Below are 230,686 nucleotides of genomic sequence, written 5' to 3'. Positions count from 1 at the left end.
TTAGATTAATTTTGGCGGCAACCACGTCGGCTTCGGCAACTTTAACCTGGGCCTGTGCTGACCTTACGGTTGCCCGGATGTCATTATCGTTGATCCGAAAAAGTACCTGGCCTTTTTTTACAAAGGAACCTTCATCCACCAGAATGTTCTGGATATATCCGGCAATCTTCGGACGAATTTCAACCGTCTGAATTCCTTCCAGGTTGGTGGGATATTCTTGGTAGAGTGTTGTTGATTGTGGTTTCACTTTCATCACCTTGTACTCACTGATTTGTCCGGCCATTCCTCTTGGGCCTTTTTTCTGTGAGCTCGAACACGAAATGGTTGTTGCCAGTATCACAATGAAACTGAGAATCTTGATTGGGTTGTTTTTTTTCATTTTGCTTTTTTAACTGTCTGATATTTTGGAAATATCGCGATTAGCATTGGCAATTGCTGTCGTGTGGTTCGCTGTTTTCCATTAATTTCTCCAGTACATTTCTGAAGACTGATAATTCATTTTCGCTGATTCCAAGAAAAAGTTCGTCCAGTACTTCGTTTCCAAGTTGTCTTGTCTGGTTTAATGTACTGATTCCCTTTTCTGTTAAAATCAGGGTCTTTTTGCGTTTGTCTTTGTCATTTCTGGTCCTTTCTACATAGTTCTTGTCGAGTAATGAATTGATTTGACGTAATATGATGGATTTATTTTTTTGCATCTGGTTGGCCAGATCCTGTTGTATAAAGGCTTTTTCGGAATACAATAAATTCAGGATGGCAAACTGTTCAAATGTTATTTCGATTTCATTCTCCTTGAACATGGCAAACAATTTATTCTTGTAAATTCGTACTGTTTGTCCGAGCAAATGGCAGAGTGGCTGTTCTAAAGACATAAAATGATGTTCGATTATTTGAGTTTGTAAAGATAGATTCAAATGGTTGACTTAGTCAACTAAAATATGTTAATAGAATATTAAATGCGGGCATTTGTGTCTTAGGCTGATGTGTATTAGAAAGAAAGGGCGCAGGGAATGGCAAGCGTAATTAGCCTGGGTTTCTTGTTCCATTCCCTTAAACCGAAATATCAGAAAAAAGTTCTTATTTGAATTAATTGGTATAATTGACTTAGGTCAAGAATTTGATATCGCCGTTTAATTTTAGATAATTTTGTATCTGGAATATATTTCGAACTAGATCATCTGCAGCTTTAGGCGTGATTTTCTTCAAATTATTTCTCCAGTCCCTCAGCTACTTGCCGTTTTATGTCAAAAAGAATAGAAAAAGGTTTGCCGGGAGCCGAAAAAAAAATCTTGGGCACTATATGGAAAGCCGGGAAAAAAGGGTTTATCTTTGCGGCCACGTTTTTAGCGAAAAGCGGGCGTTGATAACCGGTACTGGAGCCTAAAGAAAAAAGGCAAAAAAAGATTTGGGATTAACGCAAAAGATTACCTATCTTTGCAACGCTTTTTTCGGCCCGTCCGACGGCAACTGAGGGTTGGGCAGGAGAGCGAAAGTAAAAGAAAGAAGACAAGTTCATTGAAAATATTGAAAAGGAAAGAAGATAAGCACCAGGAGTTCAATTTTCTTTTAGAGGAAAACCAATCGTGCCAGGCAAATAGACATTTAAACTTTTTAATTACAACGAAGAGTTTGATCCTGGCTCAGGATGAACGCTAGCGGGAGGCTTAACACATGCAAGTCGAACGGTAAGGCCCTTTCGGGGGCACACGAGTGGCGCACGGGTGAGTAACGCGTATGCAACCTGCCCTGTACAGGGGGATAGCCCGGAGAAATCCGGATTAATACCCCATAGTTTTTGGAAGCCGCATGGCTAATAAAATAAAGTTTCGGCGGTACAGGATGGGCATGCGTGGCATTAGCTTGTTGGTAAGGTAACGGCTTACCAAGGCGACGATGCCTAGGGGTTCTGAGAGGATGATCCCCCACACTGGGACTGAGACACGGCCCAGACTCCTACGGGAGGCAGCAGTGAGGAATATTGGTCAATGGGCGAGGGCCTGAACCAGCCATCCCGCGTGCAGGAAGACGGCCCTACGGGTTGTAAACTGCTTTTCTGCACCAAGAATAGGCGCTACGTGTAGCGTTATGACGGTAGTGCAGGAATAAGCACCGGCTAACTCCGTGCCAGCAGCCGCGGTAATACGGAGGGTGCAAGCGTTATCCGGATTCATTGGGTTTAAAGGGTGCGTAGGCGGCCCTGTAAGTCAGTGGTGAAATGCTGCAGCTCAACTGTAGGACTGCCATTGAAACTGTGGGGCTTGAGTGCGCCTGAGGTAGGCGGAATGAGTAGTGTAGCGGTGAAATGCTTAGATATTACTCAGAACACCGATTGCGAAGGCAGCTTACTAAAGCGTAACTGACGCTGATGCACGAAAGCGTGGGGAGCGAACAGGATTAGATACCCTGGTAGTCCACGCCGTAAACGATGATAACTCGCTGTTGGCGATACACAGTCAGCGGCAAAGCGAAAGCATTAAGTTATCCACCTGGGGAGTACGATCGCAAGGTTGAAACTCAAAGGAATTGACGGGGGCCCGCACAAGCGGAGGAACATGTGGTTTAATTCGATGATACGCGAGGAACCTTACCTGGGCTTAAATGTGGATTGACCGTTGCTGAAAAGTGACTTCCCTTCGGGGCAATTTACAAGGTGCTGCATGGTTGTCGTCAGCTCGTGCCGTGAGGTGTCGGGTTAAGTCCCATAACGAGCGCAACCCCTATCGTCAGTTGCTAACAGGTCAAGCTGAGGACTCTGGCGAGACTGCCACCGTAAGGTGAGAGGAAGGTGGGGATGACGTCAAATCAGCACGGCCCTTATGCCCAGGGCTACACACGTGTTACAATGGCCGGTACAAAGGGCAGCTACATAGTGATATGATGCTAATCCCAAAAGCCGGTCCCAGTTCGGATTGGAGTCTGCAACCCGACTCCATGAAGCTGGATTCGCTAGTAATCGCGCATCAGCCATGGCGCGGTGAATACGTTCCCGGGCCTTGTACACACCGCCCGTCAAACCATGGAAGCTTGGGGGACCTGAAGTCTGCAACCGCAAGGAGCGGCCTAGGGTAAAACAAGTGACTGGGGTTAAGTCGTAACAAGGTAGCCGTACCGGAAGGTGTGGCTGGAACACCTCCTTTCTGGGGCCGGCACGAGAGGTTTCTGAGAGGAAATGAATGAAAGGTGTTTGCTTCTTCCTTTTTAAAAGATACTGTAAAACACAGGAGCAATTGAGAATGGAAAATAGATAATTGAAAATTATGGAAGTTTCATTCTCCATTCTCAATTTTCCATTCTCAATTGGGATCTGGGGGATTAGCTCAGTTGGCTAGAGCGCTTGATTTGCATTCAAGAGGCCGTCGGTTCGACCCCGACATTCTCCACAGGCGAGATAAAAGGCCAGGAAAACACGAAGGCACAAGTTCATTTAAAGACATTTTGGAACACGAAGGATTAGGCTGGCGCCTGAAACAAGAAGCAGGGTTCGATTCCCTGTAATCCACAGGCCCAATAATAAGGGTAAAGTTCATTGACATGCTGGAAGAAAAACAGAGTTACAAGAGAAACGCCGAAGGATAAAACCTTCGAACAAGGCGAGAGAAAGTAATGAAGGGCGTACGGGGGATGCCTTGGCTCTCAGGGGCGACGAAGGACGTGATAAGCTGCGAAAAGTCGCGGGGAGGTGCAAATAACCGCTAATCCGCGAATATCCGAATGGGGCAACCCACCATAAGTAATTATGGTATCCTGTTATGCAGGAAGCTAACCCGGGGAACTGAAACATCTAAGTACCCGGAGGAAAAGAAAACAAAAGTGATTCCCCAAGTAGTGGCGATCGAACGGGGATAAGCCCAAACCGCAAGTGTTTCGGCACTTACGGGGTTGTAGGACTGCGCTATATGAAGTAAACGGAAATGGAAGTGTCCTGGAAAGCCACACCAAAGGAGGTGAAAGTCCTGTACATGTAAAGTTTGCGGAATTAGCAGTATCCTGAGTAGGGCGGGACACGAGAAATCCTGTCTGAAACAGCCGGGACCATCCGGTAAGGCTAAATACTACTGAGAGACCGATAGTGGACCAGTACCGTGAGGGAAAGGTGAAAAGCACCCCGGACAGGGGAGTGAAAAAGTACCTGAAACCGTACGCCTACAAGCGGTCGGAGCCCCGATGCATATCGGGGTGACGGCGTGCCTTTTGCATAATGAGCCTACGAGTTACTCCTCACTGGCAAGGTTAAGTGGTTCAGCCACGGAGCCGAAGCGAAAGCGAGCCTGAACAGGGCGGAATAGTCAGTGGGGGTAGACGCGAAACCATGTGATCTACCCATGGCCAGGTTGAAGTCCCGGTAACACGGGATGGAGGACCGAACCAGGAGACGTTGAAAAGTCTTTGGATGAGTTGTGGGTAGGGGTGAAAGGCCAATCAAACTTGGAAATAGCTCGTACTCCCCGAAATGCATTTAGGTGCAGCCTTGGTTACGAGTCTTGCAGAGGTAGAGCTACTGATTGGATGCGAGGGCTTCACCGCCTATCAACTCCAGACAAACTCCGAATGCTGCAAGATGCTTACCAGGAGTGAGGGCGCGGGTGCTAAGGTCCGTGTCCGAGAGGGAAAGAACCCGGACCATCAGCTAAGGTCCCCAAGTGTATGTTAAGTTGGTTTAACGAAGTCTGATTGCATAGACAGCTAGGATGTTGGCTTGGAAGCAGCCATTCATTAAAAGAGTGCGTAACAGCTCACTAGTCGAGCGGTCGGGCGTGGATAATAATCGGGCATAAAACATACCACCGAAGCTATGGATTGTAAATTTATTTACAGTGGTAGGGGAGCATTCCGGTCAGCGCCGAAGGTGTACTGCGAGGTATGCTGGAGCGTCCGGAAAAGCAAATGTAGGCATAAGTAACGATAAGGCAGGTGGGAAACCTGCCCGCCGATAGACTAAGGTTTCCTGATCAACGCTAATCGGATCAGGGTTAGTCGGGGCCTAAGGCAAAGCCGAACGGCGAAGCCGATGGACCATCGGTTAATATTCCGATACTTCTCTTGACTGCGATGGGGCGACGAAGTGATGAAAGGCCCGCGTACTGACGGAATAGTACGTTAAAAGGCGTAAGTTATGAGACTCACAGGCAAATCCGTGAGTTGAGCTGAAACCTGACAGTACCGAGAGCCTTCGGGCAATCGGATAGTGGCCCTAAGGGCTTCCGAGAAAAACCTCTAAGCATCAGGTCAAGAGGACCCGTACCGTAAACCGACACAGGTAGTCAAGGAGAGAATCCTGAGGCGCTCGAGTGATTCGTGGCTAAGGAACTAGGCAAAATGGCCCCGTAACTTCGGGAGAAGGGGCGCTGGCGCAAGTCAGCCGCAGTGAAAAGGCCCAGGCGACTGTTTATCAAAAACACAGGGCTATGCCAAATCGCAAGATGAAGTATATGGCCTGACACCTGCCCGGTGCCGGAAGGTTAAGAGGGGATGTTATACTTTCGGGTAGAAGCATTGAATCGAAGCCCCGGTAAACGGCGGCCGTAACTATAACGGTCCTAAGGTAGCGAAATTCCTTGTCGGGTAAGTTCCGACCTGCACGAATGGTGCAACGATCTGGGCACTGTCTCGGCCACGAGCTCGGTGAAATTGTAGTAGCGGTGAAGATGCCGCTTACCCGCAACGGGACGGAAAGACCCCGTGAACCTTTACTGCAACTTCACATTGGTTCCGGGTAAGTGATGTGTAGGATAGGACGGAGGCATTGAAGCGGGTTCGCCAGGATTCGTGGAGCCATCCTTGAAATACGTCCCTTTGCTTGCCTGGGGCCTAATCCCGGCGTACGTCGGGAGACAGTGTGTGGTGGGTAGTTTGACTGGGGTGGTCGCCTCCAAAAGAGTAACGGAGGCTTCTAAAGGTGCGCTCATGGCGATTGGTAACCGCCAGCAGAGCATAATGGTATAAGCGCGCTTGACTGTGAGACCCACAAGTCGATCAGGTAGGAAACTAGGGCATAGTGATCCGGTGGTTCCGCATGGAAGGGCCATCGCTCAAAGGATAAAAGGTACTCCGGGGATAACAGGCTGATCGCTCCCAAGAGCTCATATCGACGGAGCGGTTTGGCACCTCGATGTCGGCTCGTCACATCCTGGGGCTGGAGAAGGTCCCAAGGGTTGGGCTGTTCGCCCATTAAAGTGGCACGCGAGCTGGGTTCAGAACGTCGTGAGACAGTTCGGTCCCTATCTGTTGTGGGCGTAGGAGACTTGAGAGGGCCTGACGTTAGTACGAGAGGACCGCGTTGGACAGACCACTGGTTTACCAGTTGTTCCGCCAGGGGCACCGCTGGGTAGCTATGTCTGGAAGAGATAAGCGCTGAAAGCATCTAAGCGCGAAGCCCGCCTCAAGATGAGGTCTCCTTAGAGGGCCGTTGGAGACGACGACGTAGATAGGCCGCAGGTGTAAAGACGGTGACGTCAAAGCCGAGCGGTACTAATAGCCCGAAACTTTCCATGCCGGTTTTAGAAATTGGTGTTTTTGTTGTAATGAAGTGTTTTCTTCCAGGGTTCATGTCAGTAAAATAAGTGAGAAGTAAAAAGGCAAAAGTGAGAAGTAAAAAGGCAAAAGTGGGGAGTAAGCATAACTACTTCACACCTAAAACCTAAAACCTAACACTTACCACTGTTTTACAAAAAGATATTGTATAGCTGAAAAGCAAGCTGAAAACTTTAGGTGGCTACAGCGACGGGGCCCCACCTCTTCCCATACCGAACAGAGAAGTTAAGCCCGCCAGCGCCGATGGTACTGCAGAAATGTGGGAGAGTAGGCCGCCGCTTATTTTAAACGTAAAGCCCGGTTCCTTGATTGGAGCCGGGCTTTTTTGGTGTGATTGATTTTTACAATAGGATCATCTGGTCAAAATGGGGTGATTTACCGATTTTCCGTAATTTTGGAAAAAATTTGACCGATGGATATTGTTCTGATTGGCGCTGGTAACCTGGCAACGCGTTTGGGATTACGACTCAAAGAGTGCAATCACCGGATCGTACAGGTTTATTCACGAACGGAGAAATCGGCAAGAGAGTTGGCCGATAAGCTAAAGACAGAATGGACTACCCGCGTAGATGAGGTTTCCCCGGAAGGGCAACTGTATCTGGTTTCGGTTAGTGACAAAGCTGTGGAACCGTTGCTTTGCAAAATCGGTTTTGGGAAGCGTTTGGTAGCACATACAGCAGGAAGTATGCCTTTGGATGTGCTGCAACCGTTTACTGACAACTTCGGTGTTTTTTATCCGCTGCAGACTTTTTCCAAATCGAGGGCGGTTGATTTCTCCCAGATACCTGTTTGCATAGAAGCCAATAATCCGGAGAATCTTGCTATTCTGCGTAAGCTTGGTGCTTCCATATCCAACGATGTGCGCGAAATTGGCTCGGAGCAGCGACGTCAACTTCATCTTTCCGCAGTATTTGTGTGCAACTTCGTCAATCACCTCTATACTATCGGTGAAGAGTTGTTGAAGGAGAAGGAAATCGATTTTGATGTTCTGAAACCGTTAATTATCGAAACGGCAGCAAAAGTGCTGGAATTTTCGCCAAAGGATGCCCAAACGGGCCCGGCTGTCCGGTTTGACCGGAACGTAATTGACCGGCACCTGGAGATGTTGGAGGAGCACCCACAATGGAATGATATCTACAAATTACTTAGCGAAAGTATTCATCAATTACATACAAAATAAATTATGGCATTTTTCAAGGAAGAACTGATGAACGTCAAAGGCTTTGTTTTCGATGTCGATGGCGTATTATCCCGCATTATACAACCCCTGACAAACGAGGGCGATCCGGTACGAACTGCTAATATCCGTGACGGATTTGCCATGGTTCACGCCATTCGTAGCGGTTATCCGCTGGCCATCATCACCGGTGGAAATACGACCGAAGTTCGGAAACGTTACCAAAAACTGGGCGTAACACATTTGTACATGGGCTCGCTGGATAAGATTACCTTTTTTGATGATTTCCTGAAGAAAACTGGCCTGAAGGATTCAGAAATTATGTACATGGGTGATGACCTGCCCGATTACCTGGTGATGAAGCGTGTGGGCGTTCCGGTTTGCCCGAATGATGCCGTCACTGAAATTAAATCGGTTTCGAAATACATTTCCGACCGAAATGGTGGAGAAGGTTGTGTGCGTGACGTGGTTGAACAGGTACTGCGCGCACAGGGAAAATGGATTGATCCGGAAAAGTTACACTGGAGCAGTTTTTAATAAATTGAGAATTGAAAATACCTGAGAAGTGTTTTCCATTTCCATTTAAAGTGAATTTATGATACTGAACAACCTGGGGAATTATCGTATTGTACTTGCATCGAAATCACCGAGGAGGCAGAAATTATTAGCTGATTTAGGCATCGATTTCGTAACGGAAATCCACGAAGTAGGGGAAGTTTTTCCCGAGGGCCTGCCGATGGAAGAAATTCCGCAATACCTGGCCCGGTTAAAAGCCGAGCCATTTGTTGGTAACATGAGTGATCATGATTTGGTGATTACCTCCGATACCATCGTATATGTGGAAGGGGAAGTGTTGGGGAAACCGGCCGATTATGATGAAGCGGTTGAGATGATGTACAAACTTTCCGGGCGACGGCACGAAGTAGTAACCGGCGTTTGTCTGACATCCAAATCGAAGCAAGTCAGTTTTGCTTCCGTCACCGACGTTTTCTTCAAATCGCTTTCGCGGGATGAGATTGATTACTATATCACTCACTACAAACCTTACGACAAGGCCGGCGCCTACGGTATCCAGGAGTGGATTGGTTACATTGGCATCGAGCGCATCGAAGGTTCTTACTTCAATGTGATGGGGTTGCCGGTGCAACATTTGTACGAGGAACTTAGGAAGTGGTAACCTTTCTCATTGTCCGATAGTCACATCTTTTTATATTTTTGGGTTTTCGTGAACAAATTAACCTATTCATAAAATGAATTTTAAGAATCTACTACTTTCTTTTCTCTTCCTGTGCGTAACGATTTTTTCCGCTTCCGCGAAAGAAGGGATGTGGGTTCCAACGCTGTTGCAGAAATACAACATCGAAGAGATGCAGCAAATGGGATTCAAACTGACTGCCGACGATATTTATAGCGTGAACCATGCCAGTATGAAGGATGCCGTGGTGATATTCGGTGGTGGTTGTACCGGGGAAGTGATTTCGCCCGATGGCTTGTTGATCACCAATCATCATTGCGGATACAGCTCCATCCAGAAACACTCTTCGGTTGAGCACGATTACCTCACCGACGGTTTTTGGGCGATGAACCGCGGTGAAGAACTTCCCAATCCGGGCCTGACCGTGAAATTCCTGGTAAGAATGGATGACGTGACGGCCCGGGTGCTGGAGGGAGTGACCGATTCGTTGACAGAAAGCGAAAAGCAGGTGCGCATCAATGAAAATACGGCGAAAATCGAAAAGGAAGCCACAGAGGGAACCGATTATACCGCTGTGGTCAAGCCGCTGTTTTATGGCAATCAGTATTTTGTGTATGTCTACGAAGTGTACAAGGACATTCGGCTGGTTGGAGCGCCGCCCTCGGCGATTGGAAAATTTGGAGGCGATACCGACAACTGGATGTGGCCACGCCACACCGGTGATTTTTCTGTTTTCCGCATTTATGCCGGTAAGGATAACAAGCCGGCTGAATATTCACCCGACAATATTCCGTATAAACCGAAGAAATTTTTCCCCATTTCGATGGGTGGAGTGAAAAAAGGCGATTTCACTATGGTTTTTGGTTACCCGGGAACAACGAAGGAATACTTGCCTTCGCAGGGAGTGAAACTGATTATGGCACAAAGTGACCCGGAAAAGGTCGCTATCCGGACGAAGAAATTGAATATTTTGGCTGCCGATATGAAAGCCGATCGGGCAGTTCGTATTCAATATGCCTCGAAATACGCGCGCACGTCCAATTCCTGGAAACGCTGGCAAGGCGAGGTGAAAGGATTGAAACGACTGCACGCGGTGGAGAAAAAACAGGAGGGGGAAAAAGCCTTTACTGAATGGCTGGATGATTCTTCTTCCCGGAAGGGAAAATACGATAGTGTGCTGACCCGTTTCGGGGAGTTGTATGCGGAATTTGCTCCCTACCAACGTGCCGATGATTATTACTCGGAGGTCGTGAAACGGGGGACCGATATTTTTAGCTTGGCGCAGAAATTCGATCGTATTCGCCGGTTGGCTGAATACCACGAAACAGGTTGTTTGGAAGGAGCAATTCCGGAAGTGAAAGAGGAGTTGGTCAGCTATTTTAAAGATTATCATCAACCTACGGACGAAAAAGTATTTTCGGCATTATTGGCCATGTATGCTCACGGCCTTCCGGGAAAATGGTTGCCGGAGGAATTGACGAAGTTCACACCTGAAAAATTGACGAAACTCTATCAGAAATCGGTGCTGACGGATGAGAAAGCGCTGAATGAAATGTTGAATGATTTTGATAACCGCTCAGTGAAAAAGCTGGAGAAAGATCCGGTGATGCAACTGTACAGAGCGCTTCGAAATACATATGAAGTTAAAGTGGAGCCCCGTTACCGTGAGCTGAGCGATTCGATAAAAGCCAATCAGAAGTTGTACATGGCTGGTTTGCTCGAAATGAATGAAGGCAAACGGATGATGGCAGACGCAAACTTTACGCTGCGTGTGGCATACGGAAAGGTGGAAGGTTATAATCCTCGCGACGGCGTGCACTATAATTACTACACAACGCTGAAGGGAATCATGGAAAAAGACAATCCGGAGGTGTATGATTATGATGTGCCGGACCGGTTGAAAGAGCTGTATCAACAGAAGGATTTTGGTTCGTATACGAATGGAAAAGGGCAGGTTACGGTGGCTTTTTGTGCATCGAATCATACTACCGGAGGAAATTCAGGAAGTCCGGTAGTTGATGCGGAAGGAAACCTGGTTGGCGTGAATTTCGATCGTGCCTGGGAAGGAACGATGAGTGACATCATGTTCGACCCGGATGAGTGTCGCAACATTATGCTCGACATCCGCTATGCATTGTTTATCATCGACAAATTTGCGGGAGCGGGCTACCTGTTAGATGAAATGGAATTGGTGAACTAAACAGTGCCTCAGGATAAAAAAGAAATCCCGTAACGGCTTAGCCGAATACGGGATTTTCTGATTGAAAAAAGAGAATCAGATTTCGTCGGTTTCCACTACTTTCGACAAGATGTCGGCGTAGGGAAGCAACAGATATTTTTTCCCTTCGAATTCAACTTCATTTCCGCTGAACTCTTTGTACAGCACCATGTCACCCACGGCAATTTCCGGGTTTTCAACGTTGCTGATGGCAGCTACTTTGCCAATGTTCTTTTTTGCTTTTGCCGAATCGGGAATAATAATTCCACCAGCCGTTTTTTCTTCGTGGCTATCTTCGGTTAACTCAATCAGTACATTCTGATTCACTGGTTGAAGCTCTCTCATGGTACCTAAATAATTATGGTTTAACAAATTAAATATCACAGTCGAAAATCGGTGTCAATGAATAACTATGGCTATTAAAAATACAACCAAAATCAGGAACCCAAAAGATACTTTGGCAAAAGAATCGGCTTCAGTAACGCCTTTCCGGAAAGTCCGGTACATGGCGTGACAGGAAAATTACCTGATTCCCAACAGTGCGTCGATACGGGCTTTGTCAAACCCCACAACGACCTGTCCGTTAATGAGCGTCTGCGGGACGCCCTGCTGTCCGCTACGTTTAACCATTTCCTCGGCGGCCTTCTGGTCGCGCGAAACGTCAATGTCGCGGAAGCGAATATTGTTCTCCTTGAAATAGGATTTAATGGCATTACAGTATGTACAGGTGGGCGTCGAATAAACCACGACATTCTTTTGTGGCTTATCCTTATCGCCGGTTGCTGACGAGTGAAAAGCCCCGCCTTCGAACAGGTTCTGATAGAAGCTCTCTTCACTACACCCTTTCACCACTTTTTTCATTTTTCCTTTCTCGAATCCCAGCAAGCTGGGCACGGAAGTAATTCCATACTGCGGATGAATATCCCGAACCGTTGCAACATCAGCCGCAAGCACATTGGCTTTTTCTGCTTTGACTGCCGCCGATTCCACTGCTTTGAGTGCACAACTGTTTTGCTCCGAACCACTCGATTTGTATAGCAGCAGGTACGATTTACCTTCGGTCCCCACTGCGTCTTTTAGTTCTTCGAATGAATGAATTTGTTTCATACGATTAATCTATCTCTAACTGTTTCACTTCTTTTTCGTGTTTACCTGTTTTCCCGCTTTAAGCGGAGAAAAGGCAAGCTTGTATGCGTCTGTGCATTATCTGTTGGGCAGAACACCCGATTGTATTTTCACAATCAACCTCACGCCGCCAACAAGTGTGCCAAGTTGCTAAAAAATGACATCCTGACATATCCAGATGATTAAATATGTAATTTGTCTGAATAAGCACTGTTTGAATATTATTTGCAGGGCGCAATTTTCTTCTGTGAAACACGTGTGTGAATGGTTTTAATTAGTTGAAAATGTGATTTGTGTGTCTTTTATTGGAGTTTTGATAGCTTTATTACACAACTGACAAAATGGACTTTACTGACACTGATGATGGGGCTGGTTATTGTGTAGGTCGGAAGAAAGCGCAAAATTTGAGGAAACAGAAATAGCGATAAACTTAAAAGTAACCGCAATGAAGGATATTGAATCCATCGATGATGTCAAATTTCTGGTCGATCATTTTTATGCCAAAGTACAAGTTGACGATTTGCTCGGGCCCATATTCAACAGTCGGCTCGAAGGGCGATGGGAACAGCATCACAAGCGGCTTTACCGGTTTTGGGACACCATTTTGTTATGCAAACCGGATTACTACGGTAAGCCGGTAGAAATGCATTTCGACATGAATATTGGCGGAGAACATTTCACACGTTGGTTAGAGATATGGACCGAAACGGTGAAAAATAATTTCGAAGGAACGATAGCTGAGCGCGCGTTACTTCGTGGAAAAACAATGGCAATGGCATTTCTTGACAAAATCGAGAAGCATAGGCAAAACAGCTGGAAGTCTAAGGAAATTAACCGCAAAGCGTGTATAAATCGAGGTAAGAATTGATGCACATCACCGGGATATTTCCCGATTTTCTCAGTAGTTTCCGGATCGTCAGTCCCAGCCAGTTATCGATAAAAGTAGTTTTGTCGTTTCCAGAAACAATTAATAAAGCTTCCGAAACACCAAGCGCATGTTCCAGCGCCGACCTGGAGAGTTTCCAGGTCTGATAGCTACTTTCGATTACCTGGTAAGGAAAGGCAAATTTGTCGAACAATACTTCGATGGCAGACAAATTCTTTTCAACACGCTTTCGATCGTCTACTCCCGGTTCCCGGGCAGCCAGTAAATCAACCAAGGCCTGATTATTCCGTCCGATATAGCTGGCCCAAAGTGCCAGATCCTTGCTTCGCCGCATGTAACCAACAGGTATCACCAGTCGTTTGTAAAGGTTCCCGATTTCTTTTTTACCATTGACAAACAGGAATGGAAAACCTGACAATTTCAGTTTAGGCAGTAGTTGTTTTGAAGAGGTTTTGCCCGCCGTCATCAGGATGACATCGTAAACTTCCGACAAATCCATCAACATTTCTTGTGACAGATCGTGTTCGCGAACAAGGTACCGAACCCTGACTGAGGGGATAATATCTGATGTTCGTCCGGCCACTCCGCGCATTTTGGCTTCGGCCATCAGCTTATCTTCCTGGTGTTTGTTGTCTATCAGATGGAGCAACAATAACTCCTTCTTCAGGATACTTGCCAGGTAGGTTCCATGAAGCAAAGCGGCGTCCATGCCGGGCGAGAAGTCGCACCAAACCACTATTTTTTGTTCCGGTTCAGCCATTGTCGAAAGTTAGCAAATATTCGTTCTTCATTATCAAAATAACAAAGCCTGTAATGGACGGATATGTGCTGAACGTCATGTTTCTGCCTGTCATCTATCAGCATTTCCATCTTCATATTTTAATACATTTGGCTCGGGTTGATTAAAATTAATATGCTGTGATATGCTAAACAAACAACTATTATCGCCAAAAAGTATTGCCGTTATTGGCGCTTCGAATGATGTTTCGAAACCAGGAGGTAAAATTCTGCTAAACCTTCAGGAACATAAATATAAGGGTAAGCTCTATGCTGTAAACCCTCGCGATCCCGAGATTCAGGGAATCAAGACTTTTTCAACAGTTGATGAGTTGCCGATGATTGATTTGGCCATCCTGGCCATCCCGGCCAAACTGTGTCCGAAGACGGTTGAGATTTTGGCTTACACAAAAAAAACAAAAGCATTTATTATTATTTCCGCTGGTTTCAGCGAGGAAAGCGAGCAGGGGGCTGAATGGGAGCGTCAAATGGTGGAGACGGTAAAATCGGTTGGCGGTGTGTTGATTGGCCCTAATTGTATTGGTGTTTTAACGCCTGAATATGCAGGCGTATTTACATCGCCTATTCCCAAATTCGATCCGAGAGGATGCGACTTTGTGAGCGGATCGGGTGCAACTGCCGTGTTCATCATGGAGTCGGGTATCCCGAAAGGGTTGCATTTCGCCAACGTTTTTTCGGTAGGAAACTCGGCACAGATTGGTGTAGAGGAGGTCTTGGAATACTGGGATAAAACCTACGATCCGGAAACATCGGCACCCGTCAAAATGCTTTATGTGGAGTCAATTCATAATCCCGATAAATTCCTGTGGCACGCTTCTTCCCTTATCAGGAAAGGATGCAAAATTGCCGGTATCAAAGCCGGAAGTTCGGAAGCCGGAAGTCGTGCTGCTTCCTCACATACCGGTGCTATGACCAGTTCCGATTCTGCCGTAGAAGCGTTGTTCCGTAAATCCGGAATTGTTCGTTGTTACGGGCGGGAAGAGTTGACAACGGTTGCCAGTATTTTCATGTTTGAAGAATTGAAGGGAAAGAACATCGCGATCATTACACATGCCGGCGGTCCCGCGGTTATGCTGACCGATGCACTTGAAGACGGAGGCCTGCGTATCCCGCATTTGCCGGATACCAAAGCAAAAGCTGCGTTGAAGGATAAGTTGTTCCCAGGTTCATCGGTTGAAAATCCCATCGATTTTCTGTCCACCGGAAATGCGGAACAGCTCGGGGCAATTATCGATGCCTGCGAAAATGATTTCGAAGATATTGACGGTATGGCCGTTATTTTCGGGAGTCCGGGATTGCAACCGGTTACCGATGTATATAAGGTGCTGATCGATAAGATGAAGACTTGTAAAAAACCGATTTACCCGATTTTGCCGTCCGTCATCAATGTGCAGAAAGATGTGGCTTACTTCATTTCCAGTGGAAATGTGAACTTCCCTGACGAAGTGTTGCTGGCGCGCGCGTTGACGAAAGTATATCGTACGCCAAAACCATCAGACGAGAATATTTACCTTGAAGGAGTAGACGTTGCTGAAATCAGGCGTGTTGTCGAAAGTTGTGAGAATGGTTACATGCCGCCGGAAAAAATTCATGCGTTGCTGAAAGCAGCCTCAATTCCGTTTGCGCAGGAGCGCGTGGCAAAAAGCATCGACGAAGCCGCCGAAGCTGCCAAAAAACTTGGCTTCCCGCTGGTGATGAAAGTAGTTGGACCTTTACATAAAACGGAAGTAGGAGGTGTTTCCTTGAACATCCGGGACGAAGAAATGGTCCGGAAAGAGTTCACCCGGCTGATGAAAATCAAAGATACAACCGCTGTTTTGATGGCAGAACAAGCCGAAGGCATCGAGCTGTTCATCGGTGCTTCTTACCAGGATAAATTCGGTCACGTGATGCTTTGCGGAATGGGTGGCATTTTTGTGGAGGTATTTAAAGATATAACTTCCGGCCTGGCGCCGCTCACGTTCCCCGAAGCGCATTCGATGATTCGAAACCTGAAGGCATACAAAATCATCAATGGCTACCGTGGAATGGAAGGTGTTGACAAAGATAAATTTGCAGAGATCATTGTTCGCCTGTCTTCTATGTTGCGATTTGCAGTGGAAATTAAAGAGTTGGATTTGAACCCATTGCTGGGGAAAGGCAATCGCATTTTGGCCGTGGATGCACGTATCCGCGTCGAAAAATAATTGAACCGTTTATGCTTATAAATGAATGACGTATTGAAATCGTCCGGCTTCACGCTTCTTCCGGTACAACCGGAAAACCAATTGTTGTGGGACATACACGGAAAGGCATCAACATGTGGTCCGAAGTGTTTGCCCGATCGTTGTGTATGGCAGGCGTTTACAGGAACGATATCGTTCAGATTGCATCCGGCTACGGGCTGTTTACCGGCGGCTTGGGAATTCATTACGGAATGCATGTACTGAAGGCCATTTTATTCCGGAGATTATCGATCCGGTTACGCTGGAACCGGTGGCCGAAGGAGAGATGGGTGAGTTAGTGTTTTCGACGATTACCAAAGAAGGAATTCCGTTACTTCGTTACCGGGCCCGGGATTTAACCCGGTTGATATATGATAATGCTCTTGCGGCCGGACACTTGTCCGGATGGAGAAGTGCAAAGGCCGCAGCGATGATATGCTCATTATCCGGGGAGTAAATGTTTTTCTGTCGCAGATTGAAGCCGTTTTTACTGGAAATGAGTGAAACAAAACCGCATTACCCGCTCATTGTGGAGCGGGAGAATCCTCTCGATACCTTAAGCCTGATGGTGGAGGTGCAGGGGCAATTCTTCTCCGACGAAGTGAGGAAACTTCAGGATTTGAGAAAGCGGATCACGCACAAACCGGAAAGTACGCTGGGATTGACTGTTGATGTAAAACTGGTTGAACCCAAAACGGTTGAGCGGACAGCAGGCAAAGCCAAAAGAGTGATTGACAAGCGGAATATTTAATCCGGTTTCCCGGAAGAAAGCCCCCATTATTTTGGTAAATTGAGGGCGCCAACCATAACACATAAGTAAGATGATGATTAAACAAATTTCTGTTTTTCTGGAAAATAAATCGGGGTGACTGAATGAGGCCTCCCGGATTTTAGGAGAAGCAGGAATTCACATAAGTGCATTTTTCGTCGCAGATACTTCCTTCTACAAAATTTAAGGATATGAAGAAGTTTCGGGATTTGAATTTTTACGAAAAATTATTGGTGAGTGCCCTGGTCGTTATTCTGGCGCTGATTGCGTTTAACTGGAGTTCATTTTCGGCAAGGGTGATGCATAGTTTTAGTGTGTATACCGAACAACCAAAAACAAAGAATTAACATTTGCGGAAGAACTGGAAAGTGAGTTAATTCCGTGATGTAAAGCCTTGTTAGTCCGCTCACTGATGCACTGAAACAGGCGAAACCCGTGGGGAAACAGGATTTTTTAATTAACTTGCTCAGGATTAATAAACGGATTTAAACTTGATTTAGTGAAAAAGATATCCATACAGGGAATAAAAGGCTCCTTTCATGAAGATGCCGCCCGGAAATATTTTGGCGATGATGTGGAAATAGTGGAGTGCCGGACGTTTCGTAAAGTTTGTGAATTGTTAGATCGCGATGAGGTTAACGGCGCGGTGATGGCTATCGAAAATTCCATTGCCGGCAGTCTACTGGCCAATTATGCTTTGCTTCAGGATTTTCATCTGCATGTTGTTGGCGAAATATACCTTCATATTCAGATGAATCTGATGGTTTATCCGGGAGTTAAAATTGAAGATATTCAGGAAATTCATTCGCATCCTATTGCCCTGCGGCAATGTTCGGAATACATTGACCAACATTTTGGCGAGATCGGGTTGCGGGAAAAATCAGATACAGCCGGAGCCGCACAAGAACTGGCAAGAGAAAAATACAAGAATGTGGCGGCCATCGGGAACCAGCGCTCAGCTGAGATTTATGGCCTTGAGGTCCTCGAGAGGGGAATTGAGACAAACAAGAAGAACTACACGCGTTTCTTTGTATTGTCGAAGCATAACAATCCGATTGCAGGAACCAACAAGGCGTCTATCTCGTTTCAGTGCGGGCACTATTATGGCGCGCTGGCAAAAGTGCTGACCATATTTGGTGACAATAAGATTAATTTGACAAAGATTCAATCAATACCCATCGTTGGAAGGCCCAATGAATATTCATTCCATGTTGACCTGGAATACGATACAGAAGATAACTACGAACGTGCCATTCATTTGGTACTTAAAAATGTTTCGAGCCTCGCCATCATGGGGGAATATAAAAAGGGGGATATTGAGTTAAACAAACCACAAACGTCAAGCAATGGATAAAATCGCATTATTCTTCGGGCCGTTAAACGGTTCGGTACATCACGCGGCTAAAATTGTAGCACAGGAATTTGGTGAAGAGAACATCGATCTGATTCCGGTTAATCAGGCATCCATTAATGATTTGAATAAATATGGGAAAATTATTTTTGGAATTTCCACGGTCGGGAAAGATACCTGGGACCAGGAGTTCTCCAATACCGATTGGGCCGAATTCTTTCCGGTAGTTCGTGATTTTGATTTCAGTAGTAAGAAAGTGGCATTGTTCGGCCTGGGCGACCATATTACCTATGCCTATCATTTTGTTGATTCAATGGGGTTTCTGGCCAGGATTATACTGAAGAATAAAGGTACCCTAATCGGGAGAACATCTCCTGAAGGATACAACTTCCAGGACTCTGAAGCATTGAAAGAGGGCCTGTTTCTCGGCCTTCCACTCGATGAAGATTATGAAAAGGATCTTACCCCCGAAAGAGTGAAAGCCTGGGTTGCTCAGCTGAAAAAAGAATTTTAATATGAAAAAGGATAGTTTTTTATCAAACTGAAAGCGCCGGATCGTTAGTTCCATCCGGATCGTAAAAACATGTTGCCTAGCATTCTGCAAGGCTTTGCTAAACCTGCTATTCTTCGTTTATTTCTTAACAAATTACAATTTTAAGATGGGCAATACACCAATTAACAGAGAAGTTGTTGAACAAAATATTTTGGCATTGGACGTCCCGGATCTGGGGTGTGCTTCTATACGCGAAATCGTTCAACTGGTAAGTAATATCGAAGAAAAGACCGGTGACCGGTATGTCCGGATGGAAATGGGAGTTCCCGGGTTGCCTCCGGCCCGTATTGGTGTTGAAGCTGAAATCGAAGCGCTAAGAAATAATGTTGCCTCTATTTATCCGCGAATTGATGGAATTCAGCCATTGAAAGACGAAGTTTCACGTTTCGTCAAACTCTTTATGAACATCGATGTGGATCCGCTGGGATGTATTCCTACGGTAGGCTCGATGCAGGGAGGTTATGCTGCTTTTCTCGTAGCCGGAATTTGCCGGAAAGAAAGGGATACCCTGTTATTTATCGACCCGGGGTTCCCGGTGCAGAAACAACAAATGTTGGTGATGGGGCAGAAGTACGAATCGTTTGACGTGTACGATTTCAGGGGTGATAAACTTAGGGAGAAGTTGGAGTCATTCCTTTCGAAGGGACACATCCACTCCATTATATATTCTAACCCGAACAATCCTGCATGGATATGTCTGACGGAGGCCGAACTTCAGATTATTGGCGAATTAGCGAATCAGTACGACGTAACGGTAATGGAAGACCTGGCGTATTTTGCCATGGATTTCCGCACCGATTTATCTAAACCGGGTGTGCCCCCTTATCAACCTACCGTGGCACGGTATACCGACAATTATGTATTGCTGATTTCAAGCTCGAAAGTGTTTTCATATGCGGGTCAGCGAATTGGGGCAATGGTCATTCCCGATGCCCTGTATCACCGGGAATATCCAAATTTGGAAGCCCGATTGAATGTGCATACCTTTGGTGGGGCGATTGTTCACCGGGCACTCTATTCGTTGTCATCAGGTACTTCGCATTCAGCACAGTATGCTTTAGCGGCTATGTTAAAGGCGGCGAATGATGGTGAATTCGACTTTGTTGAAGATGTAAAGGAATATGGCGAACGGGCACACATCATGAAGGAGATATTCCTTAAATACGGATTCCGGATCGTATATGATAAAGATATGGACGAGGAGATAGGCGATGGTTTCTATTTCACGATAGCTTATCCCGGCATGACCGGAAGTGAGTTGCTTCACAATCTCTTGTTCTATGGTGTTAGCGCCATTACATTAGGCAATACAGGAAGCACAAAAGAAGGTTTGCGTGCCTGTGTTTCGCACGTTGGACGCGACCAGTTTCCCGATTTGGAAAAACGGCTCGGGCAATTTCATCACGATTTCCCGGTAGGGGAGAAACGGGAGACAAGTCGTGAGATGATATAGAAAATCAAAGAATCAACGATAACCAAAAAATCAATTTAGAATGGCTAAAGTTAAAGGAGCAGTAGTAGTTGACGTGGACACGTGCAAAGGATGTAATTTGTGCGTCGTGGCATGTCCTACTCAGACACTGGCTTTGCACCGCAACGTCAACGGAAAGGGATATCATTATTCGTACATGGAGAATCCGGAGGCTTGCACTGGTTGCTTAAACTGCGCACTGGTTTGTCCGGACAGTTGTATTACGGTGTATAGGGCCAAAATTGCTTAACTAACATTCAAGAAACGTTAACATAATGGGAGAACTAAGATTAATGAAAGGTAATGAGGTGATTGCCGAAGCGGCCATCCGTTGTGGATGTGACGGTTATTTCGGATATCCTATTACCCCGCAATCCGAAGTTATGGAAACCCTGATGAACCGTCGTCCCTGGGATGAAACCGGCATGGTGGTCCTTCAGGCCGAAAGTGAGGTGGCTTCGATTAACATGGTTTACGGAGCTGCCGGTTCAGGGAAAAAAGTAATGACTTCCTCGTCAAGTCCCGGTATCAGCCTGATGGCTGAAGGAATATCCTATATTGCCGGGGCTGAACTACCTTGTCTGATTGTTAATGTGCAGCGTGGTGGCCCTGGTTTGGGGACCATTCAGCCTTCGCAGGCCGACTATTTCCAGGCAACCAAAGGTGGTGGTCACGGTGATTACCATTTAATTGTACTGGCACCTGCATCAGTTCAGGAAATGAACGATTTTGTCGATCTGAGTTTTGAGCTGGCATTCAAATACCGGAACCCGGTGATGATTCTGTCGGATGGCGCGATTGGCCAGATGATGGAGAAAGTGGAACTGGCAGATTATAAGCCCCGTTGGACTGACGAGGAAGTGAAAGAGGTTTCCGGAAGTTGGGCCGCTATTGGCAAAAGTCCCGATCGCGAACAGAATATCATTACTTCGCTGGAGCTTGCGTCGGATAAGATGGAGCAGAATAACATTCGTTTCCAGGCGAAATACCAGAAAATTCGGGAAAACGAAGTACGCTTTGAAGCTATTGAATGCGACGATGCCGATTATATCCTGGTCGCTTTTGGTTCGGCTGCACGGGTTTGCCAAAAAACCGTACAACTGGCCAGAGCAAAAGGGCACAAGGTTGGTTTGCTTCGTCCGATTACTCTGTTCCCATTCCCAACCGAAGAGATAAATAGCATGGCCGGGCACGTAAAAGGATTCCTTTCAGTGGAAATGAATGCAGGACAGATGGTGGAAGATGTTCGTTTGTCAGTTAACGGTAAGGCGCCGGTTGAGTATTACGGTCGAATGGGAGGTATCATTCCTTCACCTGACGAAGTTGAAAAGGCTCTTGAGCAAAAATTGATAGGAGGATAAACCATGGGAGAAGTAGCAGAAAACATACAAAATATCATCAAACCGGAGAATCTCGTTTACCAGAAATCTCCAGTTTTGACGGATAAAGTGATGCACTATTGTCCGGGCTGCAGCCATGGTGTAGTGCACAAAATTATTGCAGAAGTGATTGATGAAATGGGCATTCAGGAAGATACCATCGGTGTTTCACCGGTAGGATGTTCGGTATTTGCCTACAACTATATCGATATCGACTGGCATGAAGCAGCTCACGGCCGGGCACCGGCAGTAGCTACAGGGGTAAAACGGGTTTTCCCGAATAAATTCGTCTTCACTTATCAGGGTGACGGTGACCTGGCGGCGATCGGTACAGCTGAAACCATGCACGCAGTGAATCGTGGAGAGAATATCGTGATAGTATTTATCAACAACGCTATTTACGGAATGACTGGTGGACAAATGGCTCCGACGACGATGGTCGGTCAGGTCACAGCAACCACTCCTTACGGTCGTAATGTCGATCTGAACGGATACCCGCTGAAAATTACTGAGCTGATTGCCCAGTTGCCTGGTGCAGCGTATGTAACGCGCCAGAGCGTGCAGACGCCGGCAGCCGTTCGGAAAACGAAAAAAGCCATCCGGAAAGCATTTGAAGTGCAGGCTGACAAAAAAGGGACCGCTTTCGTGGAAGTGGTTGCGACCTGTAATTCAGGATGGAAAATTTCTCCGGTTGAGTCCAACAAATGGATGGAAGAGCACATGTTCCCGTTCTATCCGCTTGGCGACCTGAAAGATGGAGAAAGGGAAGATCCGGAAGCGTTGAAAATGAATGTTTAATTGATTACCGAACCAAAAAATCAAGAGATGACTGAAGAAATCATTATAGCCGGATTCGGTGGACAAGGCGTTCTTTCCATGGGGAAAATCCTGGCGTATTCCGGTGTTATGCAGGATCAGGAAGTAACCTGGTTTCCTTCGTACGGACCTGAAATGCGCGGTGGAACGGCCAATGTGTCTGTTATCATCAGTGACGAACGCATCAGTTCTCCCATTTTGCACGAATTCGATACTGCCATCATCCTGAACCAGCAATCGTTGGATAAATTCGAACAACAGGTGAAGCCAGGTGGCGTTTTGTTATACGATCCGAATGGTATCGTTCATCCTCCTACCCGCAAAGACATCAATATTTACAAGGTGGAAGGAGCACGTTTGGCAGCTGAAATGGGTAACCCTAAAACATTCAACATGATTATTATGGGTGCCTACCTGAAAGTGAAACCCATATTTGGAATGGAGAAGGTGAAGAAAGGATTGGAGAAATCACTTCCCGAAAGGCACCACAAACTCATTCCGCTTAACCTCGAAGCCATTGAGGTGGGGCAGAAGAATATGGAAGTTGTGCACACCGTTTAAACTTGATACAATAGAATCAGCCCGGGCATTTGTCCGGGTTTTTTCGTTAAAAAGTTTTACCGGCAGTCGAGCAGATAAACATCAAATATTATCACCGGAACAAAAGTAGAGGAATCCTTATTAAACCAGGCTTGTTGAGCGGATTAATTTTTTTATGTTCTATAATAGCTATTTTTTTCTATATATAAATAGCGCGATGTCTCAATGTGAATGGGATGTTAAGTTATTGTGATTCAAACAAAAAATAGTTACATCTTTTAACTTGTTTATAGAATATTTAAACCGCGTATTCTATAAGTCTGAATGGTAGTTCGTTATGTTTTGGCGATTAATATTTTGTTTCTACTTTCACGCCACTTTTAATGTTGCCCGATGATTGAAATTGTTCGGATTATCAGGCGATTAGGTTGCTTCGTTCTGCATAAGCAGAAAGTTTAAATGACCATTTACGTTCAAAAAACAAGCAAATGAAACTACTAAAAACTATCGCAACTATTGTGGCGGTAATGGGTATTTCCCAGTCACTGTCAGCTAAGAATTTTTACCTCAAAGCACGGGGTGGTTACGGATGGGGCGTCGCCAAGGATGGTTATTACGTTGATTTAAATCAGGGAAGAGTTACCGCAGATGGCTACCAGGAGCAAATTTATACCTCCATTGGTGCGGGTATTCCTGTAGGAATTTCTGCCGGTTATTACCTGAATGATAATATTGGAGCTGAGCTTGATTTTACTTACCTCATCGGTAAAACAGTAAATGTTGCCGATTACAATGTTCCGAATTCAGCAGGCCAAGAACCCAATATTGATGTTTATACGCATCAATATCGTGTTTCACCGACCATTATTATGAGCACTGGTCATTCAAAAACCTTCTCAGTTTATACCAAAGTTGGATTTGTATTGCCTGTTGGGGGCTACTCCATGGTGAATGCTAATATAACTCAGTTGATGCCCAATCCGTCTGACCCAACCCAAATGGTTCCGGTTGCAGATTTGAAAGTTGAACAGAAAATATACGGTAAATTTTCGCTGGGTTTCAAAGGCGTCCTGGGTGTTGAATATAAACTGGACGAAAAAATGTCTGTATTCACGGAGATTGAAGGTGTCTATTTGAATATTAAACGGAAAAAAATGGAAGTAACCAGGTATGAGGTAAACGGGCAGGATGCGTTGAGCACTTATCCCGGAGCTACAACGGTTAATTACAAAGACAAAATTCAGGTTGACCAGAGTGGTAATCCGGTAAATGCGAACGAAGCGCTGTCAACAACTTCACCTTACAGCAAGCAGGGTATTAATCTTGGTTTCACTTACTATTTCTAAAAGAAGCAAAATATTTTGAATCGGATTAATTCATTCGATTAACAAACAAGTTCATTCAGATATAAAAAGAGCCACGCCGATTACGGTGTGGCTCCTTTCTGTTAGCTGAAATTTTTGGTCTCGATGTAATCAGCAACTTTCTGGGGAATCAGTGGAATCAGCGATAGTCCTTTGCTCAAACGCTCCCTGATTTCAGTTGAGGAGATATCCAGAAGTGGAGCTTTCAGTAGTGTTGCGTTTGGATGGTTTGCCAGTGCTTCGTTCTCATACCCGGGCCGGGGATACACGATAAGTCCGAATTCATCGAGAATCTTCTGATGATCACGCCAATGGTCAAATGCTTTCAGGTTGTCACCTCCAATCAACAATTTGAATGTATGTTGAGGAAAATCTTGCTTCAACCGCAAAAGCGTTTGGTAAGTGTAGGATGGCCGCGGCAAGTGAAACTCGTAGTCCGAGGCTTTAATTCCTTCTTCTCCTTCAATAGCCAGTTTTACCATAGCAAGCCTGTCCACCTCCGGCCAAAGCATTTCTTCCTCTTTTAACGGATTCTGAGGTGAAACAACCAGCCATAATTCATCGGACAATTTTTCTTTCAGCACCTTGTGCGCGATAGCCAAATGGCCGTTGTGAATTGGGTTGAAGGAGCCAAAGTAGAGTGTAATATTCATTCCTCCGGGTTATTTTTCCAGAAAAGCTCTCACAGTTTCTTCTGCTTCGTTTAATGCAGTTTGCAGATCATCATTCACCAATATGTAATCGAAATATTTGGTGTAAGTTAATTCATGTTTGGCCTTAGTTACCCGTTGGGCAATCACTTCCGGGCTGTCGGTAGAGCGCTGAATGAGCCGTTTTTCCAATACTTCGATGCTCGGTGGTTTGACAAATACTGCCAGGGCTTCGTCGCCGTAAAATTTTTTAATGTTCGTTCCGCCTACCACATCCACATCAAATAGTACATGCTGGCCTTTTTCGCGAATGCGTTCGACTTCACTTTTCAGGGTACCGTAATAGCTGCCGGTATATACCTCTTCCCATTCCAGAAATTCATCAGCAGCCAGTTTTGCCTTAAACTCATCCACCGATAAAAAGTAATAATCTTTTCCATCGATTTCTCCATCCCGTGGCTCTCGTGTTGTTGCTGATATCGAGAATCTAAAGTCGAACGGGCAGGTGAGGAGGTGCCTAACAATGGTTGTCTTACCCGAACCGGACGGCGCCGAGAATATAATCAGTTTGCCTTTCTTCATTTCTACAAATAATCGCTCTTCCGCAAGTTATAAAACATTCAGTGTTTGTTCTTTTACTCGTTCAAGCGCATCTTTCATCTGAATGACAATTTTCTGAATTTCGGCATGGTTGGCCTTGGAACCCATCGTATTGATTTCACGCCCAATTTCCTGGGCGATGAACCCTAGTTTTTTTCCTACCTGCTCATCCAATTTCATGGTTTCAAGAAAATAGATACAATGATTGGCCAGTCGGACCTTTTCTTCGTTGATGTCCAGCTTTTCCAGGTAATAAATCATTTCCTGCTCCAACCGGTTATTATCCACGGAATCCGAAGCTTCCAACTCATTCAGGTTATCTATAATGCGTTCCTTTACTTTGTCGAGGCGCTCTTTTTCGAAAGGTTCCACTTCTGGAAGTAAATTCTGAATGCGCCGGATATTCGACTCAATGTCTTTGTACAAGGCATTACCTTCCTGAACTCGGAATTCATCGAGGTGAAGAAGTGCTTCTTTTACTTTGCCGATAATTTGCTTCCACTCCTCTTCATCCAGCTCTTCACGCTCCGTTTTAACCGTATCCGGAAGGTGCATTATAATGTCGAGCAACGATTGATTTTCATCGATCCCAAGATCTTTTCGGATCGAATTAAGTTGTTGATAATAATCGCGTACTACTGCGCCATTAATGGTCGCATTGCTTTCCTCTCCGAGCGATTCAAGGAACATGTTGTATTCCACTTTCCCGCGCCCCAATATATCAGATATTAATTTCCGGATGGAAATATCTTTCTCTTTATAAAGGCCCGGCATGCGGGTGTTGATATCAAGTTGCTTGCTGTTTAGCGATTTTACCTCGATGGTAATTTTCTTGTTCGGTAGTTGGCATTCGGCTTTACCATAGCCGGTCATCGATTTCATCATGGACGAAAAATTTTGTTCACAAAATTAGGCTTTTCCAACGGCATTCTAAAAAAGTGGGTGCCGAATGCGTATGTTTAATTGAAATTATCGGTAAATTACGTTTTATTTACTGCAAATGACAGATGATTAAGCTTATTTATAATTGGAAATCAGAGTAAAAACTTTTGCTTTTCGGCGGATGCGAATCAAACTGAGCTTTTGTGGTACCAATTTTGTTTAACAGATAAAACAATCCGGGTAAACCAAAATAGTGCAACCAATGAAAATGACCTGCCGATTATTCCCCGCTTTATTGCTCATCTCACTGTTTTCAACAACCCGGGCTGCGACACAGCAATTTTCCTACCGGGAAAAATGGGCGGAAGCCGATTCGCTGGCGCACATACAAATGCCGGAATCGGTGAAAAAAGTGGTACGGCAGATAGCCACCCAGGCAACCAAAGAGAACAATGTTCCGCAAAGGGTGAAAGCGTTTACCACACTTCAGTTTCTTTCACTGAAAGATTCATTGCCTGAAAATCCGCTACCGGCATGGCAGGTTGAAGGTGAAAAATTAGACCTTTCGGGAAGAGCCATACTGAAAGCGTACGAAGGAGAATATTTTCTTCAGATCTATCGCGATAATCGTTGGAAAATTCTTGACAGAGCCCGTGGGGGGGTCGACTCCACCGATATCAATACGTGGGATGCCGGTTATTTTGTCGACCACATTCATCGGTGTTTTAACGAGGCATTACAGCATACCGATAACCTGGCAGAAATTCCGGCAAAGAATTGGCAAGCTCTCATTATTGACCCAAAAGCAGATTGGGAACGTACGCCGGATTTGCTCGATTTGGTGGTCCGGAAAGCGCTGAACTTTTACCAGGACGGCAGTTTATTTACCCAGCCGATTCGTCGGCCACCACTACCTCTTCAAAAGGCTGCTTTGGGGTTGAGAAAACCGGGGGGTGTGATTATTGACCGGAAAACGCCGTTGAACTTTTACGATCACTCAATCATTCTTTACCGTTTGCTCGAAAGATACCATCAGCGCGATGGAAATTCAGTAGCGTTGTTTTATGCCCGGCTCGACCGTATAAAATTCACCTACCGGGAATCGTCGCATGGAAATGCTGATCGTTTGTTTTTGAGTGAGATACATGGACTGGGAAAGACAGTTGCCCACTCCGGTTTGTTGGCAGATGTGTGGGAAGCGGAAGCGGATTTTTACCGGCAGCGGGGAAGCAGGTTTTTAGATAATGTTCCGCAAACAGCTGAGCAACGAATGGATTGGCTGAAAGCGGCTAAGTTGTACGAAAAGGCCTGGAGAAAATTCCCAAAAACAGAGGTGGGCAAGAGAAGCTTCAATAGTCTTCAGCTACTAAAACGGCAGCAATTATCCGTTCAATCGGAGACAGTCGTGAGGCCCGGATTTCCTTTTGCTGTTAAGTTGAACTACAGCAACCTGGAAGAAGTGAACGTCTCTGTCCATAAAATCAACCAGAAACTTTTCCAAACCTATTTTCTGAAATATGGTCAGTTGAAAGCAAGGGAAGATTCCTCGAAGCTACTTCGTTGCCCGGTTATTCAGGGAAAAAAATACACGCTCGTACCTGATAGTGATTTACGTTCGCATAGCACCGAGTTGCTCCTAAAACCATTAGAGGCAGGAGTATATGTGATGCAAATAGATGGCGACGGCTGTGAAAGCCTTTTCCCGCTAACGGTTTCCCGGACGTATATTGAGCAGGAACGAGTTGATGCCGGAAGCATTTTTTCGGTCCGCCGGCAATCGAACGGGGAAGCTGTTGCCGGGGCCGAATTGAGTATACGGAAGTTAAACGGAGAGCAACTTAATAAAACGCTTCTCAAAACGGACGATAAGGGCAGGGCACGTTGGACAGGTGAGGGCAATTTGGTGCAGGTTCGTTTGTCTGCTGATACGGTAAGCCTGCGTTGGCGTAAGCCGTATTACCGCCATCAACCGGAGACAACAGAAGAAAAGACCTGGTTCTTCACCGATCGGTCCATCTACCGGCCGGGACAGGACGTTTTATTCAAAGCCATTACTTTTCGAACGCATGGCGATGCGGCCCGCGCGGTTGCCGGCAAACCCCTGGTCGTTTTTCTGCGCGATACGCATAACCAGGTAATCGATTCGCTGAAACTCCTGACCAATCGTTTCGGTAGCGCCATCGGTCAATTTCGTTTACCCGCAGGTCGTTTGGCTGGGAATTTTACGCTGAGAGCATCCGATGGATATCAGTCGTTTCGGGTAGAGGCTTACCGGCGGCCCGGATTCCATATAGCATTCGATAAATTTGATGGTCAGTACGAGGCGGGGCATCCGGTAACCGTTAGCGGAACGGTCAGGTCATTTAATGGTGTCCCATTGGCAGGCGTATCCGGAACCTATAAAATTACCCGGCAAACGCTATGGTTTGAGCGCTCGGGAAACAACCCTGATGACGTTCTTTCCGGCGAGTTTAAAACGGATTCAAACGGTCTGTTCCGTTTTCAATTCATGCCGAAGTCCACCGAAAATGAGTTTCATTTGAACTATGATATTGAAGTAGATGTGACTGACATCAGCGGAGAGGCTCAGACTGCTAACCAATCATTGAACATCGCTAAGAAGGCACTGTTCGCCCAAGTGAATGTTTCGCATCAGGTGGATGCTTCCGATAAAAGTATCCGGAAGGGAAAAGGAATAAAGGTGGGGCTGAAATTTACGAACTCAGCCGGTCAGGTTGTTTCGGCGAAGGGAACGGTCACCTTCGCCCGGCTCGAAACTCCTGACCAATCATTAAGGGAGCGGGAGTGGGAGGCACCCGACCGGCCAGTTTACACGAAGGAAGAGTGGGATAAACTGTATCCGGGAAACGTGTATGGTGATAAAATAAAACCGGAAGATTTTCCGGTTGAAAAAGTGTTGACCACTTTAAAATTCAACACGAAGGATCGTTCATGGTGTTTCCTTCCGGGGAAAAAACTGAAGCCTGGTTATTACAAGGTCACAGCTGAAACGAAGGATGCGTTTGGTCAGAAAGTTACCGGTGAGCGGGTTATCCGGGTATTTAGGTCCAAATGCCGGACATATCCGTTTGTCGATCCATTTTATGCCAACATGGCAAAAACGTCAGTGAAGGTTGGTGATCACCTGAAGCTGGACCTGGGAACAACCGGTGAAAGTTTTTGGCAGATTTCGCTGGAAGAGCCGGATACCTTAATTCAACTTCCGGTGGTGAAAACGAATAAAAGTCGTCGTCAGGTGAGCATTCCGGTGACAACAAAAATGGTCAACGGATTAGCTGTTCACGTATCGGCTGTACAACAAGGCCGTACTTTTCGGAAGTTTTTCCGGATTAATGTGATGCAGCCGGATAAAAAATTACAGGTCAGTACTGTCGATTTTCCTGAGAAGACAGGACCCGGCAAAGAGGTCTCCTGGAAAATCCAGGTCACCGACGAAAGTGGCAAACCCGTTCAGGCAGAAGTGGCAGGTGTTGTATATGATGCATCGCTGGACGACATTCGAATGCATAGCTGGAGTTTGAGCCTTTTCAATCATTGGTTTTATGTCCGGCAAATGCCGCTGATGATTCGTTCGGTACAAAATGATTATGGCCATTGTCAGAATCTGCCGATGAAAGATGTGCAATCCGAAGTGGTTCCGGAGCTGGGGCTTCCCGGATGGGTATTTGGGCAAGAGAACAGTCCTGTTTTTTTCACGGCCGAAAAAGCGGATGAAACACAGGTAGTGGTTAATGAGGGCGTTGCCGACAAACGGGTAGTGATTCGTGGCGTTGGCTCTGCACCGAAAGTTGAACAGCCGAAAATTCGCAGTGATCTCCGCGAAACAGCTTGGTTTGGCCCGCAGTTGAAAACCGATGCGAACGGAATGGCTACCGTTCATTTCCGTATGCCCGATGCTTTGACGAAATGGAAATTCATGGCACTGGCACATACCGTTAACGGAAAAACCGGTACGACTGACACCTCGTTTGTCAGTCAAAAACCGTTGATGGTCGAGCCGTATCCTGTGCGTTTCCTGGTGGCCGGCGACCAGGTGGAGTTACCGGCGAAAATAACCAACCTTTCGGGAAAAGAACTGGAAGCTGATATTCATTTGAATCTGATTGCTGTTGACTCGAACGATACGTTGCAACCCGGATTTGAGCCACGGCACATTGTCCTGGAAGACGGCGAGTCAGGTGCTGTGAAGTGGTTGGTGCAGGCTCCCGAAAAGGCCGGGTTATACCGGATTCAGGTAATTGGATCAGCAGGAAACCTGGGTGATGGATACGAAAAAACAATTCAGGTTCTTCCGGCAAAACAATGGATGGTACAATCGGAAACGTTCCAGTTGAAACCGGGTGGAGTGAAGGTTTGGGGTCCCTTATTCCCGGAAGGAGAACAGGCGAACGACAGATGGACGCTGGAATGGATGGGAAATCCGGTTTGGCAGGCCATCGAAGCATTACCATCGGTGATGAGTTCCCGTCCACAAAGTGCAACGGGACTGGCCAACCGGCTGTATGCTTACACAACCGTTCAAAGCTTGCTGAAGCAACATCCGGAGATTGAAACAGAATTGGCCAAACGAAGAATCCGCTTGCTGAATACAACCGATTCGTTGAAAACGCAGATGGAACGCAACGATGATTTGGCTAACATCCGGTTGAACGAGACGCCGTGGATGGATGATGTTGTTCGGGAGAAAAAGCAGTTGCAGTTATTCAATCCCGACACCATTGCCACGAATATCAGCGATGACTTATCACGCCTCAAAGCCATGCAGCAGGAAGACGGTGGTTTTTCCTGGTATCCCGAAATGAAGGCAGATGCATGGATTACAGCACAGGTGGTTAACCGTCTTTCTTCTCTCGTTCATAAGAGTGCCCTGTCGGGAAAAGAAAGAGCGATGGTGGGCACGATTCTGGCAAAAGCCATGCGCTACCTCGAAAAGGAAATGGTGGCAAGCTACAAGCGGCTGAACGGGAACGGGCAGAAACAAGATGTTCCGTCATCCAACATCATCGACTATTTATATGCCGCCACAATTCTGGAACAACAACCTGTCTGGAACGAAGGACAAGCCGCAGGGCAATTCTTCTTACGGAAGCTTTCTCAAACCTGGATGAAATTGAGGCTGTACCAGCAAGCACAAAGCGCCATGGTTCTGTGGCAGAATGACTACCGGAAAACGGCCCAAACAATCATCGGGTCGTTGAAAGAGCGGGCGGTGAAGAGTAAAACGCTGGGCATGTATTGGAGAACGGAGAATTCGTCCTGGTCCTACCGCGAATCGTCACTGTCGCTGCAGTCCGTCATGATGCCGTTGTTTGAGAAAACCGGTGCCCCGAAAGCTGATTTGGCTGCCACTAAATTATGGTTGTTGCAGCAGAAAAGAACGCACGCGTGGGCTACTTCAACCGAAACGGTGAAAGCGGTTGAAGCGTTGCTGTCGACCGGAACTGATACGAGCTTACAGACATCTTTGCCTGTCATTGTGTTAAATGGTCAACCCGTTTCGATAACCCATTCCGGTTCGCCGAAAGGTTATTTCAAATACACGTTGTCTTCGGGATTGCCCGAAAACTCAAAGCTGGAGCTTCGGAATAACGGAAATACAACGGGCTTTGGCGCCTTGTATCACCAGTTCTTTGCCCCGGTCGATAGTTCGTTGTCAACCGCGAACGGAATGGCGGTGACCAAATCGTTGTACCGCGTTATCCGCAATAATGATGGAGGATCACTCTCCTCCAATTTGAAAGGGGCCAGGCCGGGTGACTTGTTAATGGTGCGGTTGCGTATTCATACAAATCGTGATTTGGGATTTATCTCCATAGCCGACGCTCGTCCGGCCGGCGCCGAACCGGTAAAGCAGCCTTCCGGCTACGAATCGAGCGGTCGCTTGTGGTACTATCGCGTTAATACCGACGAACAAACCCGCTTCTTTATTCAGGAATTAAAACAAGGCGATTATTTATTGGAATATCCCTTAAGGGTAAGCCACAATGGTGATTTTAGCACAGGTCGGGTAACCATTCAGTGCCAGTTTGCACCGGCATTCAACGCATCCGATACGGCAGGAGAGGTTATCATTACCCAATAGGTTGAGGGTCGTCGGGGTAAAAGCCGTAACGTGGGGCGATAGGCTCGGTACAGAAAGGGTTCGGTTGGCTGAATAGCCCCAAAACATGTTAAGCATGCATACTTTTTCGTGCTGCACACCTTAAAACATGTTCTGGGTTGACCTCCTGGTTGCTGCCGGTGGTGTCACGTCCCGTAGTCGTTTTATATTTTTCGTTTGTTGGTAATGATGAAGTAAATAATAAAGCCAAACGAAACAAAAACCAGTACAATTCCAAATGGAATGAGTGTATTAAAGGAATGCACCCATGGAATTCCCGGTAAATTCTGAACTACGTCGGCTACGATGAGGCCGACACCACCCATGAACGTCACCAAAGCCCATTTCAGGGTTTTGTGCCGGCTGGGTTCCGGATCTTCAGCCGCATGCGGAACAACTTCCAATATGCCGGCTTTCTCAAAATGTCCTTCTTTAATGATACGGCGTTTCAGGAAATAGTCGGTCAAAGTCCTGAGCAGGTAATATATACCGTAAAAAACGACTGCGGTTACGAATACGACTTGCATAATTTTCAGTTTTAAATGTTGTTTGGCTTATATGTCGACTCGGCGATAAGAAAGGTTGCAGCAAATGTCATTTTTTTCGGTTAGCTTTATTTGAAATCAAGTTGAATGGGTGAAAAACAGTAATAAAAGGTGATTGAATCCTTTGTCTCGAAATTTTATTGAGCAGGAGTGCAACATTTCTTCAGGCTTCGAAGACTTATGTACGTATGAACGATCACGATATCGTAAAACAGGTAGTTGATGGAAATGAAAATGCTTTCCGGTTTTTGGTGCAGAAACATCAGAAGTTGGTGTGGCATGTGGTTTGGCGTGTGGTCGGGAAGCCGGATGAAATCGAAGATATTTGCCAGGATGTTTTTATGAAAGTGTACAAAAACATCTCCCGTTTCCGGAACGAATCGAAGCTGTCGACCTGGATTGGCTCCATTGCCTGGAATACTTGTTCTGATTACCTGAAAAAGCACAAACGTGATCGATTGGATTTGTCAGGGACCATTCCGGTAAAAGCCGAATTGGCAATGACCGATGATGCGACCTGGCGTGCGGTGCACGAAACCGACATGAAGGCGGTGGTGCGGAAAGGTATCGAACAGCTGCCGATGTCCTATCATACCGTTTTGACGCTCTACCATCTGGAGGAGTTTTCGTACCACGAAATTGACGAGATTACCGGCATGCCGGAAGGAACGGTGAAAAGCTGCCTGAACCGGGCGCGAAAGCAGTTACGGGAAATATTGGAACATGCCCTTCCGGGGGAAGCCGGGGTTTTTCATCGAATGGAATCATGATTTTTTGATTAAATTAGGATGTTATGAAGGAAGAAGCATACAACGAAATGGACCAGCTGATTCATGAGGTTTTGGAAGAGGGGCCGGAGTTTTCACTTTCAACTGATTTTGCCGGTCGCGTTAGCCGCAAAGTGGGCGATCGCATGTTGAGGAAACGCTTACTGTCCGAATATGCATGGAAAGTTGGTGTTATTGTCGTACCTCTATTAATTTTAACGGGCATCTTTTTCTATTTCGATCCAAAAACAATCCATCAGATGTTTTCGAATGCAGCAAATGAATACCTTCCTTATATATTACTAATTGTACTCGTTGGTTTGATTGTTTTTGCCGATCAGGTTATCCTCCGTTTCTTTTTATTACGAAAAAAATGACCTGCTTCCGGTTATATAGTTCTTAAAGTATTTGATACCGTTGTCTTTTCGCAGGAAATATGCGAATTTTACCCACGAAAATAAAATATTATTTCATGAGCGAAGACAGGCAGATCATTTTTTCGATGTATAAGGTTAGTAAAACCTTCCCACCGCAGAAACAGGTCATCAAAGACATTTCTCTTTCCTTTTTCCTTGGAGCGAAAATTGGGATCATTGGTTTGAACGGTTCCGGTAAGTCAACTCTGCTAAAGATTATTGCCGGCCTGGAAAAAGATTACCAGGGCGAGGTGGTATTTTCGCCGGGGTACGATGTGGGTTACCTTCCCCAGGAACCGCAACTCGATGAATCCAAAACGGTAAAGGAAATTGTGCAGGAAGGTACCCAGGAAGTAGTCGACATACTGAATGAATATGAGGAAATCAACCAGAAGTTCGGTCTGCCCGAATATTATGAGGATGCCGACAAGATGCAGAAGTTGATGGATCGTCAGGCTGCATTGCAGGAACACATTGATGCTACCGATGCCTGGAATCTCGATAACAAACTGGAACGTGCCATGGATGCCTTGCGCTGTCCGGACGGTGATACGTCGGTGAGTATTTTATCGGGTGGTGAGCGTCGCCGTGTGGCCCTCTGTCGTCTACTGCTTCAAGAACCCGACGTACTGCTGCTCGATGAGCCGACCAACCACCTGGATGCTGAATCGGTGCAGTGGCTCGAAATGCACCTTCAGCAATATAAAGGTACGGTCATCTCCATTACGCACGACCGCTACTTCCTCGATAATGTGGCTGGCTGGATCCTGGAGCTCGACAGGGGCGAAGGCATTCCCTGGAAAGGAAATTATACCGGATGGCTGGAGCAGAAGCAAAAGAAGATGGACCAGGAAGCGAAAGGAAATGCAAAGCGCAGGAAAACATTGGAGCATGAGCTGGAGTGGGTACGTATGAGCCCCAAAGCCCGTCATGCCAAATCAAAAGCCCGTTTGGGAGCTTACGAAAAGTTGCTGAACGAGGATGTGAAACAGAAAGAGGAAAAACTGGAAATCTTTATTCCCAATGGTCCGCGTCTTGGTGATAAAGTGATTGAAGCACATGGCGTTTCCAAAGGATTTGGTGAACGATTGCTATTCGAAAATCTTGATTTTGTTTTGCCGCCTAACGGGATTGTTGGGGTAATTGGTCCCAATGGTGCTGGTAAAACCACCTTGTTCAAGATGATTATGGACATGGAGAAACCGGATAACGGAACTTTTTCTATTGGAGAAACGGTTACGCTAGGTTATGCCGATCAAACACACACTGATATTGATCCGGAGAAGACGGTGTTCCAGGTCATTTCAGGAGGTAACGATGAGGTTCAGGTCGGAGGGCGCTCTATCAATGCAAGAGCTTATGCTGCCCGCTTCAACTTCAGTGGTGCCGACCAGGAGAAGAAATGTGGCATACTATCGGGAGGTGAACGCAACAGGCTGCATCTGGCACTTACGCTGAAGTCGGGTGCTAACGTGCTGCTTCTCGATGAGCCAACCAACGATATTGATGTGAATACATTGCGGGCGCTGGAAGAAGGCCTTGACAGTTTTGCCGGTTGTGGCGTTGTTATTTCACACGACCGGTGGTTTTTGGACCGTGTTGCCACCCATATTTTGGCCTTTGAAGGCAACTCTTCGGTGTACTTTTTCGAAGGAAGTTACTCCGAATACGAAGAAAACAAGAAAAAACGCTTTGGAGATACCGGTCCACACCGGATAAAATACAAGAAATTGGTTAAATGAACATAGTTGTATGTGTTTATTTATGAAGCCGGGTTTTCCCGGCTTTTTTCTATTTGTAGCAGGTAGTTGCATTGTCAATTGTCAGGTATAGAGGTGTTTTGGCCCTGATTATAAGGTTGGTCCCTTCTTTTACATAAATCTTAAAAATAAAAGGGCGTACAAAGAATGATTCTAATTTTTTGTTAACTTTATTTAAAGTTGGTTTAAATAAAGTTAATGCTACGAGCGCATTGCGCATTGTATTAGTTGTTTAAGTGTGATTTGCCATCCGGGTCGCGATGTGTTTGTGTCGATTTTATTAAAAATCTAATATGGGGCCTAACTTTTGGCATTTGGGACGGATAAAAAAAATACCTACGTTTATCCCACCAAAACGATAGGAATAGTAGGACATTAAAATCGAATGAAAATGAGAGTAATATCGTTGCTTGCTGCCGTCCTTTTTTTGGGGAATTGGCAGGTGAAAGCGCAGGAGTCATTCCACTTGGTAGCTGATAAAAGTTCTGCAGAGGTAGATGGGACTTCGACACTACACGATTGGAATATGAAAACAACTGATTTGAAGTGTGCCGCAGTGATGGAAATGGATGGAACAGTTGTTAATAATATTGAAAACGTGGCATTCTCTTGTCCGGCCAAAAGTCTTAAAAGTCATGAAAGTTCCATGATGGATAAAAAAGCTTATAAGGCTATTAAGAGTGATAAGCATCCTGAAATCCTTTTTACTTCGGATAAAGTGGAAAATTTGGAGAGCAATGGAAATGAATTTAGTGGAGATTTAGTAGGAAAACTACAATTGGTCGGAGTAACCAAGACCATAAAAATTCCTTTTAAGGGTAAGGTAACGGATGCTTCCCATGCAGTCGTTAATGGTAGTTTTAAACTGAAAATGTCGGAATACGGAATTGAGCAGGTAACAGCCATGCTTGGCGCTATCAAAACCGGTGACGACCTCACCATCAAATATAATTTTGAATTAGGCAAATAGAGAAAACGCAGTGTTCGACCGTGAGTTGGATTAGTGTGAATTGCGGGGACATTGCACCGATAAATAAATAGTAACCACAGATTTTAACCAATTGTTATGAAAAGAGTATTCTTTCTTTTAGCAGGGTTATTGATTGCTTCGTTCACTTTTGGACAGCAATTCGAACAACCCAAACTTGATGGAAGCAATTTTACTAAAGTTCAAGCACATTTAGGTGCCGATTTTGCCCTGCAATATCAGGCTCTTACCCAGTCGGCTGATGGTACAACGTTGACTCCGTTAGGTAAAGGTTTGAACCTGCCTACTGCAAACATGAAAATTTATGCCGATCTGGCTCCCGGAGTTCAGGTTCACCTGACTACCTATTTGTCATCTCGTCACCATGAAGAAACGTGGGTTAAAGGTGGATATCTGCTGATGGATCAGCTTCCTTTCCTGAATTCTGATGTGATTAACAAAATAATGGAGAAGGTAACATTGAAAGTAGGTATGATGGAAATCAACTACGGCGACCAACACTTCCGTCGTTCTGATAACGGTAATGTAACCCGCAATGCATTCGTAGGAAATTACATCATGGATGGTTTCACAACTGCAGGTGCTATTGAAGCAATGTATCGCAACAACGGCTGGATTGCGATGGCTGCGGTATCCAATGGTGCACTGAAACCTTCTCTCGTTTCTTACAATGCAAGTACGCAGACTTACACTAGCTACAATACTGCTGATCAGTTGGCTTATTACGGAAAAGTTGGTTTTGACAAACAACTGAATGAAAATTTCCGTTTGCGTGCAACTGTGTCACTTTATAGCAGTGCGAAGAACAATGCAGGTTCTCTTTACTATGGTGATCGTGCCGGTTCCCGCTACTACCTGGTAATGAAGCCTGAAACCAATAGTGCGAGTGATGTCGATCAGACATCAAATCATACGACTGGTCGTTGGGGCCCGGGTTTCACCAGTAAAGATAATTCAGAAATGTTTAACCTGTTTGCCAAATGGTATGGTTTGGAAGTTTTCGGAACCATTGAGAAGGCAAAAGGAACAACTCCTGGCGGTAACGATTTCGATTATAACCAATATGCAATCGAAGGCCTTTATCACTTTGGCGGCCAGGAGCAGTTCTATGTTGGCACTCGCTACAACAAAGTGAAAAACAGTGACAGTGATGATATGTCAGTTGACCGTGTACAAATTGCCGGTGGATGGCATATGACCAAGAACATTGTTGCCAAACTGGAGTATGTCGATCAGAACTACAACAACTTTGCTCTGTACGGTAACAATGCCGAATTTAAAGGCGTAATGTTCGAAGCCGGAATTTCTTTCTAAGTTCATCCAGGTTACATCCATTATATATTGTTTAGTAAAGACCTTCCCCCACGTGGGGGAAGGTTCTGTTTTTTTAGTTAGTGAAGTAATTTCACATAAGTTCCGACAGGTTGGAACAAATGGTTTTAATTCGGGTATGTCTTACTATCACCGGAAAGCAAAATGAGAAGAAAGATTTACATAGGGAAGGTGTTGTTTCAGGTTGGTCTTTTCGTTTTTCTGCTGCATTTCGGAGGACGGGCAGAAGGAGCGGATTTCAGAGGAGTCTGCCAACTTGCCAAAGTGCGTATTGATGGTTCGACAAATGTCAATCAGTTTCATTTTTATTATGAGCAGCCTCTGACAGAGAACTTTTCATTTGCAGTGCTTCCTACCGATTCCAACCGTCTCGATTCTCTCTCTTTTTTCATACCCATCGAACATATCGATGCCAGTAATCCGGCAATGCTTGATGATTTTAAGGAATTGCTGAAGGCATCGCAATACCCGAAAATTCAAATTACCATTAGTGACGCCGAATTACTGCATATTTTTACTTCCCGGGACGTCAAGAATATTCCGATAGATATAACCATCGCGGGTATGACCAATGATTATGTTTCGCCAATGGAAGTGGTCCGCAGCGAGAAGAATCTGATTGTTGTCAAAGGAAGGACCCGCATTCAACTGACGGATTACAACATTTCTCCGCCGCGTCGTTTCCTGGGAATGATCCGGGTGAAAGACGAAGTATTTATTAATTTTGATATCAAATTAATCACCCAAAAAGCCAATTCGCCGTGAAGTTTAATACGAAAACCAGGTATGGGATCCGTGTAATGATTGAGGTTGCATTAAACGGAGGTCCAGAGGGAATTTATCAAAAGGATATTGCCGAAAATCTGGATTTGTCGGTAAAATACCTCGACCAGATTATTGCTTCACTGAAAGCAGCAGGTTTAATTGCCAATGTACGCGGACGAAAAAGTGGCTACGTTCTTGGACGCGATCCTTCCCAAATTACCATCTACGATATCCACCGGGCCTTCGAACCGGGGATTTATGTTGTCGATTGCCTTTCGAAAAACTACGAATGCGAGAAAGCAAGCCGTTGCACAGCCCGCGACTTCTGGGATATTTTAAACCAAAAAGTCGTTGACCATTTTAAAAGTATCACGGTTGAGGCGCTGGTGGCCGATGTGCGAAAACGCAACGAAGAAAAAGCGTGAACATTCCCAGCTGTTTTAAACCATTTTCAGGTTTAGCTTTTCTTTTTTTCCTGCCGGAGCTGGATTTTTAGCGGCTATTTTTCATTAGATATGATCGGCGGAAATTTATTGTGTTACAAAATTGTTTCCCCCCCCGGCTTTATCGTGTTATATTCTCTATCAAGTAAATCGCCGCTTCAACCGAAGTGGTTGTATCTCAAAATTGTTACTTCAATGTTACCTGCATGTTTTCAGGTGGTTAAAACCCCCGTTTTTACTGGGACGAAAGCGCTTTGTCCCGTAACATTATTGTAATTTTTACTTAACCAGAGTGTAACAACCTCGTACCACATTTGCCAGTGGAAAGTTACTTTAAGTTATCTAACAATGAGAAAAATTCGATTCAGCTTGTTGCTGCTGATCATGATCAGTGGCAGCTTGTTTGCGCAATCAGCGAATTCGGAAAAGAGTAGTGTTGATTTTAAACCAAAAGGGGACCCTTTCGTAAAGATTTTTAGTAATTTTCATTACACGACGATGGATGGAAATGGGCAGCCTGCCTTCGAAATTACCCGGGCTTATTTGGGGTATGAATATTTTTTCAGCCCTGTGTTTTTAGGAAAGGTAAATTTTGATGTGGGCAATCCCGGGGTCGGCAAATTGGAAATGACAGCCTATTTGAAAAACGCCTACTTGCAGTATGCCGACGGCAATGTAACGGTGGCACTGGGTTTAATCGGAACAAAGCAGTTTAAACTGCAGGAGAAAGTGTGGGGATACCGTTATCTCCTCAAGTCGTTTATGGATGAATACAAATTTGGTGCAAGTGCTGATTTAGGCCTGTCGGTTAATTACAACCTGGCAAAGGCAGTCAGTGTTGATTTGACGGTTTTGAATGGCGAGGGATATAAGAAATTGCAGAGTGATAGTGTCCTGATGTATACTGCGGGTATTACTGCTCAACCTGCCAAAAACCTTTGGGCCCGCATATATGTTGATTACATGAAAAAAGACGTAGCTCAGAGCACATATACCGGTTTTCTCGGTTATACCGGAAAAATATTTACTGCTGCTGGTGAGTACAACTATCAGAAAGGGCATGGCAATGTTGCCGACCACGATTATTCAGGTGTTTCGGTCTACACCGTACTGAAAATGAAAAATCATATGAACCTTTTTGCCCGCTTCGACCATTTGACCTCGAAAAAAGTAGATGGAGCAATCGAAAGATGGAACGTCTCTAAGGAGGGACAACTCTACATTGCCGGCATGGAATTCAGTCCGGTGAAGGGCATTAAAATTTCCCCGAACCTACGGGGATGGAACCCGGCCCAGAGCGGGGCAGGTTTCGCTACCAGTTTCTATCTCAATCTTGAAATGAAATTTTAAATCATCCTTCAATACATCAAAAGCAACTTTTAAGTAGTTGAATTATAAAAACCTTTCAAAATGAAAAAGATCTTAATTTTATTGGCTGTCGTAACGGCGTTTACAGCGTGCAAAAGCGGCAGTAAGAAAAAAGGTGCCACTGAGAAATCGGCCAATAGTGAAATCTCGCTGAGTGCGGCGGGAGCAACCTTCCCAATGCCGTTTTACAACATGGCATTCAAGAAATATACCGGTGAAACTGGTGTGTTGATGACTTACGGTGGAATTGGCTCAGGCGGTGGTATTCGCAGCCTGAAAGATAAAGTAGTTGATTTCGGTGCAAGCGATGCATTCCTAACAGATGGGCAGGCAACTGAAATGCCGGCACCTATTGTTCATATTCCAACTTGTATGGGAGCGGTAGTAGTTGCGTTCAATCTTCCAAATATCGAGTCGATAAAACTGACTAATGACGCGTTGGCTAAGATTTTCCTGGGACAGATTACCAAATGGAATGATCCGGAATTGAAAAAGCTGAATCCGGAAACGAAATTCCCGGATATGGCTATTTCCGTTGTTCACCGTTCAGACGGTAGTGGAACCACCTTCATCTTCAGTGACTATCTGACTAAAGTAAGTCCTGAATGGGCTGAAAAAGTTGGTAAAGGCAAATCCCTGAAGTGGCCTGTAGGTATGGGTGCAAAAGGTAATCCTGGTGTAGCCGGGACCGTTAGCCAAACAATTGGTGCTGTTGGTTACATTGGTTCTGAATATGCTTTCGCACAGAAAATTTCGTACGCATTGTTGCAGAATTCATCAGGTAACTACATCAAACCTTCACTGGAGTCAGTTAGTGCTGCCGCTAAAGGTGATATTCCTGACGATACCCGTGTCATGCTGAACAACTCTTCTGCACCGGATGCTTATCCTATCAGTGGATTTACCTGGATCATCCTATACAAAGATCAGAACTACGATGGCCGTTCAAAAGCACAGGCTGAAGCAACAGTAAAATTCCTCGATTGGCTGGTATCACCTGAAGCTCAGTCATTGGCCCGTCAGGTAAATTATGCACCGCTTCCAGCGCCTGCAGTAGAAAAAGCAAAAGCCATTTTGCGGTCGGTTACCTACGATGGTCAGCCACTGCTGAAATAAAAGCTACTAACCCGATTTGATGAATAGCGATAAGATTACAAAATACATTTTATTTACAGCATCATTATTGATACTGGTAGTCGCAGGCGGTATGGCCTTCTCCTTAATCAGGGGGGCCATACCTGCCTTCGATCATTTTGGTTGGCATTTTATTACATCAACAGATTGGGATCCTACGGAGGGACGTGAAAATTACGGTGCTTTGCCGTTTATCGCTGGTACCATGAGCACATCGGTTTTGGCATTGCTCATTTCCATTCCGATGGCTTTCTCAACGTCGTTATTTGTTGCCGAGTATTTCCGGAAAACCAGGGTTGCTTCGGTATTAAGTTCGATGGTTGATCTGCTGGCCGGAATACCGTCAATCGTTTACGGCTTGTGGGGATTTTATACATTAAGGCCATTCATCGTCAGTCTCGGACTCAGTGCACAGGGATACGGAATTTTTACGTCGGGCATTATTTTGGCCATTATGATCATTCCGTATGCCACTTCCCTCAGTAACGAAATCATCACCATGGTACCGAATGAACTGAAAGAAGCAGCTTATTCGCTCGGTGCCACCCGGCTCGAAGTCATTTTCAATGTGATTATTCCCAATGCCCGTTCGGGTATTGTTGCCAGTTATATTCTGGCTTTTGGACGCGCTTTGGGAGAAACCATGGCCGTCACCATGTTGATTGGTAATGCAAACAAGGTTCCAACGGGGCTTTTCAGCACGGGAAATACCATGGCCAGTGTCATTGCCAACCAATTCGGCGAAGCAGCCGGTTTAAAATTAAGCTCACTGATTGCAATTGGCTTACTGTTGTTTGTGATAACAGCGTTGGTCAATGCTGCCGGTAAGTTTATTATTCGAAAATTATCCTGATGGATAGAATCTTTCAAATCAGTAAGAAATGAAAGCTACGGTAATCCGTGACCACTCCAAAGCGAGAAATACCAAGAACAAGGTATTTTTGGGGGCTGTCATTTTCTTTTCGCTTCTGACGATTCTTCCGATTGCATTTATTATCGGGGAGTTGGTGATTAAAGGAATTGGGCAAATTAATCTCTCATTCTTTACGCAAATTGCTCCTGATACACTGGAAGCAATGACGGCAAAAACAAATGGTGAAACGATTCCGGGAGGAATTGCCAACGGTATAACGGGTTCCATTCTGATTGTTCTCTTGGCAGCGGTAATGGCTATTCCGTTCGGAATCATTATTGGAATTTACTTGTACGAAAACCAGGGGAAACGTTATTCCAATGTGATTCGTGATATCACCGATGTTCTTCAGGGAGTACCATCCATCGTTCTTGGTTTGATAGTCTACCTGTGGGTGGTAAAAAATATTACGAATGGTTATTCTGCCCTGGCAGGTAGTGTGTCACTATCCATCATGATGTTACCTTTAATTATCCGGTCGACGGAAGAAACGTTGAAAATGATTCCCGAAACATTGAAAGAAGCTGCGGTAGCCCTGGGCGTTCCTTATCACAAAATCATTCTTCGCGTATTGATTCCCTCCAGTTTCAGCGGATTGCTCACGGGTATTCTGATTTCTATCTCCCGAATTTTGGGGGAAACGGCACCGCTGATGTTGACAACGCTTGGGAACCCGCAGATAAACTGGGACATCACTCAACCAACGAGTGCGGTGCCTTTGTTGATTTGGGATTTCTACAACGATCCCAATATGGTTAGTTTGATATGGAGTTCATCCCTGTTTTTGATGGGATTCGTATTGACACTGAATATCATTTCCAAACGAATTTCAGCAAAACATAGTATTCATTAACTTAGTAACGTTGGTTGCCGGAGTGGATGCCGGTTGGGTCAAATGATTGAATTAAGAACATAAAGCATATTTAGCTTTAATCGAACGATTATCGATGAACGAAAATATTATTGAAGTAAAAGATCCGGTTTTGTCCATTAAGAACTTGTCGATTGCTTACGACAAGGGAGGTAAATACGCCATTAAAGATGTTTCGGTAGAGGTAAAACGCGATGCCATTACGGCGATAATGGGCCCATCTGGCTGCGGGAAAAGTACTTTGTTGCGAGCCATAAACCGCATGCACGAGTTATATCCCAACATTGTTACAGAAGGAAAAATCATGTTGAATGATGAAGACGTTTATGACATGTCGACCATTAAGCTCAGGCGGAAGATTGGAATGGTTTTTCAACGCCCGAATCCATTCCCGACCATGAGCATTGCTGACAATGTGATTGCCGGGTACAAGCTCAATGGAATCCGTTTGAAGAAAAGTGAGAAAGAAGAAATTGTTGAAACGTCGCTCCGTGATGTGGCTTTGTGGGACGAAGTAAGGGAGTCGCTCTTTAAGAAGGGAACTTTCCTTTCGGGTGGACAGCAGCAAAGGTTGTGTATTGCCCGGGCGCTGGCTTTCAAACCGGATGTGATTTTGCTGGATGAGCCGACTTCGGCGCTCGATCCGGTAGCTACGGCTCGCGTGGAAGATCTGCTGGTAGAGTTGAAGAAAAATTACACCATCGTTTTGGTGACGCATAACATGTCGCAGGCGGCCCGTATTTCAGATAACGCCATGTTTATGTATCTTGGAGAATTGGTGGAATATGACAAAACCAAAACCATGTTCACCAATCCGAAGGATTCTCGTACCGAAGGATACCTTACCGGAAAATTCGGTTGATGAGAAACCGGTGGCACAGTATATTTGTAAAAAGTAACCAACTTAACCAAACGAAAATTCAAACTTTCCTTAAATCGAAAAACAAATGAATGTAAAAAAGGAAAACGCGATACTCGATATTCTTTCCCGTTTTGAGGACATGGCCAACCTTATCCTTCATCAACTCGACCTGGTTGAGGGAGTTATGAGCCAGGGTGAGGCCGAGGTTCCGGACGAGGTTTCGAAAGAAATTAAGAGTAACGAGAAAAAAATCAATAAGCTGGATGTGAAAATCGGCGAAAAAATCATTAACACCATTGTACTGCAAAAGCCCGTTGCTTCCGACTTACGTCAGATGATGGCTATTTATCAGATGGTTAGTGATTTGGAACGAATTGGTGACTTAGTGACCAATATTGCTGGTTCAATACCCAGGATTAAAGATGAAGCGGTATTTGAGCGTTTGTCAGATGTTATTTCCAATATGTTGATTTCGAGCGTTAATATGGTTCGGAAGTCGATTCTTTCGTTCATTAATAACGATAGGGAATATGCCATTTGGACCATTAAAAACGATTCGGTGATTGACGAACTCAATCATAAACTCATTAAGAAAACCGTAAAAAAGAGCAAACTGCCCAAGGAAACGCAGGATATGTTGCTCAGTTTCATTAATATCAACAGTATTATTTCGAATATTGAACGAATTGCCGATCATGCAACTAACGTAGCTGAAGCATCGATTTACTCACTTGATGGGACTGATATCCGCCACCAGCATATTGATTTGGATGATGATGATTAATGGCGGGAACAGGGCTTAACAGTGGTGAAGGAGCTTAGTCGGCTTAAAACTTATGAAAAATGGCAAAAGATAAACCTCGCATTTTAATTGTTGACGATGAAGAGGATATTTGCGAAATCCTTCAGTTTAACTTAGAAAGTGAAGGTTATGAGACTGATGTAGCCTATTCTGCTGAAGATGCAGTGACCCAAAAGCTCAAGAAGTATAACCTGATTTTGCTGGATGTGATGATGGGAAAAATGTCGGGTTTTCGCCTGGCTGAAAAGATTCGGAAAGACATGGGGCTGACGGTTCCAATCATTTTTCTCACCGCAAAGGATACTGAGAATGACGTTGTAACAGGCTTCAATATCGGAGCCGACGATTATATTGCAAAACCATTTTCGATAAAAGAGGTGGTGGTACGGGTAAAAGCGGTTTTGCGCCGCACTAGTGGTGAAATACAGCACGTTGAGCCCGTTATTACTTCCGGTAAGTTTAAACTCGACACAGAAGTAAAACGCCTGCTGATTGAAGACAAGAAAATTGATTTGACTCGAAAGGAGTTCGAAGTGATGCGGTTATTAATGGAAAATGAGGGAAGGATCTTCCCCCGTGAAGATATTCTTAGCCGTGTATGGAGCGATGATGTGGTGGTTACCGACCGGACCGTTGATGTGAACATTACACGGTTGCGCAAGAAATTGGGAGAGTATGGAAAGTGCATCCGGAACAAGTCGGGTTTTGGCTATTATTTTGAGGTTTAACACTGACAAAATTTAAATAACAACGATGTTTACAAAAGACAGCTTTCAACGGAAATTATTCGTCTATTACTTCTCTCTTTTTGTGGTGTTTACGATGTCGATCCTGATATATCAGTATCAACGCGAAAAGGACTACCGGAAAGGACAATTGGATGCCTCGCTTGAAAGCTATACCAATCTGACGGATCAATACATCCGGCACGAAGGAATTTATTCCAGTAGCAATTTTGCCAAACTCGATTCACTAAAAGCGCTGATTCCAACGGATGAGGTTCGTATTACGGTCATTAATCACGATGGCAAAGTATTATACGATAGCTCGGTGAAGGATTATACACACATGGAGAACCACCTTCATCGCCCTGAATTGCAAAAATCCATCTACTCCGATTTTGGTGCCAACCTGAGAAAATCGGCCACTACGGGCAAGAACTACTACTATTTTGCCCGGTTTTACCAGGATTATTTTGTTCGGGCAGCCGCCGTTTACAACATGCAAATTCGGCATTTCCTGAAAGCAGAGAAAACATTCATTATATTCATCCTCTTCCTGTTTTTCGTGATTTGGTTTGTTCTCCGTTTGGTTTCCCGTCGTATGGGCGACAGTATCTACAAACTGAAGGATTTTGCAGTAACAATTCGTCGCGGTGGGATCTACGATCGGAATATTCAGTTTCCTGATGATGAACTGGGAGTAATTAGTCACGAAATTATTAAGCTCTATAAGCAACTCCGCAGAACAAAAGATGAACTGACCCAGGAGAAAGAAAAACTATTCAGTCACCTTTTCGTGCTAAATGAAGGAGTGGCATTCTTTTCGTCCGGGAAGAAGACATTGCTTTCCAATAATCATTTCATTCATTTCATTAACATTATTTCGGAAGAATCCACTATTTCGGCCGAGCAGGTTTTTCAAGTCAAAGCATTTGAAACGATCAACCAATTCCTCGGCGAAACACTGAAGTCGGAAACCGAGTATTTCCTGCATGATTTGCCACGCATGGAGCTGAATCTTCAGGTAGCTGGTCGCTATTTCCATGTTCAGTGTATTGTTTTCCAGGACAAGACTTTTGAAATTATTATTACCGATAATACCAAGCTGGCTCGGCAACGGCTGATGAAACAGCAGATGACTTCGAATATTGCGCACGAGCTGAAAACGCCCATTGCTTCGGCAAGAGGGTATCTCGAAACGATTCTCGAGTCGCCGGATCTGGATCCGGAAAAACAACGCCACTTTATCGAAAAAGCCAACGGCCAGGTAAACCGTTTAACCAAACTGGTAGGCGATATTGCTTTATTAAATAAGATTGAAGAGGCAGGTGAATATTATGCCATCGAAAAGGTGACGGTTGGCAAGTTGATTTCGGAAGTTGTCGACAGTTTCCAGACGATGATCAGCCGGAAGAGCGTGGTGGTGGAAGTCGATGTGGAATACGATTTGGTTATAAAGGGTAATTACTCACTGGTATTCTCCATCTTCCAGAATCTGATGGAAAATGCGCTGAACTACGCCGGTGAAAACATAACCATCACCATCAAACATTATCTCGAAGACGATAAGTTCCACTATTTCGCTTTCTCCGATAATGGTATTGGTATCGCCGAGGAACATCTTTCACGCCTCTTCGAACGGTTCTACCGTATTGATACCGGGCGTTCACGTAAATTAGGAGGAACAGGATTGGGACTGGCCATCGTGAAACACGCCGTGGTGTATCAGAAAGGCGAGATTACCGTACGTAACCGGAAAGAAGGAGGACTGGAATTCTTGTTCTCGCTGCCTCGTTTCATCGAAAAGAAATAATTCAAAATATCATCCAGGCAAAGGCTGTCTCATGAATGGGATGGCCTTTCTTTTTATCTGTCAAAATTGCATTTCTCAGCGACATAATGTCTTGAAGCGTAGTTGTTTATCTGTACTTGTGACAGATCCTTTTTTGCTCGCTGAGAATGCTTTATCAATAAATAGATTGTAAATCAATCCGTTTCCGGAAATCGGACTTTGGCAAGCAAAAAACTTACAAGCATGGCACATATGTTGTCATTATCGTGTTGAATTTGAAAAAGGAATTCAAACAAACAACTAAAGTGTTAAACTTAAAAGTTAGGAGGGTTTTTATCATGGCAATTGTTAAATCAAACAACCGGATGTTCCCGTCTGTCCCTTCTTTCATAGATAACTTTTTCTCAAGGGACTTGATGGATTGGACAAATTCTAATTTTGCTGATATGAACAGCACGTTGCCAGCTGTGAATGTCAAGGAATCGGATGACGAGTATGTCATTGAAGTAGCTGCTCCGGGTCTGTCCAAAGATGATTTTAAAGTTGATTTGGACAACGACCGTTTGACCATTTCTTCCGAAAAGCAAGAAGAAAACAAAACAGAAGAAAATGGCAAATACACGCAGCGCGAGTTCAGGTACCAGGCTTTCCAACGTACGTTCCACCTGCCGGGGAATACGGTAGAGAGCGAGAAGATTGCCGCTAAGTATAAAGATGGGATTTTGTGCGTTACACTTCCTAAACGGGAAGAAGTGAAGCCGAAACCTGCCAAACAAATCAAAATTTCATAAAACATTGGAAAGGCCGCCATTAACTGACGGCCTTTTGTTTGATATTTCCTTATGGGGGAGTTTTTACCAACGTATCAGCCGAAAGGCTTATCGGTTGAGGGCAAGTATTTCTTCCTTTAGGATATCGCTGAAATCAAGGAAATTGTTTTGCAGTTGCAGCATGTTTTCCGCAAAGAAGGCAAATATCTCGCCCCATTGTTTTAGCCGGTGCATACCGATATCATTATAATTGATTTCCAAACTGACGTCGGCGTACTCACGCCCGGCTTCGAACTTCATGTCCACATGACTGATATTGGTCCGGGGCAGCAACCATTTTTTTGCACCGGCCAGTTCCGGAAGTTGGCTGCAATAATCATCAAATCCGGTTCAAAAATGCTTAACTAATTCCTTCTTCTCCTCTTTCGTATACATGTGGTTGTGAAAAATTTCTGCAAAGAAAATGTTCTGCAGGTATTTAATGAAACTACTTGGTTTGGAGTGCTGCATCTTATGCATTACACGAATGATTTTGTACATTTAATGGAAAAAATTTTGTGTTATGAAGTCAATTAATCCGGCAACAGGAGAAGTTATACAGGAATATGCGGAGATGAGTGAAGCACAGGTGAAGGAAGTGATTGAACTCAACCTGGACGCTTGGAAAAAATACCGTGAAACAAGTTTTACGCAGCGTTCGGAGTGGATGAACAAGGCTGCCCGTTTGTTGCGTACCCGGAAAGAAGGATACGCCCGGCTGATTACCGCCGAAATGGGAAAGCGCATTGCGGAGTCGCGCTCCGAAGTGGAGAAGTGCGCGTTGGTTTGTGAGTATTATGCGGACGGGGCCGGGCAGATGCTGGCCGACGAGCTGATGGAATCGGACGCCTCGAAAAGCATGGCTGTTTTCAATCCGATAGGACCGGTGCTGGCGGTTATGCCCTGGAACTTCCCGTTCTGGCAGGTCTTCCGCTTTGCGGCGCCGGCGCTCATGGCGGGCAATGCCGGTTTGTTAAAACACGCATCCAACGTGCAAGGCTGTGCGTTGGCCATCGAGCAGGTTTTCAGCGATGCCGGTTTTCCTGAAAATATCTTTCGTTCGCTGATTATTTCTTCATCCAAAGTGGAGGCTGTAATCGCCCATCCGGCTGTGCGGGCGGTTACCCTAACGGGAAGCGGGTACGCCGGAAGCCAGGTGGCATCGCTGGCCGGTAAGTACCTGAAGAAATCGGTACTGGAATTGGGCGGCTCCGATCCGTTTATAGTTCTGGCGGATGCCGATTTGGAGGAAGCGGCAAAAATAGCTGTAGCCTCACGGATGATTACCTCGGGACAGACCTGTATTGCGGCCAAGCGGTTTATTGTGGAAGAGAAAGTGGCCGCACCTTTCCTTGAAAAAGTGAAAGCACTGATGGAGGCCTATGAGCCTGGTGATCCGGGGAACGAGGAAACTTCGCTGGCTCCGCTCGCCCGCCCCGATTTGGTGGATGACATTGAGGGCCAGGTGCAAAAATCAGTGGTGCAGGGAGCGAAAATCATTTCCGGCGGAAGCCGGATACCGGGTATTGGCAACTATTATTCGCCCACTATTTTAACGAATGTAAAAAAGGGAATGCCTGTTTATATGGAAGAGACCTTCGGGCCCGTGGCGGTTGTTCTTCCGGTGAAGAACGAGCAGGAAGCCATCAACGTGGCGAATGATAGTTTGTATGGCCTGGGCGCTTCCCTCTGGACTTCGGACTTGAAAAAGGGGGAGGAACTGGGCCGAAAAATAGAGGCAGGCGCAATATTCGTCAATGGTTTGGTGAAGTCTGATCCGCGTTTGCCGTTTGGAGGCATTAAAAATTCCGGATACGGAAGAGAGCTTTCCGGTTACGGAATAAAAGAGTTCGTGAATATTAAAACTGTTTGGATTAAGTAACGAATGAAAATAAGAAAGCGGCCTGAAGGAGACCGCTTTTCTTTTCAATATCAGTTGGTAATCGGAATGGTTCCTTTTTCTGCCGCCTTCTTCAGCTTCTCGTTGGCGAAAATGGCAATTTCCACCCGGCGGTTCAGCGCGCGGTGTGCCGGCGTGTCGTTGGCAACGATGGGCTGTTCTTCACCGTAACCTTTGGTGGTAATTCGTGTGTAGGCCACGTTGTGCCCTTCCAGGTACGATGCAACACTTTGTGCACGGCGCTCCGACAATTTCATGTTGTACTCTGCCGTACCGGTGTTGTCGGTATGACCTTCCACCAGGATATTGGTGTCGCTGTACTTATTCAGAATCTGCGAGAGTTTGTCAAGCTGGTCTTTCGACTGCTGGCTCAGCGCACTGGAGTTGAGCGCGAAAAGAATACCGGAATCGAAGGTGATTTTGATTCCTTCGCCGACCCGCTCTACTTTGGCGCCTTCCAGGTCTTTCTGCATTTCAGCAGCCTGCTTGTCCATGTAATTCCCGATAACAGCGCCGGTTGCTCCGCCAACGCCGGCACCAATAATGGCCCCAATGGCTGTATTACCGGCCAGTTTCCCAATCCCGGCGCCTAAAGCAGCGCCCGCACCGGTCCCGATAATGGCCCCTTTTCCTGCGTTGTTCATGGTTTTACAACCCGTTAACAAAATGGTTAGTAAGAGAATAAATGCCGTATACCTCTTTCCCCTGGAGATAAATAACTTTTGAATATTCATGGTCTTTCTGTTTTACTATGGTGAATAAATATCAGGATTTATAACAGTAAAATTGGTCAAATTCCTATTTCAGTCAATAAAAAACCCCACCTTTTCAGGCGAGGTTCGTGTATGATAATGTCCCTGTTGTAAATTATGCTTTTTTCACTTTTTTGTAGCCGTAGATAGCTGATTTACCCAGTTCTTCTTCGATGCGAAGGAGCTGGTTGTATTTAGCCATACGGTCGGTACGGCTCAGTGAACCGGTTTTAATCTGTCCGCTGTTGGTAGCTACCGCAATGTCAGCAATAGTGGCATCTTCGGTTTCACCTGAACGGTGGGAAGTCACACTGGTGTAACCTGCACGGTGGGCCATTTCGATAGCGTCGAGGGTTTCGGTCAGCGTACCAATCTGGTTAACTTTAATCAGGATCGAGTTGGCAGCATCCAGTTCGATACCTTTCTGCAGGTATTCTACGTTGGTCACAAACAAGTCGTCACCAACCAACTGGCATTTGTCACCCAATTTCTTGTTCAGCATTACCCAACCGTCCCAGTCGCCTTCGTCGCAACCGTCTTCGATTGAATCAATCGGGAATTTATTAACCAGGTCAGCCAGGTAATTTACCTGCTCTTCGCGGTTACGCTTGGCACCGTTAGTGCCTTCGAATTTAGCGTAATCGTAAACACCGTCATTGTAGAATTCGGAAGCAGCACAGTCAAGAGCGATAGATACATCACCGCCTTCTTCAACACGACCTGGTTTGTAACCGGCGTTTTTAATAGCTTCGATGATGCTGTTCAGTGCATCTTCGGTACCGTCGAGTTTCGGGGCGAAACCACCTTCGTCACCAACTGCGGTGCTGAGGTTACGTTTGCTAAGCACTTTTTTCAGGTGGTGGAAAACTTCAGCACCCATGCGCAGGCCTTCACGGAAAGAAGGGGCACCAACCGGGCGAATCATGAATTCCTGGAAAGCAATTGGAGCATCGGAGTGAGAACCACCGTTGATGATATTCATCATCGGTACCGGTAAGGTTTTTGCGTTGGTTCCGCCGATGTAGCGATACAGGGGCATATCGAGGTAAGCGGCAGCTGCTTTGGCTACAGCCAGCGAAACACCCAATATGGCGTTAGCACCCAGTTTTGATTTGGTTTTGGTACCATCGAGATCGAGCAATTTCTTGTCAAGGGCAACCTGATCGAGAGCGCTCATGCCAATTACATTATCGGCAATCACGTTATTTACGTTATCAACAGCTTTCAGTACGCCTTTACCGAGGTAACGGCCTTTGTCACCATCACGAAGTTCGAGTGCTTCATTTTCGCCGGTCGATGCACCTGACGGTACAGCAGCACGACCTACAACACCGCTTTCGAGGGTAACTTCTACTTCAACTGTTGGGTTCCCGCGGGAATCCAGAATTTCTCTTCCGACTACTTTGTAAATCAACATTGTTTTTGCTGTTTTATGTTCAACATTTTTGTTGCTGCCGGACAGGCAGTAACGCAATAATTTTTATGCATAATAAATCCTGACAAAGATAAACATTCCCTGTGAATTACGCCTACGTTTTATCGACCGTAAATAAAAATTGAGATTAAGTTAATAAAGAATGGAATTGCCTTAATTTGTTGGCATTTTCAAAATTCGTTATGACAGAATTAGGGTATTTCGCTATATAGAAAAATAGATATAAACCGGCCATCAGCTTACTCTTCTTTCCGGTGCTTTTTCCCTGGAAGGTAACGATGTACTTCCACCTCCTGTGAGGTAATGAGCCCGCCTTTTCCTGATTCTTCCATCAACTCTTCCACGGTTGGGATAAATTTTCTAATCCGTTCTTCGGTATCGGTAATGTCAATTAAAACGGGAAGATCGCCACCTAGTGCGAATATTTTGATGGTGTGGATAGAGTGGCTTGGTCCGAATGACATGACACCGCGAAATACAGTAGCACCGGCCATGCCTTCTTTTCGGGCAGCATAAACGATGGCTTCGTACAGCGGTTGGTTTTCGTATTTATCGGTTTCACCACATTGAATGCGGAGATTGAGAGCTTTTCCGTGCAGTTGCATATGATTAAATTTTTCGGTTCAATTAATGGCCTGTTCAATTAGAAAATAACCCTGACCACAATGATTCCCAAATAGACGGCCAATATTCCTGCAAAAAGGCTGCCGCCTACATTCAGGAAAAGATACTGCCACAGTCTTTCATTGATTAGTGTCAGATTATTATAAGCGAAAGATGAAAACGTGGTGAAGCCGCCGCAAAATCCCACCGCCAGGAACAAACGGGCTTCAGGGGTCAATAAATTGCCCCGGCTGGCCATTTCATAAACAATTCCGATGATGAGACTTCCGACAATATTTACAACAAACGTTCCCATTGGAAAAGAGCTGTCCATAAATCGCTCAACGCCCTTTTGCGAAAGAAAGCGGGCTATGCTCCCCAGGCCTCCTCCTAAACCAACAATTAGTGCTTCTTTCCACATAACCAGCCAATCAGTGAATGGATTAGGTCGAATTGAATCAAACAGATTGGTTGCGATCATCCATTCCGGTCAAAACTATTTTACATTTTGATAACAATAATCATCTGTAAAAGTAATAAAACAAGTCATGAAAAGAATTATCTTAAACCTTTCAAAAACTTTGTCAATCCCTAATTTAAAAGATACTTTATCCGGGGGAAGAAATTTCTCCGGCAGACTAAACTGAGCATGAAAAAAAGACAAATCTTACTTTTTATCCTTTTAATTTTCATCGGGCATTCGCTTTGCGCCCAAGAGGAAACACATCGCCCCAAGATTGGATTGGTGTTGAGTGGGGGCGGAGCTAAAGGCTTTGCTCATGTCGGGGTGATAAAAGTCCTGGAAGAGGCTGGCATTCCCATCGATTGTGTGGCCGGAACCAGTATTGGCAGTATTGTGGGAGGCTTTTATGCCATGGGCTACGATGCCGATACGCTGGAGAAAATTGTCAAGAGTCAGGATTGGGCCACATTATTGAGTGACCAGGTTGATCGCCGCTATATTCCGGCTTTTGACAAGCATGAGCTGGACCGCTATAATTTAAGTTTTCCCATCCGCTCGAAGCGGGTTAGTCTGCCGAGTGGTGCATTGAACGGTCAAAATGTACAGGATCTCTTTACCTATCTGGCACTCGATTACCAAAATGTAACCGACTTTTCTAAACTGCCGCGCCCTTTTCTTTGTGTGGCAGCCGATATTGAAACGGGGAAAGAGGTTGTATTAAAGCATGGATATCTTCCGTTGGCCATTCGGGCGAGTATGTCAGTCCCCACAGCTTTTTCAGCTGCGGATGTGGATGGGCGGCTTTTAGTGGATGGTGGCATCGTCAACAATTTCCCGGTTGACCGGTGTAAACAGATGGGCGCCGACATCATTATTGGTGTTGATATTCAATATGGCCTGCGTGATAGAAAAGAGTTGCAATCGATTCCGGATGTGGTGAATCAGATGATTAACCTAATGTCGTATAAGAAATTCGAAGAAAATAAGAAGCTGGTTGATTATTATATAAAACCAGATATCTCAGGGTTTTCAGCTTCGAGTTTTGATGCAACCTCAGCTGATGAGCTGATTAAAAGAGGCGAAGCGGCTGCCCGAAAAGTACTGCCACAACTAATCAGGTTAAGGGATTCATTGCATTTAAAACCTAATCCCATCAAACCGGAGGCGATACCAAGTTTAGACCGTAAACTGATTATTGAGCGAGTGACCGTTGACGGTACCAAGAGCCAGGGATTGAATTATTTCCTGGGACTGCTGGGGCTTAAGCCACCGCAGGTGATTACGGTACGTCAATTGCGTGAAGGTATTAAGCGTATTTACGGATCGGGCAATTTTGATTTCGTTCGTTATCGTTTATTGGGGGACGAAAACAAAACACTCCATTTGATGGTGAAAGAGCGGGTTCATGATCGGTTAAACCTGGGAATTCACTACGATACCGATCGGAAAGCAGCTTTGTTGATCAATACAACCTTTAAAAACAGCCGGATGATCAAAGCCAAGTTATCGATGGATGCGATTTTGGCCACCAATCCTGCATTTGCCGTTCGCTATACCATCGACAACGGTTGGAAACCCGGACTTTTGGTGGGGGCCAGTGTTCAGGATGAAAAAATTTCACAATATACCAATGGAAAGAAATCATCCCTGGTAAATATGCAATTGTATAAAGGTCAGCTGGCTACTCATTCCGTTTATTTCGATGCGTTCAGAATTTCGTTGGGAGCGGAGGTGGAGCATGTTAATGTTGGGTCGGTGATTGGATCACTGCTGAATGAGGCCTTAAAAAACCAGACATTCTTAAACTATTATGCGCAGATCGATCTGGATCAGATGAACTGGGCTTATTTTCCAACCGCTGGTTGGAAACTGTTTGGAGAAGCGAAGATTGTGACGGACAATGGCTGGTTATTTAATGAGGGCAATCCGTTTATGCCTGTAAAACTAAGTATCCAGTTGGCGAAATCTTTTGGGCCCCGATTAACGATTCTACCATCTGTTAAGGGGCGAATTATCGTTGGTTCGGGCGAGCCGGTATATTACAAATCGTTCGTGGGAGGGGTTGAGCAGACCGATTACCTGAATGCGCAGGTCCCATTTGTCGGACTTCGGCGCATGGAAATGATGACTCGCAATGTAGCGGTAGGAGAAATGGATCTGAGGTATCGTTTTTGGGATAAAATTTATCTGGCACTCAATGCAAATTTTGGTTTTTACGGCGACGAAAATGATTTTTTAACGAAGGGTAAAGCCTTGGCCGGTGGTGGAGTCACTTTATCGTATGACAGTATGGTCGGTCCGGTCGAACTTATGATAAGCAGCTCGAATGTGTCGAATGATCCATCATTATTTCTTTCCCTTGGTTATTGGTTTTAGTATGATCACTTTAGTTGATCAATCTTTGTGTCATTTATACGGTTGCCGGAATTGCTCATCCGGCAATCAGCAAAAGCATGTTTTCTCATGAACAGATTATTTATTGCCGTATTTCTTCTTTTTGTCTCATCGCAAGTCAAATCACAGTCCGATACCTTTTCTACATTGCCTGATTTGCCGGAGTTGCAAGCAGCTGAGTACAGTTTTTATGTGTATGATGCCACCGTAGGCCAGGTAGTTGCTCAGTCTCCTCAAAAAAGTCTGACCCCGGCATCTGTGTTAAAGTTGGTGACTACGGCAACCGCTATGCGCCTGCTTGGTCCCGACTTCCGGTTTAAAACCCGTTTTGGCTATACTGGAAGGGTAGACCATAAGACGGGTACCTTAAAAGGAGATTTGGTTATTAAAGGTGGGGCAGACCCGGCTTTTTATTCGGAATATTTTCCGATGGATTACCTTGGTGTATTTGAACAATGGGCCTATCAATTAAAGCAATTGGGAATCACCAGAATCGAAGGCAACATTATTGGCGATGCCTCTGCGCTTGACGATACCGCTATTCCGGGCGGCTGGATTTGGGAAGACATGGGAAACTATTACGGAGCCGGTGTGTACGGACTTTCCTTTGCCGATAATATGTACCGGATTCATTTTCGGTCGCCGGCTGAAGCTGGAAAACCGACAAAGGTAATCGATGTCCAGCCGAGAACGCCCGGTTTCACTTTGGATAACCGGGTGATATCATCGGATGAAAATAGTGACCAGTCATATGTATATGGTGCGCCTTATGCACAGCAACAGATGGTTATGGGATCGATTCCGAAAGGGAAGAATGATTTTGTGGTAAAAGGCGCGATGCCCAATCCCCCGCTTGAAGCTGCCGATTCGTTACGAAAAGTGATAAATAACTTAGGAATTGAAATCACCGGTACGGCCAAAGCCAGTTTTTCTGGTGTGGATGGCGATTTTCATCAGATGGCAGTGCAGAAGTCTCAAACGTTACAAAACATTATTGACGTAACGAATCACGAAAGTGTGAATTTGTTTGCCGAGCATCTCCTTCGGGAAATTGGCCGAAAGGTATCCGGGAAGCCAACCCTGGACGAAGGCCTGAAAGCCGTAAAATCATACTGGCTGGACAGAGGAATCGATTTGCAGGGATTCTATCCGACCGATGGAAGTGGGCTCTCCCGATCAAATGCCATCTGTACGAGAACATTGGTTGAGGTGATGTTGAATATGTATCGAACCCGGGATGATGAGGTGTTTTTCGATTCACTTCCGTTGGCTGGCGAGGATGGCACGTTACAGTACTTCTTTCAGGGAACTCCGCTCGATGGAAAGTTGTGGGCAAAAACCGGTTCGATGGAACGGGTGAGGAGTTTTGCCGGTGAATTTACAAATCGTAATGGCCACCAGTTATTTTTTGCAGTAATCGTAAATAATTTTTCAGGTTCTTCTTATAAAATGGGAAAGCAATTAGAGCCCTGGTTGCTTACTTTTTATTAGACTATTTCTAATTAAAGTACATGTAAGTTGGAGATTTATAGGTGATTGTGTTGGTTGGATTTTTCGAATAAAAATGTGGTTTGTTGAAATTAGATTCTTCTGTTTCATACTTCAATACCACTTCTACTTTTAATTATTTATTAAATCGGTATAAATACTTACATTTTCGTTTTGTCTTTTTATATTTATTTCTACATTTGCCTTTGTAGTTCATAAGCGATAATTGATTAAGGAAATTTATTGCGGACTTTGAGCGGTATTTTTGTAATCAACTCCATGGTAACCATTCTCAGAGAGAATGGTTTTCTTGCAGCTTATAAAAGAAAAAATTAGATATGATGCGTAAAATAGTCGATAACCTTCTTCTCGTGGTCATTATTATTCTCGTCTATACTGGTTGAGAAAGGTTGACTATTGCATACATCAAAACGAACAAGCCTTTCTCCAGAAAACGAGAAAGGTTTTTTTTTAAATAGTAAATCCAGGCATGAAAAAAAAACTAAGAAGCGAAACAACAACCCGCGGGCGTCGTATGGCAGGCGCCCGAAGCCTGTGGAGAGCGAACGGGATGAAAGAAGAGCACTTTGGCAAACCGCTGATTGCCGTTGTGAACTCATTTACCCAGTTTGTGCCCGGACACGCCCATTTGCATGACGTCGGGCAAATGGTGAAAAAGGAGATTGAAAAATTGGGCTGCTTCGCTGCAGAATTCAACACCATAGCAGTTGACGATGGAATTGCAATGGGACATGACGGAATGCTGTATTCACTGCCGTCGCGCGAAATAATTGCCGACAGTGTTGAATATATGGTGAATGCACATAAGGCTGACGCGATGATTTGCATCTCCAATTGCGATAAAATCACTCCGGGGATGTTAATGGCCGCAATGCGTTTGAACATTCCGGCCATTTTTGTATCCGGTGGCCCCATGGAAGCAGGAGAAGCACAAAGCCGCCAGTTCGACCTGGTTGATGCCATGGTGATGGCTGCCGACGATTCAGTCAGCGACAGCGTACTGCTCGACGTGGAGCAAAATGCTTGTCCAACCTGTGGTTCCTGTTCAGGAATGTTCACGGCCAATTCGATGAACTGTTTGACAGAGGCATTGGGACTTTCCCTTCCGGGAAACGGAACCGTGGTTGCCACACATGCCCGCCGAAAAGATTTGTTCATTAAAGGGGCAAAAGCGATTGTCGACATCACCTACGATTATTATCAAAATGGCAATGAAAAAGTATTGCCCCGAAATATTGGTACCCGTGAAGCTTTCATGAATGCGATGACTCTTGACATTGCTATGGGCGGCTCAACCAACACGGTGTTGCACCTGCTGGCAATCGCCCGTGAGGCTGAAGTTGATTTCACCATGAAAGACATGGATGAACTTTCCAGGAGAGTTCCTTGTGTTTGCAAAGTAGCACCCAATTCACATTACCACATTCAGGACGTAAACCGTGCGGGAGGTATCCTGGGAATTCTTGGAGAACTGGATCGCGGCGGTTTACTCAATCGTGCTGTTAGCAGGGTATCGGATAATACGTTGGGCGAAGCCATCGATAAGTGGGATGTTTTGCGTGATACGGCAGTTGCCGGGGCCCGGGAACTTTATTCCGCTGCACCCGGAAATATCGGTCGCAACCTGGTGATGGGGTCACAGCAAATGTACTACGGAAAACTCGATTTGGATCGGGAAGAAGGCTGTGTCCGTGATTTGGAACACGCCTATACCAAAGAAGGTGGACTCGCTGTGTTGTTTGGAAATTTGGCCAGAAAAGGATGTATTATCAAAACGGCAGGAGTTGATCCTTCTGTTTTTCAATTCGAGGGAACGGCCCGGGTCTTTGAATCGCAGGATGACGCTATTCGCGGAATCTTAGGCGATGCAGTCCAGGCTGGCGATGTGGTTATCATCCGTTACGAAGGCCCCAAAGGCGGACCTGGAATGCAGGAAATGCTCTATCCAACTTCATACCTGAAATCAGTTCGGCTTGACAAGCAATGTGCGTTGGTCACTGATGGCCGGTTCTCCGGAGGAACTTCCGGTTTATCCATCGGTCATGTATCACCTGAAGCCGCTGGCGGTGGTGAAATCGCACTCGTTCGGGACGGAGATCCCATTGAAATAGATATTCCGGCCCGCCGGATTGAATTAATGGTCTCAGAGGAAGAGCTTGCCAAACGCCGTGCTGAAGAGGAGGCGCGGGGAGCTCAGGCCTATACTCCAAAAAATCGTGACCGGCAGGTGAGCCGGGCGCTGAAGGCTTATGCAAGTCTTGTTTCGTCAGCTGACGAAGGAGCAGTAAGAATTATTGATTAACATTTAAATCCAGATAGCTATGACGGCACCATCAAAAGAATTTATGGAAATGAAACAGGAAGCCATCCAGATGACGGGAGCTGAAGCAGTTATCCGTTCGCTGCTGGAAGAAGGGGTTGAAACCATATTTGGCTACCCGGGTGGGGCAATTATGCCGGTGTACGATGCATTGTATGATTTCAAAGAGCAGGTACGGCATATTTTGACAAGGCATGAGCAGGGAGTTGTCCACGCTGCTCAGGGGTACGCCCGTGTAACGGGAAAAGTTGGTGTTTGTTTCGCCACATCCGGCCCGGGTGCGACAAATTTAATTACAGGCATTGCCGATGCCATGATCGATTCCACGCCGCTGGTGTGTATCACGGGACAGGTGGCATCGCCGCTCTTGGGGACCGATGCGTTTCAGGAATCGGATGTTGTTGGGATTTCGATGCCGGTAACTAAGTGGAACTACCAAATTACTACTCCCGAAGAAATTCCGACCGCTATAGCGCAGGCATTTTATATTGCCCATAGCGGTCGTCCGGGACCGGTGCTTCTTGATTTGACGAAGGATGCGCAATTCGGTAAGTTTGATTTTTCGTACAAGTGTTGTGAAAAAATCAGAAGTTATGTTCCGGAATTTCCTCTCGATAAAGAGAACCTGAAAAATGCGGCAGGCCTGATTGATGGTGCCAAAAAACCATTCTTGCTTTTTGGACAGGGAGTGATTCTTTCCGGCGCCGAGCGTGAACTGCAGGAGTTTATCGAAAAAGCTGGTATTCCGGCAGCCGGAACGCTGCTTGGACTTTCTGCACTGGATTCCGATCATAAATTGCACACCGGAATGTTAGGGATGCACGGGAATTACGGTCCGAACATCAAAACCAATGAATGTGATGTGTTGATCGCTGTGGGGATGCGTTTTGACGACCGGGTAACCGGCGATGTGAAGCGTTATGCGCGGCAGGCGAAAGTAATTCATCTGGAGATTGATCCTTCTGAGATCGATAAAATCATTAAAGCTGATGTTGCCGTTTTGGGAGATGCCAAGAAATCGCTGCGCATGTTAACCCGTTTGGTGAAAAAACAGGAGCATAAGGAGTGGGTAAATGAATTCCACCAGGCAGCAGGTATTGAAATGGAGAAGGTCATCCAGAGAGACCTTTTTCCTGCTAAAGCGGGATTAACCATGGGAGAAGTGGTTCGGATGGCCTCTGAACTAACAAATAACCACTCGGTTGTAGTAGCCGACGTGGGTCAAAATCAAATGGCAGCTGCCCGTTATTCAAAATTTACCCAAACGCGTAGTCACATCAGTTCGGGAGGATTGGGAACGATGGGCTTTGGGCTTCCGGCGGCCATTGGTGCTAAGATTGGCGCTCCCGACAGAGAAGTCGTTGCTTTTGTTGGTGACGGCGGACTGCAGATGACCATTCAGGAACTGGGAACCATTGCGCAGGAACATCTTCCTGTTAAAGTGGTCGTACTGAATAATCATTTCCTGGGAATGGTACGGCAGTGGCAGCAGCTCTTTTTCGAGCACCGTTATTCATTTACCGAAATGGTGAACCCTGATTTTGTGAAAATAGCCGAAGGCTTTGGAATTCCCGGCAAGCAGGTAACAACTCGCCAGGAATTGCAGGTAGCCATGAAGGAGATGATTGGGCATCCTGGCCCTTACTTGCTGGATGTTCTGGTGGAAAAAGAAGATAACATTTTCCCGATGGTTCCTTCAGGTGCTTCTGTTTCAGATATTTTATTGTCGGCTGAAGAATAATCTCTGTTGACTTTTACCGGTTTCGCAAAAGCGGAAACAGAAAGAAACAACGGAATAAAACGAGAATCAGATGAAAGAAGAATTTATCATATCGGCTTACAGCGAAAACCATATTGGTTTGCTGAACCGCATCACCATCATATTTACCCGCCGGAAAGTTAACATCGAAAGTCTGACGGTTTCTGAGTCAGCCTTACGGGGAATTTCCAAATTCACCATCGTTGTTAGCGAAGAACGTTCACGGGTGGAGAATATTGTGAAGCAGATTGAAAAGCAGGTGGATGTACTGAAAGCTTATTTCCATAGGAACGACGAAATGATCTTCCAGGAAATTGCTTTGTACAAAGTCCCTACCCAGGCACTGATGGAATCGGACCTGATTGAACGGATCGTGCGGCAACACAATGCCCGCATTTTGGAAATTACCAAAGATTACACGGTAATCGAGAAAACCGGACACAAAGAGGAAACGCAGGAGCTTTTCGAAGGACTGAACCGTTTCGGCGTGCTTCAGTTTATTCGGTCGGGCCGCGTGGCGATTACCCGTTCAGCGAACGAGCGTCTTTCCGAATTCCTTGCTGAGCGTGATGCACTTCTCGCAAGCATTGAAATGAAATCGAATTAATAAAAGGTCTTATAACAACACTTTTAACAAAATCAGATTAAAATGGCTAAAATGAATTTTGGCGGCGTCGAAGAAAATGTGGTGACCCGCGAAGAATTTCCTCTTGCAAAAGCGCAGGAAGTACTCAACGAAGAAACCATTGCCGTACTCGGTTACGGTGTACAGGGCCCCGGTCAGTCACTAAATCTTCGTGATAACGGATTGAATGTAATTGTCGGACAGCGGAAAAATTCCAAATCATGGGATAAAGCCGTAGCTGACGGTTGGGTACCCGGTGAAACACTTTTCGAACTGGAAGAAGCTTGTGAGAAAGCAACAATTATCCAATACCTGCTATCCGATGCCGGCCAGATTGCTGTTTGGCCTACCGTGAAAAAGCACCTGGCCCCGGGTAAAGCGCTTTATTTCTCTCATGGATTTGGCGTAACCTATAAAGAACGTACGGGTATTATTCCTCCGGAAGATGTGGATGTAATTCTGATTGCTCCGAAAGGTTCAGGTACCAGTTTGCGCCGTATGTTCCTCGAAGGCCGTGGCCTGAACTCCAGCTACGCTATCTTCCAGGATGCTACCGGAAAAGCGAAGGAACGTGTTGTTGCGTTGGGAATTGGCGTTGGTTCAGGTTACCTGTTCGAAACCACTTTCAAACGGGAAGTTTATTCTGACCTGACAGGAGAGCGTGGTACCCTGATGGGGGCCATTCAGGGAATTTTCGCTGCACAGTACGAAGTGCTGCGTAAAAATGGGCATACACCTTCTGAGGCTTTCAACGAAACGGTTGAAGAGCTGACCCAGAGTTTGATGCCATTGGTGGCTGAAAACGGAATGGATTGGATGTATGCCAACTGCTCTACCACAGCTCAACGTGGTGCGTTGGATTGGTGGAAGAGGTTCCGCGATGCAACACAGCCGGTCTTTGAAGAACTGTACAGCGAAGTCGCTGCCGGAAATGAAGCGCAACGTTCTATTGATTCAAACAGTAAGTCAGACTACCGGGTCAAGTTGGAAGCGGAATTAAAGGAATTGCACGAATCTGAAATGTGGAAAGCTGGTGCCACCGTGCGCCAATTGCGTCCCGAAAATAACGGCTGATGCCGAATGATATGTGAATGGAGAGGACCTGGTTCTTTCCATTCTTCATAATAGCACAAAGCCGGGGAATATTTGAAAAAGTAAATTAAGAAAATTCAATACAGAAAATCATGGATGATAACAGGGTATATGTATTTGATACCACATTGCGAGATGGAGAGCAGGTACCGGGTTGCCAGCTGAATACGATTGAAAAAATCGAAGTAGCAAAAGCCCTGGAACTGCTAGGGGTTGATGTGATTGAAGCCGGTTTTCCCATTTCCAGCCCCGGCGATTTCCAGTCGGTGGTTGAAATTTCCAAAGCGGTTACCTGGCCTACCATTTGTGCCCTGACCCGTGCAGTGGAAAAAGATATTGACGTAGCTGCCGAAGCGTTGAAATATGCCAAACACGGACGAATTCATACCGGTATTGGTACGTCGCCTTATCACATCAAGTATAAACTGAATTCCAATGAGGATGAAATCATTGAGCGTTCTGTTGCAGCAGTAAAATATGCCAAAAAGTACGTTGAGGATGTTGAGTTTTATGCTGAAGATGCCGGCCGGACTGACAATGTTTATCTGGCCAGGGTAATCGAGGCTGTTATTAAAGCAGGGGCTACAGTGGTCAATATTCCCGATACAACCGGATACTGTTTGCCCAACGAATTCGGTGAAAAAATTCTTTTCCTGAAAGAGAACGTAAAGGGAATTGATAAAGCGGCCATTTCAACGCACTGTCACAACGATTTGGGAATGGCTACCGCGAATACCGTTTCCGGAATTATGAATGGCGCCCGTCAGGTTGAGGTAACCCTAAATGGTATTGGTGAACGTGCGGGAAACACTTCCCTGGAGGAGGTCGTAATGACACTTCGTTCGCACAAAGAGTTGGATCTGTATACCAATATCAATACAAAAAATATATACAAAACCAGCCGGTTGGTTTCCAGCCTGATGAATATGCCGGTTCAGCCAAATAAAGCTATCGTTGGGAGGAATGCATTTGCTCACTCAAGTGGTATTCATCAGGATGGTGTGCTGAAAAACCGCGAAAACTACGAAATCATTGATCCGGCAGAAGTTGGTATCAATGAATCATCTATTCTGCTGACAGCCCGTAGTGGTCGTGCGGCATTGAAGCACCGTTTGGAGGGCCTAGGCTTCAAACTGGACAAAACAAAGTTGGATGAAGTGTATGAGGATTTTCTGAAACTGGCCGACAAGAAGAAACAGATTAAAGATGATGATCTGTTGGTATTGCTCGGTGAGATTGGTAAAGGAGAGCACCGGATAAAAATAGACTTCCTGCAGGTGGTAACCGGAAAAGATTTGGTTCCTATGGCAACCGTCAAACTGGATATTGCCGGAGAGAAGTTTACCGCGACTGAATCAGGTAACGGCCCGGTTGATGCGGCTATTTTAGCTGTAAAGGATATTATTCACCGAAAGGTAGTCCTGGAAGAGTTCCTGATTCAGGCCATTACACGTGGAAGTGACGATATTGGTAAAGTACATATGCAGGTTGAAGCCGATGGTATTATTTATAACGGCTTTGGTGCCAATACTGACATAATAACCGCTTCTGTTGAAGCTTTTATCGATGCAATTAATAAAATTGGAAACGGAACAGGTAATAAAATCTGATTTGCGTTTAGACAGTATTAATTTTGAATGATTTTCAAATGAGCTCAGAAGCAAAAACACTTTTTGATAAGATATGGGATGCTCATGTGGTGGAGCATGTGGATAGCGGCCCCGATGTGCTTTACATCGACCGTCATTTAATCCACGAAGTAACCAGCCCGGTTGCATTTGGTGGTTTGGAACGTCGCGGTTTGAAAGTTTTCCGTCCGGAAAATACCGTGGCAACCCCCGACCATAACGTTCCGACTGAAGGTCAGGAATTGCCTATTAAGGAGATGCTTTCGCGTAAGCAGGTCGATACGCTTACCGCGAATTGTCAAAAGCATAATATTGACCTGTATGGACTGAATCACCCGTACCATGGCATTGTTCATGTGATTGGGCCGGAACTGGGGATTACACAGCCCGGGATGACCATCGTTTGTGGTGACAGTCATACATCAACACACGGAGCTTTCGGAAGTATTGCTTTCGGAATTGGTACCAGTGAGGTCGAAATGGTGTTTGCCAGTCAGTGTATTCTTCAGCCTAAGCCGAAGAAAATGCGCATCAATGTGGATGGTGAATTACACAAAGGGGTGACGGCGAAAGACATTGCCCTTTACATTATTTCTCAAATTTCAACTTCCGGTGGTACCGGACACTTCATCGAATATACCGGTTCGGCCATTCGCAGTCTTTCGATGGAAGGAAGGATGACCCTTTGCAACATGAGCATTGAAAGTGGCGCCCGTGGTGGTATGATTGCTCCGGATGAAGTAACTTTTGAATATATCAAAGGACGTGAGTTTGCTCCCAAAGGTGAAGAGTGGGAGAAAAAACTTGCTTACTGGAAAAACCTGAGATCGGATGACAATGCTGTATACGATTCGGAATACAACTTCGATGCAGCCGATATTTCTCCAATGATTACTTATGGTACCAATCCCGGAATGGGAGTCGGCGTCGATGGTAATATCCCAACCGGTGACGATATGGGTAAAAGCGACCGCTTTACCTTCAATAAATCACTGGAATATATGGGATTCCATCCCGGAGATCAGATGATGGGCAAGCAGGTCGACTACGTATTCATCGGTAGTTGTACCAATGGCCGGATTGAAGACTTCCGTGCTTTTACACAGTTTGTAAAAGGTAAGAAAAAAGCCGATAATATTACGGCCTGGCTGGTACCGGGTTCACACCAGGTGGAAGATCAGATCCGGGAAGAAGGGCTGGTCGAAATTCTGGAAGAAGCCGGTTTTGAGCTTCGACAACCGGGATGTTCTGCTTGTCTGGCCATGAACGAAGACAAAATTCCGGCAGGGAAATACGCTGTTTCTACTTCGAACCGGAACTTCGAAGGACGTCAGGGACCGGGTGCCCGCACGATGCTGGCCAGTCCCATCATGGCTGCAGCAGCTGCAGTTACCGGCCGTGTAACTGATCCGCGTGAATTTTTTTAATGTGAACTTTCAATTGATTGATTATGCCTATCGATAAATTTGTAAAATTCCGGAGTCCGGCAGTTCCACTGCCCATCGAAAACGTGGATACCGACCAGATTATTCCGGCCCGCTTCTTGAAAGCGGTAGAGCGCAAAGGTTTTGGTGACAACCTTTTCCGTGATTGGCGCTATAAAAGCGGCGATACGCCAAATCCCGATTTTGTTCTGAACGAATCTCGCTACAGCGGAAAGATTCTGGTTGCCGGTAAGAACTTCGGCAGTGGTTCGAGCCGGGAGCATGCCGCCTGGGCCATCTACGATTACGGATTCCGCGTAGTCGTATCGAGCTTCTTTGCCGATATTTTTAAGAACAATGCCTTGAATAACGGGTTATTACCGGTAGTGGTATCACCTGAATACCTGGAGAAATTGTTCGAAACCATTGAAGCCAATCCGGCAGCTGAGTTTGAGGTGGATTTGGAAGCGCAGACTTTCACCAATATCGAAACCGGCGAAACAGCGGATTATGAAATCAATGCGTACAAAAAGAAGTGCCTGTTAAATGGCTACGACGATATCGATTTCCTGGTTACCCTGAAAGATAAAGTCGCCAGGTTCGAAGAATCGCTACGATAAACAAGTGTGACTGATGAGCAGAGCTATGGCAGATAAAGTGTATATCATGGATACAACCCTGAGGGATGGCGAGCAGACCTCGGGGGTTTCTTTCTCGGAAACCGAGAAGCTGAGTATCGCAAAAATTTTACTCGAAGAGGTCAAAGTTGATTACCTCGAGATTGCGTCGGCCCGGGTTTCTGACGGAGAGTTCAGGGCTGCTCAAAAAGTTATCGAATGGGCTGGAAAAGCTGGTTATCGCGATAAAATTGAAATTCTCGGTTTTGTTGACGGGGGCACCTCCCTAAACTGGATTAAGGATACCGGCGGCGAAGTTATGAATCTTTTGACCAAAGGCTCGTACCGTCATTTAACACAGCAGCTCAAAAAATCGACGGAGCAACACATCCAGGACATCCGTGATATTATTAACCTTGCTACCGGGATGGGCATCAGGGTGAACATTTACCTGGAAGATTGGTCGAACGGGATGCGTCATTCCCCCGATTACGTGGAAAATTTACTGGACGGATTGAAGGATGAAATGGTTCAACGCGTAATGTTACCCGATACGCTTGGTATTTTATCGCCGCTGGAAACATTCGAGTTTTGTCGTATGATGATCGAGAAATTTCCGAAAATGCAATTCGATTTTCATGCACACAACGACTATGATTTGGCGGTGGCCAATGTTGAGGCTGCATTACGCGCAGGAATAAACTGTGTACACACTACCGTGAACGGACTCGGTGAACGTGCCGGAAATGCACCGTTATCCAGTGTAATTGCCTTGATAAACGATCATCTGAAGAGGCCGAACTCCATTAATGAGCGGAAACTGGCCATGGTCAGCCGTTTGGTTGAGAGTTTCTCCGGGGTTCGTGTTCCCACGAATAAACCGGTCATCGGGGAAAATGTTTTTACGCAAACAAGTGGCATACACGCCGATGGTGACAAAAAGGACCAGTTGTATTTCAACGAATTGTTGCCTGAACGGTTTGGCCGTACCCGGAAATACGCCCTGGGGAAAACCTCCGGTAAAGCTAATATTGCTAAAAATCTGGAAGAGATGGGCATTCATCTCGACCCGGATGATTTGAAGAAGGTAACGGGAAAAATCATCGAACTGGGAGATCGAAAAGAGAGCGTGACGGCGGAAGATTTGCCGTATATATTGTCGGATGTGCTGAAGAGTGAATCGATTGTTCAGCATATTCATTTGAAAAACTATGCTATTTCGCATGCATTAGGCTTGCGCCCGATGGCGACAGTACGCATTTCGATTGATGGAACCGAACATGAAGATGCAACTTCCGGTGATGGTCAGTATGATGCGTTTATGAATGCTTTGCGCAGAATCTACCATAAACTGAATAAACCGTTTCCGGCGCTTACGGACTATGAGGTAACCATCCCGCCTGGCGGAAATACCGATGCTTTGGTAGAGACCGTTATTACCTGGCGTATGGGACGCGAATTCAAAACCCGTGGATTGGATCCCGATCAGACAGCCGCAGCGATTAAAGCGACAATGAAAATGTTAAACATAGTGGAAAACGATAATCAGATTTTCTGATTCGGATTCCGGGAAAATATGAACCGATAAGTATGAAATTGAACGTTGCAGTGTTACCCGGCGATGGAATCGGACCGGAAATTGTCGAACAAGCCCTCAAGGTAACCAATGCCATTTGCGCCCGCTTTGGACACGAATTACAAACCACAACCGGTTTAGTTGGGGCAGTAGCTATTGACGAAACCGGTAATCCGTACCCGGAAGAAACACACCAGCTTTGCATGGGATCGGATGCCGTATTGTTTGGAGCCATTGGGCATCCGCGCTTCGATAACGATCCGTCGGCAAAAGTGCGCCCGGAGCAAGGCCTTCTGGCTATGCGAAAAAAGCTGGGCTTGTATGCCAATATTCGCCCGACAATAGCTTTCCCTTCATTGCTGGATATGTCGCCGCTAAAGCGTGATCGCATTGAAGGAGCTGATTTTGTTGCCATTCGTGAATTAACGGGTGGTATCTATTTTGGTCAGCCACAAGGACGCTCGGAAGATGGAAATACGGCTTATGATACCAGCATTTATACCCGCGAAGAAATTGAGCGTATCCTGAAACTTGCCTTCGAATTCGCGATGCAACGGCGTAAAAAATTGACCATCGTCGATAAGGCAAATGTTCTGGCAACCTCACGGTTATGGCGTACTATTTCACAGGAAATGGCACCCAAATATCCCGGGGTAAAAGTGGAGTACATGTTCGTTGACAACGCTGCCATGCAAATTATTCAGTGGCCCAAACGTTTCGACGTGATGGTTACCGAGAATATGTTTGGTGATATCCTGACTGATGAGGCCAGCGTAATCGCCGGTTCACTGGGCTTGTTGCCATCAGCATCGATAGGAATTCACACTTCGGTATTCGAGCCCATTCACGGCTCTTATCCACAGGCAGCAGGCAAGAATATTGCTAACCCGTGTGCAACCATTCTTTCGGTAGCTATGATGTTTGAATATGCATTCAAGTTGCAGGATGAAGCAGCCCTTATCACGGAGGCGGTGAACGCTTCGATTGAAACTAAAGCCGTTACTGAAGACTTGGCCGGAGAAGTTGGAAAGGCACTTGGAACGGATGAAGTAGGTGACTGGATTGTTGGGTATATCCGGAAGAAATGACCCTTTCCATTTAACGATAATAATGGCGGGGTAATCATTACTATTGATTATCCCGCTTTTTTCGTATATTGAAAATAGTAATCATAAGTGATGTAATTATACGAACTTTTGGGGATAAGGCTTAGCAGGAAAATGTGCAATCAGCATATATAGCGTTATTGATTGAATTATTATTTCTTCAACCGTGCAGATAGTTCGTTCCGTAAATCGTCCCCGCGAAGATTGTGTGCGATAATTTTTCCGTTTTGGTCCAACAGAATATTGGAAGGAATGGAATTGACGCCATACAAGTCGGCTGCTGAGTTTTTCCAACCCTTCAAATCCGATACCTGGGTCCAGGCCAGCTTATCGTCGTTTATGGCTTTTAACCATGCATCCTTTTTGGAATCGAGCGATACACCCATTACACTAAATCCATCGTTACGGTATTTTTCCCACACCGAAACCACATTTGGATTTTCCTGCCGACAGGGGCCACACCAGGAAGCCCAGAAATCAACCAGAAGGTATTTGTGTTGTTTGTAGACGTCCGAAAGTTTAACCGGCTTTCCATCGGCATCATTCATTGTAAAATCGGGAGCCTGCTGACCAACAGCTACCTTTTCGAGCTTCGAAATTCGCATGCTTAGTGTTTGGGCGCTGGGTGTTTTCATTACGTCTTCCGAGAAATTCTCCACGTAGCTTTTCAGTTCACTGGCATCCATTCCGTACTGAATCTGTAGTAAGATGTAAGGTGCAACAAACGAATTGGGATTATCCAGCACAAAAGCTTTTTGGATATCGGTTTGTATTTTATACAAGTCGTTTAATTCTTTTTCTATTTGGGCAGTTGCAGTGGTATCGTTTTCCGAGCGCGCCTTGGCATATCTTTCATAATACGATTGCATTCGGTCGGAAATACTATCCACACGGGCATAAAAATCTCTGAATTCGTCTTGTGCTGCAGAGCCTTTTACGATAACATCCTTCGGATTGTCACTGCTTCCATTAATGGTAATATTGCTGTTTTCCAGGAAGAAAGGAATAGCATCTCTCCGGCCCGTGGGAGGCATAACGTAATACATTCCGGGAACATCAACGATCCCTGTAAAATTGAATTTCCCCTTTTTCATTTGTGTCGAATCAGCAGTAATCCAGTCTCCGCCGATTCTCTTCTTTAGTGTGACCGGGCCATCTTTCCATCCTTTAATGTTTCCATCAACTAAAAAGCTTGGATTAGTGGAACAGGATACGGCAACTACTGCCACGGCGAATAAGTAAATTAGCTTCTTCATAACAAAACGATTTAATTTTTTGGAAAAACTCCGGACAGCCACTGCGTTGTACGGGTGTATTTGTCTAAACTTAACTATTAAATGTTAATTAAACAACTGCAATCTTCGAAGGTTGTATCGATTATGTGCTGATTATCACTGTTTAACAATTTTTAGTAAACGGTAAGATCGTGAACTATTTATAAAATAGGCTGTTTTGATAAGGAATATTGACAAACCAATTAAGCAATGAAACGAACATGAACTTTTTTAATCAAAAGTTCGCCAAAGGCAATGATTAAAAAAAGTTTATGTGAGAGCGAAGCGGTTCCATACGTTCTCAAATTTAGAATTAAATGATGGGCCATAATTATAAATTTTAAACGTATGAAAAAAAGAAGAGAATTTATTCAGACGATGCTGGGGCTAACTGCCGGCATGATGCTTCCATATCGAAGCTTTGGCAATCTCTCAGCAAATGACAAATGGGGCAAAATCTTACCACAACGAAAACTGGGTAGTACCGGAGAAAATGTAACCATGCTTGGCGTTGGAGGCTACCATGTGGGATGGACGACCGAGCAGGATGCACAAGAGGTAATTGAAGCGGCCATTGAAGGAGGAATCCGTTTTTTTGATACAGCCGAATCATATGCTGACGGTGAAAGTGAGCGGCGTTACGGGAAATATCTGGTACCCAAATACCGCGATGATATCTTCCTGATGACAAAAACCTCTGCCCAGGATGCCAAAACCGCCCGTGAACATCTTGAAGGGTCCTTGAAACGGCTTCATACAGATCATCTCGATTTATGGCAAATTCATTCACTTCAGTCACCCGAGGATGTCGATACGCGCATTGCCAATGGTTTATTGGATGTTGTTCGGGAAGCTAAAGAGTCAGGGAAAGCCCGGCATATTGGATTTACCGGGCACCAAAATCCGTATGCCCATTTGCGTATGCTGGAAAAGACCGGAGGAATGGAACTTTTCAGCACTTGCCAGTTCCCTGTTAACCTTGTCGATCTCGCTTCTGAACATAGCTTTGTCAGGAAAGTAATACCGGAGGCCATTGATAATAAACTGGCGGTATTGGCGATGAAAACCCTTGCAGATGGCCGTTTCTTTGGCAAGAAAGTCATGAATGGAAATGAAGTATGGAAATCGGATGATCCAGTGGTACCCGGAAGATTATCGATGCGCGATGCGCTGTTCTTTTCCTGGTCAATGCCAATCAGTGTATTGATAACCGGAGCGGAAAATGCCGGCTTTATTAAAGAGAAGATAGCCCTGGCAAAGGAATTCAGGAAAATGGACGAAGCGACGCGGGAAAGATTGGCAAATAAAGTAGCCGATTTGGCTGAAGCGGGGAAAGTGGAGTATTATAAGAAAGTGTGAAGGTGAGCTCTGAAAAATCCAAAAATGCCAACCGATATTGCATAATAGTTTTATACCGGTTGGCATTTTTGTCTTAAGAACTATTTTCTATTGATAAGAATGCCGGGATGGCGCTTTCATTCTTTTTTCAGAATAGGTTCCACTAGCTTGGCGCCCAAAGCGAACCACCATTTTCCGGCCGGCGATGATTAAACCATTTGCATTGTCGACAGCCCTGTTGGCTTCATAATCGTGCTCCATCTCCACAAAACCAAATCCTTTACTTCGGTGCGACTCTCTGTCGCGTACAATTCTGACGGATGTAACATGTCCGTATTCTGAAAAAAGCTCGTACAAGTCTTCTTCAGATATTCGGTAATCAATATTTCCTACATAAAGCATCATAACAAGGTATTTAAGATTGGTATAGGCTATGTTATAAGATTAATCTAAGCTGTCGGGAGCTACCTGTTTTTAATAGAGAACGTAACTCTAAAACTAATGAATGTTGTTCTGATTTAAAATGTTTTATAGCCATTTTCTGCTGGTAATATTTATATGACAACCCGACCTCATACCGCTGAGATAAAAAATAAACGCCGGATTATCCGGCGTTTTCTACTATTCTAAATAAATCGTTAAAATCGAAGGAAGGCTGCGCCTGTGGAATATCCACCACCAAAAAACGGTGATTCCTAAAAGGGAGGTAGCCCCATCGCCCCATAAGTGGCCACTTTTTCGCAAGGTTACATCGCTGAAAAGCGGTGTCGTGCCCCGAAGCAATAACCAAAGCCTGCTTCGATTTTCCCATGGCGAAGTAGCCTTCGACAATTTCCAGGGCATTGATTAAGGAAGAACAAGCCGATGAAATAGTTGCCACCTGTGCGTCTTTGATGAATGTTGGTTCAAAACCTTTGATGGTGGTATGTGATGATTAGGTTGTAGGGCATATAAATAAATAATAATTTATTATTGATAAATTGTTATAAAATGTTAAATTCGCAGAAGTTAAAACAAAGATCAAAATATTTATGGGGCGTTTAAGCAAGAAACAAGTGTTTTTGTTAGCACTTTTAATCTTCGTACTAACCCCGTTTCAATACTTATTCGGACAGAGTGATAAAGATGGTGGGCCGGGAGAAATTCGGGGAAGAATCCTCGATATGAAGTTAAAACAACCGATTGAGTACGCTAATATCGCCTTATTCCGTTCCGTTGATTCAGTGTTAATTAACGGAACCGCGTCAGCAAGAAACGGCTCGTTTGTGCTAAAGAATATTCCTTACGGGAAATATTTCATGAAAATTCGTTTTATGGGTTATTCGCCACGGGTGATGACGAATGTAGAACTTGCCCAAAAGCGAAATCCACTTGTCCTCGGCGATTTATTTCTGGAACCGGATGTGAAGCAACTTGGCGAGGTCGATGTTGTTGAACATACTGGGGGTGTGAGCACCAAACTGGACAAAACGGTGGTGAACGTTGCTAACCGGATGGAAGGGGCTGGAGGAACCGTGGTTGACTTGCTGCAGCGTGTTCCATCGGTAAATGTAACGCCAAGCGGTAACCTGACCCTGAAGGGAAGTGAAAATTTCCTGGTGCTGATTGATGGAAAACCAACTCCATTGAAAGGCAATAATGCATTAAAGAGTATTCCCAGCGACAATGTCCAAAAGGTTGAGGTAATTACCAATCCTTCGGCCAAATATGACTCGGATGGAACAGCCGGCATCTTAAATATTATTACGAAGAAAGGCAGGGCTGAAGGATGGGATGGTAACATCACGCTCGCCCATGACCAGATAGGCGGTTATGCTTCCGATTTTATCATTAATCATAAAGCTGGAAAACTCAGCTTCTTCGTGGGAGCCGACCATAATAAGCGGAATATGGAAGGAGATGCGACGTCAGTGGTGAAGAACTACCAAAATGGTTATTTGCTTCAGAGTAACCAGGACGGGAGACGTTATTCCTACCGAAAAAATACTGGCGTTAGGGGAGGCATAGAATTTGCACCATCGAAAAAAGATGACCTGTTGCTGTCAGCAACCGCCGGAACCTATTATGTATTGAACCATGCCGACTTTGATATGACCTATTCTTCCAATGAACCTGATTCTTATGATATAAAACGTTTGAGTGTTGGGGAAAACCGAAGGCCCGGGGATTACCGGGGAGCATCGTTATCGTATACCCATGCGTTTAACGACAATGGGCATAAACTGGAAATCACCGGACAGTGGAACAATACTTCGTTTGACAACCGGATGCATAATGAGCTGAAAGACGAAGCCGGAAACCTGGCCAACTGGATGAAGACGAAGGATTCGCGCAACGACGATGATAGTCGGATTAATCTGGATTATTCTTTGCCGTTAGGCGATAAAAGTAAGTTCGAAGCCGGGTATCAGTTTCGCAAAGAGAAGGAATCTTCTGATTATACAGCAGATTTATCTCAGGCAGGTACCGAATTGTCCGCTTTTTCGGTTGGGGACTCAAAAAGCAGTTTGAGCCGTGAGATTCACGCGTTTTACAGCCAGTACCGGAAGAATTGGGAGAAAATGGAACTTCAGCTGGGATTACGAGCTGAACATACATCGAGATTGCTAAACAGTGTTACAGATAACTGGCAGAAAAAAGTTGATAAGTGGGATTTCTTTCCCTCATTTTTCCTCAATTATCATTTGCCTCACAAGCAAACGATGAATCTTGCTTTTTCGCGAAGAATTGATCGGTTGACGACCATTCAAATGGAGGCCAGTCCCAGGTGGTTTGATTTTGACTACGTTCAATCAGGAAATCCATTCCTGGATAACGAATACAACAACTCGCTGTCGTTGACTTATTCCAATTCCTTCAAGGGCAACAGCATCACGCTGAAAGGTTATTACGATTACTACACGAATCATATTTTCAAAGTGCAAAGCATTTACGCGGGAACCGTCGTCAATTACAAATTCGAAAATGTGGGAGACGAAGATGCGCTGGGATTAGATGCCACATTCAGTTTTAAGATGAATAGCTTTTGGACCATGATGCCCATCTTCAATTTCTATAAGTTCAGGGTGAAGACGGAGGGCGAGCTTGCTCCGGTTTATGGCACGCGTGGTGATGCCGGAGTGAATATCCGTTGGTCGAATTCCTTCAGAATCTCCGATAATACCTTTTTCCAGATTATGCCCACATACGGAACCGGCGTGAAGCGGCCACAGGGTAGCAACGAGCATGTTTTTTACACCTACATATCTTTTCGTCAGCAGTTCCTGAAAAAAAGATTGTCGTTGACCGTAATGGCTTACGATATTTTCAATACAACGGATATTGTGACCAAAATAAACGAGCCGGATTTTTACCAGATCACGTCTATGAAACCGAATTATCCAATCCGCTTGACAATCTCGTATCGTATCAACAATTACAAGCGCGATAAACGGAAACAGGCAACTAAAGTAAATATGGATTAATAATCGGTTCGTTCTACCTTTTTACATTGATTTTGAATACGTCGGCATAAACAAGACGAGGTTCGTTGTTGGGCGGAAGTTCATCGCCTCGCTGCCGAATCGTTGTTTTCAGCTGAACACCGGATCGCATATGGTATCGGAGAAAAGCGGATCGGCATCAGCTGACCGAAGTTCGTGCCGCACTTTTCCGTATTACTTTTGCCCAAGAAGGGTACCTCAATTTTCACATTGATACTGGCTTCACCAATCATTTTCCCGACTTTCTTTACCTGCCCGCCGTTCACCATCTAGTCGGCCATAATGGCGTTAAATGAAAGGTAAAACTCCATGCTCGGCGTGATAATGCCTGGAATTGCGAGGTTTCCGTTGATGTTAAAATAACCTGACAATTTATTGAGATTATTGCCTGAGTAATTTAGACGAAAGTTTTTCGGGCGAGGTCAGATTTGCGGGCAAAAGCTCCGGATGACTGGCTCTCGACGGGCAGATATCGATTCCTCCACGACGGGTATAAACGCAGGTAACCATCAATTTTTCAGGCTGAAACTTCTCCCATAGTTTTTTGTACAGCATTTCGCAAATTTCTTCATGAAAATGGTTTTCATTCCGGAAGGAGACAATGTATTTGAGCAACCCTGTTGGTTCCGGCAATGTTTCTCCTTCGATGATTACAAAGGCGCTTCCCCAGTCGGGCTGATGGGTCACTTTGCAATTGCTGCGAAGAAGATGTGTCGCCAGTTTTAATCGCTTTTCGTTTGATTTTGCCGGTTTCAGTAATTCCGGGTTTTCCGAGAAATCGTTAAACTGAATGTCTTTCAGATCCAACTCTTCTTCCATTACCATGAAATCCTGAAAATCATGACCAGCAACTTCCGGTTCTTTATCGAAAAATGCCAGCTTTACTTCGCATCTCAGCAATGCCCCCAAATCATTTTTGATGATACCGGTCACCTGTTCAATACCTGATTTTCGATCGTTTCCATACGATGACATGTTGAACGAGTTCAGGTACAATTTCAGCGATTTGCTTTCCACCAGAAACGGACTGTCAAACGGATAAACCAATTTGAGCAGGCCGGTAACGGGCAAGCCGTTTTCAGTCAGAAATCCCACCTCGTAGGCATGCCATGTATCCAGTCCGATAAATTCAGTTGGCGGCTCGCTGATGCCGTATTGTTCGCGGTTCACCTTACGGGGAACGGCAACCAGCACTTCGGGCGCATACTGTTTTGGGTAATCGACTTTTTTGCCCAGCAACTTATCTTCGGTTGAGATGGTATTCTTCATGATCAGGCACTAGATTTTGGAAAATAGATATCAGACTTAACTTAGACGCCCGGGTTATCGCCGAACAGATCGATGTGGATGCGCGGGCAATAACGCCAGCCATGTTGGATGGCCGTATCGAGCACCCGATGGCTGGTTTTTCCCAGCGTCTGATGGTTACCTCCCAACGGCATCGCCAGAATATCGGAAGGTTCCCATCCGGTGATATGATTCAGGACTTCGTCGTGAATGGACTTTGCATTTTCCGGTCCGGTCATCACGAATTTTAGTTGGAAATCTTTTTCTCCACCAGAATTCCGGCACACATCGATGTATTGTTGAATAACCTCGGGGTACGGAGTTTTTTGAGAAGGAGCCGAGGCTACTTTTTCAGCCAGCTGTTGAGGCAGCTGCTTCAGCTTTTCTTCAGTCACCAGCGAATCGCTTAGCTTTGGCGAAATGCTGAACAGATCAATGTAAGTGGCCAGCTCTTCATCGAACAAAGTCCCGTTAGTTTCTATAGTAATGTGAACACCAAACTCTTCTTTCAGTCGACGACAAAGCTCTTTGAGAGAACGGTGTTGCATGGTCGGTTCACCGCCGGTAATCACCACGTGGCGCATGTTTCCCAAATTGTGTTTCACCGTTTCGATGATTTCATCAACCTTCCACAACCGGTTTTTGCTTATATCGAACGAGGAATCCGGTGTATCGCAAGCGCTCACACCACCTCCAGGCACATTCCACATGCACCGGAGGTTGCATCCCGATAACCGGATGAAAAGCGAAGCTGTGCCTGCCAGTTTTCCTTCACCCTGTATGGTTCCCGGATGTTGCAGACCGGTAGCCGGCACATCAGCCAGCGACTTGCCTTCAGCATCCTTGGTAATTGGGAAAATGCCGTTATTGACCAAAAGAAGTGACGCGGCCATGCGATTTTAATTTTCGAGATGGGTATTTGGGAATACTTTCTGCTCTTTCAGCTCCTGCCACCAATCCATATCATCCCACTCGGTTTGAATACCTTCGCTCAGCTTGATATCGTCCAGCGTAAAATCAACCAATGCGAAGTCTTCAGTGAATGCTTCGGCGTAACCGGTTTGGGTTTCGTGTACTCTTACCGACTGAAGTTGTATATCGCCTTCTCCGTTTTTTAGTTCCGTGTTCCGGATGATTTTGTCGATCACATACAGGAACATCAGTGCATAACCTTCTGCTGAAGGCGAAACGGGTATTTCAGCCACCCGCTGGTTGATTTGATACACCGCCTCCTTGATTTCCGGCTTCTCTCCCTGCCAGAGTGAATAAGCATGATCGAAACTGTTGATGAATTCGCCCACTTTACCCAGGAGGATGAAATCGAGCACCATGTATCCTTTGTCGAGTTTGTTCGATTTGATGAAGACTTCTACTTCGTATGAATGGCCGTGAATGTTTTCGCGGCATAGCTTCGATGAACAATTGCGCACAATATGGGCGCCTTCGAACCGGAATTTCTTTCTGATAATCATCTCTCTTTCTTTTATTTTTCCAACAACGGATCGGTATAACCTGCCTCTTCAAATGCTTTTGCGCGAAGCAGACAACTGTCACACGTTCCACACGGTTTTTCGCCACCGCGGTAGCACGACCAGGTGAGGCCAAAATCGACTCCCAATTCCATCCCAAGACGGATTTCATCAGCCTTCGTCTTGTCTATAAACGGGGCGCGTACATGGATGGGATCGTCCATCTCGGCGCCACAAACTGTTCCTTTATTGATGGCGGCTTCCATGGCATTGATGAATTCCTGGCGGCAATCGACGTAGCCGGAATAATCTATCTGGCTAACCCCGATAAAAATGTCGCGGGCGCCAATGGCCTCGGCATACGAAGCCGCTACCGACAGGAAAACCATATTTCTAGCCGGAACGTATGTAACAGGAATGTCGGTGCGGGTAATATCGCCGTTTTCTACCTCGATGGATTGATCCGTTAAGGCCGAGCCGCCCCACAAATCCAGTCGCATATTGACAATGTGATGTTCTTTTACACCGGTACTTTTGGCTGTTTCGCGAGCTCCCTGTAGCTCACGTTCGTGGCGTTGCCCATAGTCGAACGAAAGTGCATATAACTCAAAGCCCTGAGACTTTGCGAGGTGTAACGCTACCGATGAATCGAGGCCGCCGGATAAGAGGACAATTGCTTTTTTCATATTCTGATACCAATAAGATTTTTTCAAAATCATCAGAAGTGGGAAACCTTATTCCTGAAAAAGCAATAAACTTACGAGATAACATCCGGACATACAGTTCGAAGAGGGAGGGAAAATATTCTCTCTCGATGGGCCCGTAGTTTTGTTTATAGACAGGATGGTTTCGAACTGTCTGTTGATATATTCGACGGGGCAAAGTTAGGAAAGATTTACCTTTCTGCAAGCTTCTTTCATCGGCAAAAGGACATGCAAAATGGGCTGCAAAGAAGGGGTATTTCTTCGCGGCCCATTAGGTTGCCTGTTTCAGGGGCTACTCGCTCTCCTTATTTCCCAGGGCACTGATTTGCCCGTAATAACTGATTGAATTGCGGTTGTTGCTATTGATAGTAAGCGTTCCGTAACCGCTGTTGCCTACCGAAAGTGTCATGGAATAACTATCGGTTGTATTTTTTACCGTTGCACGTATCAGATATCCCTTGTCTTTTTTTTCAGGTGTAATGGTATATGTACCTGGTTTATTATCAAACTTAATGCCCCCGCTTCCGCCGTAAGGGATATTATATGCACGGCCAAAGAACGGCATATTGGCTTCAATCCGATCGGGATGAAATTTGACAAAATTGGGATTGGTGGTCAAATCCATGGTTTGTCCGCCCATCGGCATCGCCTGACGCGCAACAAACTGAAATTTTTTTGAATTCACCAGTTTCTCTGTTTGCTCTTTCTGTTTTTGTTTTTTGTCCTGCTTCAAAGGATTTTCTGCGCCATATACCAAAACTCCCGGCAACAACGCTAAAATCATCAATAATGAAAATACTTTTCCTTTCATGATATTCTGTCGTTTGAGGTCATCGTGTTCACGCTTATTGGTATACCAAATGATATGCCATTGTATGGATTAATAACATTAATTATGAATTGATTGAGAGATTTAAAGAACGTAACCAATAAGTTACGAAAAAACATGGTTTTTTTCCTTCACTGCAGGGGAGGAATTAAGTAACACTTCTTATTAAAATTAAAGAAGTAAATATTCTTGTAATTAAAGTTTTTAAAAGTTTCCGTTTCAATAAAATCCTGATGTAAATTTGAGTGAATGTGAAAAAAGATGCAGAAAAACGTGAGAATAATTGGAATGATTAGCGTTCGAAAGGCGGTTTGGTGCGTGGCAGGCTTAGGTGTGATTTTGCTCTTTGTCAACCAGGCTTATTCAGGAAACAAATCAAAGGTTAATAGGGTAGAAAAAAACCGTATTATGTGTCCGGTTGAGGCGTTTCATCCTAAGACCTACGTTTGTTATTTCTTCAAAAGGCTGGTTGCGTCAGTCAGGGTATTTTGACCATCTTTCCACAGCGCATAGTTAAATCCGGGATGAATGCAGTAAGCGCCCGTTTCTCCTGCCTTGTTAATGGCGATGTACCCGATTTGAAATTTCTCGTAACCCGGAATTTTCTCAGCAATCCGGTGGACAGCCTCCTCACAGGCCTGTTGCGGGCTGCTCCCGTTTCGCATCAGTTCCACGACCAGGAAACTACCGACGGTTTTCATCACCAGCTCACCCATACCGGTTGAAGCGGCCCCACCTATTTCGTTATCGCAGAACAATCCGGCCCCGATGATTGGCGAATCGCCTACGCGGCCATGCATTTTAAACGCGGCCCCACTGGTGGTGCAGGCCCCGGATAGGTCGCCATTGGCATCAATAGCCAACATGGAAATCGTATCATGGTTTTCGATGTTGATCACCGGCTCGTATTTCGATTTCTTTTTCCACTCGTCCCAGGCCTCACGGGCTTTATCTGTCAGTAAATTTTGCTTTTTAAAACCTTTTTCCAGTGCAAACTGAAGCGCGCCTTCGCCTGAAAGCATTACATGCGGCGTATCCTCCATCACTTTCCGGGCTACCGAAACCGGATGAGCAATGTCTTGCAAAAACGTAACCGAGCCGGCATTTCCTTTTTCGTCCATGATGCAGGCGTCCAGCGTGACATAGCCGTCGCGATCAGGATAGCCGCCTAACCCAACCGTCATGATGTTTGGATCGGCTTCAGGAACACGTACGCCTGCTTCTACTGCATCCAGCGAACGGCCTCCTTTTACCAGGATTTTGGCTGCCACTTCATTGGCCGCCAATCCGTGTCCCCATGTTGAAATGATGATGGGTTTTCCTTTTAATGGAGTTGACGCTGTTGCTTGTCCCGCTGCAGCGGAAATTCTCTGGTTGAGAAGTAATCCGGACGTTGCGGCAACTGAGCCGGCTAAAAACTTTCTTCGTGAGATCATAAGTCGACATTCATTTTTATACTCGAAACGCAACCTATATAGAATTTTTCTAAAGTGTATTAATTTTTAAAAGGATTTATGTAATTAATATGTCAATTACTGATGATGTATTAGGCTTAGTCAAAAGAAATTGGTATTTTTTAGAAGCGAAAGATTAAAACGTAACCAAATCATTTCAAAATGCAGAATCGTATGTTTACCAGTTATCGAAGTGCACTTATCCGTGGGATTATCGCGCTGCTTATCGGGGGATTGGCTGTGTTTGTTCCCAATATTACCTTGCAGAGTATTGTTATTTATATCGGAATACTTATCCTGTTGGGAGGATTGGTGTCGCTGTTATTTGCTCTGCGAAGCAAGAGTCCTTCGGGGCGCAATATGCTCATGACGCAGGCTGTTTTCAACCTGATTATCGGAATTCTGTTTGTGGCCCTTCCGGCAACGATGGTAAAAATATTCGTCATCGTACTTGGATTGGGATTCCTCTTTATCGGTATTTTTCAATTAATGGGCGCCCTAAATGTGCGGCACGATTATGGTTGGTCGTGGATTTATTTCATCATTTCGATATTGATGATCATTGCCGGGGCCGTCATGTTGACAAATCCCTTTAGCAGCGCCGAAACCATTCTTATATTCATTGGCGTGTTAATGTTGGTTTACGGTGCGTCTGAGTTATACATGGCGTGGAAATTAAGTAGTAAACCGAAAACATACCAGGGACAGGAGGCCAAGGATACACATTTTAAGGAGTTGTAACTGTCAGGGAACCAACTTAAATTTCTTTATTTGCTTTGCCTTTCGGGAAAACTTAACGAAATTTTAAGAAAGATGGGTATGTAAACTATCAGGAAATAAAGGTGTTTCAGGCGAAATTTGCTATATTCAGTCGCTGAAAGTGCTCGACATTGATTCTCTAATCCTATTTCTGAAAAGCCATGATTCTTACTCGTGTACTGGTGTACCTGCCATTTTTTTGCTTACCGCTTGCCATCCTCCTTCGCATGATGCCGTTGAGGAAGAACATGGCAATCTGACCGCCTTTGTCAATCCATTAATCGGAACAGGAGACGCAACGACTCCATCGGCAAAAAAATTTGGTGGCGGAAATTCGAGTCACGCACAAGTGATTCCCGGTGTTGGATTTCCTTTCGGGATGACGCAGTGGACTCCACAGACACGCATTTCAGAAGCACATTGTCTGGCTCCGTATTATTATGCTGATACAAAGATACAGGGATTCCGGGGTACCCACTGGATGAGTGGCTCGTGTACACAGGATTATGGCAGCATGGCCATTATGCCCTTATCGGGGAAAATCATTCCGGATGCAGGGCAAAGAGCCTCCTCTTTTTCGCACGAACGTGAAATAGCCAAAGCAAATTACTACCAGGTATTTCTGGACGATTATAAAATCAATGCGGAAGTGACAGCCGAGAATCATTCTTCGGTGTTGCGTTTTACCTGGATGACGGACTCGGCAAAGTACATTCTTATCAATCCCAACTCCGACGAAGGACAAGGCTTTGTAGAAGTGGATACTGCCAGGAATGAAATTAGGTGTTACAATCCGGTTCACCGAATTTACCAGGGATTGGGAGAGCCGGCTGGTTTTAACGGTTGGTTTGTTATAAAGTTTCCTGAAAAGATTACTGATTTCGGTGTTTGGAAAGGTGATTCCATCTAAAAAGGTGGCGTGCTGGAAATGAAACTGGGAGATAAGGCTAACAAAAAATGGGGAATAGCCCCGGAGGACCGTCCCTTTTCATTGGAATGATAACACACGATATCTAATTGGAAGTTCCCGGCTTCACAGCTTTATAATTGTTTGGTGAAAATCAGTTTGCTGTCGTCCACATCGTAATAATCTTTGAGCCCGGCCACCAGCTCATAACCCATGCGGAGATAAAATTCTACCGTGGGTTGGTATAGTGCCCGTCCCGATGTTTCGATGTAGATAAAACGCCCTCCGGATGTCCGGATGGCATCTTCGGTTTTGTGCAGCAATTGTCTTCCCAGTCCGCCTCGACGATGGAGCGAATCGACAGCAATCCAGTATAGATCATAATTTTTTATTGTACACGGGATTTCGCCATAGCAAGTATACCCCACGGTCTCACCATCGACATCCACGAAGAAAAAATGATAACCACTTTCGTCACCACGCGTAAGATATTCCTGAATGAGTTCCAGCGCCACGTCCACCTCATCGGGACGGAAAAAGCCCGTTGACGCAAGGATACGTTTCACAGCATCGTAATCCGAAGGGCGGACCTCCTGCCGGAAGGCAATTGTCTTATTTGCGGTTAATATCATCTATAATTCGTTTAATTACTTCGGTATTTCCAAGTCCGGCCTGCTCACAGGCAGCGATAAAACCACTGTTTGGCGAGATACATGGGTTGGCATTGATTTCAATGACATAAGGAATTCCTTCATTCGAAATCCGAAAATCAACCCGCGCATAACCTTTTAGCCCGAAAGCGGACCAGCACTGCGCACTGATGCGTTTCAGTCCGGCCAGCAACGAAGCCTCTTTCGCTTCGAAAGCGAAAGATCGGACCGTGTTTTTATATTCGAATGAATCAGTTTCCCATTTGGCTTTGTAGCCTAAAATACGTGGCCGATCTTCTGTATAATTCCGGAACCGCATTTCAGCCGGCGGGAGGACCTCGGGGCCTCTTGCTCCTGCTAAAACCGAGACATTGAACTCTCTTCCCTGGATAAATTCTTCAGCAAACCAATCATCCGGGACGTGTTCAATCTGGTTTCCCATGTAGATGAGCTCATCGGTAATACCGACGGAACCGTCTTCCGAAATTGGTTTCAGGATATATTCCTTCGTCGGTTCGATTGCTCCGCTGGTTGTTGCCCAATCCGGAGTGATAATATGCTCAGCACGTAAAATTTTCTTAGCTGTTACTTTATCAGTAGTAAGAAACATGGCCGTTGAACCAGAGCCGGAAAAACGAATATCTCCGGATTCCAGGATTGCGGGTACCATGAAGCTCAACTTGCCTCTTCCATCAACGGTTTCCACCAGGTTGAAGATGAACCCCGGGTCGATTTTACGAATGCCATTGATGAACCATGGGATATTCAAATTGAATGCCATCCGTTGTGAATGGTACCCAAGTTCTTTCAGCGCTTCTTTTACCCAATGGGACTGATCCAATACATCCCGCTCATCTTCGGCAGGATTGGGCGAAAGCGGATTATGCAGAATAATGACTTGTCTGGTATCCTGATTCATCATTTGCTTCCTCCTTTATACCGGCCCGGTTAAGGGCCGATTGCATGATTTCTCTTATTAATCTCCGGTAAGGATAATTGCTTAGGCGGGCCAGGATAGGCAAATCCGAATAGGTTGGATTGAGCCCGGCCAACGGGTTTACTTCCACAAAGTTCGGAACGCCGTTCCGGTCGGTTCGAAAATCAACCCGTCCGGCATCTTTACCGTCAATTTCGCGCCAGGCGGCAAGGGCCATTTTCGCACATTCGTTTGCCAGTTTGTCATTGGCCAACCGGTAGGTCACGTACTTTTCGTAATCTTTTTTTACCGAATAGGAATAGATTTTATCCGGGCAGGCATCATTGAAAACAATCTCCATTACGCCGAGTGCACGCGCTTTCTTGCCCGAACCGACAATGCCCACCGTGAATTCTCTTCCCGGTAGGAAAGTCTCCAGCAACACCGGCTGATGGAAAGTCTTTAGCAAAAATGCACAGCTCGAATGTAATTTATCCCGCGTATCAATCAATGAGTAACCATCAATGCCTTTGCTGGTACCTTCAGCTACCGGCTTGACAAACAACGGGAAAGGCAAATTCACTTCGTCCAGTTCTTTTACATGGCGAATCACGGCGAAAGGAGCTGTTGGGATGCCAGCCTCCCGGATCACCATTTTGGTCAGCGCTTTGTCGAGTGTCAGGTTCATCACCGTGGCATTGCTGAACACATGAGGAATTTGGTACGCATCGAGAAGTGCCGGTATCTGGGCTTCTCGGGCAATGCCATGTATTCCTTCTGCAATATTGAACACGATATCACACCGTTTGCCTGAGGCCAGAAATTGTACCAAAGCGAATAGATTCCCGATGCGAAGTGTATGGTAACCCAACGCACGCAGATTCTCCTCGATTGCTTCGATCGTTTCGATTGTATCGAATTCGGCAATAGCTTCTTCTGAATATCCCAGACGCCGGTAATCATCCTTCAAATCGAAGGTTAAACCAACTGTAATCATTTTCGATCTTTAGCGGATGTTAATTAATGTCTGGATAGGTGTATGTATTTCCTTCGTAGTTTCTCAGCGCCACTTCTCCGTTTCCGATTCCCTGTACATAATTGGGGAGCAACGGAATTTTACCGCCTCCCCCGGGTGCATCGATTACAAAGTGAGGGACTGCATACCCTGAAGTGTATCCTCGCAGTCCCTGGATGATTTCCAATCCTTTGCTTACCGGGGTCCGGAAATGCAGCGAACCGGGAACCGGGTCACATTGATAAATGTAGTAAGGGCGTACCCGGACTTTGAGCAGTCCCTGATTGAGTTTTTTGAAAGTTTCTACTTCATCGTTAATGCCTTTCAGCAAGACCGTTTGGCTACCCAGCGGAATGCCGGCATCGGCCAATCGGTTGCAGGCTTCCTGTGTTTCCACTGAAAGTTCGTCGGGATGGGCAAAGTGAACGCTCATCATCAGCGGATGGTATTTTTTCAGCATCCTCGTAAGCGGCTTGGTAATACGCATGGGGAGTACAACCGGAACTTTGGTCCCGATTCGGATAATTTCCACATGCGGAATAGCCCGAAGTTTTGACAGCAGATATTCCAGGCGGAAGTCCGGTAAGGTGAGGGGGTCGCCTCCGGAAATCAGCACGTCACGTATTTGCTTGTTTTGAGAGATGTATTCGATGCCCCGATCCCATTCCCGGGTTGAGGCATGGATTTTATGCCGTTTGGCCACCATGTGGCTGCGGGTGCAGTAACGACAATATGCCGAGCAAAAACCGGTAACCAGGAACAATACCCGGTCGGGATAGCGGTGAACAATTAATCGCGTGGGCGAATCACCTGTCTCGTTGAGCGGGTCGGCAACTTCGCCCGGACTCATAATCAGCTCTTCCGTCGTAGGAATGACGGTCCGGTAAAGCGGATGCCGGCCCGGTAGCCTGCTTAGCAAACTGGCGAAATAAGGTGTAATCTGAAACGGCAGATGATTTTCGGGGAGGGAGGAGATGAGTTCTCCTTCTGTTTTTCCCAAAATATCCGTTAACTGTTTCGAGGTGCGGATGCTGTTCTTTAGTTGCCAGCTCCAGTTGTTCCACTCACGGATGGTGGCTGTGGGATAAAATTGGTTGATAAATTGAGTAACCGATTGGTCGTAGGGAAAGGCCGGGACAATGCTCATTCTTTCCATTTGGTCGGGGTGTTGTCCTGCTATCATGAGCGGGACAGGTGCGTCCGGTGAGTCAACCGGAGCATTCTCACCAGAAGCAGTACTCCTTGCAGTGGTCATTTCTGATTTCATGGATAAAAATAATTTTCTTTAGCGTTGATTTTTGTGCCTGCCGTTTATTCATTGCTCACAATTTCAATTTGTTATCGTCCGGACAGTGACCTTGATTATAAAAACAAAGCTATGCTAAAATTCAATTGAGTGTTCAATTTAGGAGTATTATTTCACAGGGGGGCCGCACTTTTTTTTATAACATTAGTTGATTGATTTTCAGCTTTCGCAGTTTACTTATCAGTAGATTATAGTGAAGATTTTCTTTTATAGGGCTTATGGACTTTTGGGTTAAAGGTTTTAGGGGGATTTTCATACGTTTAAAATTTATAATTATGGTCCATAATTTAATTCTAAATTTGAGAACGAATGGAACCGCTTCGCTCTCACATGAACTTTTTTTAATCATTGCCTTTGGCGAACTTTTGATTAAAAAAGTTCATGTTCGTTTCATTTTATGTTCATCCGAAAAGCAACGTAGAATGAGATTTGTTATTGTTTAAAACCGATACATATAGTGGAAAGTCGTATCTTCGTATAAGTGAATTTGCAATCCCATAGTGGGTTCGGCTTAAATAACCTGATTTATGACACCCCGTTTACTAATCTTGATGGCTGTTCTATGCCTGTTTGGTTTCCCTACAGCCTCGGCGCAGAAAAAAAACTTGTTTGTGCTGGATGGACGAGCCTCCACCGATCAGAATATGTCTGAAGGTATCCATATTACCATTTTTAACGAAACGGGCAATAAGGCCCTGCCCGGAATTGATCTCGATGAGCGTGGATATTTTCACATCACGCTTTCTTACCAGAAAACCTACCTGGTCGGTTTTCAATACCAAGGTTATTACACCAAAATTTTCGAAGTATCGACAGTTGTACCTGCGGATGTTTTGTCGGTTGACCCCTATTTCAAACCGTTTCGTTTCCAGGTAACCCTTCATCCCGCAATTGAGGGCTTACAGCCTGAATTCAGTAAGAAGCCCATCGCCAGGATTCATTACTCAAAAGATGTGGATGGATTTGAGGCGGCAGCTGTTTACAGTGACAAAAAAATCAATAAGCAAATTGAGAAAGCAGTCGCTGAAAATGTGGAGCGAAAAGTCAATGAGCAACTGTCGCGGGCCGAGGATTACCAGGCCCAGGGACAGTGGGAACTGGCCATGGCAGCTATTAAACAGGCGAAGGATTTGGATCCCCGGGATTCAGACTTGAAGAAAAAGATTCGTGATGCCGGGAAGGAAGTAAAATCTAAAGAAAAGGAACCGGATACATCCAGCCGGCAATATGCCATGTATATCAACGAAGGCGACATCCGGTTCAACGAAAAATCGTTTGATGATGCCAAAAGCGCTTACCAAAAAGCGTTGAACGTGGTTCCCGGTGATTCATTGGCGCAGGCCAGGCTCAAATTGGTCGATGAGCGTTTGCAGGCAATGGCTGATGAGAAGGCGCGGTTGTTTGCCGAAGCTGCTGCAAAAGATAAAGCTTTTAGCCAGGCGGTGAACAAGGCAGACAGTCTTTTCGGCCGGAAGGAGTATCCTGATGCGAAACTGGCTTATCAGCAGGCGCTGACGATTATTCCCAATAGTGAAAAACCGCAACGGCAGATTGCCGAAATCAACCGTTTGATTGCCCGGGATGCCTCGCTTGCAGCAGCTTTTACTGATGCAGTTTCCAGGGGAAATCAACAGCTGGGGGCGAAAAACTATCGCCCGGCAGTCGATATTTTTAACGAAGCGCTGAATATGAAACCCGGCGATGCGACGGTGACCGCGCTACGCGATTCAGCCACGGTATTGTTGAAAAATCAGCAGGCCAGGCAACAGGCATTGGCAGCGGCAAGAGCAAAAGAAGGGCATTTCCGCGATTTAATGGACCAGGGGGACAAAGCCTTTGCCGTTGCCAGCTATGAGCAGGCTGTCAACTTTTTTGGTCAGGCATATCGTCTGAAAGAGGATTCGGTTGCCCGGAGAAAAGGTTTGGAAGCCCAAAATATGCTGGACCAACAACAGCTGGCCTCTGTTCAACAGACGGCAGCAAAGGCGGCTGAGAATGCAGTTGCTTCAGAATTAACGAATGTTTCTTCCGACTATCAAAAACAAATTGCTGAAGCTGATCAGGCATTCAAAAGAGGAGAGTGGGCAGGAGCTCGTTTTTATTACTTCGAAGCGCTGAAAGAAAAGCCAGGCGACACGTATGCCGGTGCGCAGGTGAACGAATGCGATGAGTTGATTGCTGCCCATATTACCGCTGATATGCAGCAAAAATATTTGGTTTTTCTTTCCAATGGCGACATCGGTTTCCTTGATGAAAATTATGCCAGTGCGAGGCTGAATTACAGGAAGGCACTGAACATCAAACCGTGGGAGAAATACCCGCGCCGTAAGCTCGAAGCCATCGACCGGGCGATGAAAAACTGGAAATCGGATGAAGAACGCCGAAAGTTTACCGATGCCATCGAAAAGGCTGATGATGCCTTTGATAAGGGCGAATATGCAGTGGCGCGTTTCTATTACCGGCAGGCGGCCGGTATTAAAGCCGATACCGTGGCCGATGAACGGTTACAGGAAATTGCCTCCATTATTGCCGGGGTGCGTCAAAGCAGTATCGACAATCAATACAACGAAGAGGTTCGCAAGGCTGATGCGGCCTTTCATCAAAAAAATCGTACCGTGGCAAGGTTTTATTATCAGAAAGCAATACAACTAAAGCCAAATGAAGCCTATCCGAAAGATCAACTGAAGAAACTGCAGGCAGATAATTAGGTTACTGTCCTGTTTTTCGGTTGTTTAGAAAGCGAAGTCAGGCATGATGGGCCATCGGACTTTTCGAGAACTTCAACACGATTGGGTGCGTCAACCGGTCGAAATCACGGTAAGCCATCCGAATCAGTTCAATATGCGTTCCGGCATTGAACGCAATCATTTTATCTTCCGAAAGGCTGTGCGCCACATAAACCCGCATGTCGTAAAGGTTGCCAAACGGAGGCATAGCTCCCGGTTCGCAGTCGGGGAAACGGCTTTTGAATTCCATTTCCGAAGCCAGTTCAACCAGGCGGGCTCCTGTGGCAATTTTCAACTGGTCGAGGTCAATCTTAAACGATGCGGGCAGCACGGCCATTGACATTTCGCCATCGATTTTTACCACTATGGTTTTGGCCATCTCCTTTCCCGGAATATGGGTGGTTGCGGCCACCCGCTGGGCGTTGAATGCCATGGAATGGCTGATGGTCTCGTAATGGATGTGGTGGCTGTCGAGATACTCTTTTAACTTTTGTGCAGGCATGATGAATCCTCCTTTTATTAATTGGTAACGTATGTGTTCCGGTTTGTCGGGCCCGGCTGTATTCACAGGCGAACCTGGCTGCTACATCCGGGGGCGGACGAAAGAGGGAAGTACGTGCCGCACGTGCCGGGATTGAAGGATGGTTTTGCGTATTCGGGCTGGTTCGTTGGTTTGCGTTGCGTGCAAGGTTAAGTTACGAAAAAATCTGGTTCCGGGGCAATATGTAAATAGCGGGAGGTCACTCTTCTGCCGCCAGGCGGACCTCCTGCAGTTTGTGAGGACAATCTTCTGCCGCCAGGCAAAGCCTCTCAACCCTGCAGGCATATCCTACGGCGCCCGGTGCGTCTACTGCAAAATGGAATAGCCAACATCAGATGAAAAAGGATAGCGATGAAATCTGTTGGAGGGGAAAAGAGGAAGCCGGGTTATCAAATCAATTAACTGGTCGGCGTTCCGTCCGGGCTACACAAAGGAGAGCACTATTTTAGGCAGCATGCTAACCGAGCTGGACGAAGCGGATAATGTCCAGGTGCAAACTGCCATTGGCGCTACCGTCATGGTAGATGCCCTGAAGGCTGCCCAACAGGAATTTGCGCAGGTGATGAGTGAAAAGACTGAAACAGAGGCTCAGGATGCCGAAAGGCTGACTGCTACCCCAAAAATCAATTAAATAACAGGTTAACTTTAGCGTGATTGTGCTATGGATACCGCCCCGGGGCCATTGGGTAACCGGGGCGGTGTTGGTTGCATCAGCCGGTAGAGGGCCGGCCGAAAATGCGGTTAAAAATCCTTTTTTTCGCGCTTGGCCTTTTTGGCCTTGCGTTTTTCCTTCAGGTTCATTTCCGGTTCTTTCCTTGAAAGTCTGTTTTTGTCCGGAGCTTTTTCTTTCACCATGGTTATCCAAATTAAGATGATTGAATAATTGTTTATGGCATATATTGCCGGTTTTCAGAATAAATCTGTCTGCCTGGCCAAATCAAATTTAGGTGGAAAAATCAAATAGTGTATTAATTCCGGTTGATTTTTTTTATGCTGTTTAATGATATGAACCCATTGAAAAATTTGGTCGTTAAGGGTTGTGTTATACCGAAAAGCCTCCGTAACTTATACGAATGGGAAAGACCGTAAAACATAAGCATTTCGGTGAGAAACCGAAACTTTCGTATATCACTGGTTCGGTAAAAGGAATACAGCGCGAGCGGAATCAAGACCGTGCGTACGTGCTGGATGGGCCGGGATACCATTTGTTCATCATCTTCGATGGTGTTAGTTCCTACCCGGAGAGTTACCGGTACATCGAAACGTTCATGGAATTTCTGGACGAGCACCATCATGAGTGGCTCGACAACGAGAAAGAAGGCCTGGGGCAATTGCTTTATTTGGCTTATCTGCATTGCCGGAAGACGTCTATTGCCGGCAGCACAACTATTTCGGCGCTTTTTATCCCCGATGAAAAACAGTTACCCAAAATGGTGAGCATCGGTGATTCGCGGGTTTATGCTTTCCGCAGAAAGAATATAGTCAGTTTGGCCGAGGATGACAATGTCCCGGAGATGCCGAATATTCTCACCCGGTGGGTGGGGCACGATTATTTGTTGGCAGAAGACTTCCGGCCCGTAGAGGTCGCTTTGGACAACCAATTTCTTCTCTGTTCCGATGGTTTTTACGGGGTTATGGAAGAAAACCGTGAGGCTTTTTACCGTGCCTTGAAGTTACCGGAGCTGGAAGGCATAAAGGAAGAGTTGTATCGCTTAATGGAGGGGAAGAACAGCGATGACGCCTCGTATATCCTGGTAAGGCGGGGATAGAAAAGTTTAGACAAAAAAAGAGGTACCCAAAACAGGATACCCAATGAATTGTGGAGCTGCGGGGAATCGAACCCCGGTCCAAACGAGGAAGCAATACGCTTTCTACATGCTTAGCTTTGACTTGATTTTCGAGTGCCGGCAGGATCAAAGCCACCAACCGGTACCTTAGCTCCTTTCATTTCACAGGCCGTGCGGAGCAAACGGCCTGCTATTCCCAATTTTTCTGCACCTCCGGTTCGGGCCGCCTCAGGACTTAAGCACCCGGGAGATGTCTCGTTCCAGCATCTAATGCCGGAAGATGCTTATCTACTATACTTCGATTAAGCTGCGAGAGCGTAATTGTTTTCGCCAATTAAGAGTCTGGAAATTGAGATTATCGAGCCAACCTCCAACGCTCGGCATGCTTACGCACCTCTTCATCCCGCTGTCAAAACCAGTCAGCCCCGGGATGCGGGATACAAAACTACAAAATATTGCAGAGATGTCAAGGTGATATTACGGAAAAGAAAAGGGAAACCGAACTTATCGATATTTCAGGTTGCGAATCGTTTCAGCCGGATTTTCGGAACCAAAAACAAAGCTTCCGGCTACCAGAACATTGGCACCGGTTTCAAACAGTTTTTTCCCGGTTTCGTAATTTACACCACCGTCTACTTCAATCAGTGTATTGGTGTTTCTTTTTTCGATGAGTTGCCGCAGTTGCGATACCTTGTGGTAGGTATGTTCAATGAATTTTTGTCCTCCGAACCCGGGATTGACCGACATCAGTAAGACCATGTCCAGTTCCTGGATGATATCTTGCAGTAAAAGGACGGGAGTGTGCGGATTCAGGCAGACACTGGCACGCATACCTTCGTCCTTAATGGCCTGAATGGTGCGGTGCAGATGTGTGCACGCTTCGTAATGAACGGTGAGAATGTCGGCACCGGCTTTTCCGAATGCTTTGATGTACCGGTCAGGATCAACAATCATCAAATGCACATCCAGAGGTTTACTGGCTGTCTTATTGATTTGAGCGATTACCGGGATTCCGAAAGAGATATTGGGCACAAAAACACCATCCATCACATCGCAATGAATGTAATCGGCATCACTTTGATTTAACATTTCGATTTCTTTTCCCAAACGGGTGAAATCAGAAGCCAGAATGGATGGTGCAATCAGTTTTTCCATGGATTTACTCTATAATTTATATCGTTGCTAACGGAATTTTTGGGTGATTGTTCACCAAATCAGACGAGTTAAAATTCAATTCAGTATTTTAACAATGGCACAAATGTAATTGAAATCTACCGGGAAATAAAAAAGCCGGGAAGTACCGGCTCTCATAATATTTTCGGGTTACCCCAGATAGGATTTCAGCAACCGGTTCCGGAACTGATTTTTCAGTTTCTTGATGGCTTTTTCCTTGATTTGCCTAACGCGCTCACGAGTCAAGTCAAATTCCTGTCCAATTTCTTCGAGCGTATGCGGGCGATATCCGTTCAGTCCGAAATAATAGCGGAGAACTTCAGCTTCCCGCTCACCCAGGGTTGCCAGAGAGCGTTCAATTTCTTCCCGAAGTGATTCGCTAATGAGCTTATTGTCCGGGCTGGGAGAATCCTCACTAAACATGATGTCATAGAGGTTGTTGCCGGTGTTCTCATCTTCTTTTAGCGGAGCATCCATCGAAACGTGATGGTTGTTGGCATTCATGGAATCTTCCACTACTTTGGGGTGCATATCCAGAATTTTAGCTACTTCTTCGGGCGATGGTTCACGTTGAAACTCCTGCTCGAGTTGAGCGAAGGCCTTGTTAATTTTGTTAATCGACCCAATTTTGTTCAATGGCAATCGCACAATGCGCGATTGTTCGGCTAATGCCTGAAGGATAGATTGACGTATCCACCAAACGGCATAGGAAATAAATTTAAAGCCCCTGGTTTCATCAAAACGTTGCGCTGCTTTGATGAGCCCGAGGTTACCTTCGTTAATCAAATCCGGAAGGCTTAGTCCCTGGTTTTGGTATTGTTTGGATACTGAAACGACAAATCGGAGATTGGCATTAACGAGCCTTTCCAGTGCCTTTCGGTCACCTTTTTTGATGCGTTTAGCCAGGGTTACTTCTTCGTCGGCTGTTAATAATTCTACCTTTCCTATCTCGTGGAGGTACTTATCAAGCGATAGAGCTTCGCGGTTGGTTACTTGTTTTGTTATTTTTAGCTGCCTCATAGGTGAATGTAAGACTTTGACGAAACAATTTTAGTTTTTAGAATATACGGCAATTACGCTTTAGGGTTATAATTGTGGATCTAAAAAGTTCTTGAATGTGAATTTATATAAAAAAATGATTTTCATCAAAGAATGTGCTTCTTATTGCAATTTATTTCTTAACTTATGGCGTAATCACAGGCATACCGTTGTGCTATTTAAAAGCATATTCGCACAAGGAAACATTTTTTAATACGATGAAAATAACGCATATTTGAAAAAAAGTGCGTGAACTTTTGTGAATTTAAAGCATTTACTTATAATTGCAGAAAATTCGATTATTCGTTTTACTAAACAAGTCCCTTTTTCTTCTTCCAATAAATCAATAAGAAATTTTTTAATGTGCCACTTTCCCAAAATATTATACTCAGTGGGAAATTAGGGCTTTATGTTAAGTTAAATCAAAATAACATGTACGACATTCTTGAGCTTAGCAAGAAACTGGTTCCCGAGTTGCGGGATATTGCTAAGGAGTTGAAAATTAAAAGAGTTGAGTCCTTTAAGAAGCAAGACCTTATCTATAAAATACTGGATACACAGGCCATACTTGCTTCCGAGGGCAAGAAGGCTGACAAAAATCCCGCCCCAAAGAAGGGGCCCAAGGCAGATAAGGCTGAAATCGTGAAAAATAGTTCACCTGTAGAAAAACCGGTTGAAACTGCTCCGGTCAGAAAAGCCACGCCCGTGGCCAACGAAGGACACCGCCCAAAATCAAATGACGATAAAAATGATCGTCGTCGTTCGCGCCGGCCGAGAGTTGGGCGGGATCAGGAATATGCACCACCGGCTGAAAAACGTCCGGTAGAAAAACGTCCGGTAGAAAAACGACCGGTGGAGAGTACCCAACCGGCAGATAACCGGTTTTCAGAACCATCTGATTCCGCACCAAAACCACGCAGGGACGATTTTCGTAAGGATGATTCCCACAGGGAGCGAAACGACCGCGAACAGGCAGGCCCATCTAAGTATCAGCCTCAGCAACAGCGCCAGGCTCCTGCTCCTCACCGGAATACACAAACCCCGGGGGGGCGTCAGCGGGACAATGAAAAGGCTTTTGAATTTGATGGAATTATCCAGGCCTCCGGTGTTTTGGAAATTATGCAGGATGGTTATGGATTCCTTCGCTCTTCGGATTTCAACTATTTGAATTCACCTGACGATATTTATGTTTCTCAGTCGCAGATAAAACTTTTCGGATTAAAAACCGGCGATAACGTGACTGGTGCTATTCGACCTCCCAAAGAGGGGGAAAAATATTTTCCGTTGATCAAAGTAGTGGAGATCAACGGTCGCAGTCCTGAGTATATTCGCGACCGGGTACCGTTTGATCACCTGACACCGCTTTTCCCAAATGAAAAATTCAACATTACCGGAAAAGGTTACTCGAGCTTATCGAGCCGGGTAGTTGATATGTTTTCGCCGATCGGGAAAGGACAGCGTGGTTTGATTGTGGCCCAGCCGAAAACGGGTAAAACGGTATTACTGAAAGAGATTGCTAACGCGATTGCCGGCAATCATCCGGAAGTTTACATGATGGTTTTGCTGATTGATGAGCGTCCGGAAGAAGTAACCGATATGGCCCGCAGTGTGAATGCAGAGGTGATTTCGTCAACTTTTGATGAGCCGGCAGAGCGTCACGTGCGTGTAGCCAACATGGTACTCGAAAAAGCCAAGCGTATGGTGGAATGTGGCCATGATGTGGTTATTCTGCTTGACTCGATTACCCGCCTGGCCCGTGCTTATAACACCGTAGCCCCGGCATCTGGTAAAGTATTATCGGGCGGTGTTGATGCCAACGCACTACACAAACCGAAGCGTTTCTTCGGTGCTGCCCGTAACATTGAAGAGGGAGGTTCGTTGACAATTTTGGCAACAGCACTTACCGAAACCGGTTCGAAAATGGATGATGTGATTTTCGAAGAGTTTAAAGGAACTGGTAACATGGAGCTGCAACTTGACCGGAAATTGTCCAACCGTCGTATTTTCCCGGCAGTGGATATTACTGCTTCCAGTACACGTCGGGAGGAGCTGCTGATAGAAAAATATGCATTGGATAAAATATGGATTCTCCGAAATTACCTTACCGACATGAACTCGGTTGAAGCAATGCAGTTCCTGAAGGATCGACTTCTAAAAACAGCAACCAATGAAGAGTTTCTGGTGTCGATGAACGACAGTTAGTCAAAATCATTTCAGAGATATAAAAAGGCGGATTCAACCAGTGAACCCGCCTTTCCTTTTCGATGTAAATTTTTGCGTTTAACGATCCTGTTCAAAGCAGTAACCGTATCCCTGGCGGGTGACAATCCTTTTACTATAGCGTCCAATCTTTTTCCGTAGGCGGGTAATATTTACATCAACGGTCCGGTCGAGAATATATGATTCATGTTCCCATATTTGTGTGAGTATCTCTTCCCGGGTAAATACCTTGCCAGGATGCTCGCATAGTAGCAGTAGAATTTCAAACTCCTTTTTGGTCAGATTTATGGTGTGGCCATCAATGACCAGTTTCTTTTCCTCGGGATAGATTTTCAGGTCACCAACATTAATTACGGATGTTTTGTTTTCGGAGTGGTTTTCCAGATGCCGCAGTGCAACCTTTACCCGGGCAATAACCTCTTTTATCGAAAAGGGCTTGGAAATATAATCTTCGGCTCCAAGATTGAAGCCGGTCAGCGTGTCATTTTCCGTGCTTTTAGCAGTAATAAATATAACCGGAATATTTTTTAGTCTTTCATCTTTCTTTAGTATGTTGGCCAGTTTAAACCCGGAAATTTCGCCCATCATTACGTCGAGCAAAATCAGGTCATATTTTTCCAACGGGAGTTCAAGTGCCTCTTCAGCTGAGTAAGCGGTATCCACATTAAATCCTACACTCTCTAAATTAAATTGAAGAATTTCACACAAATCGGCTTCGTCATCAACTACTAAAATATGGTTGGCTCTTATCTGGTCAGGTTGCATGGTTACAGGTTGCTCAAATGTTGTTGTTTTCATGGGATCAAAATAAAATTGATACCCGGTAACCGGGTTGTTTCGATATTTATTGCTGCAGATAAACCACTTATTACATATTGATTATGGAATACATGCTAAAGTGAAAGGGTGTCTTCTCAATAAGTTCAGTTTTTCGAAGCAATGTCCGTTTCATAACCTTCCGCTGGTGCAGCTAGTTTCCAGTAGCAAGAATAGTGTGATGTTGTTTCATTGCGGATAAAAAGATGTATCATTTGTATTACAAATCAACCAGGCGAATCCAAGTGCCTTATTATAAGCCATTAGGCGGCGTGCCGCGGGGGTTGAAAATAATAAGAAGCAACATCATACCTTGTTGAATATTACGATATTCATATATTGATGAGATGTTACTTTTATTTTTACCAGATATAAATAGCATTCAAAAGGTAAAATTGTAATCTATAGATAGCAAAATTGTGGTGTGGATGTTTATTTTTGTTGAAAATAGTTTACTCAAGGTGGAATACTTTCTTAACACACATCGCTATTTAGTCCGCGAATCAAATAAATTGATTCACAGGGAGCTGGTCGAAGATATTGATTGGGAACATCGCCTGATTTGTATTAAAGGGTTCAGAGGAGTGGGAAAGACTACCTTTCTGCTGGAATATGTAAGGGAACAATTTGGCGAAGACAAGAGCTGTCTGTATGTCAATCTGAATCATTTCTATTTCACAAAGCGTCGTATTTTTTCATTTGCCGACGAATTTTACAAACGGGGCGGAAAAGTGCTGATCCTTGATCAGGTTCATAAGTATCCGGGATGGGCAACTGAGTTGCGGCAGTGCTACGATGAATTGCCCGGGTTGAAAATTATTTTCAGTGGTTCGCCGGTCCTTCGTGTGATTGAAGGAAATGAGGTGTTAAAAGACATTGCCCGTGTTTATCACCTGGAAGGCCTCTCGTTCCGCGAATATTTAAATTACCGTGCGGGGAAACACTTCTCAAAAGTTACGCTGAAAGATATTCTTAACCGGCACGAGGAAATTGTTCGGGATATCATTAGTGAAGTAAGGCCGTTGGCGTATTTCCCCGATTATCTGAAATTCGGTTATTATCCTTATTTCATCAATAACCAGGTCTTTTATACCGAGAATTTATTGAAGCATGCGAACCTGGCCCTCGAAATTGATGTGACATATCTCAACCAGATAGAGTTAAAATATTTGCCAAAACTGCGAAAGCTGTTGCAGATCATCAGTGCACAGATGCCATTGGCACCAAATGTGAGTAAATTGAGCTCCGAAGTAGAGATATCACGGGCAACCGTACTGAATTACCTCCGTTACCTGAAAAATGCACGGCTTATCAACATGCTTTTTCCGAATGGTAATAACGGGCAGTTAAAGAAACCCGACCTGGTATACCTGCACAATACCAATTTGCTGCATGCCATCGCTCCGGAAAACATTAACAATCGTAACCTGAGGCAGACATTTTTCTATAATCAGGTGGGATATCAGCATACATTGACCTCGACGCCGGAGGCCGATTTCCGTGTCGACGGAAAATACGATTTTTGGGTGGGGGGAAAATATACACAGCCGGAAAAACCGAAGCAATATGGCGCGGCCGATATGATTGAAATTGGTGATGGTAACATCATTCCATTGTGGCTTTTTGGTTTTCTGTATTGAAAAAGGATTTACGGTTCAACTAATTATACGACAAACGATTATTATACTTTTAAAGTCAAAATCAAATGGCAAACAAAAAAAAGTTCATAACCTGTGATGGTAATTACGCTGCTTCATACGTCAGTTATATTTTTAGCGAAGTAGCTTGTATTTATCCCATTACGCCGTCATCACCCATGGCGGAAAGTGTAGATGAGTGGGCGGCTAAAGGCCGTGAAAACCTTTTTGGACAACCGGTTCGTTTGGCAGAAATGCAGAGTGAGGGTGGAGCATCTGGCGCTGTCCATGGTGCACTTCAGTCGGGTGCGCTTACCACAACGTATACTGCATCGCAAGGGCTTTTGTTGATGATCCCCAATATGTATAAAATTGCGGGCGAACTTTTACCTACCGTATTTCACGTAAGCGCCCGAACTTTGGCAACGCATGCGCTGTCAATTTTTGGCGATCATAGTGACGTTTATGCGACCCGTCAAACCGGTTTTGCAATGTTGGCTTCCGGTTCGGTCCAGGAAGCAATGGATTTGGCCGGTATTGCTCACCTTTCAACCATTAAAAGCCGCGTGCCTTTCGTTCACTTCTTCGATGGTTTCCGTACTTCGCACGAGATTCAGAAAATCGAAGTGCTGGAGAATGATGATTTGGCGCCACTGGTTGATATGGATGCTTTACAGGAGTTCCGTGACCGCGCGTTGAACCCGGAACATCCGGTGACCCGTGGTACCGCACAGAACCCTGATATTTTCTTCCAGGCAAAAGAGGCTTCTAATGTATTCTACGATGCCGTTCCGGATATTGTTGAAGATTACATGAAGGAAGTCAGCAAAATCACTGGTCGTGAATATCATCCGTTTACTTATTACGGTGCACCCGATGCTGAAAATATCATCATGGCAATGGGCTCGGTTACCGAAACCATCCGCGAAACCATTGATTACCTGGCAAGTCAGGGTAAAAAAGTAGGCCTGGTTACAGTTCACCTGTATCGTCCGTTCTCAACCAAGTACTTGCTTAATGTCCTGCCGAAGTCAGTAAAACGCATTTCTGTTCTCGATCGGACCAAAGAACCGGGGGCAAACGGTGAGCCTTTGTATCTCGATGTTCGCGATGTATTCTATGGACAGAAAGATGCTCCGCTGGTAGTAGGCGGTCGTTACGGATTAGGATCAAAAGATACTACCCCCGCGCAAATCATTTCTATTTATAATAACCTGGAATTGCCCGAACCTAAAAATCAATTTACCGTTGGTATCGAAGACGACGTGACCTTCAAGTCGCTGCCATTGCTGCCCGAGGTAAAAGTATCTCCTGATGAATTGTACGAAGCAAAATTCTACGGTCTGGGATCGGATGGTACGGTTGGTGCGAATAAAAACTCCATCAAAATCATTGGTGGTTCAACCGACAAATACTGTCAGGCATATTTTGCTTACGATTCGAAAAAATCAGGTGGTTTCACCGCATCACACCTGCGTTTTGGTGACGCCCCAATTCGTTCGACTTACCTAATTACTACTCCCGACTTTGTCGCCTGTCACGTACCGGCTTATCTGAATCAGTACGAAGTATTGAAAGGGTTAAAAAAAGGTGGTTCCTTCCTGTTGAATACCATATGGGATGAAGAAGAAACGAAGAAACGCCTGCCGGATCACATGAAGCGTTACATGGCAGAGAACGACATTAGTTTCTATATCATCAATGGTACCAAACTCGCTACCGAAATTGGTCTGGGTAACCGTACCAATACCATCATGCAGTCGGCCTTCTTTAAAATTACCGGAGTCATTCCTTACGAAATGGCTGTAGACGAAATGAAGAAAGCGATTGTAAAATCGTATGGTAATAAAGGTGAGACCATTGTCAATATGAACTTTGCTGCCGTTGATGCCGGAGGAAAAAACGTGCAGAAAATCGACGTTCCTGCTGAATGGGCCAAACTGGGCGCAAATGGAGGTGTAACAACTATCGGCGAGCGTCCTGATTTCATCAGGAATGTGGTTGATATCATCAATGCTCAAAAAGGTGATGACCTGCCGGTTTCTACATTCAAAGGAATCGAAGATGGTACGTTCCCTGCCGGAACAACTGCTTTCGAGAAACGTGGTATTGCTGTTGATGTGCCGGAATGGGTACCGGAAAACTGTATTCAGTGTAACCAGTGCGCTTATGTTTGTCCTCACGCAGCCATTCGTCCTTTCCTGGTAAATGAGGAAGAACTGGCTGGTGTTCCTGCAGGAACCGAAACCATTAAAGCCAATGGAAAACAGTTTGCCGGATTGCAGTATCGTATTCAGGTTGCCCCGCTTGATTGTACCGGTTGTGGTAGCTGTGCCGATGTTTGTCCTTCCAAGGAAAAATCATTGGTAATGAAGCCTCTGGATACCCAGGAACCAGAAGTAGGGCGTTGGGATTACTTTGCCAACAACGTATCGTACAAAGACAAGTTGGTCGATAAGACCAAAACGGTTAAGAACACGCAGTTTGCACAGCCTCTCTTCGAATTTTCCGGTGCTTGTGCCGGTTGCGGTGAAACTCCATACGTGAAACTCGTAACTCAGCTTTTCGGTGAGCGCATGATGATTGCCAACGCTACCGGTTGTTCTTCCATTTACGGTGCTTCAGCTCCGGCAACTCCGTACTGCCCGAACAACGAAAGCGGACACGGACCGGCCTGGGCAAACTCACTCTTCGAAGATAACGCCGAATATGGTTTCGGTATGGCCGAAGGTGTAAAAGCGCAACGCGAACGTCTTTCCAATGTGATGGGAAAAGCGCTCAATAACGGCGCTTCGGACGCTGAACGCGAAGCTTTCACCGAATGGTTGGAAGGTATGGCCAATGCTGAGAAATCAGAAGAAGCTACCGCGAAAGTGCTGGATGCTATCAACGGAAAAGATGCAGCTTATGCTCGTGAAATCGAATCGCTGAAGCAGTATCTCGTGAAGAAATCGATGTGGATCTTCGGTGGTGACGGATGGGCTTATGATATCGGTTACGGAGGTTTGGACCACGTATTGGCTTCCGGTGAAGATGTGAACGTATTGGTTCTCGATACCGAGGTTTACTCGAATACAGGCGGACAGGCTTCTAAAGCAACTCCGGTTGGTGCTGTAGCTAAGTTCGCTGCTTCGGGTAAGAAAATCCGGAAAAAAGACCTGGGAGCCATGGCAATGAGTTACGGTTACGTATATGTTGCACAGGTGGCGATGGGATCAAGCCAGTCACAGTACCTGAAAGCATTGCGCGAAGCTGAAGCTTATCCCGGACCATCCCTGATTATTGCTTACGCACCTTGTATTGCTCATGGATTGCGCAGCTCGATGGGGCGCTCGCAGGAAGAAGAAAAACGTGCCGTTGAAAGCGGTTACTGGTCGCTCTTCCGCTTTAATCCGCTGCTCGAGGACGAAGGAAAGAATCCGTTCCAGCTCGATTCGAAAGAGCCGGATTGGAGCAAATTCCAGGACTTCCTGAACGGTGAGGTACGTTATACTGCACTGAAGAAGTCGTTCCCGGCTGAAGCCGATCGGCTCTTCAAAGCTGCTGAAGCGAATGCTAAATGGCGTTACCGTTCATACCAGCGTATGGCTGCTATGGACTGGGCCCTTGAGGAATAATTTAAAGCTCAAAATAATTGAAAAGCCACCTTTTTTAGGGTGGCTTTTTTTATGGATTTGAATCCATAAAAATCTTTTGCTTGTGGAGGAAATAGCAGATATACCACAATAAAAACCAAACGATAAACGCGCTTATTATTTCTGTTGGGACTTTGCCGAGCAGTAATAATGCCAAAGCTAAACGGCTTGACGATTCCCCAAAGCCATCCGGAACCGCATTGAAAGCCACCCAATGTCCGCCCGAAAGAAGTCGATGGCAAAAATGTGGACAGTCTTCAGTGTGGTAACTGTTTGTTGATTCATGGCAATTCGTTCGTCCGTTTTCGGTTTACCGGAAGGGGAAAAGTGTCCCTGCAGATAAGTAAAACTCTCATTTTCAGAAATAGGAAAAGCAGCTGAAACCGGCAGGTTTGCTATCCTTGTGCAAACGGTGTAAATTAACAAGTCTATTAACCAAACTGATAAAACGAATATGAAACGTCGCAATTTTCTTCGTTCCGCCATGGTGGGAGCTGCCGGTACGGCTGTATCTGCGAGTGTTCTTGGAGCCGGAAGAGCCTCATCTTCCCGTAAGCAGTTTTACGAATTACGGGATTATGAACTGGTTCGATCAGAAAGACAGGAGTTCCTCGATCAATATTTCAGATACGCATTGATCCCGGCTTTGAATCGGGCCGGAATAGAGCATGTCGGGGTTTTTAGCGAAATACAGGCTGAACATCCGGCACGAATATTATTACTTATCCCTTACAATTCGGGTAAGGACTTTTTCAAGGTGAAAGAGGAATGGGCAGAAGATGAAACTTTCAGAAAAGCGGCACAAAAATACAATAGCCTTCCTGCAGACAACTACGTGTATTCCCGTTATACGACATATTTGCTGGAAGCATTTTCCGGTTTTCCGGAAATAAAAATTTCTACCGGGGAACCGGGAATTTTTGAACTGCGTAATTATCAAAGTTACAGTGAAGATGCGGGGAGAAGAAAGATAGAGATGTTTAACAGGGAGGAACTGGCACTATTCAATGAGGTTGGACTTTCGCCGTTGTTTTTTGGCAAAGTATTGGCCGGCGACACCATGCCATCATTAACTTATATGCTTAGTTTTAACAATATGGAAGAACGCGATGCCCTGTGGAAAAAATTTGGTGAGAGTGAAGGATGGAAGCAGATGGAAGACAAGCCGGAATATGCGAATACGGTTTCCGAAATTGTAAACCGGTTTTATGAACCACTAAGTTATTCCCAGATATAGGGATGACAGATTCGAAAAAGAATGAAAATACAAAGAGGAGGCACAAAAACTTCCTCTTTTTTGTATCCTTTTGTGGCCTTTCCTGTAAGAATGAAAACACGGGCAACGTGAATTAAGATTCAATTGAACAGGACATTCGAATGGGGTAAGTGGCGGGAATGCCCGTCGGATGTAAAAAGATGAAACAATTGTTAAGTGCTTAACAGAATGACATACTACGCATGATATATTGCGTAACTTGAATGCATTGAAGTTTAATTATCCATCCCAAAAAACTTCCCATTATGATTACAAATCGAGACAAAAGAATGGCTACTACGCTGGCCAGAATTGAGAATTCTATTTACCGCATCCTGAGCGAACCCGATATCATGACACGGTTGGCAAATTACGGTTACGATTTCGGTGCGATGCATTCAGCACGTAATCTTCTGGAAGAAGTTATTCGGTTAAACCGTTTGCCGGATAATTATGACGGGAAAGAACGTTTATTACTTGAATCATTTAAAACAGTAAAAACCGATTTTGAAAACTTTTATAACCGGCACCGTCAGTTCGTGCACGAAATGGAAGATACAGAAGCAAAAAGGATCTGGAGACGTACTTACCCCGAACATCCCGATTACGAGAAATGGCTTTCGCAGGCCGATATTTTTTATCGCTCATTACTGGAAAATGAGTCAGTAAAAGAAGCCATGCTGAAAATTAATGTGCCGGAAAGTGAATTAATGCAGGCACGTCATTTAATTGATATCATGCGGCAGGTTTTCAGGGAATACCGAAAGCAAAAAGGTTCCGAAATAAAAGAGGTCGTGGATTTGGAGAAAAAAATTCGCGACCTGGAGAACTGGTACGACCGGTTCGTCGAAATTAACCGGATTGTTTTTGAAGGTGACCCCCAAACACTCGAAATACTGGGTATTCCTGTTGCGATGAATTAAAGGATGAATAGTAACCAAACATAAGGTCCGTCTATCCCAGGCGGACCTTTTTTTGGTGTATTGGTAAACGGGTTAAGGCATAATTTTATTCCTGATGTAGGATTCAATTTGTGTGTCGTACAGGCGCCCGATTCTCCTTATGAGCATGTTTGCGCGTTCAAATTGGTGATCATCGATATGTGAAACGGGTAAAACCTTGACGGATGTGCCCGAAATAAATACCGCATCGAAAGTATCCAGCTCCAACAGTTTTATTGGTTCTTCACTTATCAGGATGTCATTTTCGATGCATAAACGGAGGATGACTTTTCGGGTAATACCGGGCAACACTTGTTGGGTGGGAGGAGTATATAACCGATTTCCTTTGACGAAAAATACATTGGAGCGACTTCCTTCGGTGATGTAGCCTTTGTGATTGACCAGCAACACCTCATAGTATTTCCCTTCGGCGATAATTTCATCGGTTCGTTGGCTCAATACCGGGCGGTAGATTTTCGCATTGGGCAATTCACGTTGGGACATCAGTGTCCTTAACCGAACTCCTTCAGCATAGTTCCGGCCTTCCGGGTAACGGTGCGGAATAAATGCCATTGCTGGCTCCGGTACGTCCTCATTCGAATGGATGGTTAACGATAGCCGGATGTTTCCTTCCGAAACTTTACTATTACGCAAAAACGAAATCAGCTTCTCCTCCAGCGCAACCGGACCGGGCAAATGATGTACTTCTGCCACCCGGGCCGATTGATATAACCGGTCCAGGTGCTCCTCCAGGAAAAGCGGCACCTTTCGGATAACACGAATTACCTCGTAAAGCTCTACCGGAAAATTGGATGGCATTTGATGCCCTTTCGGGTGTATTTGCGTCATATTGCTTACATTTATTGAAATGAGAAGTTTAAAAGTACATAATTATTTTGATGTTCCGGCTCCCTTTATTTTCAATCCCCTGAAGCATCACCTGGGCTGCATTCGGCAATTCATTACTGAAGCAATTAACCATAAAGCAGAAGATAGGGAATTAGCGGAAACCCTTTCGGGAATTGGTGCTCCCATGACCGATATTTATTTCGGGACATTACCTGTACAGGCAATATTGGATATGGTTTCATCCAGGCTCTTGGCGAAAAAAACGTTCAACCGGCCATCCTACTGTGAATGGTTGAACAATGAGAAGGAATACCGTTTTTTGCTACTTCCTGATGGCTCGAAATGGATATTCCTGGAAGGAAGAGATACGGACCGGTACATTCATTTTCATCCGGCCAAATACAGTGAGCATACTTTCCGGGTACGTGGTTCCACGCTACGCACCGTGATTGCGGTAAAAATAAAAGGTGTTGATCAACCGGAAAGCTGGTCCAATATCGATTTTGTAAACGAGATACGTTCGTCCCTGCTCGGTTTGTCGCCGGTGAAGCGCATTGTTCGTAACAGGGGGATCGGGCGGTTGATGCAGATGGTATAAACGAAAAAAGCCCGGTTGGTTAAACCAGACTTTTGTGAGCCGATGACGAGAATTGAACTCGTGACCTCTTCCTTACCAAGGAAGCGCTCTACCCCTGAGCTACATCGGCGAATTGAGCGGGAGACGGGATTCAAACCCGCGGCCCTCAGCTTGGAAGGCTGATGCTCTATCAGCTGAGCTACTCCCGCAAATTTTACGTGGGGAGAGCAGGGTCCGAACCTACGAAGGCATAAGCCAGCAGATTTACAGTCTGCCCCAGTTGGCCACTTTGGTATCTCCCCGTTGATGCTTTAATTATCCGTTATGTCCCGTTTTTATGGGGATGCAAAGCAAATAAATAAAACGTTACCGGCAAAAAAATTAAGAACATAATGCCACAAACAGGGCGTAAAAAAAAGCCTTACTTTCACTCCGAAAATAGGCTTACATTATGCACATCATGATGAATCGTTGTCAACTTCGAAACATCATCTGTGTGGGGAGAGCAGGATTCGAACCTACGAAGGCATAAGCCAGCAGATTTACAGTCTGCCCCAGTTGGCCACTTTGGTATCTCCCCAACAAACGTTTAAAGAACTTTTCTGAGCCGGATGTCAGATTCGAACTGACGACCCCGAGATTACAAATCACGTGCTCTGGCCAACTGAGCTAATCCGGCAAGTGGGTAAGCGATCTACGTCGCACCGCTACAACCGCCTACCCTTGCTGCCTTCCGGCCCTGGGGGAATTCAGCAGGAGCTGGTCGCGTAGGACTTACCCGGCGGCAAAAGTAGGAAAAAAAGCATTCGCACCAAATAAAATGGGGGGATTGGGTATCTTTTTTTTTGGGTGCAAAGAATAAAAAATTTATTTTCAGCCCGGTATCTGTTACAAATTTTTAACGCAACTTTTTGCTGAATGCTGTCCTGTTTACCCAAAAGGGGTATATTTGTTTTATGTTTATTGAAAAATCATGATCATGGAAAATCAAAATAAATCGGTATTCGGTCCTGCCATGTCCTATGGATTGTACTTAGGACTTGCGCTGATATTATCGCAGGTGATATTCTACGTGAGTGGAAACCCATTTTCTCAAATAGGTGTATATATTTCCCATGCCTTGCTTTTAGGTGGAATTTCCTGGGGTATGCTCCTGTTTCGCCAAAAAAGCGGAGCTGAAGGGATGCCCTACGGAAGGGCGCTTGGCCTGGGGACAGCTCAAGCATTTTTTTCCTCAATTTTACTTGGGTTCTTTATTTTCATCCTGTATAAATTTATTGATACCGGATTACTTGATAAGTTTTATATCTACACCGAGCAAACTTATCTGGAGCACGGTATGTCAGAGGATCAGGTTGAAACCATTATGAATATGTCGAAGAAGGCGATGACTCCTGCCATCATGGGTGTTTCGCAGGCCTTTACTTTGACCTTATTCGGATTTATCTTTTCTTTGATTCTTGCAATTTTCTTTAAACGAAATCCCGAAGAACCTTTCGGTGAAGTAGTGGACGAGGAAGAACAGAATTAAAAAGAAAGAGCTTTTTACCAGATGGATATATCGGTTGTAGTACCCTTATTTAATGAGGAAGAGTCACTGCCTGAACTGCACGCGTGGATCACAAGGGTGATGAATGAGCATGGTTTTTCATTCGAAGTAGTGTATGTGGATGATGGCAGTAACGATGGTTCGTGGAAATGGATTGAGGAAACAGCCCAGAGCGATGAGCATATCCGGGGTGTTCGTTTTCGTCGTAACTACGGAAAATCGGCAGCGTTACATACTGCTTTCGAAGAAGTGAAAGGAGATGTGGTGATTACCATGGACGCCGATTTGCAGGACAGCCCTGATGAAATCCCGGAACTATACAAGATGATTGTGGAGCAGGGTTACGATTTGGTTTCGGGATGGAAGAAAAAACGGTACGATCCGATTTCCAAAACACTGCCGAGCAAACTCTACAATTTTACCGCCAGTAAAGTAACCGGCATCAAATTGCACGATTTTAACTGTGGTTTGAAAGCCTACCGGAAAAAGGTGGTGAAGAGTATTGAAGTGTATGGTGAAATGCACCGTTACATTCCATACATTGCCAAGCAGGCTGGATTTACACAGATTGGAGAGAAGGTGGTCCAGCACCGTGCCCGGAAATATGGTAAGACCAAATTCGGGATGAGCCGGTTCATTTACGGCTACCTCGATTTGATGTCCATCTATTTCATATCCCGTTTTGGGAAAAGGCCAATGCACCTGTTTGGAACCATAGGAACGTTTATGTTTGTCATTGGCTTTCTGGCTTCCCTGTGGTTGGGCGGTTACAAATTGTATTGCGTGGCCAATAGCATACACGCGGACAAAGTGACTGAGAGTCCGTATTTCTACCTGGCACTTTCGTTCATGCTCATGGGAACACAGTTGTTTTTAGCCGGATTTTTGGGCGAACTGGTTTCCCGTAGCGCCAGCGAACGAAACGTGTATCTCATCGAAACGAGAACCGATATGGAAGGGAAAGAATCGTAACCGGCGTAACCGGATTAATTCTTTTATAATCACGAAACAGGATTTACAGACATGGGTACCCCGGCTGTATATCCTGTTTTTTTTTGTATAACATCGGTAGTATTCATAGACCGTGTCAGGTCATGAGTTGCTTCTCGTTGGGCATGGCTTGCTACGGGTCCGTTTTGTGTTGCTTCTCGCGTGGCATGGCCTGCTACAGGGCACTTGTGCATTGCTACATGGCAACGATGCGTTGCTACAGGGCGGGCACCTGCTGCTACTGTGATTTTATCTGCTATTTGAGTTGCCTCTCTTATTGAACGTCTATACCTTCCCGGCAATTACCTGCGTCATGGAACCGGGCGATAAATATTGCCGGGCCAAATTCTGAATTTCGATTGGCGTGATATTCCGGATGGTTTCGATGAGCCGTTCGTAGTATCCGTAAGTTAATCCGAACTCAAAGATGGTTTCAAAGCTTTGCGACATGGCAAAGGGGCCATCGAATTCGCGCAAAACACGTCCCATCATATAACTGCGGACCATTTCCAGTTCATCTTCCGGGACCAGCTCGTTTTGTAACCGTTCCATCTCATGATAAATTTGTTTTACAGCATCCGCCGAAACTTCCGTTCCCACTTCCGAGAATGTCAGGAAAATACCCTGGTGTAAAAAGGGAATAGGCGAAGTATGGACCGAATATGTATATCCCTTGTCTTCCCGGAGGTTCTTCATCAGGCGCGAGCCATAAAAGCCGCCAAGCAGGGTTAGGAGTACTTTTAACGCAGGATAGTCGGGATGGTTTAGCGTAGGCGTCAGCCGGCCAATGGTAATGGCATTTTGCGAAGCTCCCTTTTTATGGATATCGACCTTTTCGGGAGCCGGAAGCTGCATGTGGCTTAGGTCGGGGGCATAATTTGTTGAACCTCCCCATGGTGTACCAAACGATTCTTCCAGAATTTCCAATGTGTCTTTGTCTACATGTCCTGAAGCAATGATACTCATTCGTTCCGAGGTGTAGTGGTCCCGGTAGAACTCGTAAGCATGACCGCGGGTGGCCTTATCGTACAAATCAAATGAATTGATTGGCGCATACGGATGTTGATTTCCCATAATCTTGCGCAGAAAAGTGCGTTGAGCGGTTATGCCAACGGTTTTCGAGTCGACCAGTGCTTTTTGTTTCCGTTTTTGCCGCAGAATTTCAAATTCATTGTCCGGGAAAACTGAATTTTTGAAAATATCGGCCACAACGGGCAACAACGTTGGTAAGTGCTTTTTCAGGCTGAGGAGCGAAACGTAGCTGTTGTCGTAATACGGACTGGCACTAAATTGTGCCCCGTAAAAATCGAACGTGCCTGCTAACTGCGCAGCGGTTCGTGACGAAGTGCCTTCGTGCAGCATCGATGCAGCCATTACGCTGTCGAGCTTTCGTTTATCGTACCAGCTTCCGGCGCGGAACAAGAAATCGAGTTTCACAATCTCCTGCTCACCGCCATGCATCAGGTAAACCGATGAACCGTTGCTTAGCTGATGTTTTTCCGGTTCCAGGAAGTTTATTTTTCCTACCGGAGAAATGTCCGGTTGTTGATTTCTGTCGGGGTTTATCATTTTCCGTCTTTCTTCGATAAGTAGTTCAGTGTATTCATGTTTCCTTCGCGGAAGATTTTTCCGGCAACGCGAAGGATATCGTCAGGCGTTACTTTACGGTAGTGCTGTACCTGTTCGTTGATTTGAGCAGCATCGCCCAGTAATTCGTAATTAGCCAGCTGGATGGCATTGTCGAGATATCCGACTTCGTGATAAAGCAGATGTGCCTCCACTTTGTTTTTCACTTTCTCCAACTCATAGTCCAGCGGTTTTTCCTGAACGGTTTTTTGTATTTCGTCGAGAACGGCCTTTTTTGCCTTTTCAAAACCAATTCCCGGATTCACCCTGCCCACTACCGTGAAAAGGCCGGGGTCATTTTCTCCCGAAAGGAAAGCATCCAGTTCGTTGAACAGTTTTTTCCCTTTCACCAGCCGTTGCTGGAACCGGGAAGATTTTCCGTTCGAAAGAATATCAGAAAGCAAATCGGCGGCAAAAAAGTCGTCGGCATCGCGGGCCCCCATATGCCACCCGATATAGAATGCATCCATCGGAACATCGCGCTCTACGGTCAATTCCCTGTTTTCTGTTTGCTCCGGCTCGGGTTTCCGCGGAGGATTCTTTAATTCCCGGAAGGGAACTTCACTAAACCATTTTTCGGCCAGTCGGAAAGCCTTATTGGGGACAATATTGCCGGAAAGGACCAATACCGCGTTGTTGGGGGCGTAGTGATTGTAAAAGAACTGCTTCACTTCGTTCAGGGTAGCTTGCGCCACATGGCCGGGCGTGCTGCCAATGGTTGGCCAGCGGTAAGGATGCACCTTGTAGGCCAGGGCACGGATCAAATGCCACACATCGCCGTATGGCTGGTTGAGGTAGTGCTGGTTAAACTCTTCGATAACCACTTTTTTCTCCCGGCTCAATATGGCATCTGTAAAGGCAGGTTCCAGTATTCGATCCGACTCAATCCACATGGCTGTTTCGATATTTTGCGCCGGAAGAGTGATGTAGTAATTGGTGAGGTCGACCGTAGTGAAGGCGTTGTTCGAACCTCCGGCCTGCTGTACCGGTGTGTCGAAGTCGGGTATATGCCGGCTTCCGCCAAACGTGAGATGTTCGAACAGGTGCGCAAAACCGGTCCTGTCCGGGTTTTCATGTTTGGAACCCACATTGTATGCCACATTAACGGCCGCAAATGGCGTTACTTTATCCTGATGAACAATGACCTTGAGGCCATTGGGAAGTGTATGTTTTTCAAATGAAATCATATACAGTTATTAAAATGATGAATGTTGCTGAAGCATTGCAAGCGTTTTCCGGTAATCCGTTATCAGCTCTTCCATAATTTCAGGCACCGGCTGAATGCGGTCGATGATGGAAGAAACCTGCCCGATTTCCAGTTCGCCCTCTTCCAGTTCGCCTTCGAAAATTCCTTTTTTGGAACGCCCTTTACCAAGGAGCGCTCTCAGGGCATCAGCATCGTCGCAACGTTCTTCAGCTTGTGAAGCCATGTCGAAAAAGTGGTTTTTCATCAAACGCACAGGTGCGAGCTTTTTCAACATCAGTTTGGTGTCTCCTTCAACAGCATCGACCACGCGTTGTTTAAATAGTTGGTGGGCTGACGATTCTTCCGCAACAGCGAAACGGGAGCCAATCTGAACGCCATCGGCACCCAATGCCAACGCGGCAACTATCGCTGCGCCTGTTCCAATTCCTCCGGCTGCAATCAGCGGAAGTTTGGTCGCTCTCCGCACGGACGGAATCAAGGTCATGGTAGTGGTTTCTTCGCGGCCGTTGTGACCGCCTGCTTCAAAACCTTCAGCAACTACTGCATCTACTCCGGCCTCTTCCGCCTTCATGGCAAATTTGGCCGACGACACGACGTGAACGACCGTCATTCCGTGTTCCTTGAGGAAAGGAGTCCATTTTTTCGGGTTTCCCGCCGAGGTAAATACAATTTCCACTTTTTCACGCACCAGTATGTCCATTATTTTGTCTATCTCGGGATAGAACAGCGGAACATTTACACCAAATGTTTTCGTGGTGGCTTTTCTTGCTTTGCGGATGTGCTCTTCCAATGTTTCGGGGTGCATGGAGCCGGCCCCGATGATACCTAATCCGCCGTGGTTACTTATTGCTGAAGCGAGTTTCCATCCGGAGCACCAAACCATACCTGCCTGGATGATGGGAAATTCAATATTGAAGAGTTTGCATATTTTATTTTGTGCCATATATAATTTGAATAAAAGGTAAAGGTAGCTTATTCAAACCACCCTCAAATGTATAGTAAATTAGTTGTGAAAAGTAATACGAGGGACGAATCCATAGCAACACTTTTTCTGCAAGAAAGTTTTTGTTTTCGTAATTTGAGCTGTCAATTCGAAGCTGCAATTAACTATTCGAAGATGGGAAAAAGGAGATGAATGAAGCAAGTCTGCAGGCAGTTTTCATCGTCGTGAATGACTGTCAGGAGGTTGTGTGAATCCGGTTAGAATATTGAACTTACTCGTTTTTTCTTACTTTTATGGCGCTTTCAGAACAGGAAAATATAGCAGATAGGAATAGCATGTCGTACCTGAATACCCCATTGGCCCGATTTCATAAATGGAGGTTGACTCATATAAAACCGGGAACCTTTATTATCATGCTCAGTATTGTGGTGGGCATTGGTGGTGGTTTTTCCGCAGTAATCATTAAGAATACGGTTTGGTTTATTGATGGGCTGCTGGACAATTACATTCCTGAAAAGATACATACCTATTTCAATTTCATATTCCCAATTATTGGTCTCTCGCTTACGGTTTTCATCATCAAATATGTGATTAAGCGGCCGGTCCGGCACGGGATTCCCAATGTACTTTATTCCCTCTCGCAGCGTAACGGGAAAATCAGGCGGCACAACATGTTTTCGTCCATTATCACCAGTTCGCTGACGGTTGGATTTGGTGGTTCGGTTGGGTTGGAGGGACCAACGGTGGCAACAGGTGCAGCCATTGGGTCGAATCTGGCTATCTTGTTTCACCTCGAGTACAAACAGATCATGTTAATGCTGGGGTGTGCTTCAGCTGCTGCCATGGCTGCCATTTTTAAGGCGCCGATTACGGGCATTGTTTTCGCTGTAGAGGTGATTATGATTGATTTGACCTCTTTTTCACTGATTCCGTTGTTGGTTTCATCCATAACAGCAGTGGTCACATCGTATTTCTTTCTGGGACAGGATGTATTGTATCCTTTTAAGTTTGAGGCAACCTTTACTCATGGTGATCTTCCCTGGTATATTTTGTTGGGTATTGTGACCGGGTTAGTTTCAGCTTACTTTTCCAAAGTGTACCGGTTTATCAGTGAATGGTTCGAAGGGATGTCAAGTGAATGGAAGCGGCTCTTGATAGGGGGTGTCCTGTTAGGAGTGATTGTTTTACTTTTCCCCCCCCTTTTTGGTGAAGGCTATAACCCTATTAACAACTGTCTCCAGGGACACATGGGGTATCTTTACGATAATTCGCTTTTCGAGTTCATGCGGGGAAACATCTATTCCGTATTCGTTTTCATCATTCTGCTGATATTGGTGAAGATTTTTGCAACCAGTATCACTTTCGGGGCTGGTGGAGTAGGAGGTATTTTCGCGCCGACGCTATTCATGGGGGTGCATACCGGAATGTTGTTCGCTATGTTTTTGAACACCACCGGAATTCATGTGGTGAATGAAAGTACGTTTGCGCTTATCGCAATGGCAGGTCTGATTGCCGGAGTGCTGCACGCACCGTTAACCGGAATATTCCTGATTGCCGAACTGACCGGCGGGTATAAAATGTTTGTTCCGCTGATGATTGTGGCATCGGTGTCGTACCTGACAGTTCGTTTGTTCGTGAAAAATTCGGTTTATACGTACCAGTTGGCCCAACGTAAAGAATTGTTCACCCACGACAAGAACAAAGCAGTGTTATCGATGATGAAGGTGACCAAACTGATTGAAACTGATTTCAAACCGGTGAATGCAGACGCCAGCCTTGGCGATTTGGTGAAAATTATAGAAGTGTCTCACCGGGATATTTTTCCCGTAGTGGACAATGAAAATCATATGCGTGGCATGCTGAAAATGGATGATATTCGCCACCTTATTTTCCGTCCGGATCAATACGATAAAATCAAGGTGAAGGATTTGATGTACATGCCCGAGTATTACGTGTCGAGCAACGACTCGATGCAGGAGGTGGCCGATAAGTTTCATTCGTGTGGCCGGTATAACCTGGCAGTGCTTGATGAAGGCAAATATGTGGGATTCATTTCACGGGCAAGAGTCTTTTCTGCTTACCAGAAGATGCTAAGACACTTTTCGCACGATTAAGCCATTGTTTTATTAATGCAAAGATTACCATAAGTTCATGTTGCATAACATGATTTAGGAGTATTTTTGCGCATCATGAAAAAATTAGCTGATCTTTCGCTTCTCATCAGAGAGTGGCGATTAAAGCATCTTAATGAGCATCAGTTAACCGTGTTGCTCAGTTTAATTGTCGGATTACTTAGCGGACTGGCTGCCATTTTGCTGCAAAACACCATTCATTTTGCCAGTCATTTTTTAACGCATGATTTCACTTCGTATGGACAGAGTTATCAATATCTGGCCTATCCGGGAATTGGGATTCTGATTACGATGCTTTTTGTTAAGTATGTGGTGAAAGACGACATTGGTCATGGTGTTGCGAAAATTCTGTTTGCCATTTCCAACAAGAAAAGTATTATTAAACTCCACAATACCATCACGTCGATGATCGGGAGTGTGATTACGATTGGTTTCGGTGGTTCCGTTGGTGCTGAAGCGCCCGTTGCATTAACCGGTTCGTCCATTGGTTCGAACATTGCCCGAATGTTTCGTCTGGACTATCGCATGATGACGCTAATGGTTGGCTGTGGTGCAGCCGGCGCTATTTCCGGAATTTTTAAGGCTCCCCTGGCAGGTCTTGTCTTTGCAATCGAAGTGCTGATGCTGGATCTGACCATGTCTTCACTCATCCCTTTACTCATTGCTTCAGCATCCGCCGCCCTTCTGACCTATTTCTTCATGGGGCAGGGATATCATTTCTCTTTTCATTTGCTCGATTCTTTTGATATGCACAACATTGTGTGGTATATTGTTTTGGGCGTGTTGTGCGGATTTATTTCGCTTCTTTTCACGCGCGGGACAATGTATATTGAAGGGAAATTTAAGCAGCTTAAGAATCCGTATGCCCGGGTATTGGTTGGGGCATTGGTTTTAGGAGGCCTGGTTTTTCTTTTTCCATCATTGTGGGGAGAAGGCTATTTTTCTATTGATGCCATTCTTAACGGACATAGCGAAGAGCTATTGAAAAATTCAATTTTTGTTGGGTTGCAGCATAATGAGATTTGGTTTCTTGTGATTATTGCTGCCATTATTTTGACCAAGATAGTGGCTTCGTCAGTGACAACTGCTTCAGGTGGTGTTGGTGGAATTTTTGCTCCGGCGCTTTTTCTTGGAGGAATGGCCGGATTTTTTATGGCTAAATTATTGGGACTTCTTGGCATGCCAGTGCCTGTTCGGAATTTTGCCCTGGTAGGGATGGCTGGTGCCATGGCTGGCGTGATGCATGCCCCAATGACCGCTATTTTCCTGATTGCTGAAATTACAGGTGGCTTTAGTTTGTATATTCCGCTCATGATAACCAGCGCTGTTTCTTACCTTACAATTATTCCTTTCGAACCTTTGTCTATTTATCATATTCGATTATCCGAACGGGGCGAGTTGATTACTCATGATAAGGATAAAGCAATTCTGACTTTGCTGAAACTTCGGAATGTGATTGAAACCGATTTGCTGACCGTTCCGGTTGATGCCAACCTGGGGGAACTGGTCAGGGTTATTTCCACGTCGAAACGAAACATTTTCCCGGTAGTGGATAAGAATAACCGGTTTGAAGGAATTGTACTGCTGGACGATATTCGTGAAATCATGTTCAACAAAGATATGTACGACAAAACATTTGTGACGGATGTGATGACCACGCCACCGGCATTCGTTTCGAAGGATGAACGCATGGAAAGTGTGATGAAAAAGTTTCATGAGACAGGGGCATGGAATTTACCTGTTCTGGAAGATGGTAAATACATCGGATTTATCTCGAAAGCGGCCATTTTTAATGCTTACCGCAGTGTGCTCGTTCACTTTTCGGAATAGCCAGGGGAAAAGCTATTATAAAACATAAGGTTGGCGAAGAAACCATGAGATTATTACTGGTTTAAATTTGCATTTCGTAACATCTTGGCGCAGCCAAAAAAGGGATGAAAAATTGTACCTTTGGCCAACACAAAACAGATTAAATTTTTACCATGAAAAAAGATACCCAGGTTTTTGAAATCATCGAAAAAGAAGATCAGCGACAGCGTAACGGAATTGAATTAATTGCTTCGGAGAACTTTGTTTCGGAGCAGGTAATGGCAGCTATGGGTTCGTGCCTGACCAATAAATATGCAGAGGGTTACCCCGGACATCGCTATTATGGCGGTTGTCAGCATGTTGATGAGGCGGAGCAACTGGCCATCGATCGGATTAAGGAGCTGTTTGATGCCGAATATGCCAACGTACAACCGCACTCAGGTGCACAGGCCAATATGGCGGTTTTGATGACGGTTCTTAAACCTGGCGATACGTTCATGGGGCTTGACCTGTCGCACGGCGGTCACCTTTCACATGGTTCGCCGGTTAACTCATCCGGTTTGCTTTATAATCCGATTGCGTACAAAGTGAAGGAAGATACCGGCATGGTTGATTATGACATGATGGAAGAGCTGGCGTTGAAAGAAAAGCCGAAAATGATTATCGGTGGTGCTTCGGCCTATTCACGTGAGTGGGATTACAAACGGATGCGCAAAATTGCCGATAAGATTGGCGCTATCTTCATGGTGGATATGGCTCACCCGGCTGGACTGATTGCTGCCGGCCTGCTGGACAATCCGGTGAAATATGCACACATTGTTACGTCAACGACGCATAAAACCCTGCGTGGACCACGTGGTGGTATTATTCTGATGGGGAAAGATTTTGAAAATCCATGGGGCATCACCACGAAGAAAGGTGAGGTACGGATGATGTCTGCCTTACTCAATTCAGCTGTATTCCCGGGTATTCAGGGCGGACCGCTTGAGCATGTAATTGCTGCCAAGGCCGTTGCATTTGGCGAAGCCTTACTGCCCGAATACAAAACCTATCAGGCGCAGGTGCAGAAAAATGCAAAAGTGATGGCCCAGGCATTTATCGATAAAGGCTATAAAGTGATTTCGGGTGGAACCGATAACCACTCGATGCTGATTGACCTGCGAACCAAATTCCCGGAAATAACCGGTAAAAAAGTAGAAAATATACTGGTTTTGGCCGACATTACCATTAACAAAAACATGGTGCCGTTCGATAGCCGTTCTCCTTTCCAGACTTCCGGTTTGCGCGTGGGAACTCCGGCTATTACTACCCGCGGATTGAAAGAGGGACACATGCCGTTAATCGTCGGCCTGATTGATGAAGTGATTAGTAACATCGACGATGAAGCTACCATTGCCCGCGTTCGCGGAAAAGTTAACGAGATGATGAAAGACTTCCCGATTTTCGCCTGGTAAACGGGGACTTAAAATATTTTTTCGAAATTAGGGGCTGATTTTAACAGCTCCTTTTTTATGGAATGGTATCTGATTGCAGGATTAATCGGTGTCGGTTTTTTGGCCGGATTTGTGAATACGCTGGCTGGCGGAGGCTCTATGCTTACCCTGCCAATGTTGATGTTCCTGGGACTCCCGGCGGGTGTAGCCAACGGGACCAACCGTGTTGCCATTTTGCTGCAGAATATTGCCGGTGTTAAAACCTTTCGTGATAACAAAGCCATTAATCTGAAAGTCGATTCAAGGCTGGCCATTCCGGCAGTAATCGGGGCCATTCCCGGCGCTTTTATTGCGGCTGATTTGAATGAAGAGATCATGCGGCGGGTAATTGCCGTGGTGCTGGGGCTCATGTTCTTTCTGGTGTTGTTAAAACCGAAAACATGGGAACGAAGCATGATAGCCGATCCCGAACGTCCCGTTTGGTGGCATTACCTGATTTTCTTTTTCATCGGGATGTATGGAGGTTTTATTCAGGTGGGGACCGGATTTTTGCTGTTGGCAGGATTAGTAATGGGAAGCGGTTACGATCTTGTTCGTGGTAACGCGGTGAAGAAATGGATCATTCTTCTCTATACCCCCTTTGCGCTGGCTGTTTTCTTTTTTAATCACCAGGTGGATCTGAAAGCTGGTTTAATACTGGCTGTCGGGAATATGTTGGGAGCAGTTGTCGGAGCTAAGTTTGCAGTTAGTTGGGGCCCCAAAGTGGTGAAGTATTTCCTTCTGTTGGCGCTGGTAGTAGTGACCCTGAAATTATTTAACGTCTTCTGATTTTCTTCCCGGAAGGGGAAAAAGAAAGCCGGGCTGTTGATGCCAGGCTTCCCACTGAATAGTTTATTCGTTGTCTTATTTTTCATTGATAACCATCCGCGAAAATGGTGCCACCTCCTGACCGACAAATTCGCCTTTCAGGTATTTGTAGTAACCCGTGATGGCAATCATGGCCGCATTATCGGTGGTGTAGGCAAATTTCGGGATGTGTAGTTTCCAATTGTGTTTCTCGGCTTCTTTTTGCAACGTTTCGCGTAAACCGCTGTTGGCAGAAACTCCACCGGCAATGGTAATCTCTTTGATGCCGGTTTCTTTAGCCGCTCTTTTCAGCTTGGCCAGCAACACATTGATTATGGTATGCTGAATAGAAGCACAAATGTCCGATTTGTTCTCTTCGATGAAGTCGGGATTGTCTTTGATGTTGTCGCGGATGAAATAAAGGAAAGATGTTTTTAGTCCACTGAAGCTGTAATCCAGTCCCTTAATTTTGGGTTCTGCAAACTTAAACGCTTTCGGATTTCCCTCTTTGGCGAGCTTGTCGATTAACGGGCCGCCGGGATAGGGGAGCCCCATCACTTTGGCGCACTTGTCGAAAGCTTCGCCGGCGGCATCGTCAATGGTTTGTCCAATGACCTCCATGTCGAGGTGGTCACGCACAATGATGATTTGTGAGTTTCCGCCGGAAACCAAGAGGCAGAGGAATGGGAATTCCGGGGCAGACTCATCATTTTCATCTTCTTTGATGAAATGTGCCAGCACATGTCCCTGCAAGTGGTTAATTTCGATTAGCGGAATGCCGGAAGCCAGGGCAAAGCCTTTGGCAAACGATGTTCCAACCAACAAAGAGCCCAACAACCCGGGCCCTCGGGTAAATGCCACTGCCGAAATTTCGTCGCGGGAAATGCCGGCCTTTTTAATGGCCTGATCAACAACAGGAATAATGTTTTGTTGATGAGCCCGCGAAGCCAATTCGGGGACAACTCCGCCGTATGCCTTGTGAACAGCCTGGCCGGCTACTTCGTTACTTTTAATGATACCATTCTGAATGATGGCAGCAGAAGTATCATCGCAGGAGGATTCTATACCTAAAATAACAATATTTTCCGTGTTATTCATTGTGCGTATTTTCCTTGAAAAATTTGGTGCAGACAGCTGTAGAATACTTGGATTGTCTGTTGGAAAAAAACTATTTTTATGTGCCCCGAATATTAACATGATTTCCGGAGAGAATGTTTCTTCATAAAAGCACAAAAGTATTAAAAAAAGCCATAAAATATTATTGATCGCCGCACTGGTAGTTGTGGCATTACCGGTGTTGGCTTATCTCACTTTCCGCTCTAATAAAGTTCAGTTGAGGGTGGTGCAGTGGGTGACGCAACAACTTTCGGCAACGCTGAACACGCAGGTGAGTGTGCAGGGAGTCGATATTGCGCTCTTTCACCAGATTGTACTTGAGGGAGTACTGATTAAGGATCAAGCCAACGACACGTTAATTTATGCGAAAAACGTTAAGGCCGATATCGACAGTATTCTTCCGCGGAAGCGTGTGGTTCATTTCAGTAATCTCTACCTGTGGGGTGCAGAGGTAAATCTGCGAAAGGATTCATCGAAGCTGAATCTTCAATTTTTGATTGATTCGCTTAACGCGATGCCAGCTGACACCGTTCATCCCTGGCAAGTTACCTTCGACAATATTCACTTACGGAATTCGGAATTCAAATACCGACAGCTTAGTGGCGCCAATCCTCATGAGCATGGTCTTAATTTTCATGATGTTGCTGTTCGTAATCTGAATTTGTCCCTTCTTAATTATCAGGACGCCGATTCGGCCATGTCCTTTCGGATCGATCATCTTTCTTTTAACGAAAAATCGGGCTTTGTGGTAAAGAACATTGCTTTTAATGCCCGGATTGATTCATCGACATTTACTGCCGCGAATTTTTTTCTGGAGACAGACAGCACAAGACTGGATGCGGCGGAGTTGCAGTTCAGTCCGCGAATCATCCCTGTGGATTCAACCGAGTTAACTCAGAACGGTGAGCTGTATCCTTTTTTGTCGAAACTGAATAATTATCAGGTCAATTCGCAGTTCAACGATTCCCGTGTGTCATTGCATGATTTAGCCTATTTCGTACCGTCGCTGTGGGGAATGGGCGCACCGTTTCACTTCTCGGGATTGGTCAGGGGAACCGTGGATAACTTCAAGATTAGGGATTTCAAATTCAGAATCGGAAAATATATCCGTTTTCAGGCTGACCTCGATATGCGGGGATTGCCCGACTGGCAAAAGACCTACATCTTCTTTAAATTTTATGACAACACCTTTGATTTTCGCGATCTGGCTGCGCTGAAGTTGCCGGAAGGAATGAAACCGATTCAGGTTCCGAAGCAACTACTCGACAGTGTGCAGCTGACTTACCGGGGTAACTTTACAGGATTCCCGTCGGATTTTGTGGCTTATGGTACGCTCAACGGAGATTTGGGGCAGATCTCCAGTGACCTTGCCTTTCAACCCGCCGAAAATGGGAAGGTCGATTTTGAGGGAAGAGTGATTACCCGTTCTTTCGATTTGGGAAAGGTTTTGAATAATAAATCGTTGGGTACTATTTCGATGCGTACCAAATTGAATGGGACCCGTTTGGGGAACGGGAAATTCAGTGCGAAAATTCAGGGGCTGATCGACAGTTTGTATTATAATAATTACCGGATCAAGTCGATTTATCTGAATGGAAATGCGCGTGAGCGAGGTTTCGACGGGGAAATTTATGCCGACGATCCGAACCTGCAGTTCTTCTTTTCTGGTAAGGCCGATTTGGAACCGAAAATTCCGGTTTTCAATTTTACGACAACGGTTGACAAGGCCAATCTTTATGTGCTCGGCCTGGACAAGAAGGTGAAAAATGCGAGTGTTTCATTTGGGCTGGAAGCCAATTTCCGCGGAAGCAATATTGATAACATGAACGGGGAGATTAACTTCGACCAGATAAGTTATACCCGCGATATTGGAACATTGGATTTGTCGGGGGTGAACCTGAAGACGGAAAATCGGCCCGGGCACAACTCCATTTCCCTTCGTTCCGACTTTGTCGATTTGGACATGGCCGGGAAATACCGTTTTAACGACATCCTTCTGTCATTCCGCGATTACGTGCAGCATTACCTGCCTTCGGCCAAATTACCCTTCGCCGGGGAACCGGCCGTCGGAGAAAATAAGTTTCAGTTCAATTTGCAGATCAAGGAGTCTGACCAGTTGAGCAAGTTTTTCTTTCCGGAACTGGAAGCGAAACCTCCGGTGCGGATTTCGGGGAATTTCGATTCTTACAAACATCTTTTTAATCTCGATGGGTTCGCCCCGGATATCACTTATCGGAATAATGAAATTGAAGGATTCTCTCTGGGGGCGCGTTCCGATGCTGATAGAACCAGCATTCGTGCCGGAATTAAGAAAGTAACGCTGAAAGGGAAGCATGATATTTACAATCTGACCCTGAATAATACAGCTTTTAACGATAGCCTGGCTACCTGGTTAACCTGGAACAATACCGATACGGTGACTTATAGTGGCGAAATCAATACGCTGACAACGTTTAGTCGTGATTCGGTAACCGGAAGAAATCACACCGAAGTAGTCATTAACCCGACGAAAATTTGGGCCGCCGATAGTTTGTGGCAAATCGAACCTTCGCATCTAACCATCGATTCAACCCGTTGGATGGTAGATGATTTTCATGTTCATCACCGGAAGGAAGAGTTTAAGGTCGATGGTGTGGTTTCCAAAAATCCGGAGGATAAACTCTCTCTCTCCTTTGGGAACCTCAAACTTGACGACTTTTCCGATTTGCTTGACAGTGATTTGATGATGAGTGGTACGCTTGACGGTAAAGCCAGTTTTAGTAACCTGTACCGAAAACTGGTTGTGTCGGGAGATTTGGGAATAATGGACCTGGTATTTCAGGATACTCCTTTGGGGGATGCTTCGATAAAAAGTAACTGGGATCCGGTAAAGCAAAAAGTTGTTTCGTCCTTGAACCTGACAGCGAACGGAAAGGACAGGCTTGATATTTCCGGAGCATACACGCCTGACAGTAATCGGGTTGATTATTCAGCTAAGATTAAAGGTGTGCCGCTTGAGATGTTGTATCCTTTCATGGCAGGTTTTGCCGATCAATTTGGCGGCGAGGGATATGGAAACCTGAGGATGTCGGGAAATCTGAATAAACCTCGCTTCGACGGAGATGTTTTTGTACAGGGTGGAAAAATTGGAATCGATTATCTGAAAACCAATTACAATTATTCCGATACGGTATTCTTCAAGAATGATTCAATTATTTTTAACAGAATCTTGCTGAAAGACGCTGATAATCAAATTGCCCGTTTGGATGGGACCATCCGTCATACATTGTTCAGTGATATGAAGTATGATTTGTCCGTCACAACGGCTAATATTAAAGTGTTGAATACCACGGCTCGCGACAATAACCTGTTCTACGGGAAGGCTCATGTTTCGGGGGGCATTCGGATTACCGGCGAGAGACAGTATGTCAGGCTCGATATTTCGCTGAGAACTGAACCCGGAACGCAGATATTTCTTCCGATGGAACGGCCGGAATCGGCGAGTGAATATGATTTTATCACGTTTGTTAATTCGACAAAAACCGATAGCACTCAACATTTGACCGTTAAAAGGCCGGAGAATAATTCCGATTTTGAAATGTACATGGATGTAGAGGCAACGCCCAGTGCGAAGGTGCAAATCATTTTCGACCCGACCATCGGTGATGTGATTAAAGGACAAGGGAATGGCAATCTGCGCCTGGTTTACGATCGGGAAGGAAATTTCAAGGTGTATGGCGATTATACGGTGGAGAAAGGAGATTACCTTTTCACGCTGCAAAACGTTATCAATAAAAAATTCAGGATAGAACGGGGCGGAACCATTTCGTGGAATGGCGATCCGAATGATGCAGTTGTCAATTTGGATGCTGTTTACAAACTACGGGCATCGCTTTATGATTTATTGCTAAATACAAGCAATAAAGGTGATTATTCACGGCGCATTCCGGTTGAAATAAAAATAAATCTTTCGAAAAAACTTTTTAATCCGGCAGTTAAATTCGATATTGAATTCCCGACGGCAGATAAACGAACGCGCGATGAAGTCCTGCAGTACATTAGCACGCAGGATGAAATTAACCGACAGATTCTCTCTTTACTCGTTATGGGGCAGTTTTACACCCCGGAATATCTTCGTGGTAACCAGAGCTTTGAAACAACCGGTGCCAGCATGGTCAATGCCACTACCTCGGAAATGTTGTCTAATCAGTTGTCGAACTGGCTTTCTCAGATCAGTAACGATTTCGATATCGGATTCAATTACCGTCCGGGCGACCAGGTCAGCAACCGGGAAATTGAGGTGGCGTTGAGTACCCAGATTCTGGATGACCGGGTGACTATCAATGGTAATATTGGCAACAATGGTAGTTTACAGTCAAGCAATACCAACCAGATTGTCGGAGAGGTGGAAGTTTATGTGAACCTGGATAAGTCGGGGAAACTGCAACTGAAAGTATACAATCGCTCCAACGATGATCTGATATACGATACGAGTCCATATACGCAGGGTATTGGTATTTCCTTTCGGGAAGAATTCGATTCTTTCGACGATTTGTTCCAGCGTTACTTTAAGAAAAGTCAGGAGAAAAAACGAGAACAGGCATTGAAAAAGAAAAGGAAAAGAGGCGGCTGAATCGTCATCCGGTCAGTAGGATTAATTAAGATTCATTATTTTTGCTTTCATCATATTTTCGCGATATTCAAGACATCAAAATCACAACGAAATTACGGTAATACATATGATTAATCTCTTATTCCTCCAAAGTACAGATGCCGCTGCCGATACGGCTAATATGGCTGCACAGGCGGCGCAGGGTGCTGTCGAACTGAAGTTTTGGGACCTGGTCCTCAAAGGTGGTTGGATCATGATCCCTATTTTTCTCCTGTCGATTATTGCTATTTACATATTTGTAGAACGTTATTACGCCATTAAGAGAGCCGCAAAAATCGATGATCGTTTCATCGATCAAATAAAAGATAATATTCATAACAGCCGTTTCGATGCAGCAATAGCACTTTGCCGCACCAGCGATACTCCGGTTGCCCGGATGATTGAAAAGGGAGTATCGCGCATTGGCCGGCCACTGAACGATGTCAATACCGCCATTGAGAATGTTGGAAACCTTGAAATTTCCAAATTGGAAAAGGGACTTCCTGCTTTGGCCAGTGTTTCCGGAGGTGCCCCGATGCTGGGATTTCTCGGAACCGTAATGGGAATGATTCAGGCGTTTTATGATATGTCGAATGCTGGAAGTAACGTGGATGTATCGTTGCTTTCCAGCGGTATTTATCAGGCCATGGTCACTACTGTTGCCGGCTTGACTGTGGGGATTATCAGCTACTTTGCTTACAACATTTTAGTGGCACGCGTCGAAAAGGTTGTTTTTAAAATGGAAGCGACAACTTCTGAGTTTATGGATTTACTGCACGAACCAGCAAAATAAACAAGCATTCGAATGGCATTACGTCGAAGAAATAAAGTGAACGCAGGTTTCAGTATGTCGTCAATGACGGATATTGTATTTCTATTGCTCATTTTTTTCATGGTCACATCGACCCTGATTAGCCCAAATGCGCTGAAAATGTTGCTTCCGCAGAGTAACAATCAAACCAATGCCAAGCCGCTTACGACGATTTCGATTACGAAAGACCTAAACTATTATGTGAATAATAACGGTCGTCTGGTGAAGGTCAATTTCAGTGAAATTGAGCCCTATTTGCAGGAAACACTGCAAGGGAAGAATGATATCTATATTTCACTACATGCTGAGAAATCGGTTCCGATTGAGCAGGTAGTGAAAGTGATGAATATTGCCAAACGAAATCATTATAAAATGATTTTGGCCACTAGTCCTGAACAAACCCGCTAAATAATTTATGTCCAATATCGGTAAACATAGAAGAGGAATTGTAGGAACCATTCTGTTTCACGGGATGATTATCCTGTTGTTACTATTCTTCGGATTTGTTACGCCGCTTCCGTTGCCGGAAGAGCGGGGGATTTTAGTTGATTTCGGGAATTCGGCCACTGGATCGGGGGCAAGAGAGCCTGCCAGGAGAGCGGCTCAGGCACCGGTAAAAAAGGAGGAGAAGAAAAAAGGACCGGTTGTTACCCCTCCTCCGGTAAATAAACCAAATGCACAACCCAAATCGACACCTAATCAGGGAAAAGAGAAGGTGTTGACGCAGGATTTCGAAGAATCGGCTGCTGTTAATTCCGGAACGAAGAAAAGTAAGGTCGACGAAAAAAAGAAAAGAGAGGAAGAGTTGGCCCGAAGGAAAAAATTGGCGGAAGAAAAAGCCCGTCAGGAGGAACAGGAAAGAGAGCGTCAGGCTGAGTTGGAACGCCAACGTAAGGCAGCGGCGGAGCGAAAGAAAAGGGAAGAAGAGCAACGCCAGATAGCCGAAATTAATTCAAGGGCACAATCCGCTTTCGGCGGTGGAAAAGCTGATAACGGCCCCGATAGTAAGAGCCAGGGAGTTACCTACGGTGGTGGCAACCAGGGAAGCCCCGATGGGTCGCCCGGCGCGAACCGCTATGGCAATGGCGGAGGTAGCGGCAATACCTATAATCTTTCCGGACGAAGCCTGGTAGGAGGACTGCCTAAACCCGATTTTCCGGGCAACGAAGAAGGAACGGTTGTCGTTGAAATAACCGTCGACAAATATGGAAAAGTAACCCAGGCAGTTCCCGGCATAAAAGGCTCTAATACGATGAATCCCTCATTGTTGGCTGCGGCCAAAAAAGCGGCATTATCCGCCCGTTTTAACACCGATAACAATGCCTCCGCATTCCAAAAAGGAACCATTACCTACCATTTCGTACTCGATTAACTTTTCCTTTTTTAACTTTCTTTATTTTTTATAAGCATTGATTTTGAGGCATTTTTTCTGTAATTTGTAAATAGTCTTTATAGGTAAAGAACCGACGAAAGAGGTTAAAGGAGAAAGGGTAAATTCATAGGACAGATTCTTATCTCAAACACTTAACCTTCCTAATCCTGCCTTTATGGCGAGTCCTGGCGCTATGCCACTATGTTTTCATACGTGAAACGACCGGTATTTGAGTGTTCCTCATTTACAAGGTCGAAGTCCCTTTCGCCGGGAGCGAAAGAGCGATTTGTTACAGTAAAAAACTTGATGATTATGGATGTAGGAAGAAATTACCAGTTCAGCGACGCGCAGTTAATTCGGATCGGATCAGAAATTAAAAATCTTCTCCCGTTGTATATGCGGCAGTTAACGGATCATACTCCGGCCATAAATGAAGATTTTTTGATTCAATTTCAACGCACATTAAAGGAGGCAAAATCAGTGCCGGCAACTGACTCCCTGGATGAAGAAATTACCCTGTTGGAGGAAGAGATTAAAGAGAAGATGGAAAATGCATGCATGGTATTTCGGTCACTAAGATTGTACATTCAGGCGGCTTTCCCACATGACGGAAGGGTATGGGAACAACTTGGTTTTCGTGATTATCAGCGGGCCAGCACCAGCCGCAATCAGATGCTGATGAAATTGCAGGAGCTACAACATTTGGTTGAAAAGCACCGTGCTGCCCTTCAGGTTGTTCATTGTCCACCTGATTACTATTGGCAAATCCGGGTCCTAAGAGCAGAGCTGCAGTCAATGGGACAAAAACTGAATGAGAAACTGGTTGAGCAAAAGCGTTTACAATCGCTAAAACTGGCACGGATGAATGCGTTGTATGCCAAGTTGCTGATCATTTCGGACGTGGCAAAAAAGGTTTTTGCCAACCAACCGCAGGTGCTTGAAATGTTTAAATTGCCGAAACACCTGGCCGCAGCAGTATAATATAACATTGAAAAAGGGAAATGGAAGAAAAAAAGTGTAGTATTATATGCTGCCGATGCTGAAAAATGGTTGTCTTGATTTAGGCAACCATTTTTTATGGTCTTTACATTCAAAACGAGTTGTACGCCTTTATTCCTGTTAGGCATCTTTCTTATCTTTGTGCCATTCCAATGTAATGTTCGGAATCTAAATCGTCCCGATGAAACGAGAAAGTGGAATATTATTGCATCCAACATCCCTTCCGGGGAAATACGGAATAGGCTCACTTGGTTCACAGTCACGTTGGTTTGTTGACTGGCTGTCCGTACACGGCCAGAAAGTGTGGCAAATTCTGCCATTAAATCCAACCGGGTTCAACCATTCTCCTTATCAGTGTTATTCGGCTTTCGCCGGAAATCCAAATCTTATTGATTTGGATGAGTTCGTTTCATCAGGTTATCTGGAAACAGATGATTTAAGTACGATTCCTCATTTTTCCAGTCATCGTGTCGATTTTACCGGAGCGATTGAATTTCGGGGGCCTCTTTTGCAAAAAGCATTTATCCGTTTCCGGGAAACCGGTGGTTTTGGTCTTCCGGAATACATGCAGTTTTGGAATGAACATGCCTGGTGGCTCGATTCATATTCCCTTTTTTATGCGTGTCACAAAAATCTGAAGGGTAAGAACTGGAACGATTGGGAAGAAGCCCTGGCAACCCGTACCGAAGGCGCACTTCATTTTTACTTTCGCCATTTTAGGGAAGATGTTGAATATCAGCGATTCGTGCAATTTGTTTTTTTTCGGCAGTGGTTTGCATTAAAACAATATGCCAACGAAAAAGGAGTCCAAATTCTCGGTGATATTCCGCTTTATGTTTTGTATGACAGCGCCGATGTTTGGGCCAATCAGGACCTGTTTATGCTGGACGAAAAGCGAACACCTGTAAAGGTTGGTGGCGTTCCTCCCGATTATTTCAGCGAAACGGGCCAGCGTTGGGGAAATCCGCTCTACAATTGGGAACGAATGAAAGAGCGTGGATTTGACTGGTGGATGGCACGTATTCATTTCAATCTGAAAATGTTCGATCGGGTGCGCATCGATCATTTCAGGGGCCTCAAGTCATTTTGGGCGATTCCGTATAGCGAAAAGACAGCAGTAAAGGGAGAGTGGCTTCCAGCCATGGGAGATGAGTTGTTCCGTATTTTACGCGATCACTTGGGAAACTTGCCCATCATTGCGGAGGATTTGGGAACAATTACAGATGAGGTTCATGCATTGCGGAAGAAATACGGTTTCCCCGGAATGAAAGTGCTTCAGTTTGCTTTTGAAAGCGGAAGCGACAATGAATACCTTCCGCACAATTACGAAACTGATTTTGTGGTTTACACCGGAACTCACGACAACAATACGACGCGAGGCTGGTGGAAATCACTAAAAACCGACGAGCGAAGAGAAGCGCTTCCTTATTTGCCAAACCCGAAAGAGGAAAAACACTGGCAGCTTATTCGCCTGGCACTTTCGTCGGTCGCCGAAACGGCCATTATTCCTTTTCAGGATGTATTAGGACTGGGTGAACGGGCGCGAATGAATACTCCGGGTACGGTTGACGGAAACTGGAATTGGCGGTTTACCCAACGGGAACTACATCGTCATCATGGCGAAAAGCTATTGAAACTAACCCGCTTGTATGCACGATAACACTGCTTGCAGAAACAGTTTAGGTTGCTCGGCATGTAGCCAGTGGCCGGCATCGGGAATATCGATGATGCGTGCATCCGGATAAATTTCTTTAATAGCTGGAATATCTTCATCAGTAATGTACTTCGATTTCAAACCCCGGATAAATGTTACGGGGTAACCGAGAATTGGTTTCCTGTCTTCAAACCAATCGGCATTGACCTCGCTGATGATTTGTGGCAGATACTTTTTCAGCGCCGGAACATTTAAGCGCCACATGAATTTGCCTTCCTTTGTGCGTTTGATATTCTTCAGCAGAAATTGTCGTAATTCGACAGCATCTAATTTTGTCGCTAAATATTGGTCGATTTCCTTTCTCGTTTGCACCCGGCTTAAATCAATTTCGTCCAATAACTCTAGTATGGTTTGATGCATATGAAAATTCGATTTGGTCCGGTCAAGTTCCGTGTAATCTTTGGGAGCTATATCGGCAACAATCAGGCAACTGACCTTGTCAGGGTAATCGGCAGCGAAATGCATGGCCACCTTTCCACCCATGCTATGGCCTAAAACAGTGGCTTTATCCATCTCCTGCTCTTCGAAAAAGCCGGCCACATCTTCGCTCATGGCTTCAAAAGTATGAACATCAGCATTGGGCGAATCGCCATGATTTCGGAGGTTCAGCAGGTAAACTGTATAGGATTCTGAAAGATGTTTTCCAATGGTGAGCCAGTTATCTGAAGAGCCGTAAAGCCCGTGCAGAATAACCAGGTTAGGGCCGGAACCCATTTTTTTAAACTTCAGTGAAACGCGCATAAATTACCTCAGGCACTCTTTATATTTTAAAATTGTCAGCTCCAAACCAAGATAAATGGCTTCGGAGATTAGGGCGTGGCCGATAGAAACTTCGAGCAGGCCGGGAATGTTTTGATTGAAGAAGCGGAGATTTTTCAGGCTCAGATCATGACCGGCGTTCAGGCCCAACTCCGATTCCATGGCTACTTCAGCAGCCAAAATGAAAGGTGCAATGGCTTTTTCCGGTGCAGCAGGATAATCCGTGGCGTAAGGTTCGGTATACAATTCAACCCTATCGGCACCAACTTTGGCAGCTCCTTCGATAAAGCGTGCTTCGGTTCCTACAAACACTGATGTCCGAATGCCGGCTTTTTTTAATTCGCCGATTATTTCCGTCAGAAATTCTTTGTTGTCGAGTGTATTCCAACCCGCATTGGATGTCAATGCATCGGGATCATCGGGGACAAGTGTTACCTGGTGAGGTTTTACTTCCAGCACCAAATCCATAAATTTTGGAGAAGGATACCCTTCGATGTTAAACTCCGTGGTAATCAGTGGCCTAATCTCCCGAATATCGCTGTAGCGGATATGCCTTTCATCCGGACGGGGGTGTACGGTAACTCCTTCAGCTCCAAATTTTTCACAGTTCATGGCAGCCTCCAAAACGTTAGGAATATTGCCTCCCCGCGAATTTCGTAGTGTTGCTATTTTATTTATATTTACACTTAAGCGTGTCATCATTTATCACGTATTGATTGAATGCGCAATTTACAATTTAGATTGCAAATGAATAAATAAATATATCATATTGTGACTGCCAGCGAACTCATATCCGATAGTATTCCAACAGTAAGTCTTGAAGAAACAGGACTTAAAGCTCTGAATTTAATGGAGGTGTTTCATGTGAATCATCTTCCGGTAGTGAATGGTGCGGAATATTTTGGCATTATATCCGATCAGGATATTTACAATGCCGACAATTTTGAGGAACAGATTGAGCAATATGGTATAAATTTTCCACAGCCACACGTGCACCGAAATCAGCATATTTTTGAAGTGGTTGGTATTGCTTCGCAATGCGGTGTAACAGTAGTTCCGGTACTCGATATGGATCACTCGTATCTGGGAGCTATTTCACAAAGGGAAGTGAACCGGAAGCTATCGGATTTGGTGGCTGTAAACGAGCCGGGAGGAATTATCGTCCTTGAACTGTGTAAAACTGATTACTCGCTTTCACAAATTGCCCAGATTGTGGAAAGTAATGACGCCAAGATACTTAGTTTCTATGTAAGCCGTCCATCCGAATCGAGCAAGGAGTTGGATGTGACCATCAAATTGAACAAAATGGATTTGTCGGGTGTCATACAAACATTCACCCGTTACGATTACAATATTAAGGCCACATACATGGATGATTCACGCATAAATAATCTGTATGATGATCGCTTCGATCAGTTTATGCGTTATCTGAATACTTGAAAATGCCTGCAATTCATGAGAATAGCCATATTCGGTAGAACAATTAACCCGGTTTTTTACGATAGTCTGAAACGTTTGTTTGACATTCTGCATCTACACCATGTAGATGTGGTAATCTATCAGCCTTTCGCCGATTATCTCTGTAAAGAGGTTAAGTGCAATCCGGCTGTGCCGGGAAATTTCTCTAAGCCGGAAGAACTGAAGGACGTAGATTTCTTTTTCAGTATCGGTGGAGATGGAACTTTTCTGGAGGGGGTTTCGTTCGTTCGTGATTCCGGAATTCCGATGGTCGGGATTAACAGTGGAAGGCTGGGATTTTTGGCCGACATTGCCCAGGCGGAACTGGAGGATGCCCTTGACGACCTGTTCGCGGGACGCTATCGCCTGCAAACGCGTTCTTTGATAAAGCTGGAAGACGATAATGGTACTTTAGCTGATTTCCCGTATGCGCTGAATGAATTTACAGTGCATAAGAGAGATACTTCGCAAATGATAACAGTTCATACGCAGGTGGGCGACGAGTTTTTAAATTCCTATTGGGCCGACGGATTAATCGTATCGACACCAACCGGTTCAACTGCTTACTCGCTAAGTGTGGGAGGGCCGGTGATACCGCCGGTCGCTTCGAATTTTATCATTAGTCCGATTGCGCCGCATAACCTGAATATCCGGCCGGTAGTCATTCCCGATTACCAACAAATTACATTGACCGTTGAGGGGCGGGGTGGCCGTTTTATGACCACACTTGATTCCCGTTCAGTAGTATGTGAATCGGGGAAGGAAATTCGATTACGTAAAGCCGATTTTGGTATTAGAATTCTCAAACTTTTCAATCACAGTTTTTACGGAACATTACGAACCAAATTAATGTGGGGGGTCGATCGTCGAAACTGAATTTCTTTATCCGGTTTATGACGCAATTTTTCACGCTTTTATCGGTTTATTATGGTAAGAGCGGAAGGAAAATTCTGCGAATCTATTACATTTGTAAACCTTGGGTCGGACAGATGAATTTTGGACTGATATATTCTATCAAACCATTTCAAAATTGTGACTCGATAATTTGAACTGGATGAAGAAACTGCTAATTATTATGGCAATTTTCCTGACCGGGATGAAGGTTCAGGCTCAAAAAACTGCGGATTTGGGGTTGATGGCGGGATTGGCATTTTATTGGGGAGATGTTCAGCAGGTTGATTACATGAAGTCGCTTTCTCCGGCTTTTGGTGTGTTTGCGCGCTGGAATATGAATAAACGAATGGCGGTAAAAGCACAACTGATGGTCGCCTCTTTGGGGGTAGAAGGGGTATACAACGATGTGTATCTGTCGCAGCCCGAAATGCGAACAATGTCTGCTAATTCACAGATTTACTATTATCCGCGTGATTTGTCGCAGTATTATTCATTTAATCGCTCCATCCAGATGCTTGAAGGGATTTTTGAGTTCAATTTTAAAGATTATGAACTGGGAAGTAAAAAAGCTTCCTTTACACCCTATATTTCTGCCGGGATAGGCGTAATGTATTCACGGGCAAGTGGTAGTGGAACTTTGATGTTGAACCAAGGGGCGCCGTTCACCCAAGGAGGGAATCGTTATTACAGTGCATATGTTGACGGGAATTATCATACTACCAATGGGTTAGATGCTTTTTCTCCGGTTATTCCGGTTGGTATGGGTGTAAAGTGGAATATTTCCGATATTTTTGCCATCAACGTAGAAGCAATGATCCGGAAAACCTTTACGGACAATATCGATAATCTGGATGATCCGGTTCGGTTCCATTACTTCGACACATCCATGGTACCGGATCCAACGGATCCTACAGGAGTCAGGCAAACATATGCCGGCTATGCAGATAAGTTTTCGTCCAGTACCTGGCACAACAACGACTGGTTGTCAACGTTTACCGTTTCCTTCATCATTTTGCTGTGGGATGGTAAAAAGAATTGTGCAGTATACGACTAGTGATTAAGTAAATGGGAATTAATAAATTGAATAAGGAGTACATGCCGAATCACGTAGCCATAATAATGGATGGTAACGGAAGATGGGCGCGACAGCATGGGAATGAGCGGATCTTTGGTCATGAGCAAGGCGTGGAAGCAGTGCGTTCAACGGTTGAAGGCGCTGGTGAAGCGGGTTTGAAATATCTGACGCTTTATGCATTCTCAACCGAAAACTGGAGCCGTCCCAAAGAGGAGGTGGAGGCGCTGATGTCGCTCCTGGTTCATGCCATTACTATAGAAGCGGAGAATTTAAATGAGAATAATGTAAAACTGATGACCATTGGAGATACGGATAGCCTGCCTGAAAACGCCCGTATCAAGTTGCAGGAAGCAATGGTTCTGACATCAGAAAACACCGGATTGAATCTAGTATTGGCCCTAAGTTATTCAGGCCGATGGGAAATTCTGAATGCCGTGCGTGGTTTGGTGGAGGATTCCTGTAGCGGAAAAATTAAGACCACTCAGATTGATGAAAGCCTTTTCGATAATTATCTCACAACCAAAGGGATACCTGATCCGGAATTGTTGATTCGAACCAGTGGAGAATACCGGGTAAGTAATTTCCTTCTGTGGCAGATTGCTTATACCGAATTTTATTTCACCACAAAATTATGGCCCGATTTTAGAAAGGATGACTTATTTGAAGCCATTGCCGATTTCCAGCAGCGAGAGAGAAGGTTTGGTAAAACTAGTGAACAAATCAGAATCTGACATGTATAAAAAACTGATACTCTTTTTTCTTTTAATTTTTAGCAGTAGTGCAGGTGTTTTTGCCCAGGTGGTCGCCGACAGTACCAACTTTTCCATTTATTACGACAGCCAGAAAATGTATACCATTGGCGGCATCGAAATTAGTGGAATTCGTTTTCTGGATAAAGAAGTACTTAAAAAGCTCTCGGGCCTTCAGGTAGGAGACGAAGTCTCAGTGCCCGGGGATAAGATTACTGGAGCGATTAAAAAATATTGGCGTCAGGGATTATTTTCCGACGTGAAAATTACCGCAACCAAAATTGTGGGTAACAAAGTTTGGCTCGATATCTATCTTCAGGAGCGTCCCCGATTGTCTCAGGTTAACTATAATGGTGTAACCAAGGGTGAAAAGGATGAAATCCAGAAGAAAGTATTGCTTATTATTGGTGGTCAGGTTACTGATAACCTGATTAACAATGCACAACGTCAGATTCTCAATTACTATCATGGTAAAGGCTTCTTCAATACTGAAGTGAACGTGGTCCAACGGGATGATCCTTCCAAGGAAAACCATGTAATTCTCGACGTTAATGTCAACAAGAAGGAGAAAGTGAAGATTCAGAAGATTTCCTTCTATGGAAATAAGGTGTTGACTGAGGGAAAGTTGGAACATACCATGAAAAAGACCAAGGATAAAGGCCTGAAACACTTCTTCCGTTCCAAGAAATTTCTGGAAGACAAGTATGAGGAAGATAAGCAAAACATCATTAAGAAATATAACGAGGAGGGTTATCGTGACGCCATGATTACTGCTGACTCGGTATACAAGAACCCTGATAATACGGTAAGCATAAAAATATGGATTAGCGAAGGTGATCGTTACTATTTCAGAAATATTAGCTGGGTGGGTAATACGGTTTATACTTCGGAATACCTGAGTCATATTCTTGGAATTAAGAAGGGCGATATCTTCGATCAAAAATTACTTAACAAGCGACTTCGGGAAGATGACGATGCGGTAAGTAATTTATACCTGAACAATGGTTATCTGTTCCTCAATATTAATCCGGTGGAAACCAAAGTGGAAAATGACTCCATCGACTATGAGATGCGTATTTATGAAGGACAACAGGCCACCATCAACCGGATCATTATCTCCGGGAACACCAAAACACACGAGCATGTGGCCCGTCGTGAATTACGTACCCGTCCGGGGCAGTTGTTCAGTAAAGAAAACATTATCCGTTCGGTGAGGGAATTGGCCCAATTGGGCCATTTCAACCCGGAGACCATTAATCCGCAGGTGATTCCACATCCTGAAGATGGTACGGTAGATATCAACTATCACCTGGAAGAGCGGGCCAACGATCAGATTGAGCTTTCCGGTGGTTGGGGGGCCGGTATGTTTGTCGGAACGGTAGGTTTGAAATTTACCAATTTCTCCGTACGGAATATTTTCAACGGAAAAGCATGGCGCCCGCTGCCAACCGGTGACGGTCAGACGTTGAGCCTGCGTGCACAGACCAACGGTTCCTATTATCAGTCATACAGTTTCTCCTTTACGGAACCCTGGCTGGGAGGTAAGAAACCAAACTCGTTCTCCCTGTCGGTTTACTACTCGAAGCAGACCAGCGGAAACTCCGATTATTATTACGGAGGTTACAATCCATACAGTTACGGAAGCTACGGTTCCAGTAGTTACTATGGTAGTAGTTATGGCGGATACTCAAACACGTACGATTACCAGATTACCCAGCAGATGTCGGTATTCGGGGCATCCATCGGTTTGGGACGCCGCCTGAGCTGGCCTGATGACTACTTCACTCTTTACAACGAAGTTTCGTATCAGCTATATAATCTGCAGAACTGGAGTTACTACCTGTTCCGCGACGGGGTCTCGCATAACCTTAGTTTTAAGACAGTCCTGGGACGAAACTCCACGGATAACCCGTTGTATACACGTCACGGATCGAACTTCTCATTGTCACTTCAGTTAACTCCGCCATATTCGGTTTTTGACGGGGTGAACTACGCTGACCCGAATTTACCCGATTCTCAGCGATACAAATGGATTGAATATCACAAGTGGAAATTTAATGGTGATGTTTACACACCGGTTTCGCGTAATGAGAAACTGATCTTGCGGACGAAGTTCGAAGCAGGATTTCTGGGGTACTACAATAAAAATCGCCGTTCGCCATTCGAGCAGTTCAGTGTTGGTGGTGATGGGATGTCGGGATATAGTATGTATGGTAGTGATGTCATCGGGTTGAGAGGTTATGAGAATAACTCGTTAACTCCACCTAATGGAGGTAACCTTTACGAGAAATTTACGGTGGAACTTCACTACCCGATTACACTGAGTCAATCAGCAACAATTTATGGTGTAGCATTCGCCGAAGGTGGTAACGCCTGGCATGACTTCTCCGACTATAACCCATATGATATTCGCCGTTCGGCTGGCCTTGGAGTCCGTATCTTCTTGCCGATGTTTGGTTTGATGGGATTTGACTGGGGTTACGGATTTGATGATGCTTATAAGGCGAACGCAAACGGAAGTCAGTTCCACTTTATTATCGGTCAGCAGTTTTAAGCTGAAAAAGTTGGTCTGGTTTTTGTTTTTGATTGAGAAACTTCATTCAAAACACAAATTATGAAAAAAATCGTTCTCCTTTTTACCCTGATAGTAAGCATGGTGAGCTACAGTTATGCTCAAAAGTATGCTTATGTCGATACGGAATATATTTTGGATAATATTCCCGCTTATCATGCCGCGCAGGATCAGTTGGATAAGATTTCGAAACAGTACCAGAAGGAACTGGAAACATTACATGCCGAATTGGATCAGATGTACAAGGACTTTCAGGCCGAATCGGTATTGTTGTCTGACGATATGAAACGCCGTCGTGAGGATGTTATCGTTTCGAAAGAGAAAGAATATAAAAAACTGCAGCGGCAGTATTTCGGTCCTGAAGGGGATTTGTATAAAAAGCGTGAAGCGCTGGTCAAACCTATTCAGGATGACATTTACAATGCGATTCAGGAAATTGCCGAGCAAGGCAGTTATGCTGTAATCTTTGATCGTTCGTCGGGGATGAGTATGCTTTACACAAACCCCAAATACGATTTAAGTGATCAGGTGCTGCAGAAACTTGGATATAAGAATTAATATCTATATCTATGCGAAATAATTTGATAAATCAGTCAAGTATGAGAAACATTTTAAAGGTAATAGTACTTTTCGTAGCCCTTTTCGCCGGTAGCCTTTCAGCACAGACATACAAATTCGGGCACATCGATTTTCAGCAATTGCTTCAGGTGATGCCTGAGCGTGATGTTGCTCAGAAAGCTATGCAGAAACATGCCACAGAGTTGGAGAATCAATTGACTACCATGCAGAACGAGTACCAAACGAAGGTACAGGCCTACATTGCCAAACGTGACAGTCTTTCAGAAGCTGTTCGTAGTGCAAGGGAGAATGATTTGCAGGATTTGCAGCAACGCATTCAAAACTTCCAGTCTGTAGCTCAACAGGATCTGCAGAAAAAACAAGAAGAGCAATTCCAGCCGATTGTGAAAAAAGCACGCGCAGCTGTTGACGCAGTGGCCAAAGAAGAAGGTTTAATTTACGTGTTTGATGTAAATAACCTCCTCTACCATTCAGCCCAGTCAGAAGATATTCTGCCGTTGGTGAAGAAAAAACTGGGAGTTCAATAGGTTAAAAATATTTGAGCTAAAAAAGGATGTTGTTTGACAGCATCCTTTTTTGTTTAAAACGAAGGTAAAAGCTGCGCTAGAACAGAATTTTTGTAGTTTCAGGAAAGAAATAACGGCGTGAAAATGTTGGATAATTACAGACCAATCGGCGTATTCGATTCCGGATATGGAGGATTGACAGTTCTCCGTTCGGTAATTGATGAATTGCCGCAGTACGACTATCTCTACTTAGGCGATAATGCGCGCACTCCCTACGGTACCCGTTCATTTGAAGTGGTGTATGAGTATACACTTCAGGCTGTGGAAAAACTGTTTGAAATGGGCTGCCATCTGGTAATACTGGCTTGTAATACGGCTTCCGCGAAAGCGTTACGCACCATACAGCAACGAGATTTACCCAACATCGATCCCACTCGCCGTGTATTGGGGGTAATTCGGCCCAGCGTGGAACGCATCCCTGAGGTAACTCGTTCCGGTCATGTAGGAATATTAGGGACAACCGGTACCGTAAAATCGGAATCGTACCCGATGGAAATTCGGAAAATCCCGGCTGACCATCCTGTACATACTTATCAGGAAGCTTGTCCCATGTGGGTGCCTATTGTTGAAAACAATGAAATAGGAACGCCTGGATCCGATTATTTCGTTGAAAAGAATGTAAAGCAATTGCTGGAAAAAGATCCCGAAATTGACACGGTCATTTTAGGTTGCACGCACTACCCGCTGCTATCGGAAACCATTCGGAAATTCCTCCCTAAACACATTCAATTACTGGAACAAGGACCAATCGTAGCCGACCGCCTGGCTGATTATTTGAAGCGACACCCGGAAATAGAGCAGAAATGCACAACGGGTGGTTCGCGTCGGTTTCTCACAACCGAATCAGTGGAGAACTTTGAAATCCGGGCGGGCGTTTTTTTTGGCGAATCATTGCAGGCTGAACATATTCATCTTTAGTTGTAAGAATAAAAAAACGAACGGGAAATCATCATTTCCCGTCCTTTAGATATCATGAATATTTCAGGAAATCTTTACCCTGCTTTCCTGATAAAATTCTCCATCTTTTCGCGGTTCTCCTCTAATACTTCGAGGTACCGGAACTGGGCTTTGGTCCTCACAAGGTTGTGTCCCGGATACGCAATTTTGTAATAAGTGTCGCCGTTCAGGTAATCGGTCATAAACCGGATGGCCTGTTCCCATGCCATGTAAAGGCACGAAAAGGCCAGATTATCTTTCTCTTTTTGCGTTAAAAACTTACCGGCCTCTGTTAGATAACCTTCTGCGAAAGCTTCGAAAATGTCCTTTGCAAAGCCAATTTTCGACAAATCCGGTTCATCTTCCACTGCGGTATTCCCGATGGTTCGGATGGCATCGCCAAAATCGAACAAAGCGCTTCCCGGCATCACCGTATCGAGATCGATAACGCACAACGGCCTGTTGTTTTCATCAAACAAAATGTTGTTGATTTTGGTATCGTTGTGTGTAATGCGCAGGGGGAGTTCTCCCGAATCAAGCCATTGCTGTATAAGCGTCATTTCGTCTCCGCGCGTTGAAAGTTGTTCCAGTAGTTCCCGGTTTTCAGCTACACGTCCGGCTGCATCCTTTTCAATGGCATTCCGGAAATCATTGAGTCGGGAGATGCCGTTGTGAAAATTGGGAATGGTTTCTACCAGTTTGTTGCCAGGTAAATCGGCCAGTTGTAGTTGAAAATGACCAAACGCCTGTGCGGCCATCATAGCCTGTTCCGGATTTTCGATATTTTCAACGCTATGGCTACCGGAAATGTAAAGAAATAACGTCCAGTAATTACCTTTTTGATCGTTAATAAACCATTTACCATCTCTGGCAGGAAAATACCTCATTACCCTTCTGTCGATATCACCTTCCTTTGTCTTCTTAAGACCTTCGCGAATGTGGTCTGTTACCATAACAATGTTGTCCATCATTCCGGCGACATTCGTAAAGATTTTGTGGTTTTTACGTTGTAGAATAAAATCGGAAGCTTCGTTTTCCTGGTTCCGCCCGAGAAAGGTATCGTTAATGTGCCCATTCCCGAATGGTTCCCAATGCTTCACGTGGCCTTTGGGGCTAAATGATTCAAAAATCTGGTTTAGTTGATGGTTAGTCATATGGCAGTTTTTAGTTTATTTCCATAGATTTTCGGGATAGACCTTGTCTGCAATTAATTTCTTCAATTTATCCTGAACATACGGTTTGTCCTCCCTGTAGGTGACGCCGAACCATGGCGAATCACAAGTTAGTACTTTTACTGAAACAGTTCCGTCGACAATTTTATCGTTAATGAGAAACGGTACGAAGAATTCTGATTTCAACTTGTTACCTTTTTTTTGCAGGAATTCACGGAAACCTTCTTTCAGATAGTGGAAAACAGAGGTTTTTACGCCCCAGAAATTCATCGATACCGGCTCTTTTCCGGTCAACGTAAAGCGTTTTTCATCTTCGTAATAAGCAATCTCGTTACCTTCTTTCTGAATCTTGGTGCGTTCGTTGATTTCAGTCAGACGACCGGCACTATCGGTTTGGCAAACGCCGCGCGATACCGAACCGAATTCCGACAAGGTATTATCGAGCTGGTAACCTACCATTCCGTACTCATTTTCATCGGTCGATGAAGTCAAAAACGAAGCGATTTCCTGGTAAGCTTGTGGTCCGTAAAAATCGTCGGCATTGATAACCGCCATGGGAGCTTCTACCTCCGGTTCCGCCATTAGCAATGCATGGCCGGTTCCCCAGGGTTTTACCCTTTCGGGATGAATGTCGTAACCGGAAGGAATTTTGTCAAGTGCCTGATAAACGTAAGCTACTTCTATTTTACCGTCGAGCTGCGGTGCAAAGCGGGCCTTGAATTCGTCGGCGAAATCCTCACGGATGACAAATACTACCTTGCCAAATCCGGCTCTGATAGCATCGTAGAGCGAATAGTCAATAATGGCTTCTCCGTTAGGGCCCACTTCGTCCAATTGTTTGAGCCCTCCGTACCGGCTTCCCATACCGGCAGCCAGAATAACTAAAGTCGGTTTCATCATTTTGTTGTGTGTTTTGTCGTATGAAACTACAAAAAGTTGGAATTATTCGGTATCTATTCGCGTATTCCAGCTTGCTAAAGTAGTTTCTTATTAAAAATTTTAGTCTTTTATGTAATGACTTGAATATAAATTCGATTTCAGCGGTGTACTTATTAAAAGTTTATCCCCCTTGTTTTTCCCCTTCAAAAGTAGGCATAACCCGCACTCAGACAAAGGGAAAATCGGAATAATCTATTAAAATAAAGTATTATATTCGTGAGCAACGTATTGTACTATATAAACTAAACTAATTTAAAAATGGCAGCAGAAACAGCTACTTACTCAAGGCGGAATAATTATGTGGTTCCAATTATCATTATTGGAGTCATGTTTTTTGTGATTGGATTTGCTCTTGGAATTAACGGTTACCTGATTCCTTACCTGAAGAAGGCACTTGATTTGTCTTCGGCCCAGTCGTACCTGGTACTGGCAGCCACGTTTTCGGCTTTTGTTGTATTTGGCTATCCATCAGGGATGATTATCAGCAAAATTGGTTACCGTCGGGGAATGATGGTTTCGTTTTTCTTTTTTGCTGTAGGGCTTGCGCTTTTTGTTCCATCGGCCCGTTATGAGAGTCTGGGACTGTTTCTGTTGGCATCTTTCATTAGCGGTATGGGAAACACTTTGCTTCAGGCATCGGTTAATCCGTATATTACGATTCTGGGACCGCAGGAAAGTGCAGCCATGCGCATCAGTATTATGGGAATCATCAATAAGGCGGCCTGGGCTGTGGCCCCGATATTTTTGAGTTTGTTCCTGAATCTCGATGCACCTTCACTTGGTAAAATGTACTTTCCATTTTACCTGATTGTCGGGATGTTCATTTTATTAGGCATCTTCTCTTATTTTGCTCCGCTGCCTGAGGTAAAAGCGGAAGGTGAGGATGAGGACGAAGAGACTCCCGTTTCAACGTATGCACGGACAAAGACCAGCATTCTTCAATTTCCACACCTGATTTTGGGCGTTATTGCGCTGTTCTTTTATGTCGGTGTCGAAACCATTGCCCTGGCAACTATAGTGGATTATGCCGACAGTATTGGACTGGGGAATCCTGCAACCTATACTACCTATACGGTAATTTTTATGGTTATTGGTTACCTGTTCGGAGTGTTTTTTATTCCGAAAGTAATTACTCAGAATACGGCATTAAAAATTAATTCCTGGCTCGGAATCATTAGTTCGTTATTGATTGTTTTGGTCGCCGGAAAATATTCGATTTGGTTTGTCGCTTTACTGGGCCTTGCGAACTCATTGATGTGGCCTGCCATCTGGCCATTGGCTATTGCCGATTTGGGCCGTTTTACCAAAACCGGAGCTTCGTTGTTGGTAATGGGTATCGTTGGCGGTGCAATTCTTCCATTGATTTTCGGTGGAGTGAAGGACTTTGTCGGAATACAGGCTGCTTACTGGGTTTGTTTCCCGGCATATCTCTTCATTCTCTTCTATGCTTATAAAGGGCATAAAATAAGATGATATCTTAATTTGAAAAACAAAAAGAAAGGGTTACCGACTGGCAACCCTTTCTTTTTGTTTTTCAATGATATCATTTCTCCGGGATGATGTAAATTCAATTACTTCAAAATTAACGTCCCGAATGGGTATTCTAAAACATATTATGTGATGCCGAATAATAATTAATCTTCACCTTCTTTGTACCAGCCCGCATACATATGGTAGTTGTTGGCAATCCGGTGAATTTCACCTTCCAGCAGTTCAGGACTGATCTCCTTGATCTTCCTGGCAGGTGAACCGGCATACACCGATCCGGAATACACCACAGTACCTTTTGTAACAACGGAACCGGCAGCGATGATGGAGTTGCTTTCAATAACAGCATCGTCAAGGATCACCGCGTTCATCCCGATAAGGACATTATCATGAATGGTACACCCGTGAACGATGGCACCATGTGCAATGGTGACGTTATTACCGATGTTGGTAGGAAATTTCTGGTAGGTGGCATGAATAACTGCATTATCCTGGACATTGACATTATTACCCAGTTTGATGTAATGCACGTCGCCGCGCAATACCGCACCGAACCAGATACTACAGTTGTCACCTGTTTCAACATCGCCAATGATGGCAGCATTTTCTGCAATAAAACAGTTGCTGCCCATGATTGGCGTTTTTCCGCGTAAAGGTTGTATAATGGCCATTATCTGAATTGATTTTAATTTACTACCAAAGTTAATATTATAGACGAAATAAGTCGAATGTCATAGTCACTGATAGTCTTTAATCATTAAATTTGTCACATATGTTTATAATCTTTTCCTTTTCAGTTAATTATTTTGAGGAATTGATATAAAATATGTCTTGAAAATTGTTTTTCGTAAGCAGATTAACCTGCCGAACATAAGTTTTCGTAATTATGTCAAAGGAAACAAAAATTATTGAACTTGAGGAGGTAGCCATCCGGTTTTCCGGTGATTCGGGAGATGGTATGCAGTTAACCGGAACATTGTTTTCGGATGCCTCTGCTCTGATTGGGAATGATCTTTCGACATTCCCCGACTATCCTTCAGAAATACGTGCCCCACAGGGAACAGTTGGTGGCGTATCGGGCTTCCAGGTACAATTTGGAACCCGTCGTATAACCACACCGGGCGATTACGCCCATGTATTGGTAGCCATGAATCCTGCGGCCGTAAAAGCAAATGCGCCGTTTATGCGCCCCGGAGGGACGATTATATACGACCAGGACAGTTTTACGGAGAAGAATTTTAAGAAGGCAAAATTTACCACGGACCAACCGTTTGAGGAGTTAAAACTGGATGATTATTTTAAGGTTCCGGTTCCTATAACAACCCTTACGAGGGAAGCATTGAAAGATTTCGGCCTTGACAACAAGAGTATTCTGCGAAGCAAGAATATGTTTGCATTAGGCTTGGTTAGCTGGATGTTTGACCGTCCGATGGATTACATGGAACGTTTCATTCAGAATAAATTCAAGAAGGCCCCTTCGGTGGTCGAAGCTAACCTCAAAGTGCTGAGAAGCGGCTGGAACTATGGGATGAACATGCAGCATATGACGCCGCGATACATGGTGCATCCTGCCCCGATTGAAGCGGGGACTTACCGGAACATCAATGGTAATCTGGCTACCGCATGGGGATTACTCGCAGCTGCGGAAAAAGCCAATTTGGAAATTTTTCTCGGGTCGTATCCCATTACCCCTGCAACAGAAGTATTGCAGGCACTTGCAGCCCGAAAAGATTTGGGGGTAAAAACGTTTCAGGCGGAGGACGAAATTGCCGGTATATCAACGTCTATCGGAGCTGCCTTTGCAGGTGATTTGGCGGTTACGTCGACCTCTGGCCCCGGTTTGGCCCTGAAATCTGAAGCATTAGGTTTGAGTGTGATGGCCGAATTGCCGCTGGTATTAGTAAATGTGCAGCGTGGCGGCCCTTCTACCGGTTTGCCAACCAAGACTGAACAATCTGACTTGTTGCAGGCACTTTATGGCCGTAATGGTGAAAGCCCTGTCGTAGTATTGGCTGCATCCACGCCTTCCGATTGCTTCAACTACGCTTTCCATGCGGCTAAAATTGCGTTGGAACGAATGGTGCCGGTTATACTGATGACCGACGGATTCCTTGGAAACGGTTCTGAACCCTGGAAGATTCCTAAAATGGCCGATCTGCCTGAAATTACACCGTGTATTGCCCAAAATGCTGAAACATATCAGCCATATGCGCGCGATGAGAAGACGTTGGCCCGTGGATGGGCATTCCCGGGAATGGATGGCTTCCAGCATCGGATTGGAGGTCTGGAGAAAGACCTGATGGGCAATGTTAGTCACGATCCGGAAAACCATCAAAAGATGGTAGAAATTCGTGCTGAAAAAGTCCGTCGTGTTGCTACCATGATTCCTGAACTCGAAGTGTGCGGAGAGCCGGAAGGCGATTTACTGGTCGTTGGCTGGGGAGGAACTTTCGGACACCTGGAAAGTGCAGTTCGCGAAATGCGCCCGCCCGATCACAAAATTGGGTTGGCACATTTTAACTACATCAATCCACTACCGGCCAATGTGCACGAAGTATTCAGCCGTTTTAAGAAGATTGTTGTATGCGAATTGAACATGGGACAGTTTGTCGCCTATCTTCGTGATAAAGAACCCGATTTCAAATACGAACAATTCAATAAGGTTAAAGGACTTCCGTTTACGGTTCATGAATTGTGCGAAAAATTTGAACAACTATTGGAGGAATAACAATGGCCGAAGAATTAGCATTAACAATAAAAGATTTCAAAAGCGAAAACGAAGTTCGCTGGTGCCCGGGATGTGGTGATCATGCCATATTAAATTCCATTCAGAAAGCAATGGTTAATCTCGGCATTCAACATAAAGATTATGCCGTAATTTCTGGAATCGGATGTTCTTCCAGGTTCCCGTATTACATGAGTACATACGGTTTTCACACAATTCACGGGCGGGCTGCGGCAGTAGCTTCCGGTGTGAAGTGTGCCAACCCGAATCTCTGTGTATGGGAAATCACTGGCGACGGTGATGCGCTGGCCATCGGTGGAAACCATTTCATTCATCTGATTCGCCGGAATATTGATATCAATGTAATCTTGTTCAACAACAAGATTTATGGTTTGACCAAGGGACAATATTCGCCAACATCCGATCGGGGGGTTGTCACCAAAACTTCGCCTTATGGTACGGTGGAAGATCCGTTTGTCCCGGGACAACTGGTATTGGGCGCCCGGGGTAAATTTTTTGCCCGTTCGGTGGATAACAACATCAAGATGAGCCAGGAAGTATTTGAAGCAGCAGCCAGGCACAAAGGTACTTCGGTTGTGGAAGTACTGCAAAACTGTATGATTTACAACAACGGAATTCATGCGGCTATCACCGATCCGAAAATGAAAAAAGATCATCAGCTGATGCTGAAACATGGTGAACCAATGATTTTCGGTGAGAACGATGATAGAGGTTTGGTCTTGGAGCGTGGTCGCCTCAAAGTGGTTAAGATTGGCGAAGACGGCATTACCCGTGATGACATTCTGGTTCATGATGTAACTGAGCCTAATGGATTCGTTCATCAATTGTTGATTAACATGGCACTTCCTGATTTTCCGGTCGCCATGGGTGTAATACGTGCGGTGGAAGCTACTTCGTACGATGAGGCTATGGTAGCCCAGATTGAAGAAGTGAAAGCGACCTCAAAAATCAAATCGGTTGACGACCTTTTGATGAGTGGAAACACATGGGTAGCTGGATAAAGGACTAACATCATGTAATTGAAAAGGAGGCTGGGGCCTCCTTTTTGTTTTTTAGGGGTGAAAATTTCACTATTTTCAACCTAATCAATTCCGGACGACTGCTATCCGTAACGAAACCTTCGAATGGTAACCGGTATTGACTATTGTCGAATCGATGTACCAATACAATTAGTAAATCTAACCTACGGCGAATGAGTAAGTTTGATAATATTTCACTCTCTTCCATTTATAAACGAAGAAAGACCGATCGCGATATTTTCCAGGAACTGATGCCAACCAAAGTAAAGGAAATCCTTTTGGTGGCTACGCTTTACGATTCCTATTCCATTGTTAGGGAGGGGCAGTTTTCCGACAAAATTTTTGGCGAATACCTTCAGTTGAATTTGTATGCCGCTCCGCGTTTTACAAGTGTCAGTAGTTCCGAAGAAGCATTGAAAGTGCTGAATACACGCCATTTCGATATGGTCATCATTATGGCGGGGGTGGACAAGGAAACTCCGCTGCGGACAGCAGAAGATATTCATTTCGTTAAAGCGCGTGTTCCGATTCTGCTCCTGGTCAACAATAACAGTGATTTGGCTTATTTCTATTCCGCCGCGCAGGGTGTGCCCGCCATCGACCGGGTTTTCGTCTGGAATGGGAACACCAATGTTTTCATGGCAATGATTAAATACATCGAGGACAAGAAGAATGTGGCACGCGATACACAATTGGGTAACGTTCGCATTATTCTGTTAGTAGAAGATTCTGTAAAATATTATTCAAGGTATCTGCCATTGCTCTACACCAGTGTGATGACGCAAACGCAGAGCCTGGTGTCGGACGAGTCGACGGACGAACTGCACATGATCCTGAAAATGCGTGCCCGTCCCAAACTGTTGTTGGTTAGTACATACGAAAATGCCGTAGAAATTATTAATAACTACCGTGAATATTTGCTTTGTGTGATTTCGGATGTGAAATTCGCGAAGAACGGTGTGGACGACGAAGATGCAGGAGTGGAACTGCTGAAATTTGTGAAACGGACCCTTCGTTTCCCGATTCCTATTTTGCTTCAGTCGCACGACGTAACCAATGCCGGGCGGGCAAAAGATATTGGCGCAGATTTCATTAACAAAAATTCAGATAGTCTGGCACTGGATATTAGTGAATTCATTAACTATAAGTTGGGATTCGGCGATTTCGTTTTCCGTAACGGGCAGGGTGAAAAAATTGCTGTAGCACGAAATCTGCACGAATTCGAGGAGTTGATCATTAAAGTTCCGGTTGAGTCGTTGGTGTATCATGCAAAGCAAAATGCTTTTTCCACCTGGTTAATGGCCCGCGGTGAAATCAATATGGCCGAGGAACTTTTACCGTACCGTGTCGAAGATTTCGATGATCCGGGCCGTATTCGGGATTTATGTTTAAATGTATTCAATAAAGTCAGGGAGCAGAAAAACCGGGGGCGCATCGTCAATTTCGATCCGCAAGTGGTGAAAGGCAACCGTTATATTGTTCGGCTGGGAAGAGGCTCGCTGGGTGGAAAGGGACGTGGTTTGGCTTTCATCAGTAACCTGATCGAGAACATCGATTTGAAAAAGTTGATTCCAGGTGTCAATATTCGTCTTCCCGCTACCGCGATAATTGGTGCGATTGAGTTCGATAAATTTCTGGAATTGAATAATCTGTATCATATAGCATACCATCATTACCAGGATTACAGTGTCGTTCGCGATAAGTTCCTGGACGCCGAATTGAGCATGACATTGAAAGAGCGATTATTCCAGTACATCAAACAGATGGATCGGCCATTGGCCATTCGTTCCAGTGGATTGTTCGAGGATTCGCTTCTGCGGCCATTTTCCGGAGTCTATTCCACATACCTGATTCCGAATAATCACCCGGACATGGATGTTCGTTTTGAACAATTAATGACAGCCGTGAAACTGGTTTATTCCTCCATCTTTACGCCCAATGCTATTTCCTATTTCGAAGCCATCAACTATAAAATCGAAGAAGAGAAAATGGCCGTAATCATTCAGGAAGTAGTTGGTCACGAGCGAAACAATAAGTTTTATCCAACCATGAGTGGAGTGGCGCAGTCGTTTAATTACTACCCATATTCCTACATGGAACCGGAGGATGGCTTTGCCGTAGCTGGTGTTGGCTTGGGAATGCTGGTCGTAGGAGGGGAGAAAGCCTTCCGCTTTTGCCCTAAATATCCAAACCTGAATAACAGTTCGGTTCATGATATGGTCCGGGATTCACAAGGCGAGTTTTACGCCATCGATATGACCCGTGAATCATTTGATCTGACCCGGGATGGTGAAGATGCTGCGATTAAGCAATATCGGATAATTGAAGCGGAAAAGGACGGTGTATTGACCCATTGTGCCTCCACGTATGATGTGGAGAATGATTATTTGGTTCCGGGAATCGATCAAAAGGGGCCGCGGGTGATCGATTTTGCCAATATTCTGAAATATGACCAATTTCCGCTGTCGGATACGTTGCAGTTATTACTGAACCTTTTCAAACAAGCGATGGGCTCGCCGGTCGAACTCGAGTATTCCCTGGAACTGGAGAATGGTGAATATGGCTTGCCTACTTTTTATTTGTTGCAGATTAAGCCACTTATCCGGCAGGAAGAGGAGATAAAAATCGACTTGGGGGCAATGGAACAGGAGAATATGCTGATGATCTCCCGTCGGGGGATGGGGCATGGACGAATTGAAGGAATTCGGGATGTCGTTTACGTGGACGCCGATACTTTTGACCGGACGGCAACAAGGGCTATTGCCAGGGATATAGTGGAAGTGAACAACCGGCTGGGAAGAGAGGGACGAAAGTTTGTGTTGATTGGCCCTGGTCGCTGGGGAACGCATGATCCGTTTACGGGTATCCCGGTTATCTGGGCGAACATCAACAATGCCCGGGTGATTATTGAAATGGGGTTGCCTGATTTTCCGCTGGATGCATCATTGGGCTCGCATTTCTTCCATAATGTAACCTCAATGAATGTTGGGTATTTCTCCATTCCTTATAAGACGAAAGAAAACTTTCTGAATCTCGATATACTGAAAAGGCAGGAAGTGATTTGGGAGAGCAAATTCGTGAAGCACGTACGGTTCAAAAATGAGTTGGAAATCCTGATGAATGGACGGGAGCGAACAGCCATTATCCGGTTTGAAGAATATAACTCCGGTGGGGCAGAGGTCAGCCCGGAATAGTAACGAGGCTGGTTATACTTTCATTTTACCCGTGATACCGGGATTTTTTAGGATCGGTACCGTAAATTACTCCCTCGGCGGGATTTAAAACCAGGCCGGTGCGGAGAAATACTCCGGTGAAGCAGTGACTGGACCTCGTTGGCGCGATAAATTACCCCGTCAACGCGGTTGTGGGCCCCGTCGGCGGGGTACCATAACCCCATTCACGCGGTAAAAGACCCCGTCAACGCGTAGAATGACCCCTTTGTCGGGGTAATTCATCGCGCCAACGCAGTAATTTACCGCGTCGACGGGGTTACCTGACGGGGTAAACGGGGTCATGTGACGGGGTAAATGGGGTTACCTGACGGGGTAACGGGGTTATTCAACCCCCTGGTTACGTTATTTGACGATGTTATGGGGCGATGGTACAATGCTTGTTTATAGTGGATAAGCCGCGTTGGAAGTGAGACGAAACAATTCAGGCAATTAAATTTTATCAGCCATATAGCATTTGATTAAAATAGCTGTTGAATTAAGAAACTTCAGAAGATGAAAAGAAGATACATCCCGTTTGTGGTTATCGCTGTTCTGGTGATTGTTTATTTGCTGGGGCCGGTAATGCCGAAACCCGAATTGAATAATTCGCTGCCAAAGATTCCGGTTTCACTGGATTCGGTTGCGTGGTATGTGAATAAAAAAGAGTCTTCGGTGAAAACGAAGCCGGACAATGAAGCACGCATTATCTGGGCAAATGATTCCGTTCATCGAAAAACGGATTATGCCTTGCTGTATCTGCCCGGCTTTTCGGCCAGTTACTACGAAGGTTATCCGGTTAATGCTGACTTTGCCAGGCGATATGGCTGCAATGCCTATTTTGCACGGTTAGCCGGACATGGACTGGTAACCGGTGAGCCTTTGCTGGATATGACGCCTGATAATTTGTACGAAACGGCGAAAGAGGCCCTGCTAATTGCCAGCCGGCTGGGGGAAAAGGTAATCATCATGAGTACCTCGACCGGTGGGACGTTGAGCTTGATGCTGGACGCCAGTTTCCCACAAATGATTGACGGTTTGATTCTCTATTCGCCAAATATCAAAATCCGTCAGACATCAGCCGGATTGATTCTGTCGAAACCCTGGGGACTGCAGGCAGCCAGATTAGTTTATGGAGGCAAATACCGGATTACCGGGGATGATCCGAACAGTAAAATCGGGCAATACTGGTACACGCGTTACCGGGCTGAAGCAACTGTTTACCTTCAGCAACTACTCGATGCCGGGATGAAAAAACCGGTATTTGAGAAAGTGAAATGTCCGGTTTTTTTGGGTTACTACTACAAAGATGAGGAGCATCAGGACCCCACGGTCGATGTAGGGGCCGAGTTGAAAATGTTTTCCGAAATCGGAACGCCGTCCAATGACAAGGTGAAAAAAGCATTTCCGGAAGCAGGTGTGCACACCATCGCATGTCAACTCACCTCGGGAGCTGTTCCGCAGGTTGAGAAAGCTACATGGCATTTTGCCGACGATGTATTACACATGACGCCGGTTCGTCCGTAGCTTTCCCTTAGAGTTTTTCCAGTTCCAGTTTTAATTCACCCACAGCTGCGTTGCATTGCTTGTCGAACTCTTTGACGTAATCGGCGTAAGTTTTTTCGCCTTTGCCGTCAAGCGTAAGAAGTTGGAGCGTTTTCAGGTCCTTTGCCAACTGTTCCATTCCGACAACCAGAACGGAAGATTTGGCTTTGTGGGCCTCTTTCCCCAGTTCGAGAAATTTCTTTTCAGCCAGGTAGTTATTCAGGTTTTCGGAAAACTCAGGGACCTGGCTGATGAACAATTCAATCATTTCACGTATAATTTCGGGTTCTCCACCCGTCACATTGCGCAGGTAATTCAGGTCAGTATATGCCATGTATTCTCTTTTAGGGGACTATTCTATCAATTATAAATTACAAAATCAAATATACAATGAAACGAACATGAACTTTTTTAATCAAAAGTTCGCCAAAGGCAATGATTAAAAAAAGTTCATGTGAGAGCGAAGCGGTTCCATACGTTCTCAAATTTAGAATTAAATTATGGATCATAATTATAAATTTTAAACGTATGAAAAGAACCTTATGTCAAGTTGATAATTTTCAGCTTTCCCGGCAGGAAAAATGCTTAGCTTTGTCTGCATCACATCAGGCATATCTTGTAAAAGAAAAATAGAAGTGCGATGCAATGTTCACATAATGAGTTATTTCAATCGTTTCTTCGGGCAAATTTAAAATAGCAGTGAAATGAAAAGAACCGCATTTTTCGACATTCATAACAGCAACGGGGCTAAAATAGTTGAGTTTGCTGGTTTTGAAATGCCAATCGAATATTCCGGAATTAAGGATGAACACATGGCCGTGCGCAATGGTGTCGGTGTTTTTGACGTGTCGCACATGGGAGAGTTTTGGGTAACCGGTCCGCAGGCTTTGGCCTTTATTCAAAAGGTAACTTCCAACGATGCTTCAAAATTAGCACCCGGGCAGGCACAGTATTCCTGCTTGCCTAACGGGAAGGGCGGCATCGTGGACGACTTATTGGTTTATTCCGTTGAGCCTGAAAAATACATGCTGGTAGTCAATGCAGCTAACATCGAAAAAGACTGGCAATGGTTGGTCAGCCAAAATTCCGTCGGTGCGAAAATGGAAAACGCTTCCGGTGAAATTAGCCAGCTGGCCATTCAGGGCCCCAAAGCAACCGGGGTTTTACAAAAACTGACTAAAGTTGATTTATCTGTTATCAAATACTACACCTTCACGGTAGGCGAATTTGCCGGAATTCCGAATGTGATTATTTCGGCTACAGGCTATACCGGGGCCGGAGGTTTCGAACTTTATTTCGAAAACAAACATGCTGACGCCATTTGGAATGCCATTTTCGAAGCCGGAAAAGAAGAAGGCATCAAGCCCATTGGTTTGGGTGCACGCGACACGCTTCGTCTGGAAATGGGATTCTGCTTGTACGGAAACGATATCGACGATACCACATCGCCGATTGAAGCCGGCCTGGGCTGGATTACGAAATTCACCGACGAGAAAGATTTCATTGATAAGGACTTACTGGCCAGCCAGAAAGAAGAAGGCGTAACCCGTCGTTTGCGTGGATTTGAAATGATTGACCGCGGTATTCCCAGGCATGGTTATGAAATAATGAACGAGGATGGTGAAGTAATTGGTGAAGTAACCTCCGGAAGCATGTCGCCGGTTCGGGGCATCGGAATTGGTCTGGGATACCTGAAAACCGGTTATACCAAATTGGGAACGGAAATTTTCATCCGCGTACGAAATAAGAAATTGAAAGCAAAAGTGGTCAAATTGCCGTTTATTTAAATTGAATGGTTTAAAATACTGTAAATTTTAAGATCATTTATCCTGATAATTGTCAGGAAATTCATATTTGTTATAATTTTACAGTCTTTAATAAAAGTGACCTGAAATATACTGCTTGTAAACTTTTTAATCAGTTGAAAAACTGAAAGATTATTCGATTTTAAGGCAGTGAAGGTTACATTAATTTGATTGACAGTTCTCAATTTTTAGTTGTCTAAATATAATTCAATATTCCCCTACTATGAAAACGCATAATTTTTACGCAGGACCTTCCATCCTGCCCGAATTCACAAAGGAACGGACCGCCGAAGCTATTATGAATTTTGCCGGAACCGGATTATCGGTAATGGAAGTTTCGCACCGGAGCAAAGAGTTTGTTGCGGTAATGGATGAAGCAAGGGACCTCGTGAAAGAACTTTTGGAGGTACCTGCAGACTACGAAGTTTTGTTTCTCCAGGGAGGGGCCAGCACACAGTTTTATATGGTTCCATTCAACCTGATGAAGACAAAAGCAGCTTACCTGAATACGGGTACCTGGGCTTCCAAAGCGATTAAAGAAGCAAAACTTTACGGAGAGGTTATTGAAGTAGCATCGTCAAAAGATAAGAATTTCAACTACATCCCACGTGGATACGAAGTTCCGGCGGATGTCGATTATTTCCATATCACCACCAACAATACCATTTTTGGTACGGAAATTCTGGAAGATCTGGATGTTCCGGCCCGTATCGTTGCCGATATGTCTTCCGATATTTTCAGCCGCCCGATTGACATCAAAAAATATGATGTTATCTACGCCGGTGCACAGAAGAACCTGGCTCCGTCGGGAGTTACCCTGGTCATTATCAAGAAAGATATTTTGGGTAAAGTTGATCGTCCGATTCCTACCATGATTGATTATCGTACGCACATCGACAAGGGATCGATGTTCAACACGCCCCCGACCGTGCCGGTATTTGCTGCATTGATGACACTTCGCTGGTTGAAAGACAATGGTGGCATCAAAGAAATGGAAAAGAAAAACATTGCAAAAGCTAAGTTGCTGTACGATGAATTGGATCGCAACAAGATGTTTGTTCCGAATATTCCGAACCCGGAAGATCGTTCGCGGATGAACGTAACATTTGTGATGTCCTCCGGATACGAGGAGTTTGAGAAGGAATTCCTTGAAATTGCAGCTGCACACAATATTGTTGGTATAAAAGGCCACCGTAGTGTTGGTGGATTCAGGGCTTCGATTTACAATGCCATGCCGATTGAAAGTGTGGAAGTATTGGTTGAGGCGATGAAGGAATTTGAAGCCAAACACTAATAAAATAACCGAAAAAGGCGAGAATCTTTCTCGCCTTTTTCGTGATCTGAATCATTGATTTCGATCATTGATTCCCTCAGACGGTAGCTGTACCTTTTTCAGGTGATTACAAAAAACTGACTCAAACATGAAAAAAGTATTGGTTGCAACCGTTAAACCTTTTGCCAGTGAGGCGATTGGCCGCATGAGAGCGGTTGTTGAGGCGGCGGGTTATGAATTGCGGTTGTTAGAAAAATATTCGGATAAAGCAGAACTTCTGGCGGCAGTAGCCGATGTACACGCTTTAATTGTCAGGAGCGACCAGTGTGATGCTGAAGTCCTGAATGCTGCCTCCGAATTGGAGATCGTGGTTCGTGCCGGAGCCGGTTATGATAACATAGATATTGAAACTGCAAGCAAAAAGGGCATTGTTGTCATGAATACGCCTGGACAAAATTCAAACGCTGTTGCCGAATTGACATTTGCCCTGCTGCTGTATCTGGTTCGAAACGGATTTAACGGAAATGCCGGAACTGAGTTACTGGGCAAAACGTTTGGCATTATGGGGTACGGGAACATTGGAATGCATCTGGCCCGCATCGCCAAAGGTTTTGGTATGGATGTGATGGGATGCAGCCCGACGCTTAGCCCGGAACAAGCTACCGAACAAGGCATCCGTTACGCTGATGGTCCGATAGATTTGTTCTCTTCGTCCCAGGTCGTCTCGCTGAATATTCCGGGGAATCGTGATACCCGGGGAATTATCAATCGGGAATTGATGATGATGATGCCGAAATGCGCTATTCTGGTCAATACTGCCCGGAAAGAGATTATCAACGAGGCTGATTTGGAGAAAGTTCTTGAGGAAAGAGAAGATTTTCGTTATGCTGCCGATGTGGCTCCTGACAATCGGGAGTTGCTTGAGAAACGCTTCCCGGGAAGGGTAGTTTTCACTGCCAGGAAAATGGGGGCCCAAACAGATGAAGCAAATATCAATGCCGGTACAGCTGCTACATCGCAGATTGTAGCATTTTTTCAAAAAGGAGACGCAACGTTTCAGGTGAACTGATGGTTGTAGTATTCGAAATAAAAGGGATAATTATTTTTTTGAATAGAAAGAGACATGGCTGTTTTAAAACCTTTTAAAGGACTGCGTCCGCCCCGGGAACTGGCTCAAAAAGTAGCTTCCCGCCCGTACGATGTGCTGAATTCGGAAGAAGCCCGCAAGGAAGCAGCGGGAAATCCTCAGTCGCTTTTGCACATCATTAAACCTGAAATTGATTTCCCGGCAGGAACCGATGAACATTCGGAGCCGGTTTACGATAAAGCTGTTGAAAATTTCCATCTTTTTAAGGAAAAGGGATGGTTGGTACAGGATGAGCAAGAGAAGCTGTATATCTATGCCCAGACCATGGACGGACGTACCCAGTACGGAATTGTTGGCGCTGCGTCGGTTGACGATTACATGAATGGTGTCATCAAAAAACATGAGCTGACGCGGAAAGATAAAGAGGAAGACCGGATGAAGCATGTGCGCAATACCAATGCCAACGTGGAGCCGGTATTTTTTACGTTTCCCGCCGTTCCGGAACTGGATGATATTGTGGCGAAAATTGTCAAAGAAACCGAACCAGTATATGATTTTGTGGCAGAAGACGGATTTGGTCACCATTTCTGGGTTATCGATGATGAAACAACTATCAACCGGATTGTGGAACTTTTTGCCGACATTCCGGCAATGTATGTTGCCGACGGCCATCACCGGACTGCAGCTGCTGCATTGGTTGGAAACGAAAAACGGCAGAATAATCCCCATCATACCGGTAACGAAGAGTACAACTACTTTTTGGCAGTCCATTTCCCCGACAATCAGCTTCAGATTATCGACTACAACCGGGTTGTAAAAGATCTGAATGGATTGACTGAATCGGAATTGCTGGCGAAACTGGAAGAAGATTTCGAGGTAACCGAAATGGGGGCCGAAATTTACAAACCGGCCGCACTGCATACCTTCGGTATGTATTTAGGTGGGAAATGGTACAAGTTGGTTGCCCGTTCGGGACGTTATGACGACAACGATCCGATTGGTGTGCTGGATGTAACCATTCTTTCAAACCTCGTACTTGACAAAAATTTGGGAATTAAAGACCTGCGAACCGATAAACGCATCGATTTTATAGGCGGAATTCGCGGATTAGGTGAGCTGAAACGCCGTGTCGATTCAGGTGAAATGAAAGTAGCATTTGCCCTTTATCCGGTCTCTATGCAGCAGTTGATTGATATTGCTGATAGCGGAAATATCATGCCTCCGAAGACAACCTGGTTTGAGCCGAAGTTGCGTTCAGGCCTGGTGGTTCATGAGCTGGATTAATCGAGACAAAAAACATATAAAAAGAAAGGTGCCCATTTTGGCCACCTTTTTTTGAGTAATCTGATTTTTAATCCTTCTTTTCCTTGTTTAACCGGAAGAGGTAAGCCATTGAAACTTCAATGGTTTGCAATTGCGATGAATCGTAGGATGATTTTTTCGTGTTGAATAAACTGGGCAGGCTATAATACAAACGGGTGTCGAGCATCAATCCATTGCCGTCCTTAAACCTCCATTCGAACCCGAGACCACCGACAAATTGGAAATCGAAAGCGGCATCAACGGGCTTTCCATAGTAATCGTTCGGCGTATAAGTTGCATCAGCAGCCGGGTTGAATATCTCTTTATCTGTATATAAATAGGAAACTGATGGGCCGAGATTAATAAAGAACCGAAAACCATTGTTGCCAATGTTCACATGTGTCATTATGGGTAATACAAAATAATCAAGCTGTCGTTCATAGTCCACACCCGCGTCGGTATGTTCTTTCCATCCGCGCTGCGAATAATTTAGCTCGACCTGAATACCAACATGAGGTTCTGATATATCCCGAAACACAATTCCACCGGAATAACCTTTCAGCATAACCTGCTTCACGGTAGGATTAAAGCGGACGCGCGAAAAGGTGGTTCCACCTTTTACACCAAGGTAAATTTCGTTTGGGTAATTATTGGGTTGAGCCTTAAGTTGAAGTGCAAAAAAGGCGCTTATAATCAGGATAATCAGCTTTTTCATAAATTGCCTGCGGCTTTTAATTATGCCCGACTTGGGTGTGGTAAAGTTAAAAAAAAATGTGCACCTCAATTATCGTTAAACCATACAGACAACATAACCGGCGGATTTCAAAAAGATATCCCCAAAGGAACGATAATTTTTCCTTACTTTGGATGAAAAATTTGTTTGCATGAGTATTGCTGAGCATCTGATTGAAATTCGGAATTCATTACCGGAGAATGTCAAATTGGTGGCTGTTTCCAAGACTAAACCTAATGAAGATATCATGGAAGCATATCAGGCGGGACAGCGGGTATTTGGAGAGAACAAAGTACAGGAACTCGTCTGGAAATATGAATCACTTCCCAAAGACATTGAGTGGCATATGATTGGGCATTTACAGCGCAATAAGGTAAAATACATTGCTCCTTTTGTTTCACTTATTCATGGTGCCGACAGTTTTCGTTTACTGAAAGCCATTGATAAAGAGGGCAGGAAGGGAAATCGGGTACTTCGGTGTTTGCTGCAGTTTCACATTGCTGAAGAAGAAACTAAATTTGGGTTGAGCATGGAAGAAGCCGAGGAGATGTTAAACTCACCGGAGTTTAAAAATCTACAATTTGTGAGGATTGATGGCGTGATGGGAATGGCTACTTTTACTGATGTTATAGATCAGGTCCGAAGAGAATTTAGAAGCCTTTCGACTATCTTTGGACAACTGAAAGAAAAGTATTTCAGTGATGCACCAAATTTCAGTGAAATTTCGATGGGAATGTCGGGCGATTATAAGTTAGCTGTTGAAGAAGGGAGTACCATGGTGCGCATAGGAACCAATATTTTCGGCGAGCGAAATTATCAGAATAACTGAATCTTAAATCAAAAAATCGTTTTATAAAAATTTTCCGAATGGCAAATCTTACCACAATGTATTTAGGGCTAAACCTGAAGAATCCTTTGGTAGCCGGAAGTTCGGGGCTCACCAATTCCATTGAGAAAATAGTTGAAATGGAAAGAAATGGTGTGGGAGCTGTAGTCCTGAAGTCTTTATTTGAGGAGCAAATTAATAACGAGGTAAACGTGATGCTTAGCAAGGATTTGCAGAATACTGCATATCCTGAAGCGGAGGATTATATCCGGGCCTATTTGCACGACAACACGCTGCATCATTATATCGAGCTGGTAAAAGCAGCTAAAGAAGCAACTACTATTCCGATTATTGCCAGCATTAACTGTGTTTCCGGAAACCAATGGATTGGCTTTGCCAGGGAGATTGAAAAAGCTGGTGCCGATGCATTGGAAATTAACGCATTTATAGTCCCGACTGATCGCAAAATAAAATCAGAAGAGATTGAAGAGCGTTATCTCGAAATTCTGACCGAAGTGAAAAAGGTGGTCAATATCCCGATAGCTATGAAAATCGGGGCGCAGTTCTCCAACCTGGTGAGCATGGTCGATCGGTTATATGCTCATGGGGCAACCGGTGTGGTGATGTTTAATCGTTTTTACGAGCCGGATATTAATCTGGATAAACTGGCTATATCTGCCGCAGAGATATTCAGTACACCAGCTGATATAAGGCAGTCACTTCGTTGGGTTGGAATTATTTCCGGTACACAGAGACGAATCGATATCGCCGCATCAACTGGTATTCACGATGGTGAAGGCCTCGTAAAACAGTTATTGGCCGGAGCTACAGTGGGACAGGTTTGTTCAGCCATGTATGTGAATGGCATCCCGGTAGTGAAAGAGATGGTGGACTACCTGGAACAATTCATGAAAAAATGGAATTTCAAGAGTCTGGACGAATTTCGTGGACGGTTGAGTTATTCCAACCTGCCGAACCCGGTACTTTACGAACGTGCTCAGTTTATGAAGTATTTCTCCAATAATGTAAATAAATAATTGTCATCGAACATAAAACAAAAGAAGCTGTCCAATTCGGGCAGCTCCTTTTTATTTTGATGTTTTCCTTTCTTCGAATTGTTGTTCTTTTTGTTCCGGTATTTCCGGAATAATTCTTTCCAGATCCTCCAACAGCGACATTTTTTCAGCAGGTGCAGTTGCCTTGGCTGCCCTTAATTTCTCCACCTGTTCGTTTTTGTACAAAGCATCAATTTCGCCTACCATATTTTCAATAACGGTAAAGGCTTCGAAAGCAACCATGAATTCAGACTCGATAACCAGGTCGACGAACAGCGACAGGTACGGACTGAAATCAAGACTGTTTTCCCAGCAAATCGAAACCAATTCTTTCAGTTCGGAAGCATATCTCTTATTATTGATGGCTTCCACAATACGTGGGATGGCATCGCTGTATTTCAATTCCGCCAGTAACCGGATAATCTTTTGTCTAATCTCCGGATTATCGGTGGAATGAAGCAATTCAACCAGCACCGGAATATAACTACTATTACCGGTTTCTCTCAACTCTTTTATCGTCTCAATAACCATTAATGGGTCTTCTGATTGAAGGTTGGTCAATATCTTTTTTTTCTGTGGCTCTTTTCCCATGATTGTTATCTCTTCTTCGTCAACAAAGATATAACTTTTACAAAAGGTGGAAACAGGTGTTGAATTGAAAGCGAAAATTCAATATCTGTATTTGCAGGATATAATCCCTAAATTTGCACTTTCAAAATAGAAGCATTATAAGGTAATCAAACTAAACCAACACAAAACTCAATGCCCGAAAAAGCAACCAGGGATCTTGAACAGCAAAAAGTTGGCCGTTTGATGTGGCAATATTTCGTACCGGCATTTATTGGTGTGATGATGAATGCTTTGTACAATATTGTCGATCGGGTTTTTATCGGGCGGGGAGTAAGTGCTTTGGCGCTTTCCGGACTATCGGTCATTTTTCCCATCATGATTTTGGTGGCTGCTTTTGGCATGCTCATTGGTGTAGGAGCAGGTGTCCGGATTTCCATTAATATGGGAAAGAAAGATTATCTTCAGGCCGAAAAAGTGCTTGGAAATGGCCTTTCACTGATGGTCATCGTGTCGATACTGGTTACGGTGGCTGGTTTCACTGTGAAGAATCCATTGCTTTATTTATTTGGGGCAACTAGCGAAACCATCGGTTATGCGAACGATTATCTTGACATCATCCTGTTGGGTACCATTTTTCAAGTGGTCGGCTTTTCGTTAAACAATATTATCCGGTCCGAAGGAAATGCCAAAATTGCTATGCATTCCATGCTTCTTAGTGCCGGAACCAACCTGGTACTGGATCCTATTTTTATTTTTGTTCTGAAGATGGGGGTGCAGGGAGCTGCAATTGCCACCGTTATATCACAGGTTTTATTGACCTTGTGGGTCCTTCGTCATTTCACCGGCTCGAAATCCATTGTTAAGCTTCACTTTTTGAACCTGAAACTGGAACCGGTAATCATTTTTCGAATCTTATCCGTCGGAATGGCGCCGTTTGCCATGCAATTGGCAGCCAGTTTGGTGCAAGCTACCTTCAATACTCAATTGATTCGTTTTGGTTCGGATGTCGCAGTGGGGGCTATGGGAATCATCAATTCGGTGGTTATCATGATTATTATGTCGATGATTGCCATCAATATGGCCTTGCAACCAATCGTTGGTTTTAACTATGGGGCACGGAACTTCCACCGGGTGAAAGAGGCGTGGTTCCTGGCAATGAAGGCAGCCACATGGATTGCAATAGTATCTTTTGTTGTCGTTCAGGTCTTCCCGGGGGAAATCGTTCGGTTGTTTAATAACGAAAACAAAGAACTTTTTAATATTGGTGTAAAGGGACTGCGCATATTCACCCTGATGCTTCCGGTAGTTGGTTACCAGGTTATTGTTTCCAGCTATTTCCAAAGCATCGGCAAAGCTGGCATTGCAATGTTTCTTACTTTATTGCGGCAGGTCATCGTCCTCACGCCATTGCTTTTCATTTTACCGAAGTTTTTCGACCTGACCGGAGTTTGGATGGCCAGCCCGATTTCCGATTTCGTATCGGCCTGTATTGTACTTTTCGTCACCTTACGGGAAGTGAAGCTTCTGAACAGACTTCAACAGGGGGAAGCGGAAGAAAAGAATAAACCGGTCAATGAAATTGCTAAGTGACCGGTTTTTTCGCTCTTTATTTCATGTGAAGTTTCGGCTTTAAATATTGACCGGTGTATGATTCTTTGCAGCCAATTAATTTTTCGGGAGTTCCTTCAAAAATAATCTTTCCGCCTTTGTCACCACCTTCCGGTCCCAAATCGATGATCCAGTCAGCCGATTTAATGACATCCAGGTTGTGCTCAATAATAATAATGCTGTGTCCTCTTGATATCAACGCGTTGAAAGCATCCAGCAGTTTGCGGATGTCGTGAAAATGGAGCCCGGTAGTGGGTTCATCGAATACAAAAAGGGTAGGTGTATCTTTTTCCTTTGCCAGGAATGAAGCCAGTTTGATTCGCTGACTTTCACCTCCGGATAAGGTACTGGAAGATTGTCCTAATTTTAGGTAGCCGAGTCCAACATCCTGAAGCGGAATCAGTTTTTTCACAATGCGCTTTTCAGTGGTTTTTGCCTTTTCACTGAAAAATCCGATCGCCTGATTAACGGTCATTTCGAGGATATCATAGATGTTTTTCTCGTGGTAGCGAACTTCCAGGATATCCTGTTTGAAACGTTTTCCCCCGCAACTTTCACAGGTTAGCGAAATGTCGGCCATGAACTGCATTTCCACCTTGATGACACCTTCGCCCTGGCACTCTTCACAACGGCCGCCATCGACATTAAACGAAAAGTGAGAGGCCTTGAATCCGTTGATTTTGGAAGCCTGCTGGTCGGCGAAGAGTTTTCGGATTTCGTCGTAGGCCTTCAGGTAGGTTACCGGATTGGACCGGGACGATTTCCCGATAGGATTCTGATCGACAAATTCAATTCCGGTCAACAAATGCATGTCGCCATCCACCTTTTGGTGTGCTCCTGTCCGTTCGCCATACCCACCGTAATATTTCACCAGGGCTGGGTATAGAATATTTTTTACTAAAGATGATTTTCCCGACCCACTAACACCGGTCACAACGGTCATGGTATTCAACGGAAATTTCACATCGATGCCTTTCAGGTTATTTTCGCGGGCACCGGTTATTTCGATGAAATTATTCCACGAACGGCGCTTCGCAGGAATGGGAATTTCTTCTTCTCCGGTTAGGTATTTGGCTGTAAGACTGGTCCCTTCTTTTGCTAGTTTTTTGTGGTTTCCCTGGAATACAATCTCTCCTCCGTGCATTCCGGCGAATGGACCAATGTCGATGATTTCGTCAGCCGAACGGATAATTTCCTCGTCGTGTTCCACAACAATCACCGAATTACCCAGATCCTGAAGTTTTCTTAGAACATTAATGAGGCGGCTGGTATCACGCGAATGTAATCCGATGGACGGTTCATCGAGGATATACATCGAACCAACCAGGCTGCTGCCCAGCGAGGCCGCCAGATTAATTCGTTGCGATTCGCCTCCGGAAAGAGTGGAGGACAACCGGTTCAACGTGAGATACCCCAGGCCTACATCGCAAAGAAAACTCAAACGATTGTTGATTTCGGTAAGTAAACGGCTGGCAATTTCCTGTTCGTGCCCGGACAGTTGAATGTTGGCAAAATATTTTCTCAACTCATTGACGGGCGTTATGACCAATTCCTGGATGGATTTCCCAGCTACTTTTACATAAGCTGCTTCCTTTTTCAGCCTGGTCCCGCGACAATCAGGGCAAGTTGTTTTTCCGCGGTAGCGCGACAACATCACGCGGTACTGGATTTTGTAGGCTTTTTCTTCCAGGTATTTGAAGAACCGGTTTAGTCCATGAAAATGGCGGTTCCCGGTCCAAAGCAGGTGTCGTTGTTCTTCGGTTAATTCGTAATATGGCTTATGAACCGGGAAGTCGAATTTATCGGCATTGAACAGCAATTGCTCTTTCCATTCACTCATTTTCTCACCTTTCCAGCAGGCAATCGCATCGTTATAGATGGATAACGATTTATTTGGGATCACCAAATCTTCGTCGATACCGATTATTTTACCGTAACCTTCGCAGGTTGGACAGGCACCAATGGGATTGTTGAAACTGAACATGTGCATGGACGGCTCTTCGAACTCGATTCCATCTGCTTCGAACCGGTTAGAAAAATGCTCCGCTATGATTTCATCGCCCATCACCTTGATGACACATTCGCCTTTCCCTTCGTAAAAAGCCGTTTGAACAGAATCTGCTGCACGGCTCTGTGTATCTTCGTCTTGCGAAACAGCAATCCTGTCAATCACGATATAAACATCGCTTTTGGCCTTTAGCGTCTTTGAATCGGCGAGCAGGTCATCTATCCGATGAATTTCGCCATCAATTTCCAGGCGGGTAAATCCCTGCTGCCTTAGCAAATCTGCTTCTGTTTCAAGCGAGCGGTCCTTTTTTACATGAAGCGGCGATAAAACAAGTACATGCGTTTTATCCGGATGTGATAAAATAAAATCGACAACATCGGTTACCTGATATCGTGAAACTTCTTTGCCGGAAACGGGAGAAATTGTTTTTCCCACACGGGCAAAAAGCAATTTCAAATAATCGTAAATCTCCGTAGAGGTCCCTACCGTCGATCTTGGGTTTCTTGTATTTACTTTCTGTTCGATGGCAATAGCCGGCGGTATTCCTTTGATGTAATCGACTTCGGGTTTGTCGATGCGACCAAGAAATTGCCGTGCATAACTGGAAAGGCTCTCCACGTACCGTCTTTGTCCTTCGGCATAAAGCGTGTCGAATGCCAGAGAAGACTTCCCGGAACCGGAAAGTCCGGTGATGACAATGAATCGGCTACGGGGAATTTTTAGATCAATGTTCTTTAAATTATGGACGCGAGCGCCTTTTATTTCGATGTATCCATTAGGTTCTGAAAGCATTGGAATGAAAAAAATGATTTTTTTGATAAATGTTAATATTTGTAAAAAAAATAATATATATTTGATGCTTGCAAAGTTAACAATTAGTTATTAACCGACTTAAAAAAGGAGACACGCCTATCGAAATATTTCTACCTTGAGAACCAACCTTATAGTATTATGGTAGAAATTAAGCATTTGGACGACTATGCACTCGTTCAAAAGTTTGTGGATGGCGAACACGAATCTCTTGAAATCCTGATTACACGTCACAAGAACCGGATTTACACGTACATTTTTATGATCGTGAAAAATCATGCGGTTGCTGAAGACATCTTTCAGGACACATTCATTAAAGTTATTCAATCGTTAAAAAAAGGGCGGTATACCGAAAACGGTAAATTCGTATCCTGGGCTATCCGCATTGCTCATAATTTGATTATTGACCACTTCAGGAGAGAGAAGCACCTGAGTACGATATCGAATGATGAGACAGAAGTGGACATTTTTAATAGCCCGAAATTCTCCGACATGAACATTGAGGACAACCTGGTCAGTGAACAAATTTTTCGTGAAGTCCGTCATTTAATTGAGGAATTGCCTGATGATCAGCGGCAGGTTGTTATCATGCGTCACTATCTCGGATTCAGTTTCAGAGAAATCGCAGAACACAGCGGAGTATCGATTAACACCGCACTTGGAAGGATGCGTTATGCTTTAATTAACCTGAGAAAACTGATTGAGGAGCGAGAATTGAATTTGACACTTTCATGATGGTTGAAAAAGGAAGAAAAAACGAAAGGGGATGACAATAAAATGTCATCCTTTTTCGTTTTAGAGACAAATGCAATCATCATATTAAACTTTTATAATTTGCCTATGAACGATATTTTTACTCTTTATTTTGATTTCGTTTTTGAAACCGATTTAAGTGAATCAAAGGAGAAAACGGAGGGCGAAGGGCATAAGGAAATGAAACAAGAAAATCTAAAAAACGAAGTAGAATCCTGTATGTACGGCCCTTCCCGGCAAGCCATCGACAATATTTTAGGCTTTGCTAAGCAATACACAGTTTTGAGTTCAGGTGATACACAGTTAGAACTGAACCTTAATTAAATCTCGCTTTAAATGATTTATGAGTCCGCTTCGGCGGACTTTTTTCGCAGCGCCAACGCACAAATTGAGTACCTCTTGCACCACGCAAAAGGCAGGCCGAGCTACTGTTCGGAAAGAAAATAAAACGTTAACCGATAATCAGAAAAGTGATGAGCAGGAATAAATATGTATGCCCGAAATGTGGAAACCGTTCGTACGATGTAGGTGAAATTCGAGTCGCCGGCGGTTTCTGGTCAAAAATATTCGATGTACAAGGCCGGAAATTTACATCGGTTACCTGTAGCAGGTGTTCTTACACCGAATTTTATGGCGTTTCCAGCAGTAAATTAGGGAATGTTTTCGATTTCTTTACCAACTGATTTTCACGGTAGAAATAACTGATTTCAAGCAAGGGGCCCGTAACTGGCCTCTTGTTTTGTTTTTGTATGAAAACTAAACTTTAAATTTCCTACAAATCCGGCTTATACTTTGGCGCCCTAGCGATAATCCGTTAATTTTACGCTGCTTTTTTGGATAGTTTTAACCTGTCACTAAATAATCAAGTAGGATGGCTATAAGTGCTTTACAATTTGAGCGATTAAAATACGCTCCCAAGTTACCCAAAGCTTTACAAGGACCTGTAAAAGTGGTCGTAGGAAAAGAAACCGAGTCGGTTGCCGATCAGGAAGAGATCCAGAAACTTTTTCCGAATACCTATGGTATGCCGCTTATCACCTTTGAAGAGGGTATTGATACCGGTTCTCTGCCGGTAATGAATGTTGGTGTAATTCTTTCCGGTGGCCAGGCACCCGGAGGCCACAACGTTATTTCCGGTATTTATGACGGTTTGAAAAAGCTGAACCCTGAAAACAAACTGTACGGTTTCCTGGGGGGGCCCGGTGGTTTGGTTGATCATGAATACATGGAATTGACCGACGAAATTATTGACGAATATCGCAATACCGGTGGTTTCGACATTATTGGTTCCGGTCGCACCAAACTCGAAGAAGAAGCTCAATTCGACAAAGGTGTTGAGATATGCAGGAAGTTAAACATCAATGCGCTGGTAGTTATCGGCGGTGACGACTCAAATACTAATGCATGTGTATTGGCTGAGTATTATCTGCAGAAAAAAACCGGCATTCAGGTTATCGGTTGTCCCAAAACCATTGATGGTGACCTGAAAAATGAGATGATCGAGACCTCCTTTGGTTTCGATACGGCTATCAAGGTATATTCCGAGCTTATTGGAAACATTATGCGTGATGCCAACTCAGCCAAAAAATACTGGCACTTCATTAAACTGATGGGACGTTCAGCGTCACACATTGCATTGGAGTGTGCACTGCAAACTCGACCGAATGTTACCCTGATTTCGGAAGAAGTAGCTGAAAAAGAGCAAACGCTGGCAGAGGTCGTAGATTATATAGCCAAAGTTATTGCCCGTCGTGCTGAAGATAACCATGATTTTGGTGTCGTTCTGGTCCCGGAAGGATTGATTGAGTTTATTCCGGAAATGAAGACTTTGATTACCGAATTGAATGATTTGCTTGCCGAAGGTCAGCAGTCAGCCAATGAATTCAAAGCCCTGGTGACTGATGCTGAAAAACGCACGTATGTTATCGGCAAACTGAGTGAAATTTCTTCCAAGGTATTTGCATCCCTTCCTGAAGAAATTGCCAAGCAGCTGACGCTTGATCGCGATCCGCACGGAAACGTACAGGTATCGAAAATCGAGACTGAGAAGTTATTGATTGAGATGGTGGGTGTCCGTTTGGCCGAGATGAAAAAAGAAGGTACTTACAAAGGCAGTTTCTCTGCCCAGAATCACTTCTTCGGTTATGAAGGTCGTTGCGCGGCTCCTTCTAATTTCGATGCTGATTACTGCTATTCACTTGGCGCAACTGCTTCGGTACTGATTGGAAATGGTAAAACTGGTTATATGTCTTCTGTCCGGAATACAACCAAACCAGCTGATAAATGGATTGCCGGAGGTGTTCCGATTACGATGATGATGAACATGGAGCGTCGCCACGGTCATATGAAACCGGTTATTCAGAAAGCGTTGGTTGAACTGGATGCTGCGCCGTTCCTTAAACTGGCTGAAAACCGCGAAAAATGGGCTGTTGAAACCTGCTACGTTTATCCCGGGCCCATCCAGTATTTTGGCCCGGCCGAAGTTTGCGATGCTACCACCAAGACATTGAAGCTTGAGCAGGAAGGTAAATAATCACAACCACTATTATATGAAAGGCTGTCCGGAATTAGGACAGCCTCTTTTTTGCTCGAAAAAAAGTGGTTGATTGATTAAACGGATGATGTTCTATTTCGCTTGCGCTTAATTCCGCCCAGGAAGTAATTCCAGACGTTGCCCTTTCTTAGCATGTACAAAATCGAACACGCCTTGTTCTTTAGCGTTTAATTTTTTGACGCTCCACAAGAAAAATCACAAGTCATATCCTAACTTCCTAAATAACGGTTAATAAATCATTTTTTATGGGTGGTCGAATACGTAGGAAATTATATTGGCGCCCATTTGTAAAGCCTTTTCCCGAAGTGGCCAGGGGTCGTGATGCACCGCAGGATTTTCCCATCCATCGCCTAAATCACACTCGTAGGTGTAGAAGAAAACAAGCCTTCCTTTATAGAAAATACCAAATCCCTGGGGCGGTTTGCCATCGTGTTCGTGAATCTTCGGCAATCCGTTTGGAAAATCGTATTTCTGATGATATATGGGATGAGTGAAAGGTAATTCGACCAATTTACTTTCGGGGAAAACTTTTTTCATTTCTCTTCTGATATATTTATCTAAGCCATAGTTATCATCGGCATGCAGAAATCCGCCTGATTCGAGATATTTGCGCAAGTTCCTCACTTCAGCATCAGTAAAAAAAATATTCCCGTGACCCGTCATATCCAGAAGCGGATAATTGAAAATTTCAGGACTTCCCACATCAACGGCAGCGGGCTCGGAATCGATGTTGGTACCAATGTTTTTGTTACAGAATTGAATGAGATCGCCCAAGGAGGTTGGATTCGCATACCAGTCACCGCCACCGCCATATTTCAACAGTGCAATCTTCACCGAAGTTTTCGATTGTGCATTGGCGGAGAAAGTCAGGATAATAAAAGCCACGGCCCATAAACTATCCCGGTATATTTTTTTCAACGTCATAACACTATTTCAACTCGTTGATGAGGTTAACGGTATGGCAGGCCACCACTCCGGCTGTTTCGGTCCGCAGTCTCGATTCTCCCAGCGAAACCGGGTGAAAACCGTTGTTCAGCGCTAACTGGATTTCTTCGGGTGAAAAATCACCTTCCGGACCAATTAGGATTAATGCATCTTTCCCTTTCGGGAGAATATGGCTGAAAAGTTTTCGTTCGGCCGGCCCGCAGTGTGCAATGTACTTCCCGCCGTCAAAATCCTGCGAAACGAAGTCTCTGAAGCTTGTCATTTCGTTCAGAACCGGACGGTAGGCTTTTAGCGATTGTTTCATTGCCGAGGTGATGATGTTCCCGGGTCGGGCTGGCTTAATACTTTTCCGTTCGGAATAGCGGCACAAAAGCGGCGTTATTTCATCAATCCCGATTTCGGTTGTTTTTTCCAGAAACCATTCGAACCGATCGATGCTTTTGGTTGGTCCGATGGCGATATGCAGCCTGAAATCTCTTTTACCAACGCCATGCTGTGCATCAGTTATCTCAACCTGGCAAGCTTTGGGGTGAGCGGCGACGATAACCGCCTCGAAAAAACTCCCTTTGCCATCAACCAACTGAATTTTGTCGCCTTCGTTCAGTCGCAAAACCCTGACGCAATGTTTCGACTCGGTTTCGTTTAAAGTGTAGTGGTTCCCGTTCAGATCGGGCGTGAAAAAAAGATGCATATTCCTGCGGAATTGTTATTCTGCGACAAATTTAACGAAACATTTTTGGATATTTATAGAAAGCCAATTCTCCGCTACGTGGTTCTATTTCTGCCCAGGATTGTACCCCAAAACGAATAGCAACGGCTCCCGATGTAGGAAGTATGCGGTCGAAATGGTTGAGCATTCGGTCGGCGAGTATCGTTTGCGCCGGGTTATGTCCGAACACCAAAATACAATCGGATTCTTCAGGCGTTTTTGCCAACATCTCCAGAAATTCGGTTGTGGTTAGTCCATCATAAAGATCTTCTTCCTCCTGAATTGCATCTTCGGGGTAGTCCAAAACGGAGGCAAAGAAAGTAGCGGTTTGTTTTGCCCTGTTGGCCGGGCTCGATATTAAATGAAGCGGTTGCGGAAGCATCGGTTTGATTTCTTCGGCTATTCTGGTGGCATCCGCTTCACCCCGGGTCGTTAAATTGCGTCGATAATCGGGTTTCGGGTCATTGGTATGTTCAGCTTTTCCGTGACGGACAAGAACAACGAGTTTCATAGCAATTTTTTTTATAATGAGAACAGATTCTTTTTAGCCTGCCGGGATATTTTCCGGCTGTTTCTTTCAATGATAAGGTAAAATGGGGAAGAATTCAAGTGTTAGCGAAGATTGTTGGCCCCGCGCATGGAGCAATTGCAAATGGCATTTTGTTCCCGACACAGCATGGCAGGCTTTTGCATTTCGCGATTTGGTCACGATATAGTGCGACAAACAACCGCCATTCGCGACGACACCTTTTTCCTTTGCGGGAAGCAGCTACAAAATGTAGTTTATTCCCGGTAGGTAATAGCAAAACAACCTAATCGTCGTTTTTTCCCGGGAAGGACGCGTCAATTTTAATTAGGAAAAGAAATTTTCCCGGCGGAACAAACGGGTGTCTGATTGTCCTAATTTAGTGCACGATAGGTGGCGAAGAGTACTAGTCGTCGCTCATTCCAAAGTTAACCGCCTGATAATTTGGTCGATGGAATTTTGCGGAAATTTCAATAATAAGTTAAATTAGTGAAAACCAAAGCTTGCAACTAATTGATGCGTCTACTAATCCTTTTTATTGGTATCTGTGTTGCCTTCGCCTCCCCTTCAGATGCAACAACGCAAGCATCGTCAGGCGAAACAGCAACTAATGTGCGGGCTTCGGAAAACCTTAATGGCAGGATTGTTTATCGGGTTCAGATTTGCGCGCTGCGAAAACCGGTAAATGTTGCGCGGATTTTAACGCGGAGGACTAAAGTGCCCGGTCCCTTTTATATTAACCACAGCGGTAAATTTAACCGCTATTCGGTTGGCCGTTTTTTTACTTTCGAAGATGCCATGCGCTACCGTGCCTATCTCATTGATAAAGGTGTTGACAAATTCATTTTTGTGGTAGCATTTTATCAGGGGGAACAACTTACTGCCGGCCCCGATATAACGCCCTCCTCATTTTCAAATCGGTAAATTGCACATTATCTTTACGGGCAAATTATTCTCATGAAGCGAATAGGCTTGTTGTCGGATACACATGGTTATATGGACGATGCCATACTCAATTATTTTTCGGAATGCGATGAAATTTGGCATGCCGGCGATATCGGCAGCCTGGAAGTTGCTGATAAATTAGCTGCAGTAAAGCCTCTGCGGGCCGTTTTCGGAAATATAGATGGCGACCAAATCAGGCAGGAGTATTCGTTGCATCAGCGATTTATGTGCGAGGAGGTCGATGTCTGGATGACGCACATTGGCGGTTACCCCGGAAGGTACGAACGGTACGTGACGCCGGAAATTTACCACAATCCTCCCAAATTATTCATCTCCGGTCATTCACATATTTTAAAAGTGGTGAATGATCAAAAGCTTGGTTTGTTGCACATCAATCCCGGGGCAGCCGGCGTACAAGGCTTTCACCAGGTCCGGACCCTGGTGCGCTTTTCCATCGAAGGTGCCCGCATTTTCGATTTGGAGGTTGTAGAGATGGGGCGCCGGGGTCAGTTCAACGAATAAACCGGGCAGCCACCCAGTTGTTCCGTTCCTCGTATCCGGCAGGTTTTAGTCCTGCTTCTTCCGCTTTTGCGGAAATGGCCGGCAAGTCTTCCCGATAGAATCCGCTCATGATAATTTCCGCATCCCTGCACATGACGGAAGCATATACGGGTAAGTCCTGCAGCAAGATATTCCGGTGGATGTTTGCGTAAATCACATCGAACTTATGTTTGCCCAAAAGACTGGCATCTCCCAGTGAAGCATCGATGTTGGTGATATAATTGATTTCCGCATTTTCGAGCGTGTTGTTGTACGCCCACTCATCAATATCGATGGCTGTGACCTTTTCGGCGCCCCGCATGGAAGCCAAAATGCCGAGAATGCCGGTTCCGCATCCCATATCGAGAACCTGTTTGCCTTGTAAATCCTGTTGCAGAATAGCCGAAATCATCAGATATGTGGTTTCATGGTTTCCCGTACCGAAGGCCATGCGCGGATCAATCACGATTTCATACTCTGCCTTCGGCGTATCGGCATGGAATGGAGCCCTGATAAGGCATCGATTTTCGACCAACAATGGTTTGAAATAGTTTTTTTCCCACACCTCATTCCAGTTCTGGCCGGGAATGACTTCCGTCTGGAACCGCACGTTGAATAATGGATTGTCTTTCAGGCTTTCACTTTGCAGCAGCTCTTCGCTAAAAGCAGAAGACGGGATAAAGGCTTCAACGGTTTCGTCTGTCTCACTGAAGCTGTCGAAACCCAGTTCGCCCATTTGAGCGGTCAATATTTCCCGGTTGATTTCGGAATCAGGTTCCGGGAAACAAATGACTTTGGTGTATTCCATTGCGATAAATTTAGCAGTCAAAGATGCGAATTTCGTTGGAATAACGGTCTTAATGAATGCGAATCACGAGATTTATCCCAATGCGGCTGTAATGCCATTCGTCGAATCCCGCAAACACCCCAATATCGCCGTTAAACAATATATCGATCAACGAATAACCGATTTCGGTATATTGTGGGTAATGGGGCATCTTGTAATAGCCGGCCCAAACCAGTTCGCGCCAGAGCGTATTGCTGATTCCCGGTAGGTATTTCAACAAGATGTAGGGCGCTTTGTACGAAACGTGTGCCTCCACAAATCGGTCATCACTCCTCAGTTCGTAATAGCCCGGAGTAAAGAAAGCGTGCCTGAATTCTTTGAATAATACGGGCGAGGGCTGACTGTTGGTTTGCGAGAAATCGGCGAAGTGGATTTGTTCATGGTTCGGAAACCAGCCTCCCCGGATTTTATATGTTAAACTGGTTGCTGAATTTATCCGAATCCATTGCTTTAGTCCCGCTTCCAGGTAATCGAAATCGGCCGTGCTGTTGAAAAGTCCTTTGATACCTTTATTGTACTGGAACCAGAAGGTTGGAAAATCGGAATGAGCCATCTCTTTCACTCCATCCTTTACCCGGTAATAGTAGCGCGGCGTGTACTCGATTTTCAGCTTCAGCACCGTATTGATTTGACTGTTTAAATTCGCGTTGGTTACCACATGATTGTGCGGGAGGTTGCTCATGTAGTCAACATCGGTTCTGAAGAAGGAATAATTGGTTGAGTTTTCCAACCGGCGCCGGTTGTTCCAGCTGAACCCGGTGTAAAACACCAAGCCATTGGCCAAATCTATCCGGTTACGAAAATCGATGTAACGGTTTTCGTAGTAGCGGGCATAATTCTCTTTTGAAAAAAGCGAGGCTACCGCGTTGATAAAAGGATCGACGGTGTAGCGGCTGTTAAAATCCATGGTATTACGGCCAAAATCGAGATTAGCGATGCCGCGATGCATTGGTGCATACGTCAGGGCCGTGTTCCCACCCCATAGAACGACCTTCCGGTTGATGGCCCACGTTCCCCAGGGAGTAAACCAAAATGCATGGCCCGGTCGTCCGGTTTTATTGAAGGTAATTTCCTGATGAATTTTCCATCCGTCGACCGCATTAAAGCCAATCGCTTTCAGATTGATGATTCCCGGATAGGAGACATGAAAGTTGGTATCGCTGTTTATCCATTTTTTACCAGTGAAAAGTGAGCCGAAATATCGGGTGAAGAAATCACTACGTTTTTTTGAAGAGGTAAAGAAGTTTTTCTTTGGCCCTACTGTTTTCAACGAATCGCGTTTCTCAAAACTCTCTTTTTCGTTTTCGGTCAGCGGAATTGGCCTGATTTCGTCCCAGTACGACGAATCTTTATCGGCGGCTCCTGAAACAATTACCTTCTGATTTTTATCTTTCAGTTCGAGCGATTGTTTCCCGTTGGCAACTTTTGCTTCCCGCGACATCAGTCGGGACAGTTTGTTCATGTCGCGGGTGGTGATATTTTCTTTATTCAGGATTTCAGCCATTTCAGCCACACGCTTCCCATCCTTCACTTCGTGTCCTAACGGTTCATTTTTCGTTTCTTCAACCGAATCTTCCTTTTCGGTTTCGGTTTTGGCTTCGGTTTCGGCTTCGGTTTTTTCCAAGAACTGCGGCATCGTATTTATCGGGTTGACGGCCATAAGCCGGGGATTCAGAACAACGTCGCGGTATTTTACTGAACCGCCGAAATGTATACTGCCTTTCACCCCCAAAATGCCGCCTTCGAAGGCGTAATTGTGGCCTACCGGCATCCACACACCCGGTTTCACTTCGTCGAAAGCCTGCCGGACATTCACTTCGCCGAAAGGCGTATCGAAATTTAAATCGGCACTGTGCAGGCACCACAAACCATCGATGATGTAAATGTACCCTGAAAAAAGTTGTTTACTGCGCCGGCGGGGAATGACCTTGATTTTGTCGATGGTATAATCGCCTTCGTAACTAAATCCTTCGTAAACGTATTTGTAGTGGTTAAAGGCGTTGTGCCCCAATGGCGAAATCAGGATATCGATATTATCGTCGTACAGGCTGGCAGCAAAGAATTTCATGACCGGAAAATCGACAATGTCCGGGAAGGTGGAATTGACCGACTTAATCACCTGCTTGTAGTGGTCAGGCGCATCGAAGGTGATGGTACTGTAAGTTTCGTCAACGAATGTCTCGCCCGATTTCACTTCCACCTTTTGTTTATGCAATTGATTACGGATAATTCGCGATACTTTTTTAAAATGAACGGTACCTCTCAGGTAAACATTTGCTTTGTATGATTCGACCTGGTTTTTATGAAGATTAGATAGTCCGATAACGTGCCGCATAATCGGATAGGCCGGATCTTCACCATTACCATACACCCTGATTTCCCGAAGTTGATGAACCTGGTCGGCCATGATAATATTTTGGGTAACCGTCTTTTTGTTGACCTTAACGGTAATGGATTGCGGGGCATATCCCAAACTTCGGTAAATAACAGTATAGGTTCCTTCGGGCACGTTAATACCGTATTCCCCGTTAACATTACTGGTGGTTCCCTGCGAAAGTTCCTTGATAAAAACGGTAGCATAAGGAATTGACTCTCCTTTTTTATCGGTGATTGTTCCGTTCAACTGCTGCGACACAGCTAGTCGCGGGAATAAAAAAGCAGCAGTAAAAAAAAGCAGAAGGGTGTATATTGGTATGGAAACAGGTTTGCTCATAAGTTCATATATCTACTTAGATGCAATTTAATAGCTATTCGTTGAATAATAACAAATCTTTATCCGAAATGCTCACAGAAAATAAAAAGGTGACCGAAAACAATGCTTCAGCCACCTTTGTCTTGAAAAAAATACCATTGCGAGGTTAATCGCAGCAGATGTTTTTTAGTAGGCGTTGATAATTCCCAGGAATTCCTCAGCTTTCAGCGAAGCGCCGCCAATCAGGCCACCGTCGATGTCAGGCTGAGAGAAGAGTTCGGGAGCGTTACTGGCTTTGCACGAACCACCGTAAAGGATGGGGATTTCCCCGGCAACATCTTTACCGTATTTATCGGCAATCAAGCTGCGGATGAAGGCCAGCATCTCCTGTGCTTGTTGAGTTGATGCAGTTTTACCTGTTCCGATAGCCCAGATGGGTTCGTAAGCAATTACCAATTTTTTGAATTCTTCAACCGGAAGCTGGAAGACCGTTTCATCGAGCTGTTTTTTGACGAAGTCGTTCTGTGTTTCCGCTTCGCGAATTTCCAATGGCTCGCCACAACAATAGATGGGAGTCAATCCGTTTTCCAGTGCCAGGGCCACTTTTTTATTGAGGGTCGCGCTGGTTTCATTGTAATATTCGCGGCGCTCGGAGTGACCAAGAATCACGTAAGTTGCGCCAGTCGACTTAACCATTTCAGCAGAAACTTCACCGGTGAAAGCACCTTTAGCTTCAGCGCCACAGTTTTGCGCAGAAACACCAATACGGCTGGTATCAACGCTTTCAACCACTTTTGTCAGGTGAGTGAAGGGCGTACCCAGTACTACCACAACATCTTTATCGCCTTTGGCGACGACCAGTTCGTTTACGGCTTTGGCCAGTTCAACACCTTCATGCAGGGTTGTATTACATTTCCAGTTTCCGGCTACAATCTTCTTTCTCATTATGGTTTGATTTTAAAATGATGGATGGTTGCTATACAAGTTATTAAACTATCGACAAAGATAGAAACATCCCGCCGAAGTTGGAAATACCTGAAAGCCTTTAATCCTGATTTAACTTTTTATTCATTTCCGGCAGTAACTCTTGCCGGAAGGAAGTAGAATCGGGGATGTCATTGTTATGCCACTTGGCCAAAATCGTTCCTTTGTAGGTTAAAATAAGCCCCGGATTGGAGCGGATCATGGTTTTAAGGGTGATCTCGTCAGTGGATAGAAAAGGGTAGGGGACATTATTGTCTTCAGTAAATGTTTGTTGCTCATTTTCGAGGGATGCTGTGAGACAAATAAAGTTGTATCCTTGTGCTTCAGCCCATTTGGCCAGTGCATTAATCCGTTCTTGATTCTTCGTGGATGACTGCCGTAAATCGTAGGCCACCAACATGAAGGTGTAGTTGTCATCCTTCAGGAAATAGTCCGTCACGTCGTCTCCCTGCGGTGTCAGTATCGAAAAATCGTGAATGGGTGGAACGTATCCTCGCTTAACCAGCACCGGCTGGTCCATGGACTGAAATTCCCACGTAAGTGAATCCCGCCAGGGAATATTTTCTTCCGCGAATTTCTTTACCTCACCCGTTTTCATGTTCTTATAGTAGAAGTTGTTTTTGTAAACGTCGGGTTGCGCACCTGGCGGAATTTCCTTGGCCCTGGTAATATTCACACCCACTTTGTACGGCCTGAAATCGATGATCGGCAGGTGATTGTATGACCAGGTAACCAATACCACATAAGTCAGGATGAGGCCGGAGAAAAGAAACCTGCCTGATTTTCCTTTCAGCGGATGGTCCGCTTTGCGCCTTCCGGCAAAAAGAATAATGGTCAGCAGGATGAGGACAATGTTTTTATAAAAAGTTTGCCAGTTGGTCATTACCAGTGCATCGCCGAAGCAACCACAATCGGTCACCGGGTTGGTCAGTGCCAGATAAAGTGTTAGCGGCGTGAAAAAACTCATGAAGATGAGCACCAGCCAGGAGAAGAAGCGGAGAAATGTTCCACTTAAAAGTCCCACACCTATTGCAAATTCGGCGAATGAAAGGATAAATGACAGTGGCAACGCAATGGGAACGAAAAAATCAAGATGAAAGGCGTAGAGGTAGTCGGTGATTTTATAAGTACCGCCCCACGGATCGATCCCTTTCACAAAGCCCGAAAAAATAAAAACCAGGCCCACCAGTATTCTGCTGATATTTCGCAGCCACTTCATCATTCTTCTCCAAACTCAAGTTTCACCATCGCAAAAACGGCATAGTTGATAATGTCAAGATAATTGGCTTCGATGCCTTCCGATACCAGTGTTTTTCCCTGGTTGTCTTCAATTTGTTTGGTGCGTTTCAGTTTCATCAGAATCAGATCGGTGAACGAACTGATGCGCATTTGCCGCCAGGCTTCGCCGTAATCGTGGTTTTTATCCAACATCAGCGTTTTGGCCTTCTCCAGGTTTTCCAAAAACATCCTTTCGGTGATGTCAGCCGGTAATTCTTCTTCCGAAGGTTTCAGCTCAAGCTGGATAAGCGCCATGGAGCAGTAATTGATAATACCGATGAACCCAGCACGCGCATCTTCGTCGATTTTGGAAATTCCTTTCTCTTCAATGCTGCGGATTCGTTGTGCTTTGATGTATATCTGATCGGTCATGGAACTGGGACGCAAGATGCGCCATGCTGTTCCGTAATCGCGCATCTTTTTGACGAATAAGTCGTGGCAGATGCTGATGATATGATCGAATTGCTGAACTGTCTTCTCCATTGTCTTCTCTTGAACTGAACCATAAAAGTATAAAAATATGAAAATTGCCGAGTCAATTAATTATTACTTTTGTAGAAAGGCACTCCGAAATCGTTTCCCTTTTCAGAGAAAGTGCATTGACGGTGCTATTTGAAAAATATTTCTATGCTGTTTACGCGTAAAAAAGAACCGTTTTATGCCCGGAAGAAGACCATGACGCTCGATGGTCGTTTAATCGAAATCGATCATCCGATGGTAATGGGTATTCTCAACGTGACACCCGATTCCTTTTTCGATGGCGGGAAATATGTCAGTCACAAGGCTATCCTGAAGCGAGCTGAGAGAATACTGGAAGAAGGGGGCGAAATCATTGACATTGGTGCCTACTCAACCCGACCGGGTGCGCGCGATGTCCCGGTAATGGAAGAGACCGGGAAGTTGAAATCGGCAGTTAGCCTGGTTCGAAATGAATTTCCGAATTCCATTATCTCGATTGATACCTTTCGCGCCTCGGTAGCCCGGGATATTGTAAACGAAAGCGGACCTTGCATTATCAACGATATTTCGGGGGGGACCATGGATGACCGGATGTTTGAAACGGTAGCCGAACTGGGTGTTCCGTACATTATGATGCATATTCAGGGTACACCGAAAACCATGCAGCAAAATCCGCATTACGACGATGTGGTACAGGAAATTTTAATGTTTTTTGCCGAAAGGGTTCAGCAACTAAAACTACTGGGAGTAAAAGACGTTATATTAGATCCCGGATTTGGATTTGGTAAATCGATCGATCATAATTTCGACCTGATGAACCGGCTCGATTCCTTCGGATTGTTTCAATTCCCGCTTCTGGCGGGTGTCTCCCGCAAATCGATGATTTGGAAATTTTTGGGGACATCGGCAGAGGAGAGCCTAAACGGAACTACGGTGTTGAATACGGTAGCCCTCATGGGAGGGGCAGATATCCTGCGGGTGCACGATGTGAAGGAAGCAGTGCAAACCATTAAAATTTACAGCAAGCTGAAAAGCGTTGTCAAATGACGGAACTATTCATTACTATACGATTTCTCGATTTTTTGGATGTGTTGCTGGTCGCTTTCCTTTTATACGAGCTATATATGCTGATAAAAGGAACGGTAGCCTTCAATATATTTATGGGAATATTTATTGTCTACCTCGTTTGGCTGGTGGTGAAGGCATTGAATATGGAGCTGGTCAGCACCATTCTGGGCCAGTTATTCGGCGTTGGGGTTTTGGCTTTGATTGTAGTTTTCCAGCAGGAGATACGAAAGTTTTTGCTCTTGCTGGGGAGTCGTTACCAGGCCAACAATAAGCTATCTTTCGAGAATCTTTTTCCGCAGCATTTCAAATCGACAACCGAATCGAGCTTGCGGGCAATAGTTGATGCCTGCCAGGATATGGCGCGCGCCAAAACCGGGGCTTTGATTGTGATTGCCCGGAGTACCGAGTTGAGGGAATTTGCCGAGACTGGTGAGATTATCGACGCCGGCATCACAGCGGAGTTACTGAAGAGTATCTTTTATAAAAATGCGCCTTTGCATGATGGGGCCGTCATCATCGTTGGAAACCGAATTCGTGCAGCGCGGTGCATTTTGCCTGTTTCAGCCAAGAAAAATCTGCGGCCTTCTTTAGGATTGCGGCATCGTGCAGCGCTTGGTATGTCGGAACAAACCGATGCTTATGTTGTTACGGTAAGTGAGGAGACCGGGCGTATTTCGGTGGCCCACAACGGACAACTTGATGAAAATCTGACGGTGGATAATCTGTTTAAAAAACTGGAAGAAAACCATGCAACCTGACCAGAAAATGAGTTTATGGGAATTGCTCAATTACGTCCTCTTTACCTATGGCGACTTGAAGATTTCCATTCTTCGGGTTGCTATTGGCGCATTAATATTGGTGGGCGCTTATTTTATCTTCCATTTCTTCCGTAAGTGGATGATGCATTTATCTATTGCAGAAAAACTTGGATTGAAACGGTGGCGCTCTTTCATCCGCATAATCCGTTTATTCTTTATTTTTGGAGCAGGTCTGGGTTCGCTAAGTATGCTGGGGTTAAAAACCAAGCAAGTATTAGCCTTTCAGCTTTTCGCAACAGATAAAATAGAGTTTACCGTTACTCATCTTTTGGTTGTACTTGCCATTTTGTTTGTTACCCGGTTTATTCTGAACCTGATAGAGTACCATTTCGATAACAAAATCAACCAGAAACAATTCGACCGTGGTCGGGGAAGATCCATCTATACCATCGTTCAATACCTGATTTGGTTTACGGCCATCGTGCTTTCTCTTCAGGCGCTTGGGCTGAAATTAACCTGGGTTGTGGCTTCTTCAGCAGCCTTTCTGGCAGGTATCGGATTCGGTTTGCAAAACCTCTTTAACGATTTTATTTCCGGCTTAATTATCCTGTTCGACCGTTCGCTCGAAGTATATGATATCGTCGAACTGAATGACGGAACGGTTGGGCGTGTGCTCGAAATCAATTTGCGGTCCTCAAAGATTCTGACCCGGAATAACCAGGTGCTGATTGTTCCAAATTCAAAGTTTACCCGCGATACCATTGTCAACTGGAGCCATAATGAAGAAAATACCCGTTTCCATGTGAGTGTGGGGGTAGCGTATGGTTCTGAGGTGCGTTTGGTCGAAAAACTCCTCCTTGAGGCTGCTAACGGACACGAAGATATCAGCACGGAACCCAAACCTTTTGTCCGGTTCAACGATTTTGGTAATTCCTCGCTTGATTTTCAGCTTTATTTCTGGACATCCAATAGTTTTTTTGTAGAGAATTTAAAGAGCGAACTGCGCTTTGCCATCGATGATCTATTCTCCAAGAATGATATTAATATCCCTTTTCCGCAGCGCGACGTGCATTTCAAAAATCCCATCATTATCCAGAAGGATCCATCTTGATCGCTTATTCGATCAACTTTTTTATCATTCCTTTCACAAACTTTTGGAGATATGGCCAGTTCTTGAATATTTTAGGAACCGTAAACCAAACATTAAAAGAATGAAAAATCGTCGTGATTTTGTAAAAACCGCCGGAGCCATTGGTGTTGGACTAACAGCCGCTCCTTCTATATCGTTCGGTAGAACAACACCTGTTGAATACCCATCCAAACGTCCGGCTCCGGACGAGCGAAATTTCACCAGCGAAGCAGTGGAAAAGGTTATAGGGAAGATGAAGCAGAAAATAAAGGACCCGAAGCTGGCCTGGATGTTCTCCAACTGCTTTCCGAACACCATCGATACCACGGTTACCTACCGGGAAAAAGACGGTAAGCCCGACACATTTGTCATTACCGGCGATATTCACGCCATGTGGCTGCGCGATTCGTCGGCGCAGGTGTGGCCTTATCTTCCGTTAATTAATGAAGACAGGAAACTGAAAAACATGATTGCCGGAGTGATTAACCGACAGGCCGAATGTATCCTGATTGATCCGTATGCCAATGCCTTTAACGACGGTAAAGGCAATAGCGAATGGTTGAGCGATAAAACCGACATGAAACCCGAATTGCACGAGCGGAAATGGGAAATTGATTCACTCTGTTATCCTATTCGGTTGAGTTACCATTACTGGAAGAATTCGGGTGATACTTCGCCGTTTGGGGAGGAATGGAAGCAGGCCATGGAGCTGGTGGTGAAAACCTTCCGCGTACAGCAGCGCAAGGAGGGGCGCGGGCCGTATTATTTCATGCGCGAAACCTTCGTGAACACCGATACCATGCCGGGGCGTGGCTGGGGAAATCCGATTCGTCCCAACGGCCTTATCTGTTCCGGTTTCCGTCCGTCCGATGATGCAACAACCTACCTTTTCTTGGTACCGTCCAACTATTTTGCTTTGGTTTCGCTTCGCCAGCTGGCCGAAATGAGCCGGGTAATTTATTACGATGCCGATTTCGCTGAAAAGTGTACCGCTTTCGCGGATGAGGTAGAGCAGGCGCTGAAAGGGCATGCTGTGATTAAGCATGAAAAGCATGGCAAAATTCTATCCTACGAAGTGGATGGCTTTGGAAACACGAATTTCATGGACGATGCCAATGTGCCGGGTTTGCTGGCGCTACCTTACCTCGGGGCTTGTTCTCCGGGAGATCCGCTTTACCATCGTACCCGGAATTTTGTACTGAGCGGGGACAATCCGTGGTTCTGGAAGGGGAAAGCAGCCGAAGGAATTGGCGGACCGCACGTGGGATTGCACTACGTCTGGCCGATGGCGATCATCATGCGGGCCATGACCAGCAACGATAAGGACGATATTGCCCATTGCATTAAAATGCTGCGGAATACCGATGCCGGTACCGGATTTATGCACGAAAGCTTTAACAAGGATAATCCCGAAGATTTCACACGAAAGTGGTTTGCCTGGGCTAATACACTATTTGGTGAACTGCTGATGAAAGTCGATAAAGAACATCCGGAGTTGCTCCAACGAAATTATGCCTGATTAAAGGCCTGAAGAAAGAGTTTTAAAAGGATGTCATCCGGTGGATGGGCGGCATCCTTTTTTCATTTTTGCTTTTTCCCTGAAAGTGTACCAAGGCGCCGGAATGTTGCATGATTTTTTGTTCCCGTAAGGCCGGGGCATAAGAAATACTCATGTATTTTCCATCACGCGGTGCTGTGGCTGCTCTAATTTTTCTTGCGGAAAGCATTTCGGATTTTTTCCCAGATGCCGGAATGTTTTTTCTCCTCGCTGTTGGGCGACTGCTTATCATCCGGTTGTTGCCGCTGCTTCTTCTTATCTTTCTCCGCTTTGTCCTTATGACGGCCAAACAACCAGCCAAAGTCGATGAATTTCTTATGTGGAAGTTCATCACGGTAGTGCGGAATATCGAGCGAAGCGATTAATCGTTGGTCGTCTCCCATGTCGAAGCGGTGATAACGCAATGAGGCAAATGTACGGTCGCTGTACAGTTTATGAAAGAAATCGCCAACAACAGGCAATGCCATGCGGGCACCCTGACCATAATAAAGCGTGCGGAAATGAACCGCGGGGTCTTCGGCACCCACCCAGCAACCTGTTACCAAATCAGGCGTGTAGCCAATAAACCAGCCATCGGCGTGGTTTTGTGTGGTCCCGGTCTTTCCGGCAAAGTTGCCGCGGATGCCAAACCGGGTACGAATAGCACGGCCGGTACCACTGTCCACTACGGCTTCCAGGTAATGAGTTATGATGTGGGCCGTTTGCGTAGAAATGACCTGTTGTTCGTCTGAATCTTCATCCTGACGGAATGTTTTTAATACACGACCTTTTGAATCTTCAACACGAAGGAGGTAATACGGTTTCACACTTTTTCCGCCATTGGCAAATGGGGCGTAAGCAGTTACCATTTCTTCGAGCGGGATATCGGCCACCCCAAGTGCGAGTGAAGGAACTTCCGGCAGGTCGGCACCGATGCCCATCCGGTGTGCCAGCCTCACGGCATTCGACATGCCGGCATCGAGCAGCACCTGCACCGAAACGGTATTGATGGATTCGCTCAGTGCTCCTTCAAGGGAATAGTAACCGCCGTATTCATCTTCGGCATTATGCGGGGTCCAGTCATCGTATTCCGGGTAGGTAACCTCTTCGTTGGCGTAATACTTATCCGGTTCGACACCATTTTCCAAAGCAGCAGCATACACAATTGGCTTGAAGGTGGAACCTACCTGCCGGCTGGCCGTCACATGGTCGTACTGATAAAACCGGAAATCGTTTCCGCCAATCCAAACCTTTACTGCGCCATTTTTCGGCGAAAGCGCCAGAAAACCACATCGCAGGGTAAGGAGTGAATGTTTTACCGAATCGAGCGGAGTCATGTCGACCGTCTGGATGTCACCCCAATTAAAGACTTTCATCGTAATTTTTTCATGAAATGCCACGCTAATTTCTTGCTCGGTTTTTCCGGCATCTTTCATCCGTATGTAGCGATCGGAACGTTGTACAGCCCTTTTTAACATCCCCTCATTATGTCCCCACGGCTGCCTGTTGCTCCAGTGTTTATCGAATACGTCCTGCAGGTTCTTCATTTGCTTCTGCATGGCTTCTTCTGCGTAATGCTGCATTTTGAAGTCGAGAGTGGTGTAAATTTTCAACCCATCGGTATATAAATTATATGGGTTGCCGTTGGGCTTCGTTACATGGCTGCACCAATCCTCCATCTCCAACCTGATGCGTTCGCGTAAATAGGCAGCCGGTCCGGTGTTGTACACCAGGTAATTGTAATGCAGCGTAAGTGGCGTTTTCTTGTATTTTTCACCTTCAGCTTCCGAAAGATAATTGTTCTTCACCATGAGGCTGATAACCAGGTTGCGGCGTTCTTTCGCGTGTCCGGGGTGCAAACGCGGATTGTATGCGTTGCTGGCTTTCAGTGTTCCAACCAGTGTTGCAGCTTCCGGAACGGTTAAATCGGCCGGTTTCTTATCGAAAAAACGCTCCGAAGCAGTTTCGATACCAAAGGTGTTTTCACTAAAAGGGACAGTATTCAGGTAAAGGGTCAGAATTTCGTTTTTGGTGTAAATCTTCTCCAGACGGTAAGCAATGATGGTTTCGCGGAGTTTATTGACAGGCATGGAAAGCGGTCCGTAGTTATCGCGGCCAAAAATATTTTTTGCAATTTGCTGCGAGAGGGTAGAGCCGCCTCCCGAACTTCGCTCCTGTAGCAATATGGACTTAATAAATACGCGCAACAAGGCCCACTCGTCAATTCCGCGATGTTCATAAAAGCGTGAATCTTCGGTGGCTACCAGGGCATGAATGACGTTGGGGGATATTTGGTCGAAATTTACATTGCTGCGGTTTTGGATGTAATAGCGTCCCAGAAGGTGCCCATCGGAGGAATAAACTTCCGAAGCCACCGGGTTTCTGACGCCCTCCAATTCCTGAGTTGTAGGCAGTGGGCCGAAGGCACCAATGTAAACCAGTACGAAGAGCGCTCCCAGTAGAAACATGCCAAACAATGAAATATTAAGTACCCAACGCCAAACTCTTTGTCTGGTGATTTGTTTGGAATTATGATGCTTACCATTCTTTTTGGCAGGTGTACGTTTTCCTTTTCCGCGTGTGGAAGATGTATTTTTTTTGTTTACCATGAATCTGTCTTTGTCCGATACAAAATAAAATTGTTTTAACGAAAACAGGTAATTTTATTGTAAAGAGTTTTCCATATGCCCGGACAGACTTAAAATGACGCTATTCTTTCCGGTTCCGGGAATAATTGACTTCCGGGCCTCTTCAGAATTCCATCGTACTATCCGCTCAGTTGGGAGAGTACTACGACAAGATAAGTATCAGAAATCTTAACAGAAAAATACGGCAAAATGAAAATTGCAATATCAGGAAGTACAGGATTTATTGGTGGCGCCCTACGCGAGGCATTTGTGAGTTCCGGCATTGAAGTAGTACCGTTGCTACGAGCTGATTTTAAGCGCGGAGAAAACTATCTTGTTCAGCTGCTAACCGGCGTGAATGGTGTCATTAATCTGGCTGGTGCGCCCATTGTGAAGCGCTGGACGCCCGCCTATAAACAGCAGATAATGGAAAGCAGGATTCAGGTTACCCGTCAATTGGTTGATGCGCTGAAGGCGATGTCATCGGATGATCGACCGGAGGTGTTTTTATCGACATCGGCTATCGGCATCTATGCCAATTCGGGTACGCATGACGAAGAAGTATTTGAGTATGGGCATGATTTTCTGGGCGAAGTAGCTACACGATGGGAAGGCGCTGCCGCGGAAGTGAAAAAATTGGGCGTACGGATGGTAATTATGCGGATGGGACTGGTGCTTGGAAAGGAGGGAGGAATGTTTGGCCGTTTGTTGCCAGTATTCAGAATGGGACTTGGCGGTACCGTGGGCAGTGGGAAACAAGGATTCTCATTTATCCATTTGGATGATGTTATGGGAGCGGTTCAATTTCTTTTAGCGAAAAAGGAATTGAATGGTGTGTTTAATTTTACCGCGCCTTATCCGGTAAATAACGAAACGTTTACCCGAAAACTGGCTCACAAACTAGGAAGGCCTTCTTTTTTGGCTGTTCCTGCGTTTGCTCTAAAATTGTTGTTCTCCGAAGGCGCAACAATGCTTGTTCATGGTCCAACAGTTCTGCCACGAAAATTAACGGAGGCAGGATATAAGTTTCAATTCCCCGATATCGATTCCGCGCTCGACGATTTAGTTAAGCCATAAAAAAAATCCCGGGATAGTCCCGGGATTCGTATGTAAAAGGCTTTTAAAAAGCCAATTAGTTAAGTTGGGGCCCGGCAGCAACCAATGCTTTACCTTCTGCGTTGTCCGTATATTTCCTGAAGTTTTTAATGAAACGTCCGGCCAGGTCTTTGGCTTTGTTTTCCCATTCTGCTGCGTCAGCGTAAGTGTTACGCGGATCGAGAATCTTGGTATCAACATTTTCGAGAGCAGTCGGAACTTCCAGATTGAAGATTGGAATCATTTTAGTTTCTGCTTTTTCAATCGAGCCGTCCAAAATGCGGTCGATAATCGCGCGGGTATCTTTTATTGAGATACGTTTTCCGGTTCCGTTCCATCCTGTGTTTACAAGATAAGCTTCAGCACCGTGTTCTTCCATTTTCCTAACCAGTTCTTTACCGTATTTTGTTGGGTGCAATGAAAGAAATGCTTCACCAAAACAAGCTGAGAATGTTGGTTGTGGAGTTGTAACACCACGCTCGGTCCCGGCTAATTTTGCTGTGAAACCTGAAAGGAAGTGATACTTGGTTTGCTCTTTTGTCAATTTGGAGACAGGAGGCAATACACCAAATGCATCAGCAGTAAGGAAAATAACTTTGTTAGCGTGACCAGCTTTTGAAACAGGTTTAACAATGTTGTCGATGTGATAAATAGGATATGATACACGAGTGTTTTCAGTTACTGAATTGTCGTCGAAATCAATTTTACCATTTTCATCAACAGTTACGTTTTCTAACAATGCATCACGTTTGATGGCATTGTAGATATCTGGTTCTGCTTCAGGGTCAAGGTGAATGGTTTTTGCATAGCAACCACCTTCGAAGTTAAATACGCCGTTATCGTCCCATCCGTGCTCGTCATCACCAATTAGGCGGCGGTTAGGATCGGTTGAAAGGGTTGTTTTGCCGGTACCTGAAAGACCGAAGAAGATTGCAACATCATCATCTTTGCCAACATTGGCAGAACAGTGCATTGAGGCCATTTCATTTAATGGGAGGTAGTAGTTCATCATTGCGAACATACCCTTCTTCATTTCACCACCATACCATGAGCCACCAAGAACGTGCATTTTTTCAGTAAGGTTGAAAACAGTATAAACCTCTGAGTTTAAACCATGTTCCTTCCATTTCTTGTTTACTGTTTTTGCTCCGTTTAAAGAAACAAAGTCAGGCTCAAAGTTTTCTAATTCCTCCTCTGTTGGACGGATAAACATATTTTTTACAAAGTGTGCCTGCCATGCTACTTCCATAATGAAACGAATCTTCATTCGTGAATTTTCATTTGCACCAGCAAAGCAATCAACAACGAATAATCTTTTCCCTGAAAGTTGTTTGATGGTATTCTCTTTCAAGTCTTTCCAAACTTCTGTAGAAACAGGTTTGTTGTCGTTTGGAGATTCCGGAGATGTCCACCAAATGGTATCTTTTGTCGTGTCGTCCTTAACAATGTATTTATCCTTAGGTGAACGTCCGGTGAAAACACCAGTCATCACATTCACAGCACCCAACTCAGTCACAACACCTTTTTCATAACCGTCTAAACCTGGTTTCGTTTCTTCCTCGAAAAGCTGCTCGTAAGAGGGGTTGTAAAGAATTTCTGATACATTTTCAATCCCGTAAACAGATAAATCTAAATTTTTCATAATGAGATAATTTGATAAAGGTTTTATTGCTCGTAGTTTCGCAATAGTCAAAGATAAATAAATAATTGAAAAATTTATGCTCTAAAACATGTTATTGCTGTAAAGCATAATCATTCTAAAAAGCTGTTTTGCAGTTGTCTTATCCTGCTGTTAGTCATGGAAGAACCGCGAGGAAACAAAGTATTATAAATGAAAAGAAGACAGTAACAAATCATAGAATTTGTCTGTCTTCTTTATAAATATTGTTATTTAATTTAAATAAATAGTTTCTTATCAGGATCTGGGATGATGCCGGTTGATGGTATCCTTCAAATAGTCTTTATCGAGGTGCGTATAAATCTCTGTTGTGAGAATTGATTCGTGTCCCAGCATTTCCTGGACGGCCCTTAAATCGGCCCCTCCATCAATCAATTGCGAAGCAAATGAATGGCGGAATGTATGAGGGCTAATGTTCTTGTTGAGATTGATTTTTTGTGCCAGGTTTTTAATAATGGTAAAAATCATCACACGACTGAGTTGTTTGCCCCGACGGTTCAGGAAAAGAATATTTTCGCTGTCCTTGTCCACTTTGAGACGTTTGCGGTAACCAATCAGATATTTGTTAATATCTTCAATTGCTTGCTTGCTGATTGGGACCAGGCGCTCTTTATCGCCTTTTCCTTCGATTTTTATGAATTCCTGATCAAAGTGCAGGTTGCTCAACTTCAGATTGACAAGTTCGGAAACACGGAGGCCACAACTGTAAAGGGTTTCAATCATTGCTTTATTCCGCTGTCCTTCCGGTTTGCTTAAATCAATGGCATTAATTAAATCATTAATTTCCTGGTTGCTGAGTATATCCGGCAACTTTCTTCCGATTTTGGGAGATTCGAGCAAAGTCGTCGGGTCATTTTCAATCACACCTTCCATGAGCAAGTACTTGTAGAACGACTTTATGCCGGAAATGGTCCTGGCCTGCGTACGCGGACTTACGCCCTTTTGGTTCATCCATTCAACAAATTCACGAAGATGTTGTAGTTTTACCTTATCTGGCGGAAGTTCTTTATATTCGCCTTCCAAAAACGAAATCAATTTATTGATATCGTTAATGTAAGCGCTAATTGAGTTTTGAGAAAGCGATTTCTCAAGTCTCAAAAACGATTCGTATCCCTTTTTGCTCTCAACCCAATTCATAATGAAGCAATTTTAGTTTTAACTTGTAACAATTTTAAATAAATTTGGTTTAAGAAAACATTTATTATTGTTAATAAACAAGGGGGTGCAAGAAAAAGGTTTTTAAAATAATATGATGTTTTCTTTTTGACATATAGTTAAATATAAGAATAATCTGAGTTAAATGAAAATTATTTTAATAAATGGCCCAAACCTTAATCTTTTGGGTGTTAGAGAAAAAACTATCTATGGTAATCGGTCCTTTGATGAATATTACGTAAAGTTGAAGGAACGGTTTCCAAAAGTTGAGTTTGAGTACTTCCAATCGAATGTGGAAGGGGAGATTGTGAACAAATTGCATGAACGAGGTTTTTTGGCCGATGGTATTATCATTAATGCAGGAGCTTATACACATACATCAATTGCCATTCGTGATGCCATTTCCGGAATTAATACGACGGTTGTGGAAGTTCATATTTCCAATATTCTGACCCGGGAGAATTTTCGGCATGAGTCGGTTATCGGGCCGGTTTGCAAGGGAAGTATTATGGGATTTGGTCTTGACTCGTATCGCTTGGCAGTGGAAAGTTTTTTAGGTTGAGGGAATGTAATTTTAATGTTATGCCGGAGCATCGCTTCTGATATATTTCAATAACTGAAAAATCAGATGGTTATATCAATCAGGAGCAGGAGTAATATTAAACAAATCTTATTTTCTGCTGTTAGACGGGTGAAAAGGGCCATCATTAGGTGAAATCCCTTAATTTCGCAGCTCAAATTACCATATTAAAATATCTTTCTATCAAGATGAATCGAAACAAACATACCAAGATTGTCGCTACACTTTCCGACAAAACCAGTAATCCGGAATTTATTTCAAAATTGTATGAGGCAGGGATGAATGTTGTCCGAATCAACACGGCACACCAGACTCCCGAGACTGCTTTGCAACTGGTGAATGATGTACGGTCGGTATCCGATTCTCTGGCTATATTACTCGATACCAAAGGACCTGAAGTAAGGACTAAAAATATTGCCGGGCCCATTCCCGTGAAGAAGGGAGATAGGCTGTTAATAAAAGGCGGTGACGGAGAATCCAATAAAGATGTGTTTTATGTCGATTATCCCGGATTTATTAATGATGTTGGCGTAGGTCGCTCTGTACTAATCGATGACGGTGAGTTGGAGCTGAAAGTTGAAGCTGTAAAGGATGATGCACTGGAAGTGATTGTTGTAAATAACGGTGAAATCAAAAACCGAAAAAGTATCAATGTTCCAGGCGTTTCATTTGCTTTACCTGCCATTTCGCCCAAAGACGAGATGTTCATTGAATGGGCTGTCGATAACGATTTGGATTTCATTGCCCATTCATTCGTCCGCAATAAAGAGGATGTATTGGCTGTTCAGGAGATTCTTGACCGTAAGGGAGGCAAAATCAAAATCATTGCAAAAATCGAGAACCTGGATGGCGTAAATAATCTCGATGAGATTTTGGATTATGCATATGGTATTATGGTTGCCCGGGGTGACCTGGGAATTGAAATTCCCGCCGAAAAAATCCCCGGGGTCCAGCGGCATATTATTCGCCGGTGTGTAAAACTGAAAAAGCCGGTTATCATCGCTACGCAGATGCTGCACACAATGATTCAGAATCCGAGGCCAACCCGTGCAGAAGTCAGCGATGTGGCCAATGCAATTTATGCCCGGACCGATGCGGTTATGCTTTCCGGTGAAACTGCTTACGGAAGTTATCCGGTTGAAGCTGTTGAAACCATGACCCGGATTGCAATGGAAGTTGAAAAGAGCAAGGATAGACGTAATGACCTGCCTGTACCGCGTCTCGACGGAGAAGTACCCGCATTCTTATCGGAAGCTGCTGTAATGGCTGCAGAGGAGTTAGATGTAAAAGCAATTGTTACCGATACCCTAACGGGAAGAACGGCCCGCTATCTGGCTGCATTCCGGAGTAACCGGCCCGTTTATGCCAAGTGTCATACGGGTAATGTAAAACGGGAATTGGCGCTTTCGTACGGTGTATATGCCAGCGAAATTGTCGTGAAAAAGAACAAGGACAAACTGGTAAAACATGCACTGCGCAGCCTCGTTGACGAAGGTTTTCTGGCCGAGGAAGATAAAGTGGTTTATGTGGGGGGAAGCTTTGGTGTAGGAGGTGGGACCTCTTTTATGGAAATTGCTGAGGTAGGACAATTGACCCGGAAGAACAAATCGGATCAGGGTGCCAACAATAAATGAGAATAAGTAATGAAAGAAAATATAAAAGGAGGCTGAATCAGCCTCCTTTTATATTTTCTTGTTATCGTTTATCGCATATCATTCACTTCTACATCGGGATGTTTAGCCGGGTCAAATGTGAAATAACTGTCAGGTAAATCCTGGTTGGTTTTCATATTTTTAAGTGCAACAGTATAGGTGTTGCCATCTTTACTGTATGTTATGCCTTTAATGATGTGGTAGCTGGCAGCATCAACGTAAAGCTTAACCCGGGTGAAATCTTTATTCAGATCTTTTGGGTAAAGATCGATGACATAAGCATTTTTGCCACCTGCTTTTTCTTCACCAATGTACCGGTATTTGAAACCCTTTTCGTAGATAGTGAAAAGGTTGGCCGGATTAAGCGAATTATCCTGCCCCGGCACGTTGTCCGTTACATTGACTTCGCCCGCATCGGGAAGATAACTCCAGTTGGTTTTACCATTCGAATAAATATCCGTTCCTAAAGCCGGCATATGCAACCGGTATTTATCTCCTTTCAAAGCCACCCAGCCACTATTTGTTTCTTTGATGTCTTCTTTCTGGTTTTCCAGGGTAAAGGAAAAATCGATTTGAATGGTTTTATAACGATTGGTTGTTGCCGAAAGCTTATCGAGAATTTCTTTCGCTTTGTTATCCTGCTGAGCAAACAGCAGGCTGGTTGTCATGACGAGCAAGACGGTTAATGTAAAATTTTTCATTCTACTCATGTTAGTACTCCTACTTAAAGGGCTTTGTTTTTAAAGGTTGTTCAATAATTGTTCCAAAGAATATTCATCCTGTAATAATACCTGTCGTGCCTTGCTGCCTTCGTTCGGTCCGACAATACCTGCTGCTTCCAATTGGTCCATAATCCGGCCTGCACGATTGTAACCAATCGAAAACTTCCGTTGAATGGCTGATGTGGAGCCGGTCTGGTTCATTACAACTAATTTTGCTGCCTCATCAAACAAGTCATCCCGGTTTTTCAAATCGACAGCACCCGGCTCATCAGAATTTCCATCGATGTATTCAGGTAATAAGAAAGCGGTAGGATAACCCGGCTGCTCACCAATAAAATGCACAATCGATTCCACTTCCGGCGTGTCGACAAAGGCACATTGTACACGGGTTAGGTTACTTCCCGTAGAAACCAGCATATCACCTTTACCGATTAACTGATTGGCTCCGGGTGAATCAAGAATTGTTCTCGAGTCGACCATCGAGGCTACCCGGAAAGCGATCCTTGCCGGGAAGTTGGCCTTTATCACTCCGGTAATAATATTGATTGACGGACGCTGAGTGGCAATGATCATGTGGATTCCAACGGCCCTGGCCAGCTGAGCAATGCGGGCAATAGGTAATTCAATTTCTTTACCGGCCGTCATTATCAGATCGGCAAATTCATCGATGATTACCACAATGTAGGGCAGGTAACGGAAACCTTTTTCAGGATTTAATCTTCGCGAAATAAATTTTTGGTTGTACTCTTTAATATTCCGGGTATGGGCTTTCTTTAGCAAATCATACCGCTCGTCCATTTCCATGTTCAGGGAACTCAGGGTATTTTTCACTTTTTGAACATCGGTGATAATCGGGTCGTCTTCTCCAGGCATTTTGGCCAGGAAATGTTTTTCTATCACCGAGTAAAGGTTAAGCTCTACTTTTTTGGGATCGACGAAGACGAACTTCAGCTGCGACGGATGTTTTTTGTACAACAGCGAAGTAATGATGGCATTTAAACCAACCGATTTACCCTGACCTGTGGCTCCGGCAACCAGAATATGTGGCATTTTGGTCAAATCGACCGCATAGGTTTCGTTCGAAATAGTTTTTCCCAAAGCAATGGGCAACTCAAACTCGGATTCCTGGAATGTCCGTGATGCGATGATGGAACGCATGGAAACAATCTCCGGTTTCCGGTTAGGCACCTCAATACCCACGGTTCCCTTTCCGGGAATAGGCGCAATAATACGGATTCCGAGAGCAGCCAGGCTTAGGGCAATGTCATCTTCCAGATTTTTGATTTTTGAAATCCGAATTCCCGGTGCCGGGACAATTTCGTATAAAGTAATGGTAGGACCGGAAGTTGCTTTTATTTTAACAATCTCAATGTTGTAGTTCTTCAGCGTCTCAACGATCCGGTTCTTATTGGCAATTAATTCCTCATTGGTAACCTGTGGATTTCCGGTCGACCACTCTTTTAACAGATCAAGTGGTGGAAATTCATACCGGGAAAGATCGAGGGTGGGATCGTAGTCTTCCAGCACATCCTGCTGGATGGACGCTACCACATCGTCTTCCACACGTTTCTCTACCTCCAGTTCCGGATCGTTGGTCCCATCGTCCTTTTTGTCCCCATGTTTCTTATCAGGAGAAATATTATTCACCTCCGGTTCCCGTTCCAGCTCTATTTCTCCTTTATTGTTATCGTCTGCATAAACCACTTCCACTTCATCATCCTCTTTAACGACTTTGGCGAAAGAATTATCTTTTTCGTTGATGACAGGAGCTTGGGGGGCATTAAAGATTTCCTCGTCCGAGAGCGTTGTATCGGTTGCCGGCTGTTTTTTCGCGCGGCTCATCCACTTGCGCATTACCGGCCAGGCATTCTCAAAGGCAATGATGATGCAGATTAACATGGTAGCCATCAGGAGGAAGAAGGTTCCTACATTGCCGATAACGGAATTAAACCACTGGCTAATGAAAAAGCCGTAAGCACCACCCGGGTAGAGATACGATTGTTCGTACAGCGGGGCCATGAAATAACCTAACGCAACCGATGACCAGATAATGAGAAATATTCCGTACCCAAAGTTTCTCGACAGCGAAACCTTATGGATTCGGCCCAGCTTGACAGCCATTATAAATAGCAGATACACCACTCCAAATGAAGCAAGGCCGATGCCCCGGTTAATGAACCAGTCGGCCATTGAGGCTCCCCACTTTCCGCCTACATTCTCGATTTTCAAATTAGGATTGGTCAAAATCTCCCGCGCCGTGAGGCTAAGCTGACTTTGGTCGGCACCCCCCGACAGGAGAAAAGAGATGAGTGAAATGAGCAAATAAAGTGCAAAGAAGAATAATCCGATGGCGAGAATTCCACCGACTCGTTCCCAGTTACTGAGTTTGCTCAGCCGTTTCCTGAAGTTGGATTTTTGATTGTTTTTCCTGGAAGTATTTGAGGTTATTTTCTTGGCCATCTACCTGATAAAGGTTTAAATCTGAATGAAAAAAATACTGATGCCCTGCAAATTTAACCAAATTTTTAACGCGTGATGTGCTTTAGTGTGGACATCAAATATGGAGTGTGACGAAAATCATCTTTTGTATATGTTCAAATTTCTTTCTTTTTGCAACCATTAACAGCACCGGATGTTGTGATTCGTAGTTTGACTGGTTCTTAATCGGTCAAACTATCAGATGTTGCTGCAAAGCATGATTTTTATGGGTGAACAGGAGTTGCAACTTGTTAATTTAGGGCAAAAATCAAAAAAATAAATAACATAAAACTATGAATAAATTGGCAGTGGTGGCCCTCGGTGGCAATGCGTTACTTCGTGGAGATGAAAAAGGCACCATCGAAGAGCAGGAAGCCAATACGATGGATACGCTGGAAAATCTTGTTTTTCTGTTAAAAGAAGGGTACGATCTGGTAATCAGTCATGGCAATGGGCCGCAGGTGGGAAATATTCTGCTGCGAAATGATGCAGGAGAGCAAATGTACGGTATTGCCCCCATGCCTTTGGATGTGTGCGTCGCTGATTCGCAGGGGGGAATTGGTTATATGATAGAACGGATGTTCCGGAATTTGCTTAACAAGCATGGAATTCAACGAAATATTATTTCCATGATTAGCATGGTGGAAGTTGATAAGGACGATCCGGCTTTCGGGAATCCCACCAAGCGTGTTGGAATGCTCTACAATGAAGAGCAGGCGAAAAAGTTGCAGGAAGAAAAAGGATGGGCATTTAAACCCAGTCAGAAAAAAGATGGTGGCTGGCGTCGTGTGGTATCATCGCCTTTTCCTAAGCAGGTGATGAATAAAGAGGTAATTGGGTCATTGGCACGGCAGGGGAATATCGTTATTGCTGCTGGCGGTGGCGGTATTCCGGTTTATTTCGATGAAAATAAGGACTTTCGTACCGTAGATGCCGTGGTGGACAAAGATTTGGCGTCGGCAACACTGGCATCAAGCATTGGTGCTGATGAGCTGTATATTTTGACGGATGTTTCTTTCATCTATAAGGATTTCGGTTTACCAACACAGGAAAAACTGGAGTTCCTGGATTATGCCGATACAGTAAAATACCTGGAAGCAGGCACTTTTGGAGAAGGAAATATGGCTCCGAAAATTCGGGCAGCTTTAAATTTCGTGGAGAACGGAGGAAAGAAATCGGTAATTACCGAAGCCAAAAAATTAGCCGATCGATCGTACGGTTCCAAAATAACCATGCATTACGACAAATAATCTTTTCGGGTAACCGAAAAAATAAACGTTAGGTTGCCCGGCAAAGAATTATCAATTTTGTGAATCATTAATATCATCATAAAAACATCCAGAATATGGCATTCAATTTACGTAACCGGAATTTCCTGAAACTCCTCGATTTCACTCCGGAAGAAATAAAATATCTGCTGAAATTGTCGGCTGATTTGAAAGCGGCAAAATATGCAGGTACCGAACAACCCCGTATGACAGGGAAAAATATCGCGCTCATTTTTGAGAAATCGTCAACCCGTACACGTTGTGCATTTGAGGTGGCAGCGCATGATCAGGGTGCAAATGTTACCTACCTGGGGCCAAGTGGATCGCAAATCGGGCACAAAGAATCGATGAAAGATACTGCCCGCGTATTGGGACGTATGTACGACGGAATTGAGTACCGTGGTTTTGGACAGGATATCGTTGAAGAGCTGGGCAAATATGCCGGTGTTCCGGTCTGGAACGGTTTAACTAACGAATTCCATCCTACCCAGATTTTAGCTGATTTTCTCACGATGATGGAGCACATCGACAAGCCACTTTCGGAAGTTAAATTCGCTTATTTGGGCGATGCCCGGAACAACATGGGTAACTCACTGATGGTGGGAGCTGCCAAAATGGGAATGGATTTCCGCGCAGCAGCACCGGCAGCAAGTCAACCGTCGGAGAAACTGCAAAAAGTTTGCCGCGAGATTGCCAAAGAAACGGGCGCGAAAATCACTGTCACCGACAATGTGGCTGAAGCAGTGAAAGATTGTGACTTTCTGTACACTGATGTTTGGGTGTCAATGGGCGAACCGGAAGGCGTTTGGGCAGAGCGGATTGAATTGCTGAAACCTTACCAGATAAATAATGAAGTACTGAAGATGACTGGTAACCCGAAAGTGAAATTCCTGCACTGTTTGCCGGCATTCCATAATCGTGAAACCAAAGTAGGCGAGGATATTTTTCAGAAATTCGGATTAGGCGCAATGGAAGTAACCGAGGAGGTTTTCGAAAGTTCTGCTTCTATTGTATTTGATGAGGCTGAAAACCGGGCGCATACTATTAAAGCTATTATGGTAGCAACGCTGGGCCAGTAATATTTTTTGGATATAAATCCTACACCATCTACATTTTTTTTTGACCACAGGATCGCCTTTGTATCGGGCCCATTCTACGCCTTCAATATCTACTTTCAGGTGATTTTTTACATTGACCGAAGCCTATCCAGCTCCATTGATTGATATTTCAGCCCGGTCGATGTTCAAATCATATGCCAAAATTTTGCCGGCGCTGCATGATGTGGTAAAAGCAACCGAAAAAATCTGCTTTACCTTCATATTGAACGAAGTCGCCTGGTTATTTGCCAAATATTGAAGGAGGTAAATAATACCAGTGCGAAAATCACAACAATAACCAGTATTTCCATGTAGCCTAACTTGTCAAGTTCCGACCAGAAATGGTAAATGCTGTAAAGTGCGGTTAAGGTTGATGCGATGACTAATTTTATCGCATCGGCTGGTTTCTCGGTCTTTGAGGTTCGGTAAGCAAAGTACAATGTAATAGCTCCAAGGATTGCACCTTTTGCTGCCATCAGGTAGTAGCCGGCGGCAATATCAACTCCGCCGTACAAAAAGGGAATTAACGAGAAAACGTAGAGAATCAGTATCAGGCTGGATAAAATTCCTTTTGCCTGTTTTCGGCTTTCTGCCCGGACAAAAAATCCGGACCGTTTAAATGGAATCGGTTTAAACTCCTCCTTCTCCAGGTCAGTTTCGCTCTTTATCGTTCCGCGCTTTATACCCTCATTGATGGCTGCTTTGGCTGCCCTGGGATGGTAATTATTCCTTTTTCGCAACGCAATGAGCAAGTCATGATCAGATAATTCGGCCATTTTTTCGGCAAAATCAATTTTTTCAGGATCAAATACTTTATCTGTTTTCAGCATAAACTTTCTTTACGGTGTAATGTTTTTTGTTGTCGTTTGACAATGCTTTTGTTTTGCAATTTACATCAAAATCGCTGCGATGCTACCGTAATAGTCGGTCTTCTTTCGTCAAACTTCAACAGTAAAGTGATAATTGCTTAAATGTAATTACTACAATTATTAATTTTGCGCTTTCGCGAATCCGTAAATAAGTATATCGAATACTAAACAAATTACTATGAACAACTTTGAATTCTATAATCCGGTGCGGATTGTTTTTGGGAAAGGTGAAATAGCAAAACTGAAAAGTTTAATTCCCAGGGACGTGAAGGTGATGCTCACCTACGGTGGCGGAAGTATTATGAAAAATGGTGTGTACGGTCAGGTAAAGGAAGCTCTTCAGGGAGTGGATGTGATTGAATTTGGCGGAATCGAACCGAATCCACACTACGAAACACTGATGAAAGCCATTGATTTGGTACAGAAGGAGAAAATAGGCTTCCTGCTTTCTGTTGGTGGAGGTTCTGTTCTCGACGGCACCAAATTTATTGCTGCCGGAGCGCTTTGGCCGGGTGAGGACCCATGGGAAATTTTAACTGGTAAAACCGAATTTCCTTTGCTGAAAGCATTGCCGCTTGGAGCTGTTCTTACGCTGCCGGCAACAGGATCGGAAATGAACGGAAACTCTGTGGTTACACGGATTGAAACTCGGGAAAAACTGGCTTTTGGTTCACCTCTGGTGATGCCGGAATTTTCTATCCTCGATCCGACTGTTGTTTTCTCATTGCCTGACAGGCAAGTGGCCAATGGAGTCGTAGATGCCTTTGTACACGTAATGGAGCAATATCTTACCTATCCGGTAGATGCGCCTATACAGGATCGCTTTGCTGAATCTATTCTGACCACACTAATCGAAGAAGGGCCGAAAGTATTGGCCAACCGGAACGATTACAATGCAGCGGCTAATTTTATGTGGGCGGCAACCATGGCGCTGAACGGATTGATTGGTGTTGGTGTTCCCCAGGATTGGTCGGCACATACCATTGGACACGAGATTACGGCTTTCCATGGTGTCGATCATGCGCGCACTTTGGCGGTCGTCCTACCGGGATTGATGCATATCAAGCGAAGCAATAAAAAGGATAAAATTCTGCAGTATGGTGCCCGCGTTTGGAATATTACCGAAGGAACCGAAGATGAACGGACCGATCAGATCATTGCTGCAACGGTTAAGTTCTTTGAATCGGTCGGTATTCAAACGCGTCTGAGCGATTACGATATCGATGAGAGCTTCATTACGAAAGTGAAGAACCGTTTCCTTCAACGTGGAATGATGGGAATTGGCGAGCATGGCGACATTTCCCCCGATCAGGTTGCTGAGATTCTGGAGCACCAATTGTAAGAGGACAATTGTCTCGTTAGATATTTTGAAGCCGGGAGCAATTATGTTTGCGGCCCTATTTTTTCTTCGACGTTTTGGAAGATGTCTTCTTGTTGTTTTCAGAATGGGGAAATTCGGTAATGGGACAGGTATTGCAGGAACCGCTACATCCCCGGCAAGGTGCTGGTTTCCGGAAATAGCGGATGGTTTCAATTGCCTTTTTAATGATGAACCAGGCAGCAATTGCAATAATGACAATAGTTATCAGTGTTTGAGCCATACGTTTTGTTTATCCCGTGATTAACGTTCCCAATTGGTAGACAAGAAATGCCATAAACCATGCCAAACCTGTGGTGTAAACAACAGTAAGCAGCGCCCACTTCCAGCTTCCCGATTCTCTTCGGATAGTCGCAATAACGGCGATACACGGGAAATAGATAAGTACAAAAATCAGGAAAGAAAGCGCCACAAGTGGTGTAAAGAGTGGTTTTCCGGTATTGGGCCCGGAAGTATACCGCTCGGTTTGCAGTTTTTCCTGCAAAAGATGCCTGTTTTCCGGGTCGTCGTTTACCTGGAATAGAATAGCCATGGTACTAACAACAATCTCTTTAGCTGGAAGTCCGGCCAGCAGGCTTACGCCCATTCGCCAGTCAAAACCTAAAGGTCGGATGGCTGGCTCAATAGCTTTTCCCATTCTTCCAATGTAGGAGTTCTCAATACGAGACGATTCTTCAGCCATTGTCAGGTGAAGCAAAACCGAATCACGTCGGGTCATTAATAAGTCAGCCTGTTTGGGGTGTGCAGCAATTTCTGACTGATATAGGGTGCTGGCTTCCTGTTTTTGCTGAATGAAGTGTTCTGTGTTCGGACTCGTACGCGGGAAATATTCGAGTGCCCAAATTGCAATAACAGCTACCAGAATGGTTCCCCCGATTTTCTTCAAATACTGGCTCCCTTTTTCCCACATGTGCAACACTGTATTCTTCAATGTAGGCATACGGTAGGGCGGAAGTTCCATAACAAACGGCGTTTCCTTGCGCTTGAAGATGGTCCGGTTGAAAAGTTTGGCTGTTCCAACTGCCAGCAGAATCCCCAGCAGATAAAGGCCCATCAATACCAAACCGGGATATTTACCGAAGAAAGCAGATATCAGCACAATATAAACCGGTAGTCGTGCCGAACAGGACATGAACGGAATGATCAGCATGGTCAACAGCCGATCATTCCGGTTACGTAAAGTGCGGGTAGCCATAATGGCTGGAACATTGCACCCGAATCCCATCACCATGGGAATAAATGAGCGTCCGTGCAGGCCTATTTTATGCATCAGCTTGTCCATGATGAAAGCGGCCCGTGCCATGTAGCCGGTATCCTCCATAAAGGAGAGAAAGAAGAACAAAATGAGGATATTGGGCAGGAATACGATCACACTTCCAACTCCGTTAATTATTCCGTTGATGAGCAGATCTTTCAGCATCCCGTTTGCCATGTTGTTTCTAATCAGATCGCCAATCCATGCAATGCCGGCGTTAATCCAATCCATTGGGTAAGCACCCAAAGTGAAAGTGGCCGAAAAGGTCGCCATCATGAACAGCAGAAAAAGAGGAAAACCATAAATTTTATGGGTGGCTAGTTTGTCAATTTGTTCGGTAATGGCATGACGGCGCCTGACTCCTTCGCTGTAACTTTCTTTGAGTGCACCCGCAATAAAACCATATTTGGCATCGGTAATCAGGTTCGAGCTCTCATTATCAAGCCTTTCTTCCAGTCGGTTGATTTCTTTTTCTGCAGTTTGCTTAATTTGTTCAGCATTAGGAAAATCATCGATAATTTTCGCTGTTTCCACGTCTTTGTCGAGCAAACGTAGCGACAAATATCTGGATGAAGCCCTGGCCGGAGCAGGACGGCCTTCCCGAATCACTTTCTGCAACGCTTTGATGGATTTTTCCATTTCAGCACCGTAATTGATGTGAATATGGCGGACGATTGGATCACGATCCTCATAAACATCAATTACCTTGTTGAGCAGTTTGTCAATCCCAATGCCTTTATTGGCCATGGTTGGAATAATGGGAATTCCCAATAGTTTTCCCAGCTTTTCAATGTCGAGCTTAGCGCCACCAGCGACCAGCTCGTCGTACATGTTCAGCGCCAGCACAACCTTGATGTCCATATCGATGAGCTGTGTCGTTAGATAGAGGTTGCGCTCCAGGTTGGAGGCATCAACTACATTAACGACGATGTCCGGCGTTTCATCGATGATGTATTTTCGTGCATAAAGTTCTTCAGGCGTATATGCTGTCAGTGAATAGGTTCCCGGAAGGTCAATAAGTGTAAGTGAATAACCTTTCCAGTGCAGGTTGGCTTTGGCTGCGTCAATGGTAACGCCGCTGTAATTACCGACATGCTCCTTCGCCCCGGAAGCGCGATTAAAAAGCGAAGTTTTGCCGCAATTCGGATTCCCGGCCAAAGCAATGTTTATTTCCTTACCTTTGACACGAGCTGACGTTTTTAGGGTTTCCAAATCAATGGTGCCATCGTAGGTTTGTTCAATATGGTGGATTGCTTCTTCGGGCGATACGACTTCGATTAGATGTGCTTCCTCCCTGCGTAGCGAAACATGATACCCCATGACCTGGTATTCAACCGGATCGCGTAAAGGAGCATTTTTTAAAACTTTTACTTCTTTTCCACGCACAAAACCCATTTCTGTTATCCTGCGACGAAAGGCTCCGTGGCCCATCACCTTGGAAATAACGACAGTATGGTTTTCACTGACTTCAGAAAGACGCATGTAAGATGCTAATGTTTACGTGGTTACTTTGTAATTAGAACAAATAAAAATAATGGCAAAGATATTTTTTATTTGTTAAAAAGCTGAATGAGAACGGGAATATTCGACGTGTGTATGCGATTATTTTGCAACTTCGCGCCGAACCTGAATCGTTGACTAATGGAATTTGAGAGTTTTTATGAGAAAATTCAGGATGCACTCCACCAGGTTCCGGATAATATCCGGATTTTAGAGAAGCAGATTGATATAGAACTTCAGAAGGAATATTTCCGTCAATCGCGCGAAATGAAGAAGGGGCTTGATGCAATTGAAGTGTTGGGACAGGCAGAAAACCTATTTGATGATACCATTCCGGTTGACCGGAAGCAAAAGCTGCTGGTACAATTGGCCTCAATTGAGCGAATTGAAGCTTTACGATTAATCGAGCGTTTTAAGAAAGAAAACAAATCAGATTTAGCTGATTGGACTGAGATGGCATTCCAGGAGAGCCGTATCAGGCTCGAAAGCTCATTGCTTGGGGAGCGCCCGTTGTTTATCTCTTCCGGTTTGGGTGGACGAGGGCATAAGTTCCGGTATTTTGGAGCCCTGTTTGCCTTGGAGGACGGGCCTTTTACCACATGGCAGAAAGATTTACTGGAAAAGGAAATTCTGTTTGCGCTCGAACGCTATGACTCTGAATTGGAATCCATCGAATTTCACAAAGGATTTGTTGCCCTGACTGCAATGATTCCTATCCGCGAACCTTTGCGGAACATCTTTCGTGATATTATTATGGAGTGTAACCAAATTGGCGGTTTTCTCAGGACCGATATGCTCATTACCAATGTCAAGCAATTCAACGCCGACGAATTGAGGGATATTCTGGTGAATAAAATCCTTAAAGAAGAAAATAACAATGAACAAGCAGATTAACCTGGCTTTGCAGGTATTGCCGCGGGCAAAAGAAAAGGATACGTACGATCTGGTGGATGAAGCCATCCGGATCATTCAAGAATCGGGTGTGAAATACCGGGTTTGTCCGTTCGAAACCGTTATGGAGGGGGAATTCGACGAGTTGATGGGCGTTGTTAAAAAAGTGCATGAGGCTTGTTATGCTGCTGGTGCGGAAAATATGCTTGCCTATGTAAAAATTCAGAGCAATGGCAAAACGCCGGTTACGATAGAAGACAAAATGGCCAAATACGGCGGCGCATAAAGTTTTACCCTGGGAAGGTACCGGAAGCCGCGTGTTTTTTTTCGAAAAAAGCCTCCCGGGAATGACGGTGTTTATTGAAAACTCTTTATATTTGCACCGCTTTCAAAAACAAATGGACCCGTAGCTTAACTGGATAGAGCACCTGACTACGGATCAGGAGGTTGGGGGTTCGAATCCCTTCGGGTTCACAAAGAAGTTTCTCGCAATGAGGAACTTCTATTTTTTTGAAAGTATTTTTATCGCAGCGTTATCTGGACCCGTAGCTTAACCGGATAGAGCACCTGATTACGGATCAGGAGGTTGGGGGTTCGAATCCCTCCGGGTTCACCGATGAGCCTCTTTTGGAAGAGGTTCTTTTTTTGTGCGTCAAAAAATCTCTTGGGCAAGACCTTTTTTTTAATCCAATTTGTTAAGCGGAAAAGGGTCTTCATTGCCTCGGAATAATCATAAGGGCCTTTTCCTTTGTTAAGGTTTTTTAGATGAATCTTTACAATTTTTAACAGAAATAATTCGTCGAACCCCCGGTGCGGTGCTTATCTTTGTGGTACATTTTTTTTCATAAGTTTAGGTTTAGTTAGGTTAGTTAGTTTGGTTAGTTTAGTAAAAGGATGGACCGCCCGGTCTGTCCTTTTCTTTTTTAATCTTCGAAAAGGTGCATAAGTTCATCTTTGGAAACAGACTGGAACGGATTGTTGGTATTGATGAATTTTCCGGCCAGCGAAGACTTCTTTTCTTTTAGTTTTTGAATTTTTTCTTCGATGGTCCCTTCAGTGATAAACCGGTAAACAAATACATTCTTATCCTGCCCAATTCGGTGTGCCCGGTTGACCGCCTGCATTTCGGCTGCCGGGTTCCACCATGGATCGATAATAAAGACATAGTCGGCTGAAGTTAGATTTAAGCCAACTCCGCCCGCTTTAAGCGAAATGAGAAAAATACTGTTGTCGGGATTCTGCTGAAAATTGTCGATAACCGTTTTGCGGTCGCGGGTTTGCCCGGTTAACAGACTGTAGTTCCAACTATTCTTTTCAAATTCTTTGGCCAACAGTTTCAATTGTCTGACGAAGGAGGAGAATATGAGGATTTTGTGCTTTTCGGCAACCAAAATGCTCAACATGCGCAAAATATCGTTGAATTTCCCCGATTCCATGTGCCGGTTTTCCTCAATCATTGCCGGGTGATTGGCCAGTTGCCGTAGTCGTATAAGCCCTTGTAAAACAACAAAAGCCGATTTCTCCAATCCTATTTCTTCGATATTCGAGAGAATGTTATTCCGGATAGAAGACTTTTCCGCTTCATATGCTTTTTTCTGAGCTGGAGCCATATCCACATACCGGACGAGTTCACTTAATGGCGGAAGATCGCGGGCTACCTGTTCTTTTGTCCGGCGCAGAATAAAAGGTTGGATGAGATGCTGCAGTTTCTTTTGCGCTTCTGCATCGTTTTTTCGCTCAATAGGAGAGATGAATTCCCGTTTAAACCAGGCCAGGCTTCCCAGCAATCCGCGGTTCAGAAAATTGATTTGCGACCACAAATCGGAAAGTGAATTCTCGATAGGCGTACCGGTCAGTACCAACCGGTGTGAGGCGTTCTGGTCGTTTATGGCCCGGTAGGTTTTCGAACCCGAATTTTTAATGTACTGTCCTTCATCGAGTATGAGGTAATAAAACTGGTGTTGTTTCAGAAATTCCCTGTCATTGCGTACTGTTCCGTAGGTCGTGAGAATCACATCATACTGATGAATAATTTCCAGCATGTTGATTTTATGCCGGCGGCGTGCCCCTATATATTTATAGTATTTCAGCGTAGGTGCAAATTTCAGGATTTCATCTTCCCAGTTATGGACCAGTGAAGCAGGGAGCACAATCAAACTGGCCGGCTGATGGTTCCTGGCAAATTGGCGGTTTTGGGCACTGTTTTGTTCGCCTACCGGGTCAAACAATGTGGGGTATCCGTTGATTTTGCGTTGAGTCTTCACCAGCAACGCCAGTGTTTGTACGGTCTTTCCCAATCCCATATCATCGGCCAGGCAGCCGCCAAAATGATGCTGATGAAGATGATACATCCACCCAAAGCCTTCTTCCTGATAAGCGCGTAACATGGCATTCAGCTTGGGGGGGACTTCCGGGGTTTCGGGCTGTTCCGTTGTCAGTTGTTTAAACTTTTGCAGGTATTTTTTATTGATTCCTTTCAGGTTGTTTTCCAGTACGGGGAAATGGTGTTTTCGGAGTTTTAGATGTTCTGCTTCTGTTTCCGAGAGTGTGAAAATGTCGCGGTAGCGGGCAAACCACTCTTCCGGAAGAATGGCAATTTCGCCGTTGGGCAGCTGAAATTCGCGCACTCCGTTAAGAATGTTCTTCTTCAGGCGAACAAACGGGAAGCGGTAGTCTCCAAAATGCACATAGGCGTAAATGTCGAACCAGTCGCTTTCGTCGCTGATTTCAATGTCAAGCATGTGGCCACCAGTGTAATATTGTCGGTCGAGATTGTGCTGTTCCAGTTCAATGCCTGCCTCTTCCAGCTCCTGCTGATGCATGTTGAGCCAGTTGATTAATGAATAAAAGTAACTGCTGTTGGAAGTTTCGGAAATGCCTTCGGGATGTAAGCCGTCCGATGTTTTGACGAGTCCCAGTGTGCGGAGAAGTTTCAGGCAATTCTTTTCCCAGCTTTTATCCCGTCCGAATTTATGGAAGATGTAATTTTCGTTTTGTTTTCGAAGGTAAACAGCCTGCATCTCTTTGTCGGTATATGGAAAGTCACGCTGATTGTACCTGAATATCAGCATTAGCCGCGCATTCCCCCGTTGATCTTCCTCAAGAGAAAGGATGGCCTTTTTGTCAGGATTGCCTTCCACAATGTCGAAACCTTTGGCTTGAACCTGGTGGTGACGGATGGTACTGAGCACAAATGTCCGGTAATATTTATCCTCCACGCTTCGCGGAATGCTCACATAGTTTTTCTCGAAAAAAGGAAGAAGCTTATTTCCCGATAGGTTATCGAAAAAATATAATTTTCCCTGGTAAAGTAACCGGCAGGGATGGTTTGTTAACAGAATTACATTGCGGTGCTTAAGGGCGATTTCCTTATTGTGGTAACGAATGGTGAGATAGTAACGCGTTTCATGTTCCAGTCGCTCGAAATTGAAAATTGCACTGGTGTCGCGGTAGCAAAGTCCTACCAAATCCTCTTCATACAGGTTGCTGTATTTTGATTCTTTCCGGTAGAGTGGAATAGGAGCTTCCTTGAGCAACTCAAGGCATTTTAGAATCTGCTTTTCGATGTAGGGTACAACCCGTTTGGTGAAAGTATCCAGCTCGATGTTCTTAAAAAAATCGCTAAGGCTGCCCCGGGAAGCAAATCGCCCGAGTAAACTTTCGTTGCTGTATTTTTCAATGAGTTTAACCAGTTTCTCTTCAATCGGGGAATAAGTATAGTCCCCGTCTTCAAGATTATGTGTATGGACCTTTTTTACGACGGAAAAGAATGTATTCTGGTTCTTTTTCTCAACCAGGTACGGGGCAAGAATATATCCTAAGTTCCGATGTTCAGTGATGGCAATAATAAACTGTAGACTCACTAATGCAATCCCCCATATTAATGCTGATTAGTTCGAAATAGTTGTATATTCAATGATTAACCGCCGGCTTTCTTCACTTTGTAGCCTTCGTTGGTTAAAAGTTGCATGGCTTTGTCGCGGAAGTCGCCCTGAAGCAATATTTCACCGTTTTTCACCGAGCCTCCAACTCCGCATTTGCTTTTCAGTTGTTTCCCCAACGCTTTCAGATTGGAATCTGTGCCGACAAATCCGGTGATGAGTGTCACCTCTTTGCCTTTGCGTTGTTTTCGGTCGAGCATGATTTTTAGATTCTGCCGTGATGGTGGCAATGTTTCTGCTTCTTCCTGCCCGTCGTATTCGTAATCGAACTGGTTGTCGGTTGAATATACGATTCCCTCCCGGTCATTCTTTCTCTTATTTTTTCCCATTATCTCAATAGATTTAACGTGAAGCACACCGGATACACAATGTCGATTCGGGTATAATGGCAATACGGCCCCATGGAATTTCTTCACCGCAACGGGAACATTTTCCAAAATCGGCAGAACCGATCTTTTCGAGTGCCTGTTCCAGTTTCGATAATTTTAACTGCTTTTTCCGTATAGCTGCTTCGTTCACACTACGGTTATTGATGGCATCCATCCGGCTTACCCGGCCAATAGCACAATCCGGGGCTTCCGGTTGTGTCAGCTCTTTTAACTCAATTAGTTCTTCTTTGAGTCCGGCCACTTTGTCCATCATGGTCTTCCGTAGTCTTTCCCGATCTTCGTTTGTCATTATTGTGCCCTGTATGAAACTGTCAAGTTATCAATCCTTAATATTAATATTTGCAAACATCACTTTGCGATAACGAAAACTTTAAAAATAAATATTTCATTCGAAAAACATTGGAATCAAACTGAAAATAAATGAAGCCTTTTTGAACGTGCTGATTCATTAATAATTTGAGGTATAGGTTGTGTAGCACATGAAGAATACTTTGCATATTGACCTTTAATTTCACGAAATTCCTATTTTTGAAAAAATTATGTGAATTAATAAGAAATTATTTCCTGTTAGATGAATAAAGTTGTAGAAAAGGAGTTTTTCTCGGAAAAGGTTGTCAGATTGGTTGTTGAGGCCCCTTTGATTGCCCGCGCCAGGAAAGCAGGAAATTTCGTTATTCTCCGTGTTGGAAAAAAAGGAGAGCGGATTCCGTTAACCATTGCTTCGGCTGATGCCGAAAAAGGAACTATCGACCTGGTCGCACAGGTGGTTGGGGTAAGTACCTCGAAATTGGCTGAGCTGGAACCGGGCGATTATATTACTGATTTAGTTGGACCGTTGGGAAAGCCCACTCACATCGAAAAAGTAGGAACAATTCTTGCGGCTGGCGGTGGCGTTGGTGTAGCTCCTTTGTTACCCATTGTCGAGGCGTTTAAGAAAGCCGGAAACCGTGTCATTACGGTGTTGGCTGCACGCAGTAGGGATTTAATCATTCTCGAGGATCAGATGCGTCAGTGGTCCGATGAACTGATCGTGATGACGGACGATGGGTCGCATGGTCGGAAAGGTTTGGTGACAGCCGGTATGGAAGAGATATTACAGCGTGAAAAAGTAGATGAGTGCATTGTTATCGGCCCTGCTATCATGATGAAGTTTGCCGCTTTACTCACCGGGAAATATAAAGTGCCTACGCAGGCCAGTCTCAATTCCATCATGGTGGATGGAACCGGAATGTGCGGCGCCTGTCGGGTATCGGTCGGAGGAAAAACACGGTTTACCTGTGTCGACGGTCCTGAGTTTGATGCACATCACATTGATTTTGACGAAATGTTGATGCGGCTCGGCGGTTACCGCGAAGAAGAGAAAGAAGCGTTGGAACGTTATCATTTACAGCACAAATTGGTCGAAAAGTAATGGGATTAAATTCATTCTATCTGAAACAGGAACGCGACGCGGCATGGCGCACCGAACTGAGAAAAAAAACGAAGAATAAGGACCGGATGCTGATTAACCGGGTATCCATGCCCGAGCTGGAACCAGAAATCAGGGTAAACTACCAGGACCGGGAGGTCAATCGTGGATTGACTCGCGATATGGCCATGCAGGAAGCAATTCGTTGTATGGACTGTGCCAATCCAACCTGCATCGAAGGTTGCCCGGTGAGTATCAACATTCCCAAATTCATTAAAAATATTGAGCGTGGTGAGATTCAACAGGCAGCGTCTGTGTTGAAAGAAACCAGTGCCTTACCGGCCGTTTGTGGGCGCGTTTGTCCGCAGGAGAAACAATGTGAAGCACAGTGCTTCTATGTGCAAAAGCTGAATAAGCCTGCTGTGGCAATAGGTCATTTGGAACGTTTTGCCGCGGATTATGAGCGTGAGAATGGAGAGATGAGTGTTCCGGAAACAGCCGAACCCAATGGAATTAAAGTGGCAACCGTTGGTTCGGGCCCTGCAGCGCTTTCATTTGCCGGCGATATGATTAAGAAGGGGTACGATGTAACTGTTTTCGAAGCGTTGCATGAAATTGGCGGCGTATTGAAATATGGTATTCCCGAATTCCGGTTACCGAATAGTATTGTCGATAAGGAGTTGGAAAACCTGCAAAAAATGGGCGTTCATTTCAAAACCAATTTCATTGTGGGGCGAACGGCCTCTTTCGATGATTTGAAAGAGCAGGGATTTCAGGCTTTTTTCATCGGTAGCGGTGCCGGTTTGCCCCGGTTTATGAATATTCCTGGTGAGAACTATAACGGAATTCTCTCGTCGAATGAGTACCTGACGCGTGTGAATTTGATGGGGGCTCAGTACGACGAAACCGATACTCCTGTTTTGCATGGTAGGCGTGTGGCGGTGATTGGTGGCGGTAATACCGCGATGGATTCTGTTAGAACCGCTTTGCGGCTTGGCGCCGAAAAAGCCATGATTGTTTACCGGCGTTCGGAAGAGGAAATGCCGGCCCGTATCGAAGAGATCAAGCATGCAAAGGAAGAGGGAGTGGAATTTCATAACCTCTGCAATCCGCTGGAATATTATGGCGACGAAAAAGGACGTGTCAGCGGAATGAAGTTGATGCGGATGGAGTTGGGAGAACCTGATGCTTCGGGCCGTCGCCGTCCGGTTCCTATGGAAGGTTCGGAATTTGAGATGGACGTTGATTTGGTGATTGTAGCTGTTGGTGTTTCGCCAAATCCTTTAGTACCTTCGAGTTTGAAAGAATTGAGTGTAACAAAATGGGGAACTATCGTCGTCGACGAGAACGATATGCAGTCTTCCATCCCGGAAATGTTTGCGGGTGGTGATATCGTTCGCGGTGGTGCAACCGTCATTTTAGCCATGGGAGATGGTCGTCGGGCTGCTGAAAAGATGGACCATTTTCTGCAGGGAAAATATGCTGTGAATTAATATCTAAAGTAAATCGAATCATGCCAGATCTTTCTGTTTCATATCTAGGACTGGAACTAAAAAGCCCTATCATCGCCGGAAGTAGCGGATTGACCAATTCCGTCGAAAGTCTTCGGAAAATTGAAAAAGCCGGGGCCGGGGCCGTTGTACTCAAGTCGGTTTTCGAGGAAGAAATTTATCTCGAATATGCCGAAGAGATGAAGAAGCTGGGGCCAATGGATAACAACCTCGAGTTTCTGGATTATTACGATTACGAAATCCGTCAGGGAAATCTGAAGCGTTATATTCAACTGGTTTCTGACGCAAAAAAGGAATTAACCATCCCGGTGATTGCCAGCATCAACTGCGTTTCGAACCAGGAGTGGTCATTCTTTGCCCAAAAGCTTGAAGAAGCGGGTGCCGATGCCATCGAACTGAACATGTTTATCCGTCCTTCCGACTTGTCGCAAAACAGTCGCGAGAACGAAAGCATCTATTTTGATGTAGCCACCCGGGTTGCTTCCAATATTAAAATTCCGATTTCGCTGAAAATCAGTTCATACTTTTCGAATCTGGGAGGTATGATACGTGATTTGTCCTATGCGGAAATTAGCGGACTGGTCCTTTTCAATAAGTTCTATAGCCCGGATATCGATGTGGAAAACGAAAAGCTGATCGGTACTGATGTATTTTCAACTGATTCGGATTATACCTTACCGCTCAGGTGGATTGGCATCATGGCAAAACGCGTGAATTGCGATTTGGCTGCATCGACCGGAGTACATGATTGGAAAACGGTGGTCCGGATGTTGCTGGCAGGTGCTTCTGCTGTTCAGGTCGTTTCAGCATTATATATCAATGGCGTTGGCGTTATCAAGGACTTTAATCAGGGACTTTCTGACTGGATGGAAAAGCACAACTATTCCTCGATTGCCGATTTCAAAGGTAAATTGAGCATTAAAAATGATGTTGACCCGGCTGTCTATATGCGCGTGCAGTTCATGCGCAATTTCGGCGAACACGATTAAACAAAATTTAATACTTCATATTAACCGGCTTTTAATGACAAATGAAAGCCGGCTTTTTTGTTTATCTGTCATAGGGCCCAAAGTGTGCATTCAGGAAAGTTTGTAAAATTTCTTACCTTTCGACCAACTATTTGACATTTCTGTAGATATTGAAAATGAAGACCAGAATAAGCCGTTTTACTATTGTTTTCACTTTTTTGTTTGCACTGACTGTTATCCAGGCAATGGCTCAGGTGAAAGTTTCATCCGAGACCGTCGTTATCGGTGGGAAAAAGTATCTGTTGCATACAGTTGAAAAGGGGCAAACCTTGTATTCCATCTCTCAGTCGTATGGCGTTTCGCAAACCGAAATTGTTGATGAGAATCCTTCTGTAAAAGATGGGCTTTCGATTGGAGAGATTCTGCGCATACCTGTCGACAGGATGCAAAAAAGTGAATCGCGAAAAGAAAAAAGACGCCGCCGGCACAAGACACGTGACAAACAACATGTTTTGCCACCTTCGGCTGATTTCTTTTTTCATCCGGTAAAACCGCAGGAAACGGCCTACTCAATTTCCCGCCAGTACGGAGTCGATGTTCAAACCATTTACCAGTATAATCCGGAAGCAAAAAAGGAGTTGCTGGTCGGTGAAGTTTTGCGCGTTCCGCGTCATAAACAAGTATCAACAGGGACAACCCAGCCGGCGCAGGCAAATGCCAATTATATTTACCACAAAGTGGAAAAAGGAGAAACGCTCTATTCCATTTCGAAGCAATACAACCGGAAGATTAGTGAGATTGTAAATGCCAACCCCGGGGCTGCCCAATCACTCGAAACAGGAAGTATCCTGAGAATTCCCAAAATGGCTTCAACAGAACCAACACAGCTGGTTCCAACGGCATTGGGGCAATATTTTACTTATCGTGTGGAAACGGGTGACACCTATTTCAGTTTGAAACAGCGGTTTGGTATTTCGCAAGATGAGTTAGTGAAATTGAATCCGCAATTGTACGACGGACTGAATGCCGGCCTCGTGGTTCGCATTCCGGAGAAACAGGTGGCATCAACGAAAATTGTTCCCATCAACAAAAATCTGTTTCAGTACCACACCGTAACAAAAGGAGAGACGCTTTACGGACTTTCACATCAGTACAATGTGAAAATCAGTCAGCTGAAAGAATTGAACCCCGTACTGAAATTGCGCGGTCCGGTTGCGGGCGAACAGTTGCTTATTCCCAAACCCGGCGTGCCGGAAGAGCTAAAAGAGAATCTTACGGATGAAATCAATACCAATATTACTGTTCAAACACCGGCATACGAAGTAAAACCGAATCCGGCAGCTCCTAAAGCTGAATGCATGGGGATGGGATGGATTGGAGATGAACCAATTAAGATTGGCTTGTTCCTTCCATTGTACCTGGAGGCTAATGACACAGTAAATTATATCCGGATGACACCGGATGAAATTCAGAAGCAGATTGCAGAACAGAAAGCAGCTGGTATTGATGATCCGGTTGTTGATTCGGTGAAGGTGCGGGAGAACAAAATCATCTATCAGCCATCGGTTAATTTCCTCGATTTTTACGAAGGAGTTCTATTGGCGCTTGATACCTTGAAACAGCAGGGAATCAAGACCGAACTGTATGTTTACGATACCAATCAGGATACCAGTGTTATTCGGCAATTGGTACAACGTCCTGAGTTCTTGTCGCTGAACCTGATAATCGGTCCGGTTTATCCGAAATGCCAAAAACTGGTTTCTCAACTTTCAGCCAAAAACCGGATACCCATGGTTTCTCCGCTTTCGGCAAATGGTGGTTGGTTGGCCAGCAACCCGTACTATTTTCAGATTAATCCGGACAAAATGTACCGACTGAAAGCTACGGCCGATTATCTGGGAGACGATTTTTTTAACAAGAACTTCATCGTGATGAAGATGGGCAACAATGCTCACCTTGATGAATCGCAGATGGTGGATTGGGTGCGGAACAAATTCTTCTCCACGGGATATTACGATCAAACTCCGTCGGTACTTTTCCATGAATTCGATTTCCGCGAAGGCGGATACTACGGGTTGATTCATCTTCTTGATCCCAATAAAGAGAATGTGGTGATTGTGCCTATGACCAGCGAAGCTGATGTGAATGTAGCGGTGACCAATTTGAATACGGCTGCCAAAAAGTATAGCATTACGTTGGTCGGTTTATCGGAATTTTCGCGCTACCGGAGTATTGAGACCGATTATCTGCACAACCTGAAACTGCATTATCTGGCGCCCTATTACATCGACTACCGCGATAAAAGCGTGGTGCGGTTTATCCAGCGGTATCGGAATGACTTTTACGATGAACCCAATCAGTTCAGTTTCCAGGGATACGATATCACCAATTATTTTGTGAATGCCATCCGGAAATTTGGGACCAAATTTGCCCAGTGCCTTCCTTATTTGAATGTGCATTTACTGCAGGGAGATTATAATTTCCAGAAGGTTTCCGATTTTGGCGGTTTTATGAACCATACCCTTTACATCATGAAATATACCCGCGGCTACCAGGTAAAAGCGGTAGGAAAAGTGGGCGATTTGCCATTGCTGCTTTCCGGTCAACCGGAGGTGATGCAGCCCGACAGTACGAATCAACAGAACAATGTTATTACGTTTCCGGGCAACCGGAATTAGTCAATAAGCCAAGGAAATAAAATTAAAAAGGCCCCTCCTCATCGGAAAGGCCTTTTTTGTGCCTGACGGTTTGTATTTATTCGAATTCAGCGAATGATTTTTTAATCAAAGAGATGGCTTCAGCCATTTGCTCCTCGGTGATGGTGAGCGGTGGCGTAAAACGGATGGTGTGCTCGTGTGTGGGTTTGGCAATCAGGCCATGTTCTTTCATCGCTAAACAAACATCCCAGGCCGTTTTGCCGTTGGTGGGTTTAATCTGAATCGCATTCAACAAACCCTTACCCCGTACTTCCTGGATCAACGGTGAGTCGATGGCTTTCATTTCTTTGCGGAAATAAGCCCCAATTTTCTCCGAATTTTCTATCAGTTTTTCTTCTTGCAACACCTCCAGCGCGGCAATAGCAACTTTGGCGGCAATCGGGTTTCCACCGTAAGTAGAACCGTGTTCTCCCGGTTTAATGGCCAACATGATTTCGTCATCGGCCAGCACGCAGGAAACCGGTATCATGCCGCCGGAAATGGCTTTTCCGAGTACCAGAATATCCGGACGAACACCTTCGTGGTCGCAAGCCAGCATCTTACCGGTACGGCCCAATCCGGTCTGTACCTCATCGGCAACGAAAAGAACATTGTGTTTTTCACACAATGCTTTGGCTTTTGTCAGGTAGCCATCTTCCGGAACGTAAACACCAGCTTCTGCCTGAATAGGTTCAACCAGGAAACCAGCGGTATTCGGGTTCTTCAGCTCGGCTTCCAGTGCTTCCAGATTGTTGTAAGGAACTTTTACGAAACCAGGAGTAAAAGGACCGTAATCACCGTAAGCATCCGGGTCGGTCGACATGGAAATGATGGTAATGGTCCGGCCGTGAAAGTTACCATCACAGCAAATGATGCGGGCTTCATTTTGCGGAATGCCTTTCTTCTTGTATGCCCATTTACGAATCAGCTTCAGCGCGGTTTCGTCTGCTTCGGCACCCGAGTTCATGGGCAGCATTTTGTCGTAACCAAACAACTTGGTGATGTACTCTTCCCACTCACCCAGTACATTGTTGTAAAAAGCACGAGAGGTCAGCGCCAGCTTGGAAGCCTGTTCAGTTAATGCCTTCACAATTTTTGGGTGGGAGTGGCCTTGGTTCACAGCTGAATAAGCAGCCAGAAAATCATAGTATTTTTTCCCTTCTACATCCCATACAAAAATTCCTTCACCGCGTTCCAGCACAACAGGCAGCGGGTGGTAATTATGTGCTCCGTATTGATCTTCACGGGCAATGTAATCTTTTGTCGTCATATTCATACGTAATGCTTATTTTATACTGTGTGGAAATTTATCCGCGGGAGTTGAAGCTAACGGATTTAATTGGCATTATCAAAATGTTTTGCAATAGCCCGGTTTTTATTTCGGCGTTAAAACGGAAGTGAATGTGGAGCAGCGATTACTAAATTGAAACCGGATTATTTCCAAAAACGGATAATTAAAACTTCCGCCAGAAGGGCCATGATGGCGAACACCAGGAATAACCGCCAAAGTTGTCGTCCGCTGTGGATGACGTTGAATTGGTAAGAAATTTTTGCATCTGATGCTTTAAATAGTTGCACCTGATTCAATCCGGCATCGTGGAGTTGTTCCGTAAGCTGGCTGGCATCATAGCAAACCGGCTCCGATTCTTTACGGTTGTAGTTGAAAGCCAACGGCAGGGCTCCGTTTCCGGAGGTTAATTTATAATTTCCGGCTTTCGTAACCGCACCCGTTTTCATTTGAAAACGGTTTCCCGGAAGGGGTTGTACAGAGGGCAGCCAATCAAACGAATTACCAACTCCTTTCAGGTGCATTTGGCCCTGTGCATTACCATTTCCCGGAAAGGGGAGATCGAGTACTTTGTCGCGTCCGATGGTGTAATACAAGGCCGAACCGTGTACACTGGTTAGTACCATTTTATAAATCAGTGGCACAAAAAGCGCATGGGTAAAAAATTCGCGGTTTTCACCGGAAGGAGGTAACGTGAACAGGAAACATTTCCCTTTTCCCGGTTGGCTTTCGCTGAGCAACAGATTCCCGTTTGGTAGCGAGAGAATTGGAAGTGCTGTGGGATTAACTGTTTGACTCGGAAAATGAGATTTTATTTCAGGCAAATCACCATCCGGGTTGGGACCGCTAAAAACATCCTGGAAAAGCGGGTTGGTAACATCAAGCTTCCCGATGTGCATGGCAGTCGTGTCGATCGTTCCGGAATACGGGTTTCCCTGCATTTTTGCGATAAAGCTGTTATACGACTCTAAATCACCGTTTCTGGACGGGAAGAAAACAACCGTTCCGTCCTGCCGGATAAATTCGGACAAACTGGCTGTCAATCCCGAAGATAGTTCAGGTAATTGCGTCAGGAAAATGATTTGCTGACTACTGAGATCACCGGTCCGGACTTGCTGCCAATTTACCTCTTGGTAATGCACCAAACTATCGGTTTGTAGCAGGGCAGAAAGATATTTTTCACCGTCATCGTTGCCATGAATCACCAATGTGTTAATCTGTCCGGTTACGCGGAAACCCAAATATAGCGTATTGTCGTACGTTACCGGGAAATCGGTCAATTCAACCCGGGCATTTTTGATTCCTGCGCTTCGGGCTGTAAAGTTCAGTGTAACGGTCTTTTCCTGTTCCGGTTTCAAATCAAAACTGGTAACTGATCGTAATGAGTCATTTTCGAAATAACGCACCGGAACATCATTCAGCTCCTGATCGCCATTATTCTTCACCCGGGCATAAAGCGTTTCGGCCGTTCCTTTAATTCTTCCGGGTACGGCAAACCAGGCCGAATCAACCAGCAAATTATTGGATTGCTGCGCCTTCAGTAATCCAATATTCAGGTTCATCGAGGTATCTGCTTTTAATTGCCGGATATCCGCGATGTTTTTTTGAAAGTCGCTAAACAGGTAAACCGAAGTAGGGCCAGCATTATTTTCGCTTTTCAGTCGTCGGGAAAGCACCCGTATGATTTGCGATAGTGATGGCCGGGCTGGAGTGGCTTCCAGTGCACTGATTCGGTTAATCAGCATACTCCGGTCGAGCAAACGCTGATTTTGCAGCGATAAATCATTTGTCACCAACGCAAATTTTGTGTCAGCCGGATAAGAGTTGGCTAAATTCAACGCTTCCTGTTTGGCCTGTTCCAGCAGGTTGTTTCCCTCGGAGCCTGCCAGCATACTAAAGGAATTGTCGATGTAAATCCCTGCCTTATTCAAATTCGCTTTGGTTGAGGCATTCTTCGGCGGGATAAAAGGGTGGGCGAAAGCTGTGACCAGGAAAGTAATGGCCAGAATCCGGCTGGCCAATATCAGTAACTCTTTTAGGTGTTTTTGTTGTTTCTTTTCCCTTTTCAGCTGGCTCAGCGCCCTGACATTGCTGAAATAGACCGTGGTGTAACGCCGGAATTTGAAAATATGGATGATGATGGGAATGAGAACCAGGAACAGCGCCCGGAGATATGTTGGATATAAAAAGGTCATTTGCTTTAGCGTTGAATTAAGTTTTTTATCATTCCCGGCTCCGAAATTAACTGAAAATCGGAAATCCGCCAAGGTCGTTAAAAGCTGGCCAAAAGTTTCAGGTTGATTCTTCTTCCGGTCAGGTAATTGGGCACCGCATGCATTTGGTTATACACATCGGTTACCCAGAAATAAGAAATGGTGTTGTTGATGTCCATCAGGTTGAAAACCTCCAGTGAAACGGAAGCAGTTTTCATACCCAATCGTGTTTTTATGTCACGGTTTTTACCGGAAAACAATGTTTTGGTGAAGCCGATGTCCACGCGGCGGTATGGAGGCATTCGAAAAGTGTCCATCCACCGTTCGTTGTTGGGCGGACCGAAAGGCAATTTCGAACCGTAATGCAGTGTCAGGTTCATCTTAATGGATGGATATCCCGGGAAATAATCCTGGAAAAAGAGACTGAAATTGACTCGCTGATCCGTTGGACGCGGAATATAACCCGGGTAAACAATTTGCGTATTTCCGTTCGCATCGGTAATCGTGTACTGGTCGCCGATAATGTCTTCTTCTGTTTTCAGCAGCGAAAGACTTGCCCACGACTGAATGCCGCTCACAAATTCGCCATTCAGTTTCATGTCGAGGCCATAAGCGTAACCTTTCGCCACTTCTCCCGAAAAGTAACGGATACGAATGTTGTCAATCTGGTAGGGAATAAGGTTCTGAAGCGACTTGTAATAAATTTCGGAGGAGAGTTTGAACGGACGTTCCCACAAACGAAACAGGTGGTCGACGCCGGCCACATAGTGTGTTGCATCTTGTGCCTTCACCTTCCGGTTGATTTGTCCATCGATGGCCTGTAGTTCCTTGAAGAAGGGCATTTGCTGATATTTTCCCCAAGCCAGCCGGAAGACATAATTTTTTTGCCAGTTTGGGTACCAGGTGGCCGAAATGCGTGGACTTACGATGGTTTGTTCATTGAAATCCCAGTATTGTGCCCGGATTCCACCATTTAGGTTCAGATTGCCATCGGCCAGTGGAATGCTCCAGGTATCCTGAACAAGTCCCGAAAACCGATTGCTGCTGATGTTGGTTTTGGCATTCACCGATTGATAAAGTTCCACTGCCTGATCATTTCGTGGAAGCGAATAACCGGCGGAGTCTCGCATTTGCCATTCGTTAATTTTTTCATCAAACGTTTCATGACGGAATTGCAGCCCCCAATCAATTTTATGATTGCCTTCCCGCAGTTCTCCACGGTGCTGGATGCTCATTACCCGGGCATCCAGATTGTTGCGGGCATGGTCGAGATAAGAGCCAATACCCATGTTTATGGTGCTGTCGGCGTAAGTATCCGAGCCGGGAGAATTGTCTACTTCATTTAATAAGTATTGCCCCTGGATGTCATATCGTTCTGCCTCCACCGAATGAAAAGCCGAAGCTGTCAACTTCAAATGAAGTTTGTCGATGGGATGATAATCCAGGTTCAGTGCACCCAGTTTGGTTTCGTAGCGATCCTTTTCCTGTCCGTCGAAGTAAATTTTCAGTTGGTACACCTGGCTCCAGGTTCCATATTGTGTTTCCCTTGCCGTCGGAATAAATTGATAAACGTTGGAAGCAATATTTCCCAGAAAGCCTAAAGTCAATTTCGGTGAAAACCGATAAGTGAGATACGTTTGAAAATCGAGAAAATTAGGAGAGTAATCACCTTTTTGATCTAAGGTTCCCAACAAATACCGGTTGGTTTTGTAACGGATTCCAGTCGTATGTGTGAACCGGTTTTTTAACGCTGTCCCTTCGAAATGAGCTGAAGCCCCCAATAAACTCACTTCTGCGGAAGCGGCAGTTTGTTCCGGTTTCCGGTAATGAATATCCAGCACCGAGGACATTTTATCGCCATAAGATGCATCGAAACCTCCTGACGAAAACTCAATGGACGAAACCATGTCCGGATTGATAATGCTCAAACCTTCCTGCTGCCCCGAACGGACCAGGAAAGGACGGTAAACTTCAATTCCGTTGATGTACACCAGGTTTTCATCGAAATTTCCACCGCGAACCGAGTAGCGGGAACTGAGTTCGTTGTTGGAATAAACGCCCGGCATGGTTTTCAGCAGTGCCTCCACACCGCCTCCCGAAACTTCCGGTATATGAGTAGTTAATTTCGGATCCAGCGTGCTCATCCCGTTTTTCTGCCGGCGGGCTTCCGAAACAGTCACTTCGTCGATTTTTCCAGGGAGCAGCTTTAACACCGGTGTAATCGTTTTTTCTTCGCCCGGAGCGGGCAAAATCTTGATCTCCATCGGTTGATAACCAACCCGGGAAATAGAAAGCGTTTCTTCCTTTCGTGCCGGGACCTGCAGAATGAACCGGCCATTTTCGTCGGAACTGGTGCCAACGGCCAAACCTTTGAGGGAAATGTTGACCAATTCGAGCGGCGCTCCTTTTTCGTCGGTCACCTGTCCTTTGACAAGAGCCGTCAACGTCTGACTTTTTCCTGTTAAAGAAAAAGCCAGCAAGTTGATGAGTATAGAAAAAGCGGCGAGAATTTTTCTCATAAGGATCGGGCGCTTCAACGTAAATTTGGTTACCATAAAGATGGTTAAAATCGTCTAAACTGAGCCAATTTAAACTAAAGGAATGATTTTTACCCGCCCATATTTTTGACTATGTTTGCAAATATCACACATTTGTGAGACTAGGAAAGAATTGTAGAATATAGATTTTTTTCATGAGTGTACGTTACAAGCCATTGAATTCGGTACTGGTAAAACCTGCCGGTCCTGACTGTAATCTCGATTGCAGTTACTGTTTTTACCTGGAGAAGGATGAACTGTTTCCGGATACGAAAGTACACCGGATGTCGCTGGAAATTCAGGAAGAGATGATCCGTCAGGTGATGCAGCAGTCGGGACCGAATGTTTCCATTGCCTGGCAAGGCGGCGAACCGGCCCTGATGGGACTGGATTTTTACAAGCGGGCGATCGAGCTGGAGAAGAAATACGGTTATGGAAAAGTTGTTGGTAACGGTTTCCAGACCAACGGTACCCTGCTTAACCGTGAGTGGGCCAAGTTCTTCAAGGAATACGACTGGCTGATCGGTTTGTCGCTGGATGGCCCGCAACATATTCACGACCGTTTCCGTAAGGATAAAAGTGAACAGCCTACCTGGGTAAAGGTAGAGAATGTGGCGAAAATGCTGTTGGAAGAAGGCGTGGCGGTAAATGCGATGTGTTGTGTGACCGATTATTCGGCTGATTATGCGGAGGAACTTTACAATTATTATAAGCGTCTTGGTTTAACTTATATGCAGTTCATTCCCATTGTGGAACCGGACAAGGATGATCCCACCCAGGCCGCATCCTTTTCGGTAACTGCCGGGAAATATGGGAAGTTCCTGGTCGAACTTTTCGATTTGTGGCTGGCCGATTTTGAAAATGGACGACCCACCACGTCCATTCGTCATTTCGAAACGGTTTTTCACACGTATGTGGGAATGGAAGCCCCCGAGTGTTCTTTTATGCGCGAATGCGGCGTTTACACGGTGATTGAGCACAATGGCAACGTTTATTCGTGTGACTTTTTTGTCGATCCGAAACACCGTTTGGGAAATATCCGGCATGACAAAATTGTTAATATGTTGAATTCCAAAAAACAACAGGCTTTTGGACGGGCGAAGAGCGCTGTTCCGTTGAAATGCAAACAATGTAAGTGGTTCACTAAGTGCTACGGTGGTTGCACCAAGGATCGGATTAAGGATCCGCGCGATCATCGGAAACCACGGTTTTGTGAGGCATACATGATGTTTTTCGAACATGCCGATGGTGTGCTGATCCAAATGGCCGCTGAATGGAAGAAACAGCAGTCAGATTACCAGGAATATCAGCAATCCGGCGGGACGTATAATGCGTTTAAGGATTTTGTGAAGGAATAATTTTTATGGCGAAAGTTTTGATATTGACCACGGAAAATGCTGCCCGTTCACAAATGCTGGAAGGATGGCTTCGTTATTATACGCGAAATAACGTGGTGGTTCAAAGCGCCGGATTAACATCGTGTGCTATTGATCCGTTTGCCGTGAAGGCAATGATTGAAGCAGTGGTGGACATCCGGGAAGCCAAAAGTAAAATACTGGGAAAGTTGGACGAGATACCTTTTGACCAAATTATCACGCTTACCCCCTTGGCGACCAGTGAAGCCATGAGTAAATACCCGACTGCCACCGTAGAGGAAGCCATTTTTGACGATCCGAAACTGGCGACGGGAGAGGAGAAAGAGCGATTGAAAATATATCGCCGGAGTGTAGATGAGATAGATGATTATGCCTTCAACTATGCCGTTCGCAAGTTGGGGTTGGAATTTTAAAGGGGAAAATGAAACAAAAACAGTAGAAGAGTTCTTTGATCGTTGGCAGGATATTGGCCGTGTTATTTTTTGTGGTGCCGGGTTGGAGTTGTTCGACAGACAATTCGTTGGTTCCTTTGCCGGATAGCCGTTCCGCTGTCAATGCTTTATCTTTGAATGATCTGCTCACAACTTCAGCAACAAAATATGCCAGGTACATGGTCCGGGATTTTGGTACTATATAGCCATTCATGAATCGAAAAAGATGAATCGTTATGATGAAGCAATTCGAAATTACCCTTTCACCATACAGGCGGGGTTACCATTTAATCACGAGTGAAATTCAGCGACAGCTTCCGGAGTTGCCCAAAGTAGGAGTGGTCCATTTGCTCATCAAACATACCTCGGCGGCGCTTTCGCTGAATGAAAATGCCGATCCATCGGTGCGGGATGATTTTGAATCGTTCATGAACAAACTGGTTCCGGGGAATGATCCGGTTTTTACACACGTACTGGAAGGTCCGGATGATATGCCGGCCCACCTGAAGTCGTCCCTTCTCGGCGCAAGCCTGACCATCCCTGTAACAAATGGCCGTTTGAACCTGGGGACCTGGCAGGGAATTTATCTATGTGAATTCCGTAACCATGGAGGTTCGCGAAAGATTGTGGTGACGATCATTGGGGAATAACTACAGATTGCACATCGATTTAGTCATCTGGTTTAGAACCATTTTATATTAGGTCATAGCGAATGCAGGACATTGAATCCTGCATTCGGTCATTTTTATTGGTTCGTTTTTTCCGTTGTTTTAAGAATCTAATGGACAAGATTCAACAACACAAATCGATATATACGCTATGACTAAAAAATTACTGCTCGGGGCGGAGGCCATCGGACAGGGCGCGATCGACGGGGGAATGTCGGGCGTCTATGCCTATCCCGGGACTCCTTCTACCGAAATAACCGAATATGTTCAGGAAAACAAGGTGGCGAAGGAGCGCAACATTCACCGTGAATGGTCTGCCAACGAGAAGACGGCTATGGAAGCAGCGCTGGGCATGTCGTATGCCGGCAAGCGTACGATGGTCTGCATGAAACATGTTGGACTGAACGTGGCCGCTGATGCATTTGTTAATTCAGCCATTACCGGTGTAAACGGCGGATTGATTGTCACCGTTGCCGACGACCCCTCGATGCACTCGTCCCAGAACGAACAGGATTCCCGCTTTTACGGAAAATTTTCCATGCTTCCCATTTTGGAACCATCCGATCAACAAGAGGCTTATGAAATGGCCCGTACCGGCTTTGAATTATCCGAAAAGCTGGGCGTACCGGTTTTGCTGCGTATTACTACTCGTTTGGCACATTCGCGTGCCGGCGTTGAAACAGTAGAACCGATGCCGGAAAATAGAGGTTCATTACCGAAAGACCCAAGACAATTTGTGTTGCTTCCAGCCATTGCCCGTGTACGGTATGCCGGCTTGCTGGAAAAGCAGGGATCCTTCCGCGAATGCGCGGAGAAAGCGCCATTTAACCAATTTTTTGATGGCGAGGACAAAAGCCTCGGCATTATTTGCTGCGGCATTACCTATAATTACCTGAAGGAAAACTACCCGGACGAATGTCCGTATCCGCACGTAAAACTGAGCCAGTATCCATTGCCGGAAGATATGCTGAAAAAGATGGAGGAGCAGGTGGATGAAATTCTGGTGCTGGAAGAAGGTTACCCGCTGGTGGAAGAGATGTTGAGCGGATTCTTCTGTCGTGGCCGTCGCATTCTGGGCCGCCTTGACGGAACATTACCGCGTATGGGGGAATTAAATCCCGACCATGTCGCGAAAGCATTGGGCATTCCTGTTAAAGAAGGCGGAAAAGCGCCGGATATGCTGGCCAACCGTCCACCGGCGCTGTGCAAAGGCTGCAGCCATCATGATACCTACAAAGCATTGAATTTGGTGATGGAGCCATTTGGCGACGGACACGTGTTCTCCGATATCGGCTGTTACACGCTGGGTGCCTTGCCACCCTACTCATCTATCAACTCCTGTGTCGATATGGGGGCATCGATCACCATGGCGAAAGGTGCGGCTGATGCCGGTTTGTTCCCATCGGTTGCTGTGATTGGCGATTCCACGTTTACTCACTCTGGAATGACCGGTTTGCTGGACGCTGTGAATGAGAAAACTCCGATTACGGTACTGATTTGTGACAATGAATCGGTTTCGATGACCGGCGGACAAGATTCTGCAGCTTTGGGCAAAATTGAATCCATATGTCTTGGCCTGGGCGTTGATCCGGATCATCTGCACACCATTGAAGCGCATCGCAAAAATCACGATAAGTTGGTAGAATTGCTCGAAAAAGAAGTGAATTATGAAGGTGTGTCAGTGATTATTCCCAGGAGAGAATGTATACAAAAAGCAGCTCGTCGCATCCGCGCTGAAAAGATGAAGCGTGAGCAAAACGCTTAGTCAAACCCCAAAATTTTAAAGCATATGAAATGTGATATTGTATTGGCAGGCGTTGGCGGACAGGGCATTTTATCGATTGCCGCTGTACTTGGCATGGCTGCCGTTGAAAACAATTTATACCTCAAACAGGCCGAAACGCACGGTATGAGCCAGCGCGGTGGAGCTGTTCAATCGTACCTGCGATTGTCGGACAATCCCATTTATTCGGATTTAATTCCGGCTGGAGAAGCCGATATTATCCTTTCGGTCGAGCCTATGGAATCGCTTCGTTATCTGCCTTTCCTGTCGAAAAAAGGGTATGTGGTGACCAACACCACGCCTTTTGTGAATATCCCGGATTATCCGGAATTGGACAAGGTGCTGGGCGAAGTGAAAAAACAACGGCATCACATCGCTATCGATGCCGATAAAGTAGCCAAAGAAGTTGGTAATTCCCGCGCATCGAACATGGTGATGCTGGGTGCCGCTTCACCCTTTATCGATATTCCAATCGAACTCATCGAAGAAGGAATTCGCAAAATCTTCACGCGGAAAGGGGAGGATATCGTGAATCTGAACCTGGAAGCCTTACGTTCCGGAAGAAAATTCGCGAAAGAAAACCGCTAACAGGAGAGTGCCAGGGATTTTGCTGCCCCTGCCGGACAGGAAACGGGAAAGCATCAACGGGACAGGTATTTCGATTGTCCCGCAGGAAAACGTTTTCTCCTACCCGGACGACCGTTTTAGCTTCCTTGCTTACTCTTTGGCTTTATCGGTTTCGGTATTGGAATAAAACCGTTCCAGAATGCTCATGTCATTGGCCTCCTTCGACAAAGAGACGATGGTTTGGTGAGGTACATCGAACAGGTCGAGAATAAGCAGCCCATCGAGGCAGTTATTGAATTTAGGGTCGACATTGAAGCCGATAATTTTGGCATTCAGCCCGAGGTATTTTTTCAGCAGTACCGGCAATCCTTTGTTGTATTCGTCGATGTCGCCGATGAACTTGTCCAGCGAACGGATATCATCTGTCATATTCTCCAGCGCTACATTCAGGTTTTCATCCGGGGTCGTTACTTTGTGCCGGTTTCGTGGGCGAATATGTTTGGCCCTTTTGTAATCGAAAAAGTTTGCCATGATGTAACGAATAATCAATTCCTTCGATTTCTCCGAATAGGTGTTGCTGATGCTTACCGGACCAAGCAAATACCTGTATTCGGGGTTACGCAGGAGAAAATAAAGGATTCCTTTCCAGAGCAGGAACAGTGGCAATGGTTTACGCTGGTACTCTTCTACAATAAACGACCGGCCCAGTTCCAGCGACTGGTTAAGCGTATCTTTAAAACCTTTTTTCATTCGGAAAAGGCTTTGGGAATAAAAGCCCTGGACGCCAAATTGCCGGAGGATATCAGCCCCCTTTCCGATGCGATAGGCACCGACAATCTTCTCTTCGTCCCGGTCCCAGATAAACATCTGGTTGTAATACAGGTCAAATTCATCGAGGTCGGTCGCCCGGTTGGTGCCTTCACCCACTTCCCGGAAGGTAATTTCGCGCAGCCTTCCAATTTCATGCACGATGTTGGGCATCAGCTCCGATGGCGCACAAAAGATCGAATAGTTTTTAATATCGAAGAGCAGGAAATCCGGATTCAGGTTGCGGACCTCTTCCAGAATTGCCTCCCTGGGTGCCGGTGCAATGATTTCTTCCGGTTTTCTTTTTCTTTTCAGTGAATAATTGAAAAAGCGTTTGACCTCCAGGCCGGTATCGAGACAGTAGGTCTTCGATCGAAGATAACGGCCGTATTGATGAATATCGGTGAACAAATGTTGCTCTTTTACAGGAATAGGATTGCCTATACGTACTTTAATGGTTTTTCCTTTTTTGTTGAGGAGTTCGGATGCCAGCCTGGCTGTTCGCAGTGTTGGATGAATGCGTCCCAGCCAATGAAACATCCGGCTGTTGGTTCCGTGGAAAAAGACAGGAACTACCGGCACATCTGCTTTCCTGATAAATTTTATGGCCGGAAACAACCATTCGCGGTCGGCAATAAAATTGGCTGAATTGTAACTGGTCGACACTTCCCCGGCCGGGAAAATACTAAGTACACCACCTTCACGAATGTGGTCTATTGCAGCTTTCATTCCGCTCAAACTGGAGCCTGCTTCGGGCATATTCTCAAACGGGTTGACAGCGAAAAAAAACTCACTGATGGGCTCTACCTTCTTCAATAAAAAATTGGCCAGTACCTTCTGGTCGTGGCGGACCATCGACAATAGTTTGATGAGCAAAATGCCATCGATACCTCCAAACGGATGGTTCGAGACCGTAATTAATCCGCCGGTTGCCGGAATGCGTTCCAGATCCTGTGGATTAAATTCAAGACGGATGTCGAGATAATCGATTAGGGCATCGACGAATTCAATACCTGATTTATTTCCAATCTCGTCGTAGAGTGTATTTAACTCATTGAAACGAAGGAGGTGCATTAAAAATTTGGCAAAATATTCGCCTCCAAGATATTGGATGAATGGACTGGCCTTGACCAGGTCTTTAGAGTTAACGATTCCCATGGCTAATTTAACATGTGCTAGGTTGGGGTAAAGATAAAAAAAATGGAACCTGTACGATATCTTCTGTAAAGATGTAACCATTCTGTACCTAAAATGTAAAAATGAAGGCATTTGAAGATGTGCATGCTGAAAAGTGTAACTTTGCCGCAAAAGCTGCAATTTGAGTCAGTATTTGAATAAAGCGGGAATGTCCGGATGGTTGCCTACATCGGTTAAAGAGATGAAGGCATTGGGATGGGATGCACCGGATGTTATCCTGTTCACAGGTGATGCGTATGTAGACCATCCGTCATTTGGGGCGGCGGTTATCGGGCGTATCCTGGAAGCGGCCGGATTACGGGTGGCCATTGTGCCGCAACCTAACTGGACCGACGATTTACGGGACTTCAAAAAGCTGGGCGAACCTCGTATGTTTTTTGGCGTTACCGCCGGAAATATGGATTCGATGGTGAACCATTACACCGCCAATCGCCGTCGCCGTTCCAACGATGCGTATACGCCGGGAGGCAGGGCATGCGCCCGTCCCGATTATGCTTCGGTGGTTTATACCAATATTCTCAAAAAGCTCTATCCGGATGTCCCGGTAATATTAGGAGGGATCGAGGCTTCACTGCGCCGCCTGACCCATTACGATTACTGGTCGGATAAACTTAAACCGGGAATTCTGGAAGAGAGTGGTGCCGATTTGCTTTTTTATGGCATGGCCGAAAAATCCATTTCAGAATTTGCCCGGCTGGTACAACGTGGCGTGCCGGTGCAATCGCTGACCAATATTCCACAAACCGCTTTTATTCTTCCGTCGGGAGAAAATTATGCCACCAAATCCGATTGGGAAGGGCTTGACCTGAATGCGCATGAGGCGTGTCTGACGGATAAAAAGAAGTTTGCTGCCAATTTTCGGTACATCGAAGAAGAGTCGAACCGGTGGCAGGCGAAGAAACTCGTTCAGCAGGTTGGGAAACGGCAAATAGTAGTCAATCCGCCGTGGCCACCGCTTTCCACCAAAGAAATCGATCAGGTTTACGATTTGCCGTTTACCCGTTTACCCCATCCTCGTTACAACGGGAAAGGAGTAATTCCCGCCTACGAAATGATCCGGCATTCCATTAACATCCATCGCGGATGTTTTGGAGGCTGCTCGTTTTGCACCATTTCAGCGCACCAGGGGAAGTTTGTGGTTTCCCGTTCCGAGAAATCGGTGATGAAAGAGGTGGAAGCGGTTGTGAACATGCCCGACTTTAAAGGTAATATTTCCGATTTGGGTGGCCCATCGGCTAACATGTATCGCATGGGCGGCAAGGATTTGGAGCTTTGCCGGCAGTGCAAGCGGCCTTCCTGTCTTTATCCGTCGGTTTGCAAAAACCTGGAAACCGATCACCGTCCGTTAACGGGTTTGTACCAAAAAGTAGCTGGTTTTTCCGGAGTAAAGAAAGCGTTTATTGGTAGCGGTATTCGTTACGATTTGGCTTTTCACGAAACCGGGGATGCAAAAAAGGATGAAGGCAACCTGGAGTATCTCCGTGAAGTGATACGCCACCATGTTTCCGGTCGCTTGAAAGTAGCGCCCGAACACGCATCGGATGAGGTACTGGATGTGATGCGGAAGCCTTCGTTTGAGCTGTTTCGTCGGTTAACCGCTTTTTTTCATGCGGTGAACCGGAAAGAGGGACTAAATCAACAATTGATTCCTTACTTCATTTCCAGCCACCCGGGAAGTTCGCTTGAAGCAATGGCTGAACTGGCGGCTGAAACCAAGGACTTGGATTTTAAACTGGAACAGGTACAGGATTTTACACCAACGCCTATGACAGTTGCGACGGTGGTTTATTATTCGGGATACCATCCCTACACACTTGAAAAGGTATCCGTTCCCCGAACGGAGAATGAGAAACTGGCACAAAGGAAGTTTTTCTTTTGGTATAAAAAGGAATACCGAAATTCGCTAAAACAGGAGTTACAGCGACTCAACCGGCCCGACCTGGAGAAACGGTTGTTTGATGTACAACCACTGCCTTCCGGGGAAAAAAGAGATCAATCCAAACGAAGTTAATCATCAAAAAAGCGGCGTTAACCTTTCTTAAAAAGACGCCCTTGCCAGGTATCTCTTTCTTTCAGGCGCTTTTCTACTTTGGCAACAAACTCGAAATTTTTCATTCCCCAGCGAGGGGCAATGAGCAAATCATCTGGTGCCGAACTGACAAAACGCTCAAGAATGATTTGCGGATTCAACCGTTCGAGGTAATCGACCACCAGTTCGCGATATTCTTTCACTGAAAACAGATGGAACATATCCGGTGTGCCGGCATACTGTTTGGCCATGATTGTGCCTTTATGAATCTGCAGCTGATGCAACTTTAGGTTTCCCACCGGCAACCGGGAAATGACATCGGCCTGTTCCAGTATTTCCTCACGGCTTTCACCCGGAAGTCCGAGAATCATGTGCGCACAATTGTGGATGCCTCTTCGCGATGTTTCTTCCAACGCTCTGACAGATTCTTCCCAGGCATGGCCACGATTGATAGCTTTCAAAGTACGCTCCAGCACCGATTCAATGCCCAGCTCTACCATCACATAATACTTTTCTGAAAGCTCCTGCAAGTAATCCAGTACTTCATTGTTGAGGCAATCGGGCCTTGTGGCAATAACCAAACCGGTGACACCGGGATAGGCCAGGGCTTCATCATACAATTTCCGGAGGCCTTCCACCGGGGCATACGTGTTGGAATAAGCTTGAAAATAAGCCAGAAATTTGATGCTGTCGTATTTCTTGCGAAAGAACTGTATGCCTTCTTCCAGCTGACGGGTAACACTATTTTCCAGTTGACAGTAAGTAGGTTTGAAGGTTTTGTTATTGCAGTAGGTGCAGCCACCGGTTCCCCGGCTTCCATCACGGTTGGGACAGGTAAATCCTGCATCGATTGAGATTTTCTGGACCCTCCCATTAAATTTGCGCCTGAAAAAGGTAGGAAAATCGTTGTATCTCCGTTGGTGTCCCCAGTGAAAGTTCCTGTTTGTGTGTGCATCAGCTGTCATGGTCGCAAAGATAGCGGTATTTTGTTTTTAGAACAGTCCTAAAATTATGTCTGGCGGTTCATTTCTTCTTGATAACTTTAGGTTCCGGAGAGGTTTATTCGTTTTTATTTTTTAAACCTTTTTCTATCTTTAGCCACTAAAGTAACGGGTTGATTATGTTTACAGAAAAGGATATTCAGCAAATTAGCAATCGCGGTAGCCAACTACCGGAAGTAGAACGTCAAATTGAGAATTTTAAGAAAGGATTTCCTTTCACGAATGTCCTTCGTCCGGCCACTGTAAACGACGGGATTATCAAGCTCGATGAGGGCCATATAGAAAAGTATATCGGCATCTTTGAGCATGAGGTCAACCGGGGAATTGCCATCGAAAAGTTTGTACCGGCTTCGGGAGCGGCCAGCCGGATGTTTCAGAAGCTTTTTGCTTTTCAGGATGCAGCAAAATCGCAGGAACAAGCAGTCTCATTATTGGATGAGGAAGCGCATTCCGATGTAAAAACCTTCTTCGACAACCTGCCGAAGTTCGCGTTTTACCATCAGTTGCCCGGAGAATTGAAAAAGACAGGCGCCGATGGACATTTACCTTACCGGGAAATTTTGGAATTTGTGCTGACCGGGAAGGGATTGAATTACGGTTTCCTGCCCAAGGGATTGTTGCAGTTTCATCAATACGGAGAAATATCCAGAACGCCGGTTGAGGAACATATGGTGGAAGGCGCCTTATACGGCAAGGATTCGGGAAAGAAAGTGAGTTTGCACTTCACCGTATCGCCGGAGCACCTTTCTTTTTTTGAAGAAAAGACAGACGGGGCCGCAAAAAATTTTGAACATCACTATGGCGTGCGGTACGAAATTGGTTTTTCGGAACAAAAGCCGTCAACCGATACGATTGCTGTAACACCTGCAAACGAACCATTCCGGCAGAAAGATGGAACCTTACTATTCAGGCCGGGGGGACACGGGGCTTTGCTGGAAAATCTGAATGATATTGACAGTGACATTGTCTTTATTAAAAACATCGATAATGTCGTGCCTGACAGATTAAAAGAGCCGACCGTACGTTATAAAAAAGCGTTGGCTGGTGTATTGTTGTATTACCGGCAAAAGGTTTTTAACTACCTTCGCGAGTTGGAAAAAGCCAGTGTTGCGGTATCCGATAAACTCATCGCAGAGATTTCGGATTTTCTGACGAAGGAACTTTGTGTTGAGGCAGCGGAAAGCCAGTATTATACAGAGAAGGAAGCTTTAATTCCTTATCTGCGAAACAAATTAAACCGGCC

At 45.0% G+C, this 230,686-nt stretch carries 189 protein-coding genes, 8 tRNA genes, 3 rRNA genes and 2 other RNA genes (2 of these 202 cut by a window edge); 126 read left to right on the top strand and 76 right to left on the bottom strand.

Annotated elements, in window-relative coordinates; translation table 11 throughout:
- Both GJU82_RS09805 and GJU82_RS09800 read right to left on the bottom strand, forming a co-directional pair.
- Positions 1 to 379 carry the 5' portion of an efflux RND transporter periplasmic adaptor subunit gene (locus GJU82_RS09805; RefSeq protein WP_153631981.1) on the bottom strand. The gene continues 809 nt to the left of window position 1, outside the view, so the window shows 379 of its 1,188 coding nt (coding positions 1-379); the start codon lies at positions 377 to 379; its stop codon lies off the left edge, out of view.
- A 40-nt stretch (positions 380 to 419) separates the two neighbouring features.
- The gene (locus tag GJU82_RS09800) at positions 420 to 869 is read right to left on the bottom strand and encodes a MarR family winged helix-turn-helix transcriptional regulator (RefSeq protein WP_153631980.1); all 450 of its coding nucleotides are present in this window, start codon (positions 867 to 869) and stop codon (positions 420 to 422) included.
- Positions 870 to 1,614: 745 nt separating this feature from the next.
- Between GJU82_RS09800 and GJU82_RS09795 the strand changes: the two genes are divergently transcribed.
- The 8 genes from GJU82_RS09795 to GJU82_RS09760 all read left to right on the top strand — a co-directional run bounded on the left by GJU82_RS09795 (position 1,615) and on the right by GJU82_RS09760 (position 11,100).
- Positions 1,615 to 3,134 (top strand): 16S ribosomal RNA (locus GJU82_RS09795).
- A 169-nt stretch (positions 3,135 to 3,303) separates the two neighbouring features.
- Positions 3,304 to 3,377: transfer RNA gene (locus GJU82_RS09790), tRNA-Ala, on the top strand.
- Positions 3,378 to 3,591: 214 nt separating this feature from the next.
- A 23S ribosomal RNA gene (locus GJU82_RS09785) occupies positions 3,592 to 6,488 on the top strand.
- Positions 6,489 to 6,701: 213 nt separating this feature from the next.
- Positions 6,702 to 6,812, top strand: a 5S ribosomal RNA gene (gene rrf, locus GJU82_RS09780).
- Together the 16S, 23S and 5S rRNA genes with 1 tRNA gene alongside form the textbook arrangement of a ribosomal RNA operon.
- Before the next feature lie 128 nt (positions 6,813 to 6,940).
- Entirely contained in the window at positions 6,941 to 7,708 is a 768-nt protein-coding gene (locus GJU82_RS09775; RefSeq protein ID WP_153631979.1) for a Rossmann-like and DUF2520 domain-containing protein, read from the top strand.
- Between the two features lie 3 nt (positions 7,709 to 7,711).
- Entirely contained in the window at positions 7,712 to 8,242 is a 531-nt protein-coding gene (locus tag GJU82_RS09770; RefSeq protein ID WP_153631978.1) for an HAD family hydrolase, read from the top strand.
- Between the two features lie 58 nt (positions 8,243 to 8,300).
- Positions 8,301 to 8,882, top strand: coding sequence for a Maf-like protein (locus GJU82_RS09765; RefSeq protein ID WP_153631977.1), 582 nt, complete (start codon positions 8,301 to 8,303; stop codon positions 8,880 to 8,882).
- 73 nt (positions 8,883 to 8,955) lie between these two features.
- Complete coding sequence (locus GJU82_RS09760) at positions 8,956 to 11,100, top strand: S46 family peptidase (protein WP_153631976.1); 2,145 nt, start codon at positions 8,956 to 8,958, stop codon at positions 11,098 to 11,100.
- A gap of 75 nt (positions 11,101 to 11,175) precedes the next feature.
- On the opposite strand, the gene GJU82_RS09755 is transcribed toward GJU82_RS09760, so the two are convergent.
- Together GJU82_RS09755 and GJU82_RS09750 are read right to left on the bottom strand one after the other, a co-directional pair.
- Positions 11,176 to 11,463, bottom strand: coding sequence for a co-chaperone GroES (locus tag GJU82_RS09755; RefSeq protein ID WP_025863515.1), 288 nt, complete (start codon positions 11,461 to 11,463; stop codon positions 11,176 to 11,178).
- Positions 11,464 to 11,640: 177 nt separating this feature from the next.
- A complete protein-coding gene (locus GJU82_RS09750; protein WP_153631975.1) occupies positions 11,641 to 12,225 on the bottom strand; it encodes a glutaredoxin domain-containing protein in 585 nt (194 codons plus the stop codon).
- A gap of 463 nt (positions 12,226 to 12,688) precedes the next feature.
- Here GJU82_RS09750 and GJU82_RS09745 point away from each other — a divergent pair, with 463 nt between their 5' ends.
- Positions 12,689 to 13,111 (top strand): group III truncated hemoglobin, encoded by a 423-nt coding sequence (locus tag GJU82_RS09745; RefSeq protein ID WP_153631974.1) that lies wholly within the window; start codon positions 12,689 to 12,691, stop codon positions 13,109 to 13,111.
- Here GJU82_RS09745 and GJU82_RS09740 read toward each other — a convergent pair.
- Positions 13,074 to 13,889 (bottom strand): hypothetical protein, encoded by an 816-nt coding sequence (locus GJU82_RS09740; RefSeq protein ID WP_153631973.1) that lies wholly within the window; start codon positions 13,887 to 13,889, stop codon positions 13,074 to 13,076. The two genes, GJU82_RS09745 and GJU82_RS09740, sit on opposite strands and share 38 nt — an antisense overlap.
- Before the next feature lie 163 nt (positions 13,890 to 14,052).
- Between GJU82_RS09740 and GJU82_RS09735 the strand changes: the two genes are divergently transcribed.
- The 12 genes from GJU82_RS09735 to GJU82_RS09685 all read left to right on the top strand — a co-directional run bounded on the left by GJU82_RS09735 (position 14,053) and on the right by GJU82_RS09685 (position 24,356).
- Positions 14,053 to 16,113 carry an acetate--CoA ligase family protein gene (locus GJU82_RS09735; RefSeq protein ID WP_153631972.1) on the top strand — a complete coding sequence of 687 codons (2,061 nt, stop codon included), beginning with the start codon at positions 14,053 to 14,055 and terminating at the stop codon, positions 16,111 to 16,113.
- A gap of 86 nt (positions 16,114 to 16,199) precedes the next feature.
- The gene (locus GJU82_RS17470) at positions 16,200 to 16,430 is read left to right on the top strand and encodes a hypothetical protein (protein WP_228488652.1); all 231 of its coding nucleotides are present in this window, start codon (positions 16,200 to 16,202) and stop codon (positions 16,428 to 16,430) included.
- Positions 16,431 to 16,627: 197 nt separating this feature from the next.
- Positions 16,628 to 16,882, top strand: a complete 255-nt coding sequence (locus tag GJU82_RS17465; protein ID WP_255473951.1) for a phenylacetate-CoA ligase — start codon at positions 16,628 to 16,630, stop codon at positions 16,880 to 16,882.
- Between the two features lie 209 nt (positions 16,883 to 17,091).
- The gene (locus GJU82_RS09725; RefSeq protein WP_153631971.1) at positions 17,092 to 17,247 is read left to right on the top strand and encodes a hypothetical protein; all 156 of its coding nucleotides are present in this window, start codon (positions 17,092 to 17,094) and stop codon (positions 17,245 to 17,247) included.
- A 152-nt stretch (positions 17,248 to 17,399) separates the two neighbouring features.
- Positions 17,400 to 18,254, top strand: coding sequence for a prephenate dehydratase (locus tag GJU82_RS09720; protein ID WP_228488650.1), 855 nt, complete (start codon positions 17,400 to 17,402; stop codon positions 18,252 to 18,254).
- On the top strand, positions 18,247 to 18,765 hold the full coding sequence (locus tag GJU82_RS09715) for a flavodoxin domain-containing protein (protein WP_153631969.1): 519 nt from the start codon (positions 18,247 to 18,249) through the stop codon (positions 18,763 to 18,765). The genes GJU82_RS09720 and GJU82_RS09715 overlap by 8 nt, the downstream gene beginning before the upstream one ends.
- Positions 18,766 to 18,910: 145 nt before the next feature.
- Positions 18,911 to 20,257, top strand: a complete 1,347-nt coding sequence (locus GJU82_RS09710; RefSeq protein ID WP_153631968.1) for a pyridoxal phosphate-dependent aminotransferase — start codon at positions 18,911 to 18,913, stop codon at positions 20,255 to 20,257.
- Between the two features lie 40 nt (positions 20,258 to 20,297).
- Complete coding sequence (locus tag GJU82_RS09705; protein ID WP_153631967.1) at positions 20,298 to 20,525, top strand: ferredoxin family protein; 228 nt, start codon at positions 20,298 to 20,300, stop codon at positions 20,523 to 20,525.
- A 25-nt stretch (positions 20,526 to 20,550) separates the two neighbouring features.
- On the top strand, positions 20,551 to 21,636 hold the full coding sequence (locus GJU82_RS09700; protein WP_153631966.1) for a 3-methyl-2-oxobutanoate dehydrogenase subunit VorB: 1,086 nt from the start codon (positions 20,551 to 20,553) through the stop codon (positions 21,634 to 21,636).
- A 3-nt stretch (positions 21,637 to 21,639) separates the two neighbouring features.
- Entirely contained in the window at positions 21,640 to 22,452 is an 813-nt protein-coding gene (locus tag GJU82_RS09695) for a thiamine pyrophosphate-dependent enzyme (RefSeq protein WP_153631965.1), read from the top strand.
- A 27-nt stretch (positions 22,453 to 22,479) separates the two neighbouring features.
- Positions 22,480 to 23,031, top strand: coding sequence for a 2-oxoacid:acceptor oxidoreductase family protein (locus GJU82_RS09690; RefSeq protein ID WP_153631964.1), 552 nt, complete (start codon positions 22,480 to 22,482; stop codon positions 23,029 to 23,031).
- 467 nt (positions 23,032 to 23,498) lie between these two features.
- Entirely contained in the window at positions 23,499 to 24,356 is an 858-nt protein-coding gene (locus GJU82_RS09685; RefSeq protein WP_153631963.1) for an outer membrane beta-barrel protein, read from the top strand.
- A 101-nt stretch (positions 24,357 to 24,457) separates the two neighbouring features.
- Here the strand turns inward: GJU82_RS09685 and nadD are convergent, their stop codons facing one another.
- From nadD to GJU82_RS09670, 3 genes are read right to left on the bottom strand one after another with little or no spacing between them, the layout of a single operon-like run.
- On the bottom strand, positions 24,458 to 25,027 hold the full coding sequence (gene nadD, locus GJU82_RS09680) for a nicotinate (nicotinamide) nucleotide adenylyltransferase (protein ID WP_153631962.1): 570 nt from the start codon (positions 25,025 to 25,027) through the stop codon (positions 24,458 to 24,460).
- A 9-nt stretch (positions 25,028 to 25,036) separates the two neighbouring features.
- Positions 25,037 to 25,606 carry a guanylate kinase gene (gene gmk / locus GJU82_RS09675; protein ID WP_153631961.1) on the bottom strand — a complete coding sequence of 190 codons (570 nt, stop codon included), beginning with the start codon at positions 25,604 to 25,606 and terminating at the stop codon, positions 25,037 to 25,039.
- A 27-nt stretch (positions 25,607 to 25,633) separates the two neighbouring features.
- Complete coding sequence (locus GJU82_RS09670; protein ID WP_153631960.1) at positions 25,634 to 26,509, bottom strand: YicC/YloC family endoribonuclease; 876 nt, start codon at positions 26,507 to 26,509, stop codon at positions 25,634 to 25,636.
- A gap of 259 nt (positions 26,510 to 26,768) precedes the next feature.
- Between GJU82_RS09670 and GJU82_RS09665 the strand changes: the two genes are divergently transcribed.
- Entirely contained in the window at positions 26,769 to 32,609 is a 5,841-nt protein-coding gene (locus tag GJU82_RS09665) for an alpha-2-macroglobulin family protein (RefSeq protein ID WP_153631959.1), read from the top strand.
- Positions 32,610 to 32,791: 182 nt separating this feature from the next.
- Here the strand turns inward: GJU82_RS09665 and GJU82_RS09660 are convergent, their stop codons facing one another.
- Positions 32,792 to 33,154, bottom strand: a complete 363-nt coding sequence (locus GJU82_RS09660; protein ID WP_153631958.1) for a hypothetical protein — start codon at positions 33,152 to 33,154, stop codon at positions 32,792 to 32,794.
- 206 nt (positions 33,155 to 33,360) lie between these two features.
- Between GJU82_RS09660 and GJU82_RS09655 the strand changes: the two genes are divergently transcribed.
- The 16 genes from GJU82_RS09655 to GJU82_RS09580 all read left to right on the top strand — a co-directional run bounded on the left by GJU82_RS09655 (position 33,361) and on the right by GJU82_RS09580 (position 48,898).
- The gene (locus GJU82_RS09655) at positions 33,361 to 33,942 is read left to right on the top strand and encodes an RNA polymerase sigma factor (RefSeq protein ID WP_153631957.1); all 582 of its coding nucleotides are present in this window, start codon (positions 33,361 to 33,363) and stop codon (positions 33,940 to 33,942) included.
- 23 nt (positions 33,943 to 33,965) lie between these two features.
- On the top strand, positions 33,966 to 34,316 hold the full coding sequence (locus GJU82_RS09650; RefSeq protein ID WP_153631956.1) for a hypothetical protein: 351 nt from the start codon (positions 33,966 to 33,968) through the stop codon (positions 34,314 to 34,316).
- A 95-nt stretch (positions 34,317 to 34,411) separates the two neighbouring features.
- A complete protein-coding gene (ettA, locus tag GJU82_RS09645) occupies positions 34,412 to 36,097 on the top strand; it encodes an energy-dependent translational throttle protein EttA (RefSeq protein ID WP_153631955.1) in 1,686 nt (561 codons plus the stop codon).
- A 409-nt stretch (positions 36,098 to 36,506) separates the two neighbouring features.
- Positions 36,507 to 37,085 (top strand): YceI family protein, encoded by a 579-nt coding sequence (locus GJU82_RS09640; protein WP_194831023.1) that lies wholly within the window; start codon positions 36,507 to 36,509, stop codon positions 37,083 to 37,085.
- Positions 37,086 to 37,181: 96 nt separating this feature from the next.
- Positions 37,182 to 38,417 (top strand): hypothetical protein, encoded by a 1,236-nt coding sequence (locus GJU82_RS09635; protein WP_153631953.1) that lies wholly within the window; start codon positions 37,182 to 37,184, stop codon positions 38,415 to 38,417.
- 162 nt (positions 38,418 to 38,579) lie between these two features.
- Entirely contained in the window at positions 38,580 to 39,200 is a 621-nt protein-coding gene (locus tag GJU82_RS09630) for a YceI family protein (RefSeq protein ID WP_153631952.1), read from the top strand.
- A complete protein-coding gene (locus tag GJU82_RS09625) occupies positions 39,197 to 39,625 on the top strand; it encodes an Rrf2 family transcriptional regulator (RefSeq protein ID WP_153631951.1) in 429 nt (142 codons plus the stop codon). The genes GJU82_RS09630 and GJU82_RS09625 overlap by 4 nt, the downstream gene beginning before the upstream one ends.
- Positions 39,626 to 39,991: 366 nt before the next feature.
- Entirely contained in the window at positions 39,992 to 40,993 is a 1,002-nt protein-coding gene (locus tag GJU82_RS09620) for a hypothetical protein (RefSeq protein ID WP_153631950.1), read from the top strand.
- 60 nt (positions 40,994 to 41,053) lie between these two features.
- Complete coding sequence (pstS, locus tag GJU82_RS09615; protein WP_153631949.1) at positions 41,054 to 42,127, top strand: phosphate ABC transporter substrate-binding protein PstS; 1,074 nt, start codon at positions 41,054 to 41,056, stop codon at positions 42,125 to 42,127.
- A gap of 19 nt (positions 42,128 to 42,146) precedes the next feature.
- Complete coding sequence (gene pstC / locus GJU82_RS09610) at positions 42,147 to 42,998, top strand: phosphate ABC transporter permease subunit PstC (protein ID WP_153631948.1); 852 nt, start codon at positions 42,147 to 42,149, stop codon at positions 42,996 to 42,998.
- A gap of 28 nt (positions 42,999 to 43,026) precedes the next feature.
- Positions 43,027 to 43,911, top strand: coding sequence for a phosphate ABC transporter permease PstA (gene pstA / locus GJU82_RS09605; protein ID WP_153631947.1), 885 nt, complete (start codon positions 43,027 to 43,029; stop codon positions 43,909 to 43,911).
- 94 nt (positions 43,912 to 44,005) lie between these two features.
- Positions 44,006 to 44,791, top strand: a complete 786-nt coding sequence (gene pstB / locus GJU82_RS09600; RefSeq protein ID WP_194831022.1) for a phosphate ABC transporter ATP-binding protein PstB — start codon at positions 44,006 to 44,008, stop codon at positions 44,789 to 44,791.
- 85 nt (positions 44,792 to 44,876) lie between these two features.
- Positions 44,877 to 45,575, top strand: coding sequence for a phosphate signaling complex protein PhoU (gene phoU / locus GJU82_RS09595; RefSeq protein ID WP_153631946.1), 699 nt, complete (start codon positions 44,877 to 44,879; stop codon positions 45,573 to 45,575).
- Between the two features lie 59 nt (positions 45,576 to 45,634).
- Positions 45,635 to 46,321 carry a response regulator transcription factor gene (locus GJU82_RS09590; RefSeq protein ID WP_153631945.1) on the top strand — a complete coding sequence of 229 codons (687 nt, stop codon included), beginning with the start codon at positions 45,635 to 45,637 and terminating at the stop codon, positions 46,319 to 46,321.
- Between the two features lie 25 nt (positions 46,322 to 46,346).
- Positions 46,347 to 48,128 carry an ATP-binding protein gene (locus GJU82_RS09585; RefSeq protein ID WP_153631944.1) on the top strand — a complete coding sequence of 594 codons (1,782 nt, stop codon included), beginning with the start codon at positions 46,347 to 46,349 and terminating at the stop codon, positions 48,126 to 48,128.
- A 254-nt stretch (positions 48,129 to 48,382) separates the two neighbouring features.
- Positions 48,383 to 48,898, top strand: a complete 516-nt coding sequence (locus GJU82_RS09580) for an Hsp20/alpha crystallin family protein (RefSeq protein WP_228488649.1) — start codon at positions 48,383 to 48,385, stop codon at positions 48,896 to 48,898.
- 87 nt (positions 48,899 to 48,985) lie between these two features.
- Here the strand turns inward: GJU82_RS09580 and GJU82_RS09575 are convergent, their stop codons facing one another.
- On the bottom strand, positions 48,986 to 49,177 hold the full coding sequence (locus GJU82_RS09575) for a hypothetical protein (RefSeq protein ID WP_194831021.1): 192 nt from the start codon (positions 49,175 to 49,177) through the stop codon (positions 48,986 to 48,988).
- Positions 49,178 to 49,439: 262 nt separating this feature from the next.
- Between GJU82_RS09575 and GJU82_RS09570 the strand changes: the two genes are divergently transcribed.
- The gene (locus tag GJU82_RS09570; protein WP_153631942.1) at positions 49,440 to 50,798 is read left to right on the top strand and encodes an NAD-dependent succinate-semialdehyde dehydrogenase; all 1,359 of its coding nucleotides are present in this window, start codon (positions 49,440 to 49,442) and stop codon (positions 50,796 to 50,798) included.
- 50 nt (positions 50,799 to 50,848) lie between these two features.
- Here GJU82_RS09570 and GJU82_RS09565 read toward each other — a convergent pair whose 3' ends face one another.
- The 4 genes from GJU82_RS09565 to crcB form a co-directional block, all read right to left on the bottom strand.
- A complete protein-coding gene (locus GJU82_RS09565) occupies positions 50,849 to 51,550 on the bottom strand; it encodes an OmpA family protein (protein WP_153631941.1) in 702 nt (233 codons plus the stop codon).
- A gap of 133 nt (positions 51,551 to 51,683) precedes the next feature.
- Positions 51,684 to 52,985 (bottom strand): phosphopyruvate hydratase, encoded by a 1,302-nt coding sequence (eno, locus tag GJU82_RS09560; RefSeq protein WP_153631940.1) that lies wholly within the window; start codon positions 52,983 to 52,985, stop codon positions 51,684 to 51,686.
- A gap of 257 nt (positions 52,986 to 53,242) precedes the next feature.
- Complete coding sequence (locus GJU82_RS09555; protein ID WP_153631939.1) at positions 53,243 to 53,608, bottom strand: DUF190 domain-containing protein; 366 nt, start codon at positions 53,606 to 53,608, stop codon at positions 53,243 to 53,245.
- Positions 53,609 to 53,646: 38 nt separating this feature from the next.
- Positions 53,647 to 54,027 (bottom strand): fluoride efflux transporter CrcB, encoded by a 381-nt coding sequence (gene crcB / locus GJU82_RS09550; protein WP_194831020.1) that lies wholly within the window; start codon positions 54,025 to 54,027, stop codon positions 53,647 to 53,649.
- A 228-nt stretch (positions 54,028 to 54,255) separates the two neighbouring features.
- Between crcB and GJU82_RS09545 the strand changes: the two genes are divergently transcribed.
- The 11 genes from GJU82_RS09545 (at position 54,256) to leuB (ending at position 70,101) form a co-directional block, all read left to right on the top strand.
- Positions 54,256 to 56,445: a patatin-like phospholipase family protein gene (locus GJU82_RS09545; protein WP_153631937.1), complete on the top strand. Its 2,190-nt coding sequence runs from the start codon at positions 54,256 to 54,258 to the stop codon at positions 56,443 to 56,445.
- Between the two features lie 87 nt (positions 56,446 to 56,532).
- Entirely contained in the window at positions 56,533 to 57,954 is a 1,422-nt protein-coding gene (gene dacB, locus GJU82_RS09540) for a D-alanyl-D-alanine carboxypeptidase/D-alanyl-D-alanine-endopeptidase (protein WP_153631936.1), read from the top strand.
- Positions 57,955 to 58,441: 487 nt separating this feature from the next.
- A complete protein-coding gene (gene ilvD / locus GJU82_RS09535) occupies positions 58,442 to 60,274 on the top strand; it encodes a dihydroxy-acid dehydratase (protein ID WP_153631935.1) in 1,833 nt (610 codons plus the stop codon).
- 19 nt (positions 60,275 to 60,293) lie between these two features.
- Entirely contained in the window at positions 60,294 to 62,033 is a 1,740-nt protein-coding gene (ilvB, locus tag GJU82_RS09530) for a biosynthetic-type acetolactate synthase large subunit (protein WP_153631934.1), read from the top strand.
- Positions 62,034 to 62,103: 70 nt separating this feature from the next.
- Entirely contained in the window at positions 62,104 to 62,658 is a 555-nt protein-coding gene (ilvN, locus tag GJU82_RS09525; RefSeq protein WP_153631933.1) for an acetolactate synthase small subunit, read from the top strand.
- Positions 62,659 to 62,700: 42 nt separating this feature from the next.
- Positions 62,701 to 63,750 (top strand): ketol-acid reductoisomerase, encoded by a 1,050-nt coding sequence (gene ilvC, locus GJU82_RS09520; protein ID WP_153631932.1) that lies wholly within the window; start codon positions 62,701 to 62,703, stop codon positions 63,748 to 63,750.
- Between the two features lie 110 nt (positions 63,751 to 63,860).
- Positions 63,861 to 65,378 (top strand): 2-isopropylmalate synthase, encoded by a 1,518-nt coding sequence (locus GJU82_RS09515; protein ID WP_153631931.1) that lies wholly within the window; start codon positions 63,861 to 63,863, stop codon positions 65,376 to 65,378.
- Between the two features lie 38 nt (positions 65,379 to 65,416).
- Positions 65,417 to 66,823 carry a 3-isopropylmalate dehydratase large subunit gene (gene leuC, locus GJU82_RS09510; protein WP_153631930.1) on the top strand — a complete coding sequence of 469 codons (1,407 nt, stop codon included), beginning with the start codon at positions 65,417 to 65,419 and terminating at the stop codon, positions 66,821 to 66,823.
- Positions 66,824 to 66,846: 23 nt separating this feature from the next.
- Positions 66,847 to 67,440, top strand: a complete 594-nt coding sequence (leuD, locus tag GJU82_RS09505; RefSeq protein WP_153631929.1) for a 3-isopropylmalate dehydratase small subunit — start codon at positions 66,847 to 66,849, stop codon at positions 67,438 to 67,440.
- A gap of 13 nt (positions 67,441 to 67,453) precedes the next feature.
- Complete coding sequence (locus GJU82_RS09500) at positions 67,454 to 68,995, top strand: alpha-isopropylmalate synthase regulatory domain-containing protein (RefSeq protein WP_228488648.1); 1,542 nt, start codon at positions 67,454 to 67,456, stop codon at positions 68,993 to 68,995.
- A gap of 32 nt (positions 68,996 to 69,027) precedes the next feature.
- On the top strand, positions 69,028 to 70,101 hold the full coding sequence (leuB, locus tag GJU82_RS09495; RefSeq protein ID WP_153631928.1) for a 3-isopropylmalate dehydrogenase: 1,074 nt from the start codon (positions 69,028 to 69,030) through the stop codon (positions 70,099 to 70,101).
- 170 nt (positions 70,102 to 70,271) lie between these two features.
- Here the strand turns inward: leuB and GJU82_RS09490 are convergent, their stop codons facing one another.
- The gene (locus GJU82_RS09490) at positions 70,272 to 71,375 is read right to left on the bottom strand and encodes an AhpC/TSA family protein (RefSeq protein WP_153631927.1); all 1,104 of its coding nucleotides are present in this window, start codon (positions 71,373 to 71,375) and stop codon (positions 70,272 to 70,274) included.
- A 366-nt stretch (positions 71,376 to 71,741) separates the two neighbouring features.
- Between GJU82_RS09490 and GJU82_RS09485 the strand changes: the two genes are divergently transcribed.
- A complete protein-coding gene (locus tag GJU82_RS09485; protein ID WP_153631926.1) occupies positions 71,742 to 72,752 on the top strand; it encodes an aldo/keto reductase in 1,011 nt (336 codons plus the stop codon).
- An 87-nt stretch (positions 72,753 to 72,839) separates the two neighbouring features.
- On the opposite strand, the gene GJU82_RS09480 is transcribed toward GJU82_RS09485, so the two are convergent.
- Positions 72,840 to 73,136, bottom strand: coding sequence for an RNA-binding protein (locus GJU82_RS09480; protein ID WP_153631925.1), 297 nt, complete (start codon positions 73,134 to 73,136; stop codon positions 72,840 to 72,842).
- A gap of 199 nt (positions 73,137 to 73,335) precedes the next feature.
- Positions 73,336 to 73,611: a hypothetical protein gene (locus tag GJU82_RS09475; protein WP_194831019.1), complete on the bottom strand. Its 276-nt coding sequence runs from the start codon at positions 73,609 to 73,611 to the stop codon at positions 73,336 to 73,338.
- A gap of 181 nt (positions 73,612 to 73,792) precedes the next feature.
- On the opposite strand from GJU82_RS09475, the gene GJU82_RS09470 reads away from it, so the two are divergent.
- Entirely contained in the window at positions 73,793 to 76,195 is a 2,403-nt protein-coding gene (locus GJU82_RS09470; protein WP_194831018.1) for a TonB-dependent receptor domain-containing protein, read from the top strand.
- Between the two features lie 399 nt (positions 76,196 to 76,594).
- On the opposite strand, the gene GJU82_RS09465 is transcribed toward GJU82_RS09470, so the two are convergent.
- From GJU82_RS09465 to GJU82_RS09440, 6 genes are all read right to left on the bottom strand, one after another.
- Positions 76,595 to 77,482: an NADPH-dependent 7-cyano-7-deazaguanine reductase QueF gene (locus GJU82_RS09465; protein WP_153631923.1), complete on the bottom strand. Its 888-nt coding sequence runs from the start codon at positions 77,480 to 77,482 to the stop codon at positions 76,595 to 76,597.
- Between the two features lie 41 nt (positions 77,483 to 77,523).
- Positions 77,524 to 78,393 carry a 7-carboxy-7-deazaguanine synthase QueE gene (locus GJU82_RS09460; RefSeq protein WP_153631922.1) on the bottom strand — a complete coding sequence of 290 codons (870 nt, stop codon included), beginning with the start codon at positions 78,391 to 78,393 and terminating at the stop codon, positions 77,524 to 77,526.
- Between the two features lie 6 nt (positions 78,394 to 78,399).
- Positions 78,400 to 78,972 (bottom strand): 6-pyruvoyl tetrahydropterin synthase family protein, encoded by a 573-nt coding sequence (locus tag GJU82_RS09455; RefSeq protein ID WP_153631921.1) that lies wholly within the window; start codon positions 78,970 to 78,972, stop codon positions 78,400 to 78,402.
- An 11-nt stretch (positions 78,973 to 78,983) separates the two neighbouring features.
- Positions 78,984 to 79,655 (bottom strand): 7-cyano-7-deazaguanine synthase QueC, encoded by a 672-nt coding sequence (gene queC, locus GJU82_RS09450; protein ID WP_153631920.1) that lies wholly within the window; start codon positions 79,653 to 79,655, stop codon positions 78,984 to 78,986.
- 310 nt (positions 79,656 to 79,965) lie between these two features.
- Complete coding sequence (locus GJU82_RS09445) at positions 79,966 to 80,484, bottom strand: DUF4251 domain-containing protein (protein WP_153631919.1); 519 nt, start codon at positions 80,482 to 80,484, stop codon at positions 79,966 to 79,968.
- Between the two features lie 467 nt (positions 80,485 to 80,951).
- Positions 80,952 to 81,938: an isoaspartyl peptidase/L-asparaginase family protein gene (locus GJU82_RS09440; protein WP_153631918.1), complete on the bottom strand. Its 987-nt coding sequence runs from the start codon at positions 81,936 to 81,938 to the stop codon at positions 80,952 to 80,954.
- A gap of 180 nt (positions 81,939 to 82,118) precedes the next feature.
- Between GJU82_RS09440 and GJU82_RS09435 the strand changes: the two genes are divergently transcribed.
- On the top strand, positions 82,119 to 82,697 hold the full coding sequence (locus GJU82_RS09435) for an HdeD family acid-resistance protein (protein ID WP_153631917.1): 579 nt from the start codon (positions 82,119 to 82,121) through the stop codon (positions 82,695 to 82,697).
- Positions 82,698 to 82,836: 139 nt separating this feature from the next.
- Positions 82,837 to 83,625 (top strand): hypothetical protein, encoded by a 789-nt coding sequence (locus GJU82_RS09430; protein ID WP_153631916.1) that lies wholly within the window; start codon positions 82,837 to 82,839, stop codon positions 83,623 to 83,625.
- 131 nt (positions 83,626 to 83,756) lie between these two features.
- Here GJU82_RS09430 and GJU82_RS09425 read toward each other — a convergent pair whose 3' ends face one another.
- Genes GJU82_RS09425 through GJU82_RS09410 form a run of 4 tightly spaced genes read right to left on the bottom strand, consistent with a single transcriptional unit; the run spans position 83,757 to position 87,470 of the window.
- Positions 83,757 to 84,254, bottom strand: a complete 498-nt coding sequence (locus GJU82_RS09425; protein WP_153631915.1) for a GNAT family N-acetyltransferase — start codon at positions 84,252 to 84,254, stop codon at positions 83,757 to 83,759.
- Positions 84,235 to 85,194 (bottom strand): ATP-grasp domain-containing protein, encoded by a 960-nt coding sequence (locus tag GJU82_RS09420; RefSeq protein ID WP_153631914.1) that lies wholly within the window; start codon positions 85,192 to 85,194, stop codon positions 84,235 to 84,237. The genes GJU82_RS09425 and GJU82_RS09420 overlap by 20 nt, the downstream gene beginning before the upstream one ends.
- Positions 85,154 to 86,185, bottom strand: coding sequence for a hypothetical protein (locus tag GJU82_RS09415; RefSeq protein ID WP_228488647.1), 1,032 nt, complete (start codon positions 86,183 to 86,185; stop codon positions 85,154 to 85,156). The genes GJU82_RS09420 and GJU82_RS09415 overlap by 41 nt, the downstream gene beginning before the upstream one ends.
- Positions 86,186 to 86,204: 19 nt before the next feature.
- Complete coding sequence (locus tag GJU82_RS09410) at positions 86,205 to 87,470, bottom strand: KamA family radical SAM protein (RefSeq protein ID WP_228488646.1); 1,266 nt, start codon at positions 87,468 to 87,470, stop codon at positions 86,205 to 86,207.
- Between the two features lie 566 nt (positions 87,471 to 88,036).
- Between GJU82_RS09410 and GJU82_RS09405 the strand changes: the two genes are divergently transcribed.
- On the top strand, positions 88,037 to 90,217 hold the full coding sequence (locus GJU82_RS09405) for a hypothetical protein (RefSeq protein ID WP_153631913.1): 2,181 nt from the start codon (positions 88,037 to 88,039) through the stop codon (positions 90,215 to 90,217).
- 37 nt (positions 90,218 to 90,254) lie between these two features.
- Here GJU82_RS09405 and GJU82_RS09400 read toward each other — a convergent pair whose 3' ends face one another.
- The gene (locus GJU82_RS09400) at positions 90,255 to 90,737 is read right to left on the bottom strand and encodes an aminoacyl-tRNA deacylase (RefSeq protein WP_153631912.1); all 483 of its coding nucleotides are present in this window, start codon (positions 90,735 to 90,737) and stop codon (positions 90,255 to 90,257) included.
- A gap of 400 nt (positions 90,738 to 91,137) precedes the next feature.
- Here GJU82_RS09400 and GJU82_RS09395 point away from each other — a divergent pair, with 400 nt between their 5' ends.
- A complete protein-coding gene (locus GJU82_RS09395) occupies positions 91,138 to 91,407 on the top strand; it encodes a DUF6261 family protein (RefSeq protein WP_153631911.1) in 270 nt (89 codons plus the stop codon).
- 442 nt (positions 91,408 to 91,849) lie between these two features.
- Positions 91,850 to 92,545: a PP2C family serine/threonine-protein phosphatase gene (locus GJU82_RS09390; RefSeq protein WP_153631910.1), complete on the top strand. Its 696-nt coding sequence runs from the start codon at positions 91,850 to 91,852 to the stop codon at positions 92,543 to 92,545.
- Positions 92,546 to 92,593: 48 nt separating this feature from the next.
- On the opposite strand, the gene ssrA is transcribed toward GJU82_RS09390, so the two are convergent.
- The 3 genes from ssrA to GJU82_RS09375 form a co-directional block, all read right to left on the bottom strand.
- Positions 92,594 to 92,990: a transfer-messenger RNA gene (gene ssrA, locus GJU82_RS09385) on the bottom strand.
- Positions 92,991 to 93,067: 77 nt separating this feature from the next.
- Complete coding sequence (gene rpe / locus GJU82_RS09380; protein WP_153631909.1) at positions 93,068 to 93,718, bottom strand: ribulose-phosphate 3-epimerase; 651 nt, start codon at positions 93,716 to 93,718, stop codon at positions 93,068 to 93,070.
- Between the two features lie 168 nt (positions 93,719 to 93,886).
- Entirely contained in the window at positions 93,887 to 94,756 is an 870-nt protein-coding gene (locus GJU82_RS09375; protein ID WP_153631908.1) for an RNA polymerase sigma factor RpoD/SigA, read from the bottom strand.
- A gap of 450 nt (positions 94,757 to 95,206) precedes the next feature.
- Between GJU82_RS09375 and rho the strand changes: the two genes are divergently transcribed.
- On the top strand, positions 95,207 to 96,976 hold the full coding sequence (rho, locus tag GJU82_RS09370) for a transcription termination factor Rho (RefSeq protein ID WP_153631907.1): 1,770 nt from the start codon (positions 95,207 to 95,209) through the stop codon (positions 96,974 to 96,976).
- A gap of 78 nt (positions 96,977 to 97,054) precedes the next feature.
- Here the strand turns inward: rho and GJU82_RS09365 are convergent, their stop codons facing one another.
- Positions 97,055 to 97,792, bottom strand: a complete 738-nt coding sequence (locus tag GJU82_RS09365) for a response regulator transcription factor (protein ID WP_228488645.1) — start codon at positions 97,790 to 97,792, stop codon at positions 97,055 to 97,057.
- Positions 97,793 to 98,238: 446 nt separating this feature from the next.
- Between GJU82_RS09365 and GJU82_RS09360 the strand changes: the two genes are divergently transcribed.
- From GJU82_RS09360 to GJU82_RS09345, 4 genes are all read left to right on the top strand, one after another.
- The gene (locus GJU82_RS09360) at positions 98,239 to 99,450 is read left to right on the top strand and encodes an AAA family ATPase (protein ID WP_228488644.1); all 1,212 of its coding nucleotides are present in this window, start codon (positions 98,239 to 98,241) and stop codon (positions 99,448 to 99,450) included.
- 65 nt (positions 99,451 to 99,515) lie between these two features.
- Complete coding sequence (gene nifJ, locus GJU82_RS09355; RefSeq protein ID WP_153631906.1) at positions 99,516 to 103,064, top strand: pyruvate:ferredoxin (flavodoxin) oxidoreductase; 3,549 nt, start codon at positions 99,516 to 99,518, stop codon at positions 103,062 to 103,064.
- A 472-nt stretch (positions 103,065 to 103,536) separates the two neighbouring features.
- Positions 103,537 to 104,319, top strand: coding sequence for an NIPSNAP family protein (locus GJU82_RS09350; RefSeq protein ID WP_228488643.1), 783 nt, complete (start codon positions 103,537 to 103,539; stop codon positions 104,317 to 104,319).
- 284 nt (positions 104,320 to 104,603) lie between these two features.
- Entirely contained in the window at positions 104,604 to 105,260 is a 657-nt protein-coding gene (locus tag GJU82_RS09345; RefSeq protein WP_153631905.1) for a hypothetical protein, read from the top strand.
- A gap of 72 nt (positions 105,261 to 105,332) precedes the next feature.
- Here GJU82_RS09345 and GJU82_RS09340 read toward each other — a convergent pair whose 3' ends face one another.
- Positions 105,333 to 106,127 (bottom strand): aminotransferase class IV, encoded by a 795-nt coding sequence (locus GJU82_RS09340; protein WP_153631904.1) that lies wholly within the window; start codon positions 106,125 to 106,127, stop codon positions 105,333 to 105,335.
- A gap of 19 nt (positions 106,128 to 106,146) precedes the next feature.
- On the opposite strand from GJU82_RS09340, the gene GJU82_RS09335 reads away from it, so the two are divergent.
- A complete protein-coding gene (locus GJU82_RS09335; protein ID WP_153631903.1) occupies positions 106,147 to 106,725 on the top strand; it encodes a hypothetical protein in 579 nt (192 codons plus the stop codon).
- Between the two features lie 37 nt (positions 106,726 to 106,762).
- Here the strand turns inward: GJU82_RS09335 and GJU82_RS09330 are convergent.
- The 6 genes from GJU82_RS09330 to ffs all read right to left on the bottom strand — a co-directional run bounded on the left by GJU82_RS09330 (position 106,763) and on the right by ffs (position 107,484).
- Positions 106,763 to 106,834: transfer RNA gene (locus GJU82_RS09330), tRNA-Thr, on the bottom strand.
- A gap of 6 nt (positions 106,835 to 106,840) precedes the next feature.
- Positions 106,841 to 106,913 (bottom strand) — tRNA-Gly (locus GJU82_RS09325).
- Positions 106,914 to 106,923: 10 nt separating this feature from the next.
- Positions 106,924 to 107,006: transfer RNA gene (locus tag GJU82_RS09320), tRNA-Tyr, on the bottom strand.
- A 195-nt stretch (positions 107,007 to 107,201) separates the two neighbouring features.
- Positions 107,202 to 107,284: transfer RNA gene (locus tag GJU82_RS09315), tRNA-Tyr, on the bottom strand.
- A 25-nt stretch (positions 107,285 to 107,309) separates the two neighbouring features.
- Positions 107,310 to 107,383: transfer RNA gene (locus GJU82_RS09310), tRNA-Thr, on the bottom strand.
- Position 107,384: 1 nt separating this feature from the next.
- An RNA gene (gene ffs / locus GJU82_RS09305) (signal recognition particle sRNA small type) lies at positions 107,385 to 107,484 on the bottom strand.
- 199 nt (positions 107,485 to 107,683) lie between these two features.
- On the opposite strand from ffs, the gene GJU82_RS09300 reads away from it, so the two are divergent.
- A complete protein-coding gene (locus tag GJU82_RS09300) occupies positions 107,684 to 108,235 on the top strand; it encodes a DUF4199 domain-containing protein (RefSeq protein WP_194831017.1) in 552 nt (183 codons plus the stop codon).
- 21 nt (positions 108,236 to 108,256) lie between these two features.
- Positions 108,257 to 109,225 carry a glycosyltransferase family 2 protein gene (locus GJU82_RS09295; RefSeq protein ID WP_153631901.1) on the top strand — a complete coding sequence of 323 codons (969 nt, stop codon included), beginning with the start codon at positions 108,257 to 108,259 and terminating at the stop codon, positions 109,223 to 109,225.
- Between the two features lie 303 nt (positions 109,226 to 109,528).
- Here the strand turns inward: GJU82_RS09295 and GJU82_RS09290 are convergent, their stop codons facing one another.
- Genes GJU82_RS09290 through GJU82_RS09280 form a run of 3 tightly spaced genes read right to left on the bottom strand, consistent with a single transcriptional unit; the run spans position 109,529 to position 113,019 of the window.
- A complete protein-coding gene (locus GJU82_RS09290; RefSeq protein WP_153631900.1) occupies positions 109,529 to 110,812 on the bottom strand; it encodes a pitrilysin family protein in 1,284 nt (427 codons plus the stop codon).
- Positions 110,809 to 112,056, bottom strand: coding sequence for a pitrilysin family protein (locus tag GJU82_RS09285; protein WP_153631899.1), 1,248 nt, complete (start codon positions 112,054 to 112,056; stop codon positions 110,809 to 110,811). Before GJU82_RS09285 ends, GJU82_RS09290 begins: the two co-directional genes overlap by 4 nt.
- Before the next feature lie 9 nt (positions 112,057 to 112,065).
- Entirely contained in the window at positions 112,066 to 113,019 is a 954-nt protein-coding gene (locus GJU82_RS09280; RefSeq protein WP_153631898.1) for a nitronate monooxygenase family protein, read from the bottom strand.
- 413 nt (positions 113,020 to 113,432) lie between these two features.
- On the opposite strand from GJU82_RS09280, the gene GJU82_RS09275 reads away from it, so the two are divergent.
- The 4 genes from GJU82_RS09275 (at position 113,433) to GJU82_RS09260 (ending at position 119,221) form a co-directional block, all read left to right on the top strand.
- The gene (locus GJU82_RS09275) at positions 113,433 to 115,133 is read left to right on the top strand and encodes a chloride channel protein (protein WP_228488642.1); all 1,701 of its coding nucleotides are present in this window, start codon (positions 113,433 to 113,435) and stop codon (positions 115,131 to 115,133) included.
- A gap of 75 nt (positions 115,134 to 115,208) precedes the next feature.
- Positions 115,209 to 116,981: a chloride channel protein gene (locus GJU82_RS09270; protein ID WP_153631896.1), complete on the top strand. Its 1,773-nt coding sequence runs from the start codon at positions 115,209 to 115,211 to the stop codon at positions 116,979 to 116,981.
- Between the two features lie 152 nt (positions 116,982 to 117,133).
- On the top strand, positions 117,134 to 118,414 hold the full coding sequence (gene glyA / locus GJU82_RS09265) for a serine hydroxymethyltransferase (RefSeq protein ID WP_153631895.1): 1,281 nt from the start codon (positions 117,134 to 117,136) through the stop codon (positions 118,412 to 118,414).
- A gap of 57 nt (positions 118,415 to 118,471) precedes the next feature.
- Positions 118,472 to 119,221 carry a sulfite exporter TauE/SafE family protein gene (locus GJU82_RS09260; protein ID WP_153631894.1) on the top strand — a complete coding sequence of 250 codons (750 nt, stop codon included), beginning with the start codon at positions 118,472 to 118,474 and terminating at the stop codon, positions 119,219 to 119,221.
- A gap of 75 nt (positions 119,222 to 119,296) precedes the next feature.
- On the opposite strand, the gene tsaD is transcribed toward GJU82_RS09260, so the two are convergent.
- Entirely contained in the window at positions 119,297 to 120,337 is a 1,041-nt protein-coding gene (tsaD, locus tag GJU82_RS09255) for a tRNA (adenosine(37)-N6)-threonylcarbamoyltransferase complex transferase subunit TsaD (protein ID WP_153631893.1), read from the bottom strand.
- Between the two features lie 163 nt (positions 120,338 to 120,500).
- Here tsaD and GJU82_RS09250 point away from each other — a divergent pair, with 163 nt between their 5' ends.
- The 6 genes from GJU82_RS09250 to malQ all read left to right on the top strand — a co-directional run bounded on the left by GJU82_RS09250 (position 120,501) and on the right by malQ (position 129,827).
- On the top strand, positions 120,501 to 124,967 hold the full coding sequence (locus GJU82_RS09250; RefSeq protein ID WP_153631892.1) for a translocation/assembly module TamB: 4,467 nt from the start codon (positions 120,501 to 120,503) through the stop codon (positions 124,965 to 124,967).
- A 106-nt stretch (positions 124,968 to 125,073) separates the two neighbouring features.
- On the top strand, positions 125,074 to 125,778 hold the full coding sequence (locus tag GJU82_RS09245) for a MotA/TolQ/ExbB proton channel family protein (protein WP_153631891.1): 705 nt from the start codon (positions 125,074 to 125,076) through the stop codon (positions 125,776 to 125,778).
- Between the two features lie 12 nt (positions 125,779 to 125,790).
- A complete protein-coding gene (locus GJU82_RS09240) occupies positions 125,791 to 126,204 on the top strand; it encodes a biopolymer transporter ExbD (protein WP_153631890.1) in 414 nt (137 codons plus the stop codon).
- A 7-nt stretch (positions 126,205 to 126,211) separates the two neighbouring features.
- Positions 126,212 to 127,168 (top strand): cell envelope integrity protein TolA, encoded by a 957-nt coding sequence (locus GJU82_RS09235; protein WP_153631889.1) that lies wholly within the window; start codon positions 126,212 to 126,214, stop codon positions 127,166 to 127,168.
- Between the two features lie 312 nt (positions 127,169 to 127,480).
- On the top strand, positions 127,481 to 128,149 hold the full coding sequence (locus tag GJU82_RS09230; protein ID WP_153631888.1) for a hypothetical protein: 669 nt from the start codon (positions 127,481 to 127,483) through the stop codon (positions 128,147 to 128,149).
- A 199-nt stretch (positions 128,150 to 128,348) separates the two neighbouring features.
- Positions 128,349 to 129,827 (top strand): 4-alpha-glucanotransferase, encoded by a 1,479-nt coding sequence (malQ, locus tag GJU82_RS09225; RefSeq protein WP_228488641.1) that lies wholly within the window; start codon positions 128,349 to 128,351, stop codon positions 129,825 to 129,827.
- Here the strand turns inward: malQ and GJU82_RS09220 are convergent.
- Together GJU82_RS09220 and GJU82_RS09215 are read right to left on the bottom strand one after the other, a co-directional pair.
- Complete coding sequence (locus tag GJU82_RS09220; protein ID WP_194831016.1) at positions 129,804 to 130,595, bottom strand: alpha/beta fold hydrolase; 792 nt, start codon at positions 130,593 to 130,595, stop codon at positions 129,804 to 129,806. The genes malQ and GJU82_RS09220 overlap by 24 nt on opposite strands.
- Before the next feature lie 30 nt (positions 130,596 to 130,625).
- The gene (locus tag GJU82_RS09215) at positions 130,626 to 131,342 is read right to left on the bottom strand and encodes a pyridoxine 5'-phosphate synthase (RefSeq protein ID WP_228488640.1); all 717 of its coding nucleotides are present in this window, start codon (positions 131,340 to 131,342) and stop codon (positions 130,626 to 130,628) included.
- A gap of 69 nt (positions 131,343 to 131,411) precedes the next feature.
- Here GJU82_RS09215 and GJU82_RS09210 point away from each other — a divergent pair, with 69 nt between their 5' ends.
- The 8 genes from GJU82_RS09210 to murI all read left to right on the top strand — a co-directional run bounded on the left by GJU82_RS09210 (position 131,412) and on the right by murI (position 139,451).
- A complete protein-coding gene (locus tag GJU82_RS09210) occupies positions 131,412 to 132,080 on the top strand; it encodes a CBS domain-containing protein (RefSeq protein ID WP_194831015.1) in 669 nt (222 codons plus the stop codon).
- Positions 132,081 to 132,095: 15 nt separating this feature from the next.
- Positions 132,096 to 132,974 (top strand): NAD kinase, encoded by an 879-nt coding sequence (locus GJU82_RS09205; RefSeq protein ID WP_153631884.1) that lies wholly within the window; start codon positions 132,096 to 132,098, stop codon positions 132,972 to 132,974.
- A gap of 178 nt (positions 132,975 to 133,152) precedes the next feature.
- The gene (locus GJU82_RS09200; protein ID WP_153631883.1) at positions 133,153 to 134,046 is read left to right on the top strand and encodes a DUF6089 family protein; all 894 of its coding nucleotides are present in this window, start codon (positions 133,153 to 133,155) and stop codon (positions 134,044 to 134,046) included.
- Between the two features lie 11 nt (positions 134,047 to 134,057).
- Positions 134,058 to 134,798: an isoprenyl transferase gene (locus GJU82_RS09195; protein ID WP_153631882.1), complete on the top strand. Its 741-nt coding sequence runs from the start codon at positions 134,058 to 134,060 to the stop codon at positions 134,796 to 134,798.
- Between the two features lies 1 nt (position 134,799).
- Positions 134,800 to 137,370 carry an outer membrane protein assembly factor BamA gene (gene bamA, locus GJU82_RS09190; protein WP_153631881.1) on the top strand — a complete coding sequence of 857 codons (2,571 nt, stop codon included), beginning with the start codon at positions 134,800 to 134,802 and terminating at the stop codon, positions 137,368 to 137,370.
- 60 nt (positions 137,371 to 137,430) lie between these two features.
- Positions 137,431 to 137,946 (top strand): OmpH family outer membrane protein, encoded by a 516-nt coding sequence (locus tag GJU82_RS09185; protein ID WP_153631880.1) that lies wholly within the window; start codon positions 137,431 to 137,433, stop codon positions 137,944 to 137,946.
- A gap of 41 nt (positions 137,947 to 137,987) precedes the next feature.
- Positions 137,988 to 138,494, top strand: coding sequence for an OmpH family outer membrane protein (locus GJU82_RS09180; RefSeq protein WP_153631879.1), 507 nt, complete (start codon positions 137,988 to 137,990; stop codon positions 138,492 to 138,494).
- Between the two features lie 123 nt (positions 138,495 to 138,617).
- Complete coding sequence (murI, locus tag GJU82_RS09175) at positions 138,618 to 139,451, top strand: glutamate racemase (RefSeq protein ID WP_153631878.1); 834 nt, start codon at positions 138,618 to 138,620, stop codon at positions 139,449 to 139,451.
- Positions 139,452 to 139,525: 74 nt separating this feature from the next.
- Here murI and GJU82_RS09170 read toward each other — a convergent pair whose 3' ends face one another.
- Positions 139,526 to 140,623 carry a phosphotransferase enzyme family protein gene (locus GJU82_RS09170; RefSeq protein ID WP_153631877.1) on the bottom strand — a complete coding sequence of 366 codons (1,098 nt, stop codon included), beginning with the start codon at positions 140,621 to 140,623 and terminating at the stop codon, positions 139,526 to 139,528.
- Between the two features lie 15 nt (positions 140,624 to 140,638).
- Positions 140,639 to 141,541, bottom strand: a complete 903-nt coding sequence (locus GJU82_RS09165) for a sugar phosphate nucleotidyltransferase (protein ID WP_228488639.1) — start codon at positions 141,539 to 141,541, stop codon at positions 140,639 to 140,641.
- Positions 141,542 to 141,838: 297 nt separating this feature from the next.
- On the opposite strand from GJU82_RS09165, the gene gluP reads away from it, so the two are divergent.
- Positions 141,839 to 143,053 carry a glucose/galactose MFS transporter gene (gene gluP, locus GJU82_RS09160; protein WP_153631876.1) on the top strand — a complete coding sequence of 405 codons (1,215 nt, stop codon included), beginning with the start codon at positions 141,839 to 141,841 and terminating at the stop codon, positions 143,051 to 143,053.
- A 161-nt stretch (positions 143,054 to 143,214) separates the two neighbouring features.
- On the opposite strand, the gene GJU82_RS09155 is transcribed toward gluP, so the two are convergent.
- On the bottom strand, positions 143,215 to 143,739 hold the full coding sequence (locus GJU82_RS09155; protein WP_153631875.1) for a gamma carbonic anhydrase family protein: 525 nt from the start codon (positions 143,737 to 143,739) through the stop codon (positions 143,215 to 143,217).
- 215 nt (positions 143,740 to 143,954) lie between these two features.
- Between GJU82_RS09155 and GJU82_RS09150 the strand changes: the two genes are divergently transcribed.
- From GJU82_RS09150 to GJU82_RS09135, 4 genes are all read left to right on the top strand, one after another.
- The gene (locus GJU82_RS09150; protein WP_153631874.1) at positions 143,955 to 145,796 is read left to right on the top strand and encodes a 2-oxoacid:acceptor oxidoreductase subunit alpha; all 1,842 of its coding nucleotides are present in this window, start codon (positions 143,955 to 143,957) and stop codon (positions 145,794 to 145,796) included.
- A 2-nt stretch (positions 145,797 to 145,798) separates the two neighbouring features.
- The gene (locus GJU82_RS09145) at positions 145,799 to 146,815 is read left to right on the top strand and encodes a 2-oxoacid:ferredoxin oxidoreductase subunit beta (RefSeq protein WP_153631873.1); all 1,017 of its coding nucleotides are present in this window, start codon (positions 145,799 to 145,801) and stop codon (positions 146,813 to 146,815) included.
- Positions 146,816 to 147,006: 191 nt separating this feature from the next.
- Positions 147,007 to 150,027 carry a PEP/pyruvate-binding domain-containing protein gene (locus tag GJU82_RS09140; RefSeq protein WP_153631872.1) on the top strand — a complete coding sequence of 1,007 codons (3,021 nt, stop codon included), beginning with the start codon at positions 147,007 to 147,009 and terminating at the stop codon, positions 150,025 to 150,027.
- A gap of 531 nt (positions 150,028 to 150,558) precedes the next feature.
- Positions 150,559 to 151,569, top strand: coding sequence for a carboxylesterase (locus tag GJU82_RS09135; RefSeq protein WP_153631871.1), 1,011 nt, complete (start codon positions 150,559 to 150,561; stop codon positions 151,567 to 151,569).
- A 7-nt stretch (positions 151,570 to 151,576) separates the two neighbouring features.
- Here GJU82_RS09135 and GJU82_RS09130 read toward each other — a convergent pair whose 3' ends face one another.
- Positions 151,577 to 151,921, bottom strand: coding sequence for an Hpt domain-containing protein (locus GJU82_RS09130; protein WP_153631870.1), 345 nt, complete (start codon positions 151,919 to 151,921; stop codon positions 151,577 to 151,579).
- A gap of 370 nt (positions 151,922 to 152,291) precedes the next feature.
- On the opposite strand from GJU82_RS09130, the gene gcvT reads away from it, so the two are divergent.
- The 4 genes from gcvT to GJU82_RS09110 all read left to right on the top strand — a co-directional run bounded on the left by gcvT (position 152,292) and on the right by GJU82_RS09110 (position 157,036).
- Positions 152,292 to 153,374 carry a glycine cleavage system aminomethyltransferase GcvT gene (gene gcvT / locus GJU82_RS09125; RefSeq protein WP_153631869.1) on the top strand — a complete coding sequence of 361 codons (1,083 nt, stop codon included), beginning with the start codon at positions 152,292 to 152,294 and terminating at the stop codon, positions 153,372 to 153,374.
- 241 nt (positions 153,375 to 153,615) lie between these two features.
- The gene (gene serC / locus GJU82_RS09120; protein ID WP_153631868.1) at positions 153,616 to 154,686 is read left to right on the top strand and encodes a 3-phosphoserine/phosphohydroxythreonine transaminase; all 1,071 of its coding nucleotides are present in this window, start codon (positions 153,616 to 153,618) and stop codon (positions 154,684 to 154,686) included.
- Positions 154,687 to 154,813: 127 nt separating this feature from the next.
- A complete protein-coding gene (locus tag GJU82_RS09115) occupies positions 154,814 to 155,734 on the top strand; it encodes an NAD(P)-dependent oxidoreductase (protein WP_153631867.1) in 921 nt (306 codons plus the stop codon).
- A 54-nt stretch (positions 155,735 to 155,788) separates the two neighbouring features.
- Positions 155,789 to 157,036 carry a DUF1015 domain-containing protein gene (locus GJU82_RS09110; RefSeq protein ID WP_153631866.1) on the top strand — a complete coding sequence of 416 codons (1,248 nt, stop codon included), beginning with the start codon at positions 155,789 to 155,791 and terminating at the stop codon, positions 157,034 to 157,036.
- A gap of 67 nt (positions 157,037 to 157,103) precedes the next feature.
- On the opposite strand, the gene GJU82_RS09105 is transcribed toward GJU82_RS09110, so the two are convergent.
- Complete coding sequence (locus GJU82_RS09105) at positions 157,104 to 157,769, bottom strand: porin family protein (protein ID WP_153631865.1); 666 nt, start codon at positions 157,767 to 157,769, stop codon at positions 157,104 to 157,106.
- Between the two features lie 169 nt (positions 157,770 to 157,938).
- On the opposite strand from GJU82_RS09105, the gene GJU82_RS09100 reads away from it, so the two are divergent.
- Together GJU82_RS09100 and GJU82_RS09095 are read left to right on the top strand one after the other, a co-directional pair.
- Complete coding sequence (locus GJU82_RS09100; protein WP_153631864.1) at positions 157,939 to 158,616, top strand: YggS family pyridoxal phosphate-dependent enzyme; 678 nt, start codon at positions 157,939 to 157,941, stop codon at positions 158,614 to 158,616.
- Positions 158,617 to 158,654: 38 nt separating this feature from the next.
- Positions 158,655 to 159,650, top strand: coding sequence for a dihydroorotate dehydrogenase-like protein (locus GJU82_RS09095; RefSeq protein WP_153631863.1), 996 nt, complete (start codon positions 158,655 to 158,657; stop codon positions 159,648 to 159,650).
- A gap of 51 nt (positions 159,651 to 159,701) precedes the next feature.
- On the opposite strand, the gene GJU82_RS09090 is transcribed toward GJU82_RS09095, so the two are convergent.
- Positions 159,702 to 160,259 carry a HEAT repeat domain-containing protein gene (locus GJU82_RS09090; RefSeq protein WP_153631862.1) on the bottom strand — a complete coding sequence of 186 codons (558 nt, stop codon included), beginning with the start codon at positions 160,257 to 160,259 and terminating at the stop codon, positions 159,702 to 159,704.
- 171 nt (positions 160,260 to 160,430) lie between these two features.
- Here GJU82_RS09090 and GJU82_RS09085 point away from each other — a divergent pair, with 171 nt between their 5' ends.
- On the top strand, positions 160,431 to 161,828 hold the full coding sequence (locus GJU82_RS09085; protein WP_153631861.1) for an MATE family efflux transporter: 1,398 nt from the start codon (positions 160,431 to 160,433) through the stop codon (positions 161,826 to 161,828).
- 16 nt (positions 161,829 to 161,844) lie between these two features.
- Here the strand turns inward: GJU82_RS09085 and uvrA are convergent, their stop codons facing one another.
- Complete coding sequence (gene uvrA / locus GJU82_RS09080) at positions 161,845 to 164,646, bottom strand: excinuclease ABC subunit UvrA (protein WP_153631860.1); 2,802 nt, start codon at positions 164,644 to 164,646, stop codon at positions 161,845 to 161,847.
- A 159-nt stretch (positions 164,647 to 164,805) separates the two neighbouring features.
- On the opposite strand from uvrA, the gene GJU82_RS09075 reads away from it, so the two are divergent.
- The 4 genes from GJU82_RS09075 to GJU82_RS09060 all read left to right on the top strand — a co-directional run bounded on the left by GJU82_RS09075 (position 164,806) and on the right by GJU82_RS09060 (position 167,950).
- Positions 164,806 to 165,399 (top strand): RNA polymerase sigma factor, encoded by a 594-nt coding sequence (locus GJU82_RS09075; RefSeq protein WP_153631859.1) that lies wholly within the window; start codon positions 164,806 to 164,808, stop codon positions 165,397 to 165,399.
- Between the two features lie 3 nt (positions 165,400 to 165,402).
- On the top strand, positions 165,403 to 165,741 hold the full coding sequence (locus GJU82_RS09070) for a hypothetical protein (RefSeq protein WP_153631858.1): 339 nt from the start codon (positions 165,403 to 165,405) through the stop codon (positions 165,739 to 165,741).
- Between the two features lie 149 nt (positions 165,742 to 165,890).
- Positions 165,891 to 166,100 carry a zinc ribbon domain-containing protein gene (locus GJU82_RS09065; protein WP_153631857.1) on the top strand — a complete coding sequence of 70 codons (210 nt, stop codon included), beginning with the start codon at positions 165,891 to 165,893 and terminating at the stop codon, positions 166,098 to 166,100.
- 188 nt (positions 166,101 to 166,288) lie between these two features.
- Complete coding sequence (locus GJU82_RS09060) at positions 166,289 to 167,950, top strand: diphosphate--fructose-6-phosphate 1-phosphotransferase (protein WP_153631856.1); 1,662 nt, start codon at positions 166,289 to 166,291, stop codon at positions 167,948 to 167,950.
- A 264-nt stretch (positions 167,951 to 168,214) separates the two neighbouring features.
- On the opposite strand, the gene GJU82_RS09055 is transcribed toward GJU82_RS09060, so the two are convergent.
- The 3 genes from GJU82_RS09055 to GJU82_RS09045 are packed head-to-tail and all read right to left on the bottom strand — an operon-like array spanning position 168,215 to position 170,136.
- A complete protein-coding gene (locus GJU82_RS09055; protein ID WP_228488638.1) occupies positions 168,215 to 168,889 on the bottom strand; it encodes a DUF4159 domain-containing protein in 675 nt (224 codons plus the stop codon).
- 10 nt (positions 168,890 to 168,899) lie between these two features.
- Entirely contained in the window at positions 168,900 to 169,607 is a 708-nt protein-coding gene (locus tag GJU82_RS09050) for a 16S rRNA (uracil(1498)-N(3))-methyltransferase (RefSeq protein WP_153631854.1), read from the bottom strand.
- Positions 169,608 to 169,638: 31 nt separating this feature from the next.
- Entirely contained in the window at positions 169,639 to 170,136 is a 498-nt protein-coding gene (locus GJU82_RS09045) for a histidine phosphatase family protein (RefSeq protein WP_153631853.1), read from the bottom strand.
- A 531-nt stretch (positions 170,137 to 170,667) separates the two neighbouring features.
- Here GJU82_RS09045 and GJU82_RS09040 point away from each other — a divergent pair.
- The gene (locus GJU82_RS09040) at positions 170,668 to 171,075 is read left to right on the top strand and encodes a hypothetical protein (RefSeq protein ID WP_153631852.1); all 408 of its coding nucleotides are present in this window, start codon (positions 170,668 to 170,670) and stop codon (positions 171,073 to 171,075) included.
- A 33-nt stretch (positions 171,076 to 171,108) separates the two neighbouring features.
- On the top strand, positions 171,109 to 171,618 hold the full coding sequence (locus tag GJU82_RS09035; RefSeq protein ID WP_153631851.1) for a metallophosphoesterase: 510 nt from the start codon (positions 171,109 to 171,111) through the stop codon (positions 171,616 to 171,618).
- On the opposite strand, the gene prmA is transcribed toward GJU82_RS09035, so the two are convergent.
- From prmA to GJU82_RS09010, 5 genes are all read right to left on the bottom strand, one after another.
- Positions 171,608 to 172,444 carry a 50S ribosomal protein L11 methyltransferase gene (gene prmA, locus GJU82_RS09030; protein ID WP_153631850.1) on the bottom strand — a complete coding sequence of 279 codons (837 nt, stop codon included), beginning with the start codon at positions 172,442 to 172,444 and terminating at the stop codon, positions 171,608 to 171,610. The genes GJU82_RS09035 and prmA overlap by 11 nt on opposite strands.
- Positions 172,445 to 172,493: 49 nt before the next feature.
- The gene (locus tag GJU82_RS09025; protein ID WP_153631849.1) at positions 172,494 to 175,196 is read right to left on the bottom strand and encodes a DUF5686 and carboxypeptidase regulatory-like domain-containing protein; all 2,703 of its coding nucleotides are present in this window, start codon (positions 175,194 to 175,196) and stop codon (positions 172,494 to 172,496) included.
- A 165-nt stretch (positions 175,197 to 175,361) separates the two neighbouring features.
- The gene (gene tpiA, locus GJU82_RS09020) at positions 175,362 to 176,120 is read right to left on the bottom strand and encodes a triose-phosphate isomerase (RefSeq protein ID WP_153631848.1); all 759 of its coding nucleotides are present in this window, start codon (positions 176,118 to 176,120) and stop codon (positions 175,362 to 175,364) included.
- Between the two features lie 100 nt (positions 176,121 to 176,220).
- Positions 176,221 to 177,381: a BT_3928 family protein gene (locus GJU82_RS09015; RefSeq protein WP_153631847.1), complete on the bottom strand. Its 1,161-nt coding sequence runs from the start codon at positions 177,379 to 177,381 to the stop codon at positions 176,221 to 176,223.
- Positions 177,378 to 177,920 carry a DUF1599 domain-containing protein gene (locus GJU82_RS09010; RefSeq protein WP_153631846.1) on the bottom strand — a complete coding sequence of 181 codons (543 nt, stop codon included), beginning with the start codon at positions 177,918 to 177,920 and terminating at the stop codon, positions 177,378 to 177,380. Before GJU82_RS09010 ends, GJU82_RS09015 begins: the two co-directional genes overlap by 4 nt.
- A 144-nt stretch (positions 177,921 to 178,064) precedes the next feature.
- Here GJU82_RS09010 and folP point away from each other — a divergent pair, with 144 nt between their 5' ends.
- From folP to GJU82_RS08990, 4 genes are all read left to right on the top strand, one after another.
- Entirely contained in the window at positions 178,065 to 178,943 is an 879-nt protein-coding gene (gene folP, locus GJU82_RS09005) for a dihydropteroate synthase (RefSeq protein WP_194831014.1), read from the top strand.
- Positions 178,940 to 179,722, top strand: a complete 783-nt coding sequence (gene cdaA / locus GJU82_RS09000; protein ID WP_153631845.1) for a diadenylate cyclase CdaA — start codon at positions 178,940 to 178,942, stop codon at positions 179,720 to 179,722. The genes folP and cdaA overlap by 4 nt, the downstream gene beginning before the upstream one ends.
- On the top strand, positions 179,712 to 180,833 hold the full coding sequence (locus tag GJU82_RS08995; protein WP_228488637.1) for a mechanosensitive ion channel family protein: 1,122 nt from the start codon (positions 179,712 to 179,714) through the stop codon (positions 180,831 to 180,833). Before cdaA ends, GJU82_RS08995 begins: the two co-directional genes overlap by 11 nt.
- 100 nt (positions 180,834 to 180,933) lie before the next feature.
- A complete protein-coding gene (locus GJU82_RS08990; protein WP_153631844.1) occupies positions 180,934 to 182,370 on the top strand; it encodes a glycoside hydrolase family 125 protein in 1,437 nt (478 codons plus the stop codon).
- 185 nt (positions 182,371 to 182,555) lie between these two features.
- On the opposite strand, the gene GJU82_RS08985 is transcribed toward GJU82_RS08990, so the two are convergent.
- Positions 182,556 to 184,997: a penicillin-binding protein 1A gene (locus tag GJU82_RS08985; protein ID WP_153631843.1), complete on the bottom strand. Its 2,442-nt coding sequence runs from the start codon at positions 184,995 to 184,997 to the stop codon at positions 182,556 to 182,558.
- A 228-nt stretch (positions 184,998 to 185,225) separates the two neighbouring features.
- Here GJU82_RS08985 and GJU82_RS08980 point away from each other — a divergent pair, with 228 nt between their 5' ends.
- A complete protein-coding gene (locus tag GJU82_RS08980; protein WP_153631842.1) occupies positions 185,226 to 186,092 on the top strand; it encodes a TIGR01777 family oxidoreductase in 867 nt (288 codons plus the stop codon).
- A gap of 55 nt (positions 186,093 to 186,147) precedes the next feature.
- On the opposite strand, the gene pckA is transcribed toward GJU82_RS08980, so the two are convergent.
- Both pckA and xerD read right to left on the bottom strand, forming a co-directional pair.
- Positions 186,148 to 187,752, bottom strand: a complete 1,605-nt coding sequence (gene pckA / locus GJU82_RS08975) for a phosphoenolpyruvate carboxykinase (ATP) (protein ID WP_153631841.1) — start codon at positions 187,750 to 187,752, stop codon at positions 186,148 to 186,150.
- A gap of 273 nt (positions 187,753 to 188,025) precedes the next feature.
- Positions 188,026 to 188,925: a site-specific tyrosine recombinase XerD gene (gene xerD, locus GJU82_RS08970; protein WP_153631840.1), complete on the bottom strand. Its 900-nt coding sequence runs from the start codon at positions 188,923 to 188,925 to the stop codon at positions 188,026 to 188,028.
- A gap of 163 nt (positions 188,926 to 189,088) precedes the next feature.
- Between xerD and aroQ the strand changes: the two genes are divergently transcribed.
- Together aroQ and pyk are read left to right on the top strand one after the other, a co-directional pair.
- Entirely contained in the window at positions 189,089 to 189,505 is a 417-nt protein-coding gene (gene aroQ, locus GJU82_RS08965; protein WP_153631839.1) for a type II 3-dehydroquinate dehydratase, read from the top strand.
- Positions 189,506 to 189,711: 206 nt separating this feature from the next.
- The gene (gene pyk / locus GJU82_RS08960; RefSeq protein ID WP_153631838.1) at positions 189,712 to 191,157 is read left to right on the top strand and encodes a pyruvate kinase; all 1,446 of its coding nucleotides are present in this window, start codon (positions 189,712 to 189,714) and stop codon (positions 191,155 to 191,157) included.
- Between the two features lie 68 nt (positions 191,158 to 191,225).
- Here pyk and GJU82_RS08955 read toward each other — a convergent pair whose 3' ends face one another.
- Together GJU82_RS08955 and GJU82_RS08950 are read right to left on the bottom strand one after the other, a co-directional pair.
- Complete coding sequence (locus tag GJU82_RS08955) at positions 191,226 to 191,876, bottom strand: outer membrane lipoprotein carrier protein LolA (protein WP_194831013.1); 651 nt, start codon at positions 191,874 to 191,876, stop codon at positions 191,226 to 191,228.
- 39 nt (positions 191,877 to 191,915) lie between these two features.
- On the bottom strand, positions 191,916 to 194,357 hold the full coding sequence (locus tag GJU82_RS08950; protein ID WP_153631836.1) for a DNA translocase FtsK: 2,442 nt from the start codon (positions 194,355 to 194,357) through the stop codon (positions 191,916 to 191,918).
- 311 nt (positions 194,358 to 194,668) lie between these two features.
- Between GJU82_RS08950 and GJU82_RS08945 the strand changes: the two genes are divergently transcribed.
- Both GJU82_RS08945 and argF read left to right on the top strand, forming a co-directional pair.
- The gene (locus tag GJU82_RS08945; RefSeq protein ID WP_153631835.1) at positions 194,669 to 195,625 is read left to right on the top strand and encodes a carbamate kinase; all 957 of its coding nucleotides are present in this window, start codon (positions 194,669 to 194,671) and stop codon (positions 195,623 to 195,625) included.
- 95 nt (positions 195,626 to 195,720) lie between these two features.
- Positions 195,721 to 196,722: an ornithine carbamoyltransferase gene (argF, locus tag GJU82_RS08940; RefSeq protein ID WP_153631834.1), complete on the top strand. Its 1,002-nt coding sequence runs from the start codon at positions 195,721 to 195,723 to the stop codon at positions 196,720 to 196,722.
- A 236-nt stretch (positions 196,723 to 196,958) separates the two neighbouring features.
- On the opposite strand, the gene GJU82_RS08935 is transcribed toward argF, so the two are convergent.
- On the bottom strand, positions 196,959 to 197,570 hold the full coding sequence (locus tag GJU82_RS08935; protein WP_153631833.1) for a hypothetical protein: 612 nt from the start codon (positions 197,568 to 197,570) through the stop codon (positions 196,959 to 196,961).
- A 217-nt stretch (positions 197,571 to 197,787) separates the two neighbouring features.
- On the opposite strand from GJU82_RS08935, the gene GJU82_RS08930 reads away from it, so the two are divergent.
- On the top strand, positions 197,788 to 198,951 hold the full coding sequence (locus tag GJU82_RS08930) for an iron-containing alcohol dehydrogenase (RefSeq protein ID WP_153631832.1): 1,164 nt from the start codon (positions 197,788 to 197,790) through the stop codon (positions 198,949 to 198,951).
- A gap of 55 nt (positions 198,952 to 199,006) precedes the next feature.
- Here GJU82_RS08930 and GJU82_RS08925 read toward each other — a convergent pair whose 3' ends face one another.
- Both GJU82_RS08925 and feoB read right to left on the bottom strand, forming a co-directional pair.
- A complete protein-coding gene (locus GJU82_RS08925) occupies positions 199,007 to 199,210 on the bottom strand; it encodes a hypothetical protein (protein WP_153631831.1) in 204 nt (67 codons plus the stop codon).
- A gap of 9 nt (positions 199,211 to 199,219) precedes the next feature.
- Positions 199,220 to 201,724 (bottom strand): ferrous iron transport protein B, encoded by a 2,505-nt coding sequence (feoB, locus tag GJU82_RS08920; protein ID WP_153631830.1) that lies wholly within the window; start codon positions 201,722 to 201,724, stop codon positions 199,220 to 199,222.
- Positions 201,725 to 201,883: 159 nt separating this feature from the next.
- Between feoB and GJU82_RS08915 the strand changes: the two genes are divergently transcribed.
- The 4 genes from GJU82_RS08915 to GJU82_RS08900 all read left to right on the top strand — a co-directional run bounded on the left by GJU82_RS08915 (position 201,884) and on the right by GJU82_RS08900 (position 203,246).
- The gene (locus tag GJU82_RS08915) at positions 201,884 to 202,636 is read left to right on the top strand and encodes a hypothetical protein (RefSeq protein ID WP_153631829.1); all 753 of its coding nucleotides are present in this window, start codon (positions 201,884 to 201,886) and stop codon (positions 202,634 to 202,636) included.
- Positions 202,620 to 202,919, top strand: coding sequence for an MTH1187 family thiamine-binding protein (locus GJU82_RS08910; RefSeq protein ID WP_153631828.1), 300 nt, complete (start codon positions 202,620 to 202,622; stop codon positions 202,917 to 202,919). The genes GJU82_RS08915 and GJU82_RS08910 overlap by 17 nt, the downstream gene beginning before the upstream one ends.
- A 114-nt stretch (positions 202,920 to 203,033) precedes the next feature.
- Positions 203,034 to 203,107, top strand: a tRNA-Arg gene (locus GJU82_RS08905).
- A gap of 65 nt (positions 203,108 to 203,172) precedes the next feature.
- Positions 203,173 to 203,246 (top strand) — tRNA-Arg (locus GJU82_RS08900).
- Positions 203,247 to 203,556: 310 nt separating this feature from the next.
- On the opposite strand, the gene GJU82_RS08895 is transcribed toward GJU82_RS08900, so the two are convergent.
- Genes GJU82_RS08895 through GJU82_RS08885 form a run of 3 tightly spaced genes read right to left on the bottom strand, consistent with a single transcriptional unit; the run spans position 203,557 to position 207,252 of the window.
- Entirely contained in the window at positions 203,557 to 206,496 is a 2,940-nt protein-coding gene (locus GJU82_RS08895; RefSeq protein ID WP_153631827.1) for a DEAD/DEAH box helicase, read from the bottom strand.
- Positions 206,497 to 206,552: 56 nt separating this feature from the next.
- Positions 206,553 to 206,903 carry a translation initiation factor gene (locus GJU82_RS08890; RefSeq protein ID WP_153631826.1) on the bottom strand — a complete coding sequence of 117 codons (351 nt, stop codon included), beginning with the start codon at positions 206,901 to 206,903 and terminating at the stop codon, positions 206,553 to 206,555.
- Positions 206,904 to 206,916: 13 nt separating this feature from the next.
- Entirely contained in the window at positions 206,917 to 207,252 is a 336-nt protein-coding gene (locus GJU82_RS08885; protein ID WP_228488636.1) for a TraR/DksA C4-type zinc finger protein, read from the bottom strand.
- Between the two features lie 282 nt (positions 207,253 to 207,534).
- Here GJU82_RS08885 and GJU82_RS08880 point away from each other — a divergent pair, with 282 nt between their 5' ends.
- From GJU82_RS08880 to GJU82_RS08865, 4 genes are all read left to right on the top strand, one after another.
- Positions 207,535 to 208,374, top strand: coding sequence for a sulfide/dihydroorotate dehydrogenase-like FAD/NAD-binding protein (locus GJU82_RS08880; RefSeq protein WP_153631825.1), 840 nt, complete (start codon positions 207,535 to 207,537; stop codon positions 208,372 to 208,374).
- Complete coding sequence (gltA, locus tag GJU82_RS08875) at positions 208,374 to 209,864, top strand: NADPH-dependent glutamate synthase (RefSeq protein ID WP_153631824.1); 1,491 nt, start codon at positions 208,374 to 208,376, stop codon at positions 209,862 to 209,864. The genes GJU82_RS08880 and gltA overlap by 1 nt, the downstream gene beginning before the upstream one ends.
- A gap of 20 nt (positions 209,865 to 209,884) precedes the next feature.
- A complete protein-coding gene (locus GJU82_RS08870; RefSeq protein WP_153631823.1) occupies positions 209,885 to 210,871 on the top strand; it encodes a dihydroorotate dehydrogenase-like protein in 987 nt (328 codons plus the stop codon).
- 155 nt (positions 210,872 to 211,026) lie between these two features.
- Positions 211,027 to 213,528 (top strand): LysM peptidoglycan-binding domain-containing protein, encoded by a 2,502-nt coding sequence (locus GJU82_RS08865; protein ID WP_153631822.1) that lies wholly within the window; start codon positions 211,027 to 211,029, stop codon positions 213,526 to 213,528.
- A 76-nt stretch (positions 213,529 to 213,604) separates the two neighbouring features.
- Here the strand turns inward: GJU82_RS08865 and rocD are convergent, their stop codons facing one another.
- The 3 genes from rocD to GJU82_RS08850 form a co-directional block, all read right to left on the bottom strand.
- The gene (rocD, locus tag GJU82_RS08860; protein ID WP_305071364.1) at positions 213,605 to 214,822 is read right to left on the bottom strand and encodes an ornithine--oxo-acid transaminase; all 1,218 of its coding nucleotides are present in this window, start codon (positions 214,820 to 214,822) and stop codon (positions 213,605 to 213,607) included.
- Between the two features lie 158 nt (positions 214,823 to 214,980).
- Positions 214,981 to 217,029: a BatA and WFA domain-containing protein gene (locus GJU82_RS08855; protein WP_153631821.1), complete on the bottom strand. Its 2,049-nt coding sequence runs from the start codon at positions 217,027 to 217,029 to the stop codon at positions 214,981 to 214,983.
- A gap of 77 nt (positions 217,030 to 217,106) precedes the next feature.
- Positions 217,107 to 219,566 (bottom strand): TonB-dependent receptor, encoded by a 2,460-nt coding sequence (locus GJU82_RS08850; protein WP_194831012.1) that lies wholly within the window; start codon positions 219,564 to 219,566, stop codon positions 217,107 to 217,109.
- A gap of 173 nt (positions 219,567 to 219,739) precedes the next feature.
- Between GJU82_RS08850 and GJU82_RS08845 the strand changes: the two genes are divergently transcribed.
- From GJU82_RS08845 to GJU82_RS08825, 5 genes are all read left to right on the top strand, one after another.
- Positions 219,740 to 220,942: an anaerobic sulfatase maturase gene (locus GJU82_RS08845; protein WP_153631819.1), complete on the top strand. Its 1,203-nt coding sequence runs from the start codon at positions 219,740 to 219,742 to the stop codon at positions 220,940 to 220,942.
- Between the two features lie 5 nt (positions 220,943 to 220,947).
- On the top strand, positions 220,948 to 221,373 hold the full coding sequence (locus GJU82_RS08840; RefSeq protein ID WP_153631818.1) for an arsenate reductase ArsC: 426 nt from the start codon (positions 220,948 to 220,950) through the stop codon (positions 221,371 to 221,373).
- A 254-nt stretch (positions 221,374 to 221,627) separates the two neighbouring features.
- Positions 221,628 to 222,041 carry a secondary thiamine-phosphate synthase enzyme YjbQ gene (locus tag GJU82_RS08835; RefSeq protein WP_153631817.1) on the top strand — a complete coding sequence of 138 codons (414 nt, stop codon included), beginning with the start codon at positions 221,628 to 221,630 and terminating at the stop codon, positions 222,039 to 222,041.
- A gap of 169 nt (positions 222,042 to 222,210) precedes the next feature.
- Positions 222,211 to 223,824 (top strand): thiamine pyrophosphate-dependent enzyme, encoded by a 1,614-nt coding sequence (locus tag GJU82_RS08830; RefSeq protein WP_153631816.1) that lies wholly within the window; start codon positions 222,211 to 222,213, stop codon positions 223,822 to 223,824.
- Between the two features lie 24 nt (positions 223,825 to 223,848).
- On the top strand, positions 223,849 to 224,430 hold the full coding sequence (locus GJU82_RS08825) for an indolepyruvate oxidoreductase subunit beta (RefSeq protein ID WP_153631815.1): 582 nt from the start codon (positions 223,849 to 223,851) through the stop codon (positions 224,428 to 224,430).
- 129 nt (positions 224,431 to 224,559) lie between these two features.
- Here GJU82_RS08825 and GJU82_RS08820 read toward each other — a convergent pair whose 3' ends face one another.
- The gene (locus GJU82_RS08820) at positions 224,560 to 226,374 is read right to left on the bottom strand and encodes a lysophospholipid acyltransferase family protein (protein ID WP_153631814.1); all 1,815 of its coding nucleotides are present in this window, start codon (positions 226,372 to 226,374) and stop codon (positions 224,560 to 224,562) included.
- Positions 226,375 to 226,534: 160 nt separating this feature from the next.
- Here GJU82_RS08820 and GJU82_RS08815 point away from each other — a divergent pair, with 160 nt between their 5' ends.
- Positions 226,535 to 228,424 carry a YgiQ family radical SAM protein gene (locus tag GJU82_RS08815; RefSeq protein ID WP_228488635.1) on the top strand — a complete coding sequence of 630 codons (1,890 nt, stop codon included), beginning with the start codon at positions 226,535 to 226,537 and terminating at the stop codon, positions 228,422 to 228,424.
- Between the two features lie 17 nt (positions 228,425 to 228,441).
- On the opposite strand, the gene GJU82_RS08810 is transcribed toward GJU82_RS08815, so the two are convergent.
- Positions 228,442 to 229,407: a TIGR01212 family radical SAM protein gene (locus GJU82_RS08810; protein ID WP_153631813.1), complete on the bottom strand. Its 966-nt coding sequence runs from the start codon at positions 229,405 to 229,407 to the stop codon at positions 228,442 to 228,444.
- 155 nt (positions 229,408 to 229,562) lie between these two features.
- Here GJU82_RS08810 and GJU82_RS08805 point away from each other — a divergent pair, with 155 nt between their 5' ends.
- Positions 229,563 to 230,686, top strand: the 5' portion of a protein-coding gene (locus GJU82_RS08805; protein ID WP_153631812.1) for a DUF4301 family protein. Its footprint extends 421 nt past the window's final position; only the first 1,124 of its 1,545 coding nucleotides appear in the window; it begins with the start codon at positions 229,563 to 229,565; the stop codon falls past the right edge of the window.

This window comes from Prolixibacter sp. SD074 (assembly GCF_009617895.1).
In the GTDB taxonomy this organism is placed as follows: Bacteria; Bacteroidota; Bacteroidia; order Bacteroidales; family Prolixibacteraceae; genus Prolixibacter.
This window is presented reverse-complemented; position numbering and strand designations above follow the sequence as displayed.

Excerpts from the sequence above, each read along its gene's own strand:
- GJU82_RS09800 (WP_153631980.1), bottom strand. The coding sequence starts at position 869 with ATGTCTTTAGAACAGCCACTCTGCCATTTGCTCGGACAAACAGTACGA.
- GJU82_RS09775 (WP_153631979.1), top strand. The coding sequence starts at position 6,941 with ATGGATATTGTTCTGATTGGCGCTGGTAACCTGGCAACGCGTTTGGGA.
- GJU82_RS09770 (WP_153631978.1), top strand. The coding sequence starts at position 7,712 with ATGGCATTTTTCAAGGAAGAACTGATGAACGTCAAAGGCTTTGTTTTC.
- GJU82_RS09765 (WP_153631977.1), top strand. The coding sequence starts at position 8,301 with ATGATACTGAACAACCTGGGGAATTATCGTATTGTACTTGCATCGAAA.
- GJU82_RS09760 (WP_153631976.1), top strand. The coding sequence starts at position 8,956 with ATGAATTTTAAGAATCTACTACTTTCTTTTCTCTTCCTGTGCGTAACG.
- GJU82_RS09755 (WP_025863515.1), bottom strand. The coding sequence starts at position 11,463 with ATGAGAGAGCTTCAACCAGTGAATCAGAATGTACTGATTGAGTTAACC.
- GJU82_RS09750 (WP_153631975.1), bottom strand. The coding sequence starts at position 12,225 with ATGAAACAAATTCATTCATTCGAAGAACTAAAAGACGCAGTGGGGACC.
- GJU82_RS09745 (WP_153631974.1), top strand. The coding sequence starts at position 12,689 with ATGAAGGATATTGAATCCATCGATGATGTCAAATTTCTGGTCGATCAT.
- GJU82_RS09740 (WP_153631973.1), bottom strand. The coding sequence starts at position 13,889 with ATGGCTGAACCGGAACAAAAAATAGTGGTTTGGTGCGACTTCTCGCCC.
- GJU82_RS09735 (WP_153631972.1), top strand. The coding sequence starts at position 14,053 with ATGCTAAACAAACAACTATTATCGCCAAAAAGTATTGCCGTTATTGGC.
- GJU82_RS17465 (WP_255473951.1), top strand. The coding sequence starts at position 16,628 with ATGAGTGAAACAAAACCGCATTACCCGCTCATTGTGGAGCGGGAGAAT.
- GJU82_RS09725 (WP_153631971.1), top strand. The coding sequence starts at position 17,092 with ATGAAGAAGTTTCGGGATTTGAATTTTTACGAAAAATTATTGGTGAGT.
- GJU82_RS09715 (WP_153631969.1), top strand. The coding sequence starts at position 18,247 with ATGGATAAAATCGCATTATTCTTCGGGCCGTTAAACGGTTCGGTACAT.
- GJU82_RS09710 (WP_153631968.1), top strand. The coding sequence starts at position 18,911 with ATGGGCAATACACCAATTAACAGAGAAGTTGTTGAACAAAATATTTTG.
- GJU82_RS09705 (WP_153631967.1), top strand. The coding sequence starts at position 20,298 with ATGGCTAAAGTTAAAGGAGCAGTAGTAGTTGACGTGGACACGTGCAAA.
- GJU82_RS09700 (WP_153631966.1), top strand. The coding sequence starts at position 20,551 with ATGGGAGAACTAAGATTAATGAAAGGTAATGAGGTGATTGCCGAAGCG.
- GJU82_RS09695 (WP_153631965.1), top strand. The coding sequence starts at position 21,640 with ATGGGAGAAGTAGCAGAAAACATACAAAATATCATCAAACCGGAGAAT.
- GJU82_RS09690 (WP_153631964.1), top strand. The coding sequence starts at position 22,480 with ATGACTGAAGAAATCATTATAGCCGGATTCGGTGGACAAGGCGTTCTT.
- GJU82_RS09685 (WP_153631963.1), top strand. The coding sequence starts at position 23,499 with ATGAAACTACTAAAAACTATCGCAACTATTGTGGCGGTAATGGGTATT.
- nadD (WP_153631962.1), bottom strand. The coding sequence starts at position 25,027 with ATGAATATTACACTCTACTTTGGCTCCTTCAACCCAATTCACAACGGC.
- gmk (WP_153631961.1), bottom strand. The coding sequence starts at position 25,606 with ATGAAGAAAGGCAAACTGATTATATTCTCGGCGCCGTCCGGTTCGGGT.
- GJU82_RS09670 (WP_153631960.1), bottom strand. The coding sequence starts at position 26,509 with ATGATGAAATCGATGACCGGCTATGGTAAAGCCGAATGCCAACTACCG.
- GJU82_RS09665 (WP_153631959.1), top strand. The coding sequence starts at position 26,769 with ATGAAAATGACCTGCCGATTATTCCCCGCTTTATTGCTCATCTCACTG.
- GJU82_RS09660 (WP_153631958.1), bottom strand. The coding sequence starts at position 33,154 with ATGCAAGTCGTATTCGTAACCGCAGTCGTTTTTTACGGTATATATTAC.
- GJU82_RS09655 (WP_153631957.1), top strand. The coding sequence starts at position 33,361 with ATGAACGATCACGATATCGTAAAACAGGTAGTTGATGGAAATGAAAAT.
- GJU82_RS09650 (WP_153631956.1), top strand. The coding sequence starts at position 33,966 with ATGAAGGAAGAAGCATACAACGAAATGGACCAGCTGATTCATGAGGTT.
- ettA (WP_153631955.1), top strand. The coding sequence starts at position 34,412 with ATGAGCGAAGACAGGCAGATCATTTTTTCGATGTATAAGGTTAGTAAA.
- GJU82_RS09640 (WP_194831023.1), top strand. The coding sequence starts at position 36,507 with ATGAGAGTAATATCGTTGCTTGCTGCCGTCCTTTTTTTGGGGAATTGG.
- GJU82_RS09635 (WP_153631953.1), top strand. The coding sequence starts at position 37,182 with ATGAAAAGAGTATTCTTTCTTTTAGCAGGGTTATTGATTGCTTCGTTC.
- GJU82_RS09630 (WP_153631952.1), top strand. The coding sequence starts at position 38,580 with ATGAGAAGAAAGATTTACATAGGGAAGGTGTTGTTTCAGGTTGGTCTT.
- GJU82_RS09620 (WP_153631950.1), top strand. The coding sequence starts at position 39,992 with ATGAGAAAAATTCGATTCAGCTTGTTGCTGCTGATCATGATCAGTGGC.
- pstS (WP_153631949.1), top strand. The coding sequence starts at position 41,054 with ATGAAAAAGATCTTAATTTTATTGGCTGTCGTAACGGCGTTTACAGCG.
- pstC (WP_153631948.1), top strand. The coding sequence starts at position 42,147 with ATGAATAGCGATAAGATTACAAAATACATTTTATTTACAGCATCATTA.
- pstA (WP_153631947.1), top strand. The coding sequence starts at position 43,027 with ATGAAAGCTACGGTAATCCGTGACCACTCCAAAGCGAGAAATACCAAG.
- pstB (WP_194831022.1), top strand. The coding sequence starts at position 44,006 with ATGAACGAAAATATTATTGAAGTAAAAGATCCGGTTTTGTCCATTAAG.
- phoU (WP_153631946.1), top strand. The coding sequence starts at position 44,877 with ATGAATGTAAAAAAGGAAAACGCGATACTCGATATTCTTTCCCGTTTT.
- GJU82_RS09590 (WP_153631945.1), top strand. The coding sequence starts at position 45,635 with ATGGCAAAAGATAAACCTCGCATTTTAATTGTTGACGATGAAGAGGAT.
- GJU82_RS09585 (WP_153631944.1), top strand. The coding sequence starts at position 46,347 with ATGTTTACAAAAGACAGCTTTCAACGGAAATTATTCGTCTATTACTTC.
- GJU82_RS09575 (WP_194831021.1), bottom strand. The coding sequence starts at position 49,177 with ATGAAGTTCGAAGCCGGGCGTGAGTACGCCGACGTCAGTTTGGAAATC.
- GJU82_RS09570 (WP_153631942.1), top strand. The coding sequence starts at position 49,440 with ATGAAGTCAATTAATCCGGCAACAGGAGAAGTTATACAGGAATATGCG.
- GJU82_RS09565 (WP_153631941.1), bottom strand. The coding sequence starts at position 51,550 with ATGAATATTCAAAAGTTATTTATCTCCAGGGGAAAGAGGTATACGGCA.
- eno (WP_153631940.1), bottom strand. The coding sequence starts at position 52,985 with ATGTTGATTTACAAAGTAGTCGGAAGAGAAATTCTGGATTCCCGCGGG.
- GJU82_RS09555 (WP_153631939.1), bottom strand. The coding sequence starts at position 53,608 with ATGCAACTGCACGGAAAAGCTCTCAATCTCCGCATTCAATGTGGTGAA.
- crcB (WP_194831020.1), bottom strand. The coding sequence starts at position 54,027 with ATGTGGAAAGAAGCACTAATTGTTGGTTTAGGAGGAGGCCTGGGGAGC.
- GJU82_RS09545 (WP_153631937.1), top strand. The coding sequence starts at position 54,256 with ATGAAAAAAAGACAAATCTTACTTTTTATCCTTTTAATTTTCATCGGG.
- dacB (WP_153631936.1), top strand. The coding sequence starts at position 56,533 with ATGAACAGATTATTTATTGCCGTATTTCTTCTTTTTGTCTCATCGCAA.
- ilvD (WP_153631935.1), top strand. The coding sequence starts at position 58,442 with ATGAAAAAAAAACTAAGAAGCGAAACAACAACCCGCGGGCGTCGTATG.
- ilvB (WP_153631934.1), top strand. The coding sequence starts at position 60,294 with ATGACGGCACCATCAAAAGAATTTATGGAAATGAAACAGGAAGCCATC.
- ilvN (WP_153631933.1), top strand. The coding sequence starts at position 62,104 with ATGAAAGAAGAATTTATCATATCGGCTTACAGCGAAAACCATATTGGT.
- ilvC (WP_153631932.1), top strand. The coding sequence starts at position 62,701 with ATGGCTAAAATGAATTTTGGCGGCGTCGAAGAAAATGTGGTGACCCGC.
- GJU82_RS09515 (WP_153631931.1), top strand. The coding sequence starts at position 63,861 with ATGGATGATAACAGGGTATATGTATTTGATACCACATTGCGAGATGGA.
- leuC (WP_153631930.1), top strand. The coding sequence starts at position 65,417 with ATGAGCTCAGAAGCAAAAACACTTTTTGATAAGATATGGGATGCTCAT.
- leuD (WP_153631929.1), top strand. The coding sequence starts at position 66,847 with ATGCCTATCGATAAATTTGTAAAATTCCGGAGTCCGGCAGTTCCACTG.
- GJU82_RS09500 (WP_228488648.1), top strand. The coding sequence starts at position 67,454 with ATGAGCAGAGCTATGGCAGATAAAGTGTATATCATGGATACAACCCTG.
- leuB (WP_153631928.1), top strand. The coding sequence starts at position 69,028 with ATGAAATTGAACGTTGCAGTGTTACCCGGCGATGGAATCGGACCGGAA.
- GJU82_RS09490 (WP_153631927.1), bottom strand. The coding sequence starts at position 71,375 with ATGAAGAAGCTAATTTACTTATTCGCCGTGGCAGTAGTTGCCGTATCC.
- GJU82_RS09485 (WP_153631926.1), top strand. The coding sequence starts at position 71,742 with ATGAAAAAAAGAAGAGAATTTATTCAGACGATGCTGGGGCTAACTGCC.
- GJU82_RS09480 (WP_153631925.1), bottom strand. The coding sequence starts at position 73,136 with ATGATGCTTTATGTAGGAAATATTGATTACCGAATATCTGAAGAAGAC.
- GJU82_RS09465 (WP_153631923.1), bottom strand. The coding sequence starts at position 77,482 with ATGAAGAATACCATCTCAACCGAAGATAAGTTGCTGGGCAAAAAAGTC.
- GJU82_RS09460 (WP_153631922.1), bottom strand. The coding sequence starts at position 78,393 with ATGGCCGCGTCACTTCTTTTGGTCAATAACGGCATTTTCCCAATTACC.
- GJU82_RS09455 (WP_153631921.1), bottom strand. The coding sequence starts at position 78,972 with ATGATTATCAGAAAGAAATTCCGGTTCGAAGGCGCCCATATTGTGCGC.
- queC (WP_153631920.1), bottom strand. The coding sequence starts at position 79,655 with ATGAAAAAAGCAATTGTCCTCTTATCCGGCGGCCTCGATTCATCGGTA.
- GJU82_RS09445 (WP_153631919.1), bottom strand. The coding sequence starts at position 80,484 with ATGAAAGGAAAAGTATTTTCATTATTGATGATTTTAGCGTTGTTGCCG.
- GJU82_RS09440 (WP_153631918.1), bottom strand. The coding sequence starts at position 81,938 with ATGATCTCACGAAGAAAGTTTTTAGCCGGCTCAGTTGCCGCAACGTCC.
- GJU82_RS09435 (WP_153631917.1), top strand. The coding sequence starts at position 82,119 with ATGCAGAATCGTATGTTTACCAGTTATCGAAGTGCACTTATCCGTGGG.
- GJU82_RS09425 (WP_153631915.1), bottom strand. The coding sequence starts at position 84,254 with ATGATATTAACCGCAAATAAGACAATTGCCTTCCGGCAGGAGGTCCGC.
- GJU82_RS09420 (WP_153631914.1), bottom strand. The coding sequence starts at position 85,194 with ATGATGAATCAGGATACCAGACAAGTCATTATTCTGCATAATCCGCTT.
- GJU82_RS09415 (WP_228488647.1), bottom strand. The coding sequence starts at position 86,185 with ATGATTACAGTTGGTTTAACCTTCGATTTGAAGGATGATTACCGGCGT.
- GJU82_RS09410 (WP_228488646.1), bottom strand. The coding sequence starts at position 87,470 with ATGAAATCAGAAATGACCACTGCAAGGAGTACTGCTTCTGGTGAGAAT.
- GJU82_RS09405 (WP_153631913.1), top strand. The coding sequence starts at position 88,037 with ATGACACCCCGTTTACTAATCTTGATGGCTGTTCTATGCCTGTTTGGT.
- GJU82_RS09400 (WP_153631912.1), bottom strand. The coding sequence starts at position 90,737 with ATGCCTGCACAAAAGTTAAAAGAGTATCTCGACAGCCACCACATCCAT.
- GJU82_RS09390 (WP_153631910.1), top strand. The coding sequence starts at position 91,850 with ATGGGAAAGACCGTAAAACATAAGCATTTCGGTGAGAAACCGAAACTT.
- rpe (WP_153631909.1), bottom strand. The coding sequence starts at position 93,718 with ATGGAAAAACTGATTGCACCATCCATTCTGGCTTCTGATTTCACCCGT.
- GJU82_RS09375 (WP_153631908.1), bottom strand. The coding sequence starts at position 94,756 with ATGAGGCAGCTAAAAATAACAAAACAAGTAACCAACCGCGAAGCTCTA.
- rho (WP_153631907.1), top strand. The coding sequence starts at position 95,207 with ATGTACGACATTCTTGAGCTTAGCAAGAAACTGGTTCCCGAGTTGCGG.
- GJU82_RS09365 (WP_228488645.1), bottom strand. The coding sequence starts at position 97,792 with ATGAAAACAACAACATTTGAGCAACCTGTAACCATGCAACCTGACCAG.
- GJU82_RS09360 (WP_228488644.1), top strand. The coding sequence starts at position 98,239 with ATGTTTATTTTTGTTGAAAATAGTTTACTCAAGGTGGAATACTTTCTT.
- nifJ (WP_153631906.1), top strand. The coding sequence starts at position 99,516 with ATGGCAAACAAAAAAAAGTTCATAACCTGTGATGGTAATTACGCTGCT.
- GJU82_RS09350 (WP_228488643.1), top strand. The coding sequence starts at position 103,537 with ATGAAACGTCGCAATTTTCTTCGTTCCGCCATGGTGGGAGCTGCCGGT.
- GJU82_RS09345 (WP_153631905.1), top strand. The coding sequence starts at position 104,604 with ATGATTACAAATCGAGACAAAAGAATGGCTACTACGCTGGCCAGAATT.
- GJU82_RS09340 (WP_153631904.1), bottom strand. The coding sequence starts at position 106,127 with ATGACGCAAATACACCCGAAAGGGCATCAAATGCCATCCAATTTTCCG.
- GJU82_RS09335 (WP_153631903.1), top strand. The coding sequence starts at position 106,147 with ATGAGAAGTTTAAAAGTACATAATTATTTTGATGTTCCGGCTCCCTTT.
- GJU82_RS09300 (WP_194831017.1), top strand. The coding sequence starts at position 107,684 with ATGGAAAATCAAAATAAATCGGTATTCGGTCCTGCCATGTCCTATGGA.
- GJU82_RS09295 (WP_153631901.1), top strand. The coding sequence starts at position 108,257 with ATGGATATATCGGTTGTAGTACCCTTATTTAATGAGGAAGAGTCACTG.
- GJU82_RS09290 (WP_153631900.1), bottom strand. The coding sequence starts at position 110,812 with ATGATAAACCCCGACAGAAATCAACAACCGGACATTTCTCCGGTAGGA.
- GJU82_RS09285 (WP_153631899.1), bottom strand. The coding sequence starts at position 112,056 with ATGATTTCATTTGAAAAACATACACTTCCCAATGGCCTCAAGGTCATT.
- GJU82_RS09280 (WP_153631898.1), bottom strand. The coding sequence starts at position 113,019 with ATGGCACAAAATAAAATATGCAAACTCTTCAATATTGAATTTCCCATC.
- GJU82_RS09275 (WP_228488642.1), top strand. The coding sequence starts at position 113,433 with ATGCTCAGTATTGTGGTGGGCATTGGTGGTGGTTTTTCCGCAGTAATC.
- GJU82_RS09270 (WP_153631896.1), top strand. The coding sequence starts at position 115,209 with ATGAAAAAATTAGCTGATCTTTCGCTTCTCATCAGAGAGTGGCGATTA.
- glyA (WP_153631895.1), top strand. The coding sequence starts at position 117,134 with ATGAAAAAAGATACCCAGGTTTTTGAAATCATCGAAAAAGAAGATCAG.
- GJU82_RS09260 (WP_153631894.1), top strand. The coding sequence starts at position 118,472 with ATGGAATGGTATCTGATTGCAGGATTAATCGGTGTCGGTTTTTTGGCC.
- tsaD (WP_153631893.1), bottom strand. The coding sequence starts at position 120,337 with ATGAATAACACGGAAAATATTGTTATTTTAGGTATAGAATCCTCCTGC.
- GJU82_RS09245 (WP_153631891.1), top strand. The coding sequence starts at position 125,074 with ATGATTAATCTCTTATTCCTCCAAAGTACAGATGCCGCTGCCGATACG.
- GJU82_RS09240 (WP_153631890.1), top strand. The coding sequence starts at position 125,791 with ATGGCATTACGTCGAAGAAATAAAGTGAACGCAGGTTTCAGTATGTCG.
- GJU82_RS09235 (WP_153631889.1), top strand. The coding sequence starts at position 126,212 with ATGTCCAATATCGGTAAACATAGAAGAGGAATTGTAGGAACCATTCTG.
- GJU82_RS09230 (WP_153631888.1), top strand. The coding sequence starts at position 127,481 with ATGGATGTAGGAAGAAATTACCAGTTCAGCGACGCGCAGTTAATTCGG.
- malQ (WP_228488641.1), top strand. The coding sequence starts at position 128,349 with ATGAAACGAGAAAGTGGAATATTATTGCATCCAACATCCCTTCCGGGG.
- GJU82_RS09220 (WP_194831016.1), bottom strand. The coding sequence starts at position 130,595 with ATGGGTTCCGGCCCTAACCTGGTTATTCTGCACGGGCTTTACGGCTCT.
- GJU82_RS09215 (WP_228488640.1), bottom strand. The coding sequence starts at position 131,342 with ATGATGACACGCTTAAGTGTAAATATAAATAAAATAGCAACACTACGA.
- GJU82_RS09205 (WP_153631884.1), top strand. The coding sequence starts at position 132,096 with ATGAGAATAGCCATATTCGGTAGAACAATTAACCCGGTTTTTTACGAT.
- GJU82_RS09200 (WP_153631883.1), top strand. The coding sequence starts at position 133,153 with ATGAAGAAACTGCTAATTATTATGGCAATTTTCCTGACCGGGATGAAG.
- GJU82_RS09195 (WP_153631882.1), top strand. The coding sequence starts at position 134,058 with ATGGGAATTAATAAATTGAATAAGGAGTACATGCCGAATCACGTAGCC.
- bamA (WP_153631881.1), top strand. The coding sequence starts at position 134,800 with ATGTATAAAAAACTGATACTCTTTTTTCTTTTAATTTTTAGCAGTAGT.
- GJU82_RS09185 (WP_153631880.1), top strand. The coding sequence starts at position 137,431 with ATGAAAAAAATCGTTCTCCTTTTTACCCTGATAGTAAGCATGGTGAGC.
- GJU82_RS09180 (WP_153631879.1), top strand. The coding sequence starts at position 137,988 with ATGAGAAACATTTTAAAGGTAATAGTACTTTTCGTAGCCCTTTTCGCC.
- murI (WP_153631878.1), top strand. The coding sequence starts at position 138,618 with ATGTTGGATAATTACAGACCAATCGGCGTATTCGATTCCGGATATGGA.
- GJU82_RS09170 (WP_153631877.1), bottom strand. The coding sequence starts at position 140,623 with ATGACTAACCATCAACTAAACCAGATTTTTGAATCATTTAGCCCCAAA.
- GJU82_RS09165 (WP_228488639.1), bottom strand. The coding sequence starts at position 141,541 with ATGATGAAACCGACTTTAGTTATTCTGGCTGCCGGTATGGGAAGCCGG.
- gluP (WP_153631876.1), top strand. The coding sequence starts at position 141,839 with ATGGCAGCAGAAACAGCTACTTACTCAAGGCGGAATAATTATGTGGTT.
- GJU82_RS09155 (WP_153631875.1), bottom strand. The coding sequence starts at position 143,739 with ATGGCCATTATACAACCTTTACGCGGAAAAACGCCAATCATGGGCAGC.
- GJU82_RS09150 (WP_153631874.1), top strand. The coding sequence starts at position 143,955 with ATGTCAAAGGAAACAAAAATTATTGAACTTGAGGAGGTAGCCATCCGG.
- GJU82_RS09145 (WP_153631873.1), top strand. The coding sequence starts at position 145,799 with ATGGCCGAAGAATTAGCATTAACAATAAAAGATTTCAAAAGCGAAAAC.
- GJU82_RS09140 (WP_153631872.1), top strand. The coding sequence starts at position 147,007 with ATGAGTAAGTTTGATAATATTTCACTCTCTTCCATTTATAAACGAAGA.
- GJU82_RS09135 (WP_153631871.1), top strand. The coding sequence starts at position 150,559 with ATGAAAAGAAGATACATCCCGTTTGTGGTTATCGCTGTTCTGGTGATT.
- GJU82_RS09130 (WP_153631870.1), bottom strand. The coding sequence starts at position 151,921 with ATGGCATATACTGACCTGAATTACCTGCGCAATGTGACGGGTGGAGAA.
- gcvT (WP_153631869.1), top strand. The coding sequence starts at position 152,292 with ATGAAAAGAACCGCATTTTTCGACATTCATAACAGCAACGGGGCTAAA.
- serC (WP_153631868.1), top strand. The coding sequence starts at position 153,616 with ATGAAAACGCATAATTTTTACGCAGGACCTTCCATCCTGCCCGAATTC.
- GJU82_RS09115 (WP_153631867.1), top strand. The coding sequence starts at position 154,814 with ATGAAAAAAGTATTGGTTGCAACCGTTAAACCTTTTGCCAGTGAGGCG.
- GJU82_RS09110 (WP_153631866.1), top strand. The coding sequence starts at position 155,789 with ATGGCTGTTTTAAAACCTTTTAAAGGACTGCGTCCGCCCCGGGAACTG.
- GJU82_RS09105 (WP_153631865.1), bottom strand. The coding sequence starts at position 157,769 with ATGAAAAAGCTGATTATCCTGATTATAAGCGCCTTTTTTGCACTTCAA.
- GJU82_RS09100 (WP_153631864.1), top strand. The coding sequence starts at position 157,939 with ATGAGTATTGCTGAGCATCTGATTGAAATTCGGAATTCATTACCGGAG.
- GJU82_RS09095 (WP_153631863.1), top strand. The coding sequence starts at position 158,655 with ATGGCAAATCTTACCACAATGTATTTAGGGCTAAACCTGAAGAATCCT.
- GJU82_RS09090 (WP_153631862.1), bottom strand. The coding sequence starts at position 160,259 with ATGGGAAAAGAGCCACAGAAAAAAAAGATATTGACCAACCTTCAATCA.
- GJU82_RS09085 (WP_153631861.1), top strand. The coding sequence starts at position 160,431 with ATGCCCGAAAAAGCAACCAGGGATCTTGAACAGCAAAAAGTTGGCCGT.
- uvrA (WP_153631860.1), bottom strand. The coding sequence starts at position 164,646 with ATGCTTTCAGAACCTAATGGATACATCGAAATAAAAGGCGCTCGCGTC.
- GJU82_RS09075 (WP_153631859.1), top strand. The coding sequence starts at position 164,806 with ATGGTAGAAATTAAGCATTTGGACGACTATGCACTCGTTCAAAAGTTT.
- GJU82_RS09065 (WP_153631857.1), top strand. The coding sequence starts at position 165,891 with ATGAGCAGGAATAAATATGTATGCCCGAAATGTGGAAACCGTTCGTAC.
- GJU82_RS09060 (WP_153631856.1), top strand. The coding sequence starts at position 166,289 with ATGGCTATAAGTGCTTTACAATTTGAGCGATTAAAATACGCTCCCAAG.
- GJU82_RS09050 (WP_153631854.1), bottom strand. The coding sequence starts at position 169,607 with ATGCATCTTTTTTTCACGCCCGATCTGAACGGGAACCACTACACTTTA.
- GJU82_RS09045 (WP_153631853.1), bottom strand. The coding sequence starts at position 170,136 with ATGAAACTCGTTGTTCTTGTCCGTCACGGAAAAGCTGAACATACCAAT.
- GJU82_RS09040 (WP_153631852.1), top strand. The coding sequence starts at position 170,668 with ATGCGTCTACTAATCCTTTTTATTGGTATCTGTGTTGCCTTCGCCTCC.
- GJU82_RS09035 (WP_153631851.1), top strand. The coding sequence starts at position 171,109 with ATGAAGCGAATAGGCTTGTTGTCGGATACACATGGTTATATGGACGAT.
- prmA (WP_153631850.1), bottom strand. The coding sequence starts at position 172,444 with ATGGAATACACCAAAGTCATTTGTTTCCCGGAACCTGATTCCGAAATC.
- GJU82_RS09025 (WP_153631849.1), bottom strand. The coding sequence starts at position 175,196 with ATGAGCAAACCTGTTTCCATACCAATATACACCCTTCTGCTTTTTTTT.
- tpiA (WP_153631848.1), bottom strand. The coding sequence starts at position 176,120 with ATGAGAAAGAAGATTGTAGCCGGAAACTGGAAATGTAATACAACCCTG.
- GJU82_RS09015 (WP_153631847.1), bottom strand. The coding sequence starts at position 177,381 with ATGATGAAGTGGCTGCGAAATATCAGCAGAATACTGGTGGGCCTGGTT.
- GJU82_RS09010 (WP_153631846.1), bottom strand. The coding sequence starts at position 177,920 with ATGGAGAAGACAGTTCAGCAATTCGATCATATCATCAGCATCTGCCAC.
- folP (WP_194831014.1), top strand. The coding sequence starts at position 178,065 with ATGCTGTTTACGCGTAAAAAAGAACCGTTTTATGCCCGGAAGAAGACC.
- cdaA (WP_153631845.1), top strand. The coding sequence starts at position 178,940 with ATGACGGAACTATTCATTACTATACGATTTCTCGATTTTTTGGATGTG.
- GJU82_RS08995 (WP_228488637.1), top strand. The coding sequence starts at position 179,712 with ATGCAACCTGACCAGAAAATGAGTTTATGGGAATTGCTCAATTACGTC.
- GJU82_RS08990 (WP_153631844.1), top strand. The coding sequence starts at position 180,934 with ATGAAAAATCGTCGTGATTTTGTAAAAACCGCCGGAGCCATTGGTGTT.
- GJU82_RS08985 (WP_153631843.1), bottom strand. The coding sequence starts at position 184,997 with ATGGTAAACAAAAAAAATACATCTTCCACACGCGGAAAAGGAAAACGT.
- GJU82_RS08980 (WP_153631842.1), top strand. The coding sequence starts at position 185,226 with ATGAAAATTGCAATATCAGGAAGTACAGGATTTATTGGTGGCGCCCTA.
- pckA (WP_153631841.1), bottom strand. The coding sequence starts at position 187,752 with ATGAAAAATTTAGATTTATCTGTTTACGGGATTGAAAATGTATCAGAA.
- xerD (WP_153631840.1), bottom strand. The coding sequence starts at position 188,925 with ATGAATTGGGTTGAGAGCAAAAAGGGATACGAATCGTTTTTGAGACTT.
- aroQ (WP_153631839.1), top strand. The coding sequence starts at position 189,089 with ATGAAAATTATTTTAATAAATGGCCCAAACCTTAATCTTTTGGGTGTT.
- pyk (WP_153631838.1), top strand. The coding sequence starts at position 189,712 with ATGAATCGAAACAAACATACCAAGATTGTCGCTACACTTTCCGACAAA.
- GJU82_RS08955 (WP_194831013.1), bottom strand. The coding sequence starts at position 191,876 with ATGAAAAATTTTACATTAACCGTCTTGCTCGTCATGACAACCAGCCTG.
- GJU82_RS08950 (WP_153631836.1), bottom strand. The coding sequence starts at position 194,357 with ATGGCCAAGAAAATAACCTCAAATACTTCCAGGAAAAACAATCAAAAA.
- GJU82_RS08945 (WP_153631835.1), top strand. The coding sequence starts at position 194,669 with ATGAATAAATTGGCAGTGGTGGCCCTCGGTGGCAATGCGTTACTTCGT.
- argF (WP_153631834.1), top strand. The coding sequence starts at position 195,721 with ATGGCATTCAATTTACGTAACCGGAATTTCCTGAAACTCCTCGATTTC.
- GJU82_RS08935 (WP_153631833.1), bottom strand. The coding sequence starts at position 197,570 with ATGCTGAAAACAGATAAAGTATTTGATCCTGAAAAAATTGATTTTGCC.
- GJU82_RS08930 (WP_153631832.1), top strand. The coding sequence starts at position 197,788 with ATGAACAACTTTGAATTCTATAATCCGGTGCGGATTGTTTTTGGGAAA.
- GJU82_RS08925 (WP_153631831.1), bottom strand. The coding sequence starts at position 199,210 with ATGGCTCAAACACTGATAACTATTGTCATTATTGCAATTGCTGCCTGG.
- feoB (WP_153631830.1), bottom strand. The coding sequence starts at position 201,724 with ATGCGTCTTTCTGAAGTCAGTGAAAACCATACTGTCGTTATTTCCAAG.
- GJU82_RS08915 (WP_153631829.1), top strand. The coding sequence starts at position 201,884 with ATGGAATTTGAGAGTTTTTATGAGAAAATTCAGGATGCACTCCACCAG.
- GJU82_RS08910 (WP_153631828.1), top strand. The coding sequence starts at position 202,620 with ATGAACAAGCAGATTAACCTGGCTTTGCAGGTATTGCCGCGGGCAAAA.
- GJU82_RS08890 (WP_153631826.1), bottom strand. The coding sequence starts at position 206,903 with ATGGGAAAAAATAAGAGAAAGAATGACCGGGAGGGAATCGTATATTCA.
- GJU82_RS08885 (WP_228488636.1), bottom strand. The coding sequence starts at position 207,252 with ATGACAAACGAAGATCGGGAAAGACTACGGAAGACCATGATGGACAAA.
- GJU82_RS08880 (WP_153631825.1), top strand. The coding sequence starts at position 207,535 with ATGAATAAAGTTGTAGAAAAGGAGTTTTTCTCGGAAAAGGTTGTCAGA.
- gltA (WP_153631824.1), top strand. The coding sequence starts at position 208,374 with ATGGGATTAAATTCATTCTATCTGAAACAGGAACGCGACGCGGCATGG.
- GJU82_RS08870 (WP_153631823.1), top strand. The coding sequence starts at position 209,885 with ATGCCAGATCTTTCTGTTTCATATCTAGGACTGGAACTAAAAAGCCCT.
- GJU82_RS08865 (WP_153631822.1), top strand. The coding sequence starts at position 211,027 with ATGAAGACCAGAATAAGCCGTTTTACTATTGTTTTCACTTTTTTGTTT.
- rocD (WP_305071364.1), bottom strand. The coding sequence starts at position 214,822 with ATGAATATGACGACAAAAGATTACATTGCCCGTGAAGATCAATACGGA.
- GJU82_RS08855 (WP_153631821.1), bottom strand. The coding sequence starts at position 217,029 with ATGACCTTTTTATATCCAACATATCTCCGGGCGCTGTTCCTGGTTCTC.
- GJU82_RS08850 (WP_194831012.1), bottom strand. The coding sequence starts at position 219,566 with ATGAGAAAAATTCTCGCCGCTTTTTCTATACTCATCAACTTGCTGGCT.
- GJU82_RS08845 (WP_153631819.1), top strand. The coding sequence starts at position 219,740 with ATGAGTGTACGTTACAAGCCATTGAATTCGGTACTGGTAAAACCTGCC.
- GJU82_RS08840 (WP_153631818.1), top strand. The coding sequence starts at position 220,948 with ATGGCGAAAGTTTTGATATTGACCACGGAAAATGCTGCCCGTTCACAA.
- GJU82_RS08835 (WP_153631817.1), top strand. The coding sequence starts at position 221,628 with ATGATGAAGCAATTCGAAATTACCCTTTCACCATACAGGCGGGGTTAC.
- GJU82_RS08830 (WP_153631816.1), top strand. The coding sequence starts at position 222,211 with ATGACTAAAAAATTACTGCTCGGGGCGGAGGCCATCGGACAGGGCGCG.
- GJU82_RS08825 (WP_153631815.1), top strand. The coding sequence starts at position 223,849 with ATGAAATGTGATATTGTATTGGCAGGCGTTGGCGGACAGGGCATTTTA.
- GJU82_RS08820 (WP_153631814.1), bottom strand. The coding sequence starts at position 226,374 with ATGGGAATCGTTAACTCTAAAGACCTGGTCAAGGCCAGTCCATTCATC.
- GJU82_RS08810 (WP_153631813.1), bottom strand. The coding sequence starts at position 229,407 with ATGACAGCTGATGCACACACAAACAGGAACTTTCACTGGGGACACCAA.